Raw genomic sequence first — 230,686 nt, 5'->3', positions numbered from 1 at the left:
GGGCACGATGTTCCGGCTCAGCATCCCGCTGGGCGGGCTGCCGGAGATCCCGGAGTTCACGACGGCCGCCGACACCGTGCCGATGCCGGTGATGGAGCCGCGCTCGGTGCTGGTCATCGACGACGAGGAGCCGATCCGCATCGGCCTGCAGCTGCTGCTCGAGGAGTGGGGCTACGAGTCCATCATCGCCGCGACCGCGGCGGAGGCAGCGGAGGCGGTGCGCACGCGAGCCGAGCCGCCGGACCTGATCCTCTCGGATCTGCACCTGGGCGACGGGCCGGACGGCATCGCCGCGATCCGCGCGGTGCGCGAGCTCTGCCGCACGGACGTCCCGGCGATCCTGGTCACCGGCGACACCAGCCGCGAGGAACTGCGCCGCGCGACCGAGAGCGGTCACACGGTGCTCTTCAAGCCGCTGCAGCCGCGCAAGCTCTTCAACGCCCTGCGCGGCATGGTGTCCTGAGCCGGGCGAGTGTCGCGCGTGGGGCGGCCCGCGGCGCCTACAGTAACGAGCCCTTCACGGCGCCTCACGATGACCACGATTTCCGACACCACGACCCCTCGCCGCCTGGCCTCGGCGGCCTGGGCGCTGCGCATCCAGTTCTTCGTCTCCGGCGCCTTGTTCGCGACCTGGGGTGTGCATGTCCCGACGGTGAAGGCGCATTACGGCCTGGGCGAGCAGTCCCTGGCGATCGCGATGCTGGCCTCCGGTGTCGGCGCGCTGCTGGCGCTGACGCAGGCGGGCCGTGTCGTGGCGCGCTTCGGCCCGCGCGGCGTGGCCGGATTGACCGGGGTGCTCTGCGCGGCCGGCGTCTCGATGCTGATCGCGCCCAGCGTGTACCTCGGGCTCGTGCTGCTGCTGATGCTCTTCGGCGCGACGGCCAGCCTCTTCGACGTCGCGATCAACGCCGAGGCCACCGAGATCGAGCACCTGGCCGGTCGCCCGCTGATGAGCGGATTCCACGCGATGTTCAGCCTGGGTGGCATGGTCGGCGCGGGCGTGGGCAGCCTGCTGCCGCTGCTGGGCTGGACGCCGCAGACGCATCTGCTGGTCGCGTGCGGCACGGGCATGGTGCTGATCCTCGGCGCCTGCGCGGCGATGCTGAAGATGCGCACCGACGCCGGCGAGTCGCAGCCGCTGAGCCTGCCGCGCGGCGTGCTTGCGCTGATCGGCACGCTGGCGGCGCTGGGCCTGATCGCCGAAGGCGCGATGTACGACTGGAGCGTGCTGTTCATGAGGCAGGAACGCGCCAGCGACGCCAGCCTGTCGGCGCTCGGCTACGCGAGCTTCAGCCTCGCGATGGCGCTGGGCCGCTTTGGCGGCGACTGGGTGCGGGCGCGCGTCGCGCCGGTGCCCCTGATGATCGCGAGCGGCCTGCTCGCGGCCGCCGGCATGGCGACGGCGCTGCTCGTGCCGGTCGCGTCCGCCGGGCTGCTCGGCTTCGCGCTGGTCGGTCTGGGCTTGTCCAACGTCGTGCCGGTGCTCTTCAGCGCGGCGTCCAAGGTGCCCGGCGTCAGCGCCGCGCATGGCATCGCGGCGGTCTCGTCGCTGGGCTACCTCGGGATGATGGCCGGCCCGCCGCTGATCGGCATGATCGCGGAGCACACCTCGCTGACGGCGGGGCTGTCCTGCGTCGTCTTCTTCGCGCTGTTCATGGCCGCGAGCGCGCAGCGCGCGCTCGGCGGTACGGGCCGCGCGGCCGCGCCCGCTGCGGCCGATTGAAGCCGATTGAAGCCGTGTAGGCGAACGCCCGACACGCGCATCGGGCGATCACCGGGGCGACGATGCGTCGTCGCCCTCGTGTCACCGCACGCCGTCGTCCCTACAGTTGATCCTGACAACGGAATTCGAGCTTCCGTTGTTCATGCTTCTCTCTCGCATGGTCCGCCTTTTCCCTCTGCAGGCGGACGAACTTTCGGCCCCGGTCTCACGACCGGGGCCTTTTCTTTTTGGGCGGCAAGGCCTGTCGAGGGAGGGGCTCCAGGCGGCACCTGCGTGACTGCCCGCACCGGCGCCCATGCCTAAGATGCGAGCCCATGAACAGCACGACATCGACGCAACGGCTTCGCATCGACTGGCGCGGGCGGGCCACCGACATCGAATACACCTGGGTCAATGAGGCGATCGGTGCCGCGAACCGCGACGCACCGGTCATGGTGTTCCTGCACGAGGGCCTGGGATCGATCGCGATGTGGCGGGACTTTCCGGTGCGCCTGTGCGAGGCGATCGGCATGCGCGGGCTCGTGTACTCGCGGCCGGGTTATGGGCGCTCGACGATGCGCGCGGCGGACGATCGATGGGAGGCCGACTACCTGCACCGCCAGGCGCATGAGGTCCTGCCCGCCGTGCTGGCGGAACTAGGCGTGAGGTCGCCGCCATGGCTGTTCGGGCACAGCGACGGCGGGTCGATCGCGTTGTTGCATGCGGCGAAGTTCCCCACCGCAGGGGCGGTCGTTGCGGCGCCGCACATCGTCGTCGAGGATGTCTCCTTGGACGGCATCCGCAAGACGGTCGAGATCTACCGCGCGGGTCCTCTGCGTGATCGCCTGGCGCGCTTCCACGACGATCCGGATTCGCCGTTCGGCGGCTGGAGCGAGACGTGGCTGAGTGCTGCGTTCCGGGACTGGGCTATCGTCGAGGAGATCCGCGCGATCACGTGTCCGCTGCTGGCGATGCAGGGTGTCGACGACGAGTACGGCACGCTCGAGCAGATCCGGGGTATCGCGCGCCAGGTGCCCCAGACGCGGCTCTTCGAGATCCCGGCATGCGGACATTCACCGCACAAGGACAAGCCCGTCGAAGTGATCAGCGAGGTCAGCCGATGGTTGGGGACGGTGGTCCTTGGGGTTTTGCCGCTTGCCGGCAAGGCCCCATGGTCCAGCGGCCAACGCCCAGACGAGGGCAGGTAGGCGGTCTCAGACGGTCAGCAGTCCCATCGTCATCGCCTTCAACGTCGCCGCTGCCCGCGTGCTGCACTCGAGCTTGCGGAACGCGCTTTCCAGGTGTGTGCGCACGGTGGCGGGGCTGATGCCGAGCACCTTGGCGGCTTCCTTGTTGCTCTCCCCGATGGCGATGCGGCCGAGCACCTCGGTTTCGCGCGCGGAGAGCGTGATGGCTGTGGCGGAGGGGGCGGATGCGGGAGCCGCCGTGCGACGACGCTCGGCACCGCAGACCGCCTCGGCCGCTTGGGCGTCGAGGCGTCCTGCCGCCACTTCCTCGCTCATGGCCGCGCGCGCGGCATCCGTGCCGAGTGCTGGCATTCCGGGGCGGGCGGTCCGCACCGTGACCCAGGCCGCGGCCGCGGCCAGCACACGTGCCGGCATCGGGATCGCCACGCCTGCCGCGCTGCGGAACGCGCCGGAGCCGTCCATCCGTTCATCGACGTAGGAGGCCAGCTCCGCTTCGGCGTGCAGCGCGGTCAGCCGTCGCGCGGCGCGACCGGTCCAATAAGGCATCAGGCGGAGCTTCTCGCGGTCGGCCTCGCCGAGCCGGCGGCCTTCGCTCCAGATCACGTTGGGGACCGATGCGCGACCGATGCCATGCAGCAGCCCCGCGCGGTGGAGCCGCTCCAGCGCTGCGGCTTCGAAGCCGAGCACCTCGCCCGCGTCGCGCGCTGCATCGGCCACGCGTCGCGACAGGCCGGTCATCCAGGGGAGCTTGAGGTCGATGACGTCGGCAACGAGTTCGAGCGGCGTGTCCAGCGCGGCCAGCGCCGCATCGAGGTCGCCTGCATTCCGCCTGTCCGGGGTGTCATTGCCACCCGACCGAGTGCCGGCTGCGGGCGTGGGGGCTTCGTGTGCACCAGCGTCCAGCGCGGTCATCCATGCTTGCGCGTGCTTCGCCACGAGGTCCACCAGCGCCTTCGGATACTTCGCGTCCGAGCGCTCGCCGATGTAGCGCAGCGCCGCGGGCACGCCGTGGACCCGCGAGAAGATCTCCAGGTCCCCGCCCAGCGCCACATGGAACACGACGGCGGGCACCTGGTCGCCGTCCAGGCCATCGGGCTTGCCCTGACCGTTCCAGGTCTCGAAGAGGTGGCGCATCGCGCGCTCGATGTTGGCGGGCAGGCCCAGCAGCCGGGCGATCTCGCCCGCGACCTCGCAGTGGATCAACGCGGCCTCGCCGAGCGTGCCGGCCAGCGCGGACGCTTCCTCGGCCGAGCCGTTGGACAGCATCGCGTCGCGGCCGCCGACGTCGTCGCCCAGCGCGGCAGCGATCTCCGGCGCGTTGGCCGTGCAGCCGGACCACCGCAGCAGCGCCACGCAGGCCGCGTGGCCGGGGGCCTGGTCCGCATCGCGGCCGAGCGCGAGGCCTTCGGCACGGGCCGCCTCCGCGATGCGCGCGGCGAGCCAGCCGGTCCGTGTCGAGTGGTCGACCGGCTGCCCCATGCTGAGGTCGCCGACGAACGCCAGCGCGCGCACGGCGTCGAGCACCGGCACGCGCGAACCCGCCGCGACGGCGGTCCTGGCCGTGGCGGCGGGGGTCGTGGAGGAGGACGTGGGAAGGGGCAGGGGAGAAGGATCAGTCACGGCGTCCCAGAGGAAAGGTCCAGCGCGCCGCGGGCACCGCGCCATGGGTGCCCGCGGCCGGCGCGGACCTTACCGGGATTGCCGGACGGCGTCCAGGATGACCTTGGCGACCGCTTCCGGCTGCGACTGCTGCGGCACGTGCGAGCTGTCGACCTTCGTCACCTTCGAACCGGCCCGCGCGGCCATCGCGGCCTGCGCTTCGGGGGCGATCATGTGATCGGCCGTGGCCAGCAGGTAGTACGAGGGCTTGTTCTTCCACGCCACGGCCGACACCGTCTGCTCGAACGCCTTCGCCTGGATCGGGCCTTGCGTGGCCGTCATGACAGCCGTCGCCGAGGCGGGCAGGTCTTGCGCGAAGTGGTTCTTCATGCCCTCGGCGGTCAGGCTGAGCCAGCCTTGCGCGTCGGGCTTGATGTGCGCGAATCCGGAGGGGGCCGGGAAGCCCTTGCCCTGCTCGGCGGTGTTCTGGCCGACGTTGGGCGCGAACGCGGCCACGTAGACCAGCGAGGCGACCTTGTCCGAGTTGCCGGCTTCGGTGATCACCGTGCCGCCCCAGGAGTGGCCGACCAGCACGACCTTGCCGGGCTGCGCGTCGATCGCGCGGCGCGCGGCGGCGACGTCGTCGGCCAGCGAGCTCAGCGGGTTCTGCACCGCGGTGACCTGCACGCCTTCGCGCTGCAGCAGCGGGATGACCTTGGCCCAGTCGGAGCCGTCGGCGAAAGCGCCGTGGACGATCACGACCGACGGTTGTGCGGGAGCGGCCGGCGTGGCGGCCAGCGCGGCGGTCGACAGACCGGCCGAGGCGGCGAGGGCGGAAGCAGCGGCGGCGGCGACGATGAGGCGGCGGGTGAAGTTCATGGTCAGGCTCCTGGTGGTTGGGAGGGTGTCGAGGTGTTCAAGACAGGGCTCTACTGTCGCGAAACGGACCCCGCGCCGGTATCGGACGAATGTCCGAGGCGGATCCGGCCGGCGCTTTTCCTGGCGCTCTTTCGGGCGCGTCCGGCGGCGCCCGGGGGTGTTCCCCCTGTCCCCTGGAGCAAGTGACACGGATGTGACATCGCCGCCCGTTGCCCATCGGTATTTACACCGAGGTCGCCACACTCGGCAGCGGGCGGTGTGAAGGTGACGTCAATCGTCGATCGCCCGGCGTGCGCGGCGTCCGCCACCCGCGAGCGACCTGCGCGCGGAACCGCACGTGGCCGCGTTCCCAATGCGGATGCGTTTGCGCGGCGTTTGCGCCTGACCGCGCCGGGCCCGGCCGGCAAGTCCTGACCCCATCGTCGTCCCTCCGTCGGGGCACTGACCGGCCCGAAAGCGTCATCCCTTAGGGAAAGAACCACCCCCGTACCGAGGGGGAACCGCGGCCCGACCCCCTCGTGCGCTCCGTGACAAGAGTCACAGAATCGACACGCCCGAAGGTCGTCCTCCCGCCGGCCATCAGCAGTCAAGACGGCGCTCCGCATCACGGTGCGCCGTCGTCCAAGTCCAGGTGGACATCCCACCCTCATCCTGAAAAGGACGCAGCAATGTTCAAGAAGACCTGTCTGGCTCTGGCGCTCGTCGGCGCCGCGGCCGCGGCCCACGCGGGGCCGACGCTCATCAACGAAGGCTTCGACGATGTCGCCAGCCTCGCCGCCAAGGGCTGGAAGATCGAGAACCACGGTTCGCCCGCTGGCGCGATCGAGCCCTGGTACCAGGGCAACGTGTCGACCGGCTTCACCGATCTCCACGGCGATCCCACCGCGTACGTGGCGGCCCAGTACGGCGCCGTCGCCGCCGGCGGCATCCTGTCGAGCTGGCTCATCAGCCCCGTCTTCTCGACCGCAGAGAACCTGGAAGTCTCCTTCTGGGCGCGCGGCGACGGCACCCCGGGCTACATCGACCAGCTCGCCTACGGCCTGCTCGACGTGTCCGGCGCGTTCACCAGCTTCATCCCCCAGGCCGCGATCACCGTCGTCGGCGAATGGACGCGCTACAGCTTCCAGCTGGCCGGGCAGGGCGCGGGCTCCAGCGCGCGCTTCGCGATCCAGTACTTCGGCAATGGCGATGAAGCCAACGTGGTCGGCGTGGACGACGTCGCCATCAACGTGCCCGAGCCGTCGACCTGGGCGCTGGCCGGCGTGAGCCTGCTGGGTCTGGTGGCTGCCCGCCGCCGTCGCACGCAGGCCTGAGCCGCGTGTCGAACCATCGGAACTTCCGAGTCATCTCCGCAAGGACAACGACCATGATCACCCGCATTTCCCTGGGCCTGGCGATCGCCGCGGCCCTGCCGCTGGCGGCCCAGGCTCACGAAGCCGCCGCTCCCGCGGCCGCAGAGACTTCCGCCGTCTCCACCGCGCCGGTCGCGGCACCGGACGCCCTGGTCATCGTGCGCGACGCCGAGAGCGGCAAGCTGCGCCCGGCGACCGCCGAGGAGCATGCCGCGCTGAAGGCGCTGGCCCCCACCGCCCGTGCCCGCGTGGCGCTGCGCGCCGCGGCGATCAGCCCGCAGATGAAGGTGCACCGCAGCGGCGCGGTCGGCATCCGCATGACCGACGAGATGGTCAGCCAGTCCGTGATCGTGCGCGGCGCGGACGGCAAGCTGATCGAAGCCTGTTTCGCCAGCAAGGACGAGGCCGAGGCCTTCATCAAGAGCGGCGGCACCCTCGACAAGTCGGCCCTGCCCACGGAGTAAGCCATGCAAAAACAATTCAAGAAGCACCTGATCCGCACGGCCGTCCTGGCCGCCCTGTGCGGCGCCGGCCTGGCGCAGGCCGCGACCATCGTGATCCAGAGCCGGGACCCGGCCGGTGTCGGCTTCAACGACGCGACGCCGGTGGCGCCGGTCGGCGGCAACCCCGGCACCACGCTGGGCGAGCAGCGCATGTTCGTGTACCGCTACGTCGCCGACGTGTGGGAGAAGGCGCTGGACAGCAACGTCACGATCACCGTGAACGCCGGCTGGGAAGCGCTGAGCTGCACGGCTTCGTCGGCCACGCTGGGCAGCGCGGGCGCCTGGAACATCTGGCACGACTTCGCCGGTGGTCAACCGGGCACCTGGTACCCCCAGGCGCTGGCCAACAAGCTCGCCGGCGTGAACCTGAGCGAGGACATGGAAGATGACGGCTCCGGTTACGCCGGCGTCGACATCAAGACCCAGTTCAACATCAACCTCGGCAAGAGCGATTGCCTGGCCGGTTCGCCGTTCTACCTGGGCATCGACGGCAACTTCGGCACGGGCGTGAACTTCGTCGAGACGCTGCTGCATGAACTGGGCCACGGCCTGGGCTTCAGCGTGCTGTCGGTGCAGACCTCGACCGGCTTCCGCATCAACGCGGCAGGCACGGCCTATGTCGCCAACGGTGGCCTTCCCAGCATCTGGGAACGCTTCATGTACGACAACACCGTGGGCAAGACCTGGCTCGACATGAGCAGCGCGGAGCGTCGCGCCTCGGCCGTCAACCCGCTGGGCCTGGCCTGGATCGGTTCCAACGTGCTGGCCGGCGCCGACATGCTCGCCGCCACGCCGGTGCTGAAGATCTCGGCGTCCGCGCCGGGCGCTTCGGGTCAGTACCCGTACGGGACGGCGTCCTTCGGTCCGGCCGTGAGCAGCGGCCTGAACCTCGGCGCGCTGGCGACCGTGCCGGCGGATGCCGTGAACGGCGCGGGTTGCCTGCCTTTCAGCCCCGCCACCACGGCGGCGGTCACGGGCAAGGTGGCGATCATCGATCGCGGCACCTGCGGCTTCGCGGTCAAGGCCAAGAACGCGCAGAACGCAGGCGCGGTCGGTGTGATCATCGCCAACAACGCCGCGGGCGCCGCCCCTGGCCTGGGTGGTGCTGATCCGACGGTCGTGATCCCGACGGTGAGCGTGTCGCAGGCCGACGGCGTGAAGCTGCGCACCGCGATCACCGCGGCGCTGCCTTACGGCACGCGGACCAAGCCGGGCCTGGCCAACGCCACGCTGGGCGCGGACCCGAGCAAGCGCGCCGGTGCCGATGCGCTGGGTCGTCCGCTGCTGTACACGCCGAACCCGCTGGTGGGCGGTTCGTCCGTGTCGCACTGGGATGTCTCGGCGACGCCGAACCTGCTGATGGAGCCCAACATCAGCCCCGACCTGGGCCTGATCCTGGTGGCGCCGAAGGACCTGACCAAGCCGCTGCTGAAGGATCTGGGCTGGTAATCCGCCCCGGTTCCGGAGCCTGACCGGCCCCCTGCGGGCGGGTCAGGTAGGATGGACCTCGAAAGCCTGGTGCGTAAGCGCCAGGCTTTTTCTTGCACGCGGCAACCCGAGGTGGGCGGAGCCCGCTCGAATGTCGGTCTCATGTCGCCGGAATGTCGCTCAAACGGGCGATGAAATCCGCCATGCGGACGTTTGAGGGGTGAAGCCGGCCTCAGGTTGCGTCTTCAAACAGGTGGGGGTCAGGACTGGCTGATAATCGCCGGCCCCGGCTCGCCGGAACCTGGTTTTTTACTGGAAGCATTGATGAACAAGAGTGAACTGATCGAAGGCATCGCCACCAAGGCTGGCGTGACCCGTGCCGTGGCTGCGACCGCCCTGGACGCGACCCTGGAAACCATCACCGAAGCGCTGGCCTCCGGCGACCAGATCGCCCTGGTGGGCTTCGGCACCTTCAAGGTGAGCGACCGCGCCGCCCGCACCGGCAAGAACCCCGCCACCGGCGAAGCGCTGGACATCCCGGCCTCCAAGGTCGCGAAGTTCACCGCCGGCAAGGCGCTGAAGGATGCGGTGAACAAGTAAGCCTCCCGGCTTGCTGTCACTGGGCGACGCCCGCTCCTGCGAAAGCAGGGCGGGCGTTGTCGTTTCCCCGTCTGCCGCGCGTCGATGCGCCTGCCATGAACCTGTCGCGAGGTGGGACAGAGCCCGCGGGGGCAGGGGTTGCCTCGGTCAGCGCACGGGCAATCCCAGCGCGTCCAGGTCCGCCGCCGAATGACGTTCGCGCAGGCATTCGCCTGGCTTGCCATTGATCCGGTTGACGACCCGACCCCTGGCGACGGCCGGGCGGGCGGCGATGGCCTTCTGCCAGCGCAGCAGATGGGGATAGTCCTCCACGGCGAGGAACTCCTGGGCGCCGTAGTTGAAGAGGCTGGCCGGGTACCACGGCCACACCGCCATGTCGGCGATCGTGTAGTCGCCGCCGGCGAGGTACTCGTGCGTGGCCAGATGCGTGTCCAGGACGTGGAGCTGGCGCTTGGTCTCCATCGCGTAGCGATCGATCGCGTACTCGATCTTGAAGGGCGCGTAAGCGAAGAAGTGCCCCAGGCCGCCGCCGACGAAGGGCGCGGCGCCCATCTGCCACATCAGCCAGTTGAAGGTCGCCGTCCGGGCGCGGAGATCCGTCGGAAGGAACGCGCCGAACTTCTCCGCGAGATAGACCAGGATCGATCCGCTCTCGAAGACGCTGATCGCCGGATCCGCCGAGCGGTCCACCAGCGCGGGGATCTTCGAATTCGGATTGACCCCGACGAAGCCGCTCCCGAACTGGTCGCCCTTGAAGACGTCGATCAACCAGGCGTCGTATTCGGCGTCGGTGTGGCCGGCCGCCAGCAGTTCCTCCAGCAGGAGGGTGACCTTCTGCCCGTTGGGCGTGCCTTGCGAATACAGCTGCAGCGGATGCCTGCCGACGGGCAGTTCCTGCTCGAACCGCGCGCCGGAGACCGCACTGTTGATCGTCGCGAATGAATGCCCGTAGGTCTGCTTCGGGGCCCAGACCTTGGGCGGCACGTAGCCGGCCGGCTGGTTCTCGTCAGGGGTGTCGCTCATGGCGTGCTCCTTGAGGAAATGAGGAGGAAAGGGGGACGACATCAGAGGCTGCCCGGCAGGACGAACGCCGGCCAGCCGCGCATGTGATCGATGAAGCGCTCGCTCAATCCGCCGGCGCGCAGGAACTGCGCCGTCACCGGCAGCGCGGGGCTGTCGTAATCCGGGTCGGCCGCGACCTGCAGCGGAAAGTCCCGCTGCAGGATGCCGGCGCGACCGATCAGGACGAAGTCGCAGCCCTCGTCCAGAAGCTCCGCCGCACGCTGCGCGCTCATCACCCGACCCGCCGCGCCGACGCGAACGCCCTTGCGGGGAATGCCCGTGAAGACGCTCAGCATCGTCTTTCCGATGAAGGCGCCTTCGCGGACGATCTGCCGCGAATCCCAGAGCGCGAGGTCCAGGTAGTCGATCAGCTCGCGATCGAGGATGTGCGCGGTGATGTCGCGCAGTTCTTCGAGCCGCAAACCGTACCGCTCCACCGACAACCGCCAGCCGATCTGGAAGTCCGGGCCGGTGGCTTTCCGGATGCCCTCCAGGACTTCGATCGTGAGCCGCGCACGGTTCTCCACGCTGCCGCCGTAGGCGTCGCCGCGCCGGTTCAAGGCCGGGGACATGAACTCGGACAGGATCCATCCGAACGCGCCATGCAGCGCAACGCCGTCGAAGCCTGCGCGCTCGGCGCGCTTCGCGGCTTCGATGAAGCTGTCGCGGATCCGCTCGACCTGGTCCGTCTTGAGACCGTGGATGCCGTCCAGCGTCCCGGTCGAGGCCGGGGAAGGGATGCCGCCGATCAACGGATTGGCGCGATGGCCCGCGTGATGCAGCTGGACCGCGGAGAGACCGCCGCCCGCGCGGATCGAATCGGCCATGTGGGTCAGCGCCGCCAACTGCGAATCTTCATGAATCCCCAGCTGACGTTCAAAGGCGATGCCGCTCGCTTCGACCGTGGCGGCGCCCGTCTGGATGAGGGCATAGCCGCCTTGCGAGACTTGATCGATCCAGTCGAGGTCGAACTCTGACGGCGTGCCGTCCAGCTCGCTCTGCTGGTTGGTGAGCGGCGCCAGCATGAAGCGGTTCCTCATGGCCGGCCCGTGCAGGAGCGACAGGGGTTCAAAGAGGGTGGACACAGACATCAGAGCTCCCACCCGCCGCCGAGCGCCCGCACCAGATCCACGGTCGCCCGGGCGCGTTCGCCTTCGGACTGCAACCGCGACTGGCGGTGGCGCAGCAGCGTCCGCTCGGCGTCGACGACGATGAGGTAGTCGACATCGCCCTCGGCGAAGCGGGAACGCGCGGAGCGGGCCACGTTCGTCGACGCGTCCTCCGCGCCGCGCAGATGGCCGAGTCGCTCGTCCACGGTCCTCATCGAGACGAGCGCGTCCTCGACCTCGCGGAACGCCTGCAGCACCGTCTTCCGATAGACGGCCACCTGTTCCTCGTAGCGCGCGCCGGCGCGATCCACATCGGCGCGACGACGTCCGCCGTCGAAGACCGGCAGGCTCAGCGCGGTCCCGACCAAGGTCCCCAGCAGGAAGGTCCGTTGCGACCAGCGACCCAGGTTGCCCAGATCGGCGGACTCGTAGCCCAGCGCCCCCGTGAGCGTCAGAGAGGGGAAGAACGCCGCCTTCGCCACGCCGATGCGGGCGTTCTCCGCTGCCATGGCGCGTTCCGCGGCCGCGATGTCGGGACGACGCTCCAGCAGGGCGGAGGGAAGCCCCGCCGGGAGTCGCACGGACAACTGCGTCAGCGGAGTCGCCTCCAGCGCGAAGTCCGCAGGCGCCTTGCCGAGCAGGGTCGCCAGCGCATGAGACGTCAACGCGTGCTGCTGATCGACGGCCACTTGCTCGGCCTGGGCCGCGAACAGCTCCGTGCGCGCCTGGTCAACCACATGCCGCGCCACCGCGCCGACGCCTTGCTTGCGCTCCAGCAGGCGGATCGCGTCTTCCCGCAGGCTCACCGTCTCGCGCAGCAGCCGCCGCTCGCCTTCCAGCTGACGCAGGCTGAGGTAGGTCCTGGCCACATCGGCTTGAACGAGCAGCAGTATCTGGTGCGAAAGCGCCTGCTGCTGAGCCGCGTCGGCGCGTGCGGCGGCAACACCGGCCGAGACCTTGCCGAAGAGATCCACCTCGTAGGCGACCGAGGCCTGCGCGCGCCACAGGGTCTGCGTCGACCCCGGCGCGTCGTCGCTCCGTCCCGCAGCGGCACCCGAGATGCGCTGACGGGTCGGGCCGAAGCCCGCGTCCACCGTCGGCGCGCGTGCGGATTCGCTGCGGGCCGTGAGCGCCCGCGACTGCTTGAGCCGCGCCATCGCGATGGCGACGTCGGGATTGGCCTTGAGCGCTTCCTCTTCGAGACGCACCAGCACGGGATCCCCGAACACGGTCCACCAGGGCGAGGGCGCCTGTTGATCCGCGGGCTCGGCGGGATGCCAGCGGCCGGGCTCCTCGATCGCTTCGGGCACGGCGCCGGCGCCGCGGTCTGCTTCGGCGAAGCCCGTGGGCGGATTCAGCTCAGGGCGATGTTCCTTCGGCGTGACGGCGCACGCGGTGAGGATGAAGACGCCTACCCCGAGGGCCACGGCGCGCAGCATCCATCGAGCCGGACGACGGCTCGTCATGAGAAGTCGGTTCATGCTTGTCCCTCCGGCTGCTGGAGCGCTGGGTGATGGGGATCGGTGTGGCGGGGAGCGGTGTGATGGGGAACGATGGCCGGCGCGTCGTGATGCACGGCCGAATGCAGGGGATTGCCGCCGCTGAGCCGCCGGACGACCACGTAGAACAGCGGCGTCAGGAACAGCCCGAACAGGGTCACGCCCAGCATCCCGAAGAACACCGAGATGCCCATGGCCTGGCGCATCTCCGCGCCCGCGCCGGTGGAGAGCACCAGCGGGATGACGCCCATGACGAAGGCGAGCGAGGTCATGAGGATGGGGCGCAGCCGCAGGCGGCTCGCTTCGATCACGGCCTGGACCGTGGACATGCCGGTCATCTCCAGTTCGCGCGCGAACTCCACGATCAGGATCGCGTTCTTCGACGCCAGCCCCACCAGCACGATGAGACCGATCTGGGTGAAGATGTTGTTGTCCCCGTGGGTGAGCCACACGCCCAGCAGCGCGGAGAACACGCTCATCGGGATGATCAGGATGATCGCGAACGGCAGCGTCAGGCTTTCGTATTGCGCGGCCAGCACGAAGAACACGAGCAGCACGCACAGCGGCAGGATCCACACGGCGCTGTTGCCCGCGATGATCTGCTGGTAGGTCAGCTCGGTCCATTCGTAGCCCATGCCGGGCGGCAGCGTTTCCGCCGCGATGCGTTCGATCGCCGCCATCGCCTGGTCCGAGGAGTACCCGGGCGCAGGCGCGCCGTTGACGTCGGCCGAGGTGAAGCCGTTGTAGCGCTGGACCTGGTCGGGACCGTAGGTCTGGCTCACCGTCGCGATCGACGCGATCGGAATCATCTGGCCCGAGTCGCTGCGCACGTGGAGCTGGCCGATGTCGTCGGGCTTGGCGCGGAACCGGCTGTCCGCCTGCATCCGCACCTGGTAGACGCGGCCCAGGAAGTTGAAATCGTTGACGTAGTACGAGCCCAGGTAGGCCTGCAGCGTGCTGAACACCGCCGGCGTGTCCACGCCCAGCTGCTGCGCCTTGGTGCGGTCGATGTCGAGCTTGAGCTGCGGCACGTTGACCGTGTAGGTCGTGTACAGCGGGCTCAGCTCCGGCGCCTCGGACGCCTTCTTGATGAAGGCCTGCGTGGCCGCATAGAGCGCCTCGTAGCCGAGGTCGGCGCGGTCCTCGATCTGCAGCTTGAAGCCGCCCGTCGTGCCCAGGCCGAAGACCGGCGGCGCGGGGAACACGCCCGTGAAGGCATGGCCGATGCTGGCGTACTCGCGGCGCAGATCCGCCGCGACCTGGTCGGCGCTGATACCGGGCCGGTCCTTGAAAGGCTTGAGCAGCACGAAGGACAGGGCGGTGCTGGAGCTCTTCGTCACGCCGTTGATCGACAGTCCGGCGTATCCGGAGGTGGCCATCACCGCCGGATGCTTGAGCGCGATCGCGTCCATGCGATGGATCGTGGCCTCGGTGCGGTCCAGCGTGGCGCCTTCCGGCAGCTGCGCCAGGCTGACGAGGTACTCCTTGTCCTGCGCCGGCACGAAGCCGCCGGGCACGTTGTCGGTGAGCCACCAGGTGCCCGCCAGCAGGACGCCGTACACGCCCAGCATCGCGCCCTTGTGCTTGAGCATCCGTCCGATGCCGCCGCCGTAGCCTTCCGAGGCGCGATCGAAGGTCCGGTTGAAACGCCCGAAGAAGCGTCCGAACACCTTGTGCATGCCGCGCGTGAGCGCGTCGGGCTTGTCGCCATGGGACTTCAGCAGCAGGGCCGAGAGCGCCGGCGACAGGGTCAGCGAGTTCACCGCCGAGATCAGCGTCGAGATGGCGATGGTGATGGCGAACTGCTTGTAGAACTCGCCCGTCAGGCCGCTGAGGAAGGCCAGCGGCAGGAACACCGCGGACAGCGTCAGCGCGATCGCGATGATGGGACCGCTGACCTCGCGCATCGCCTGGTAGGTCGCCTCGCGGGGCGTCAGGCCGCGGGCGATGTTGCGCTCGACGTTCTCCACGACCACGATGGCGTCGTCGACGACGATGCCGATGGCCACGACCAGTCCGAACAGCGACAGCGTGTTGATCGAGTACCCGGCCAGGTACAGGAAGGTGAAGGTGCCGATGATGGAGATGGGCACCGCCAGCAGCGGGATCAGCGAGGCGCGCCAGGTCTGCAGGAAGACGAACACCACCAGTACCACCAGCGCGATGGACTCCAGCAGCGTCTTCACGACCGCATCGATGCCGGTCTGGATGGCGCGGCTGGGTTCATAGACGACGCGATACGCCACGTCCTCCGGGAAGCCCTTCTTGAGTTCCTCCATCGTGCGATGCACCTCGCGCGAGATCTGCAGCGAGTTGGCGCCGGGCGCCTCCTGCACGGCCACCGCCACGGACGGCGCGTTGTCCAGCGTGGCGCGGATGCCGTAGTCCTCGGCGCCCAGCTCCACGCGCGCCAAGTCGCCCAGGCGCGTGACCGCGCCGCGGGCGTCGGACTTGATGACGATGCCCTTGAACTCCTCGGGCGTCTTGAGGCGGCCGTCTGCGTTGACGCTGAGCTGGAACGCCGCGTCGGCGGTCGCCGGCGCGCTCCCGATCGAGCCCACCGCCGCCTGGATGTTCTGGCGGCGGATGGCGTCGGCGACGTCGTTGGCGCTCAGGCCGCGCTGGGCCAGCGCCGCGGGATCCAGCCACACGCGCATCGCATAACCGCCGGGTCCCCAGATCACCACGTCGCCCACGCCCGGGATACGGGCGAGGCGGTCCTTCACGTGCAGGATCGCGTAGTTGCTGATGTAGTTGTTGTCGTAGGTCCCCTTGGGCGAGACCATGTGGACCGCGATCGTGATCACGGGCGAGTTCTTGACCGCCGTGACCCCCAGCCGCTGGACGTCCTCGGGCAGACGCGCCTGCGCCTGCGACACGCGCGTCTGCACGAACTGCTGCGCCTTGTCCGGATCGGTGCCCAGCTTGAAGGTCACCGTCGTGTACAGGTGGCCGTCGCCGGCGGACTTGGAGTCCATGTACAGCATGTCCTCCACGCCGTTGATGGCCTGCTCCAGCGGCGCGGCCACGGTCTCGGCGATGGTCTTGGCGTTGGCGCCCGGGTACTGCGCGTGCACCACCACCGACGGCGGGATCACCTGCGGGTACTCCGACACCGGCATGTGCAGCGCCGACACGATCCCCCCGAGCAGGATCAGCGCGGACAGCACGCACGCGAAGATCGGTCGGTCGATGAAGAACTTCGAGATGTTCATGACCGGCCTCCCGCGGCTGCGCCGGCGGGCGCCTCGGAGTTCTTGAGCGGCTCGGCGGGCTGCGCGTTCACCGCGGCGCCGGGCGTCACGCGGAACGCGCCGTCGACGATGACACGGGAGCCGGCGTCCACGCCGCTGCGCAGGACGCGCTCGCGACCCTGGAGCGCGCCGAGCTCGACCGGGCGCCGCTCGACCTTGTCCTGGGCGTTGACGATCAGCACGTACTTGCGGTCCTGGTCCGTGCCGACGACCGCGTCGTCGACGACCACGGCGTCGTACGGCGTCGCGCCCTGAAGGCGGATCCGCGCCTGCAGGCCCGGCAGCATCTCGACGCCTGCGTGCTCCAGCCGTGCGCGCACGCGCACCGTGCCCGAGCGCGTGTCCATCTGGTTGTCGAGCGCCTCGACCGTCGCCGCATGGGGGTAGCCGGTGTCGCTCGCCAGACCGACCTTGACGAGCGGGCGCGCGCCCGTGCGCAGGGCCGGGGCGATCAGTCGGAGATAGCTCTGTTCATCGACATGGAAGGACGCATAGAGCTTGCCGTCCGACACGATGCGGGTGAGCGGCGCGGCATCGCCGCCGGCCCCCACGACGTTGCCCGCGGTGATCTCGGCGCGGGAGAGGCGACCGGCGATGGGCGCGCGCACCTGCGTGTAGCTCAACTGCAGTTGCGCGCGGGCCAGAGCGGCCTGCGCTCCTTTGAGGGAAGCGGCCGCCTGGCGCGACGCGTTGTCGAGCGTGTCGAACTCGCGACGCGCGATCGACTCCGATTCCATCAGTCGCTTGCCGCGGGCCAGTTCCAGATCGGCCAGGCGTTGACGCTCCTCGGCCCCGGCCAGGTCGGCCTGCGCCTGCCGGACCTGGGTCTCGAACGGCGCGGGATCGATGGTGAAGAGCAGGTCGCCCTGACGGACCTGCTGCCCGTCCTTGAAGTGCACGGCCAGCAGGGTGCCTGGCACCCTGGGCCGCACGTCGACCTGCTCGACCGCTTCCAGACGACCGGTGTAGTCCTGCGTGTCGGATACCTGGCGCAGGACGGCGGACCGGACCTTGACGATAGTCAGCGGCGCGGCCGCTTCAGCGTGGGCTTCAGGGGAGTGATGCCAGAGAACGCTGCCGGCGCCGAGCAGCGCCATGGCGGCCGTGGCGATCGCCAGAGGGTGCTTCTTGAGGGGGGTCATACGAGGGACTCGGCATGGAACATGGGCCGCAGTCTGCGCGGCTCTCGCCCTCGCATCCAGATCCGAATCTGGCTATATTTATTGCCTCAGATGGAATTATCGGGAGCAGAGAATGACCGGTTCACAGGAGAAACAGCCTGAAGGGTCTCCGTCGCTTGTTCCAGTTTGAAGAAGAAATTTCCCACACGACGAGACCCCGATGGACCGACTCCAATCGATGCAGATCTTTGCGCGCGTCGTCGAGATGCACAGCTTCGGCAGGGCTGCGGAGAGCCTCTCGCTGCCGCCCTCGCGGGTGACGCGCGCGGTCAAGGAACTGGAAGCCTTCCTGGGCGTGCGTCTGCTGCAGCGGACCACGCGGCACATCAGCCTGACCCCGGACGGCACGACCTACTACGACCACTGCCGCCGTCTGCTGGCGGACATCGAGGCGGTCGAGGCGGGTTTCCCCGGCAGCGCCGGGCGGCCGCGGGGCCGGCTGCGCGTGGACATGACGCTGTCGCTGGCGCGTCTGGTGGTGCTGCCGGCGATCGGGCAGTTCCAGTCGAAGTTCCCCGACGTCGAACTCACGCTGACCGTGGCGGACCGGACCGTGGAGCTGGTCCAGGAAGGGATCGACTGCGTCATCCGCGCGGGGACGCCGGAGGACTCGCCGACGCTGGTGGCGCGGCGCATCGGCGCCTTCGACTGGGTCACGTGCGCGTCGCCGCAATACCTGGCACGGCACGGCACGCCGACATCGCTGGAAGATCTCCAGGAGCACCGCGCCGTCGGCTACCTGTCGAGCCGGACGGCGCGAACCCTCGACTGGCACTTCGTCATCGATGACGAGGACCGCTTCGTCCGGGTGCCGGAGGGGCTGGTGGTCAACGACACCGATGCCTACGTGGCCTGCGCGCTGGAGGGCCTGGGGCTCATCCGCGCCGGCAGCTACATGGTGCAGCCGCATCTGCTCAGCGGACGGCTGCAACGCGTGCTGACGCGCTATCCCTCGCCGGCAGTCCCGCTGTCGGTCCTCTATCCGAAGAACCGGCACCTGTCGCCGACGGTGCGGGCCTTCGTGGATTGGGTGGGCGGCGTGGTGCGCGAGGCCGAAGTGGGCTGGCGGGCCGCCGCGCTGCCCGCGTAGCCAGGCGCTGAAGGGATTGGCCCGCGGGGCAGGCTGTCGGCAACTTGCTGACGCGCGTTGAAGGATATCCGCCGCTGGTGAGGCGGGGACCCGCTCGGAACAATCAGTCCAGGTCCTTGCTCGCACCCCTTCGCGGAGCCTCACCATGACACATCACGCCCAGATCGCGTTCCCGCCGGCGAAGCCGTCCCGCGGCGCGGCGCCCGCCGTCGAGGAAGCGCGTGCCGCGCCGGTGGACCGCTGGCGGCGGTGGGTGGGACCGGCAGGCGGCATCCAGCGCAGGCTGCTGGGCCTGGTCGCCGTGGCGTGCGCCGCCGTGGGCCTGATCACGGGCGCCGCGCTGACGTTGCAGTGGCACTCCCTCGAGCAGGCCGCCCAGGTCGAGGCTCGCAATCTCGCGCTGTCGCTGGCACAGACGATGTCCGCGTCGACCAGTCACACGCTGCACTTCCTGCCCGGCACCCATGGCGTCGACCAGCGCGACCTCTTCGTGCTGGACCGTCAGCGCCGCACGCTCGCCAGCGTCGTGCCGGCTGAGATCGGCTCGCTCTATGTCGACGACAAGTCCACGACGATCGATGACGTGCTGCGCGACGGCATGCCGCGCAGCTTCACCGAGACCAGCTCCCAACATCCCGACGGCGCCCGTTTCATGGCGGTCGCCGTCCGGGCGTCCGCCGCGCCGGATGCCCCGGTCACCGGCGTCCTCGCGCTCGAATCCAGCCGCCTCGCCCGGCAACTGATCGCCGACAGCGCCCCGCGTCTGTATGCGATCGCGCTGACCGGACTGGCGGTGATGCTGGGGGTCGCCCTGGCCGGCACACGGTGGGCGCGCCGGCTTTCCACCTCCATCGAGGACCTGCGCGCCGGCGTGGACGCCTTCGCCGAAGGCCACCTCGGCACCCGCCTGGCCCCGCAAGGCCCCGCCGAGGTGGCGGCATTGGGTCGCGCCTTCAACGCCATGGCCGAGACGCTGGAACAGACCACGTTCGAACTGCGCCTGGAAAGCGCGATGGCGAAGGAGGCCGCCGCCCAGGTCGAGCGCCTGGCCTTCACCGATCCCGTGACGGGTCTGGGCAATCGCGCGTCGCTGTCGCGGCTGCTGAGCAAGCAGATCGCCTGGGCCGCCGCGTCGGATCGCGGCTTCGCGTTGCTGATGCTGGGCTTGGACCGCTTCCGCAACGTCAACGACTCGCTCGGGCACGGCGTCGGCGACGAGTTGCTGGGCCTGCTCGGTGAACGCCTGCAGGCCGCCGTCGGCGCGCACCGCGTGGTCGTGCGCCTGGGCAGCGATGAATTCGCCCTGCTGCTGGACGAGCTCGATCCGGCGGCGCTGGGCGCGACCGCGCGTCACCTGATCGACACACTGGGCGCGCCGTGCCGCATCCGCGGCAACGAACTGCGCCTGAGCGCCAGCGTCGGCGTGGCGCTCTGCCCCAAGGACGGCGGCAACGAAGAGACGCTGATGCGTCACGCCGATATCGCGATGCACAACGCCAAGGAAGACGGCGGCGGCACCTTCAAGCTCTACGCCGAGGACCTCAACCGCCATTCCGTCGAGCGTCTGGCCTTCGAGGCCGCGCTGCGCCAGGCCGTCGAGGCCGAGGCGCTGTCCGTCCACTACCAGCCCAAGGTCTCGGCGCACACGGGCTTGATCGAAGGCGTCGAGGCGCTGGTGCGCTGGAAGCATCCTCAACTGGGCAGCATCTCGCCGGTGAAGTTCATCCCGATCGCCGAGGAGACCGGCCTGATCGTCCCGCTGGGACGCTGGGTGATGCGCCAGGCCTGCGAGCAGTTGGTCGCCTGGCAGCGCGAGGGGCTGCCCGCGATCGGCATGGCGATCAACCTGTCGCCGGCCCAGTTCCGCAGTCCCTCGATGCTCGCCGACATCGACGCGGCGATCGCGGACTCCGGCGTCGATCCGACGCGGCTGGAATTCGAGATCACCGAAAGCATGCTGATGCAGGACGGGGGCCGGACCGCCGGGATGCTGAGGGCGCTCAAGGCGCGCGGCGTGCGTCTGGCGGTGGACGATTTCAGCACGGGTTATTCGTCGCTGTCGCAACTGCGCAGTTTCCCGGTCGACACGCTGAAGATCGACCGGAGCTTCGTGCGCGGGATCGCCGACGACATCGAAGACCGGGCGATCGCCCAGGCCATCGTGCAGATGGCCCGCACGCTGCGGCTCAAGGTGGTCGCCGAAGGCGTGGAGACGGACGCGCAGGAGCGCGTGCTGGGCGCTCTGGGGTGCGACCTGCTGCAGGGCTTCCTGTACAGCCCGGGCGTGCCCGCGTCCGAGCTCGAGGCGATGCTGCGGCGCGAAACCGATCGCGGGGAGTATTGCGCCCAGGCCGTGGCCACGCTGACCGGCCTGGAAGTCAAGTTCGCGGCGACGAACTTCTGACGGGGCAGGGGCGGCGGCCGCTGCAGGTGTGCTGCGACGCCGCGCCGATCGCGCTCAGCCTTCCCGGAAGTACTTCAGGGCGGCCAGGTCGGGGAACGCCGTCGGCCGCTTGGCCTGAGCCGCTGCGAACGCTTCCATCAGGTTCCTGTTCTGCCAGATCGCCGCCTGCAGCCAGCCCATCTGCTGGAGGCTGTCTTTGACGCCGTGGTCGCGCGCGTAGTGGATCGCCTGCTTGCTGCCCCAGATCGCCACCGGCGGCTTCTGCGCGATCTCGCGCGCGCATTGCAGCGCGGCGTCGACGCACTCGGCCTGCGTCGCGAAGACGTCGTTGACCAGCCCCACCGCCTGCGCCCGCGCCGCCGGCATGCGGCGGCCGGTGTAGGCCAGTTCCTTGACCACGCCCAGCGGCACCAGCTTCGGCAGGCGCTGCAGCGTGCCCAGGTCGGCCACCATGCCGATGTTGATTTCCTGGATGCAGAAGAACGCGCCGGTCTCCGCATAGCGGATGTCGCAGGCCGCGACCAGGTCCACCGCGCCGCCGATGCAGCCGCCCTGGATCGCCGCGATCGTCGGCACGCGCAGCTCGTCGAGCTGGTTGAAGGCCCGCTGCATGTCGGCCAGCAGGTCGACGATCGCCGCGCGGCCTTCGGCGCTGCGGTCGTCGAGCTGGATGCCGCCGTTCTGGAACACCTCCAGCGACATCCCCGCGCTGAAGTGCTTGCCCGTCGACGAGATCACCAGCGCCCGCAGCGTCGGGCTGCGGTGCAGCTGCGCCAGCACCGTCTCCAGCTCGCGCCACAGCTGCGGCGACATCGTGTTCATCGCGTCGGGCCGGTTCAGCACCAGATGGCCGACGCCGGCTTCTTCGGTCAGGGTGAGGCAGTCCATTCGAGTCTCCTTCGGTCGTTCCTGTCTTGGAGCAGGAAATCGGACCATGCTAGCGGGAGACCGCCGGACGCCGCGTCAAGGACGCGACGCCCGATGCCGATTGGAGAGGGCTCTCAGGCGCCGACCAGTTCTTCGGCCGGGCCGAAGAACTCGTAGCGCAGCTGCGTCGCCGGGATGCCCAGCGAGCGGCCGGCCCGGTAGACCGCCTGCATGAAGGGCTTGGGCCCGAGCAGGTAGAGGTCGACGTCGCGATCCTCCGGCAGGTGGCGCGCCAGCAGCGCATCGGTGACGTAGCCGACCTCGTGCGGCTCATCGCCGTCGCGCGGGGCGTCGTAGACGTACAGCGCCTCGACGTTGTCATGCGCCGCGGCGAGCACATCCACCCGCTCCCGGAACGCATGCACGCCACCGTGCCGCGCCGCGTGGATGAAGCGGATCGGGCGCCCGCTGGCCGCCGCCGATTCCAGCATCGACATCGCCGGCGTGATGCCCACGCCGCCCGTCACCAGCACCAGCGGCCGCGTCGCCGCGGCGTCGAGCGTGAACTCGCCGGCCGGCGCCTGCACGTCGAGCCGGCTGCCGACTTCGGCCGTGTCGTGCATCCAGTTGGACACCAGCCCGCCGTCCTCGCGCTTGATGCTGACGCGGTACCAGGGCTTGCCCGGCGCATCCGACAGCGAGTAGTTCCGGCGCACCGTCCGTCCGTCGATGTCCAGCACCAGGGTCAGGTATTGCCCCGGATGGAAAGGCGGCAGCGGCTGGCCGTCGACCGGCTCCAGGTAGAACGAGGTGATCAGCTCGCTTTCGCGCGCCTTGCGCGCGACGACCATCGCGCGCTGTCCGCGCCAGCCGCCCGGCAGCGCGGCGGTGGCGGCGTAGACCTGTTCCTCGGCGTCGATCAGGAGCTGCGCCAGCGCACCGTAGGCCTCCGCCCAGGCGGCGATGATCTCGTCGGTTGCGACATCGGCGCCCAGCACTTCGCGGATCGCGGCCAGCAGGCACGCGCCGACGATCGGGTAATGCGCGGGCTGCACGCCCAGCGCCACGTGCTTCTGGATGATGCGGGGCAGCGCGGGGGCCAGTTCGTGGACGCGGTCGATGTGGCTCGCGTAGGCCAGCACCGCGCCGGCCAGCGCCCGCGCCTGCGTGCCTTCGGCCTGGTGCGCCTCGTTGAAGAAGGCTTTCAGTTCGGGGTGCTCGGTCAGCATCGCACGGTAGAAGTGCCGCGTGATGTCCTCGCCGCGCGACTTCAGCAGCGGCACCGTGGCCTGGATCAGGGCGATGGTCTGGGGCTTGAACATGAGCTTCTGGACTCCGGAGTCGTTGAGGATGCTTTCCTCATCTCACGATCCGTGCCAGCGCTGACGACTTCAAAAATCATTCGCAACTTGTTGATTTTCAATAACTACGATTTTGTCGATGGACAGGAGAGGTCAAAATGACCGAACATCGGAAGCAGTCCAACTGACAACGAACAGGTCGCAGTGACACCAGATTCCCGCTACCGCCAGCTGCTCGCCGCCGTGCGCGGCCTCGTGCGATGCGACGCCGCCGCGTTGCTGCGGCTGCTGCCCGGCGAAGGCGCGCCGGTGCTGCAGCCGGTGGCCGTGGACGGCCTCGCGGAGGAGGCGCTCGGTCGACGCTTCCCGGTGGCGGCGCATCCCCGTCTGGCGCGTCTGCTGGACAGCGGGCAGGGGCTGCGCTTTCCCTCCGACGCGGGCCTGCCCGATCCGTATGACGGGCTGCTGGAACATCAGCAGGAACTCGAGGCGGTGCACGACTGCATGGGCGCGCCCGTGCGCGTCGACGGCCGGATCTGGGGCCTCGTGACCCTGGATGCGATGGATCCGCGCGCCTTCGACGGCGTCGACGACGGCCGGCTGCAAGGCATCGTCCGGTTGCTCGAGGCCGGCATCGCCGCCGAGGAGACCATCGCCGAACTGGCCCGCCGCGCCGAGCAGGACCAGGCGCTCGCGCGGGCCGCCTCACGCGGCGGATCGCGTGAGCTGCTCGGCCGCAGCGCCGCGATGGTCCGGCTGCGGGAGGAGATCGACACCGTCGCCGGCTCCGACCTGACGGTGCTGGTGCTCGGCGAGACCGGCGTGGGCAAAGAGCTCGTGGCGGAACGGCTGCATGCGCGCTCGCCGCGGCGCGATCGCCCGCTGGTGCAGATCAACTGCGCGGCGCTGCCGGAGACGCTGGCGGACAGCGAGCTTTTCGGCCACAAGCGTGGCGCGTTCACCGGCGCCGTCGCCGACCGCAGCGGCAAGTTCGAGCTGGCCGACGGCGGCACGCTGCTGCTGGACGAGGTCGGCGAGCTGCCGTTGCCGGTGCAGGCCAAGCTGCTGCGGGTGCTGCAGAGTGGCGACGTGCAGCGGCCCGGCAGCGATCGCGTGCAGAAGGTCGACGTGCGCGTGATCGCGGCGACCAACCGCGACCTGCGCGAGGAAGTCGCGCGCGGCCGCTTCCGCGCCGATCTGTATCACCGGCTGTCGGTCTATCCGCTGCACGTGCCGCCGCTGCGCGAGCGCGGCCGCGATGTGCTGGCGCTGGCCGGCGGGTTCCTCGAGGAGAACCAGCATCGCCTCGGCGCGCGCAACCTGCGCCTGTCGCCGGCGGCGTCGGAGGCCCTGCTGGCCTACGACTGGCCGGGCAACGTGCGCGAACTGGAGCATCTCATCAGCCGCGCCGCGTTGCGCGCGTTGTCGTCGGCGGGCCGGGCAGGGCGCTGGATCGCGATCGAGCCGGCGCATCTGGGACTGACCGCGGACGCCGCGACTGCGCGTCCTGCCGCCGTGTCCCCCGACCCGCTCGCTTCATCCGCGCCGACGCGCGAGCCCGAGCCTGAGTTCGCGCAAGACCTGGCGCCGGGTCAGGAGACGGGCACGACAGGATCGTCCCCCGGTCTGGGCCTCCGCGAAGCCACGGACCGCTTCCAGCGTCAGTGGATCGAAGCCGCCATCGCGCGCCACGGCGGCGCGATGGCTGCCGCCGCGCGAGAGGCCGGCATGGATCGCAGCAACTTCCTCCGGCTGGCCAAGCGACTCGGTGTGAACTCGCAGCGATAGAGTCCGCCGACCAGGGAATACGCCCGACGTCGATTGGCTCAGCGCGGGGCGCTCCACGATGCACGGGGGATCCCTCTGAAGTGGCCCCCACGCATCATTCCGGGCCCACCGGGTGACGTGGTCTTCGTCCCTCGCGTTACAGCGACCGCAGCCAGGCGAGCAGCGCGTCGCGATCCGCCTTTGACAGCTGCTCGAAGCGCCGGCGCGACTTCTCCGCCTCGCCGCCGTGCCACAGGATGGCCTCCGTCAGCGTGCGGGCGCGGCCGTCATGCAGGTAGCCCACGGGGATCGCCTCGGCCACCTGCTCGGTATAGCCGATGCCCCACAGCGGCGACGTGCGCCACATCGCGCCGCGCGCCCGGCCTTCCGGCAGGCTGTCCGCCAGCGCCGGGCCCATGTCGTGCAGCAGCAGGTCGGTGAAGGGACGGATCGTCTGGTCGCGCAACTCCGCGAAGGGATGGGTCCTGCCCGTCTTCATCTCCGCCGTGTGGCACGCCGCGCAGCGCAACGCGTCGAACACCCGGCGGCCGGCGGCCACCTGCACCGGATCGACGCGATGCTCCGCCAGCGGCGCGACCCCTTCGGGAAGCCGCTCGGGAGGCTGCGTTGCGCCGGCACGGCCAGCAGCTGCATGTACTGCGTCAACGCGGTCAGGTCGGCTTCCTGGATGCCTTTCTCGGCCGGCGCCGTGCGGCAACCCGCCGGGTCCATCGAGCAGCTGCGGTTCGGGAACACCGGCGACGCCACCGACATGTCGTTCAGCAGCGCCGCGGCCACCTGGTGGCGCAGGCTGGCCTTGGACGCCTTCCAGCCGAAGCGGCCCAGCCGCGTCGCGCCGGTTTCCGGATCCACGACGAAGTTCGCCTGGCCCAGGACGCCGTCCGTATCCGGTGTGGATCGCGCACGCGCCAGGATGTCCGCTTCAGGCACGGCCTCCAGCAGGCCGAGCCCGATCATCGGCTGCGCCGCACGGGCGGACCACAAGGCCGGGACCGGGCCGTCGAAGCCGAACGTCGGCTTGCGCAGCTCGATCGTCGTGCCGTCGGCCAGCTTGACAGGGCGGGTCTCGAAGCCCGTCACCTTGACGCCGTCGCCGCCGTCCAGCACCTTGCCCGAGGCCGACGACACATGCATCTGGATCGCCGAGCCGTAGCGCGGGTCCGGACGGATCGCTCCATCGGCATCCTTCACGCCGACGTGGAAGGCCATCCCGTCCACGCGCTGGTCGACCATGAACGGCGCGGCGCTGCGGCCGTTGTTGGTGTGGCATTGCACGCAGGTCGTCGCGTTGAAGCGGGCGCCCGCAAGGCCGGCGATGGCGGCCATCGGCTCGTTGCCGGACTCGAGGTGCTCCCCGGTGACGACGCTGCTGTGCGCCACGCGGCGCCCTGCCACGAAGCGCTGCATGTTCTGCATGCCGATGTGGTTGGCGGGCTGCTGGAACATCCGGAGGCCTTCATCCGAATAGTTGTACGAGACGGAGCCGAGCCCGCCCGACCAGGTGGACTCCGGCAGCGGCGCGCTGTTCAGGCGCGGCTGGACGCCGTGCCACGGGGTCAGGCCTTGCCCGACGACGTAGAGCCACTCGCCGGCGACGTAGCGGACGCCGCCGTTGTCACCGGCGGCCTGCATCGACTGCGTCGTCGTGGACATCGACGGGGCCACCTCGATAGGATCGCCGACCTTCAGCGGCCTGGCGTTCACGCGGGTGCCGTCCGGGAAGCCGTCGGCGCCCAGGCCGGCATGGCCCGGCCAGTCCTTGATCACCACCGTGCAGTGGTCGGTGCCGGGCTGGCCGTTGGCCGGATAGTCCACCGGCCGGCAGACCGAGCCCGTCGGGTCGAGCAGCGCGCCGTTGTTCATCCAGCCATAGGCGGTCACGCCGACGCGGTCGAAGGCGCGGAAGAACGCGGTCCCGCCCGGCAGGAAGTCGACGGTCGGGTTGTAGGTGTTGACCTTCAGCGTGGGCCGCGTGACACCGGCCACGCGGCTGTTGTCGATGATCTCCAGCCCCCACGTGCGGTTCCTGAAGGAGTCCGGCACGAAGGCCAGGGCGGCCCCCGGTCCCTTGTCCAACGGATGGCCCGTCGCGTCGACGGTCTCGTTGGGACCGTTGCCGACCTCGTTCCACTCTTCGCCGCGATCGCGGCCGTGACGGCTGACGCCGCGGTTCCCGAAGCGCGTGACCAGCGTGCCGTCGGGCAGCGTGAACTGCAGCGTCTCGATCGGCGCCTGCGGCGGGAACAGCGGCACCAGGTCCGCGCCGCGGGCGGGCACGGGGAAGGGCGTCGTGATCAGCGCCGGCAGGCCGTTTCCGGCCGCCGACGCGCTGTCGGACGCCTTGGCCGGCGCGGTGTCGGCGGCCTTGGCGTCACCGCCGGACCGCAGGCCCGGGATCCCCTGCGCGCTGCAGCCCTGCAGACTGCCGTCGCCGCCGCAGGCCACCATCAGCGTGCCGCCGACGAGTGCGGGGACCAGCGCGCAGCCCACGGCGATGCCGAGTTGCCTGAACGCCATGGATGGTCCCTTCCCGTGCCTGTGGGTGCGATTGGTGCCCCTTCTTCGAGGGACGTGCGGCGGGAGTGTCGGCGTTTGTTTTGCCGACCGGCAAGTTTAAATGTGTGTCGAATTGATGCGGCGTCAGGCGTGGGAGACCGCCGCGGGATCCGGCGCCTTCGGTCCGCCGACCGCGCCGAGCGCGCCTCCCCAGACGTGATAGAGCGCCTGCAGCACCACGTACTTCAGCATCTGCGTGGTGACGTTGGCGTCCTTTTCGCTGAGGCCGTAGTTCTGCATCAGGGTCGTCGGCAGGCTGGCCACCATGGCCGTCAGGCCGCCGAAGCCGGCGCTGAGGATCGCGTGCGAGGTCCAGCCCACCTTGCTGGCGAAGACGTCGCCGAGCGCCTCGGGGAAGGTGCTCTTGAGGTTCTTGACGTGGGCGCCGGCGCGCGCCGCGGCGCTGAGGATCTGCTCCGCGGCCGGCTTCTGCAGGTGGTCGAGGCAGGCGCCGAGATCGTCCCGCGCCAGTAAGTGCTGGAAGCCGGCACGCCCGGCGCTGACGTCGAAGTCGTTCTTGATGACCCGCATCCCGCCCCCGCCCAGCGGCAGCCCGAGGGCCGGATCCAGGATGCCGTCCATGGCGGCGCGCTTCTCGGGCTGGCCCTTGAGCTCGTAGTTGAGCATCGCGGGGATGCGCACCAGCCCGTTGCGCACGGCGCCGTAGCTCAGGCCCGCCGCCTTCGAGTTGTCGGCGGCCAGGCTGGTCTTGGTGGGCGCATTGGCGCTGGCGAGGGGCTCGGGCAACTGCTCGCCGGGCGGGCGCGTGTAGTAGGCGTCCTTGAAGGTCTTGCCCGTGGCGGCGCCGGAGGCGACGTCCAGCATCGACAGCGCGAAACCCATCAGCGCGCCGGTGATGAGTGCTGGCACGGCGACCGGGAGCGAGGGCATCGCTTTCATCAGGCTGGTCAGGGTCAGGTCCGCGAGCTTGAGGTTGGCCGGAATGGTGCCGAGGTTGAAGCCGCTGGCCGAGGCCATGCCGTGCATCATCGCCGTGCCCTGGTCGCGCCACTGCACCTGCTTGAGCACGGAGACGAAGTCGTCGCGGTTGTGGATGCCGCGGGACTCGAGCACTGCGGCCTGCTGGGTGGCCAGCCGCTCGAGAGCGGGGATGTCCTCGGGGCCCTGGCGCATCGCGCTGAGCAGGTAGGCGACGCAGCCGGTGACGTCCTCGGGCAGCTTCTGCGCGAGCGAGCCGATGTCGATGCGCGGGTTGACGTCACGCGGGCTCGGCACGGTGGCCGCGCTCAGCGAGGCCAGGCCGCCGGGCGCGCGGGGACCCGGGTCCGCCTCCGCGCGGGGCAGGGGATCGAATGAGCCCGGCATGCCGCGGGTGAGCTGGGTGATCTCGTCGTGCGTCTCGCGCGGAAGCGCGGACGAGTGCCCGGTCTCGGTGGCCGCGCTGCGGCGCTGCTCGGTGATCGAGGGCGCGCCGCCGCTGGTGCGCAGGGCATCGCTGGCGAGCGAACTGCTGCTGCCGTTGAGGTTGGGGGTCAGCGGCGTCATCGGGATGTTCTCGCCGCTGCCGTGCGGATCGGCGGCCCGTCCGGCGCCGCCGCTGCTTGCGGACGACGCCCGGCTGAGCACCTTGGGCGCCGACTGGCGCGGCGGCGTGGACGGCCGAGACCGCACGGGCGCCTCCGATCCGCCGTCGGTCTTCGTCGCATCGCGGGAAGATCGACGCGACGACAGGCCCTCGGGCAGGATGTGCTCGCTTGAGGACGGCTTGGACGGGGTCTCGACGACGGCTGGCGTCATCGGCGTCGCCTGCGTCTGCGGCCCGGTGAGCGTCTCGGCCGACGGAGGAGGGACGTTGATCGCGCGTGCGGTGGGAATGGTGCTGCTCATGACGCCTGGCGTGCCGTTACATCGATGCGGCATCGTCGGCAGTGCGTCCCCCGTCGGAGGGCCGGATCCGAACCGGTGCCTGCGGATGCGAAGCGAGGTCGCGCAGCGCCGCCGCCAGCGTCGGGAAGCGGTAGACGAAGCCGCCCGCCTGGGCGATATGCGGCACGACGCGCTGGCCGTCCAGCAGCAGCGTCGACATCTCGCCCGCGAGCCAGCGCAACGGCGCCGCCGGCATCCGCATCCAGGCGGTGCGACCGAAGGAGGCGGCCAGCACGGCCGAGAACACGGCCTGCGAGCAGCGGTCCGGGGCCACCGCGTTCACGGCGCCGCGCACATCCGGGCGTCGCAGCGCCCAGTCGATGAAGCCGACGGCGTCGTCCAGGTGGATCCACGGCACCGGCTGGCGGCCGTCGCCCAACTGCGCGCCCAGTCCGAAACGCGCCGCCAGCGCCTGCATCGGATAGGCACCGTCCTCGCGGCCGAGGATCACGCCGAAGCGCAGCCGCACCACCCGCATGCCGACCGTTTCCAGCCGCATCGCCTCATGCTCGATGGCGGCGCAGAGGTCGGACTGGAAGACGCCCGGTTGCGCGGGCGAGGCTTCGTCGCACAGCGCACCGGCCTCGGGCGCGCCGTAGAAGCCCACCGCGGACGCCGCCACCAGCACCTGCGGCGGACGCTCCAGCCGGCGCGCCAGTCGATGGAGCTGCTCGGTCAGTCCGGTGCGGCTCTCCATCAGCTCGCGCCGCCGTGCGCGGGTCCAGGGACGGCCGAGCACGCGGGCGCCGGCGAGGTGGACGATGGCCTCGATGCGGGTCTCCGCGGCGATGTCGTCGAGCGTGCCGATCACGGCGATGTCCGCGCTGAACTGCAGCCGCGCCTGCTTCGGGTCGCGCGACAGCACGATCAACCGGCGCCCCTGCGCCCGCAGCCGGCGCACCAGCGCCTGGCCCACGAAGCCGGTCGCGCCGGTCACGAGCACCGCCGACGCATGGCGCGGTTGCAATGGTCGGGCCGGCTGGTCCTCCAACGCGGCGGCTTCGCGGCGCAGGCGTTGCACGGCCAGCACGTTGCGCGCGCTCCAAGCCCACACCACGATGGCCATGGCGGTGAAGAGCCATGAGACCGGACCGCGTCCGGCGGCTTCCAGGCCGGTGGGCTCCTGCCACCACGCGAGCAGCCGCGGCCCCATCAGGCCGAGGAAGAGCCCGTAGCAGACCGTCAGGACCGTGTGCAGCCAGCGCTCGAAGGGCGGCAGCTGACGCGTGCGGTCCTCCTCGAGGAAGTCGGTCAATGTGATGAGCACCTCCACGCCCAGCACCGCGGCGACGACCGCGGCGAGCGCGCCGTGCCACGACCACCAGGCCAGTCCGAGGAAGAGCGCGCCGTAGAGCGCCTCGCGCCCCGCGTGCAGCGCGAGTTCGCGCCGGGCGCCGCGCCGTTGCGGCAGCCGCGCGGCCCATTCGTGGTGCCAGAGGTTGTCGAACGCGCCGAGCAGCGCCTGGCCGATGAGGACGGCATCGAGGATGTGCATGTCAGGACTCCTGGACCGGGTCGACGGGATCGATGGGATCGATGGGATCGATGAAGACGCCGGTCTGTTGAAAGGTCAGGCCCCAGCGGGCATGGGTCATGGTCAAGGTGAACCGGAAGCGGCCGGCGCCGAGGTCGCGGTGCTCGACGCGGCATTGGCCGGGGCTGAGCAGGTCGGGCAGGCGCAGGCGGACCGGTCCGAGACACCAGAGGTAGTGACGGCTCCGGAAGACCAGGGCGCCGTCGTCCTCCAGGACGTCCAGCGCCATGGCCAGCCCGCCGCGTGTGCGCTCGAGCACACCGGGGCCGGCCGGATGCGCGCGCTTGACGGACTGGACGACCCGATTGCCCAGCCGACGGGACCAGATGACGCCGCCGCGGCCGTCGGGGGTGACGGCGACTTCGGCCGGCAGGCCCTGGGCGCGGTCGGGCGTCAGCGGTCCGCGCAGCGGCCAGGCGAGCCAGGCCAGCGCGCGGCCCAGCCGCGAGCAGTGCAGGTCCATCCGGCCGGCGTAGCAGACCGGCTCGGCATGCGTGCCGAAACGGCGCTGCACCGCTGCGGGCAGTCGCGCCCAGGCGTCGGCGCCCATCAACGCGGGCAGGTCGAGGGGGCCGGTGCCGTTGCGGATGCCGGTGCCGAAGCCGGGACCAGCGCGGCCAACCGGGACCGGAGGTGGAGCGGGGCGCGGAAGAGGGTGTTCATGCCTCCTCTATCGCGAGAAACGGGCCACCTTGGAAAAGCGTCTAAGTCGTTGATTCCATTGAGCGCCAAACCATGAGCTGTATTCGTCGTATACAGTGGTCGCCCTGTCGACTATCTACGACGTATACACATGCTGCTGCGGGTGACGATGGGGATGGCGCTGGCCGAGACGCTGCTGCTGGCGGGCGTGCTGCTGGCCTGGGCCGACCGGGTGGCCGGTGGACGGCTGCTGGCCGCCTTCCTGGTCGGCATCGCGGTCTGGATCTCCGGCAACGAGTTGCCGAACTGGTTCGGGCCGGGCGTCGAGACGCTCTCGCTCCACGTGCTGGCGACGGCGCCGCTGTCCGCCGCGGTGTTCTTCCATTTCTGCGTCGTGTTCTGCCGGGCGCCGCTGCGCCGGGGCTGGATCACCGCGGCCTATGCGCTCGGGGGCGTGGCGGTGCTGGTGTCGCAGGTGCTGGTGCCGGCGCATTTCGTCGACCACCCGGACGTGGGCCGCCTCGCGCTCGCGGAACCCGCCGCCGTGATCACCAGCCTGTCGTGGGTCGTGCTCGGACTGGGCGGCGTGGGCGTGCTGCTGCACGCGCTGATGCGTCCGCCGACCGATGGTCGCGGACCGGCGCGGGGCCAGGTCGCCGCCGTCACGGCGTCGTGCCTCTGGGGACTGGCCTGCCTGGGCGGTTACGCGATCGCGCTGATGGGCTGGCCGGTCTATCCGTTCCCGCTGCTGGCCTTCCCGCTCTATCCGCTGATGCTGGTCTACGGGATCCTGCGGTATGGCGTGTTCGTCGCGAACGCGTGGGCCGGCAAGGCGCTGGTGTGGACGCTGCTGCTGGCGTCCGGCATCGCGATCGTCGGGCTGATGCCGCTGGTGCTGCCGTTCGAGTCGCGCTGGCTCAGCGGCCTGGCGGTGGCCGCCGGTTGCCTGGCGCTGAACGGCCCGGTGCGGCGCTTCGTCCAGCGCCTCATCTATCCCGGCGGCGAGGTCAGCGCCTTGGACCTCGGCCGTTGGCGCGACACGCTGCAGGCGGCTGGCAGCCTTGAGCGCCTGGGCGCGGAGGCCTCGGCGCTGCTGACCCGGCGCCTCGGGACGCCGGTGGCGGTGATCGTGCAGGAGGAGGCCAGCGCGGCGATGGCGGCGAACGCGGCCATGGGCACGAGTCCGGGAGCTGGCGTGGAGGAGGGCGCCCTCGTCGAGCGGCCGCCGACGGACCGACCCGCCCTGACGATGCGGCGCGACGGCCCGTCCTGGACGCCGCGCTGGACGGCCTGGGAGGCGGCACCACCCGGACAACGCCACGTGGCGGAGCTGTTCGCGACGGTGCTGGCCGATGCCGCCGTGCGCGTCGAGCAGGCGCAGCAGGCCGCGGCGCGTGAGCGCGACCGCCAGATCCAGGCACGCCTGGCCGAACTGGGCGCGCTGGCCGCCAGCGTCGCGCACGACATCCGCAATCCGCTCAACATCATCGGCATGGCCGTGGCGATGGCACCGACCGAGACGCGGCAGGAAGTCGGTGCGCAGGTGGCGCGGATCGCGCACCTGACCAGCGACCTGCTGGACTACGCCAAGCCGTGGAAGCTCCAGCGCGAGCGCTTCGAGCTGCGTTCGCTCGTCGAGTCCCTGATCCGACGTCAGGCCGGCGCCCGGCTGTCGCCGGCATGGCCCGCCGAGTGGTGGGTGCAAACGATCGACCCGAGGCGCCTCGAGCAGGCCCTGATCAACCTGATCGAGAACGCGCGCGGCGCGTCGGCGGCGGGCTGCGAGATCGACATCGATCTCGATGGCGGCGATGGACCGGCAGCCGCTTCCGACGGCGCCATGCTCCGCCTGCACGTCTGCGACGACGGCGCGGGCGTCCCGCCGGAACTGCGCGACCGCCTCTTCGAGCCTTTCGCCTCGCGCAGCCCCGGCGGCACGGGGTTGGGGCTGGCGATCGTCGCGCGCATCGCCGAGGCGCACGGCGGGCGCGTCGCGCTGACCGTCCGTCCGCCCTGGACCACCTGTTTCACGCTGGAGCTGCCGCGATGAGTGCCTCTTCGACATCCCGGACGCCCCCGGCCTCCGGCCGCATCCTGCTGGTCGACGACGAGCCCGCGTTCCAGCGCCTGGGCGGCGGCTTCCTGCGCAACCTGGGTCACGAGGTCCTCACCGCCGGCGACGGCGACGAGGCGCTGTCGGCTTTCGCGCGCGAGCAGCCGGACCTGGTGCTGCTGGACCTGGCGATGCCGCCGAGCATGGATCCCGAGCAAGGCCTGACCCTGATCCCGCGCTTCGCCGGCGTGCCAGTCGTGGTGCTCACCGGCCACGCCGAACACGAGCTCGCGCTGCGCGCGGCCGACCTCGGGGCCTGGGACTTCCTGGCCAAGCCGATCGATCCCGACCTGCTGCGTTTCGTCGTCGACCGGGCGCTGCGCAAGCGCAGGCTCGACGCGGAACTGGCGCAGCTGCGACGCCAGCAGGGCGAGGACTCGATGGGGTTGGTCGGCCAGTCGGCGGTGCTGCAATCGTTGCGGGCGATGATCCGACGCGTCGCGCCGACGCGGGTGAACGTGCTGGTGCTCGGTCCGACGGGGACCGGCAAGGAACTGGTCGCGCGGGCCCTGCACGAGCAGGGGCCGATGGCCGCCGCGCCGTTCGTGCCGGTCCATTGCGGCGCGCTGTCGGCGGAACTGCTGGAGAGCGAGCTCTTCGGCCATCTGAAGGGCAGCTTCACCGGCGCCTACCGCGATCAGCCGGGGCTGGTCGAGGTCGCGCGCGGCGGGACGCTGTTCCTCGACGAGGTCGGCGAGATGCCGCCGGCGATGCAGGTGAAGCTGTTGCGGTTCCTGCAGGAGGGCACCTACATGCCGGTCGGCGGCCGGGTGACCAAGACCAGCGAGGTCCGCGTGGTCGCGGCGACACACCGCGACCTGGAGGCGATGGTGCGGGCCGGCGAGTTCCGCGAGGACCTGTACTACCGGCTCAAGGGCGTGGTGCTGCGCACGCCGGCGCTGTCGGAACGCCGCGGCGACGTGCCGGTGCTCGCGGCGAGTTTCGCGCGGCAGCGCGGCGCGGGCATCGCGGCGGGCGCGATGGGATGGCTGGCGGCGCGCGAGTGGCCGGGCAACGTGCGGGAGCTGAAGGCGGTGGTCGATGCCGCGGCCGCATTGCTGCTGCCGGGGCAGCAGGACGTGGATGCCGAGGCGCTGTCGCTAGCGGCTGGTGAAGAGCCGGTCGCGGTGCCGCCGATCGTCGCGGGCATCGATGCCGACGACCGCGGCGGCCTGCTCGACCAGGCGATGACGGAGCTGGAGCGCCGGCTCATCAGCGAGGCGATGCAGGCGACCGAGGGGAACCAGTCCGAGGCGGCGCGGCGCCTCGGGATCTCCCGGGCGGGGCTGATCAAGAAGCTCGGGCGCTTGGGGCTGCGGTGATCCTGACGGTGGGTCAGCTCACCGACGAATCGGGCGGTCCGATGTCGATGGGCGCCTGCTCCGACACGTCCGCAACGCCATTCACCCGTCGCAGCGCTTCGCCCAGCCCTTGCGTGCCGCGACCGGTGATCACGCCGATCGCCTCGAGCACCTGATCGACGCGTAACCCGGCCTTCTCCAGCGCGCGACCTGCCTCGGCGGGGATGACCTCGGGGGAAAGGGTGATTACCCATTCCACCTGGGCGGAGTGTCGGGTCGAGGTCATGGTTGCCTCCGGAGCGGATGCTGGTGGGAAGGGGGAAGCCTGCATTGTCGCTCCGGTGGGAGCGCCTCCGGGGGAAACCGGCTGGCGACTTCAGGGCGCCTGCACCAGACCGGCGCCGATCCGGGATGGCGGGAACAGGGGCAGCTTCCGCGCGGTATCGCGCAGTCGGTTCCAGAGCGCCACCCCACGCAATCCCGGATGGGTCTGGGCCCACAGGGCGGCGCAACCCGACACGTGCGGCGTGGCCATGCTGGTGCCACTCATCGTGGCGTAGCGACGCGGCATCGGCGCGGCGGAAAAGATGTCCCGCCCTGGTGCCGCGATGTCGATTTTCCCGAAGTTCGAGAAGGACGAGGGCTGCAGATTGGGGTCGAGCGAGGCCACGGACATGATCGTCGGCGAATTGGCTGGATAACCGGTGGGGCCGCCCGCGTTGCCGGCGGCGGCGATGATGAGCAGGCCCCGGTTCAGCGCGGCCTGGCCCGCCGCGGTATAGGCGGCCTGCACTGGGCCTTGGCCGCCCAGCGACATCGAGATCACTTCGCATCCATTCGCGATGGCCCAGTTCATCCCGGCCAGCACGCTGCCACCGACGCTACCGCCGGAATTGCTCAGCACCTTGCCGACGTAGATGGTGCCGCGGAACGCGATGCCGTAACGCGGTGTCGTGCCCGAGGGCGCCTGCGGGCCGAGCGCCGTGCCGATGCAATGCGTGCCGTGGCCGTGTAGGTCCTGTACCGGTTGACCGACGAACGTGTTGGTAACGAGGGCGCGTCCGACGAAATCCGGGTGGCCGATGGCAAAGCCGGTATCGAGCACGGCCACCTTGATGCCGGTGCCATTGCGCGTACTGGCAGGTACGCGGCAGGCGTTGAGGCCCCAGGTATTGCCGGCGACTTCGGCCTGTTCGCCGGGAGCGCCCGGCGACGGCACATCGCCGGTGCTGAGGTCCCTCGCGATGGTTTCAGCGGCTCGAAGGAATCCGCGCAGATAGTCCTCGCTGCCGGCAGGGAACACGAAGTACTCGGGCTCGACGATCTGCATGGGGTCGTCGGCGCCAGGCTCCGACATGGCCTCAAGACCGTGAGCCAAGGCGGCGGGAGCGCCGATGAGCGCGGCACCAATCTCCGGAAAGACGACGGCATCCGCATCTCCGAGCGCCTCCATCTGGAGGGACTGTCCCTCGAAGTCTCGGGCGTCGGCCATGCGCATCGACCTGGACTTCAGGGCCTTGATGCCTTCCGTGATCGCGCCCTCCTTGAAGGTCACGATGTAGCGGCCCGTCTCCATGGAATCGCTGCCGCTGCTCTGTGCTGCCAGCAGCATGTCCTCGATGGAGGTCGATGCCGTAGGCGCCGGCGCGGCAGGAGATGTCTCAGTGATCGCAAGGGGACGTCGCACTTGCATGCGGCGCGATGCGGATTTGGATGTCGCCATGATGCTGCTCCTTGCCCCGGAATGGGGTGTCGCAGTCTGCAATCCGGATCGTTGGCGCCGCATCCATCGCCTTGAGGACGAGGCCTGAATCTTCCCGCTCCGGCCGCGCCCTCGCGGACACGGCCGGGTGATCAGACGTCTGCCCTCAAGCCGCGAAGCCGCCGTCGATCAGCAGGTCGGCGCCGGTGACGAAGCCGGCTTCCGGTCCCGCCAGGTAGCCCACCATCGCGGCGATCTCATCGGCCTTGCCGTGGCGCGGCAGGGCCATCAGGCCGTGCAGGCCAGCGGCGAAGTCGGTGTCGGCGGGGTTCATGTCGGTGTCGACCGGGCCGGGGGCCACGTTGTTGACGGTGATGCCGCGCGGGCCGAGGTCACGCGCCAGGCCCTTCACCAGGCCGACCAGCGCGGACTTGCTCATCGCGTAGACGGCACCGCCGGCGAAGGGCATGCGCTGGGCGTTGGTGCTGCCGATGTTGATGATGCGGCCGCCCTCGCGCATGTGCTTGGCCGCCGCCTGCGAGGCGACGAAGACCGAGCGCACGTTGACGGCGACGGTGCGGTCGAAGTCTTCCAGCGTGAACTGGTCCAGCGGCGCGACAGCGAGCACGCCGGCGCTGTTGACGAGGATGTCCAGGCGGCCGAAGCGCTCGGCGACGCCGTCGATGGCGCGGGTGAGGGCGGCGGCGTCGGTGGCGTCGGCCTTGACGGCGATCGCCTGGCCGCCGGCGGCCTTGATCTCTTCGACCAGCGCTTCGGCCGCGATGGCCGACGCCGCGTAGCCGATGGCGACGGTCGCGCCGTCGCGGGCCAGACGCCGGGCGGAAGCCGCGCCGATGCCGCGGGACCCGCCATGGATGAAGGCGACCTTGCCGGCCAGGACGGCGTTGGTGGAGGTCTTGGCGGAGGTGTGGGTGGCGGTGCTCATGGTGTTTCCTTTCGGAGAGGGGTGGTTGATGGACTCAACTATGGTCGTCGCCACCTGATTGCGGTAGTTGGAAAGGTGCGTGTTCAGTTTCAACCATTGGTATAAGCTGGCGGCATGTCGACCGAACTGAGCAGCACCCTCGATGCCTTCCTCGCCGCCGCCGACGAGGGGAGCTTTTCCGCGGCCGCGCGGCGGCTGGGCCTGACGCCCGCGGCGGTGAGCAAGAGCGTGGCGCAGTTCGAGGCGAGGCTGGGCGTGCGGCTGTTCCAGCGCAGCACGCGCAACCTGGCGCTGACGACCGACGGCGAGCGCCTCTACGCGCAGGTGCGACGGCCGTGGAGCGAGATCGGCGACGCGTTGACCGACCTGAGGCAGGGCGCCGGCAAACCCGCGGGGACCCTGAAAGTCGCGCTGGCCCACACGGTGGGACGCGAGTACTTCGTGCCGATGATGGACGAGTTCGTGAGGCGCTATCCGGACGTCGTGCCGGACCTGCATTTCGACAACCGCCAGGTCGATCTGGTTGCCGAGGGATTCGACGTCGCCATCGGCGGCGGGATCGAATTGACGGATGCGCTGATCGCGCGCGAGCTCGCACGCCTGCGGATCGTGCTCGTCGCCGCGCCGGCGTATCTGGCGGCGAACCCGGTGCCGAAGCAGCCGGGCGATCTGGCGCGTCACCGCGGGCTGCTGCGACGCTCGCTGAGTTCAGGACGGCTGGTGCCGTGGGTCCTCAAGAACAAGGCCGGCGAGGAGGTGGTGGCCAGCGTGCGTCCGGTGATGGTGCTCGACGACCCCGAGGCCATGGGCCGCGCGGCGGCCAGCGGCATGGGCATCGCGTTGCTGCCGCTGCCGCACGCGGTGCCCTTCCTCGAGCGCGGCGAACTGGTGCCGGTGCTGCCGGCCTGGTACGCCGAGGCGCTGCCGCTGGCGATCTACTACACGAGCCGCCGGCTCGTGCCGGCCAAGGTGCGGGTGTTCGTCGATCACGTGATCGAGCAGTTCAAGGCCAAGGGGTATGCGGCGCGGTTCAAGCAGGGATGAGCGCGCTCGGGGGCACGCGAAGGAGGGCGCTCAGGTCGAGCGCTGCAGGAAGCGCTCGATCTCGCTTGCGATCAATCGCGGCTGTTCATGCACGATCCAGTGCGTGGCGCCGGGCACCTTCAGGAGTGCCATCCGCGGCACGTAGTCGTCGAGCCCGTCGAGCAGCCCCGGCAGCAGCGCGGTGTCGTCGAGCGCCCAGAACACCAGCGTCGGCATGGTCACCATCAGCCGTTCGCGCGGGAGCACCGGGATGCTGTCGACGGTCTGGCCGGGCAGCGGCGGCTTCATCGGCGTGACGCGATAAAGGTTGCAGGCGCCGGTGAGGCCGGCGCGCCAGACCTCCCGGTACTGCGCCTTGAGATCCTCGGTGAGCCATCCGAAACCGTCGGGACCCGCCTTCATGTGGGTGAAGAACGTCCACAGGCGCTGGAAGTCGTCTTCGGCAAGCAGCGCCTCGGCATCGGGCCGGGCGAGGAAGTTCATGTACGCGCTGGCCTCGCGCTGCGCCGGGTTGTTGCGCAGCTCTCGCGACAGCGTGCCCGCGTGCGGCGAGTTGATGATGACCAGCTTCCCGACCTGATCCGGAAAGGCGTTGGCGTAGCCCCAGGCGAAGGCGCCGCCCCAGTCGTGCGCAACGAGCGCGGCCATCTTGCCGTCGGCGCGCTCGGTGGCGACGAGCTGCTGGATGTCCTGCACCATCAGCTGCGCCTTGTAGGCGGCGATCTCGGTCGGCGCGCTCGACCGTTCGAAGCCGCGCAGGTTCGGCGCGATGCAGCGATGGCCGCCGTGCGCGGGATCGGCGAAGAAGCTCAGCAAGTCGTCCCAGATGAACGCCGCCTCGGGGAAACCATGCAGGAAGACCATCAGCGGCCGGCCCGGTTCGCCGGCGGCGCGGCAGCTCAAGGTGATGCCGTTGGGCAGGTGGCGTTGGAAGGTCTCGATCATGCGGCGGGTCTCCGAATCGTGTCCCGCCCTGGAAGCTATCTCAAGACGCGCTGATCCGCTGCTGCGTCGGCGACGCGGCCCTGTCTCACGTCAAGCCGAATTTCTTCCGAGCCGTCTCCGTGACCGGCGTGAAGAGATTGACGAGTTGACCGTCCGGGTCTCGCAGGAGCAGGGACCGGTTGCCCCAAGGCATGGTCGTCGGCGCCTGGACCACCTGCACGTCGCCGGTCGCCAGCTGCGCGTGGCGGGCGTCGACGTCTTCCACGAGGAACTCGAGGATGGCCGATCGATTGGTCGCGGCCTCGGCAATGTCCTGGCCGAACAGCGCCAGCGTGCGCGTGCTGCCGATGGCCAGGGTCGCGGCAGGCGTGCCGAACTCTGCAAAGTCCTCGGTGAACCAGGTCGGGGGAAGGCTCAGCACGCGCTCATAGAAGGACACGAGCCGCTGGATGTCCTCGGTGATGATTCGGACGGAAACGAAGTTCATGCGGGTCCCAGGAAAGACGGTTCAGGATATTTCGCTACCAATCAGTAGCGATACTGGAGCGTATCGAAATGGCCTCTTGACGTCAATGAACTCCCCGATCGTGACGGATTGAGCCGAGTGCGTGTCGTGTGCGCGTCGTGGTATATACGCTACCAACTTGTAGCGAATGACGGCGAGGCCAGGCATGAAAGACGACGATGCGGCGCAGGTCCGGAAAGAGGCTGCCCCGGCGACCAGGAAGCTCGACGAGCGGGTGCGGAAGTCCCGCGAGACGGTGCTGCGCACGACCTGCGACATCCTGGCCGCGCGCGGGATGAGCGGCGTGAGCGTCGATGAGGTGTCGAGGCTCTCCGGGGTGGCCAAGACCACCATCTACCGTCAATGGCGGACGGGATCGGCCCTGGTGCTGGAGGCCTGCGCACTGATCAGCACGGCGCAGACGACGCCCGACACCGGGACGCTGCCGGGGGACGCGAACGCCCTGGTGATGGAACTGGCTCGCATGCTGCGGGAAGAGAAGTGGCCGAGCGTGCTGCCGTCCCTCGTCGACGCCGCGGAACGGGATGCGGAGCTGGCCAGGATCACGGGCGCCATCCAGATCGATCACACCGCCCCCTACCTGGCGGTGTTGAAGCGGGCGCAGGCCCGCGGCGAGTTGCCGGCGGACATCGAGTTGTCGGTCATCGTCGCCCAGTTGGTGGGCCCGGTCTTCTACCGGCGATGGTTCTCCCGCGAACCCATCGATGCCCGGTTCCTGAAGCGGGTCGTGTCGGCGGCGCTGTCGGGCGCGGTCGTCCCTGCAGGTCGAGTCCCCTGAAATTCACGAGGCCGCGTCGACATCGGCGGTCCTTGGCGAGCGATCCTCGACGGATGGACCTGACCTCGAGGTTGTGATTGACAGGGGTGGCGAGCCGACAGGGAACAGAAGGGCGCGGTTCCATCTCGCCCTGACACGCTGGTGGGTGGGACAACAGCGCCGGGTGGCATCTCCAAGCTCTCGCCCTCTGTGTCAAAGCGATCCTCAGCCAGCCCCCTGTTTACGCGCTGTGGACTGCCGCGCAGACATGCCAAGATACGTTTGTATACGGACGCGCCGAAGGGCCTATCCGAGGGAGGGCCCAAGAGCCCAAGGTCAACACGAGACGGGAGGGCAGGGATGTCCAACAAGATGGAGTCGCTCCAGGCAAGTCAGGCTCTGGATGCAACCGACGCTACCAGCGTCGCGCCCGACAGCGATCACGCGGCGCCTTTGGAGCCGCCGCCGGCACTGTCTGTCGACGTCACGCTCGCTGCAAAGCTCAGCCTCGCTGACTTTCAGAACGCGGTGCCCCTGCTCCGCGAACTTACGGTTGCAAGCACCCTTAAGAGCGACACGGGACAGCTTGAACTATCGCTGACCTCGACGCCCGCGTTCGTCAAGCCGAAGACCTGGCGGCTGGATGCGATCCGTTCGGGGGACCGTTACCGGATCAAGGACCTAGATGTCCAGCTTGATGGCCCGCTACTCACGCGACTCACGGAAGCTGAAACTGCAACCGTGACGTTGGCCGTTCGAGCTGCTGGCGCTGAGGGGGAGGCGCTCACAGCGACTTCGAAGGCTGTCGAACTCCTGCCTCGCAACCAGTGGGGTGGTTTGTCCCACCTGCCCGACATGGTTGCGGCTTTTGTGCAGCCCAACGATCCAGCGGTCGACCGCGTCCTGAAGAAGACTGCGGAATTGCTGCGCGAGCACGGGAAAGACCCCGCCTTGGATGGCTACAAGCAGGGCAGTTCCAAACGAGCCTGGGAGCTCGCAGCAGCAGTCTGGGGTGCCGTCGTCTCGATGAAGATCGACTACGCCCTACCGCCGGCTAGCTTCGAGCATCGCGGTCAGAAGATTCGGGGAGCAACGCAGATCGCAGACTCCGGGCTGGGAACCTGCATGGACCTAGCCCTCTTGTTCTGCTCGACGCTGGAACAGTTGGGGCTTAACCCTGTGGTGGTCTTTACGCGTGGGCATGCGTTTGCCGGGGTGTGGTTGAAGTCGGAGGAGTTCTCGACAACGGTTGTCGACGACGTGACGTCCCTGCGCAAGCGACTGAAGCTCAAGGAGCTGGTCCTGTTCGAGACCACCTTGGTCACGCAGCGCCCCCAAGTACCGTTCAGCCGAGCAGCCGAGGTTGGCGCCGAGCAGGTCGCCGAAGGCAAGGACGATACGTTCGAGCTTGCCGTCGACATCCGGCGCGCTCGGCTGCAGCGCATCAAGCCGCTGTCCAGCCCCGAACTCTTGCAAGTTCCTGAGCCCGCCGAAATCATTGCCGACGACACGATTCTGCTCGAGGACGCGCCGGACCTCCCGGATGAGGACCTGCAGGTCACTGACGACGCCACGCTTGACCCTAGAGACCGCTTGGCGCGCTGGCAGCGCAAATTGCTCGACCTGTCGCTGCGCAACAACCTGCTCAACTTCAAGGCGAACAAGAGGGCGCTGAGGCTCGACGCCCCCGACCCTGGGCTGCTTGAAGACGTTATGTCCGATGGCAAGGAGTTGAAACTTCAGCCTCGACCGGACCTCATGGACGGTAATGATCCACGCAGTCAGGCCATCCATGAGGGTAGGGACCGCGAGAACCTACGTCGTCAGTTTGCACTGGATGCGCTCCATCGGCGAGAAGTGTTCGTTGAGCTCTCCAAGGATGAGCTCGAGGCGCGCATGGTCGAGATGTACCGCAATGCGCGCACGACTCTCCAAGAGGGTGGAGCGAACACGCTGTACCTGGCGCTGGGCTTCCTCACCTGGAACCGCGCTGACAAAGAGGAAGTGAAGTACCGTGCGCCTCTCATCCTGATTCCGGTTTCCCTGAACCGACGAAGCGTGAGGTCAGGCTTCACGATGACGCTGCACGACGACGAGCCTCGGTTCAACCCGACGCTCATCGAGATGCTGCGCCAGGATTTCCATCTGAACCTTGGCATTGCCGACGGTGAGCTTCCTCGCGACGAAGCAGGCTTGGACATCGCCAAGATTTGGAAGTCAGTGTCCATTGCTGTGAAGGACATCAAGGGCTGGGAGGTGTCTGAGGAGGTGGTGTTGTCCACGTTCTCCTTCGCCAAGTACCTAATGTGGGTTGACCTGACGCAGCGAACAGATCAGCTGCGCCTCAATCCTGTCGTCAAGCACTTGATTGACACGCCTCGCGACCCCTATCCAAGTTCATCCACTTTCCCCAGTCCAAAGTCTCTCGACAGGGACTTCTCTCCGCAGCAGACGTTCTGCCCGCTGCCTTCGGACTCATCGCAACTCTCTGCGGTGATGGCGGCCGCTCGTGGCAAGGACTTTGTACTCATCGGCCCGCCAGGCACCGGGAAGAGCCAAACCATCTCGAACACCATCGCCCAATGCCTGGCCGAAGGCAAGCGCGTGCTGTTCGTGTCGGAGAAGATCGCAGCGTTGGACGTTGTGTACCGACGCCTGCGTGAAGTGGGGCTTGGTGAGTTTTGCCTGGAACTGCATTCGAGCAAGGCTCGCAAGGCGGATGTATTGGCGCAGCTGAAGACCTCGTGGGAAGCCCGTGGGGAAGTCGACTCTGCCGTCTGGGAGCAAGAAGCCGACCGCCTGAAGCGGGTCCGTGATGAGCTCAACGTCTACGTGGACCGACTGCATCATCGCCACGCAAACGGCAGGTCCATCTATGACGCAATCGGCGCCGTTGTCGATGGTTCTGACGTGCCCAACTTGCCGTTGTCATGGGCAACGCACGCGGCCCACACCAAAAGCGACACTGAGCTCCTGCGAGAGGTTGTTGCTCGCCTTGAGGTGAACGCGGGGGCTGTCGGAGCCGATGCGCTTTTGGGCGGACCGCTGCTGGACATTGGCCATGCCGACTGGTCACCGAGCTGGCAGCAAGGCGTCGTCGAGGCGGCGCGACAACTGCTTCCCGTTTGTGAGGAGGTCCTATCTGCCTACGAGCGCTTCCGCGCTGTTACGAGGTTGCCTTCGGTACCCCTGACACGTCGCGCGCGAGTGGCCACAGCTTCGCTCGCACGGTGCCTGCCTCACGCTGCAGGGCGAGATTGGAGCTTTTCCTTCGCGCCCGATGCCAGGCTCACCGTTGAACGCCTTGTTGCGGGAAGCTCCATGCTGGAGAAGCATGCGGCGTTGTCGGGGCAACTGTCTGGTGGCTGGGACCTCGCTCTGCGAGGAAATGCGACAAAGGCCGTCGGCCTGCTCAAGAAGCGTCGGGAGCAGTTCGCCAGCCTGCCCACCCCTTGGTCGCAGTTTGCGCTGGAGACGTTGCGCAAGGGCACAAGTTTGCTGAAGGAACTCGGCGACTTGGAACAAGGCCTCTCTGTGCGCTACTCCGAAGGGGTGGAACAGTTGAACGTGTACCAGCTGAGCCGAGACTATGCCAAAGCGGCCAAGTCCGTCTGGCCGCTTACGTGGCTAGGCAAGCGCAAGGTCAAGCAGCAAATTGAAGCGGTCGTAGCGGGCGAGGGCGAACCCAGGGTGGCTGACGACCTTGCGAAGCTCGTTGCCATTCGCGAGAAACGCGCAGAAATCGAGAAGCTGGACCCGGCTGATGAGCTCGTTGGTGTCTGGAGGGGCTTGAAGTCCAGACTCGACGTGCTGGTGGCGGCTACCAAGTTGCAGGACGTTTTGAAGCTCGTGCGTGCCAACGGACACTGGGTTCTGGATGGGCTCGAACCGTTGAGCGCTGGGCGGGGAGGTGAGGAGCTAGCCGCTGAGGTGAGCAAACTGCTGGAGATCGTACAACTGGATGCGCAGATGGCCGAGCTTGGCGATCTTGAGAGCGCAACTGACCGGCTTTGGAAGAGCCTCGACACGAACATTCCAATGCTGGAAGACGCTATTGCGTTCACGAAAGCGCTGCCGGAGGTTCGCGCTTCTGGAGCGATGACGGCTTCCTTCGAACACGTGGCCCAAGGTGAATGCGGCGAGAGGTTGGCCAAGGATCATGCGACCCTGAAGGAGCGAGCAGCCCTTGAGGAAAAGCTGGCCGACATGGACGACCTGAAGTCGCTTTGTCCGGGCGTATGGAAGTACCTGGAGACCGATCGGGACGAGGTGGCAAAGGCCGTCTCGTTCCAGCGGTCCATCGCGGCCGCAGTCTCAAACCTCGCAGCAGCCCCGGAGGATGTTGCGGACGTCTGCACGGCCCTTAAGCAACTCGTCATGGAGGGAAATGCGCTGCTGGACGTCGCCGGTCCCGTCGCTGCGGCGGGTGATTCGTACCTCGACTCCATCGGGCGACTTCAACCCAGCATCGACCTACTTGCAAGCCGCGGAACGTTCACGCCCGAAGCTGAAGCAAGATACAGCGATTCGGACTTGCATCAGCTGAAGGCCCGCGCTGAGGCAATCCGCGCTTCGGAGCACAAGCTCAACGCTTGGTGCGCTTGGCGCAAAGTCAGCCAGCAGGCCATGGCCCTTGGCTTGAGTTCAATCGTCGCTGGTGTGGCCAATGGGGCTGTGCCGCCAAGCAACGTTCGCCGCGCGTTCGAGACGAACTACTGCCGCTGGTGGTTGAACGCCGTAGTCGACAGCGAACATGTCATCCGAACTTTCGTATCCGCTGAGCACGAGCGGCGCATCACGGACTTCCGGACCCTCGACAAGCGCTTCACCGAGCTGACGAAATCTTGGTTGCGGGCGAATCTGTGTAGGGGTCTGCCGTTGCCGGATGACGTGACGCGAAGTTCCGAATGGGGTTTCCTGAAGCACGAGATCACCAAGAAGCGCGCGCACAAGCCGTTGCGGGAACTCATCAGCAACATCCCCACAGCGCTGACCAAGCTGACGCCGTGCCTCCTGATGAGCCCTCTGTCCATCGCGCAATACCTTGCGGCGGATTCGGAGCCATTCGATGTGGTTGTGTTTGACGAGGCTTCGCAGATTCCGGTTTGGGATGCGATTGGCGCAATTGCTCGGGGGCGCCAGGTTGTCATGGTGGGCGACCCCAAACAACTCCCGCCAACGAGCTTCTTCGACAGGGCCGAATCTTCAACCGATGACGAGGATGTCGAAGGAGACATGGAGAGCATCCTCGACGAATGCATGGGCGCTAGCCTGCCTACATTGAACCTCGATTGGCACTATCGGAGCCGGAATGAGAGCCTGATTGCCTTCTCGAACCACCGTTACTACGGTGGTCGCTTGGTGACCTTCCCGTCCCCGGTCACCGAGGATCGAGCGGTCAGCTTCCACTTCGTCAAGGGCTCCTATGCGAAGGGCGGGGCCCGAACCAATCAGGCTGAGGCCAGGGCGCTGGTGGCTGACGTCGTGAAGCGTCTCAAGACACCAGGCTTCCGCGAATCCAAGCTGACCATCGGTGTAGTGACTTTCAATACCGAGCAGCAGAAGCTCATCGAGGACCTGCTGGACGAAGAGCGGCGCAAGGACTCGAGCCTTGAGCCGTACTTTGCCGAGTCGGAATTGGAGCCGCTGTTCGTCAAGAACCTGGAGAGCGTCCAGGGGGACGAACGCGACATCATGTACTTCTCCATCACGTTCGGGCCGGACTCCAATAACGCTGTTTCAATGAATTTCGGTCCGATGAACCGCACGGGGGCGAGCGTCGCCTGAACGTTGCCATCACTCGCGCGCGGCAGGAACTGCGAGTGTTCTCGACGCTTCGCGGCGATCAGATGGACCTGTCGCGGACGCAAGCCATCGGCGTTCGAGACCTGAAGCACTTTCTCGAGTTTGCTGAGCGCGGATCACGGGCGCTTCTTGAGGCGACAGCTGGCAGCCTCGGCGGGTTCGAAAGTCCGTTCGAGGAGGCAGTCGCTGCAGCGCTGACCGCAAGGAACTGGCAACTTCATACACAAGTAGGCGCTTCGTCTTTCCGTGTCGACCTAGCGGTGGTCCATCCGGACGCTCCTGGTAGTTATCTCACAGGAATTGAGTGCGATGGAGCGACCTACCACCGGTCTGCCACCGCGCGCGACCGGGATATGTTGCGCGAACAGGTACTGCGTGGACTCGGCTGGGAGATTCTGCGCATCTGGTCAACCGACTGGTGGGTTGACCCGAAGGGCGTCATCGAGCGCATCTGCAAGCAACTTGACGACCTTCTGGCCGTCAGCCGCGCGAAGCGAGCGGTCGAGGCTGAGAAGGCCGCGGCGGAGGCAGAGGCTCGGGAGGCCATTGAGAAAGCGATGGCAGAGGCGCCAGTGGCTGCCCCGCCGCCGAACCCGTTGTCGAACACGGATCATGTTGTGCCTAAGGTGGCCGACCAGACGCCTGCGGCGCAAAGAGAGGTGCCCGAGGAGGTGTATGCACGACGGGCGTCTAGTGATGACACGAGTCTGCCGTCGAGAGGAGTGTTTGCAGAGTGCGATCCCGCTGTTGCGGTAGAGGCGTGCGACCCCGATGCATTCTTCGATGGCTCGTACGACGAGCGGCTGAAGGCGATGGTCGCGTACGTTGTCGAACGCGAGGGGCCGGTGCTGGACCTCGTGCTTGCGCGTCGCATCTCTCGTGCCCATGGTTGGCAGCGCACAGGTAGCCGCATTCAAGACCGCGTTGAAGAAGTAGCGAAGCGGGTCTTCCAAAGTACAGAGGAGTCGGTTGGCACGTTTTATTGGCCTTCAGGTGCAAGCCCGGAAGGCAAGGTACTTTTCCGTGTGGCCTCTGCCGACTCCAGGCGTTCCGTAGACGAAGTTTGCCTTGAGGAACTGACAGCCTTGGCAGCCTTGGTTGTCAACCGGGCTGCGTCCGACGACGACAACCTGGTAGCCATGGCCAGAGAGCTTGGTCTCTTGCAACTGAGAGCTGCTAGCCGCGGGAGGCTGGCGCAGGCGCTTGCGCGCTTCCGTGCAGGTCAAGACCTGACCTGATGAATTGGCGGGGCGGTCGATCGCTTTTGGGAAAACTGGGGTGTCGGATTGCTTTGCCCACCCAAGTCCTAATTTTGCGTCGGACGGCTTTCTGTTGGACGTAGGCTCTGAATGAGCGCCTTAGTCGCATCACCTATAAGACTGACAATGTGCATTATGTGATGTTATAAATAGACCAATCGCAGTCCGATGGCGATGCTCTGTTCGGAGCCCTTCAATGGGTTACGTGGAGCACCAAGTGTGCGTGTCGGCCACCGGGCTGCTCCACTTCCAGTACGTGGTCCCTGCCCCGTCGCGATCGTCCGCAGTCAAGCGTGATCCGGTCAGGCGCGGGCAAGCAACCGGCGATTCGCCAAGACCAGCGCCAGCGCCGCCACTCCCAGGGACGTCGCGCGAGTGGTTGAGGTGGCAGCACCGTTGAAGCCGAACAAATCCAGCCAAGGTGATTCAGGCACCTGCAGGATCACGTAGAACCCAAACAGGAAAAGCGCCAGGAAGCTGCGGCCACCGCGGGTCAGCTGCCCCAGCAAACTGGCCAGCGCGCTGACCAAGACCAGGCCGCACATCAGGGTCAGCAACAGCTCAGGATGGCGCACCGTCACGGCAACGGGCACCGTGAACAACAGCCCCACGCCCAAAGCGCACAAGTACTGGCGCCAGCGACGGGATTGGTCACCACCCGGCACCGCGGCGACCAGGCCCATGGTCCCGCTGCTGAAGTCGCGGGACGAGAGATCGCTGATGGCCAGCCCCCAAAGACAACAGCCTGCTGCGACGAGCGCAGGCAGCTTGGCCGGCGGCAAGACCTGCCCCAACACCGCCAGCACCGGGATCGCAAGCACAGCCCAGGGATGGGCCAGCAGCGTCAGGCTGACCTCTGCCAGGTAGGCCCCTGGAGCTCCGCCGATGCGAGGCGCGAGCCGGAGCAGGCGCAGCGCGGGCCAGCGCGCCGGGCCAAGCAGCGCCCGCATGAGCCGCTTGGGCCAGGAGCGTCCACTGGTCCCCACAGTGCGCACACGTCGGGGATCGAAACGATGGAAAAGTGGCACCGCCAACGCCGCCACCACGAGCGCGAGGACCGCGGTGGCCAAGCGCAAGGCCACGAGGTCGGCGCCCCAGAAGCCCTCCGGAAAATGGCGCATCGGCAGGCCCGGGTCGAAGGTGCTGCCCCCGATGGCCACCGTGTTCGTGTGCATGAGCACCGCCAGATGTGCGGCGGCGGCAGCCATCCCGGAGGCATCCAGGGCCTGCAACGGACTCAGTTGGAGGTGACCCGGCACCAGCGTGGCCGGCAGCACCGCAAACTGAGCCATCCAGACCAGGAAGTAGGCGACATCCCCTTTTCTCCCGACGAGCGGTCCCCAGGCGTCGGCCAGCAGGGCGAAGCTTGCGGCTGCCATCAACGTGGGCGTCAGCATCCATGCATAGGTCTGCACAAACACCCAAGGCTGCAACGGGCCTTCGCCCCGTATCCACTGGAGCACACAGCCGCCCAGCACCAGCGCCAACTGCAGCAGCATCAAATACGCCATCGACCCCAGCCAACGGCTGGCCAGCAGACGCAGATTGCCGGTCGGCGTGGTGGCGATCAGGCCCGCGCAGCCGCTGTGCAGGTCGAGGCTGCTGCGGCCTCTCACCAGGTAGAACCCGAACAGGTTGAGCACCACGCTCGCGATGCAGGCCGAGCCGAATGCCACCGTCCCGCTTTCATAGACCGTCCGCGCCTTCTGGATCACCATCATGGCAAAGCCGGTGCGGGGATCCACCACGACCATCCACGAGAGCACCAGCGTCAACAGCAGTACGAGAACCGTGCTGAGCCGCCGCAGCCGCAAACGCAGCTCGGCCTGGACCAAAGGCAGCAGGCCGCTCATGCTGCCTGCGCCTGCAGCGCGTAGCGCTGGGCCATCAGCGCCTCCTCGAGGCTGGGCTCTCCCGGTTCAGCCGCGTCAAAGGGCCGGACCCCGTGGGCCAGGCGAACGTGGATCTGGTGGCCTTGACGCTGGGCCTGGAGCACCTGCACCTGCCCTTCCTGGCGCAACTGCGTGTACTCCGCCTCGCTCAGCCGGGCACTCCAGATGCTTCCCCGCGAGCGCTGCATCAGCGTCTCGGGCGTCTCGAAGTCCACCAGCTTGCCCTTGCGCAGGATGGCCAACTGCCCCGCCATGCCTTCGACGTCCGAGACGATATGGGTCGAGACGATGACCAGCTTGCTGAGCCCGATCTCGCTGAGCAGGTGACGGAAGCGCAGCCGCTCCTCAGGGTCCAAACCGGCGGTGGGTTCGTCGACGATCAAGACGTCGGGATCATTCAGCAGGGCCTGGGCAATGCCCAGGCGTTGACGCATGCCCCCTGAAAAGCTGGCCGCCATCTGGTGCGCCTGCTGATGCAGATTGACCTGCTCCAGCAATCGCAGCAGGCGCGGTGTGTCGCGCACGCCTTTGAGGGCGGCAAAGTACTGCAGGAACTCCAGGGCGGTCAGCTGCGGGTAGACACCAAAGTCCTGCGGCAGGTAACCCAGGCGTCGACGCATGCGGTCCGGGTGTTTCACGACGTCCTCGCCATCCAGCAGGACACGCCCGCTGGTCGGTGTCGTGAGCGTCGCGATCAGCTGCATGAGCGTGGTCTTGCCCGCGCCGTTGTGTCCGATCAGGCCCACGACACCGGGTTGCAACTCCAGGCTCAGATCGTCCACGGCGCGCTGGGCACCGAAGACCTTAACGAGGTGTTGAAGGCTGAGCATGGTGGCAACTCCAGGTGGGGACGCAGTATATAAAGGGGCCAGGCCTTGCCTCAGCCCCCTTCCAGAAGGCCGTGGACGCGGTCCGGCGCCACCCACAGCCTGGACTAAGCGACATCCGCAGGACGGAGTTGCACGGCCCGCTGCTCCCACAACCGCACGAACTCGGCCAGCGCCGCGCTGCGCTGGGCCTCCTCCGTGATGCCCAGTTCATCGAGCAACATGCCGAGCGTGTGGGAGGGTTGGCGCGCCAGGAGCAGGCGGTAAGCCTGCTCGCTGATCGTCAAGCGGCGGTGGCCGCTGTAGCTGCTCTCGATGGCGTACTGGATCTGCCGGCCCGCGGGCGGCACCAGACTCTCTTTCTGGACCAGCTGCCGACTGTCCGCCAACGCCGCGACCAGCCGCTCCCAAGGCAGCGCCTCCGTGCTGCGCCGCTCGACCAGAAAGTCGCCGACGACCAGCCGGTCGAGCTGGGTGGTCAGGAAGCAGACCACGCCATCCCGCACGCTCTCGACAATGGGCTCAGCATCATTGTTGAACGACGTGTTGAGCAGCACCGGGACGCCGGTCAGGTCCTTGAAGGCACTGATCAGATCCCAATACGGTCGATTCGATTCACGCGACACGGTCTGAATCCGCGCCGATCCGTCGACGTGGCTGACCGCTCCGAGGCTCGCCCTGCTGGCCTCACGCGTCGGCAGCGAGAACAGCATGTACGGGGAGCGCTGCAGTCCGCCCAGCTCGAAGATCTCAGCCGCCGACTCCTCCAGCACGGAGGGCGCGAAGGGCCGGTAAGCCTCGCGCTTTTTCACCATGGCATTGATCTTCGACTTGTTCTCGGCGGGCCGTGGGTCGGCCAGGATGCTGCGGTTGCCCAGTGCGCGCGGGCCGAATTCCGATCGCCCCTGCATCCAACCGATCACCTGGCCCTGCGCCAGCAACTCGGCCGTCTCACGGGCGGGATCGCCAAGACGGCGCATGCTGACGAAATCGGCCCAGTGGGTCAGTTCCTTCTCGATCTGCTCGGGCGTCCCGATGTCCGAGCCCCAATACACCGACTGCGTCGCCTGCAAGGCCAACTCGTTGCGGACAGCCCGGTGTGCCGCGTGCGCGGCGCCGAGCGCGCAGCCGGCATCGTGCGCCGCCGGCTGGATGAACATCTCCTTGAACATGCTCTGGCTGGCCAGCTTGCCGTTGAAGGTGACGTTCTGCGCCACGCCCCCGCGTAGCACAGCCGCTCCAAGCCCGACTGCTTGCGGTGATGTTGGAAGAAGTGCATGAGGATGGTTTCGACCGCCTCCTGCAAGGCGGCGGCGATGTCCTGATGGTGCTGGGTGAACGGATCCCCGCGCCGGCGCGGCACGCCCAGCCCCCGGAGTACATCGTCCAGTGCGCGATCTCCTGGTCATGAACGACCCGGAACCAGCCGTCCGGCGTGAGCTGGTACATCGATCGCAGCAAGGCGCGATAGCGGGCCGGATCGCCGTACGGCGCCAGGCCCATCACCTTGTACTCGTCGAAGATGGTGTACCCGAGCTGGTGGATCACCGTGTTGTAGAAGAAGCCCAGCGAGTGCGGCGTCCGGTGGTTGCGGACCGGCTTGAGCCGGCCGCCCCGCCCTTCCCACACGGTGGTGCATTGCCCTTCCGGTCCGGCCCCGTCGACGGTGACCACCAGGGCCTCGTCGAAGCCGGACATGACGTAGGCGCTCAGCGCATGCGCCTCGTGGTGGTTCACGAACTGCAGCTTCTTCGCATCAAAGGCCCCGAACCGGTCCTGCAGCAGCTGGCAGACGACCTGCCGGATGCCAGACAAGTCATCCAGCGAGCCGCCGATGTACTTCTCAAGGATGAACAGGTCGCCGACCGATTCGTCGACATTGATCGCGAACCGCTCCACGTCCTGCAGGGTGGCCCCCGCCGTGCGCAGGCAGAAGTCGATCGCTTCCAGCGGAAACTTGTTGCTGTGCTTGATGCGATCCAGGCGCTCCTGCTCGATGCCGGCCACCAGTTCGCCGTTGGACAGCAGCACCGCGGCCGCATCGTGGCCCTGCCCGATCGGAAACTCCAGCCGATTGCCGTGTTGCGGGTCGAGACCTCCGCACATTCCCATCACCAGCATGTTTTCTTCCTCCTGATTGAAGTGGACAGATGTCCTGGGGGCTAGAACCTGTGTGTCGTCAGGCTCTGTGTCGTGTGACTCGATCCGGCCCGGTGGGGCATGGTCGAGGCGTCTTCCGGCAGCGCATCGGCCATCGGCAGGCCTGGCGTGACATCGAACAGGTTGACCGTGAAGGCGCGTCCGGCGGGGACCATGAGCTGGATCGTCAGGCCCTCGGCCGGCACGTTATGAGCGTCCAGGGTCCATTCCTCCGCCGTTGCGGCCGGAACCTCCCGCCCCTGCACCCGTGCCTGAGTGACCGGGGCGCCAAGGACCTGCAGCGTGAAGTCCCGCGCATTCCTGCGCGAACTGAGCTGCAGCTGGATCGTCCGCGTCGCGCCCTCGGTACTGTCCCCCAGCGTCTTCAGTGCCGGCGCGGGGAGCCCGACGTCTGGCGCCGCGGAGGTCCAATATCTCCGGGACTCCGCCCCGTACCATTCCGGAATGGCACGCCGCACGGCGCCCGCATCGAAGAAATGCCGTTGCCAGGAGTCCAGCACGACGTCGCCGGACAGCCATTGCGCGGTGTTGCTCCCGCTGTCGCGGACATAGAACACATTGACGGGTCGAGGGTGCTCCGCCGACGCCCCGGAGGTGAGTTCGCCGCCGACGAGCATGGCCACACCGACGGCCATCGCCGCCTTGCTCAGGAGGTCCCGCCGGCGCATCGCGGCCAGCAAGGGCCAGAGCAGGCCCAGCAGGAGCACCACGGCCACCATGGCCACACCGGCCATGGGCGTGGTCATCGCCACCAGCAGCAAGTGCACCAAGGGCGCGAACACCAAGGCAGCGGGAATCGCGCCGGCCGTCCACACCATCGCCCGTTGAGCACTGGAGAGCCTGCCGGCGCCCAGCAGCACCACGAGCCAGGAGGCCAGCACCCCCACCAGCGGCCAGCCCAGGGCATAGCTGGCACCTGGAAAATCGGCGGTCACCAGCAGCAGCAACACGAGCCAGACCAGCGCGGACCCCAGTGACAGCGTCTGGGTATTGAATCGGCGCTGCAGCCGGCCATAGATCCCGATGAACGAGGCCAGTGTCAGGGCCAGCAGCGCCCCCCAGTACCACCCGTGGTTGTAGAGCTCGACCAGGCCGCGATATTCGGCGTGGAAGCTGCGAATCAGGAGCAGACCCACGGTGGCTCCCAGCGCCAGCAGCAACGCGGTGCAGGGCAAGGCGATGAAGCCCACCACCGTGCGCCCCACCCTCACCTGTCCTCGACGGATGCCCACGGCGAATGCCGCGATCCACAGCACCAGGGCCAGTCCCGTCATCCCCCAGGCCAGCCAGGCCGGATAGTGCATCAACCCCAGGCCGGGCAGATCGAAATAGACCTGGTCGGGCGCGTCCCGGCGGGTCAGGTCCGCATCGCCCAACCGACGGGCCAGCGCGAGCATGGTGTCGCCCTGATGCTGCACGCTGCGGGGATCCACGGCGTCCACCCGATCCAGTTGGCTGTGATAGGTCGAGGCGTTGGAGATGGACGCGAAATTCAGCCCCGGCATGCCCGCCCGCTTGAACACCGAGAAGTCGGTCTGGTTGGGCATCACCCGGTAGACCTCCACCATCAGCGACGTACCGACCGGTTGCGGCGACGCGGCAAACGCCTCGATCAGACGCCCGTTGCCGGCGCTGGTCTCGAACATGAGCGTCGGACCGCTGTTGCCGCGGTATTCGAAGTTCAGGACGGCGCCGACATCGGCCGCCCAGGGATGCTTGGCGACAAAGGCTTCCGCACCCAGCAGGCCCACCTCTTCCCCGTCGGTCAGCAGCACGATGACATCGTTGCGCAGGCGCGGATTCGCCTTCAACGCACGGGCGGTCTCCAGGATGGCCGACACGGCCGCCCCGTCGTCCGCGGCGCCCGGCCCCGTCGGCACGGAATCGTAGTGGGCGACGAGCATCACGGCCTTGCCGCTGCTTCCGCTTCCTCCGCTGCCTGGGAGCCTGGCGACGACATTGCTCACGAAGCCGACAGCGCCCTCCCCTTGTGCGACGCCCAGTTCCTCTTGCGTCTGGGTGTCCCAGCCAAGAGACGTCAGCGCCTTCACGAGATAGGCCCGTGTCTGCGCGTGGGCCGGCGAGCCGATCGGATGCGGCACCGAGGCGATGTGCGGCAGGTGCGTCAGCGCCCGCTCGGCGGAGAACAGCGCCGGGGCCGCGGAAGAAGGCACGGGGGCGGCGGCTGCTGGCGCCAGACGACCAGGCACACCAGCAGCGCCAGGAAGAGGCCGGCCACCGCGGTGAGCCAGCCGGACGGCTGCTCGTCGGGAGATGGCGCGGCACCGGCGTCGATGGCTTTGCGCCCCGGGCGCGACGACGCAGGGATGGCGTAGATATCGGCGGTCATAGGATGGCCTGGACGGACGCAGGCATCTCACGAGCCACGCGGACCACCGGAATGCCGGACTGGCGGTTCTTGTGCATGTCATCCATGCAGCGCGGCAGATCTTCGAAGGCGTAGATCTCGTGGTGGAGCACCGGCTTGAAGACCGTGCCGTACAGGCGCGCGGCCTCCTCGCACCCCGCTGCCGTTTCGTAGTGCATGTGGTCGATGGTCATCTGCTTGACCGACAGCAGCGTGGAGTTGTAGTCGACGTTCTGGGAGAGTTGCCATCCGGAACTCACGTTCACCCCACACCGCGCGGAGACGGCCAGGCCGGCCTCGAACACCGGGCCTCTGAGCATGTCGCAGACCACATGCATGCCTTCACCGTCGGTCAGCGCCTTGCAGTCCTTGACGAAGGCCTTGACGTCGTCCTTGCTCGCGAACCGCGCGTAGCGGGTCTGGTCGATCGGCACCACGCCCAGGCGCTCGAGGTCCTCACGCCGCTTCGCATTGCCCGAGCAGTAAAACACGTTGTGCCCTTCCGCCTTGGCCAGCATCAGGAACAGCTCCCCCACCCCGCCCCCGAAGGACAGCACGTTCAGCACGGGATGCTGCTGCTGCGACACCTTCAGGCGGTAGATGCCCAGGCCCCGCCGCCACAGGTGGCAGGCCGTGGGGGCGCGCAAGGACAGGGCGGCGATTTCCCACAGCGAGAGGCCGCAGTGGATGGGGGCCGCGATGAGCTGCTGCTCATCCACCACGGCCTCCTCGGCATACCAGCCGTCCGAGTCGGGCTGATCGTAGGCCCAGATCCGCAAGGGGAACCCGCCGCGATCCACGCTGCCATTGGTGTGCGTCAGCACGATGTCGCCGGCCTTGAACCGCTGGACGTCCCTGCCGGTTTCCACCACTTCGCCCACGGCGCTGTTGCCGACGAACAGCTTGCCGCCCCGCATTTCGCTGATGTTGATCGGGTGCGCGGTGGCTGCATGCACGACGTTGTGCTCGGCGGACACGGCAAGCACACGCATGCGCACCTGCGTCGGACCGCAGTCGGGCAAGGTCAACCGGTCGAGCCGGATCGTCCGGGTGAGGTCGAACTTCTCGTGATCGCCGCGCACGCGTTCGCTCTCATGCGCGATGTCCTCCGCGGACACGGAATACGCTCTTGTCACGGTCATGCCTTCTTCTCCATCGTCTGGTGATGCCTGAGGCGGCTCGGGGGCTCCCACGGGAACGGCGGTGAGGGTCTGCGGCATCGGGGGCGCCCTGCACGGCCGATGCCGTTCAATGACGGGGTGTGCAGCGCTAGACCGCATCGGGCACCTCCTCTTCGACGCGGTAGACGCGGCGGTCCAGCAGGGAGACCAGGGCGACCAGGGACGCCAGCGCGCCCATCACCACGAAGAGGAAGCTGGTGCCGCGCCCCGGGCCGGTGCCGAACCATGCCCCCACGGTGCCGGACCAGTCGGCGCCCTGCATGAGCGCAGGCTCGAACACGTACTGCGCCAGCACCCCTCCGATGCTGGCGCTGACCGGCAGGATGGCCAGGCCGATGGCCTGCTGGAACGCGGCAAAGTTGCCCTGCCGGTCGTGCGGCACCTTGCGCCGCCAGATGGCCGACGTGCTGCCCGCCAGCGTGGAGCTGCACAGCATGACGACATAGGCACAGGCGCACAGCACGACGGCGGAGCTCTGCAGCCCGGCCACGGCGATGGCCAGCCCCTGGACGACATTCAGGGCCAGCACCCACGGTCTCCACTGTTTCATGCCGCCCCACACCACCAGCAGCAAGCCACTGGACAGGGCTCCGATCGCCCCGAAGGTGGAGACGGCCGCAAACACCTGTTCCGAATGCTGCGCCAGCACCAGCGGCCCGATCAGCACCAGCACCATGCCGGTGAACAGGGCGCCGATCACCCGGTAGACAAACACGGTCCCCATGGCGGGTCGCTGGTGCAGGAAGCCGAGCGCCCATTTCACGTCACCCATCGCGCTGCGCCGCACGGGTGCCGTGCCGTCGGCCGTGGACACCGTCGGCGCATCGGGGATCCGGGCGAACAGCACGCCCACGATCGCCACCAGAAAGGTCAGCACGTCCAGCACCAGGATGCCGAAGATGCCGATCCGTCCCAGCATCACGGCCGCCAGCAGCGGCGCCGCAAACTGGGAAATGGCGGTGGCGATCTGGTACAGGCCGCTGGCCCGCCCATAGTGCGCCTTGGGCACCAGGGTCGTGATGGCCGCGCTGGCCGCCGGCCCTTGAAGCCCGATGCTGAGCGACAGCACCGCCTGCAGCGCATAGAGCTGCCAGACATGGAAGACATCCAGCCAGAACAGCAGCGCCATGGTGGCCGTGCAGGCGATGGCCACGGCTTCCGAGACCAGGAGAATCGAGCGCTTGCGCCACTGGTCGGCGATGGCCCCGCTCCAGGGCATCATCAGCAAGGCAGGCAAGGTCGAGAAGAGCACGAACTGCGTGAAACTGATGACCGAGCCGGTGCGCTGGAACAGCCACACCCCGATGGCGAAGGCCGTCAGTTGAGACCCGAACATCGACGCGAACTGCGTCGACCAGATGATGTAGAAGCTGCTGCTCATCCGCGCTGCGGGCGCCGCCGCGGCCCGCTCGGCAACGGGCGGGTCGAGCGGCAGTGACGGTGGGGTGGGTATTGACATGAGGGTGCAGGGTAGGAACGTCAGGCCGCCCGCGGGCGGTCGACCGTTGTGTTGAGAGGCACCGGCGTCGTCCGGCTCAGCGGCGAATGAGGGCGGGTCGCAGCCATGCCGCGATCTCCCCGGCATGCGGCGGACGCAGCATGCTCATGTGGTTGCCGGCGCTCGTGTACACCTGCGCGCGAGGCAGGTGCCTTTCCCAGCGCGCAACGCCTTCGTCCAGGGCGCGTCGAACGTCCGGCGCACCGCCGGGCTCCGGCGAGGCATTCACCAGGTAGGCCTCGTGCACATAAGGCCGCGACAGCAGGTAATGCGTGTTGAGGTTGGTCGAGAACGTCCTGAAGATGCCCTTGAGCGTCGACAGCCGGGTGGACGGCGGCATCACGCCGTGCTGGACCAGACGGGAGAGCAGACGGGCCAGTTGCGTGTCCGCATCGGCCGCGCCCATGGACACGACCTCCAGGTCCAGCGATGTCCCCAGGCTCTGTTCATAGATCTGGATCAGACGCCGCAGGGCATCTGCCGGTGAATGATGGCGCGGCCCGTCCGCTGGCGCTTCGCCCGGCGGGCTGGAGTCGAGCACGGTGAGCGTGGCCACCGTCTGCCCCAGGTCCCGCATGACCTGCGCCATTTCCAACGCGACCCAGCCGCCGAACGAATGGCCGATCAGATGGACCGGACCGCGCGGGTGGATCTCTCGCACCGCGCGCACGTAGGCGCGCGCCGCGCTGGGCACATCCACATGCGGCACGAGGATGCCGCAGAGCCCGCGCGGCTGAAGGCCGTGGACGGTGATCTGCGGCCCCAGGGCGTCGGCGAGATCGGTCAGGGCGGTGACGCTGGCACCGGCGCCGGGCACGCAGAACACCGGCACCTGCGAGCCGCTGCCGTGCTTGAGCAGCACCGCCGGCATGTACCGGTCTTCGGGCCTCTCGGGCGGCTGAGTCCCGGCCTTCTCCAGCTCGATGCCGAGCGCGCCGGCCAGCGCCTCGACGTGGGGCGCCTGCACCATCGTGTGATGAGTGCCAGGCACCAGGACCACCTTCAGCTGGTTGCCGACGGCATCGCGCCAGCCCAGCGTGTGGTCCGCACGCTCCTCTTCCACCGCCGCAAACAGACACGGGGACGTGGGAATGGTCGGGCGGATGTAGTGGATCAGGGCCCACCTCATCGCCGTCTGGACGGCAAGGTAGCGCTTCAACACCTCCGGGCGGACGTCGGCGGGCAGCAGGCCGACGCGCTGGCCCTCCTCCAGCATCGCCAACCGGTCCCCGGCTGTCGCCAGGTCGGCCAGCCGCACCTTGACCGCATCGGGGGCCGAGTCCGGCACCCACACCAGCGAGTCGATCCAGCGGTCCACATCGGCGGGGCCGTCCTGGTCCGTGCCGGCGTCACCACTGCGTCCATCGGTCTTGAGGTAGTGGCTGTCCGTGTCGATCAGGGCCAGGAATTCGACCTGTTCGTCGGCGCCGATCAGCTGATTGGCCGCCTCATAGGCCACGATGCCCCCGGACGAGTGACCGCCCAGGCGGTAGGGCCCGTGCGGCTGCACCTGGCGGATCTCGCGCAGGTAGGCCGCGGCCATCTCCTCCACCGACGACAGGGGCTGCTCGTCATCGGCAAAGCCTGTCGCCGCCAGCCCGTACACCGGCAGGTCCACGTCGAGGTGACGGGCCAGTGCGTAGGCATAGCCCACCTCGCCCTTGCTGGGATGGAACAGGAACAGCGGCGTCTGGCGCCCCGTCGTGCGGATGGGCACCAGGTGGCGGTCGCGGCGTTCAGGGTCCCGCTTGGCGGCCAGCGCCGCAAACCCCTGCAGCGTGGGCTGCACGAACAGCTCGCGCAGCTTCAGCCTGAGGTTGAACTGGCGATCCAGGATGCCGATCATCCGCACCCCCAGCAGCGAGTGCCCCCCAGTTCGAAGAAGTTGTCGCGTCGACCCACGCGCGCCACGCCCAGCAACTCTTGCCAGATGGTCGCAATGGCGTACTCCAGGTCGCCGACGGGGGCCTCGTAAGGGTGGCTGACCAGGTCGGACTGGTCGGGCGCTGGCAAGGCCATGCGGTCGATCTTGCCGTTGGGTGTCAGCGGCATGGCGGGCAGCGTCACGAAGGCATGGGGCACCATGTGATCAGGCAGTACCTGGACCAGCTCCGCCCGCAGTCGGGCGGCCGTGGGTTCGCTCTCGGGCTGGCCGGTGACGTAAGCCACCAGTCGCGGGTCGCCGTGCTCATCCTGGCGCGCCATCACGACGGCCTCGCGCACACCCGGGCACAACGCGAGGCGGGTCTCGATCTCGCCCAGCTCGATGCGGAAGCCCCGGACCTTCACCTGATGATCGTTGCGACCGAGGAATTCGACATTGCCATCGGGCAGCCAGCGCCCGAGATCCCCGGTCCGGTACAGGCGCGTACCGGGTTGTGCACCGTAGGGATCGGGAAGGAAGCGCTGCCGGGTCAGCTCGGGCTGATTCCAGTAGCCGCGCGCCACCCCCGAGCCGCCGATGTGGATCTCTCCCGTGGTACCCAGCGGCACCGGTGCCCCGTGCTCATCGAGGATGTAGACCCGCTTGCCGGCGATGGGCCGGCCGATCGGCACCGTCGCGGGATCCGGTGCGCGACAGGGGTAGACCGTCGCGCACACCGTGGCCTCGGTAGGACCATAAGAGTTGTAGAGGTGATAGCGCGACGACCAGGCGTCGGACAGTGCGGCCGGCAGGACTTCGCCGCCGACGATCACCGTCTGAAGCTCGCCCAGGTCCGCGTCGGCCGGCAGCACCGCCAGCGCGGCCTTGGGCAACGTCAGGTGGGTGACGCCTTGGGACTTCACCAGATTCAACAAGGCTTCGCCAGGCGCCAGATCAGCGATCGAGGCCAGCAGCAAGGTGGCGCCGCTGCACAAGGTCATCGTGATCTCGGAGATGCAGACGTCGAAGCTGAGCGACACGAACTGCAGCACCCGGCTGGACGGGGTGACTCCGAACTGCGCGATCTGCGCATGCGCCAGACTGCTCAGTCCGCCGTGCTCCACCATCACGCCCTTGGGCTGCCCGGTGGAGCCGGAGGTGTAGATGATGTAGGCCAGATGGCTGGCGGTCAGTCCCAGTCGCACCGGGTCGGGATCATGGGTGGGCTGCTCTTTCAGCAGCGCCGCCTCCGCGCCGTCCAGCGCCAGCACCGGCACCCCGATGGCCACGCCCTGGCGCATGTCCTGCACCAGCGACTGCTGCGTCAGCACCGCCGCCGGTTCGCTGTCCTGCAGCATGTAGGCCAGCCGCGCCGCCGGATACGCCGGGTCCAGCGGCACATAGGCCGCGCCGGACTTCAGGATGCCCAGCAGCCCCACCACCATCTCCACGCCGCGGTGCAGGCAGATCGCCACCCGGTCGTCGGGCTGGATGCCCAGCGCCAGCAACCGGTGCGCCACCTGGTTGGCCCGAGCGTTGAGCTCCGCGTAGCTCAGCTGCTGCTGCTCGAACACCAGCGCCGTCGCCTGCGGCCGCACCCTCGCCTGTTCCTCGAACAGCGCATGGATCCGCTCGTCCTGCGGATAAGCCCGCGCCGTGGCGTTGAAGGTCTCCAGCAGTTGCTGGCGCTGGTCCTGGCTCAGCAGCGGCAGCGCGCTGACGCGGCCCTGCGGCGACGCCACCACCCCTTGCAGCAGCGTCAGCCAGTACCCCGCCAGCCGCTCGATGCTGGCCGGCTCGTACAGCGCGCTCGCGTAGCTGAGCGTGGCGCTCAGGCCCTCGGGCGTCTCCGTCAGCGCCAGGCTCAGGTCGAACTGCGTGCTGCCGCCCTGCTGCCCCAGCGTGCTGATGCGCAGGCCGCTGAGCTGCAGCGCCCCCTGCACCGGCGTGTTGTTCAGGCTGAGCATGTTCTGGAACAACGGGCTGTGGCTGAGGCTGCGCTGCGGCTGCAGCGCCTCCACCACCTGCTCGAACGGCAGGTCCTGGTGCTCGTACGCCGCCAGCGTGCCGGCCTTGACCTGCTGCAGCAGCGCCTGCACCGTCGGGTCGTCGTCCAGCCGCACCCGCAGCGCCAGCGTGTTCACGAAGAACCCGATCAGCCCCTCCACCTCGCTGCGCTGGCGGTTGGCCACCGGCGTGCCCACCACGATGTCCTTCTGTCCGCTGAGCCGGCTCAGCAGCACCGACCAGCCCGCCAGCAGCGTCATGAACAGCGTCGCGCCCTGGCTCTGCGCCAGCGCCCGCAGCCCCGACGTCAGCGGCTGGGGAATCTCGAAGTTCCACTGCGCGCCCTCGTAGCTCTGTTCGGCCGGCCGCGGCCTGTCCGTGGGCAGTTCCAGCAGCGCGGGGGCGCCGGCGAGTTCGCGCTTCCAGTACTGGCTCTGCTGCAGTAGCACCTCGCCTTGCAGCCACTGGCGTTGCCAGACCGCGTAGTCGGCGTACTGGATGGGCAGCGGCGGCAGGGTCGCCAGCGGATCTGCCCGACCCTGGCTGTGAGCCTCATACAGCGCGCTCACCTCGCGCACCATGATGCCGGTGGACCAGCCGTCGGAGATGATGTGGTGCTGCGTGAGCAGCAGGATGTACTCGTGCTCGTCCAGCTTGAGCAGCTGGCCGCGGATCAGCGGCCCCTGCGCCAGGTCGAACGGCGCGCGCTGCTCCTGCTCGCTGAGCTGCTCCACCGTGCGGGTCCGCTGAGGCTCCGCCAGCGTGCTCAGGTCCACCTCCTGCAGCCGGAAGCCGGTGTCGGGTCCGTCGATGAGTTGAACGGTCTGCCCGTCCACGCTGCTAAACCGGGTGCGCAGGATCTCGTGGCGACGGACCAGGCTGTCCAGCGTGGCTTGCAGCGCCTCGCGGTTGAGCGCCCCGCTCAACTTCAGCGCCACGGGCATGTGATACGCCGCGCCGGCGGCCGCATCCAGCCGGTCCAGGAACCACAGCCGCTGCTGCGCGTACGACACCGGCAGCGGACCGCTCCGGTCGGCACGTTCGATGCGCGCGGGCAGGTTCGCCCCGGTATATGCATCGGTGTCGACACCGGTGTCTGCTCCCGCCTGTGCGACGCTCTGCGCAAACGCAGCCAGCTCCGGCTGATTGAACAGCGAACGCAGACTGGTCTCAACGCCCAGCTCCTGGCGCACCCGCACGATGACGCGCACCGCCAGCAACGAGTGACCCCCAAGCTCGAAGAAGTTGTCGTGACGGCCAACGCGCGGCACACCCAGCAGCTCTTGCCAGATCTGCGCCAGGGCCTGCTCCAGTCGTCCCACCGGGGCTTCGTACGGCTGGCTGGCCAGGGCATCCACATCCGGTGCCGGAAGCGCCTGCCGGTCGATCTTGCCGTTGGGTGTCAGCGGCAGCGACTGCAGCACCACGAACGCACTGGGCACCATGTACTCGGCCAGCGATTGCGCCAGCTCGCTCCTGAGCGCGCTCGCCGCCAGCTCCTGCCCGGCCTGCGCCGTCAGGTAGGCCACCAGGCGCTTGTCGCCACCGGCGCCCTCCCCCGCGCCCTCTCTGGCGATCACTACAGCTTCCCTCACCCCCGGGCATTGCACCAGCCGTGCCTCGATCTCCCCCAGCTCGATGCGGAAGCCCCGGACCTTGACCTGATGGTCGTTGCGGCCCAGGTAGTCGATGTTCCCGTCCGGCAGCCAGCGACCCAGGTCGCCCGTCTTGTACAGACGCGCGCCCGCCTCCGCGCTGAACGGGTCCGCCACGAAGCGCTGCTGCGTCAGCTCCGGCCGCTGCCAGTAGCCCCGCGCCACCCCGTGGCCCCCGATGTGGATCTCTCCGGCCACGCCAACCGGCACCGGCCGGCCTTGCGCGTCCAGGATGTAGATCTGCGTGTTGGCGATCGGGCGGCCGATGTGCGGAAGCGGCCGAGCGCCTGGAATGCGCACGGCCGTCGCATCCACCGTGCACTCGGTGGGGCCATAGACATTGCAGGCCACCAGATCACTGGCGGCCGCCAGCGCCCGCCACCTGGCAGGCGCAATCGCCTCACCCCCGATGAGCACCGTCAACGGCCGCTGTCTCGGGGTCGTCAGCCATCCAGCGGCGCAGAGCAGGTCCAGCTGCGCCGGCGTGCAGTCCAGCACATCGATCTTCTGGTCGTCGATCCACTGCAGCAGGGCCTGGCCTTCCATGCGCAGCAGCGTCGGTATCAAGCTCAGGCCATGCCCGGTGAGCAACTGCACGATGATCTTGACCGATGCGTCGAAGGCGACGGACGCATTCAAGGCGAATCGCGCGCCGGGGCGCAGGTGCGCCAGGATGTCCCGCGCCAAGGCCTGCCAGAGATTCACCACGCCGCGGTGTTCGATCATCACCCCCTTGGGCTGGCCGGTGGAGCCGGAGGTGTAGATGATGTAGGCCAGATGGCTGGCGGTCAGTCCCAGCTGCACCGGGTCGGGATCGTGCGAGGGCTGCGCCTGCAGCTGCACCGCCTCCGCGCCATCCAGCGCCAGCACCGGCAGCCCGATGGGCGCGGCCCGGCGCATGTCCTGCACCAGCGACTGCTGTGTCAGCACCGCCGCCGGTTCGCTGTCCTCCAGCATGTGGGTCAGGCGTGCCGCCGGATAGGTCGGGTCCAGCGGCACATAGGCCGCCCCGGACTTCAGGATGCCCAGCAGCCCCACCACCATCTCCACGCTTCGGTCCAGACAGATCGCCACGCGGTCATCGGGCCGGATGCCCAGCGCCAGCAACCGGTGGGCCACCTGGTTGGCCCGGACGTTGAGCTGCTCGAAACTCAGTTGCTGCTGCTCGTCCTGGACCGCCATCGCTTGAGGCCTGGCCCGGACTTGCGCTTCGAAGAGACGGTGGACGAGTGCATCCTGCGGATAGGGAACGGCCGTGTCATTGAACCCCTGCAGCACCTGCTGGCGCTGCCGCGGGCCCAGCCATTCGATCGCCCCGACGCGTTGCCCTGCGTCGCGGGCCATTTCTTTCAGGATCGTCAGGAAGAGATCGGCCCACCGCTCAATGGTCTCCGGCTCGAAGAGGTCGCTGGCGTAGGTCAGCGTTCCGATCAACTGTCCCCCATACTCGTTGAGCGACAGGGACACATCGAAATGCGTGGTGTCGGTGGACTGCGCGTCCACCGCGATGCTCAAGCCGCTGAGCTGCAGCGGCGCCTGCGCCGGCGTGTTGTTCAGGCTGAGCATGTTCTGGAACAACGGGCTGTGGCTGAGGCTGCGCTGCGGCTGCAACGCCTCCACCACCTGCTCGAACGGCAGGTCCTGGTGCTCGTACGCCGCCAGCGTGCTGGCCTTGACCTGCTGCAGCAGCGCCTGCACCGTCGGGTCGTCGTCCAGCCGCACCCGCAGCGCCAGCGTGTTCACGAAGAACCCGATCAGCCCCTCCACCTCGCTGCGCTGGCGGTTGGCCACCGGCGTGCCCACCACGATGTCCTTCTGTCCGCTGAGCCGGCTCAGCAGCACCGACCAGCCCGCCAGCAGCGTCATGAACAGCGTCGCGCCCTGGCTCTGCGCCAGCGCCCGCAGCCCCGACGTCAGCGCCTGGGGAATCTCGAAGTTCCACTGCGCGCCTTCGTAGCTCTGCTCGGCCGGCCGTGGTTTGTCCGTGGGCAGTTCCAGCAGCGCGGGGGCGCCGGCGAGTTCGCGCTTCCAGTACTGGCTCTGCTGCTGCAGCACCTCGCCTTGCAGCCACTGGCGTTGCCACACCGCGTAGTCGGCGTACTGGATGGGCAGCGGCGGCAATGTCGCCAGCGGATCTGCCCTGCCCTGGCTGTGAGCTTCATACAGCGCGCTCACCTCGCGCACCATGATGCCGGTGGACCAGCCGTCGGAGATGATGTGGTGCTGCGTGAGCAGCAGGATGTGCTCGTGCTCGTCCAGCTTGAGCAACTGGCCGCGGATCAGCGGCCCCTGCGCCAGATCGAACGGCGCGCGCTGCTCCTGCTCGCTGAGCTGCTCCACCGTGCGGGTCCGCTGTGGCTCCGCCAGCGTGCTCAGGTCCACCTCCTGCAGCTGGAAGCCGGTGTCGGGTCCGTCGATGAGCTGCACGGTCTGTCCGTCCACGCTGGCGAACCGCGTGCGAAGAATCTCGTGGCGACGGACCAGGCCGTCCAGCGTGGCCTGCAGCGCCTCGCGGTTGAGCGCCCCGCTCAGCCGCAGCGCCACGGGCATGTGATACGCCGCGCCGGCGGCTGCGTCCAGGCGGTCCAGGAACCACAGCCGCTGCTGCGCGTACGACACCGGCAGCGGACCGTTGCGATCGGCACGCGTGATACGCCGGGCGTCACGACCTGCCGATCGATCCTCCAGCCGTCTCTGGAGCAGCTTGTGCAGGACCGCGTTCTGCAGTTCCGCGCGGCTGGTGGTCGTCGGCGGCAGCTTGTTCAGTTCATTCATGGGTATACGCGGCTGGGCCGGTCTCAGACGTGCTCACCGGTGAGACGCCGCAGCTCCTGCACCACCAGGACCAGGGCCTCACGCTCGGCCAGCGTCACCTCGGGGTTCCACAGATCGACCAGCAGGCAGGTCCGCGACCGGTCCCCTGCATTCCAGGCCTCGTGAAGATAGGAGTAGTCGAACAGGAGGCAGCGCCCCTCCTCCCACTGGTGATCCACGTTGGCCACCCTCAGCACGCAGCCCGACGGGATATCCACCGCAAGATGGAGATTGATGGTGAAGTTCCAGAGATCGCAGTGCGGCGCGATCCGGGCGCCCGGCAGCAGCGTCGAGAAGTGCATCTCCAGCAACGGGCACAGCCAGTCCCCGATCTGCTCCTTCATGAAACGGAAGGTCTGCGGCACGCAGTGCGCCGTCTCTTCCACCGCCCGCCCGTTCCGGAAGAGGTAAAGCGCCTTCCAGTCCTTCTGGACCCCCTTGTAGTGGCCGTAGTCCACCAGCGCGCCCGCCTTCGAGGTCTGCAGCAGCTCCGCCTTGATCTCCGGGTGCAACTGCTCCAGCCCCTGCACGATGGGACGCAGCGCCTCGTGTTCAAGGGGTCATGCCAGGGTTTGGACGTCAGGCCGGGCATGATCCACTTGGCCTGCTTCTGCAGCGGATGCCGGTCCTGACGCTTGCCCTGCAGCATGCGCTCCACCCGCAGTACCGAGTCCGCGCCGTGGCGACCGCGAATCTCATCCAGTCCTTGCTCGATCGACGGTGTCATGCATTCCCCCTGGTGTTCACTGCGGCTGCGGGCTGACGCCCGCACGCGCCGCCGCCCCGTCGTTGTCTAGGATCGCCCGCAGTTCGCTCTCGGACAGACCGCCGAGTTCCTGCTTCAACGCGTCGATGTCCGCGCCCATGTAGACCTGGAACTGCAGTTGCTGGACGCACTCCGCAAACTCCCGCAGCACGGGCCGCTCAAAGAGGTCGCGCATGGGCACATCCACACCGCATGCGTCGTCGACACGTCGCAGCAGACGCACCGCCATCAGGGAATGGCCGCCCAGTTCGAAGAAGTGGTCGTGCCGGCCGACGCGTCCCACTCCCAGCAGGTCCTGCCAGATCTGCGCCAGGGTCTGCTCCAGGTCCGTGGCCGGCGCCTCGTAGGTCCGGCTGGCCAGGGCGTCCTCGTCCGGCGCGGGAAGCGCCTTGCGGTCGATCTTGCCGTTCGGGGTCAGCGGGAGCTCGGGCAGCACGACGAAGGCGCTGGGCACCATGTATTCGACCAGGCTGCGCGCCAGCTCGTCGCGCAGTTGCGCGGCGGTCACCGGCTCCCCGTCGTGCATCGTCAGGTAGGCCACCAGCCGCCTGTCGCCGTCCTGATCCTCCCGGGCCAGCACCACGGCCTCGCGCACGCCGGCGCACTGCAGCAGCCGCGTCTCGATCTCGCCCAGTTCAATGCGGAAGCCGCGGATCTTCACCTGATGGTCATTGCGACCCAGGAACGCGAGGGTGCCGTCCGGCAGCCATCGACCGAGGTCGCCGGTCTTGTACATGCGCGCACCCGGCTGATCGCTGAAGGGGTCCGGCAGGAAGCGTTGCCGGGTCAGCTCGTCCCGGTTGAAGTAGCCGCGCGCCACGCCATGGCCGCCGATGTGGAGTTCACCGATCACGCCCAGCGGCACCGGGGCACCATGGGCATCCAGGACGTACACCCGCGTGTTGGCCACCGGACGGCCGATGCCGGGCCGGAACCCTTCGCTGCGATCCATCGACACGAAGGTCGAGTAGGTCGTGGTCTCCGAGGGGCCATACAGGTTCGCCACCCTGCGCGTGCGCGATGAGGCGAACGCCCGCTCCACCAGCGTGCCCCGCAGCGGTTCTCCGGCCAGGTTGATGCAGCGCAGGGCGTCAGGCAGCCGATCGTTGTCCAGCAGGGACTGCATGGCCGAGGGGACGGTATTGATCAGCGTCACGTCGTTCCAACGATCGTCGTGCGTCAACGCATCGGGCACCAGACGGATCGAGGTCCCGGCGCTGAGCGGGACAAAGAGCTCGAAGACATGCAGGTCGAAATTGATCGAGGTGGAGAACAGGGTCATGGCCAGCTCGTCGGTGCTGAAAGCCTCCCTGCCCCACTGGATGAAGTTCACCGCATTGCCGTGCTCGATGGCGACGCCCTTGGGCTGCCCGGTGGAGCCGGAGGTGTAGATGACATAGGCCATGTGGCCCGGTGCCAGGCCGAAGGACTGACGGCCGGGATCGTGCTCGTCCTGCTCCGCGATGCGGGCCTCGTCGATCCCGTCGACCACCAGCATCGGCACGCCGATGGGCAACGCTCGCATGACGTCGTGCTGGAGCAGCCTCTGCGTCAGGACCGCCACCGGCTCGCAGTCGGACAGCATGTAGGCCACACGCTCGGCCGGATAGGCGGGATCCAGCGGGACGTAGGCCCCTCCGGCCTTCAGCACGGCCAGCACCGCCACCACCAGCGCCACGTTGCGCTGCATGCAGATCGCCACACGGTCGTCGGGCCGGACGCCCGTGGCCAGCAGCGCGTGAGCCAGGCGATTGGCGCGCGCATTGAGCGCTTCATAGCTCAGCCGCTCGTCATCGCACACCAGGGCCAGCCGCTCCGGATGCGCCCGGACCTGCGCCTCGAAGAGCTCATGCATCAGCCGGTCGCGCGTGTCGTCGGATCGCGTGGCGTTGAAGCCCTCCAACAGCGTGTGGCGCTGCTCATCGCTCAGCAGTGCCAACTGGCTGACAGGTCGTTGGTCATCCGCCATCACCATGCCGGACAGCACGGTCAGCAGGTGATCCTGCAGGCGCTCGATGGTGGCGGCATCGAACAGGACCGTGGCGTAGTTGAGGTCCGCCGTGATCCGGTCGCTGCCGATGTGCAGGGACAGCATCAGATCGCACAGCGCGGTGTCCTCACGGGAGTCCTCGGGAAGGAAGCGCAGTCCGGCCACGGACAACGCGCTGTCCCCCGGCGTGTTGTGAACGTTCAGCATGGCCTGGAAGAGCGGGCTGTGGCTCATGCTGCGCTGGGGTTGCAGCGCTTCCACCACCTGCTCGAAGGGCAGGTCCTGGTGTTCGTAGGCATCCAGGGTGCTGGCCTTGACCTGCTGCAGCAGCTGTTCGACGGTGGGGTCGCCGTCGAGCCGGACGCGCAGCGCCAGCGTGTTGACGAACAGGCCGATCAGTCCTTCCGTCTCCTTGCGCTGCCGATTGGCCACCGGCGTGCCCACGACGATGTCGTGCTGGCCGCTGAGCCGGCTCAGCAGCACCGACCATCCGGCCAGCAGCGTCATGAACAGCGTAGTGCCGTGTCGCTGGGACAGCTGGCGCAGTCCGTCGGTCAATGCCGGGGACACCTCGAACGGCCGATGTCCGCCCACATAACTCTGCAAGGCAGGGCGAGGCCGGTCGGTGGGCAGTTCCAGCAACGCGGGGGCGCCCCCGAGCTGCTGTTTCCAGTAGGCGACCTGCGCGTCCAGCACCTCGCCTGTCAACCAGGCGCGCTGCCAGACCGCGTAGTCGGCATACTGGATCGGGAGCGGCGGCAGCGGATCCGGCTGGCCTTCGCCGAAGGCCTCGTACAGCGTGCAGACCTCGCGGACCATGATCCCGATGGACCAGCCGTCGGAGATGATGTGGTGCTGGGTGACGACCCACAGATGCTCGGTGTCGGACAAGCGCACCAGCAGGCCCCGGATGAGCGGCCCCTCCGACAGGCTGAATGACGCCTGCTCCTCCTCGTCACTCAGGCGCTGAACGGCTTGCGCCTGCGCCTGCGCGGGCAGGCCACCGAGATCGACCTCCTTCAGCGCAAAGCCCGTGTCGGCCGGCCCGACGAGTTGCACCGCCTGACCGTCCAGGGTGCCGAAGCAGGTCCGCAGACCCTCGTGGCGCCGCACGACCGTGTCCAACGCCGCCTTGAGCCGGGCCCGATCCAGCGGCCCGAGGATACGGATGGACTTCGGGATGTGATAGGCCGCATCGGCGGCAGGATCGAGCTGATGGATGAACAGCAGCCGCTGCTGGGAGTACGAGGGCGGCACGAGGTCCGTCACGGTGCGGCGGGGAATGCTGCCCGAGGCCGGCCCGCCCTGCGGGCCACGCATCCGCTCGACCTCCTGCGCCTGCGCCGCCACCGTGGACTCGCGGAACAGCGTCCGCAAGGGGACTTCGGCACCGAGCCGGGTGCGAATGCGCGAGGCCAGCTGGATGGCGATGAGCGAGCTGCCGCCCAGGGAGAAAAAGTGATCGTGGACGCCGATCGGGCCGACCCCCAGCAAGGCTTCCCAGATCGCGCAGAGTTCGCGCTCGGTGGCCGACTGCGGTGCCACGAACTCGTTGGGCAGGTCCGGCCGGGCATGCAGCGCCAGCGATGCGGCCCCGTCGTGGGCCGGCGCCGTCATCGGCGCCCCGTCGGTCGCCGGCAGTGTCGCGCCCTGCCCGCCTTGCCCGACCGGGTCGCTCCGCTGTCCGCTGGCGTCCCAGCCCGCGGCCGACACGCCCTTGCCGATCCAGTAGCGTTTGCGCTGGAAGGGGTAGGTCGGCAGCGGCACGCGCGAACGCGGCTCGTCGCGGTACACCGCCGCCCAATCGACGGCGCAGCCCACCGTCCAGAGGCGACCCAGCGCCGCAAAGGCGGTCACCTGACTGCTGGCGTCCTCATCCTGGCGCGGCAACGCATCGATGGTGCTGCACGCCGTGCCCGGCTGCAGGTCACGCTTGACCAGATTGCAGAGCGTGTGCCCTGGCCCCACCTCCAGGAACACCTCCAGCTGGCGTGACATCAGCTTGTCGACGCCTTGCGCGAAGCACACCGTGTTGCCGAGGTGACCCACCCAGTAGTCGGGGTCCTTCGCCTGCTGATCCGTGATCCAGTCCCCCGACAGATTGGACAGGAAGGGCAGCGTGGGAGCGTTCAGCGCCACGCTGGCGACCACCGCGCGGAAGGAGTCCAGGATAGGCGCCATCAGGCCGGAGTGGGAGGCCGGCCAGCCCCGGAGAAACTGGAACTCGACCCCGGCTTCGGTCCAGCGGGCGGCGAGCGCCTCGGTGGCCTCGGGGGTCCCGGCGACGGTGCATGCCTGCCGCGCGTTGACACAGGCCAGCCACAGGTCCTCCCCCAGCCACGGGCTCACCTGCTCCGGCGGCAGCAGCACCGCCAGCATGTTCGCCGGCGGCAGCGCGCCGATCAGCCGCCCCCGTTCCGCCACCACTTTCAGCGCATCCGGCAGCGAGAACACACCCGCCAGGCAGGCGGCCACGTATTCGCCGAGGCTGTGGCCGATCATGGCCGCCGGCTTGACGCCCCAGTCCATGAACTGCCTGGCCAGCGCGTACTCCAAGGTGAAGAGCGCCACGAGCGACACCTGCAGCGGCTTCATCTGCGCCTGCGCGGCGGCCACCTGATCGTCCTCGGGGAACAGCACGGTGCGCAGGTCCAGTTGCAGGATCGGCTGCGCGAGCGCGGCGCAGCGGTCGACCTGCTGCCTGAAGCACGGCTCCGACGCGTACAGCGCCCGCCCCATGCCGACATATTGCGTGCCCCCGCCGGGGAACATGAAGACGACCTCGGGCTGGCCCTTGCCACGGCTTCTGCCCGAATGGGCCGTACCGAAGCTGCGCGCCCTGCCCTCGGCATCCGGCCCGTCGATGCAGACCACGCTGCGGCGGTATTCAAACTGCTGGCGACCCGACATCAGCGTATGGGACACATCGGCGGCGGCCACCTCCGGATGACGGTCCAGATGACTGGACAGGTTGGTCGCGGCGGCGGACAGCGCGGCGGGCGTCTTGGCGGACAGCAGCAGCAACTGCGGCCGGGACGACGGCGCCCGCTTCACCCGCGCCGGCGCTTCCTCCAGCACCACGTGCGCGTTGGTCCCGCCCACGCCGAACGAGCTGATGCCGGCCCGCAAGGGCGTTCCCAGGTCCGGCCAGGCGCCCAGCGTGCTGTTGACGTAGAACGGACTGGCCGCAAAGTCGATGTGCGGGTTCGGTGCCCTGAAGTGCAGGCTGGGAGGGATCTGCCGGTGTTGCAGCGACAGCACCGTCTTGATCAGGCCGGCGATGCCTGCCGCGGTGTCCAGATGACCCAGGTTGGTCTTGACCGAGCCCAGCGCGCAATACTGCTTCCTGGCACTGGTGAGCGCAAACGCCTTGCTCAGCGCGCGCACTTCGATGGGGTCCCCCAGCCGGGTGCCGGTGCCATGCGCTTCGACATAGGCAATCGAGTCCGCCGTCACGTCCGCGATGGACAAGGCCTCGCTGATGACGGCCGCCTGTCGGTCCACGCTGGGTGCGGTGAAGCTGATCTTGTCGGACCCATCGTTGTTGATGGCCGATCCGCGAATGACCGCGTGGATGTAGTCGCCGTCCGCCAGGGCCTCTGACAGGCGCTTCAACACCACCAGGCCAATGCCGCTGCCATCCACAATGCCGGTGGCCTCCGCGTCGAAGGCGCGGCAATGGCCGTCCGCCGACTGGATACCGCCCTCCACGAAGCTGTAGCCGGTCTTCTGGAGGTTGGAGAGGGCCACGCCGCCGGCCAGCGCCATGTCGCACTCGCCGTTGAGGATGCTCTGGCAGGCCACGTGCACCGCCACCAGCGAGGTCGAACAGGCCGTCTGCACGACCAGGGCGGGTCCACGGAGATTGAGCTCGTAGGCCACCCGGCCGCAGAGGAAGTCCTTCTGGTTGACCTGCATGATGGCGCGGCCGCCCATGGCGCGGATCACCGCCGGATTCGAGGCGATGTTCTCGAAGAGGTAGGCGCTTTCCGCGACACCGCCGAAGACACCGATGGCCCCCTCGTAGTCACGCGGGCTGTATCCCGCATGCTCCAGCGCTTCCCAGGAACACTCCAGGAAGAGGCGGTGCTGCGGGTCCATGAGTTCGGCCTCGCGCGCCGCGATGCCGAAGAACTCGGCATCGAACAGGTCGATGTCCGACAGCATGGACGCCACCTTCACATAGCTGCTGTCGGCGATGAGCGCCTCCTCCACACCGGCCCGACGCAGCTCGTCGTCGGAGATCGGATGCACGGAATCCAGTCCGTCGTGGAGGTTCTTCCAGAACTGCTCGAGCGTGGCGGCATCGGGGAAACGTCCCGCGATGCCGATGATCGCGATGCTCTGCTCGGCATCGAGGTCGGTGTTGAGGTCGATCTTGTTGTCGTTGTCGTTGTCGTTCCGTTGGGTCATGACTCCCCTCCCGTCGTTGGATGCCGGCCGAGCTTTGATCGCCTGTCACGCTGCTGCGCGGCGCTGCGTTTGCGCGCCTCCGCACGCGACACCCCGCGCTGGGCGGGTGCGTCCTGGTCCTGTTCGCCCCCCAGGAACGCCGCGATCTGCTCCACCGTGGTGTGCGTGAAGAAGTCCGACATGGCCAGGCGTCCCGGATACATCAGGTCGAGTTCCTGATGGAGCCTGACGATCAGCAGCGAATGCCCGCCCAGGTCGAAGAAGTTGTCGGTGACGCCGACACGGTCGAGCTGCAGCAGCGTGGCCCACACCTGGCTCACCGCCGCCTCGGTCGCGTTGCGCGGTACCACATGGCGCTCGGAGACCGCCGATGGGTTCAGCGCAGGAAGGGCCTGCCTGTCGACCTTGCCGTTGGGTGTCAGCGGCAGGTCGTCCAGCACCACGAAGGCACTCGGCACCATGTAGTCCGGCAGCAGGCCGGCCAGCTCGCTGCGAAGCTGCGTGGTGGCCAACTCGGTCCCCGGATCGGCCGTCACATAGGCCACCAGACGCTTCTGGCTGCCCTCGTCGTCGCGGGCCAGCACCACCGCCTCGCGCACGCCCTGGCATGACGCCAGGCGGGTTTCGATCTCGCCCAGCTCGATGCGGAAGCCCCGGACCTTCACCTGATGATCGTTGCGGCCGAGGAATTCGACATTGCCATCGGGCAGCCAGCGCCCGAGATCCCCGGTCCGGTACAGGCGTGCACCGGGTTGTGCACCGTAGGGATCGGGCAGGAAACGCTGCCGGGTCAGCTCGAGCTGGTTCCAGTAACCACGCGCCACGCCCGAGCCGCCGATGTGGATCTCTCCCGTGGTGCCCAGCGGCACGGGTGCACCGTGCTCATCCAGGATGTAGATCCGCTTGCCCGCAACGGGCCGGCCGATCGGAATCGATTCCCGGTCGTTTGCCAGGCACTCGTACACGGTGGCGCAGACGGTCGTCTCGGTGGGGCCGTAGGAATTGAACAGCGCGTGCTGTGCCGACCAGGTGGCCGCCAGTTGGGGCTGCAACAGCTCGCCGCCGGTGATCAGGGTGCGCACCGCCCCCAGATCGGCCTGTGGCGGCAGTGCGGCCAGCGCGGCGCGCGGCAGCGTGATGTGCGTGGCGCCCAAGGTGCGAAGCGATTGCAGCAGCGGCTCACCGGGCAACAGATCGCCCGCCGGTGCCAGCAGCAAGGTGGCGCCGCTGCACAAGGTCATCGTGATCTCGGAGATGCAGACGTCGAAGCTGAGCGACACGAACTGCAGCACCCGGCTGGACGGGGTGACCCCGAACTGCGCGATCTGCGCATGCGCCAGACTGCTCAGTCCGCCGTGCTCCACCATCACGCCCTTGGGCTGCCCGGTGGAGCCGGAGGTGTAGATGATGTAGGCCAGATGGCTGGCGGTCAGCCCCAGTCGCACCGGGTCGGGATCGTGGCTGGGCTGCTCTTTCAGCAGCGCCGCCTCCGCGCCGTCTAGCGCCAGCACCGGCACCCCGATGGCCACGCCCTGGCGCATGTCCTGCACCAGCGCCTGCTGCGTCAGCACCGCCGCCGGTTCGCTGTCCTGCAGCATGTAGGCCAGCCGCGCCGCCGGATACGCCGGGTCCAGCGGCACATAGGCCGCCCCGGACTTGAGGATGCCCAGCAGCCCCACCACCATCTCCACGCCGCGGTGCAGGCAGATCGCCACCCGGTCGTCGGGCTGGATGCCCAGCGCCAGCAACCGGTGCGCCACCTGGTTGGCCCGCGCGTTGAGCTCCGCGTAGCTCAGCTGCTGCTGCTCGAACACCAGCGCCGTCGCCTGCGGCCGCACCCTCGCCTGTTCCTCGAACAGCGCATGGATGCGCTCGTCCTGCGGATAAGCCCGCGCCGTGGCGTTGAAGGTCTCCAGCAGTTGCTGGCGCTGGTCCTGGCTCAGCAGCGGCAGCGCGCTGACGCGGCCCTGCGGCGACGCCACCACCCCTTGCAGCAGCGTCAGCCAGTACCCCGCCAGCCGCTCGATGCTGGCCGGCTCGTACAGCGCGCTCGCGTAGCTGAGCGTGGCGCTCAGGCCCTCGGGCGTCTCCGTCAGCGCCAGGCTCAGGTCGAACTGCGTGCTGCCGCCCTGCTGCCCCAGCGTGCTGATGCGCAGGCCGCTGAGCTGCAGCGCCCCCTGCACCGGCGTGTTGTTCAGGCTGAGCATGTTCTGGAACAACGGGCTGTGGCTGAGGCTGCGCTGCGGCTGCAGCGCCTCCACCACCTGCTCGAACGGCAGATCCTGGTGCTCGTACGCCGCCAGCGTGCTGGCCTTGACCTGCTGCAGCAGCGCCTGCACCGTCGGGTCGTCGTCCAGCCGCACCCGCAGCGCCAGCGTGTTCACGAAGAACCCGATCAGCCCCTCCACCTCGCTGCGCTGGCGGTTGGCCACCGGCGTGCCCACCACGATGTCCTTCTGCCCGCTGAGCCGGCTCAGCAGCACCGACCAGCCCGCCAGCAGCGTCATGAACAGCGTCGCGCCCTGGCTCTGCGCCAGCGCCCGCAGCCCCGACGTCAGCGCCTGGGGAATCTCGAAGCTCCACTGCGCGCCTTCGTAGCTTTGCTCGGCCGGCCGCGGGTTGTCCGTGGGCAGCTCCAGCAGCGCGGGGGCGCCGGAGAGTTCGCGCTTCCAGTACTGGCTCTGCTGCTGCAGCACCTCGCCTTGCAGCCACTGGCGTTGCCACACCGCGTAGTCGGCGTACTGGATGGGCAGCGGTGGCAGCACACCTTCGTTGCCGTCTTCGCGATCGTCGCCATCTTCGCGGCCCTGGCGATGCGTGTCGCGCTGGCTGTGTGCCTCGTACAGCGCGCTCACCTCGCGCACCATGATGCCGGTGGACCAGCCGTCGGAGATGATGTGGTGCTGCGTGAGCAGCAGGATGTGCTCGTGCTCGTCAAGCTTGAGCAGCTGCCCGCGGATCAGCGGCCCCTGCGCCAGATCGAACGGCGCGCGCTGCTCCTGCTCGCTGAGCTGCTCCACCGTGCGGGTCCGCTGCGGCTCCGCCAGCGTGCTCAGGTCCACCTCCTGCAGCCGGAATCCGGTGTCGGGTCCGTCGATGAGTTGAACGGTCTGTCCGTCCACGCTGGCGAACCTCGTGCGCAGGATCTCGTGGCGACGGACCAGGCCGTCCAGCGTGGCCTGCAGGGCTTCGCGGTTCAAGGCCCCGCTCAGCTTCAGCGCCACGGGCATGTGATACGCCGCGCCGGCGGCTGCGTCCAGCCGGTCCAGGAACCACAGCCGCTGCTGCGCGTACGACACCGGCAGCGGGCCGCTGCGATCGGCGCGCTCGATGTGCGCGGGCAGCTTCGCGCCTGTGTCTGCATCGGTGTCCACGCCGGTGTCCGCGCCCGCCTGTGCGACGCTCTGCGCGAACGCAGCCAGCTCCGGCTGATTGAACAGCGAGCGCAGGCTGGTCTCCACGCCCAACTCCTGGCGCACCCGCACGATGACGCGCACCGCCAGCAACGAGTGACCCCCAAGCTCGAAGAAGTTGTCGTGACGGCCAACGCGCGGCACACCCAGCAGCTCTTGCCAGATCTGCGTCAGTGCCTGCTCCAGCCGGCCCACCGGGGCTTCGTACGGCTGGCTGGCCAGGGCATCCGCATCCGGTGCCGGCAGCGCCTGCCGGTCGATCTTGCCGTTGGGCGTCAGCGGCAGCGACTGCAGCACCACGAACGCACTGGGCACCATGTACTCGGCCAGCGATTGGCTCAGCTCACTTCTGAGCGCGCTCACCGCCAGCCCGTTCCCCTGCTCGTGCCCAGCCTGCGCCGTCAGGTAGGCCACCAGTCGCTTGTCCCCGCCCACGTCTTCACGGGCCACGACCACCGCTTCCCGCACGCCAGGGCACTGCACCAGCCGCGCTTCGATCTCTCCGAGCTCAATCCGGAAGCCCCGGATCTTGACCTGATGGTCATTGCGGCCCAGGTACTCCAGGCTGCCATCGTCCCGCCAACGCGCCAGGTCGCCCGTGCGGTACATCCGCGCATCGGCCTCGGCACTGAACGGATCGGCCACGAACCGTTCGTGTGTCAGGGCCGGTCGCTTCCAGTAGCCCCGGGCCACCCCGTGGCCCCCGATGTGGAGCTCTCCCGCCACGCCCACCGGCACCGGTCGTCCCTGCGCGTCCAGGATGTAGATCTGCGTGTTGGCGATCGGGCGGCCGATGGATTCGACGGGCTGGACGCCCGCCTGCTCCGGCGCGATGCAGTGCGCGGTGGACCAGACGGTGGTCTCGGTGGGACCGTACAGGTTCCACAGCTGCGCCACACAGCCGCTCAGCCGCTGCGCCAGCGGACCTGACAGCGCTTCGCCGCCGCACAGCACCCGCAGCCCGGCCCGGCCCGTCCAGCCGTTGTCCAGCAGCATGCGCCAGGTCACCGGCGTGGCCTGCATCAGCGTGACGCCGGACTGCTCGAGCGCCTGCTGCAGTTGTGCCGCGTCGCTCGCGGTCTCCCGGCTGGCCAGCACGATGCGCGCGCCATTGACCAGCGGCAGGTACAGCTCCAGTCCCGCAATGTCGAAGGACAGCGTCGTCACCGCCAGCACCGAATCCTCACGGCTCACGCCGTGCAGTGCCGTCATGGCGCCCAGGAAGTTGAGCACCGACCGATGCTCGATCTGCACGCCCTTGGGCAGCCCCGTGGAGCCCGAGGTGTAGATGATGTAGGCCAGGTGACGACTGTTCAGGCCATGCGCGCCCCGTGTGTCGGGATCGTGGCTCGGCTGCGTCTGCAGCAGCGCGGCATCGGCACCGTCCGGCACCAGCAGCGGCACACCCTCGGGGGCCACCGCCTGCACTGCGGCCACCAGGGCCTGCTCGGTGAGCACGACCGCCGGTTCGCAGTCGCTCAACATGTGCGCCAGGCGCGATGCCGGATACGCCGGGTCCAGCGGGACATAACAGGCCCCGGACTTGAGAATGCCCAGCAACCCCACCACCATCCCGACCCCGCGCGACACGCACAGGGCCACCCGGTCGTCCGGCCGCACGCCCAGCGCCAGCAGCCGGTGCGCCACGCGATTGGCCCGCTCATTGAGCTCGCCATAGCTCAACGCCTGCACATCGTCCCGCACCGCAAGCGCCTGTGGCTGCGCGCGCACTTGAGCTTCAAACTGCTCGTGCAACAGCGCGCCGTCGTCATAGGCCACGGCCGTGGCGTTGAAATCATTCAGCAGGCGATGCTGCTCAAGCAGCGGCAACGGATCGAGCGATGTCAGGGCCTGTCCCGGCTCGCGCTGCAAGGCGTCCACCAGCACTTCAACGCTGCGCACGAACATGCGCGCAACGCCTTCCGGATCCACGCCGTCACACTGCATGGACACCGAATACGCCCCGCCCAGGTCGTTCACCGCGACGCCGATCGGATAGTTGATGCGCTCCTCATGCGCATAGGTGACCACGCCCGCCAGTCCCGAGCCCTGTCCACCAGCGGCAGCGCCCTCGGCATCCTGGATATGGCGATAGTTCAGCAGCGTCGTGAACAAAGGCATCGGCGCCTTCACACCGCTGCAGCGTTGCGCCAACCCCAGCGACGCCTGTTCGTGAACGAGCAGCGCCGTCAGCTGCGCATAACACGCACGCACGGCCTCCTCCACACTGACCGTCCCCGTGGCAATGCGCACCGGCAGCGTGTTGATGAACATGCCCAGCACCCGCTGCGCGTCGCTGGCGCCTTGCATCCGACCGAGCAGCACGGTCCCGAAGACCACATCGTCGCGGCCCGTGCAGCGGCTCAACAGCAACGCCCAGCCGACGTGGAACAACACGGCCGGCGTCACGCCGAGCTGGCGGGAGACACCGTCGATGCGCGACGCCAAGCCGTCGTCCAGACCCAGCAGCGTCTCCCGGACGCCAGCCCCGCTGCCTTGCACGTCGAGCAGCCCGAAGGGCGCCGTGGGCTCGGTCACGTCGCCGAGCAGGCGTCCGAAATAGGCGTCGTGCGCAGCCTGATCGGTCTTCAGCGCGCTCGCCACGAAGGCCCGGTAGGACGCCGGTTCGGGCAGGTCCTCGCTGCGCCCCTCCAGGATCGCCCGGACCTCTTCCACGATGAGATCCAGCGTCACGTGGTCACCGATCAGGTGGTGGTTGAGCAGCGTGAGGAACCACGAGGGCGAGGACGTGTCGGCCGCGATGTAGGCGGCCATCAAGGGCGCCTGGCGCAGATCCAGCCGTCGTTGACGCGGATCGACCCGCGTGAGCAGCTCGCCCAGGGCATCGTCGGTCGAGGTCAGACGCAGCGATTCCACCGGCAGCGTGGCCTGCCGCCAGACCACCTGCACCGGGCTGGACAGATGCTCCCACTCGAAGGCGCTGCGCAGGATGTCGTGGCGCTGGATCACCTGCTGCAGCGCATCCAGGAACCGATCCAGCCGGTCGCGGCTGTCGAAGCCCAGCACCAGGCGCAGCAGGTAAGGATCGCCCGTGGTCTCGAGCATGTGGTGGAACAGGATCCCCGCCTGCAGCGGCGCGAGCGGATAGAGGTCCTGCAGGTTGGACACCCCGCCGGGCACGCCGGCGACGAGGCCGTCGATCTCCGATTGCGTCAGGCTCACCAGCGGCAGCATCTCCGGCGTCACGCGCTCGCAGCCGGGTTCGATGCCACCGGCCGGCAGCGCAGGCGATTCGGTGCGCTCAGCCTCCTGCCCCGCCACCGCCCGGGCGAAGGCGGCCAGGGTCGGTGCCGCAAAGATGCTGCGCACCGGCACGATCAGTCCCTGCAGACGGAGCTGCTCGATCAGGCTCACCGCCATCAGCGAATGGCCGCCCAGTTCGAAGAAGTGGTCGTTCCGGCCCACCTGCTCCAGATCGAGCAGGTCCTGCCAGATGACGGCGATCGTCTCCTCGATGGCGCCCTGGGGCGGTTCGTAGGTCTGCGTCACGACGGAGGCCTGGCCGGGCTCGGGCAGGGCCTGCCGGTCCAGCTTGCCATGCGGCGTCAGCGGCATCTGCGGCAGCACCACGAAGGCCACCGGCACCATGTACTCGGGCAGCGTCGCGAGCAGCGCGCTGCGCAGTTCCGCGGACAAGGGCGTCATGCCCTCCTCGGCGGTGACATACGCCACCAGCCGCTTGTCGCCACCCGCTTCCTCGCGAGCCAGGACCACCGCCTCCCGGATGGCGTGGCATGCCGCCAGGCGGGCCTCGATTTCCCCATCTCGATCCGGTGGCCCCGGATCTTCACCTGGAAGTCATTGCGGCCCACGTACTCGACCAGACCGGCCGATGTCCACCGACCCAGATCCCCGGTGCGGTAGAGACGCGACGATGCGTCGCCGTAGGGGTCGGCGATGAATCGGCTTTGCGTCAGCTCGGGGCGCTCGTGATAGCCACGAGCCACCTGCACGCCGCCCAGATGGATTTCACCCACCACGCCCACGGGGGACAGCTGGCCGAAGCCGTCCAGGATACGCACGACGCTGTTCTCCACCGGGTGGCCGATCGGGATCTCGGACGTCGGCAGGCCCTGGTCGGGATCCCAGGCAAAGACGGTCGCGTAGACCGTGGCCTCGGTCGGCCCGTAGGTATTGATCCAGCGGATCGACTGCGGGGCCCCCGCTGCCGACCAGGCCTCCAGATGACGCAGCTCGGCCTTCTCGCCGCCCACGATGACCAGCCTCAGCGTCTCCCAGGGCATGCTCCGCCCCAACCGCATCTCGCCCGTCCAGAGGTGCCAGAAGGAGGTGGGCAGGTCCGCGACCGTCACCCCATGTCGAGCCAGGAACGCCATGAACTCGTGGTCGGGCACCAGCAACTCGGCCGGCCGCATCACGATCTGCCCGCCCACCTGCAAGGTGGGGAAGATCTCGGTGATCGAGTTGTCGAAGCCGAACGACGCCAGCTGCAGCACGCGATCCGCTTCGCTCAGCTCGCAGGTGCGGATGTGCGCTTCGATCAGGTTGACGGCATTCCCGTGTTCCACCAGCACGCCCTTGGGCATGCCCGTGGAGCCGGAGGTGTAGATGACATAGGCCAGGTGGCTGGCGCCGAGTTCGGGGATCTGCGGATTTCCGGCCGCCGGATCCACCGATGCCTGGATGAACCGGTCGACGCTCTCCGCGGGATCGATGGTGATCACCGGTGTGGCACCCGCTTCGAAGCGGGCCCTCATCGACTGCTGCACGATCAGCACCGCCGGGTCGCAGTCCTGCAGCATGTAGTTCAGCCGGTCCTGCGGATGCTGCGGATCCATAGGCACGTACGCGGCGCCGGCCTTGAGGATGCCGAGCAGCGCCACCAGCTGGTCGGGGCAGCGCGCCATGCAGATCGCCACCTGGTCGTCCGGCCGCACGCCCAGTTGCAGCAGCTGATGCGCCAGACGGTTGGCGCTGGCGTTGACCTGTCCATAGGTCAACGCCAGGCCCTCATGGATCACGGCCACGTCGTCCGGGTGCGTGGCGGCGCGCACTTCAAAGCCGCGGTGGATCAGCGGATGAACCGCTGGCACCGAGGGCGTCGCATTGAAGCGCTCCAGCAGGTCATGCCGCTCGGCGTCCGACAGGAACGACTGCCCCGCATGCGAGGCCTCGGGGTTGCGCGCCATCGCTTCCAGGATGGCGACGAAGTAACCGAGCGCGCGCCGCTCCTGGCTCGCCGAGAGCGAGCGCGCATCGATCTTGATGCCGATGCCCTGGTTGGGCCGCTGGAAGCAATCCACGGCCAGGGCGTTGTTGGTCAGCTCGATGTCGCCGCGGAATCCCTCCGCCTTGATGTCGGCATGCAGCCCTTCATACACATGGAAATTGATGTAGTTGAAGGTGGTCTCGTAGAAGGGCTTGCGGTGGTGGTCGACGTAGAGCTGGAAGTAGGGATAGTGGCGGTACGCCATCACCCCGATCTCGTTGTCGTGGGTCTGGCGGATCAACGCCTTCCAGCTCATGTCCAGCAGCTTCTGGCGGAACGGCAGCGTGTTGAGGAACAGCCCCAGCACCTGGTCCCCGTGGGTCACTTCCGGACGGACGTTCGCGACCAGCCCGGTGGTGACGTCCTCTGCGCCCGACAGCGTGGCCACCATGCGCAGATGTGCCGCCAGCAGCAGCGAGCGCATCGGCACGCCCAGATCACTGGCCAGGGCACGCAGTTGGGCGCAGACCCCCTCGGACAATTCCACCGCCTCGTTGCGGGGCGCCTCGGGATCGACTTCCGGTTCAGCGGGCGGCAGCGCGGCGAACTCGCAGTCCGCCAGATATCCGGCCCAGAATGCCCGATGCGCCTCCGAACGCAGGGCCTGACGTTCCTGCGCAATGGTGTGGCGCGGGGTCACGGCCAGCGGCGCCTGCGCCGCGTCGGCGGCCTCCCCGAGATCAGGGCGGCATAGGCATTCACCAGGCCGGTCTGCAGCGCCGCCAGGCTCCAGCCATCCAGGATGGCGTGATGGAAGCTCAGCGTGATCTGGATCGAGTCGGCTGAACGCAGGTGCACGAACACGCGCAGCAGCGGCGGCGCTTCGAGCGCGAAGCGCGTCTGATGCTCCTGCTGCATGAAGGCCGCGATCTGCCGGTTCTGCGCGTCGGCGTCCAGATGCTGAATGTCGAAGACCTGCAGCGGCAGGGAAGCATCGACATGCACCACCTGCATCGGCTCGCTGTAGCGATGCAGATCGAAGGCGGTACGCAAGGCCGGATGGCGTCGCACCATCGCAGCCAGCACCGCCTGCATCGCGGCGGGATCCCAGGCCGTCAGCGTCAATTGGTGGCTGGTGACGTCGTGATAAAGCCCCGCAGCCTCGTCATGCGCGTTGTGGAACACCATGCCCATCTGCAGCAGGGTGACGGGATAAGCGTCCTCCACGTGCGCGGGCAGCAACTGCCGATCCGCGTCACTCAGCTGGACCTGCGACTCATCCACCGAGGCAGCCGTTCCGCTGGAGGCCAGGGCCTGCGCCAGGCCCCGGATGGTCGGCGACTTGAAGAGGTCGACGATGGCCAGGGTCAGCCCTCGGTCCCTCGCCTTGGCCACGATGGCGATGCTGCGGATGGAATCGCCGCCCACATCGAAGAAGTTGTCGTTGACGCCGACACGCGCCAGACCCAGCACCTCGCACCACGTCTCGCACAGCAGCGCTTCGGTCGGGGTGGCGGGAGCGACGTAGTCGTGGGTGGCAAGGGCGGCCGTGTCGGGGGCGGGCAGCGCCTGGCGATCCAGCTTGCCATTGGAGGTCAGCGGCAGCGCCGCCAAGACCACGAATGCGCTGGGCACCATGTAGTCGGCCAGCATCGTGGACAAGTGGCTGCGCAACTGTGCGGCCGACAGCTCGTGCCCGGGATGGGCGGTCAGGTAGGCCACCAGGCGTTTCTGGCCGGCCTCGTCGTCGCGCGGCAGCACCGCCGCATCGCGCACGCCCTCGCATGACGCCAGACGGGCTTCGATCTCGCCCAGCTCGATGCGGAAGCCTCGGATCTTGACCTGGTGGTCGTTGCGCCCCAGGTACTCCAGGCTGCCGTCGTCCCGCCAACGGGCCAGATCGCCCGTGCGGTACATCCGCGCACCGGCCTGCCCGCTGAACGGATCGGACAGGAAGCGCTGCTGCGTCAGGTCATCGCGGTTCAGGTAGCCCCGCGCCACGCCGTCGCCGCCGACATGCATCTCACCCGTCACACCGATCGGCGCCGGATTCCCCGTCTCATCCAGCACATAGATGCGCAGATCGGGAATCGCGCGACCGATCGGGCTGTGGCCCCGCTCGCCGGCCATGGACGGAGTCAGCGGCTGGTAGGTCACGTGGACCGTCGTTTCCGTGATGCCATACATGTTGACCAGGCGCGTGTCCCGGTTGATCTCGCGATCAAACCAGGGCTGCAGCATGGTCGGCTCCAGCGCCTCGCCGCCGAAGATCACCACGCGCAGCTGATGCGCGAGCGGGCTGGCCGCCTGGGCCGCGATGAGCTGCCGGAAGGCACTGGGCGTCTGGTTCAGCACCGTCACGCGATGCGTGCTCAGCAGCTCGTGGAACGCTTGCGGGGAGCGGCTCGTGAGGTAGGGAACAAGGACCAGTGTGCCGCCCTTGGCCAGGGCGCCCCACAGCTCCCAGACCGAGAAGTCGAAAGCGAAGGAATGGAAGAGTGTCCAGACATCGCGGTGGTCGAAGTGGAACCAGTCCTCGGTCGCCGTCAGCAGACGCACCACCTGCCGGTGTTCCACCATCACGCCCTTGGGCTGCCCGGTGGAGCCGGAGGTGTAGATGATGTAGGCCAGGTGGCTGGCGGTCAGCCCCAGCTGCACCGGGTCGGGATCATGGGTGGGCTGCTCTTTCAGCAGCGCCGCCTCGGCCCCGTCCAGCGCCAGCACCGGCACCCCGATGGCCACGCCCTGGCGCATGTCCTGCACCAGCGCCTGCTGCGTCAGCACCGCCGCGGGTTCGCTGTCCTGCAGCATGTAGGCCAGCCGCGCCGCCGGATACGCCGGGTCCAGCGGCACATAGGCCGCCCCGGACTTGAGGATGCCCAGCAGCCCCACCACCATCTCCACGCCGCGGTGCAGGCAGATCGCCACCCGGTCGTCGGGCTGGATGCCCAGCGCCAGCAACCGGTGCGCCACCTGGTTGGCCCGCGCGTTGAGCTCCGCGTAGCTCAGCTGCTGCTGCTCGAACACCAGCGCCGTCGCCTGCGGCCGCACCCTCGCCTGTTCCTCGAACAGCGCATGGATCCGCTCGTCCTGCGGATAAGCCCGCGCCGTGGCGTTGAAGGTCTCCAGCAGTTGCTGGCGCTGGTCCTGGCTCAGCAGCGGCAGCGCGCTGACGCGGCCCTGCGGCGACGCCACCACCCCTTGCAGCAGCGTCAGCCAGTACCCCGCCAGCCGCTCGATGCTGGCCGGCTCGTACAGCGCGCTCGCGTAGCTGAGCGTGGCGCTCAGGCCCTCGGGCGTCTCCGTCAGCGCCAGGCTCAGGTCGAACTGCGTGCTGCCGCCCTGCTGCCCCAGCGTGCTGATGCGCAGGCCGCTGAGCTGCAGCGCCCCCTGCACCGGCGTGTTGTTCAGGCTGAGCATGTTCTGGAACAACGGGCTGTGGCTGAGGCTGCGCTGCGGCTGCAGCGCCTCCACCACCTGCTCGAACGGCAGGTCCTGGTGCTCGTACGCCGCCAGCGTGCTGGCCTTGACCTGCTGCAGCAGCGCCTGCACCGTCGGGTCGTCGTCCAGCCGCACCCGCAGCGCCAGCGTGTTCACGAAGAACCCGATCAGCCCCTCCACCTCGCTGCGCTGGCGGTTGGCCACCGGCGTGCCCACCACGATGTCCTTCTGCCCGCTGAGCCGGCTCAGCAGCACCGACCAGCCCGCCAGCAGCGTCATGAACAGCGTCGCGCCCTGGCTCTGCGCCAGGTTTCGCAGCCCCGCCGCCAGCGCCGGGGGAATCTCGAAGCGCCACTGCGCGCCCTCGTAGCTCTGCTCGGCCGGCCGCGGCCTGTCCGTGGGCAGTTCCAGCAGCGCGGGCGCGCCGGCGAGTTCGCGCTTCCAGTACTGGCTCTGCTGCTGCAGCACCTCGCCTTGCAGCCACTGGCGTTGCCAGACCGCGTAGTCGGCGTACTGGATGGGCAGCGGTGGCAGCACACCTTCGTTGCCGTCTTCGCGATCGTCGCCATCTTCGCGGCCCTGGCGATGCGTGTCGCGCTGGCTGTGTGCCTCGTACAGCGCGCTCACCTCGCGCACCATGATGCCGGTGGACCAGCCGTCGGAGATGATGTGGTGCTGCGTGAGCAGCAGGATGTGCTCCTGCTCGTCGAGCTTGAGCAACTGGCCGCGGATCAGCGGCCCCTGCGCCAGGTCGAACGGCGCGCGCTGCTCCTGCTCGCTGAGCTGCTCCGCCGTGCGGGTCCGCTGCGGCTCCGCCAGCGTGCTCAGGTCCACCTCCTGCAGCCGGAAGCCGGTGTCGGGTCCGTCGATCAACTGCACGGTCTGCCCGTCCACGCTGGCGAACCGCGTGCGAAGAATCTCGTGGCGACGGACCAGGCCGTCCAGCGTGGCTTGCAGGGCTTCGCGGTTCAAGGCCCCGCTCAGCTTCAGCGCCACGGGCATGTGATACGCCGCGCCGGCGGCTGCGTCCAGCCGGTCCAGGAACCACAGCCGCTGCTGCGCGTACGACACCGGCAGCGGGCCGCTGCGATCGGCGCGCTCGATGTGCGCGGGCAGCTTCGCGCCTGTGTCTGCATCGGTGTCCACACCGGTGTCCGCTCCCGCTTGTGCGACGCTCTGCGCAAACGCAGCCAGCTCCGGCTGATTGAACAGCGAGCGCAGGCTGGTCTCCACGCCCAACTCCTGGCGCACCCGCACGATGACGCGCACCGCCAGCAACGAGTGCCCCCAAGCTCGAAGAAGTTGTCGTGACGGCCGACGCGCGGCACCCCCAGCAGGTCCTGCCAGATCTGCGCCAGCGACTGCTCCAGCCGGCCCACCGGGGCTTCGTACGGCTGGCTGGCCAGGGCATCCGCATCCGGCGCCGGCAGCGCCTGCCGGTCGATCTTGCCGTTGGGCGTCAGCGGCAGCGACTGCAGCACCACGAACGCACTGGGCACCATGTACTCGGCCAGCGATTGGCTCAGTTCGCTCCTGAGCGCGCCAACCGCCAGTTCTTCTCCGGCCTGTGCCGTCAGGTAGGCCACCAGGCGCTTGTCGCCACCGGCGCCCTCCCCGGCACCCTCCCCGGCCTCCCGCGCAATGACCACGGCCTCCCTCACTCCGGGGCACTGCACCAGTCGCGCCTCGATCTCCCCCAGCTCGATGCGGAAGCCCCGGATCTTGACCTGATGGTCGTTGCGGCCCAGGTAGTCGATGTTCCCGTCCGGAAGCCAGCGGCCCAGGTCGCCCGTCTTGTACAGACGCGCCCCCGCCTCCGCGCTGAACGGGTCCGCCACGAAGCGCTGCTGCGTCAGCTCCGGTCGCTGCCAGTACCCCCGCGCCACCCCGTGGCCCCCGATGTGGATCTCTCCGGCCACGCCCACCGGCACCGGCCGGCCCTGCGCGTCCAGGATGTAGATCTGCGTGTTGGCGATCGGACGTCCGATCGGCACCCCGCCACCGACCACCGACGGACCCACCGCATGCCACGAGGCGAAGGTCACCGTCTCCGTCGGGCCGTAGACATGCAGCAGCTCGCGGGGGCGCCCCTCGCGGCAGACCTTCTCCACCCAGCGGGGCTCCACCTTCTCGCCCCCGAACAGCAGGCAGCGCAGCGGTTGGAACGTATCGGCGGCCTCCCGGGCGATCTGGTTGAACAGGGCGGTGGTCAGGAACAGCACTGAAATGCCCTGCGTCCGGATCTCGGCGGCCAAGCGCTTCGAATCCACCGCCGTCCACTTGTCCACCAGCAGCAGGCGCGCGCCGTTGAGCAGCGCGCCCCAGATCTCGAAGGTGGCCGCGTCGAACGAGATGTTGGACGCCTGGGCCACGACGTCATCGGCTCCCAGCGTGATGTAGTCGGTGCCACGCACCAGCCTGACCACGCCGCGGTGATCCACCATCACGCCCTTGGGCTGACCCGTGGAACCGGAGGTATAGATGACGTAGGCGAGATGGCCCGGCGTGCAGCCGACCTCGGCGTTGTCCGGATTGCCGGCCGGCAGAGGCATGAAGAGGCCGTCCCGATGCGCGACGTCCAGCACCACCACGGGCACCTCGGCCGCCTGCACGACGTCCCGCAGGCTGTCCTGCGTCAGCAGCACCTGCGGCGCACTGTCGGACAGCATGTAGGCCAGCCGCTGCGGCGGATAGCTGGGGTCCAGCGGCACATAGGCGGCACCGGCTTTCAACACCGCCAGGAAGGCGATCACCGCGTCGGGGGTGCGCTCCATGCAGACCGCGACCCGTCCGTCCGGACCCACACCCATGCCGCGCAGATGATGCGCCAGACGGTTGGCCTGCGCATTCAGCGCCGCATAGCTCAGCTGCTGATCCCCTGACACCACGGCGACGGCCTGCGGCGTGCGTCGCACCTGTTCCTCGAACAGCTGGTGGATGAGCTGGTCGCCCGGGTAGGGCCGCGTCGTGTCGTTGAAGCCGACCAGCACCTGGTCACGTTCGTCGTCCAGCCACAGGGACAGGTTGCCGATCAAGGCCGCGTCGTCCGCCACCATCGCGCGCAGCAACCGACGATAGCGGTCGGCGAGGCGTTCGATCGTGGCCGGGTCGAACAGATCGCTGGCGTACTCGAGCATGCCGCTCAGGTGCCCCCCTGCTCAGAGAGCAGCAGGCACAGGTCGCACCGCGCCGTCGTCTGCGACTGCGCCAGCCAGTCGACGTCCAGCCCGCTCAGCTGGAGCTCCGGATTTCCCGGCACGTTGTCCAGCGCCAGCATCGCCTGGAAGATCGGGTGGTGCCCGAGGCTGCGCACCGGACGGAGGGCTTCCACGACCTGCTCGAACGGCACGTCCTGGTGGGCATACGCCTCCAACGTCTGCCGCCGGACCTCCGACAGCAGAGCCGACACCGTCGCGCCCGCATCGGCGTGGACGCGCAACGCCAGCGTGTTGACGAAGAAGCCGATCAGCGACTCCAGGTCGCTGCGCCGCCGGTTGGCCACCGGCATGCCCACCACCACCTCCTCCTGACCGGAGAGGCGCGACATCAGCGCCGCCCAACCCGCGAGCAGCGTCATGAACAAGGTGGCGCCATGGCGGGCGGCCAGTCGCTTCAGGCCGCGGGTCAGTTCCTCGTCCAGCGTCAGGTGGAATGCGCCGCCGGCATGGCTCTGGACGGCGGGCCGGGGACGGTCCGTGGGCAGCTCCAGCAGCGCGGGCGCACCTTCGAGCCGGTCCTTCCAGTAGGCGATCTGTCGCTGCTGGACGTCTTCCTGCAGCCAGGCCCGTTGCCAGGCGGCGTAGTCGACGTACTGGATCTCCGGCGGGGTCAGCGGATCCGCCGCGCCGCGCGAGAAGGCGTCGTACAGCGCCGACACTTCGGTCATCAGCAGCCGCAGCGACCAGCCGTCCGAGATGATGTGATGCTGGGTGACCAGCAGGACGTGATCGGAGGCGGACAGACGCAGCAGCTGCCCCCGGATCAAGGGCCCCTGCGCGAGGTTGAACGCCGTGCGCGCCTCATGGCTCGCCAGCTCGGTGATGCGACGCTGCTGCTCCGGCAGTGAACCGCCCAGGTCATGCTCGACCCAGTGGAAGCCGCCGCCTGTTGGCGCGATGCGGGCGGATGGCCTGCCGTCCACGGCCGGGAAGCAGGTGCGGAGGATCTCGTGCCGGTCCACCAGCGCATCGAGGGTGCGTTTCAGGACCGCGCGGTCCAGCGGGCCGTTGATGCGCCAGCTGCCGAGCATGTGATACGCCATGCTGGCGGCGACATCGAACTGGTCCAGGAACCACAGGCGCTGCTGCGCCAGCGACAGGGCCAGGTCCTGGCTGCGGTCCACCGGCACCAGACGGGACTGCGGCGTCACGCCGGCTGCGGCGACCACCACCGCCAGGTCCTTCAGCGCCTCGTGCTCGAAGAGCTGACGCAAGGGCACATCGACCTGCAACTCCGCCCGCAGGCGTGAAGCCATCTGGACGGCGAGCAGCGAATGGCCACCGAGCTCGAAGAAGCGGTCGTGCCGACCCACGCGCGGCACGCCCAGCAAGTCCTGCCAGATGCGGGCGATCGTGCCTTCGACGGCGTCCGCCGGCGCCTCAAAGGCTTGTGTCGTCAGCGACGCCTGATCCGGCGCGGGCAGCGCCTGGCGATCCAGCTTGCCGTTGGGCGTGAGCGGCAACGCCTCCATCACCACAAAGGCCGAGGGCACCATGTAGTCGGGCAACGCGCTCCTCAGGTGGTCCCGCAGCGGCGCGACCTCCAGCGGCTGACCGGCATGCGCGGTGAGATAGGCCACCAGGCGCCTGTCCTCCAGGGGACCCGGGCGTGCGATGACCACGGCCTCCCGCACCCCTGGGCATTGCGCCAGCCGGGCCTCGATCTCGCCCAGCTCGATGCGGAAGCCCCGGATCTTCACCTGGTGGTCGTTGCGACCCAGGTAGTCGATGCTGCCGTCCGGCAGCCATCGGGCCAGGTCGCCCGTCTTGTACATCCGGGCGCCCGCCCGGGCCGCAAAGGGATCGGGCACAAAGCGCTGCTGCGTCAATTCGGGGCGGTTCCAGTACCCGCGGGCCACCTGCACGCCGGCGATGTGCAACTCCCCGCTCACGCCCAACGGCGTCGGCTGCCCCTGGGGGTCCAGGACGTAGAGGGCGGTGTTCGCGATGGGCCGTCCGATCGGGACGAAGGGACGGTCGTCGTCTCGCGCGCAGGTCCAGACCGTCACGTCGACCGACGCTTCGGTAGGCCCGTAAAGGTTGTGCAGTTGCGCGCCGGGCAGCGCGGACAGCAACTGCCTGGCCAGCGCGGCAGGCAACTCTTCGCCGCTGCACACCACCCGGCGCAGCCCCTCGCAGGAGGCGGCGCCTTCATACGCCAGGAACTGCTGCAGCATCGACGGCACGAAGTGGATCGTGGTCACGCGGGTGTCGCGGATCACTGCGCACAGATAGGCGGGATCCTTGTGGCCCTCCGGTCGGGCCATCACGAGTCGGGCGCCGATCATCAGCGGCCAGAAGAATTCCCAGACCGACACATCGAAGCCGAAGGGCGTCTTCTGCAGCACCGCTTCGTCAGGGCGCAGGTCAAGCGCCTCCTGCATCCAGCGCAGACGGTTGACCACGCCACGGTGTTCCACCATCACGCCCTTGGGCTGCCCGGTGGAGCCGGAGGTGTAGATGATGTAGGCCAGGTGGCTGGCGGTCAGCCCCAGTCGCACCGGGTCGGGATCATGGCTGGGCTGCTCTTTCAGAAGCGCCGCCTCGGCCCCGTCCAGCGCCAGCACCGGCACCCCGATGGCCACGCCCTGGCGCATGTCCTGCACCAGCGCCTGCTGCGTCAGCACCGCCGCCGGTTCGCTGTCCTGCAGCATGTAGGCCAGCCGCGCCGCCGGATACGCCGGGTCCAGCGGCACATAGGCCGCCCCGGACTTGAGGATGCCCAGCAGCCCCACCACCATCTCCACGCCGCGGTGCAGGCAGATCGCCACCCGGTCGTCGGGCTGGATGCCCAGCGCCAGCAACCGGTGCGCCACCTGGTTGGCCCGCGCGTTGAGCTCCGCGTAGCTCAGCTGCTGCTGCTCGAACACCAGCGCCGTCGCCTGCGGCCGCACCCTCGCCTGTTCCTCGAACAGCGCATGGATCCGCTCGTCCTGCGGATAAGCCCGCGCCGTGGCGTTGAAGGTCTCCAGCAGTTGCTGGCGCTGGTCCTGGCTCAGCAGCGGCAGCGCGCTGACGCGGCCCTGCGGCGACGCCACCACCCCTTGCAGCAGCGTCAGCCAGTACCCCGCCAGCCGCTCGATGCTGGCCGGCTCGTACAGCGCGCTCGCGTAGCTGAGCGTGGCGCTCAGGCCCTCGGGCGTCTCCGTCAGCGCCAGGCTCAGGTCGAACTGCGTGCTGCCGCCCTGCTGCCCCAGCGTGCTGATGCGCAGGCCGCTGAGCTGCAGCGCCCCCTGCACCGGTGTGTTGTTCAGGCTGAGCATGTTCTGGAACAACGGGCTGTGGCTGAGGCTGCGTTGCGGCTGCAGCGCCTCCACCACCTGCTCGAACGGCAGGTCCTGGTGCTCGTACGCCGCCAGCGTGCCGGCCTTGACCTGCTGCAGCAGCGCCTGCACCGTCGGGTCGTCGTCCAGCCGCACCCGCAGCGCCAGCGTGTTCACGAAGAACCCGATCAGCCCCTCCACCTCGCTGCGCTGGCGGTTGGCCACCGGCGTGCCCACCACGATGTCCTTCTGCCCGCTGAGCCGGCTCAGCAGCACCGACCAGCCCGCCAGCAGCGTCATGAACAGCGTCGCGCCCTGGCTCTGCGCCAGCGCCCGCAGCCCCGACGTCAGCGCCTGGGGAATCTCGAAGTTCCACTGCGCGCCTTCGTAGCTCTGCTCGGCCGGCCGCGCCCTGTCCGTGGGCAGCTCCAGCAGCGCGGGCGCGCCGGCGAGCTCGCGCTTCCAGTACTGGCTCTGCTGCTGCAGCACCTCGCCTTGCAGCCACTGGCGTTGCCACACCGCGTAGTCGGCGTACTGGATGGGCAGCGGTGGCAGCGTCTCTTCACTGCCTTGGCTGTGAGCCTCATACAGCGCGCTCACCTCGCGCACCATGATGCCGGTGGACCAGCCGTCGGAGATGATGTGGTGCTGCGTGAGCAGCAGGATGTGCTCCTGCTCGTCGAGCTTGAGCAGCTGGCCGCGGATCAGCGGCCCCTGCGCCAGATCGAACGGCGCGCGCTGCTCCTGCTCGCTGAGCTGCTCCACCGTGCGGGTCCGCTGCGGCTCCGCCAGCGTGCTCAGGTCCACCTCCTGCAGCCGGAAGCCGGTGTCGGGTCCGTCGATGAGCTGCACGGTCTGCCCGTCCACGCTGGCGAACCGGGTGCGCAGGATCTCGTGGCGACGGACCAGGCCGTCCAGCGTGGCCTGCAGCGCCTCGCGGTTGAGCGCCCCGCTCAGCCGCAGCGCCACGGGCATGTGATACGCCGCGCCGGCGGCTGCGTCCAGCCGGTCCAGGAACCACAGCCGCTGCTGCGCGTAGGACACCGGCAGCGTGCCGCTGCGATCGGCGCGCTCGATGCGCGCGGGCAGCTTCGCGCCTGTGTCTGCATCGGTGTCCACACCGGTGTCCGCTCCCGCCTGTGCGACGCTCTGCGCAAACGCAGCCAGCTCCGGCTGATTGAACAGCGAGCGCAGGCTGATCTCCACGCCCAGCTCCTGGCGCACCCGAACGATGACGCGCACCGCCAGCAACGAGTGACCCCCAAGCTCGAAGAAGTTGTCGTGACGGCCAACGCGCGGCACACCCAGCAGCTCTTGCCAGATCTGCGCCAGTGCCTGCTCCAGTCGTCCCACCGGGGCTTCGTACGGCTGGCTGGCCAGGGCATCCGCATCCGGTGCCGGCAGCGCCTGTCGGTCGATCTTGCCGTTGGGCGTCAGCGGCAGCGACTGCAGCACCACGAAGGCACTAGGGACCATGTACTCGGCCAGCGATTGCGCCAACTCGCTCCTGAGCGCGCTCACCGCCAGCTCGTGTCCGGCCTGCGCCGTCAGGTAGGCCACCAGGCGCTTGTCGCCACCAGTCGCCTCGCCGGCACCCTCCCCGGCCTCCCGCGCAATGACCACGGCCTCCCTCACCCCGGGGCACTGCACCAGTCGCGCCTCGATCTCTCCCAGCTCGATGCGGAAGCCCCGGACCTTGACCTGATGGTCGTTGCGGCCCAGGTAGTCGATGTTCCCGTCCGGCAGCCAGCGACCCAGGTCGCCCGTCTTGTACAGACGCGCCCCCGCCTCCGCGCTGAACGGGTCCGCCACGAAGCGCTGCTGCGTCAGCTCCGGTCGCTTCCAGTAACCCCGCGCCACCCCGTGGCCCCCGATGTGGATCTCCCCGGCCACGCCCACCGGCACCGGCCGGCCCTGCGCGTCCAGGATGTAGATCTGCGTGTTGGCGATCGGCCGGCCGATGGATTCGACGGGCTGGACGCCCGCCTGCTCCGGCGCGATGCAGCGCGCGGTGGACCAGACGGTGGTCTCGGTGGGACCGTACAGGTTCCACAGCTGCGCCGCACAGCCGCTCAGCCGCTGCGCCAGCGGGCCCGACAGGGCTTCGCCGCCACACAGGATCCTCAGTCCGGTCCGGCCCGTCCAGCCGTTGTCCAGCAGCATGCGCCAGGTCACCGGCGTGGCCTGCATCAGCGTGACGCCGGACTGCTCGAGCGCCTGCTGCAGTTGTGCCGCGTCGCTCGCGGTCTCCCGGCTGGCCAGCACGATGCGCGCGCCATTGACCAGCGGCAGGTACAGCTCCAGTCCCGCAATGTCGAAGGACAGCGTCGTCACCGCCAGCACCGCGTCTTCGCTGTTCACGCGGTACAGCGCCGTCATGGCCCCCAGGAAGTTGACCACCGAGCGATGCTCGATCTGCACGCCCTTGGGCTGCCCCGTGGAGCCGGAGGTGTAGATGATGTAGGCCAGGTGGCGGCTGTGCAGCCCATGCAGGCGCCGGGTGTCGGGATCGTGGCCCGGCTGCGCCTGCAGCAGCGCGGCATCGGCACCGTCCGGCACCAGCAGCGGCACACCCTCGGGGGCCACCTCTCGCAGGGAGGACACCAGGGCCTGCTCGGTGAGCACCACCGCCGGTTCGCAGTCGCCCAGCATGTAGGCCAGACGCGCCGCCGGATAGGCCGGATCCAGCGGGACATAACACGCACCCGCCTTGAGGATGCCGAGCAACCCCACCACCATCCCGACCCCGCGCGACATGCACAGGGCCACCCGGTCGTCGGGCTGCACGCCCAGCGCCAGCAGCCGGTGCGCCACGCGATTGGCCTGCTCGTTGAGTTCGCCATAGCTCAACGCCTGCGCATCGTCCCGCACCGCAGGGGCCTGCGGCCGCGCGCGCACCTGCGCTTCGAACTGCTCATGCAGCAGGACGTTGTCTTCATACGCCACCGCCGTCGCGTTGAATGCGTCCAGCAGCCGCTGCCGCTCCACCGGGGCCAACAGGGGCAAGCGGCCCAGCGGGAGCTCGGGCGCTTCCACGGCCGCCTGCAGCATCACGGCAAGGGAGCGGGGGATCCGTTCGATCTCGTCCTGCTCAAACGCCAGCGAGTTGTAGATGAATTCGATCACCACATCGCCATCGCGATGGTGGTCCCTGACGTTGATCAGCAGCGGCGTCCGCTCGACACCGGAGTGCATGGGCACGACGCGCGCCGGCACCTCGCCGAAGCTCGCGTCGCCATCGAAGTACATGGTCGAAACCATGACATCGAACAGCTGGCGCCGACCTGTCGACGCCAGATGGATGCTGCGATTGATGTCCGCCAGCGGGTAGCGCTGATGGCGATAGCTGCGGCGGAGCTCGGCCACCAGCTCACGGATCAGCGCCGGGAACGACGCGTTGGTGTCGACCTGCACGCCGATCGGGCTGACCGACGAGAACATGCCGGGCGTGCGCTTGTGGCGGGCCGCATGGCGGTTGTGCACCGGCAGGCCGATCACCACCTGCTCGTTGGGCGTCACCCAGGCGAAGTAGGCCGCCAGTGCGGCCAGGAACAGGTGGGTGAAGGTGCCGCCCTGCCCGGCCGCGAAGGCCTGCAGGCGGTCATGCGTTTCCCGGGACAAGACCCAGTGCGACTGCAGGCTCGGCGCCAGCTGCCCCTCGGCGTCCGTGCAGGAGCGCTGCACCACCGGGTCCGGCAGGCGGTCGTATCGGGCGCCCCAGTAGCGCCCATCGAGCGCATGGCGTTCCGACTTCAGATACTGCTGGTCATCGGCCACGAACGCCCGGTAGGACGATGGGGGCTCGTCGACCGGCTCCCCTCGGAGCAGCGCGTTGTACAGGCGCGCCACCGACTGCACGATCAGCGAAATGCCAACGCCGTCGGTGACCAGGTGGTGGTACCGCTGCAGCCAGAAGTGTTGGACATCGCTGACGCGGACCAGCTGCGTGCTCCACGGCAAGCCGCCCTGCAGCGAGAAAGGCTGCGAGAAGCTCGATTGCAGGTAGGCGCGCGCCTGGGCCTGCGCATCCGGCGAGGCGGAGAAGTCCACCAACGGCAGCGACACCTCGACGCGCGGCAAGACCATCTGCAGCGCCTGTCCGTCCTCTTCACTGAACAGGAGGCGAAGCGATTCATGCGAATCGGCCAGGCGCTGAACCGCCTGTTGCAACACGCGGTGGTCGATGGGCCCGTCCATCTGCCAGGCCATGCCGATGTTGTAGCAAGGCAGTTGAGGATCAAGCATCTGGTCGAACCAGATCACCTGCTGGGCGGACGAGAGCGGGAACGGTTCATGGCCCAGCGCCCTGACGAGGGACCGCTCCGCGGCCTGTGCGGTGCCGATGGATCGCCAGAGCGCCGCCATCGCCGCCCCGCACTGCGCCTTGCTCGCCGGCGTGGGCGCCGCGGGCGCCGTGAAGCGCGCTGCAGGCGTCTGTGCCGCGAAGCCCGCGGTGACGACGGCTGCATCCTCCAGCGCGTCCGCCATCCACCAACGCAGCGTCGGCATCGGTTCATGGCCCGCGGCCCAGGTCCCCATGCGGCGGTAGGGCTCCCTGCGCGTGATGGCCTGCTGCACATCGCCGCCCGTGAGCAGCAGCTGGAGCCGCTCCAGGCCGCTGCCGTCCTGCGGCACCCAGCCCGCCACCGGCGTCGCGCCCGCCTGCAGGCAGCCCATGAAGGCACAGAGGAAATCGACACCGGGGTCCAGCAGCACCGCCACCTTGCCGACCACCTGCGCCTGCCGCAAGGCGTCAGCCACGGCACGCGACCTGCCGAGAAGATCGGCGTGGCTGATGCGCTCATCACAGTCGGCCAGGCCGTGCAGGAACAACGAGGCCTCAGCCTCCGGTTCATGCTGCGCCAGCGCCTTCAGCATGCCCACCACATCACCAAACCCAGCGAAGTCGATCATCACTTTGTACCGTGGAGCAGCGTGAAAAGGATCACCGCGCCACGACCCCTGTCGCAGCGCTGACGCAGTGCCAGTGCGGGGGAATGGGGTCAGGCAGCAGCCGCGGCGATGCCCTGGTTCACGAGCCGCCCCTTGTCCAGATGCCAGGTCCGCTGGGCATGGCTCGCCGCCTTGTGGTCATGCGTGACCATCACGATGGTCTTGCCATGCTCCCGGCTCAGCAGTTCCAGGAGGTTCAGGATCTCGTCGGCCGTCGTCCGGTCCAGGTCGCCGGTGGGCTCGTCGCAGACCAGCAACCGGGGATCCGCCACCAGCGCGCGTGCGATCGCCACGCGCTGCAGCTGCCCGCCGGACAGCTCGGAGGGCTTGTGCCTGGCGCGATCCTCCAGGCCCACCACGGCCAGTGCCGCGGCCACACTCTTCTTGCGCTGCGCCTTGCTCATGGTCGTCAGCAGCAAGGGCACCTCGATGTTGAGCTCGGCCGTCAACATGGGCATGAGGTTGTAGAACTGGAAGATGAAACCGACGTTCTCCGCCCGCCACCGGGCCAGCGCGTTCGATGACTGCTGATCCAGCCGCTCGTTGCCCACCCGGAGCTCGCCGGCGTCCGGCCGGTCCAGACCGCCGATGAGGTTCAGCAAGGTGGTCTTTCCCGACCCGGACGGCCCCATGAGCGCCACGAAGTCCCCTTCGGCGATCTCGAGATTGACCTGGTCCAGCACGTTCACGGACTGCTTGCCGCGCACATAGCTCTTGGTCACGCCTTTGATGGAAACGATCGCGCTCATGAGTGAATTCCTTGCTTGGGCCGCTGGAGGTGAACGGGTTCAGAGATCGCTGGCATTGACCGACGCTCCATCCCGCAATTTGTCGAATCCGCTCATGACCACGCGGTCTCCGGCGGACAGGCCGGACACGATGACCTGCCCGTCGCGCTCTCGGGATCCGAGGAGGACATCGCGCCGATTGATCTTGGAGCCGACGATGACGTAGACATACGTTGCGCCCCCTTCGGCGCCGGTCTGCACCGACTCGGGAGGCACCACGACACGGCCGGCGTTGCTGGCCGTACCGGCGGTGCTGGCGGCCTGCGGCGCCGCCGCCGTGGGGCGATCGGTCAGGAAGGCGACATGCGCGCCCATCTCGGGAAGGATGCGCGAGTCCTTGTCCTTGAAGCCCAGGCGGACCTTGACGGTGCCCTTGCTCCGGCTGGCCGTCGGGACGACGGCCACCACCTGCCCCGCGATCTTGCGGTCCGGGTAGGCGTCCAGCTTGATGCTGGCCGGCTGCCCCACCCGCAGCTTCTGGATGAAGTTCTGGTTGACATCGACCTCGACCTCGAGCGAGTCCATGTCCACCAGGGTCGCGATGCCGGTGCGGATCGTGCCGCCGCCCGACGAGATGGGCGATACGATCTCGCCGGCCTGCGCCGCCCGACTCGTGACGATGCCGGTGAACGGCGCCTTCACCACCGTGTCCTCGACCGCCTGCTGGGCCACCGCCAGGGCGCCCCGGGCCACGTCCAGGCTGCCCTCGGACACGGACACCGCCGCGCGCAAGCCGTCGTATTCCGACTTGCGGGTCTGCAGGGCCTGGGCGCTGATGAAGCCGGCCTCCGCCTGTTCCTGCTCCCGCTTGTACTGCGGCAGGCCGTTGGCCAGCGCCAGCCGGCTCTGTTCCAGCGTGGCTTCCGCGAGCCGGACGCCGCCCTGGGCTTGCCTCAAGGCGGCCAGCGCGTTGCTGTCGTCGAGCTTGGCCACGACCGTGCCGGCGGTGACCTGGGAGCCTTCCTCGATGAACAGCCGGTCGAGTCGGCCGGCGACCTTCGGCGCGAGGGTGGCCTCCCGACGGGCCACGACATACCCCGTCGCCTCCACCACCATGCCGCCAGCCGGCGTCCCCGCGTCGCTGTCCGCCGAAGGCCGCACGACGGCGGCCTTGACCGGCACCGCCTGCGAGTCGGGCAGGTAGACCCAGGCCAGCGAGCCCCCCACCAGCAGGATGCCGGCCAGGCCCCAGCCCGCCCGGCGCAGGCGGGGTTCCGCCGGCGCCGTGGGCGTCGAACCGCTCCTGTCGACGCGAAGCTGCTTCAAGAGTTCAGACTTGCTCACCGTCATCGTTCGCACCGATCCATCCGCCCTGCACACCCACTTGCGCAACGATCACGCAGCAGCCACATCCCTCGGAATCCCCGCCGGCCTGCACCATGGCCTCACGCCCGCAGAGCGACAGCCACCGGCTGCCGTGCGGCGCGGACCGCCGGCACCAGCGCCCCCAGCAGCCCGATGGCACACGCCCACACGATGCCGGTCAGCATCAGCCGCCAGCTCACCGACAGCTGGAAGACCAGCTGCGACAGCCCGGCGTTGATGGTGCTGGCCATGTAGCCGTTGAAGAGCGCATAAGCGAGCGCGGCGCCCAGGCATCCGCCGAGCAGCGAGAGCACGGCCGCCTCCAGCATGAAGGCGACCGTGATGCTGTCGGTGCGAAAGCCCACCGCGCGCAGGGTCGCCATCTCGACCTTGCGTGCATCCGCGGAGATGTAGAGGCTGTGCACCGCGCCGAAGAGCGCGCCCATCGCCATGATCACGCCGATGGTGTTCGCCGCCATCCGGAGCGCTTCCGACAGGTCCTTGGACTGCGCCGCGAAGTACTCGGATTCGATGTACGTCCCGACATGCAGATTGGGGCTGCGCTGCAGTTCTTCCCGGAAGGCCGGTGCTTGCGCCGCCGACGCGAGCCGGACGTACACCGCGTTGACATAGGTGCCCATTTCCAGGGCCGATTGCAAGGTGTCGGCGTCGCCGAGCACCTCGGAGTCATGGATGCTGCCCGAGCTGTAATGCCCCACGACGGTCCAGCTGCCATTGCCGATGCGCACCGAATCGCCGACCTTGAAGCCATGGAACATGCGCGCCACGCCGGCCCCCACCACCAGTTCACGCAGGCCCGGCTGGAACATGCGCCCGGCCGTGATCTGGATGCTGGAGTGGATGCTCAGTCCCTGGCGGCCGACGCCGCGCAGGTTCACATTGCCATCGGCCATCGACTCGATGAACTTGGCGGGAAACACGGTGACGATCTCGGCCGACGCGATCGGCTGCCCCTGGCCATCGCGCGCCACCTGGGGGGCGGCGGCGATGGTGTCGAAGGCCTCGCGGGAGATCGCACTGCCCATCTCCGATTCCGAGCCCGCGCTCATCACCAGGACGTTGTCGTTTCGTCCCGAGCCTTTCAGTGAGTTGTCCAGCCCGGCCGCAACGGCCAGCATGGTCACCAGCACCGCCACGACGCCCGCAATGCCGATCACCACGACGCTGGAGGCGCCCATGCGCAGGGGCAATGTCTGCAGCCCCATCCGCAACAGCGGAAACACTTGCCGAATGAAACCGATCATGTGATGCCTTGAATCAATGCGGGAGGGCTCAACGGCGGCGGGCCAGCGCGTCGACGATCTTCAATTGCCCGGCCTTCCAGGCGGGGATCAGTGCCACGGTCACGGCCAGCAGCAAGGCCATCACCACGCCCGGCCACAAACCGGACTGCGACAGCTCCACCACGTGCAGACGCTTGTTGAAAGCGGGCACCAGCAGATAGGCCAGGCCCAGGCCCGCACCGGCGCCCAGTGCGCACAGCAGCAGCGATTCGCCCACCGTGATCAGCGTCACCAGCCGGTTCGAGAAGCCCACGGTCTTCAACATGGCGAATTCGGGGATGCGCTCATGGAAGGTGTGCATCATGGCGTTGCCGATCATGAAGGCCAGCGTGGCCAGCACCACCGCGGTGATGGACCCGATGACCAGTCCGACATTGCCGACCTGCTTCAGGATGGTCAGGGCCAGCGCCTGTTGGGGCGAGGACCGGGTCTCGTACGATGAATTGGCGAAACGCGCATCAATGGCCTGGGACACCACCGCCGCATCGGTGAACTGCTTGGGCTTCACCAGATAGAGATCGACCTTGCCCTTGTCCAGAATCCGGGACTCGTCGAGGTAGGCGTAATGGAACAGGATGCGGCTGCCGAACTGGCCCATCATGCTCGGATCCTTGATGTTGAGCACGCCCACCACCGTGAAGGTCCAATCGGTGGAACCATCCTCCTGAACGAACTTGCCGTTGGCGCGCATCGTGATGCGGTCGCCCGCCTTCCATCCGTACTTGCTCGCGATCTTCGGGCCGACGATGGCACCGGTGCGAGTGGCCGCCATCTCGCTCATCTGCTCGGCGGTGATGCCCAGCTGGGCGCTGCGCATCTCCAGCAATTGACGGATGTCCACCGCGCCGGCCTGGATCGAGTTCTTCGGATCCTGGTAGTAGCCATCGACCACCGCGCTGGCACTCACCAGCCCGACGCCCGGCGTTGATTCAATGCCCGCGCGATACGCGTAGGGCAAGGGCAAGCCGTAGGACGAGCGGTTCATCACCACGACGATGTCGGAACCGAACCCCGGGGCTGGATGCGAGAGGGCGTAGTTCACCGTCTGCATCACGCCGAGCAACAGGAACGCCGTCATCAGCGACAACAGCGTCAGCGCGGTGCGCACCGGTCGATACCAGAGCGAGCGCCAGAGAAGAAAGAAGAACTTCATGTCGGCTGGGCGTTGAACGTTGACTTGAACCCAATCGGGAAATGACGGGCGGGCACGATTCGGTTGTCCAGGGCTTGCATCGCCACCGAACGCTTCAGCATGCGACGGCCGGCCGCAAGGCCAGCCCGGCGCGTGTGGGCGTGGTGTTGGATGCAAGACCTCGGGGTGGGTCTGCAAACCTCGACTTCACGGAATTCGCGTCAATGAAATCAACGGACCTATGGCGCGAAGATGCGAAATCTCAGGGGTTTGCAGTGGGTCCTCGGTTGCGCTGCGGTCACTCGAGGTTCCAGGAACCATCGACTGCCGCTCGATCAAAGCCGGGATACGAAATGCCGGCCGACGTCAGAAAGCTCCGACGCGCAACACTACCTCCAGCGTACAGCCGTGCAATCAATCAGCACTGCTGCCTCATTGCGGAATGCATAGCTCCGCATGGCCATCTTGTTCATCATGTATGTATTGCGTCGTTGCGGCAGCGAGTGGCCTCATTGCTGTCGAAACGACTTCTCCCTGTGAAAGACAACTCACTCTAGGCTCGCATGGACCCGCCTAGCGATCGGTGAAATCCCGGGGCGATGAGGCGCTCGGAGCGCGGTCTGGCGAGTAGGCACCCTGATTGCCATTGAGATAGCGGGAAAGGCGCGACGCGCGCAAAGGCCGGCCATTCATGGCGCCAGTGACCATTGGGATTGGGGTGCCGGCCCGGCGCCGATGCTCGCGGAGATTCGGGAATTCGGCGCCGACGTGATCAGGGTCGTCAGCGGCCTGTCCCTGGAATCCCTGACCTTGAACAGGCGTCGAGCGCAGATGCGAACGCGCTGCCGCTCGCCGCTAACATGACGCCGTCATGATCAAGCTGGCTTCTGACGCCCTCCGGCAAACGGACCAGTCGTCCCCTTTCGCAAACCTGTTGCCGCCGTCTGTCGCGATTGCTCGCGCCGACCAGGCCGCCCAGTGGGAAGAGGGCCTGCTGCCCGAAGAGCGGACCTTGATCCGGTCCGCCGTCGCGAAGCGCCAGCGTGAATTCACCGCCGGGCGCAACTGCGCACGTGCCGCCATGCGTGCACTCGGCTGGCCTGAGCAGCAGATCGGCGCCATTGGCGTCGGAGCCCATCGCGAACCCTTGCTGCCTCCTGGTCTCATCGGCAGCATCACGCACAGTGCCCACTTCTGCGCGGCCGCCGTCGCGCGCGATGACGGCGAGCTTCTCAGCCTGGGCATCGACGCCGACACCAACCAGCCGCTGGAGCCCGGCCTGGATGCATTGCTGATGCAGGCCGACGAACTGCAACGCTGGCGAGCCGCCGTTCCTGCGGGCTGCCATGCGGGCATGCTGGCATTCAGCCTCAAGGAAGCTTTCTTCAAGGCGGCCTTCCCGCACTGCCGCCGTTACCTCGAGTTCAGCGAGGTTCGACTCGAGCACCAGTCGTTCGACGGCAAGACAGGCATCGCTCATGTCCTGGTCATCGATCCGGCCTTGAGTGCCCAGCTTCAAGGCATGCGACTGGATGCCCGCTATGCCTTCGATCCTGAGCTGGTCTACAGCGCAGTGACGCTGATCAAGACCTGACACCTCGCACACCCTCGACATTGACAGTGTCGGGTTCCCCCCGGTAGCCTTCGTCGCCGAAGTTAAACGTTTAACTTCATTTGACGCCCCAGGCGAAGGAGACCCTCGTGAAGCCTATCCAACGTTACAAACGCTGCTTCCCGCACTGGCGGCAGACAGCCGTCATGGCCGCCGTGCTGGCCCTCGGCGCTTCCGCGCAAGCGCTTGACCTGAGCGCCGGCAATCGCCGCATGCCGCTGCCCGGCCTCTACGACTGGCGCAAGGCCGGCTACAACGAAGGCGCCGCGCTGCCGACCGAGGCCGACGTCGCGACGACGATCTTCGCCGTCAACTTCGGCGTCACCGCCAACGACGGCAGCGACGACAGTGCGGCCCTGCAAGCGGCCATCGACTCCGGCGCCGGCAGCGGCCCGCATGCCTACCGCAAGCTGGTGCTGCCGGCCGGCACGCTCAACCTCTCGCGCGAGATCCACGTCCGCTCCAGCTACCTGTGGATCGTCGGCGCCGGCAGCGACCCGGCCAGCGGCACGAAGCTGGTCTTCAAGCCCGACGCCAATACCCGCTACGACGTGCTGAGCGCGGACAAGAGCCAACCCGACATGAGCGGCATGAGTTCCGGCGCCGGACAGATGGGCTGGGCCTGGCCCGGCCGCGGCATGTTCCGGGTGCAGACCACCGCCGTGCACGCCGACTACGCGAGCGACTACGCCGCCGCGCCGGCCAACCGCAAGGACATCTTCGAAGGCAGCGTGAACCAGCACTGGAAAGCCGGCGTGAAGGTGCGGCAGAGCACGCCCTACGCCGCCTTGAAGGGCGCCACCGTCATTCCGCTGGACACCTCCGCGGCCATGTCGCGCTTCAGCGTCGGCGGCTACGTGCTGATCGCGGCCGCGAACACCCGCAAGATGTTCGTCGACGAGATGGGCGCCGATTGCGTGGCCACGCCCGACGAATGCGTGAACGGACTGATGAAGTCGCAGATGTTCAAGGTCGTCGCGGTGGACGCGGCGAACCGCACCCTCACCCTCGACAAGCCGCTGGAGTTCGACCTCAACCGCGACAACGTGGCTGACGGATCGACCGCCCTGCCCTCCACCGAAGGCGGCCCCGGGACCGCGTACTACAGCAAGGCCGTGCCGCTGCAGGTGGTGCGCGGGGTCGGCTTCTCGAACCTCTACGCCGAGATGGCGCTCAACGGCCTGCCCAAGCTGGGTGGCGGCACCTATGCGGTGACGCCGGCCAACGCGATCCACAACTACGGCAACCTCGCGCCCGAGTACGCAATGCACGGCATCGTCTTCAAGTGGGCGGCGGACGCCTTCGTGCGCGACGTGAAGCTGGCCATGACCGGCTCGCATCCGATCGTCACCGAGTTCGCCAAGAACATCCAGGTGCAGGACAACGCGATCGACGGCGCCTGGAACAAGGGCAAGGGCGGCAACGGCTACATGCGCGGCAGCAAGGTGTGGGACTCGCTCTATGCCAACAACCGGCTGAGCAATGTGCGCCACTTCACCTTCCAGTGGGCCGCCTCGGGCAACGTGGCGATCGCCAACCAGATGGACTGCGACCTGAACCTGCACGGCGGCTGGGAACGCAACAACCTGATCGAGCTCAACGTGAGCAAGGTGCCCTTCAACCACTCGTCGGGCAGCTGCACCGCCAACTGCGGCGGCGAAGGCGGCGCCGGCGACACGGGGACCTGGTACCCGGTCTACTGGTCCACCGGCCGCAAGGCGCACTGGGCCGGCGCCACCGGGCCGAAGAACGTCTTCTACAACAACGTGATGAAGAAGGAGCGCGACGCCAACGGCGATCGCATCGGCGACGGCTTCAGCGGCACCGACTCCGACTACGTGCCGTACTACCGGACCGACGGCAGCCGGCAGCACGTGATCTTCCAGTTCGGCGTCGATTCAAGCAACGAGGCCGTCTACAAGCACCTGGAGACCGCCCCCGGCGCGAAGCTCGCCGACTGGGGCGGCAGCGAGACGCTGGACTACGCGATGAGCCCGCGCAACGGCGTCAACAGCAGCCGCACGGACGGCGCGAGCGCGTCGCTGTTCCTGTTGAATGCTGGAGCACCAGCACCAGCACCAGCACCAGCACCAGCACCAGCACCAGCGCCAGCGCCAGCGCCAGCACCAGCACCATCTCCCGCGCCCGCGCCCGCTCCGGCCCCTGCGCCAGCGCCAGCCCCTGCGCCGGGACAGGTCGAGGTCAAGGCGCTCCTGAATCAGGATGACAACAAGCAGACGAAGTACAACCTGGCGCTGCGCAACCTTGGCACCGCGCCGCTGGCGAACCTGAAGGCCCGCCTCTACGTCGACGTCTCGGAACTGCTCGCGAGCAACCGTGCGCCGTCAGCCGTGGTCTGCGACGAGCGGTCAGGCTCCAGCCTGCCGGCCTTCTCCTGCAGCGCCTTGAAGCCGCATGCTGGCAACGTGTACTACACGGAGCTAGACTTCGGCGGCCACCAGCTCGCGGCTGGCGCGACGCTCAACTACAACATCACCCTGCGCCTGTCGGACTGGGCCGCGGTGTGGAATGCAGCGAACGACTACTCGCATGCCGGACTGAACGCGAGCACGGCGGTGGTCACCTCGCGCATTCCCGTGTTCAACGGCAATGTGTTGGTGGGTGGCTCGACCCCGTGAACCAGTGAGCGCCGGAGCGGCCGCGCCGGGTTCAAGGCAGGCGCAGTCGCTCGCCCTCGCCCGCTTCGCGGAGCTGCTCCGGTCCGTGGCCGATGGTGAAGAACACCCGCAGGGTCTTCGCCTCGCCGTACGCCGGATCGCGGCCGGCGAGGTCGTTGTTGACCCAGACGGCGAGCGCGTCGCCGCGGTTGAGGCTGCGGATGTGCTCCGTGACGTCGGCGTCACGTCCGTGGGCGCCATACAGCGCTCTGACGATGTGCAGGTGGTTGTCGTCCTGCCCCGGGCCGTAGCCGCCGGCATTGCCACCCCACGGACGGCCTTCCCAGTTGCCGCGCCACCCGTCCTGTGCCCAGTCGCCGCGTCCCCAGCCGGAGAAGTTCGCGCCGTCGATCCACGCGCCCTCGCGGTAGTCGAAGACCCGCACCTCGCCGCCGCGCTCACGCGCATAGATGCGCAGCGTCTTCGTGCGGCCCACCGCCGGGTCGTCGCGGAACAGGTCGTTGGTCACCTGCACCTTCGCGTCGCGACGGGCCAGTTCGCGCAGACGCCCCGTGACATCGATGCTCGCGTCGGCAACGCCGTAGCGCGCGCCGAGGATCACGAAGGCGCCGTCGTCATGGGCATCGATCTCCCAGCCGCCATTCCCGCCCTGCCCCCAGTCGCCGCGACGCCATGCAGTGAAGTTGGCGCCGTCGATCACGCTGCCTTCCCGGTACTCGAACACTCGCGTTCCCATCTCGGGGTTGCGGGCGTAGATGCGCAGGAACTTCGCCTGACCCACCGCCGGGTCCTCGCTGAAGAACTCATTGGTGACCCCCGTCGCCCGTGTTCCTGGCGCTCGGCGGCGCGGCGCTGGCGCTGGTGCCCGGGGCGCCGCAACTCACCTTGCCGCCGGACCTGGTGCTCGCCCTGTTCGTGGCGCCCATCCTGGTCGACGCCGGATACGACGCGTCGCTGCGCGATCTGAAGGACAACTGGCTGCCATTGACGAGCCTGGTCATCGTCGCGGTCGGGCTCACCACCACCGCGGTCGCACTCGTCGCACACGCGCTCGTCCCGTCCCTGCCCTGGGCGGCGGCCATTGCCCTGGGGGCCATCGTCGCGCCTCCGGACGCGGTCGCGGCGACGGCTGTCCTGCGCCCGCTGCATCCGCCCCAACGCATCCTGGGGGTGCTCGAGGGCGAGAGCCTGCTCAACGATGCCAGCGCGCTGCTGATCTACCGGCTGGCGGTCGGCGCCGTCGCCTCGGGTGGTTTCGTCGTGCAGGCCGTGGCGCCCGCATTCATCCTCAGCGTGGTCGGCAGCCTCATCGCCGGGCCCGTGCTCGGCCTCCTGACGCAACGCCTGCTGGAGCGGGTCCAGCACATTCCGACGGCCATCCTCCTGCAGTTCGTCGGCACCGTCGCGGTGTGGCAGCTCTCCGAGCGTTTCGGGCTGTCGGGAGTGCTCACCACGGTGGGCTTCGCCATGACCCTGGCGCGCATCGCGCCGGCCCGCATCGAGGCGCGCGTGCGCGTGCCCACCAATGCCGTCTGGGCGACGGTGGTGTTCGCGCTGAACCTGCTCGCCTTCATCTTCATCGGGCTGCAGCTGCGCCCCATCCTCATCGAGCTCCCCCAGACGACCCGGGACCAGTACCTGTCGGTGGCCGGGGCCGTGCTGGCGACCGTCATCGTGGTGCGCATCGTGTGGCACATGACGTTCAACCACTTGCTCCAGTTCCTGGGAGGCCGCCACAGCCTGCGCGCCGCGCGGCTCATGCTCAGGCCCTCCGTGGGCAGCGGGCTTGTCATCTCCTGGGCCGGCATGCGCGGCGTCGTCACGCTGGCGGCGGCGCTGGCGCTGCCCGCGAAGTTTCCGGGCCGCGACCTCATCCTGCTGACCGCCTTCCTCGTTGTCCTGGGCACGCTGCTGATCCAGGGGCTGACGCTCAAGCCGCTGCTGCGCGCACTCAAGCTGCGCGACGACGACCCCGTCGGCGAGGAAGAGGCCGCCGCGCGGCAACGCATGCTGGCAGCGGCGCTGGCACGCATACCGGCGGACAGATCGCCGGCGCTCGACCTCGCACGCAAGAACCTGAAGATGCACCTGGGACGTCCGCTGCACGACCCGGGAAGCGCCGCCGCGTCGTTCGGTGTCGACTACGACACGGCGTATGAGGACGCCCTCGGCGCGGCGCGCCAGACCCTGCTCGGCATGCGAGACGCCGCGGAGATCGGCGACGATGCCTTCCACGCGCTAGAGAACGAACTGGATTGGCTCGAAGCCACGGATCCCTTGCGTGCCGCCAATGCGGATGCCATGCCCTAGCGGTGCCATCGCGCCCACGATGGCGTGTCGAAGCGTCAGGTCGCCTGGGCCGACATGCAGCGTGCCCGTCCCGCCGATTTGGCCTGGTAGAGGCAGTGGTCCGCCAGCTCGATGAGGGACTGCTGGGTCATGTCCATGCGAGGCACCGCGGTGGCCACGCCGATGCTGACGGTCACGTGTGCTCCAGCGCCTTCCGCGCCGTGACGCAGCTGCAGCTTGCGTACCTCCTGCTGGATGCGCCCGGCGACGACCGTCGCGAGGGACAGGTCGGTGGAAGGCAGCACGAGGACGAACTCCTCGCCGCCATAACGGGCAACGATGTCGTGCTCGCCGCGGACCGCGCTGCGCAGGGCCTGAGCGATCTGCCGCAGGCACTCGTCGCCCATCACGTGCCCGTGCAGGTCGTTGTATTTCTTGAAGTGATCGACGTCGCACAGGAGCACGGACAGCGGCCGTTGCCGCGCCAGGTGCTGGCTCCATTGAGCCTCGAAGTGCGTGTCGAAGGCGGTCCGGTTGAACAACTGCGTCAGGCCATCGTGGAACGCGGTGTGCTGCAGGGAGGCATTGGCGAGGCGCAACGCCTGTTCGGCCTTCAAGGTCTCCGCGACCTGAGCCTCCAGCGCCGCGGTCCGCGCCTTGACCTGGCCTTCGAGCTGCAGCGCGTAGTCCCGGGCGGCGATGGTGTTCTCGACCTGGCCGATGGCGTGGCCGATCGTGTGGCTGAAGCTGGTGTCGGGATATGGCCCCCACCAGGCCGGCGGTTCGTACACCATCAGGCCATAGTGGATCGCGTTGACGAGGAGCGGGGTCAACACCAGCAGGTCGCCGGTGAGCCGCTGCCACACCGGCGCCGGCAGGATGGCCTGGGTGGGAAACCAGGATTCGTCCGCCGCGGCCGGCCCCGGACTGTCCAGTGCCACACGCGATCGATCGGGGATCGCGGACCCGAAGCGCTCGTAGAGGACCATCGCATAGCGGTCCAGGCCGACGTGCCTCAGGAACTTCGACAGCTCGAGCCGAAGATGCTCGTGGCTCTCGCAATTGAACAGCCACGGGACCATCTCGCCGAAGCCGGCGCGCAAGCTGTGGCGGCGGGAGTTGTCCCGCTGGATCACGCCTGCCAGCGACGAGAGTGCGGCCAGCGCCAGCCTGGCCACCGTGGAATTGACGCCGTCGCGGTCGACGACACCGGCGAACTGGTCCCGCCACATCGGGTATTCCACCTCGATGAGCGGACGACGGGACAGCGCCTCGTTCCAGGCTTCCAGAAACGCCTGGTGCCGGTCCGCGTGCGGGGCCATGTCGTCGAACAGCGCCATCCAATGCCGGAGGGGCTCCGCCAGATAGCTCTCGATGCCGTTGGCGGACACCGCGGCGGCGCGGGGCATCGCGACCGACGTGACGTGCCTTCCCCGGCGCCGCAGGAGTCCCGGACGACCAGTTCGGCGAGGAGCACCCGCGTGTCGGGCCGGACCGGGGACGTCGGCGCCTGAAGCATCGCGAGCAGCATCAGTGCCGCTTCTCTTCCTTGCTCGTAGACCGGCATGCGCACCGTGGTCAGCGCGGGCACCACGTGATGGATCGCGTCGTCGAAGCCGGTCACCGCGATGTCCTGCGGGACGCGCAGCCCGGCGGCGTTGATGGCCCGGACGCAGCCGTCCGCCATGTCGTCGTTGGCGCAGACGATGGCCTGGACATCCCGCCTGCGCTCCAGGAGCTGCTGCACCAGGCGGAACGCTTTCACCGAGGCGAAGTCGCCCGTCATCAGCAGGTCTTCCTCAACGGGGAGGCCTCGATGCTCGAGACTGGAGCGGAAGACGGCCTCGCGCTCGTCCGAGTCGGCGTTGCCCGGGATGCCCCTCAACATGGCAAGCCTGCGGTAGCCCATCGTGTCCAGCAGGTGCGTCATCAGCGCCGACATGCCGGGGACGTTGTCGATCAGGACGTTGCCTGCCTGTTCCAGCGGGCGCCCGATGCTGACGACGGGCAGCGCGAAACGCTGGATCCACGCGCTCAAGGCCTGGTCCGAGATCTGGGGACCGACCACCGTCGACAGCACGATCACGCCGCAGAAGTTCCTGGCGTCGATCAGGTCGTAGATGTCGTTCGCGGGCGTCGTCCCGGTGTTGGGCGGACGCAAGGCCTGGCCCAGGATCAGCAGCGCATCCACGCCGTTGTCGCGGAGCACGTCGCGGATCCCGCAGACGATCTTGATCTGGTACGTGTGCAGGTTGTTCGCAACAATCGCGACGCGGCGCGGGCGCATGTCTTGATGCGTCATCGAGTCTCCCGGAGCCAGGGCCTCTCAGATGTCGATCCGGCAACTGTAGCGCGCACCTGCGCCATGAGCTTCACGGCGTCTGAACATTGGCGATGACCACCCACCGCACACGCTCCCCAGCCTGGCGCACTCCTCGCCCGGGAGCTTGGCGGCCCCTGTTAACGTGAATCCATTCTTTGACGGACGGGGCAGCGCCTGGCGCGCGGAAGGTCCTCGGATCGACGACAACGGAGACAGGCGACCATGAGCCTTGTAGACATCCAACTGCTGGCCATCGCGCTGGTCAGCGTGCTGGGCCTCGTGGCCCTCATCGTGGCGAAGCCGAAACTCCATCCGCTGCTGGCCTTGCTGCTGGTATCGATGGCCGTCGGGCTCGCCACCGGCATGCCCTTGAACAAGGTGGCCTCCGCCATCTCCGGCGGCGCGGGGAAAACACTGGGCGCCGTGGGACTGGTCGTGGCACTCGGTGCCATGCTCGGCAAGCTGCTGGCGGACTCGGGCGTCACCACGGCCGTCTCCGACGCCATCGTGAGCCGCGCCTCCCACAAGGCCCTGCCCTGGGCGATGGCCGGCGTGGCCTTCGTCATCGGCATCCCGATGTTCTTCGAAGTGGGGCTCGTGGTGCTGCTGCCGCTGATCTTCGGCGTGGCGCGCAGGCTGGAGACCGGCAAGGTCGGGAGAGGCTCCGCCTATGTGTATGTCTCCGTGCCGGTGATCGCCGCGCTGGCGGCCATGCACGGCATGGTGCCGCCGCACCCCGGCCCGCTGACGGCCATCGCCACGCTCAAGACCAGCGTCGGCGCCACGATGATCTACGGCTTCATCGCGGCCATTCCCGCGATCATCCTGGCGGGGCCGATCTACGGCACCTTCATCGCGCCGCGCATGCAGGCGCGACCCGACGAGGCCATGATCCACCAGTACGTGCCGGAGAGCGAAGGGGTCGCCGCCCCCGGGGCCGGCACCGCTGCGCCATCATCGACCGCGCCCAGCGTGGCCGTCGGCGTGTTGTGTGCCTTGCTGCCGGCGGTGCTGATGCTGGCGCATGCGATCGCGGAGATCCTGCTCGACAAGACCTCCCCGGCGCTGCACGTCACGGCCTTCCTGGGCAACCCGATCGTCGCGATGCTGCTGGGCCTGGTCTTCGCGATGGTGATGCTCCGCTCCGGCGAGCCGGAAGCGGTGAGAAAGGCGCTCAGCGAGAGCGTCAAGCCCATCTCCAATGTGCTGCTGATCATCGCCGGCGGGGGCGCCTTCCAGCAGGTGCTCACCGATGCGCATGTCGGCGATGCGATCGTGCACATGAGCCATCAGTTCGCGGTGTCCCCGCTGCTGCTGGGATGGCTGATCTCCATGCTGCTGTCCGTCTCCACCGGCTCCGCCACGGTCGGGATCGTCGGCGCGGCGGGTCTGCTGGCGCCGCTGGCGGCGTCCGGCGAGACGGTCAACATGCCGCTGCTGGCCCTGTCCATCGGCTGCGGGTCGCTCTTCTTCAACTACGCCAACCATGCGGGTTTCTGGCTGGTCAAGGAGTCGTTCGGCATGTCGATGGGCGAAGCCACGCGCACGATCTCGGTGGTGCAGTCCATCGTGTCCGTCGTGGGGCTGCTGATGGTGTTCGCGCTGAACCTGATGCCGGCGCTGGGGTGAGAGGACGTCTGGGCCGATCGTCGTCCCCTTCGCGGCACGCAGGCCCCGTGGATTGCCGCTGTAATCCCGCGTAATGGCGGTTCATGCGCCTGTCTTCCAACATGGATCCGTGGTCGCTTTCAGGCGATGTCACGGCAACGTCAGATCCAGGACACGTCCTGGCATCTTCGGCAAATCCAACCAGGAGCAGACATGAACTTCCTCAAGGGACTGATTCTCTTGTTCTTCCTTTCCATCGGCCATGCCGCGTCGGCACTGCCGCTGGAGGGAACGTACACCTCACCGGACGGCTACTACACCTTGACCATCACGAGCTCGAATCCTTGGGATGGCACCATCGTGGGCAGCTACATGTCCGCCGTCTCTCCCATCGGGCCCTATGTCGAGACGGGGACCATCGGGCAATTTGCCTGGGTCAACAACAGCGCGGGACAAAGCGGCGGGGCGCCCTTCTCCATCTCCTTTGAAGGCAAGCGGCGGCCGAACGACTGGAGCTACCACTTCCGCGAGGCCTGGAACGGTGTCTACCGAGTGGACAACACGATCCTCGCCTCGGGCACACGGACCTACGTGAACAGCAGTGGCCTCATCCTGGTGGTCAACCTGGGAAGCATGGTGTTCACACGGCGTTGATACCGCTCACAAGAGGTTGGGGGCTGCGGGCCCCCTTCCTTTCGAGATCAACGACCCGCCGCATCCTTCGGCAACACACACGCACCGGTCACGCACACGAAGTTCCCGTCCCCCGGCATCTCCTGGCAGAACAGCACCAGGTACTCGTCCCCCAGGTCCCACACGACGCGTCGATCGATCTCCGCCTCGTGGTAGCCGCCTTCGTAGGAGGCGGTCCAGCTGCCCGAGCCGTCCTCGAGCGCTTCGTCCTCGCGCGCCTCATCCTCGAAGTCCGTCGAGATCGGCATGTCAGGCGGCCAGACGTCCGTCTGCGCCGGTCGATCGCTCAGCCATGCGGACACCTCGGTCGTGATCGCCTTGAAGGCGGCGAGGTTGTCGAGTTCCATCTCGCTCTGATCATCCTCCGTCAGCTCAGCGTCCTGTTCGAAGTCTCCGCTCGCGTCATGGAGCACCGCGATCTTGCGACGCGGACCGCTGCGGAAGAAGTTGTGGTCGCTGTCGTGGATGCCGTACAGCTGGATCTCCTCGATCCGGTCGGGATACGGCGCGGCGACCAGCCGCTTGATGAGGTCGAGAGGCGTGGGGTGTGTCATGCGATGCATTGAAGGCTATTCTCCAGCCCACAGTCTCGCCGATCACCTGCCTGGATACCCATGCACAAGCACCCCGACACCCCCGCCGGCACCGTCCACCGCCTGATCCTCGACAGCGAGGTCCTCGCGGGCAACCTGGTCGGCGCGCCCACCCGGCGACTCGTGGACGTCTACATCCCGCATGGCCACGACGGCCGCGGCCTGCCATTGCTTGTCGACATCGTGGGCTTCACCGCCGGCGGTCCGGTGCACACCAACTGGAAGAACTTCGGCGAGAACCTGCCCGAGCGCCTGGACCGCCTGATCGCGTCCGGCGAGTTGCCGCCGGTCGTCGTCGCCTTCCCGGACTGCTTCACGAAGCTGGGCGGCAACCAGTACGTCAACTCGGTCGCCATGGGCCGCTGGGACGACTTCCTCCGCGAGGAGGTCGTGCCCTTCGTCGAGCAACGATTCGACTGCGGCGGCAACGGTCGTCGCGGCATCTTCGGCAAGTCCAGCGGCGGCTACGGCGCGATGGTCCACGCCCTGCTGCACCCGGACTTCTGGTCCGCGGCCGCCGCGCATTCCGGCGACATGGGCTTCGAACTGCTGTATCGCCACGAGTTCGTGCCGGTGCTGCGCGCGCTCGCCAAGCAACCGGACATCGGCCAATGGGTGGACGCCTTCTGGTCCGCGAAGAAGCCCAAGGACAGCGACGTGCACATCCTGATGATGTTCGCGCAGGCCGCGAGCTTCGACCCCGATCCCTCGGCGCCCTACGGCGTGCGGCTGCCGGTGACGCTGGACACCTGCGAGCTGATCCCGGAACGCTGGGCCCACTGGCTGGCCTGGGATCCGCTGACGCTGGTGGAATCGCACGGCGCCGGCCTGAACGCGCTCAAGGCGCTCTACATCGACTGCGGCGACGTCGACCAGTACAACCTGGTCTATGGCGCACGGCGCATGCACCGGCGGTTGGACGCAATGGGTGTGAAACACGTCTATGAGGAGTTCGACGACAACCACACCGCCGTCGACTACCGCATGGACATCAGCCTGCCGATCCTGGTGAAGGCGCTGTCCTGAGGCGCTGAACCGACGTTCTCCGGCGCCAGGTCTTGCCTGGCACTCCCATGCCGGTCGTCACGCCATGTGTGAAGGTTTGTGTCGCCGTCAACCGCGATCGCCAGGCGGACGTTTCCTCCAGCGCAGTGACTTCTGCGCGCGCCATTGAATTGGGAGTCATCGCGAGCTGCCGACCCGCCTCTTCGAGGCGTGGTTGTCCATCCATTCAAAGAAGTGCTCGAATGACCAAGATTTCCATCCTCACGGCGGCGCTCCTGCTCGCCGCCGGCGTTGCGCAAGCCCAGACCGCCCCCGCGACCAGCGGCCTGTACGGCGACGTGGGCTACACCTTCCTCAACCTCAAGTCCGATGGTCCGACCGTCAAGCCGGGCGCCCTGCGCGGCATCGTCGGCTGGGACCTCCACCCGAACGTGGCCATCGAAGCCATGCTGGCCACCGGCTTGAAGGATGACACCGTGGACGGCGTCAAGTTCAAGGTCTCGCGCAGCTACGGCATCTTCGTGACGCCGAAATACAACTTCGACCAGTTCGAAGTCTTCGGCCGGGTCGGTTATGCCGACAGCAAGATCAAGGCGTCGAGCCAGGGGCTGAGCGGCTCGGACAGCGACGGCAGCTTCGCCTGGGGCCTGGGCGGCCGCTACAACTTCAGCAAGACCCTGTATGGCGGCCTCGACTACATGCAGTACTACAAGAAGGACGGCTTGAAGATCGATGGCGTGACGCTGAACGTCGGCTACCGCTTCTGATCATCGGCGCCCCGGCCCGACGCGCTCAGCGTCACGGGGTCGGGGCGTCCGTCGCGCCGCGTCAAGCCGCGGCACGCCCGCGTGAGGGTCAGGGCTTGCCTGACCCGTGGGACGTCTCTCACGCGCGCAGCGGCCCCGCCAGCAGGTGGTCGACCACAGCCATCGCCCGACGGCCGCTCTCTTCCTCGGTCAGCCGCGCGCCGCGGCCCGCGATGCTGGGCGAGGTCCTGAAGCGCCCGCCGACGAGCAGCGTCGGCACGCCGTCGACACCGGCACGCTCCTGCAGCTGATTGGCCTGCTGACACTTCGTCGCCACGCTGAACGACTGGCAGCTCTCCATCAGCCGCTTCGGATCAACGCCCGCGCCTGCGAGCACCGACGCCTGCTCCTGAGGCGTGTTCATCGACTTCCCCTGCTGCACGAGCAGGTCGAACACCACGGGCCGCAGAGACTCCTGCAGGCCCATCGACTCGAGCGCGAAGAACAGCTTCTGATGCGCGGCCACCTGTGCCCGCCCGGCGATGTGCACCCGGCGCATCGAGACGACGTCGCGATGCTGCGCCAGCCAGGCCTCGAGGATCGGATCGAAGGCCTTGCAGTGACTGCAGCCGAGCCAGAAGAACTCGACGAGCTCGATCTTTCCGCCGCCGGTCCCTGCGATCGGCGTTGCGAGGCGTTCGTAATGCTGACCTTCGACGGGCCGCCAGGCGGCTGATGTGGCCGGCTCCGCCGTCGCCGCCGATGCCAGCATCGGTGATGCGGACATCGCGGCGAGCGCCGGCACGGCCGGCAGAGAGAGCACGGTTCGTCGTTGCATGAGGATCCTCCCGGTGTGAACGGCAGGATTCTTGGCGTCGCGTCTTAGACGGCGATTAAATCGAGGATCAGGGCATTCCCCATCACGGCGCCTGACTCGCCAGCAGCTGCCGGTACGCGACCTCCTGCAGGGCCGTCGTCTGCGCCGCGGTCAGGTTCATCGCCCGCGCCGCGACGCTGCCAGCACCCAGGCTGCGCGGATCGCGGCCGGTCAGCCGGGCGAAGGCCATCAGCGCTTCCAGGTAGCTTCCGGCCGCGCTGGCATGGTGGTTGTCGCCGGACCAGAGGTTGAGCTTGTCGCCGTCGATGCCGTCGTACGGGTTGCGGTCCGCGACACCCTGACCGACCGCGCGCACGAACGCGTCGCCGACCGGGATCATCCCGGCCGTCCCGCGGTTCTGCGTGGCGGCGGCCTTGTAGCCGTTGCTCAGCACGGCCGCGGCCTGTTCGAGCGTCTGTCCGTACCAGTGTCCGCCCGGCTGGTAGACCTGGTCCGGCCGCGGCCAGGTGGCCAGCAGCCATACGTTGGCCTTGGCGTTGCCATTCGCGTTGGCGTTCACGTCGACGCCGTGGATGAACTTCTCCAGCAGACCTGAGTAGGTGATGAGGCTGGCCGGATTGCCGGGTGCGGCAGGGTCGAGGTTGCTCTGATCCTGCATGACCACGGCGTCCCAGCGCTGGTTGTCCAGCACCGCCCGCTTGCTCGTGTAGTGGAACTTGAGCGTCTGCGCGCTGACGGCCTCGATGGCCACCTGGTAGTTCAGGCCGGCCTCCACCGTGAGCTGCTTGAAGAGTCCCGGCATGCCGCCGTAGCCGCTGCCGTTCAGGTCGGTGACGTTGGCCGAGTTGTAGTGCAGCACCGGATTCGCATTGCCGTGCGTGAAGCTGTTGCCGATGAAGACCACCTGCAGCGCACCGGTCCCGGTGCTCTCGCTTCGGAATGATGACGTGCGGTTGTTGAAACCCGCCATGGCGAGGTTGGGCGCATCCGCCGACAGCACGAGCATGCGACCGGACGCGCCGCCGTTCTCGTAGAGCGAGAGCTTCACGCCCGCCGGCACTTTCACCGAGGACACGCGGTCGGCGAGCACCTGGATGTCCCCGCCGGTCGCGCTGATGCATTCGCTCTGTCCGCGGAAGTCGTAGTCCTCGTAGAAGCACACGGGCCCGGCCGCGGGCGGCGGCGGCGTCGCCGCGACCTTGAACGACGAGGTCAGGTTGTTGAAGCCCCGATCGGCGAGGTTGGGTGTGTCGGCGGTGAGCTGCAGGCTAGTGCCGGTGAAGCCCGGGTGCTGGTACAGCGTGACCCGCGTTCCGGCAGGCACGCGCACGGACGAGATGCGGTCCGTGACGGCAGCGCCGACCTCGCCGCTCACGGCCGAGGTGCAGTGGCTCGCGCCCTGATAGTTGTAGTGCTCGAAGAAGCAGACCTCCGCCGCGGACGCGGCCAGCGGAAGGAGGATCAAGGCGGCCGTTGCCATGCCCCCGAATGCGGACTTCAGGGATGCGCGACGTTGATGCATGAGGCTACTCGCAAAGACGGTTGGATCGAGGACGCGAGTCTAGGAACGCCCCCGTTCCAATGCCAATACGCGGGCCCGTCGGCGCCATATCCAAAACGTCTGAGGTCGAGTTCTCCTCGATGGACAGCCGACAGCGCCCGCCCGGCCCTCCGTATTTGGAGACAAGCCTTGCAACTTGCTACGTCGGAGACCGCGGGGGCGATCGCTTCATCAGCGTGGCGGCTGTCCGGTCTGGCCGCTCAATGGCGCACATGCAGCGTGACCGGCACCACCACCGGGTCGGCCCCGACAGGGCCGCTGATCTCGATGCTGCCTTGATACGTCCCCGGACCCAGCCCCTGCGCGGACGCGCCAACCTTGATCCGGGTGACCATCGACGCCTCGTCGTTGTCGATCGTGATGCTGAGCCAACTCAGCCCGCTTCCTCCTTGCGCCGACATCCTCGCTTGCAGGGGAAAGAACGGGCTGCAGGTGGCCAACAGCGTCTGCGGAAAGTTCAATCCCAGCGATCCCTTCTCCTTGACGAAGTTGAGCGCACCAGGGCCGACGACGATCTGGGCGGGCGGTGTCGGATCCGGGTTCAACTCGCCTTGAAGAAAGGGCATCAAGCTGGGAGCCGCGCCATCTCGAGGCGTCAACGCGGACGGCCCGAGGTCGAAGGCATCCCACACGGTGCGGATGATGGCCGTGTGATCGAAGGCGCCGGCCTCGCCGCCGTTGGAGGCACTCGACCGGACCATCGAGCCGGGCGCGATGCGTGGCGATACCACGATGGCCGGGACACGTCCGCCGAGCACATTGAAATCAAATCCGTCGGCGGCCTTGTCCGTCAACGAACTGACGGGCGGGATGTCCTTGCCGAGGCGTACCGCCTTCGGCGGTGGCACGTGGTCGTACAGCCCACCGTGCTCGTCATAGGTGACGATCAGCACGGTGTCTTCCCAGATGGGACTGGATCTCAGCAGGTTGTAGACCTGCAGGAGCAGTACTTCTCCCGTCGCCGCGTCGATCGGATGCTTGCCGCCGATCGAAAGCTCGGGAATGCTCGCGGTGCCGGGATGGTTGCTGTTGGCGGGCAACTGCCCCAGCGCGAGGTTGTCCGTGTAGCGGGGTTCGATGATCGACAGCGCCGGCAGCCAGCCGCGCTGCACATCGGCGACGAAGGTCGTGGCGCCGTTGGACTTCAGTTGCATCGGACATTGGGAGAGCCAGTCCGCGCCATCGAAGGTCGCGAGATGGACATTGCCTTCGACGTTCGCCGCCGCCACGTCGGAGACCGTGGCCAATGCGATGCTGTAGTCGTGGAAGTAGAGCTTCCAATTCGGCCGCGAGGGATCCGAGGTGCCGAGCACCGTGTCCAGCTGGCGCAGCACGGTCGGCAGCGGCACGGTCGCATCCACCGGGTTCAGGTACTGGATGTCGTCGATGAGGCTGTAGGTCCTCCCGTCCAGTTGACGCTTCACGCCTGGCGCCGCGCACAGGGAGAACACGCGATTGGTGAAGGTCTGCGTCGGAGCCGAAGCGAACCACTGGTCGCATACCGCATATCGGTTGGCCAGGAAGGCCGAGACCGGCATCTGGGCCGGCGTCAGGTAGTTCATGACGTCCGGAAGATTCCCGACGGGCACCCTGGGCTCGAGATCCAGCGAACCCTTGGTCAATTGCTCGTAGTTGTAGACGTAACCCATGGTGAGCATGTCGTCATCGGCCGGCGGATAGCCGACATAGGGGTTGCTGTGCGGCAGGCTGTCCAGTCCCAGGATCTGTTGAGCCATGTCCTTGAAAGGCTCGCCCGGGTCGATCAGCGGAATGGCGGTCGGCGCATAGAGCAAGTCCGTACCTTCGATGCAGGTCGATGTCGTCTGATTCTTCGCCTGGATGCCTGGCGGCAATCTTCTGGACGGATTGAATCCGGGGCCGGCCAATTCGCGTTGTCCGTCGGGCGGGGCGTGGTACGGCGGTGCGTTGTCCGGGTGGTAGAGCCATCCCAGGACGTTGTCATAGGAACGGTTCTCCAACATGACAACGACGACATGCTTGATGGGGGACATGGCGGATCCTCTCGATGGCCATCGACATGCGCCCCGGGGGACGCGAGGGATGCCGGCGGGCCGCGGACGTATCGCGGCCCGCCGACGCGTGTCAGTCTCTGGTGACCGGCACGTTGTTGATCACGCGGTGGCCGTAGATGAAGGTGGCATGACCCGTCATCTCCGGACCCAGCAGGAGCACCGCGCGGAACGGCTCCTCAAGGACGACCTGGGACGGTGGATCGGTCACCACGCAGAGACCGTCCAGGACGATCACGTTCTCCGGCAGTTCGACGGGGCCGCCTAGCGGGTACAGCTGGCCATGGATGTCGCGCACGGGGATGCGGCCGCCGGGCGGCGTGACGGCCTGCGTGATGACCCCGAGCCCGCTCACGCTGCTGGGAAGTCTCGATGCGCGCTCGGCAAACGACAGCGACAGATGCAGCGTCGGCGCTCCAGGCAACTTGTTGCCGACGATCAACTGGAACGGTTCCGCGAAATTCGAGGTGGGTGTGGTCGACATGGCAGGCTCCCTTCGTGCGTTCGCACCCGGCGGGTCGACGACCGCGCGACGGTGTGCATGACGGTCATCGCATCCCCTCGACGCGATGTGCATGCACTCTAGGAAACGGCGTCAGGCCCGGCCATTACCGCTCATTACGCGGCACTGCGCAGCATCGCGCGACGCGGCGGACGTTCCGCTCCCTGGCCTTGCCGTCATTGCGCAGCCGGCCGCTGTGCGCCGCGCCGGATCTCCATCGCCACGTCACCCATCCTCAACGCTCCGCGTCGTCGCTGGATCAGGGCGGGAGGCGCCACATCCTGCCCCAGCGCCTGGGCCAGTTGCCGCCGCAACCGGAAGATCTGGATGTTCAGATGCGCAGAGTCCAATCCCAGCATCTTCGCGAGCCGATCCTGATAGACCCAGCCCTGCTCCGACGGGGGCAGGCCGCGCGTCGCATCGTCGACCCGCAGCCGCGCCAGCGTGAGCAGCACGTAGTGGTGCGTCCGCTCGCCCAGGTCCAGCTCGCGATCGCCGTGACTCAGGCGGAGCGTCACATGCTCCTCGTCCAGGCTCACGTCGAAACGCGTGACGCAGGTCGTCTGCTGCGTCGTCGCGACCTCCTCCGTGATCTGCCCGAAGCCCGAGTGGAAGCGCCAGCGCCGTCCGTCGACGGCGATCTCGTCACCCTCCTGCAGCGCCCGCATGCCGTCCTCCGACGTGCACAGCCATGTGCCATCGCCTTCCTGCACGATGGACACCGAGGCCGCATCGGTCTCCGGCAGCAGCGTCGACCGGGCCAGGGAGATCGCCTCCTGGCCGTCGACGCTCAGCAGCAGCGGCCCCGGGCGCTCCAGATCCTGCACGCGCCAGGCCGACGCGCCGTCGACGCCGAAGATCAGCGCCTGCCCGGGCTTCAATTCGACCGCGCTGTTGTAGGGGATGCGCCAGCCGTCCACCGTGGTGCCGTTGCGGCTGTGGTCGCGCAACTCCCACGCGGTCCCTGTCCAGCGAATCGATGCATGCAGGCGCGAAGCCTCGCCGTCGTCCAGGACGGTGGAGGCCCCGCGATCCCGTCCGAAGACGTGTTGCGGCAGCAGGACGATCCTGCGACCGCTGGCACTGTGAATGAGGATCGCCACCCTGCCCTCTCCCCTTGTCGTGGACGCACGGACACTCTACGGAGGCGGCCGGCGGCGGCACAGCTGTAATGCCTGACAGGAGCGCCCTTGCGCATTGCCTGCGACATTCAGGCATGCGCTTCATCACCATTCCCCGACGCACACGATCCGCGCCGGAAATGGTGAAAACGTCAGTGACGACGCGAGTGCGCGATGAATCTGATTCATCTGGTGCAATTGATTCATCTGATCCACTCGACGCGTCGACTGCCGATCCGGGTCATCCGCGACTCGTCGGCCAATACCTGCTGGAACGGGCGATTGGTGCCGGGGGACAGGGCGACGTCTTCGCCGCGCGGGACACGCTGCTGCTGCGCCCCGTCGCGCTGAAACGGCTGCGCCACGCAACCGCCGAGGACAGCGACGTCCACCTGATCGAAGCGCGGCGTTCGGCCGGACTGCGGCATGCCGCCTTCGTCCGCATCCATGGCGTGGTCAAGGACGACGGCGGTCACTGGATCGTCATGGAGCGCGTGTTCGGGCGCGAGCTGTCGGCGGTGCTGCGCGACGGCCCCCTGTCCCTGCCGCTCGCGGTCGATCTTGTCCGGCAGGCGGCACAAGCGCTCTCCGAAGTCCATCAGGCCCGGTTGGCCCACGGCGATATCAAGCCGTCCAACCTGATGCTTCAGGCGGACGGCGATCTGCGCATCCTCGATTTCGGCATCGCGCAGCCTTTCGATGCGACGGGATGCGACACGGCGAATGCCGGCGCGCAGGCCGGGACGCTGGCGTACATGGCGCCGGAGCGCCTCGCCGGCGCATCGCCCTCGCCGGCCTCCGACATCTATGCGCTCGGCGCCGTCTTCCTGGAACTCGTGGGCGGACATCGCAGGCGCTCCATGGACCCATCGGCTGTCGAGGCGGCCGATGACGGCGTTTCATGGCAGTTTCCGGGCGGGCTCACGCAGCCCCTGATCCATCTCGTCCGCGCGATGGGGGCGCCCGATCCCCAGGCCCGCCCCGCCAGCATGGATGCCGTTGTCAGCGCGCTCGACCAGCTTCCCGTCGGGCCGCACGGCACACCGCGTCGGCAGACGACATCGTCGATAGGGCGAGCGGGGCTGCGTGCCGCGCTCCTCCTGGTCGCGCTGGCGGCCGCCGTGTCCGGCGATCTTCCCGCGCCGCCGGGCGCGACCGCCAATCGCAGCGTGCCCAACGACGCGCAGGAGATGCACGCGGGCATCGACGCGCTGCGTCGCTTCGACGAGGATGGCGCGGTCGCGCGTGCCCTGGCACATTTCAAGACAGTGGCGGATCGGACACCCCGCCATGCGGCGGCCTGGGCCTGGCTGGCATTGGCGCAGTGCCTCAGCTATCGCAATGACGGTCACGACGAGACTTTGCTACGGCACGCGCGCGAGGCAGCGACGCGCGCGATCACGCTCGACGGTCAACTGGCTGCGGCGCACGCGGCCGATGGATGGACGCTGGAGCTGCAGGGCGATCGCAGCGGCGCGGTGACCCGGTTCGAACGCGCGCTGAGGCTGGACCCGGACAACTCCTATGCACTGACGGGCCGGACCCGGGTCCTGATGGCGCAAGGCAAGTCGGACGCCGCGTTCGAAGCGGCCTCGGCGGCACGTGAGCGGCATCCCGACGATCGGCTCTACGTCGATCTGGTGGGATGGCTCCACTTCGAGCGCGGCGAGTTCGCCGCAGCGGAACGTGAGTTCCGCGCCAGCATCCGGCTGCAGCCCGACGCCGTCTTCGCGTACGCCAACCTCAATGCGACGCTGCTGCGGCTGGGGCGGCCGGAGGAGGCGCTGCAGGTGCTGCAGCAGGGGCTGCAGATCCGCCCGGCGGGACGGCTGTACACCAACCTCGGCAACGCGCTGTATGCGCGCGGGGATTACGCGTCCGCCGCAGAGGCCTTCAGGGCCGCGGCCGAGGGGCCGCATGGCAGTCCGAACTTCTATCTGCGCTGGGCCAATCTGGCCGACGCCTTGCGATGGACGCCGGGCGAGGCCAAGGCATCGGCCGAGGCCTATCGACGAGCGCTGCAACTGTTCCAACCCATCCTGGCGCGGGACCCGTCCCCCGCCAATGTGTCCCGCGCCGCGCTGTATCAGGCCCGGCTCGGCATGCGGACGGAAGCGACGGCAGGCCTGTCGACGCTGCAGGAACAGGCGCCGGACAAGGCCGATCCCAACTTCCGGATGGCCTTGGCGCATGAAGCGCTCGGCCAGCGCGCGCAGGCGCTGCAATCGCTGCGCCGGGCGCTGGTCCTGGGTTACCCCCTCGCCCTCGTGAAGACAGAACCGGAGTTCGCCGCCTTGCGGCAGGACATCGGTTATTCAAGATCGATTGACAACCTGAAGGAGGAGCTCCGCCATGACACAAAACAAGCCGACCGATGATTGCGGCTTTCCCGCCGCCATTTCACTGTCGTTCGACTATCAGCAGGAATCGCAGCTCCTGTGCTGGAGTGCCACCGACGGGCATCGCAACATTTACATGCAGCGGGGCCCCATGGCAGGAGGCGTCTGGCTGCAACCCGCCGAGCACGTGAGCGTGTTCGTCAAGGGAGGCGGCCCGGTCCGCAGTCTCGACAGTCGCTGGTCGTTCAAGATCATCGATTGCTTCATCATCACCATTCCGGAACTGCGTTGGTCTCGGGCCGACCACGCGAAGGAATATTCGGCGCCATCGCCGTTCGTCGGGTCGGGAAGTACCACGCGGCATGTCGACAACCTCCAGCTCGTTCCCGAGGAACAACTGTCCTACGACGAGGCAAGCAAGGAGTTCTACCTGACCATCGTTTATCGTTCCCTGAACGCCTTTCAGGTCATCGGCAAGAAGGGTGACAAGCGCATCGGCCGATGGGACATGAGCTTCATCCTGACGGTGGAGATTCAGGAACATCCAGGCGACACGCCCTACGTCCGCGTGTTTCGGTTCGACCCTGAGACGGAGGTCGGCAATGGTCACAACAAATCCAAGTCCGAGTCGGACGATTTCCCGCCATCCCATCCAGACAGCTCAAGCCGCCAGGAGTCCGGACGGGAGTGATCCTGGGCGTCAGGGCCGTTCCGTCACCCCATGCGTCAAGACAGTCTCGGCCGGCACCCCATTCCACTTCCTCAACGCCCGCTGGAAGAACAGGCTGTTCGGCAATTGCAGCATCGTCCCGTTCTGCGCGTCGCCGCTTTCCAGCAGCGTCGTGTAGACGAGGTTGATGTCGACCACCCGGCCCTTCACGCCGGGCCGGTCGCCGGCCTCCAGCAGTTCGACGACATCCCCGATCCGGAACGCATGCGTGACGTAGATCAGCAGCGTGCAGAACAAGTTGGACAGCACGCTCCACGCCGCGAAGAACGCGACCGCGCCCACCGCGGCGAAGCCGGTGAACGCCGTCCACAGCACCGAGCCCGAGACGCCCAGGCGCTCGAGCGCCCACAGCACCGCGCCGCCGTAGACGAGCACGCCGATGCTGCGCAGGAACAGCGAGGCGACCTTCACCGGGAAGCCGTAGCGGCTCGTGAGCCGGCGGGAGATGAGCCGCACCACGCGCATGAGCAGCCACGCGCCCAGGCCGATGACGGCGACCTCGATCAGCGGGACGAAGATGTCCAGCCATTCGGCCAGCCACGCGGGAAGATGGTCGTGCAGGGATTGGTAGAGCTTGTTCATGGCGCAGCAGGTTAACGCGTCGGCGGCGCGTTGCCCGCCACGCTACCTCTTCAGAGTGAAAACGGTTTCAGGTCATCACAAAGAGAGCAGCGCTGTAGCCGCTGTAGCTTTCGCGTGCATCGTTTTGATGCCGTGAAGACGAAGAATCGCGGCTCGCACACGGGTCCGACTCAAGACGGAGGGCCTGTCCCTCCTCTTCACGCCGGACCGACATGAACACCCTGCAGCGTTTCGCCCTCCTGCCCCTTGCCGCGCTGATCGCGTTGGCAACGACTGGCACCGCCCTCGCCCACAGCAGCTTCCTGAAAGTCGACGGACGCACCGTCAGGAACCAGAACGGCACCGGCGACCCCATCTACCTGCGCGGCGTCAACCTCGGCGGCTGGCAGGTGCATGAAGGCTGGATGTCTCCGCTCGCCGGCGCCGGCGACGACTACACGATGCGCAAGACGCTGAGCCAGCGCTTCGGCGACAGCGGCCGCGACGCGCTGATCAACGCCTACCAGGACAGCTACCTGCAGGAGAAGGACTTCAAGATCCTGTCGGACCTCGGCATGAGCGCGCTGCGCCTGCCCATCTACTACCTCAACCACATGAACGAGGACGGCTCGTGGAAGCGCGACGCCGCTGGCAAGATCGATTTCCGCCGCATCGAGTGGGTGGTCGCGATGGCGAAGAAGTACCGCATGTACGTCATCCTCGACCTGCACGGCGCGCCGGGCTCGCAGAACGGCGCCGACCACAGCGGCCGCATCGGCGGCTCGGGCCAGCTCTGGAACAACACCACCTACCAGAACCAGACGCTGACCTTCTGGCGCGAGCTCGCCACCCGCTTCCGCAACGAGCCCACCGTCGCCGGCTACGACGTGCTCAACGAGCCCTCGCTCAACTACCCGGCGCCCGCGACGCGGCCCGTGCTCGACATGTACGACCGGATCTACAAGGAGATCCGCGCCGTCGATCCGAATCACATCGTGATCATGGAAGGCATCTGGGACTGGACCGCCATCACGCGGCCGTCCGACTACGGCTGGACCAATGTCATCTACGAGTTCCACTACTACAACTGGGGCAACGACTCGAACTACCAGTCGCAGGTGAATTTCACCGAGGCCAAGATCAACCAGGAGAAGCAGTACGCCTCGTACAACGTGCCGCACTACGTCGGCGAGTTCATGTACTTCAACCTGCAGAGCAGCTGGGAGTACGGCCTGCGCCGCTACAACGAGGCCGGCTGGCACTGGACGAGCTGGACCTACAAGGGCACCAACATCGGCAACTGGGCGCTCTACAACAGCACCAACGCCGGCGCCAACACGCCCAACGTGGCCACCGACAGCTACGCCACCATCGAGGCGAAGTGGCGCAGCTGGGACGTCGAGAAGAACATGGCGCCCAACACGATGCTGAACGGCGTGTTCAAGGCGGCGCTGACGGGCAAGAACAGCCTGATCCGCAACCTGCCCTTCGAAGGCAGCTGGCGCGCGACCAACAAGCTCGAGGCGGAAATGTTCTACGCGCAGAGCGGCGTGAGCTTCGACAGCACCGGCATCGGCAGCTTCGACGCGGGTGACTGGCTGCGCTACATCGACCTCGACTTCGGCAGCGGCGTCGACCGCCTGAAGCTGCGCCTGGCGGTGGATGCGTCCAGCGCCGGCAAGCAGATCGAGGTCCGCCTGGACAGCCCGACGGGCGCGCATGTCGGCACGGTCACCGTGCCCAGCACCGGCGGCTGGACCAGCTTCCAGGAGGTGACGACGCCGATCCAGCGCAGCACCGGCATCCACAACGTGTACCTGGTGGCCAAGGGCGGCACCGGCGTCGCCAACCTGGACTGGCTGCAGTTCGAGGACTCGACCGGCACGAACACGCCGACGCCGCCCACCACTCCGCCGACCACGCCGCCCACGAATCCTCCCGGCTCGACGGCACCGGTCTCTGGCCAGACCTACGTCCTCGTCGCCAAGCACAGCGGCAAGGCGCTCGACGTGCGCGAGCGCTCGACGCAGGACGGTGGACTGCTCCAGCAATGGGCCTACGGCGGCGGCGCCAACCAGAAATGGGTGGCCCAGAGCGCCGGCAACGGCCTGTGGCAGCTGCGCTCCACCTCTAGCAACAAGTGCGTGGACATCAGCGGCGTCAGCACCGCCAACGGCGCGGCGGTCCAGCAATGGAGCTGCACCGGCGGCGGGAACCAGCTGTTCCGGCTGGAAGACCAGGGCAACGGCTTCTTCTACCTGCGCGCGTCGCACAGCAACAAGTGCCTGGACGTGACCGCCGTGTCGGCGCAGGACGGCGCGACCGTGCAGCAATGGGACTGCGCCGGGGACAACGCGCGGTGGAAATTCCAGGCGCCCTGAGGGACGTTTTGCACCAGGGATCGCTTCTTGCCACAGACAAAGGGCTCGCAGCCCGGCGACACCTCGTCGCCGGTCCCATTGTTCTGAAGACAAGGAGATTCACATGAAGCGTTCCCTGCTGATGGTGGCTACGGCCACGATGCTGTCCCTGGGTGTCGGCTCGGCCATGGCTCAGGCGGCCTCCAGCCCGGCCTCGGGCTCCGAGGAACAGGCCAAGGCGCTGAAGAAGCAGGCCGATGCCGATTACAAGGCCGCCAAGAAGGCGTGCAACGCCATGAAGGGCGACGCCGAGAAGCAGTGCGAGAAGGACGCCAAGGCGACGCATGAGAAGGCCGAAGCCGACGCCAAGGCCATGAAGGAAAAGGCTCAGGCCGACAAGAAGGCCATGAAGTAAACGGCATCGCCCGCCGCGGCGCTTCGGCGCTGCGTCGGGCGGCCCTGTTCCGGCTGTCAATCGCGCGGCGGGATTACCCCGCCGCGAGTTCGCGCTCGACCCGCTCGCCGCCGGTCGGGCGCGTTTGCGTGCTGCTTTTGCTGCCGCCGTCTTCGAGGATCTGACCGTTGCCCATCCGGATCGCCCGGTCCGCCAGATGGAAGTAGCGGTCGTCGTGCGACACCACGATCACCAGGTGGCCCTTGTCTCGCAGCTCCGGCAGCAACTCCGTGTAGAAGAGATGGCGGAAGGTCGGATCCTGGTCCGCCGCCCATTCGTCGAAGACCAGCACCGGCCGGCCTTCGAGGTAGGCGTGCACCAGCGCCAGCCGCTTGCGCTGGCCCGTCGACAGGTCGACCGTGCTGAACGAGCCGTCCTTCACCGACACCTTGTGCGCGATCTCCAGCCGCTGCAGATAGGGCAGCGCCCGTTCCGGCAGGCTGCCGCCCTGGCCCGCCTCGGCGGCGAGGTCCTCGAACAGGTAGAAGTCCGAGAACACCGTCGTGTAGAGCTGCCGGTAGTGGTCGCGCGTCTCGTCGGTCACCGGCGCGCCGTCGGCCAGCACCTGGCCCTGCTGCGGCGCGTACAGCCCCAGCAGCAGCTTCACCAGCGTCGTCTTGCCCGAGCCGTTGTCGCCGACGATGAACACCATCTCCCCGCGCCGCAGCGTCAGGTCCACCGGCCCGAGCACGAAGGCGTCGCCGCCCTCGGGCGTCGAGAAGGCATAACGCACGCCGCGCAGCTCGATCGCCTCGCCCAGCGTGGCCGGCGCGCCCGGCTTGTCGAGGTCGAGGAAGGGCTCCGGCGTCGCGAAGCGCGCCGACATGTCCGCGATGCGCTGGAAGGCCACCCGCGCCCGGCCGATGCCTGGCACTGCCGCAGCGATCTGGTCCAGCGGGCCCTTCAGGAACAGCAGCACCAGCACGAAGCCGCTCAGCACCGCGGGCGCCATGGTCTGGAATGCCGCCCAGCCTAGGATCAGCGCGATCAGCAGGAAGAACAGCGCCGAACCGAAGGCCGTCGCCAGCACGTAGGTGTTGATCGCGCGCCAGTTGATCTCGCGGATGCGGTCGACGGTGCCTTCGATCTGGCCGCCGTACATGCCGGCCCGACGCGCGCGGTGCATGCGCAGCTCCTTGGCGCCATCGCTGATCGCGCGGTAGGCCTTGTGCAGCTGCTCCTCGGCGTCGCGCGCCTTGTGGAAGCCGCGGATGCCGCGCGCCTGCGCCCAGGTCTGCACGCCCACGCCGATCACCAGCGCCACCAGCAGCAGCCCGAACAGCGGCGGTGACAGCCATGCCAGGTAACCCAGGCAACCCAGCGTGATCGCCAGCGCGATCACCGCCGAGGACAGCACGAAGGCGGCGTCGCTGATCATGTCGACGTCGCCGGTCAGCACCGGCATCAGCCGGTGGGTGCGATAGCGCTCCAGCGCGTCGATCGGCGCGGCGAGGATCTTGCGCGCCAGGCTCTTGCGCACCTGCGCCACCAGCCGCTGGCCGACGAGGTTGGTGCACATGCTGGACGCGGCGCGTCCCACCAGCGCTACGGCGCACAGCGCGACGAAGGTCAGCAGCAGCCCGCCGGCCATGCCGCCGGGCCGGTTCAGCACCTCGTTGATGGTGCCCAGCAGCGCCACCGTCGCCGCGCCGGCGGCGATGCCGGTCACCGCCGACACCAGCAGCCAGGGCAGGAAGGGCTTCAGCAGCGCGGAGACTTCGCCGGACTTGCCGGATTTGTCGGCGGCGGATCGATGCGGGTCGCCCGCCGGAGTGCCAGGAGCAGTGTTCATCAGCGTGGTCTTTCAGCCGCCGGCGCGGGAGCGCGGCGGACGGGGTGAGGTCCTCACCGGTAGACGTTCCAGCGCCGCGGATGTTCACGGCGCAGGCCCCTCATGAACAAACGCGGTTGCAGGACGTCTCTATTCGGACACCACCGAACCGGCATCGCCACCGATGCCGCATCCCTCGCCCATGCCCTTGCATCCCGACCTGGAAGCCTTCCTCGAGCTGGTCAACGACGCGACTGCCGACGGTCCGGCGCTCCATGAGATGACGCCCGCCCAGGCCCGCGCGGCCTACGACCGGTCGACGCTCGCGCTGGACGAGCCCGGTGCCGACCTCCCCACCGAGGCGCTCGCGCTGCCAGCCCGTGACGGCCACGTGCTGCCCGCGCGCCTGTACCGCGGCGGCACCGAGCCGCGTCCGCCAGTGCTGCTGTTCTTCCACGGCGGCGGCTACGTGCTGGGTGGACTGGAGTCGCACGACTCGCTGTGCCGCGACCTGGCCGCGCGCGCGGCCTGCGCGGTGCTGGCCGTCGACTACCGGCGCGCACCGGAGCATCGCTTCCCCACCGCCTTCCATGATGCCGAGGACACCTTCGGCTGGCTGCGCGGCCACGCCGGCACGCTGGGACTGGATCCAGGCCGCATCGCGGTCGGCGGGGACAGCGTCGGCGGCACGCTCGCCACCGCGCTGACCCTGGCGGCACGCGAGGCCGGCCTGCCGCAACCGGTCCTGCAACTCTTGCTGTATCCCTGCACCAGCGCCCGGCAGGACACGCCCTCGCACCAGCGGCTGGCCAGCGGCTTCCTGCTGGAGGCCCGCAACCTGCAGTGGATGTTCGGGCAGTACCTGCGCGACGACGCGGACCGCCTCGACTGGCGCTTCGCGCCGCTGCAGGCCGCCCGCCTGCAAGACCTGGCCCCGGCCCACCTCGCGCTGGCCGAGTTCGACCCGCTGCTCGACGAGGGCCTCGCCTATGCCGAAGCCTTGCGCGCCGCCGGCGTCCGTGCCACGTCCAAGGTCTATCCGGGGATGGTCCACGACTTCGCGCGGATCGGGAACGTCGTCGAGGAAGCCGGCAGCTTGCGCGCCGAACTGGCCGCCGTCCTCGCCCAGGCCTTCCGCTGAACGCCCCGCGTGAACAAATCGGCGCGGCCAACGTCTCTACAGGAAGACGGCGGCGCGGCAGGCGCCGCGACCACTTTCAAGGCAGTCCCATGTCCATCGCTTCGCCGGCGCAGGCCGCCGGCCGACTCCTGAGCCACATCGCGGGTCAGCCCTTCGAGACCGTGCTCGAAGGCGCCCACCTGACCGTCAAGCCGCTGGACGGCAGTTCCCCCAGCACCTGGATGCTGGAGGACGGTGCTCCCCTGCCCTCGCTGCAGGCGCGCCACGGCCTTGGCGTCGGCCAGGGCGCCGCGGTGCTGGCGGACCTCCACCTGCCGGCCGCGCTGGAAGCCCTCTTCGCGCTGCGCCCCGAATTGCCGACGTTCGCGCTCGGCGACGCACTGCCTGCCTCCGCCGCGCTGGTTCGGACCGGCATCGCGCTCCCAACCGGCGCAACGGCCCCGGCCGGCTTGGCCCATCCCGCGACCACCATCATGCCGACGACGGTTTCCCGCGAGCTCTTCTGGCAGTGGGACCGCCTCTGGCTGGCCGATCGCCGCGATCCCGCGCCGGTCCAGTACGTCTTCAGCAAGGACGGCCGTCGCCATCCGCGTCGCCCGGCCAAGCCCACCGGCACCGTCTACCGCCGCCACATCCCGTGGCTGGACAAGACCTTCAGCCTGCGCGCGCTGGACGTCGACCGCGACCTGGCGACCGTCAACCGCTGGATGAACGAACCCGCCGTCGCCAGGAGACCGGCGACCTGGAGCACCACCGGCGCTACCTGTCCGGCATCGCCGCCGACCCGCACACCATCGGCCTGATCGGCTGCTTCGACGGCCAGCCCTTCAGCTACTTCGAGGCCTACTGGGCCAAGGAAGATCGCATCGCCCCCTTCTACGACGCGGCCGACCACGACCGCGGCTGGCACGTGCTGGTCGGCGAGCCGGCGCTGCGCGGCCGCGAGTTCCTGACCGCCTGGATGCCGGGCATCTCCCATTACCTGTTCCTCGACGACTGCCGCACGCAGCGCCTCGTCATCGAGCCGCGCATCGACAACCGCCGCATGGTCCACAGCCTGAACCGCTGCGGCTACGCCTCGCTCAAGGAGATCCAGTTCCCGCACAAGCGCGCCGTGCTCGGCCTGCTGATGCGCGAGCGCTTCTTCGACGACGCGCTCTGGATCCCGCGCGGCGACACCCCTTTCTCGGTTCCGCAAACCTGAGGCACCCATGCATATCCATGACCTGATCGGCATCGGCTTCGGCCCGTCCAACATCGCCCTGGCCATCGCGCTCGAAGAAGGCCGCGAGGCCCGTCCGCAGGGCCGGCCGCTGGATGCGCTCTTCGTCGAGCGCCAGCCCGGCTTCGTCTGGCACAAGAACATGCTGCTGGACCACGCGCACATGCAGATCTCCTTCCTCAAGGACCTGGCGACGCTGCGCAACCCGTCCAGCCGCTTCACCTTCCTGAACTACCTGCACGAGAAGGAGCGGCTGCAGGACTTCATCAACCTGAAGACCTTCTTCCCCAGCCGCCACGAGTTCAACGACTACCTGGGCTGGGCGGCGGCCCAGTTCGAGGACCGCTGCGCCTACGGCGAGGACGTGTTCGAGGTGCTGCCCGAACCGCGCGGCGGCGAGGTCAAGCTGCTGCGCGTGCGCTCGCGCACGGCCGCGGGTGTCGTGCAGGAGCGCCTGACGCGCCACCTGGTCGTCGGCGTGGGCGGCATGCCGCGCATCCCGGCCGAGTTCAAGGCCTTCAAGGACGATCCGCGCGTCTTCCACTCCAGCAACTACCTGCAGGCGATCGCCGGCAACGGCGAGGCCAGGCGCATCGCGGTGGTGGGCGCGGGCCAGAGCGCGGCGGAGATCTTCATGGACCTGCACGGCCGCCCGCAACGGCCGCACGTGGACCTGGTGATGCGGGCGCGGTCGATCAAGCCGTCGGACGACAGCCCCTTCGTCAACGAGATCTTCAACGCCGACTTCACCGACTTCGTCTTCAGCCGCACCGGCAGCGAGCGCGAGGAGCTGCTCAACGAGTACTGGCACACCAACTACGCGGCGCCCGACCTGGCGCTGATCCAGCAGATCTTCGACGTGTTCTACCGCCAGCGCGTCAGCGGCGAGGAGCGCCACCGCTTCCTGCGCCGCCACGAGGTGGCCGGCGCGCAGTCGGCCGAGGACGGCCTGCGCCTGACGCTGCGCGACCTGAACCACGAGCGCACGACGACGCAGCGCTACGACGCGATCGTGCTGGCGACCGGCTACGAGCGCGACCGCCATCGCACGCTGCTGTCGTCGCTGCAGCCCTACCTCGGCAACTTCGAGGTCGATCGCCACTACCGCCTGCGCGGCAGTCCCAACTTCCATCCGAGCGTCTTCCTGCAAGGCGCCTGCGAGCTGACGCACGGCCTGAGCGACACGCTGCTGTCGGTCACCGCGATCCGCTCCGGCGAGATCCGCAGCGCGCTGCACGGTGCCGCGGGCCTCTCGCCGGCGGCGGCCCGACAGGAAAGCTCACGGCAGGCGGCCTGACCAGGGAGATGACCAGGGACATGACCCGACCCTCGCGCTGCCCTCGCCGTTGCCGTCGCCCCGCGCCGGATCGTTGAGCGAGGAGCCACCGACGACCACCGCTTCGTTTACCGCGACGCGCGCCGCCACACGGGATCCGTGGCGGCGCGCTTTTTCACGTTCCGGGCTCCCGCTTACCTCTTCGCCACAACCATGAATCCTCAGAAGGATCGCGCCATGTCCCCGTTCACGTCGTCCCCGTCGTTCCTGTCCCCGTCGTCCCCCGTGCGGCCCCGCCCCCGCCTGCTCTCGCTGGCCCTGGCGTCCGCCTTCGGCACCGCCGCGCTGGCTGGCGCCTCGCCCGCGTGGGCGCAGGCCGCCGCCGAAGCGCCCGCCGATCAGGCCGTCGCGGCCGCCGCGGCTCCGGGGTCCGCGGCTTCGGGCGCCGCGGGATCCGCGCTGCCCACCGTGTCCGTGAGCGGCCGGTCCGCGCCGACCGAGGGCACCGGCTCGTACACGGCGCGCAGCACCGGCGCGGGCACGCGCATGCCGCTGTCGCCGCGCGAGACGCCGCAGTCGCTGACGGTCATCGGTCGCCAGCAGATGGACGAGCAGAACCTGGACACGCTCAACGAGGTGATGCGCCAGACGCCCGGCATCGTCGTCAATCGCCGCGACGAACGCGTCGACTTCACCTCGCGCGGCTTCTCGATGAGCCAGATGGTCGACGGCATCCCGACGCTGGCCTTCAACAACGTCTCGGCCGAGGCCAGCATGACCAGCATGGCCATGTACGACCGCGTCGAGGTCATCCGCGGCCCCGCCGGACTGCTCAACGGCGTCGGTCAGCCGGGTGGCTCGATCAACCTGGTGCGCAAGCGTCCGACCAGGGACTTCGAAGGCAGCGTCACCGTCGGCGCCGGCAACTGGAGCCGCTATCTGACGCAGGCCGATGTCGGCGGCAGCCTGACCGCCGGCGACGGCGTGCGTGGCCGCGTGGTCGCGTCCTACTCGGGCGGCGACACCTTCATCGACAACAAGAGCCGCAAGGACAGCCTGCTGTACGCGATCGTCGAGACCGACCTCGGCGCCCGCACCGTGCTGGCCGGCGGCTTCGAATACCAGAAGAACGATATCGATGGGGCCAACTTCGGCAACATCCCGCCGTACTACGGCAACGGCACGCGCCTCGTCGTGCCGCGCTCGTATTCGTTCAGCACGCCGTGGAGCGTGTGGAACATGGAGACCAAGCGCGCCTTCGTGAACCTGCAGCATGAATTCGACAACGGCTGGCAGGTGAAGGCCGAGGTGGCGCAGGTGAAGAACGACCGCGAGCGCTACAGCGGCGACCTGCAGAGCACGCTGCCGACCTTCCCGATCAACGCCGCGACCAACATCGGCGTGGTCTCGCTGAGCGACAACCCGGCCAACGGCACGAACAAGTCGGTGGACGTGTATGCGTCGGGACCGTTCCAGCTGTTCGGCCGCACGCACCAGGCGGTGATCGGTTTCAACGTCAACAAGCTGGAGACGGAGATCGCCAACAACAGCGCGCTCAACACCGGCACGCGGCTGGACCGCCGTCCGGGTGCGGTCTTCGATCTCGGCGCGATCGCCAAGCCGGACTTCCAGTACCCGCGCCTGCGCCAGTACGGCGAGACCGAGGAACGCGCGATCTACGCCTCCACGCGCCTGCAGGCCACCGACGGCCTGTCGCTGGTGATCGGCTCGCGCGCGACCTGGTACGAGAACAAAGCCTACCAGCGCTCGTGGGCGGGCACGGCCAACGGCGCGCGCGTGGACGTCGCGCCGGTGAAGGAGGACGGCGTGTTCACGCCCTACGCCGGCGTGGTCTACGACCTGACGCCGGCGGTCTCGGTCTACGGCAGCTTCACGCAGATCTTCCAGCCCAACACCTCCAAGGACGTGAACGGCAACGTGATCGATCCGCAGCGCGGCAGCAACGTCGAGTTCGGCGTGAAGAGCGAGCACTTCGGCGGGCGTCTCACGACCGCCGCCGCGGTCTACCGCACCAAGCAGGACCATGTGCCGGTGGCGACCGGCACGCTGCAGCCGGACGGCTCGCCGGCCTTCCGGGGCGAGCGCGGCACGGTGACCGAGGGCTTCGAGTTCAGCGTCGCCGGCGAGGTGCTGACCGGCTGGCAGGTGCAGACCGGCTATGCCTACGGCACGCCGCGCAAGGCGGACGGCTCGGCGCTGTCGCCGCACCTGGCCACGCGCACCTTCAACCTGGCGACCAGCTACCGCCTGCCGGGCGTGCTCAACAAGCTGACCGTTGGCGGCAATGTGAGCTACCAGAACCACACGTCGATGGACATCATCTCCAAGCCGGCTCTGACGCAGGGCGGCTACACGCTGCTGGGCCTGCTGGCGCGCTACGACGTGACGCGGCAGCTGACGCTGTCGCTCAACGTGGAGAACGTGACCGACAAGACCTACGTCTGGATGAGCGGGCAGTCGGGGTACATGTTCGGGACGCCGCGCAGCACGTGGGTGCGGGCGAACTACAAGTTCTGACTTCGTGCTCGGATCACTGCGTTGCAGCGGAAGCGGCCGGACGGGAGCCGGCCAGATGGACCGCTCCCTGCAATGGCGGTGGTGGGGGCCTCAATCAGCCTTGATCGCCTTGATCCGTTGCTCCGTCTCACTGACGTCGCAACCCAGCGCCCAACCGACCTGCCAGTTGCCGCCATCACCTTCGCGATTGCCATAGAGCTCGCACTTCGCGGCGCGATAGACGCGCCAGGTCTTTGCCTCCTTGACGGCGAGTGCGCGCATGCCTTCCGGGTCGTGCGCATTCTTGGAGATCTCGTCGATGTGCTGGCGTTCGACGGCGTCGAGCTCCTTCTCTGCCACCCAGAGCTGGTGGCTCAGACAGCTGATCTGCGTGTGCGTCGCGCCCGCGAACGGCGCGTCCGGAGCGCAGGCGAGCTGGGAGAGGCGCAGGTGATACTGGTTCTCGACGCAGGCGGCGCTCGTGCAGGCATTGCGTTTGGCGAGCCACGCGCGCTGGGCCACACGCCTCGGATCGTTGGCCGCAACGTCGTCGCCCGGCGCGTAGTAGATGCCCAACTCGTCGTCCATGTCCGACAGCTTGCTATCGCCGCAGATCATCTTCTCGATCCTGGTTCCGGCCTTCTTGCAGTCGAAGCTGGCGGCGTGGGCCGACGAATACAGCCCCGTCACGAGCAGCATGGCGAAACCCACCATGCGCATGCCGCTCATTCGGTACCAAGGGGTGACGATGGTCTTCTTCATTCTTTCCTCCGGACAAAACGCGGCGGAGGGTAAAACACGGACCGTTAAGAGGCCGTCAGGATGTGGCCTCGGACATGAAACCGCTCGATCCCGACGGCCGATGTCTGCTTCCAGCGACGCAAGCCGCTGCCCCGAGCGGAGTGCCGTCCTGCGGCGGATCCGTCCTGCACGAGCGGGCCCTACGCCGTCGCTGCATGCAGATGGTTCGGGTCATTGACGATGAACTCACGCAGGTCCGGATACTCCTGCGACAGGAGCTCCCGCACCGACGAGAAAGGCAGGCGCTCGAAGGCGCGCTCCCAAAAGCGCAGCGCCTTCCCATCGTCGCGGAACACGCAGATCAGCCACGGATGGTCCGAGGCCATCACCGTCTGGCGGATGACTTCCGAGGCGATGCCCAGGCCACGATATTTGGGCAGCACGTACAGATCGGCGAACTCCTTGATCGTCCGTTCCTCCAATTGCTGAAGGCCGATGAGGAGCAGTCCCGCGACATGTCCGTCGTGATGGATGAGGTAACCCCATTGCGAGGCATCGGGGTCGCCCAGGCGGCCAAGAAAACCGGCCAGCGAGTTGAACCGACCGGTGGCATCGATGTCTTCGCGAGACCAGAACGATGACTCCAGCTCGTAGAACTGCCAGAGGTTGTCGAGCAACTGGGCGTCCGCGGGCGCGACTGATGTCAGGGTGACAAGTGAATTCATCCGCGATCTTGTACCTCACCGTGACACGATGGGACCGCGGAGAGCAATGTTCCATTCGGGTTCGTCGATTCCGCGGGTGCCGCTTCGCGGAATTCGATCACCGCCCCATCATCAGGGATGACGTCGAGAACCTAGCATGAAGGTCCACTTACCGGCCGGACTCGCATGCAGATTCGCTTCTATCAGCAGGACGACTTCAATTCGCTGCTGGACCTGCTCGTCGACATGAGCATCCACTACAACGGCACGAATGCCTCAGCTCGAGAGGTCATCGCTCAGCACCTGAAGGATCGGATACTCGGACCAGACTCGGACGTGCGGCTGGTCGTCGCGGAAGCCTCAGGCGTCGTAATGGGCATGGCCGCCATCTCCCTGCTCTATCCGGCACCGAAGGAGCGCGGGCAGCTGTTCATGAAGGAGCTCTACGTCCACGGCGCCCATCGCGGGATGAACGTCGGCGAGCATCTGATGCGGTGGATCGCCCGCCTGGCCGTGGAGAAGAACTGCATGCGTTTCGATTGGACCGTGGATGCGGACAACACCGGTGCGTTGAGCTTCTACCAGCGGCTGCAGGCGGAGCACGTGTCGAGCAAGCTCTACTTCCGTCTCTCGGGTGCCTCGCTCGACGACTTGGCCCAGGACCCCGTCGCGACACCCGTACCGTGACACCAGCCTACTGCTGATTGCAGCGTCCTTCCCGCCACGCCCGCGTATCCGGCCGCACCGGCACCAGCCGACGATCACCCCCTTGCCCCGCCAGGCAGAACTTGGCCACGTACCCCTTGGTGGGATCCGAGGAATCGGAAGGGCTGACGTTCAAGGCCACGTCATAGACGATGCCGTTTGCCAATTCACCCGCCGTTGCCGGCCGGGAACCCTCCGACTGCTGGCCATACGCGAAGCAGCCGGGGCCCAGTAGCGGAACAGCTTTGCCAGGTTCGAACACCAACCGCCACACGTCGATGACGGGCCGGACTGATGCGTCCGAGACCGAGATCGAAGACAGCCGCACATTCGGATCCCGCTTCGCGTCCTTGGCAGACAAGGTGAAGCACGGCACACCATCCTGCAAACGAACCTCCGCATCCCCAAGGCGCGACATCGCCCGGCCTTCGTTCAGGGACAGGCTGAGCGTGACGCCTACGACGGCCTTAAGGCAGATGGGCCCGATCAGAGGGGTTTTTGAAAAAGTCACTGAGGATCTCCTCGAACAGCGCCAGATCGTTGCCGTTCTTCTGATACTGGACCATCACGTCCGGTTTCAAGTACTTGAGCGCGTAGTAGTCGGCGAGCAGGTTGCCCTTCGCCTCCCCGGCTCAAGCTAGGATGAGACATGAGCCTTCCGTTCGTCGACCCGGCTGGACGTCCACACATCAAGTGCCTGAAGTGTCGGGCCATCGTCGTCTGGCCAGCAGACCTTCTCCCGGAAGACGCCAACCATCTCTGTGCGCTGGCCCGTCGGGACCGCCTGGAGGCGTCGACATACGCCGAGACCGTCCTTGGCCTTGAACCGAGGGCAGCCAAGGCCTTGGCTCTGCACGTCTCCGAGAGCGACCACTGTCACAAGTGCGGTCGCGAAGTGCCAGCAGGCGAATCGCTGTGCCTGTGCCGCTCTGCCAACGTCAACTGGTAGCCTGCCGTGAGCCCCGCTGCCCTCATCGGCCACGGCTGCGCCCTCGTGCTGTTGCTCCTGGCGCTCGTCATCGGCAAGCCGGTGCTGTGCGCTGTCGCGCTGGCCATTGAAGTCGGCCACGCCGCCTTGAGCGGGACGACCAAACAGTGAGGCGCGACCTTCGCATCGGAGACGCGATGAAAGAGATTCCGTGACCGACACCGCCCTGACACTTCCCGAACGATTCGATTTCGGACGATCCGCACGCTGGTTTTTCCTGATCTCGCCATGGCTGCTCATGGGGATGGCGGTGTTCTTCGGCACCATGCTCTTTCACGCGGACGATGGCAAGTCGGGCGGCGCGTTCCTGCTGGTCTTCTCGGGCGTCGGCGTCCTCGGCGCCACGGCAGGTGCGTGGTACGCCTGGCAGGTCGTCCGCAACCTGGATGAGTCGGCCATCTCTGTCGACGACCAGGGGCTGTGGCCGACGATCAGGAACAGGCAGGACGCCCTGGTGCCCTGGCACTCGATCGTCGGCCTGCGGGAACGCGAGATCTTGCAGCGCATCGACGCGCTCGACGCCACCGGCAAGACCGTCGCCAGGCTGGAGTACCAGCTGAAGGACTTCGATCGCCTGCGGGCCATCGTGCTGCAGCGGGCCATACTGCGCGGACCGGCGACTTCGACCGACACCTACGTGCGGCCGTGGTGGCACCACCTCGCCGCCTTCGGGTTCATGCTCGGTGTCTTGGTTCTTGGCGGATATCTGGGCCAGACCCGGCCATTCGTCGGCTACGTCGCGATGACCTGCTTCGCCGCGGTGATCGCATGGGAGTACGGGACCTCGCCGTTCCACCTGCGCATCACGCCGGAGGCTCTTGAGATCCGCTTTCCGGGGCGCCGGCGGCGTGTTGCGCGCGAGCAGGTCTCCGCCATCGGGATCCGCGATATCGCGATGAGCCATCACAAGCTTCCGCAGGTGGTGCTGACCCTGGCAGGGGGCGAGAACCCTGTGAGGCTCAAGTCGCTTGGCGTGCAGGCCGTGGCGTTGCATCAGGTGCTTCAGGCCTGGCATCGCGGCCAGGCCTGACCCTCGCCCGCCTCCTTCATGCCGGACTACGCCTCGCCGTGGCGCAGTGCTCGATCAACTCGACCAGTTGCGCCCGGAACCCCTGCGCCAGCGCCTCCATCGTCTCAGGCCTGAACATCCGCTCGCTGTAGGACCAGTGCATCGTCATCACGCCGTCCATCACCTGGCCGATCACCTCGATCCAGTTCGGCAGCGGGCCGTTCTCGTCACGGGCCATGCCGCCGGAATCGCGGGCGCGGGTGAAGCCGGTGCCCTCCTTCAAGGTCTGGTCGAACTGCCCCAGGTAGTTGAACGCGATACCGGGCCGGACCGCCGCCAGCGCGTCCCGCACCGCCGCGTCGGCATGCAGGTAGCGCAGCGCGCCGAAACCGACCCCGCGATTCGGCACCGCGCGCAGGTGCGCCGACACCGCCGGGATCGCCTCCGCCCACGGCCGGCCGTGCCCTGAGAGTCGCACCGGATAGGCGCTCGTGAACCAGCCCACCGTGCGGCTCAGGTCGATGTCCGCGGCATCGCCTTCGCGGCCATGGCCCTCGAGGAGCACCAGCGCCTCCGGATGCCCGCTCCACGCCGACAGCGTGCGGGCGAGCGCCGTCAGCAGCAACGCGTCGATGCCGCTGCCGTAGGCTGCGGGTGCGACGCGCAGCAGCTGCTGTGTCAACGCCGCATCGAGCGTCATCGAGGCCGAGCGCCGGTCCTTGATCCAGCCAGGCGCTTGCGGGTCATCGCGCGGCAGGTCCGGGATCGCGGCGAGCTCATGCTGCCAGTGCGGAAGTTCGGCGGCCAGAGCCTCGGAACCCGCCCAGCGTTGCAGATGCTCCGCCCAGGCCTTGAACGGCGCGCTGCGCGCCGGCAGTGCCGGCTCCGTGCCTGCCGCCAGCGCCAGGTAGAGCGTCTGAAGGTCTTCCAGCAGCACGCGCCAGGACACGCCGTCGATCGTCAGGTGATGCACGGCGATCAGCAATCGCGCACTGCCATCGGCATGCCGCAGATGCAACATCCGCCACAGCGGCCCCTGTGCGAGATCCAAGCTGCGCTGCGCGAGGTCGGCCTCGCGGCGGATGTCCTCCGGACCCGCCACATCGCGCGTCCATAGCACCTCGACGGCGTCCGCGACAGCGGCATCCTCATAGCGCTGCGTCCAGGCGCCCTGCCCGTCCTGCTGGAATCGCAGGCGCAGCCCCTCGTGGTGTCGGGCGAGCAGCGCGATCACGCGCCGCAGGCGGTCATCGTCCAGCCAGGCCGGGGCCTGCAGCATCACCGACTGGTTGTAGTGGTGGCGCGCGGGGATGGGCTCTTCGAAGAACCAGCGCTGGATCGGGGTCAGCGGGACGAGGCCCTCCGCTTGCACGACGTCCGTGCGCGCCGATGCAACCGCGGTGGACGAAGCGGATCCGGTCGCCGAGGCCGTTGCAGCCGCCACGGCGACGGCGGCGCTCAGCCCTTCGATCGTCTGGTGCCGGATCAGGTCCCGCAGCCGCAGCTCGAAACCGAGCTTGGCGTTGCGCACCCGCGAGATCACCTGCAGGCTCAGGATCGAATCGCCGCCCAACTCGAAGAAGTTGTCGCCGATGCCGACCTGCTCGACGCCCAGAACCTCCTGCCAGATCGCCGCCAGCCGACGCTCGACCTCGTTGCGCGGCGCGCGATGGTCGCCCTCGCCGCTCGTGGCCGGATCCGGCAGCGCGGCGCGGTCCAGCTTGCCGCTGATGAGTCGCGGCAGCTTCGGCAGCACGACGAGGTGAGCCGGCGCCATGTGCTCGGGCAGCGTCTCGGCGACGCGTTGGCGGATGCGCGTCAGCAGCGACGCCTCGACGACGTCCGGCAAGGCGACGACATAGGCAACCAGCTGCTTGCCCGACGCGCTCTCGCGCGCCACGACCGCAGCCTCGAGAACGCCTGGTACCTCGGCCAGGCAGGTCTCGATCTCGCCGAGCTCGATGCGGAAGCCGCGGATCTTCACCTGGTGGTCGGCGCGACCGATGTACTCGATGTTGCCGTCCGCCATCCAGCGGACCAGGTCGCCGGTGCGGTACAGCCGGCCGCCCGCCGCATCGAACGGATCGGCCACGAAACGCTGCGCCGTCAGCCCGGCGCGGCCCAGGTAGCCGCGCGCCAAGCCGTAGCCGCCGATGTAGAGCTCGCCGACGACGCCGGCCGGCACCGGCTGCAGATCAGTGTCGAGCACGTGGATCGCGCGGTCGCCCACCGGCCGGCCGATCGGCGCATAGGCGCAGTCGAAGCCTTCGGTCGCCGCGGACTTCCAGATCAGCGGCGTGATCACGCACTCGGTCGGGCCGTAGCCGTTGATCATCGTGCGCGGGCGCAGGTGGCGGCAGACCTTGTCGTACGCCGCCTTGGGCATCGCCTCGCCGCCGAAGACGTAGAGCTCCACCGGCGGCGCGTCGCCGCGCATGCCGGCCCAATCGGCGATCTGGCCGAGGTAGGCCGGCGGGAAGGCGGCGTTGGTGACCTCGTAGCGATACAGCGCCTCGCTGGTCTGCTCGGCGGTCCAGAGCTCGTTGTCGCGCAGCGCCAGACCCGCGCCGATGCACAGCGGCGTCAGCCAGCGCTCGTGTGCGCCGTCGAACGAGAACGACATGAAATGCAGCTCGCAGGACGCCGCGGTCATGCCGTAGATCTCCGCCGTGGCCAGGCAATGCATCGCCAACGGACCGTGCGTCACCGCCACGCCCTTGGGCAGGCCGGTGGAGCCGGAGGTGTAGATCACGTAGGCCAGATGGTCGGGATGGTCCGGCAGGTCGAGGTCGGCGGACTCCACGACGTCCGCGGGGGCAGCGAGGTCCGTTGCGCCATCGGCGTCGACCGTGGAGTCGACGCCGGAGGAACGATCGCGCACCGCCTCCATCGTCACCACGGCCAGACCCTCGACCACAGGCAGCCGGGCCTGCAGCGCACGCTGCGTGAGCAGCAGCGACGCGCCGCTGTCCTGCAGCATGAACGCCAGCCGGTCGGCCGGGTAAGCCGGGTCCAGCGGCATGTAGGCCGCACCGGCCTTGAGGACCGCAAGCAGTCCGACGATGCTATCCAGCGAGCGCTCCAGCGCCACGCCGACGCGCGCGTCCCGCTGGACGCCGAGGCGGACGAGATGGCGTGCCAGCCGGTTGGCGCGGGCGTTCAGCTGCGCGTAGCTGAGTTCGTCGTCGCCGAACAGCAGCGCGATCGCGTCGCCGCGTTCGGCGGCCTGGCGTTCGATCAGACGGTGCACGGGGACTGGCCGCGGCTCTGCGGGCCCGTCGCCGCGGCCCAGCGCGCGGAGGTCCGCCATGGCCGGTTCCGTCATCCACGGGAGCTCACCCAGCGGCGCGGATGCATCGGCGCTCATGCAGGCAAGCAGCTGCGCCATCTCGCTGCGCAGGGTCTCGACGAAGGCGTCGTCGAAGTCGCGGCGGCTGTAGCAGTACTCGATGACGAGCCGGTCGCCCGCGACGACCTGCAGGTCCATCGCGTAACCGGTCAGGCCTTCACCGCCGATCTCCGCGAACTCCAGGCCGTACTGGCTCAGTTGCCGCAGCGCGCGGTCGATCGGCGCGTTCTCGAACACGATGATGCTGTCGAACAGCGGCCGGCCGGACGATCCCGCCCAGCGCTGCACGTCCGCCAGCGCGGCGTGCTCGTGGTCGCGCAGCTGGAGGTTGGTGTCCTGGACCGCGCGCAGGTAGTCGCCGACGCGCTGGCCGGCGTCCCAACGCACGGGCACCGGCACCGTGTTGATGAACAGGCCCAGCATCTCCTCGGCACCGGGCAGCGAGGCCGGACGGCCGGCCACCGTCGCGCCGAAGACGACACGGTCGCGCCCCGTGTGCCGATGCAGCAGCACGGCCCAGGCCGCCTGCACCAGCGTGTTGACGGTCACGCGCTCGCGCTGCGCGAAGGCCTGCAGCGACGCGGTCTCGTCGATGTCGAAGCGCGTGTAACGCTTCTCGAAGCCGGAACGGCCCGGCGCGGCGCGGGTCGACTCGGCCAGCAGCGTGGGTCCGTCCAGCTGCGCCAGGGCCGAGGTCCAGAACGCTTCCGGCGTGCCGACGTCCTGACGCTGCAGCCAGCGCACGAAGTCGCCGTAACGCGGCGGCGCCTCGGGCAACGCCTCGCCGGCGTAGCAGCGCAGCCACTCGGCCATCAGGCGCGAGTCGCTCCAGCCGTCCGACAGCAGGTGGTGACGCGTCCACACGAGTTGATGGCGATCGTCGTCGAGCTGGATCACAGCGACGCGTGACAGCGGCGGACGGAGCCAGTCGATCGGGCGCACGAGCTCGGCGCGGGCGAAGTCGGCGATGCGACGGGTCATCTCGGCCGGGTCGGCCGGGTCGGCCGGATCGACGGAAGCGATCGGATGGGTGGAACCGGCTGCCTTGCGCCAGTCGAGCCGTTCCATCACCGCCGGCGCGTCGCGCAGCACCAGCTGCAGCGGACGCGCCATGCCGGGCTGCCAGAGCACCACGGTGCGCAGCATCGCGTGGCGCGCGATCATCACGCGCCAGGCGGCTTCTAGGCGGTCGGGATCCAGGTGGCGGACCTCGACGTTGAGCTGGTTCACGTAGAGCCCGGAATCCGGCGCCTCCACCGAGTGCAGCAGCATCCCTTCCTGCGTCGGGACCAGCGGGTAGACGTCCTCGATCGTCGAGGCGTCGATGCCGAGCGCGGCGACGGCCGCGTCGTCGAGGAAATCGTTCAGATGGCCACGCACGACCGCCGGGTTGGCGGCGTCCGGCGATGCCACCGGCTCCGCGAGCCGTTCGGCGACCGCGCCCAGGCGGGCGATGGTCTGCAGCTCGAAGAGCTGACGCGGCGTCAGCAGCCAGCCCACGCGGCGCAGTCGGGAAATGATCTGCAGGCTCAGGATGGAGTCGCCGCCGACCTCGAAGAAGTTGTCATGACGGCCCACGCGCGTCGCGTTCAACACGTCCGCCCAGATGGTGGCGATGGCGGCCTCGACCTCGCCTTGCGGCGCTTCGTAATCGACGGTGGATGCGACCTCCGGCTGCGGCAGCGCCTTGCGGTCGACCTTGCCGCTGGGATTCAGCGGCAGCGTATCCAGCACGACGATGACGGCGGGGACCATGTACTCCGGCAACGTGCGAGCCAGCGCCTCGCGCAGGAGAGCCACATCAACGGAGCTGCCGATGGCGTCGTCGCTCGCCCGGTCCTGGTCGCCTTCAACACGTTCAGTGCGTTCATTGCCTTGCGATGCGCCGATCGCGGCGTGCGCCGACACGTACGCGACGAGCCGGGCACCCGTCGATCCCTGCTGCGCCACGACAACGGCCTCGCGGATGCCGGACTGCGCCAGCAGCTGCGCCTCGATCTCGCCGAGCTCGATGCGGAAGCCGCGGATCTTCACCTGGTGGTCGATGCGGCCGAGGTAGTCGAGTTGCCCTTCGGCATTCCAGCGCACCAGATCGCCGGTGCGATAGAGCCGGCTGCCGGCCGACGAGGACGCAGCACCTGTTCCGTCGACGCCAGCGGGTCCGTCCGAGGCCATTGGATTTGCGACGAAACGCTCGGAGGTCAGTCCGGCGCGACCGTGATAGCCGCGGGCCAGTCCGACACCGCCGAGGTAGAGCTCTCCCGGAACCCCGGGCGGGACGGGATTGAGGTCGCTGTCCAGCACCCAGGTCGAGATGCCGGCGATCGGCGCGCCGATCGGCACCTGACTGCGGCCATCGTCACGGCAGGTCCAGTGCGTGACGTCGATGGCGGCTTCTGTCGGACCATACAGGTTGTGGAGCCCTGCGTTCGGGAGTCGCCGGAACACGGCGGCCTGGGCTTCCGCTGGCAGTGCTTCACCGCTGCACACGATGCGGCGCAGCGAGGTGCAGACCTCGACACCGTCGTGCGCCAGGAAGGCCTGCAGCATCGACGGCACGAAGTGGATCGTCGTGACCTGATGCGTTTCGATGAGCGACACCAGGCGTGCGGGATCGCGATGATCGCCGGGCGCGGCGATGGCCAGACGAGCGCCTTCGGCCAGCGCCCAGAACAGTTCCCACACCGACACGTCGAAACTCAGCGGCGTCTTCTGGAGCACCGTGTCCGACGCGCTCAAGGCGTAGGCCGCCTGCATCCACGCCAGACGGTTGTGCAGCGCCATGTGGCGGTTGGCCGCGCCCTTCGGACGTCCGGTCGAACCGGACGTGTAGATCACGTAGGCGAGGTTCTCGCCGTGCACCGCCACCTCAGGGTTGTCGGACGTGGCGTCAGACGGCGAGTCGACGTTCCGATCCGATAGACCCGATCGACCCGCGCGCTTCATCGCTTGGATCGCTTGGATCGTGTCGATGTCGACGAACCTGCGCCCTTCCCCGCCAGGCAGCCGGTCGCGCAGAGGGGACTGCGTCAGCACCAGCGTCACGCCGCTGTCCTCGAGCATGTAGGCCAGTCGATCGGCGGGAAGCTCCGGATCGAGCGGCACGTAGGCGCCACCGGCCTTCAGGATCGCCAGAACGCCGACCATCATGTCGAGCGAACGCTCGACCGCAAGCCCCACGCGCGCATCGGGCCGGACGCCCAGAGCGATCAGGTGATGCGCCAGGCGGTTCGCCTGGACATTGAGCTCGCCGCGCGTCGGCGACGTGTCGCCGAACACCAGTGCCGGCGCATCGGGATCGATCGCTGCCTGGCGTTCGATGAGGCGATGCATCGTCAGCAGAGAATCGAGGTTCGTACCCGTCGAGTTCGCCGCACTCTCAACGACATCGGCGCCGGAGATTCCGATGGCTTCCGGCCCCTCGCTCCATCGCGCCAGCGTCGCCACCTCGGCGTCGCCGAGCAGCGGCAGCGTGTGCAGCGGCCGGTCGCCCCCTGGACCAGCGCGTCGACGATCCCGCGCACGGCGGCTTCCAGGTACCCGGCCATGCGCTCGGCACGGACCGACTGCTCGACCTGCAGCACCAGCTCGAACACCTCGCCGCGGTCGTTGACCGACAGCGTGAACGGATAGTTGGTGCGCTCCTTCGCGCCGACCAGTGTCATGCCCTCCCAGGTCGTGTCGAGGTCGTTCGTGCTGCCCGCAGCGCTCGACTCGTGCGCGCCGTTCGCACCCTGCGTGCGCGAGGCGTTGTCCTCACCGCGGCGCGGTCCGCTGTGGCGGTAGTTCAGCAGGCTGGAGAACAACGGTGTCCCGCCCGGCAATCCACTGCATCGCTGCGCCAGCGACAGCGGCGCATGCTCGTGATGCAGCAGACCGGTCAGGCGCTCGTGCGTCTCGCGCAGCCCCTGCGCGACGCTGCGGCCGCCAAGCCGAACCCGCAGCGGCAGCGTGTTGATGAACATCCCCATCGCGCGATGCGCATCCTCGCCGCCGGCCATTCGACCGAACAGCACCGTGCCGAAGACGACGTCGTCCCGGCCGGCGGTGCGCGCCAGCACCAGTGCCCAGGCGAGATGGAACAGCGTCGCCGCGCTGACGCCCTGGCGCCGTGCCTGCGCGCGCAGGGCCGAGGAGAGCTCTGCGGGCAGCGTCAGGCGCGATTCCTCATTGGCGCTGCCGTCCAGCCGCGCATCCGCCAACCCGAACGGGGCGGTGAGCTCGTCCACCTCGCCCAGCTGCTCGCGGAAGAAGGCTTCGTGGGCCGCCGTGTCGATGCCGCCGCGCGCCTGCGCGACGTAGCGGCGGTACGGCACCGGTGACGGCAACTCGGCCGACCGCCCCTGCAGGATCAGCGCGATCTCCTCGATCATCAGCTTCTCGGCCGTGTGGTCGAGCGCCAGATGATGGCTCGGCAGCTGCAGCAGCCATTGACCGGCCGGCTCGTCGTGCACGGCGATCGCGCGCACCAGCGGCGCGCGGCGCACGTCGATTCGGAAGCTGCGACGGTCCACATGGGCCGCCAGCCGTTCCGCCGCGCGTCCCGCGGCGCGGTCCGCCTCGTCGATCGCCAGCCACTGGAGCTGCAGAGGTGCGTCGCGGCAGACGACCTGGACCGGCGTCCGCAGCCCCTCCCACAAGACCGCGGTCCGCAGGATGTCGTGTCGCGCGATGACCTGGTTCAACGCCTCGATGAAGCGCAGCAGGCGCGCTGGCGAGTCGAAGCGCAGCAGCAGCGAGATGACGTAGGCGTCGCCCTGCTCCTGCATCAGGTGATGGAACAGCATCCCCTCCTGCAGCGGTGCGAGCGGATAGAGGTCCTGGATGTTGGCGGCGCCGCCGGGAATGGCGGCCTCGATCCGGCGCAGCTCGTCCGCGTCCAGATCGATCAGCGGCAGCATGCCGGGCTCGAGGGCGACGCAGCCGACCGGGATGGTGGCGGCGCTGTCGTCGATCGTGGCCACGTCCGGCGACGGACGGGCGATGGCGGCAGCGAAGTCGGCCAGTCGTGGGTGCAGGAACAGCTCCCGCATCTCCAGGCGCCAACCGGCCTGGCGCAGTCGCGCCTGCAGCTGGATCGCCAGCAGCGAGTGACCACCGATCTCGAAGAAATTGTCCTGCCGACCGACGCGCTCGACCCCCACCAGGTCGGCCCAGATCGCGGCGATGGCTGTCTCGGCCTCCCCTTGCGGCGCTTCGTACTCGACCGTGGTCGCGGTCTCCGGCGCCGGCAGCGCCTTGCGGTCGACCTTGCCGCTGGGGTTCAGCGGCAACGCATCCAACACGGCGATGACGGCGGGGACCATGTACTCGGGCAGCACACGGCCCAAGGCCGCGCGCAGCGTGGAGATATCGATGCCGGCTGGCGATGCAGCGTCCGTCGCGTCTGCCGAGACATAGGCGATCAACCGATCGCCGGTGGGCGCCCGGTGCGCCACGACCACGGCCTCGCGCACGCCGGGCTGTGCAAGCAACTGCGCTTCGATTTCGCCGAGCTCGATGCGCAAGCCGCGGATCTTGACCTGATGGTCGATGCGTCCCAGGTAATCGAGCTGGCCGTCCGCATTCCAACGCACCAGATCGCCCGTGCGATAGAGCCGGCTGCCTGTCGACGAGGACGCAGCGCCGGTTCCATCGACGTCAATGGGTTCGGCCGGAACCATCGGATTCGCGATGAAGCGTTCGGAGGTCAGGCCTGCACGGTCGTGATAGCCACGTGCCAGTCCGATGCCGCCCAGGTAGAGCTCGCCCGCAACGCCCCGCGGCACGGGGTTGAGATCCCCATCGAGCACCCACGTGGCGATGCCGGTGATCGGCGCGCCGATCGGCACCTGACTGCGGTCGTCGTCGCGGCAGGTCCAGTGCGTGACGTCGATGGCGGCCTCGGTGGGGCCGTAGAGGTTGAAGAGCCCGGCATTCGGGAGTCGGCGGAATACGCCGGCTTGCGCCTCGGCTGGGAGCGCTTCACCACTGCAGATGATCCGGCGCAACGAAGCGCAGGCCTCGACGCCCTCGTTTGCCAGGAACGCCTGCAGCATCGACGGCACGAAGTGGATCGTCGTCACCTGATGCGCTTCGATGAGCGACACCAGGCGTGCGGGATCCTTGTGATCGCCTGGGGCTGCAATGGCCAGTCGGGCGCCTTCCGCCAGCGCCCAGAACAGCTCCCACACCGACACGTCGAAGCTCAGCGGTGTCTTCTGCAGCACGGTGTCCGACGCACTCAGCGCGTAGGCCTCCTGCATCCACGCCAGACGGTTGTGCAGCGCCACGTGGCGGTTGGCCGCGCCCTTCGGCCGCCCCGTCGATCCGGACGTGTAGATCACGTAGGCGAGGTTCTCGCCGTGCAGCTCGATATCGGGGTTCGTCCTCGAATGTTCGGAGACGTCGACGGTATCGATGTCGACGAAGCGATGCCCTTGCCCGCCCGGAAGCCGGTCGCGCAGGTGCGACTGCGTCAGCACCAGCGACACGCCGCTGTCCTCGAGCATGTAGGCCAGTCGATCGGCGGGAAGCTCCGGATCGAGCGGCACATAGGCTCCGCCGGCCTTCAGGATTGCCAGCACGCCGACCATCATGTCGAGCGACCGCTCGACCGCCAGGCCCACGCGCGTGTCGGTCCCGACGCCCTGCGCGATGAGGCGATGCGCCAGACGATTGGCCTTGGCGTTGAGTTCGCCGCGTGTCAGCGCGGCGTCGCCGAACACGAGCGCAGGCGCATCCGGCGCGGCCCTGGCCTGCCGCTCGATGACCCGATGCACCGGCTCCGCCGGAGCGACCGGCGCCGTGTTGACGCTGAGTCGCGCGAGTGCGTTCGACTCCGCGCCCGACATCAACGCCACGTCGCCGACGGCGACCTCCGGCGTGTCGGCGATCGCCGCGAGCATCGCGGTGAAGTGCCCGGCCAGCCGCTCGATGGTCGCAGGATCGAACAACTCCGCCGCGTAGCTGAAGCTCGCCCGCACCGTGCCGTCGGCGTTCTCGGTGGTGGTCAGCATCAGCTCGAACTGAGCCGCCTGCTCGCCGGCCGCGTACGGCGTCACCTTCAGTCCCGGTAGCGCCGCCTCGCCCTGCGCACCGCCGCGACCGTAGTTGAACATCACCTGGAACAGCGGATGCACGCCGAGCGAGCGCTCCGGCTGCAGCGCATCCACCAGCTGCTCGAACGGCAGGTCCTGATGCGCCTGCGCGCCGAGCGCCGCCTCCTTCGCCTGATCGAGCACCTGCGCCAGCGTGAGGCGTCCCTCCACGCGATTGCTCAGTACCTGCGTGTTGACGAAGAAGCCGACGACGCCTTCGGTCTCCGGCCGCTGACGATTGGCGACGGGCACGCCCACGCGGATGTCGGCCAGACCGGCATGGCGGGCGAGCACGGCCTGATAACCGGCCAGCAGCGCCATGAACAGCGTGGCGCCGTGATCCAGCGCCTGCTGTCGAAGCCGGCCCACCAGTGCCGCCGGCAGCGTCGTCACATGCTGGGCCGCACGATAGCGGCCATCCGACCGGCGCGGACGGTCCACCGGCAGCTGCAGCACCGGCTGCGCTCCGCCCAGCCGGTCTTTCCAGTAGGCCAGTTGCCGGTCCTTCTCGCCGGCCTCCAGCCAGTGGCGTTGCCACGCGGCGTAGTCGGCGTACTGGATCGGCAAGGCCGGCAAAGACAGGACCTTGCCCCGCACCCGCGCGCCGTACTGCGCGATGAACTCGTCGACGATCACCTTCATCGACCAGCCGTCCGACACGATGTGATGCATCACGACGACCAGCACGTGGCGCTCGGCGTCCTGACGCAGCAACGCCACGCGCAGCAACGGACCCGCGCCCAGGTCGAAGGGCTGATCCACCAGTCGACGCGCCTGCGCCCGCGTCCTGGTCTCCAGGTCGCTCTCGATTTTGGTCGCGGTCTCGGTCTCGATGTCGTTCCCAGGACCTGCCTCGGCGATGGGTCCCTGGCCGAGGTCGATCGTCTCGACCTGGAAACCGGTCGCCTCGCCTTCATGCACCCACTGGGCCACCTTCCCCTGTGCGTCCGCATGGAAGGTCGTTCGCAGCGACTCGTGGCGCTCGACCAGCGCGGCGAAGCTGGCACGCAGGGCCGCTTCGTCGATCGTTCCCTGCAGGACCAGCGCACCGGACAGGTGGTACGCCGTGCTGGTCGGGTCGAGCGTCCACAGGAACCACTGGCGCAGCTGGGCATGGGAGAGCGGCCTCGCGTCGAAGCGCCCTTCGGGGCGGGCAACGGAACCGTCGCCCGAGGACGCCGTCGCCGAGTCCGCGCCAACGTCGCCGAGCGCGACACGTGGCGCCGGCACGATCGGCAGCATCGCGAAGTCGATGCCCTGCGCCTTCAGCGCCTGCAGGAACCCGCGTTGCTTGTCGGCGGGGAGTCGCGTGAAGCGCTCCGCGAGCGCGCGCTTGGGATCGGCAGGACGGACGGTCGACGTTCCGGTCTCCGTCACTGCCGCCGCTCCGGCCGCCGATGCTGTTGCCGATGCGTTCGCGATGGCGTCGTTCTTGTCGATGATGCTCATTCAGTTCTCCCAGGTGTCCAGCAGCGCCGCCATGCGATCGAGATCGCCGCTCTGCGCCGACGTCACGGCGTCGACCTCGCGCTGCACGGCCGCGGCCGCGTCGGCCAGGGTCGGCAGTTCGAAGGACGCGCGCAGCGGCAGCTGCACGCCGAAGCGGCGTTGCACCTTCATCTGCAGTTTCAGCAGGGCGAGCGAATGCCCGCCCAGTTCGAAGAAGTTGTCGTCGCGTCCGACGCGCGCGATGCCCAGCGTCTCGGCCCACAGCGCGGCCAATGCCGTCTCGGTCTCGCCGCGCGGCGGTTCGTGGGCACGATCGACGTCGGCCTCGGGCGCCGGCAGCGCCTTCCGGTCGACCTTGCCGTTGGGGTTCAGCGGCAGCGTGTCCAGCACGATGAACAGCCCCGGCACCATGTGGTCCGGCAGCACCCGCGCGAGACCTTCCCGCAGTGCGCGCGTCGCCAGCGTGTGACCGGGCAGCGGCGACACATAGGCCACCAGCCGCGCGCCGGATGCGCCTTCGGCGGCAACCGCCACCGCCTCGCGCACGCCGGGCTGCAGCCGCAACTGCGATTCCACCTCGCCCAGCTCGATCCGGAAGCCGCGCACCTTCACCTGATGGTCGATGCGGCCGAGGTACTCGAGCTCGCCGTTCGCATTCCAGCGCACCAGGTCACCGGTGCGGTACATCCGTCCACCCGGATCGGCAGAGGAGCCGCGCGACCGCTCGGTGGAAAGGTCGACGAACGGATCGGCCACGAAGCGCTCCGCGCTCGCGTCCGGCCGGCCCAGGTAGCCGCGCGCCAGGCCGCCGGCCAGGTACAGCTCTCCCGGCACGCCGCGCGGGCACAGGTTCAGGTCGCCATCCAGCACGTAGGCGGCGCGATCCCCGACCGGCTTGCCGATCGGCATGTAGGACGCCTCGAAGCGCTCGCCGGCCATCGCGATGCCCACCGTCGGCGTGATCACGGTCTCCGTCGGACCGTAGCCGTTGATGATGCGGGGCGGCTTCAGCACGGCCTGCACGAGATCGAGATTGGCGCGTGACATGGCCTCGCCGCCGACGGTGTAGGAGCGGATCGGCAACCGGCTCGCCGATTCGCCGAGCATCTCCGCCATCTGTGTCAGGTACCCCGGCGTGAAGCACGCGATCGTGATGCCGTGACGCTCGATCTCCGCGGCGGTCCGCTCGACCGGCCAGAGATCCTGGTCGCGCGGCATCAGCGCCGCGCCGAAGGCCAGCGGCACCCAGGTGCGCTCGTGCGCACCGTCGAAGGCGATGGACGCGAACTGCAGCTCGCGGTCGGCCGGCGTCATGCCGTAGACCTCGCCGATGGACTGCACGTGCATCGCCAGCGGTCCGTGCGTGACGGCCACGCCCTTGGGCCGTCCGGTGGAACCGGAGGTGTAGATCACGTAGGCCAGATGGCCCGGATGAATATCGACGGCGGGGTTCGTATCGGCACCGGTGAAGGCGTCGCCGCCGTCCAGCGTCAGCACCTCGAGGCCCTCGTGCACCGGCAGCCTGGACGCGAACGCCTGCTGCGTCAGCAGCAGACGCAGGCCGCTGTCCTCGACCATGTAGGCCAGACGCTCCGCCGGATACGCGGGGTCCAGCGGCACGTAGGCGGCGCCGGCCTTGAGGATGGCCAGCAGGGCCACCACCATGTCCATCGACCGCTGCACGGCCAGGCCGATGCGGTCTTCGGATCGGACACCCATCGCGATCAGGCGGTGGGCGAGGCGGTTGGCCCGGGCGTTGAATTCGGCGTAGCTGAGCTGGGCGTCGCCCGAGATCAGCGCCACGGCATCGGGCCGCTCGGCGGCCTGGCGTTCGACCAGCCGCGGCACCGGCGGCGTCGCGCCGTAGCGATGACCGTTGAGACCCCAGACCTTCAACCGGTCACGCGAGCCGGGGTCGAGCACGTCGAGCTCACTCATCGTCTGCGTCGGGCGCTGCGCCAGCGCGTCCACCAGGCTGCCCAGGGCGGCCTGCATCAGCGCGCAGACGTGGTCCGCGTCCAGCGACTCGTGCACCTGGGCGACCAGCCCGAAGCCGTGGCCGTCATCGTCCACCGAGAGCCCGAACGGATAGTTCGAGCGCTCCTGCGCGGCACCGATCTCCATGCCCGCCCATGCGGTGGACGTCGCATCGCGCCGGCGGCCCGCGTGCCGGTAGTTCAGCAGCGCGGAGAACAACGGCGTGCCGCCGGACAGGCCGCTGCAGCGCTGCGCGAGCGAGAGGCTCGCGTGCTCGTGATGCAGCAGCGCGGAGAGCGCGGCATGCGCGTCCCGCAGGCCCTCGGCGACGGACTGCGCGCCCACGCGCAGCCGCAGCGGCAAGGTGTTGATCGAGAGACCCAGCGCGCGCTCGGCGCCGCCTTCGGCGCTCAGGCGGCCGAGCAGCACGGTGCCGAAGACCACGTCGGTGCGGCCCATCGTGCGGCCCAGCACCAGCGCCCAGGCGAGGTGGAACAACGCGGCGACGCCGACGCCATGCCGGCGGGCCTGCTGGCGCGCCGCGGCAGCCAGGGCGTCGGGGAGCGCCTGGCGCGCCTGACGCAGGCGCGTGCCATCGCCGCGGACATCGGCCACGCCGAAAGGCGCGGTCGGCTCGGTGACGTCGCGCAGCATCTCGCTGAAGAACGCCTCGTGCGCCGCGCGGCTGACACCCAGACGGGCCTGCGCCACGAAGCGGCGGAAAGGCACAGGCTCAGGCAGCTCGGTGGCCCGGTCCTGCTGGATCAGCGCGATCTCCTCGACGACACCGGCCAGCGTGCTGTGGTCCGTCACCAGATGGTGGCTCGGGAGCTGCAGCAGCCAGCGGTCCTGAACCGCGTCGAATCCGGCGATCGCGCGCAGCATCGGCGCGCGGCGGACGTCGATGCGGCAGCGCCCCGGCCGGGCCATCTCCTCGAGCCGCACGGCCACCGGGCCGTCCTCGGGCGACAGCCACTCGATGGCGAGCCGCGCCTCCCGGCACACGACCTGCACCGGCTCCTCCAAGCCTTCCCACAGCACGGCAGTGCGCAGGATGTCGTGGCGCTCGATGACCCGGTTGAAGCTGTCGACGAAACGGCGCAGACGCGCCTCGCTGTCGAAGGCGATCAGATGGGCGGTGACATAGGCGTCGGCGTCGGGCTGCAGCAGGTGATGGAAGAGGATCCCCTCCTGCAGCGGCGCCAGCGGGTAGACGTCCTGGATGTTGGGGGCGCCGCCCGGGATGGCCGCTTCGATGCGGTCGATCTCTTCGGGCGTCAGCGTGATCAGCACGTCGGCGGCGTCCGTCGACGCCATCGCGGACCCTGCCGCGGACGTCACCCGGGACACCGACGAGGATGTCGTCGGTGGTACGGACGACGTTCCTGCAGTCGGTCGGTCTGACGCATCGGACGATGAGGACGACACGAATGCCTGGGCGAACGCGGCGAGTTCCGGGTGCAGGAAGATCTGCCGGACTTCGGCACGACGCCCCTGCGCGCGCAGGCGCTCCAGCACCCGCAGGGCGAGCAGCGAGTGTCCGCCCAGCGCGAAGAAGTTGTCGCGCCGGCCCACCTGGTCGACGCCCAGCACCTCCGCCCAGATCGCGGCGACGGACTGCTCGACGGCGCCCTCCGGCGCCTCGTACTCGGCGTCGGAGACCGCTTCCGGCGCCGGCAATGCCTTGCGGTCGACCTTGCCGCTGGGGTTCAGCGGCAGCGCGTCCAGCACGATGATCGCAGCGGGGACCATGTACTCGGGCAACCCGCGGCTCAATGCCCCACGCAATGTGGCGATGTCGATGCTGCGCTGCGCCGCGACGTCCGGCGCGTTCGTCGAAACGTATGCGACCAGTCGGTCGCCGGTCGGCGCCCGGTGCGCCACGACCACGGCCTCACGCACGCCGGGCTGTGCGAGCAGCTGTGCCTCGATCTCACCGAGCTCGATACGCAGGCCGCGGATCTTGACCTGATGGTCGGTGCGGCCGAGGTAGTCGAGCTGGCCATCGGCGTTCCAGCGCACGAGATCGCCGGTGCGGTAGAGCCGGCTGCCGTCGCCCGCGGTGGGGTTCGCGATGAAGCGCTCGGACGTCAGCCCCGCCCGGTTGTGATAACCGCGGGCCAGGCCGACACCACCGAGGTAGAGCTCGCCTGCGACACCTTGCGGTACGGGACTGAGGTCGCCATCCAGCACCCACGTGGAGATGCCGGTGATCGGCGCGCCGATCGGCACCTGGCTGCGGCCGTCATCGCGGCAGGTCCAGTGCGTGACGTCGATGGCGGCCTCGGTCGGACCGTACAGGTTGTTGAGCCGTGCGTTGGGGAGCCGCCGGAACACGCCAGCCTGGGCCTCCGCTGGCAACGCCTCGCCGCTGCAGACGATGCGGCTCAGCGAGGTGCAGGCCTCGACGCCGTCATGAGCCAGGAACGCCTGCAGCATCGACGGCACGAAGTGGATCGTCGTGACCTGATGCGCCTCGATGAGCGACACCAGGCGTGCGGGATCCCGGTGATCGCCCGGGCCCGCGATGGCCAGTCGGGCGCCTTCTGCCAACGCCCAGAACAGCTCCCACACCGAGACGTCGAAGCTCAACGGTGTCTTCTGGAGCACGGTGTCCGACGCGCTCAACGCGTAGGCCTCCTGCATCCACGCCAGACGGTTGTGCAACGCCACGTGGCGGTTCGCCGCGCCCTTCGGCCGCCCGGTCGACCCGGACGTGTAGATCACGTAGGCGAGGTGCTCGCCATGCAACGCCACCTCTGGGTTGGCGTCGGATGTCGCGTCGGATGTCGCGTCAGACGGCGCGTCGACGTTCCGATCCGATAGAACCGATCGACCCGCGCGCTCGATCGCTTGGGTCGCTTCGATCGTGTCGATGTCGACGAACGTGCGCCCTTCCCCACCTGGCAGCCGGTCGCGCAGAGGGGACTGCGTCAGCACCAGCGACACGCCGCTGTCCTCGAGCATGTAGGCCAGCCGGTCGGCGGGCAGCTCCGGATCGAGCGGCACGTAGGCGCCGCCAGCCTTCAGGATCGCCAACACGCCGACCATCATGTCGAGCGAGCGCTCCACCGCCAGCCCCACGCGGACGTCGGGACGGACGCCCAAGGCGATGAGGCGATGCGCGAGTCGGTTCGCGCGGACATTGAGCGCGCCACGCGTCAGCGACGTCTCGCCGAACACCAGCGCGGGCGCGTCTGGCGCGATTGCGGCCTGGCGCTCGATGATCCGATGCACCGGCTCCGCCGGTGCGACCGGCGTGGTGTTGAGGCTGAGTCGCGCAAGGGCGCCCGACTCGGCTTCCGACATCAGAACCACGTCGCCGACGGCGATCTCCGGCGTGTCGGCGATCGCTGCAAGCATCGCGGTGAAGTGCCCGGCCAGCCGCTCGATGGCGTCCGGCTCGAACAACTCCGCCGCGTAGCTGAAGCTCGCCCGCAGACCCCCGTTCTCCAGTTCCGTCGTGTGCAACGCGAGCTCGAATTGCGCCGCGCGCTCCGCCATGGCCACCGGTTCGATGGTCAGCCCGGACAGTTGCCGGGCGGACAAGTCCTGACCCCGCTGATGGTTGAACAGCACCTGGAATAGCGGATGCACGCCCAGCGAGCGCTCCGGCTGCAGCGTCTCGACGAGCTGCTCGAAGGGCAGATCGGGATTCGCCTGCGCGCCGATCGCCGCATCGCGCGCCTGTGCCAGCACCTGCGACAGCGGCGACCGCGTGCCGATGCGGTTGTCCAGCACCTGCGTGTTGACGAAGAAGCCCACCACCGGCGCGATCTCGGGCCGGTCGCGGTTGGCGATGGGCACGCCGACGCGGAGGTCGGACTGGCCCGTCCAGCGGGACAGCACCGCCTGGAAGCCGGCCAGCAGTCCCATGAACGGCGTCGCACCCGCCTCCCGCGCACGCTGCCGCAGGCGGTCCATGAGGGCCGGCGTCAGCGTGATCGTGTGGCGCGCCGCCTGGTACCGGCCGTCGGCACGCCGCGGTCGGTCGGTCGGCAGCTGCAGCACCGGCTGCTCGCCGCCCAGGCGTGCGAGCCAGTGATCGAGCTGCAGCCGCTGTTCGCCGCCAGCCATCCGCTGCCGTTGCCACGCCGCGTAGTCCGCGTACTGGATCGGCCACGGCGCCAGCGTCGACTGTTCGCCGCGCACCGCAGCCTCGTAGTCGGCGAAGACCTCGTCCACGACGATGCGCATCGATCCGCCATCGGACACGATGTGATGCATCACGACCACCAGCAGGTGGCGGTCGGCGCCCTGGCGCTGCCACCCGATCCGGATCAACGGCCCCGATCGGAGGTCGAAGGGCGTGTCGACGAGTCGCCGTGCCGCCGCCTCGTCCGGCAGCTCGGTCAGCGTGACCACGGCCTCGCCCGGTCCCTGGACCTGCTGCGTCACCTCGCCATCCGGTCCGGCATGGAAGGTCGTCCGCAGCGATTCATGCCGGCGGACCAGCGCGCCGAAGCTCGCGCGCAGGGCGGCCACGTCCAGCGTCCCGTGCAGGGTCAGCGCGCCGGCGATGTGGTACGCCGTGCTCGCGGGATCCAGCTGCCACAGGAACCACTGACGCTGCTGCGCGGAAGAGACCGGCAGCGCGCGTGACCGATCGGCCACGGACAGAGGCCGGATCGCCGCCGTGTGCTGGCGCAGACCGTCCACGGCCAGCGCCAGCGCCGCCACGGTCGGATGCTCGAACACCTCCCGCGGCGACAGCTGCCAGCCCCGACGGTGCGCCAGCGAGATCAGTTTCAGGCTCAGGATCGAATCGCCGCCCAGCACGAAGAAGTGGTCGTCGCGGCCGACGCGAGTCACGCCGAGCACCTCGGCGAAGAGGCTCGCGACCGCGGTCTCCGTGTCGCCGCGCGGCGCGACATACGCGTGCGCGGTGGTGGCGTCGGGGTCAGGCAGTGCCCGCCGGTCGACTTTGCCGTTCGGGTTGAGCGGCAGTGCGTCCAGGCACACCACGAGGCTCGGCACCATGTAGTCGGGGAGCACGGCGGCGGCGCGAGCCCGCACGTCTTCCAGGTCGAGCACGCGGTCGGGCCGCGCGACGACGTACGCCACCAGTCGCGCGCCGGCCGGACCCGGCGCAGCGACGACCACGGCCTCGCGCACGGCGGTCTGCGCGGTCAGCGCGGCTTCGACTTCCCCCAGCTCAATGCGGAAGCCCCGCACCTTGACCTGATGGTCGATGCGTCCGAGGTACTCGAACTCGCCGTCCTCGCCCCAGCGCACCAGATCGCCGGTGCGGTACATGCGGGCGCCCGGCGCGCCGAACGGATCGGCGACGAAGCGCTCGGCCGTCAGGCCGCCGCGATCGAGGTAGCCGCGCGCAAGACCGGCACCGCCGAGGTAAAGCTCCCCGGCACGCCGGGCGGGCAAGGCGACAGGTGGCTGTCGAGCACCCAGGCGGCGCGCTCGCCGACGGGGTGGCCGATCGGCGCGACGGGCCGGTCGCCGAGAGAAGCGATGCCGTCCGCGGAGGCCCGCCACGCGCAGGGTGTGATGACGGCTTCCGTCGGTCCGTAGGAGTTCACCAGCCATTGCGGCGCGAAGGCATCGCGGGCCGCGCGCAGATCGGTGGTGGGCCAGGCCTCGCCACCGGCGATGCACAGTCGCACCGGCAGGCGACCGCCCGGATGCTCGGCGGCCAGCTGGCGCAGATAGGCCGGCGGCAGATGGATGGCGGTCACGCCGTCGCGACGCATCGTGCGCGCGACCTCGGCGGTCGACCAGCCATCCTGCGGCAGCAGCACGACCGCGGCGCCGTGGATCAGCGGCGCCATCCATTGCGACCCGGCGGCATCGAAGCTGATCGACGCGAACTGCAGCATGCGGTCGTCCGATGCGAGACCGAAGCGCGTCACGACGGCCTGCAAGTGCATGGCCAGCGCTCCGTGCGCCACGGCCACGCCCTTGGGGCGGCCGGTCGAACCGGAGGTGTAGATCACATAGGCCAACTGGTCGGGCGACAACAACACGCGCGGCGCCGACGCGTCGCTCACCCGGCTCACCCGGCTCGCTTCGTACGTCCCATCCGCGTCATTCGCGTCGTTCGTGGCCGACGCCATCTGATCGAGGCACAGGACCGTGAGCCCGGGGCGCATCGGCAGGCGCGCGGACACCGCCTCGGTGGTGAGCAGCAGCGCGAGGCCGCTGTCCGCCATCATGTGGTCCAGCCGCTCGGCCGGATACGCGGGATCCAGCGGCACGTAGGCGCCGCCGGCCTTCAGGATGGCCAGCAGCGCCACGACCATCTCGATCGACCGCGGCACGGCCAGTCCGACACGCGACTCAGTCTTCACCCCGTGGGCGATGAGCTGGTAGGCAAGCCGGTTGGCGCGAGCGTCCAACTGGGCATAGCTGATCTGCTGTCCGTCGGCGATCAGCGCGATCGCGTCGGGACGCTCGGCTGCTTGACGCTCGATCAACCGTGGCACGGTGGTGGCGGCTGGAGCGGCGGGCAGCGACGGCGTCGATGAAGCGTGCTGCGTGCCATTCGCTGCAACATCTCCGGACGCGTGCCGAGCGTCCGTGGCGGAGGATGTCGCCCACAGGCGCCATTGCGCGAGGGCCGACGCCTCGATGCCACCGAGCGCGCACAGCGCCAGTTCGGGCTGCTCCGCGAGTGCCCGCGCGATGTCCTCGACCGCCGCCAGCACCGAGGCGGCAACGTGGTCGGGGTCCAATGAACGGTGCACCTGCGCCACCAGCCCGAAGCCGTCGCCGAAATCGTCGACGGAGAGCGCGAACGGATAGTTCGTCCGTTCCTCGCCGTCGAGCAGCCGCACGCCCTCACCCAGCTGGGCGCCGACCGGCATCCGGCGGCTGTGGCGGTAGTTCAGCAGTGCCGAGAACAGCGGCGTGCCGCCCGGCAGGCCGCTGCAGCGCTGGGCCAGCGACAGCGGCGCGTGCTCATGGCGAAGCAGGTCCGCCAGTCCCGCGTGTGCGTGACGCAGGCTCGCGGCGACGCCGGTCGCGTCCACGCGCAGACGCAGCGGCAGCGTGTTGATGAACAGGCCGAGCGCACGGCCGGCATCCTGCCCGGCCTGCATGCGGCCCAGCAGCACGGTGCCGAAGACGACGTCGTCGCGGCCGGTCGCGCGCGCCAGCACCAGCGACCACGCGAGGTGGAACACCGCGGAGGCGCTCACGCCGTGCCGCTGTGCCTGTCGCCGGACGGCGGCGGCCAGCGTTTCGTCCAGGCTCAGGCGGGCCTCTCGCACGCCGGATCCGTCGCCTTGCACATCGACGAGGCCGTACGGCGCCGTCGGCTCGGCGACGTCGCCCAGCAGGTCGGAGAAGAAGGCCTCGTGCGCGTCCCGGCCGAGGCCCAGCCGCGCGCGGGCGACCAGGTTGCGGAAAGGCACGGGCTCGGGCAATTCGGCATCGGCCCCGCGCTGCATCAGGCCGATCTCCTCGACGATGCGCTCCAGCGTCGTGTGGTCGGACACCAGGTGATGACGCGACAACTGCAGCAGCCAGGGGCCGTCCGTCCGTTCGTCTTCCCGTTCCTCCCTTTCCACCGCGTCTTCTGCCTTCGTTGCCGGGCCGCTGCGCCGCTGCCGGCCGCGGCGGCGCGTCCGTTCAGGACTTGCACGGCGGTCGCCCGGATCATCGGCGCCTGCCGCACGTCGATGCGCATCCGGCTGCGATGGACGTGCGCCTTGAGCCGCTCGGCGGCATCCGCCGTCGGCGCGGCCCCCTCCCCGTCCAGCCACTGCAGCGCCAGCGGCGCCGCGCGGTGCACGATCTGCACCGGCTCCCGCAGTCCTTCCCAGGCCACCGATGTGCGCAGGATGTCATGCCGCCCGATCACCGCGTCCAGGTGGGCGACGAAGCGCTCCAGCCGCTCCCGGCTGTCGAAGGCCAGCCCGCGCGAGGTCACGTAGGCGTCGCCCTGCGTCTGCATCAGGTGGTGGAACAGGATGCCTTCCTGCAGCGGCGCCAGCGGATAGAGGTCCTGGATGTTGGCGGCGCCGCCGGGCACCGCCGCCTCGATGCGCCGGACCTCGTCCGGCGTGAGCGCGACCAGCGGCAGCATGCCGGGTTCGATCGCAGTGCAGCCGGCGGGAATGCCGTTCGGCGGCACGACCGTCTCCGCTTCAGCGGGACCGTTCGCGATGGCGCGCGCGAAATCGTCCAGGCGCGGATGCTCGAACACCTGGCGCACCTGCGCGCGGTGGCCGTCGCCGCGCAACCGCTCGATCAGCCGCAGGGCCAGCAGCGAATGACCGCCCAGCTCGAAGAAGTGATCCCGACGGCCGACACGCACGACGCCGAGCACGTCCGCCCAGGCTGCCGCGATGGCCGTCTCCATCGGCCCCTCCGGCGGTTCGTGACCGGCGGAGCCGGCCATTTCCGCCTCCGGCAGTGCCTGGCGGTCGACCTTGCCGTTGGGCGTCAGCGGCAACGCGTCCATCACGACGATGGCCGACGGCAGCATCGCGTCGGTCAGCACGCGGCCCAGGCGCTCGCGCAGCGCGGCGATGTCGGGCGCGACGCCGTCACGTCCGGTGACGTACGCCACGAGCCGTGTGCCGCCCAGGCCCTGCCCGGCCGTGACGACGGCCTCCCCGATCGCCGGATCGGCGCGCAACTGCGTCTCCACCTCGCCGAGTTCGACGCGGAAGCCGCGCACCTTGACCTGGTGATCCACGCGTCCGAGGTATTCGAGCTGCCCGTCCGGCGTCCAGCGCACCAGATCGCCGGTGCGGTACATCCGCCCGCCGTGCGCGTCGAACGGATCGGCGACGAAACGTTCCGCCGACTGGCCGGGTCGCTGGTGATAAGCGCGCGCCAGTCCCGGGCCGGCCACATACAGCTCGCCGGGCAGTCCCGGCGGCAGCGGCTGCAGGTCCGCATCCAGCACGCGCATCGCGCTGCCCGGCAGCGGACGCCCCACCGGCAGCGTGGCCGCGGAGCGGTCCGCCTGCGCGGCGTCCTGTGTCAAGGTGCCGACCGTCGTCTCCGTCGGCCCGTAGTGGTTGAACACGCGCAGATCCGGCCGCAGCGCGCGGATGCGGTCCAGCAGCGCCCACGGCGTGGCTTCCCCACCCAGCACCAGCCGGCGGCGCGGCAGGACCTCGGCGGGATCCCGCGCGCCCATCAGCGCCTGCAGGTGGCTGGGCGTGATCTTCAGCATGTCGATCGCGTGGCGCCGCATCACGGCGGCGAAGCCGTCCGGATCGAAGGCCCGTGCCGCGGAGACCAGGTGCAGCGTCCGCCCGGCGCAGAGCGCGCCGAAGAGCACCGTGTGTCCCAGGTCGGCCGCGACGGTCGACACCATGGCCATGCTGGTCACGCCGTCGCCCTCACGGTCCCTGTCGATGTCCGTGGCGGTGGGGCCGTTCTCCGGGCCGGCGATGCCCAGGCGGTGCAACACGCCGTCCAGGTAGTGGGCGAGCGCGCCGTGGCTCACGACCACGCCCTTCGGTCGTCCCGTCGAGCCGGAGGTGTAGATGAGATAGGCCGCCTGACCCGGATGCGTGGGCGCTGCAGCGTGGGTCGACCGGTGCGGGGCAGCGCCGCCGTCCTTGGCATCGGAAGCGGCCTCTTCCTCCGCTTGCAGCGCCAGGATCTCGACGCCGCCGGTCCACGCCGGATCGGCGTCGCCGATCACCAGCATCGCGCCGCTGTCGCGCAGCTGGAACGCCCGGCGTTCCTCAGGCAGCGCCGGATCCAGCGGCACCACCGCGGCGCCGGCGCGCATCACGCCGAGCATCCCGACGACCATCTCGATCGAGCGCTCGACAGCCAGGCCCACGCGCGCGTCGGCGCCGACGCCTCGTGCCCGCAGCTGCGTGGCCACGTGATCGACGCGTCGGTCCAACGCGGACCAGGTCAGCGATGTCTCCTCCTGGACGAGAGCGATCGCCTGCGGTTGGCGATGCGCGTGTCGACGCACTTGCTCGTGCACGGGAACAAATGCCGCCTGCCGCGGTGCCGATGCCGATGCCGATGCCGATGCCGATGCCGATGCCGATGCCGACAGCGTTGCAGATGAGGGAATCGCACGCCTCTCGCCGGTTCCCCACTCGCCCAGGCGTCGCAGGTCATCGGCGTCGGCAAGGCCGACGGAGCCGACCGCGCGGTCCGGCTCGTGCACCAAGGTCTCGAGCATCGTCACGCAGCCGCGGATCAGCCGCCTTGCGGTCGCCGGTCCGAACAGGTCGGTGTTGTAGGCCAGGCGTCCGCCCGTGCGCGACGCGCCGACCTGGAAGTTCATCGACAGGTCGAACTTGGCGTTGACATCGCCCTGCTCGATGAACTCGACGGCGACGTCGTGAAAGGACAAGGCCGGCAGGTCGCCCATCTGGACGCCGAACAGCACCTGGAACAGCGGCGAACGCGACGGATCGCGGCGCTCGCCGCGCTGCGCGAGCAGCAGGTCCAGCGGCAGGTCCGGGTGGGACATCGCCGCCAGCGCGTCGCCGCGGATCTGGCGGCAGAGCTGGCGCAGCGTCTGCCCGGGCGACAGCCGGGCCCGGTAGACATGCGTGTTGATGAAGAAGCCGATGAGGCCGAAGACGTCCTCCTCCTGCCGCCCCGCGTGCGGCACGCCGACGGCGAACTCGGATTGCCTGGCAAAGCGTGCGAGCAGCAGTTGCCAGGCCGCGAACAGCGCCACGAACGGCGTGCAGCGCTCGGCGCGGCAGAACTGCCGCAACGCGGCGTCCAGCGCGGGATCGAGGTCGAAGGCGATCGAGGTGCCGCGGAAGCCCGGCATCGCCGGACGCGGCGCGTCGGTGGGCAGTGCCAGCACCGGCACTTCGGCGCCGAGATGCGCATGCCAGTGGGCGAGCGCACGGTCGAAGCCGCCGCGGGCCATCTTCGCGCGTTGGCGCACCGCATGGTCGGCGTACTGCAGCGGCAGCGCCGGCAGTGCCACCGGACCGGACTGCTTCAACGCCAGGGCGTAGGCGGCCGACAGGTCCGCCGCGAAGATCGGGTTCGACCAGGCATCGGACACGATGTGGTGCAGGCAGAGCGCGAGGACATGCTCCTCCGCGCCGAGCCGGATCAGGCGCGCCACCATCGCCGGTGCCGCGCGCAGATCGAAGACGTGGTTCAGTGTCGCCTGGACTTCACGCGTCAGTGCCGCGTCGCGGGTCGCCGCGCTCGCGCCGGTTCTGGCGCCCTCGCCTGACAGGTCGACCTGCTCGAGCATGAAGGGAACGCTCGCCTGGGCCTCCGCCATCGGCACGCCGTCACGCTCGAAGAAGCGGGTGCGCAGGATCGCGTGGCGGGCGATCACGGCATCGAAGGCGCGCTGCAGCGCCTCGGCCTGCAGCGGACCGCGCAGCCGCATCACCCGCGGCAGGTTGTAGGCCGTCATCCCCTCGCCCAGCCGCTGCAGGATCCACAGCGGCTCCTGCGTGAACGACAGCCGGACGGCATCGCCGTCGGCGACCCGGGGAGAAACCGGAGCATCAACCGGCGCGGCGGGGGAAGGGTCATGTCGTTCATCGGTCGGACTGCGGAGTCAAGGAGGGATCCGTGACGGATCAAGGGGAGCGGCCGTCTTGTCGGCCGTCGTCTCAGACGTCTTCTCGGCTTTCTGCCAGTCGGTGGCGGCCAGGCGCTCGAAGCCCGAGGTGTCCCACGGGCCGGCGCGCAGCGCCGCGGCCAGCTCGGCCACGGTCGGGTGATCGAAGACCAGGCCGGGCTCGATCTCGATGCCCAGCAGCTTGCGCAGCCGCGCCACCAGCCGGATCACCATCAGCGAATGGCCGCCGAGCTCGAAGAAGTCCTCGTCGATGCCGATGGGCCCGCGGCCCAGCAGCAGCCCCATGCCTTGCGCGAGGACGACCTCCAGCGCGTCGCGCGGCGCGCGTGAGGCGTCGGCGATGCCGCCGGACGTGGAATTCGCGGAGGCCTCGCTCGCCGCGACGGCCGTCGCGGCCTCTGCGGCCATCCGCGCGAAGATCGCGCCGCGATCGAGCTTGCCGTTGGCCAGCCGAGGGAAATCATCGAACGCATGAAAGCGCGTCGGCACCATGTGCGACGGCAGCGCGGCCTTCAGCGACTCGCGGATCCGCTCCACATGTTCCGACTGCGTTGCGCGGTTTGGTCCGTTCGACTGGCTCCGGCGGTCCGTCGCAGTGTCTGCGCCGGCACCGCCCGTAGCGCCGGTAGCGCCAGTAACGGCGGTGGCCGATCCGCCAGCGCTCTCCAACACCACACAGGCCGACAGTTCGATTTCCCCGGTCGCGCCTGGCTCGGCCAGCACGACGGCCTGACGAACGCCCGGGAGGGCCAGCAAGGCGACCTCGATCTCCGCCGGATCGACGCGGAAACCGCGCACCTTCACCTGATGATCGGCGCGACCCGCGAGGCGCAGGCCGCCTTCGGCCAGCACGCGTGCGACGTCGCCAGTGCGGTACAGCCGCTCGCCGGGATGGAAGGGATCGTCGACGAAGGCGCCCGGGACCTCGCGTCCCAGGTAGCCCCGGCAGACCTGAGGCCCGCCGACGAAGACCTGTCCCACAGCGCCCGCCGGCACCAGCCGCATCGCCTCGTCGAGCACGAGCACGCGGTTGTTGGCCAGGGGTTGCGTCAGCGGCAACGCGTCGCCGCCTTGCAGGTCGGACGCGCGCACGCGGTGGACCAGCACGCCGACGGTCGTCTCGGTCGGTCCGTAATGGTTGTGGATGGCCGTGTCCGGCGCGAGGCGCCGCAGCCGATCGATCAACGCGCGCGGCGCGGCCTCGCCGCCGAGCACCAGCGTGCGAGGCACGCGCGGGGCCTCGCCCTCGAGCAGCGCCTCCAGGTGGGACGGGACGATCTTCACCGCGTCGATGCGCAGCGTCTCGATGAAACGCGCGAACGCGGCCGGGCTGCGGGTGTCGTCGTCGTTGGCGACGACCAGGCAGGCGCCGTTGAAGAGCGCGCCGAACAGCGCCGTGTTGCCCAGGTCGGCGACGACGGAACTGGTGAGACCCCAGCGCCGGCTGCCGGCCAGATCCATCGCCACGGTGGCCGCGACGACGTAGTTCAGCAGCTGGCCGTGCTCGATGGCCACGCCCTTGGGCTGCCCCGTCGAACCGGACGTGTAGAGCACATAGGCCAGATCGCCCAGGCGCGGCTGCGAGGCGGGCAGCGTGCCGTCCAGCTGGCGCAGGTCGATCGCGGGCTGGCCGGCGGGCGTGATCACGTCGCCGGTCAGCAGCGCCGATGCGACTTCATCGCCATCATCGCCATCGTGCGGCGGCGAGCCGGAGAGCATCAGCGCCGGTCGAGCATCCGCGAGCAGCGCCCGGCGCCGCGCCACGGGCCAGCCGGGTTCGAGCGGCAGATAGGCCGCGCCGGCCCGCCACGCGGCGAGCATCGCGACGATGAGGTCGGTGCCGCGCGGCAGGTTCAGCGCGACCAGCGATCCGGGCGTCACGCCCAGCGAGGTCATGGCGCGCGCGAGCCGGTTGGCGCGCTGGTTCAGCGTCCGGTAGTCCAGCACGACGCCGCCGGCTTCCAGCGCCGGCGCCTGCGGTGACAGTGCCGCCCACTCGGCGACATGCTGCGAAACCGTCAGCGCGCCGGCATTGCGTCGCTCGCCCTGGGCCGCGCGCAGCAGCGCGGCGCGCTCCAGCGGACCGACGGGATCCAGTTCCCGCACCGCTGCCTGCGGACGGTCCAGTACCTGGGCGATGAGCGTGGTGAACTGTCCGAGCAGGCGCTCGACCGCCTGCTGCGAATGGCGCAGGCCGTCGGCATGCAGCACCAGTTCGGCGGCGTCGCCCCAATGCACCGCCAGCACGAGCGCCGCGAGCTCGTCGGGGCGGTCGACACCGGAGCGGACGATCGCCGGTACCGACCAGCCCGATGCTGGCGCGGCGAGGGACAACCAGTGGAAGACCGTTTCCCGGTGCGCTGCCGTCGTCGGTGTGCCCGTCGGGGCTCCCGTCGTTGATGCTGATGCTGATGCTGATGCTGATGCTGATGCTGATGCGGTTGTGGGCGTCGCTGTCGCTGTCAGCGTCGTCGATTCAGCTGTCCAGTACTCCTGGGCATCCACATGCGCGCCGGTCGTGGCGGCGACCCGGGCCAGCCATTCGTCGACGCGTGTCTCGCCGGACAGCGTCACGGCCATCGGCAGCAGCTTCTCGAAGACGCCGACGGCGCCGCGCATGACCTCGTAGTCGTCCCTGCAGTCGTGCCGCCAGCCCGCGAGGAATCGCTCGAAACCGTTCAATCGCGCGAGCAGCAGCAGCCAGACGCCGTGCAGCAGCCGCTCGGCGCCGACTTCGGCGGAGTCGATGCGGCGCGCCAGATCGACGTCGAGCACGGTCCGCGCCTCGACGCGACCGGCACGCGGCGCCAGCGGCAATGGCAGACGCGGCCCGTTCCACGCCGTGTCTTCGGCCAGGTGCGCCCGCCAGTAGGCCGCGCCGGTCCGGGCCTCGTCACCGCTGGCCAGCTCCGCACGCCATTCGACGTACTGGCCGTACTGGAAGATCTCCTCGGTGTCGAATCCCACCGTCGGGGCGGTCCGGTCGGCATGCGCCTGCGCGATCTGCGCCAGCAACGCACGCAGGCTGCCTTCGTCCGCCACCAGCGCGCTCGCGCGCAGCGCCAGCACGACCCGCGTGTCGGAAACACGCGCGACGCCCGCGCGCAAGACCTGTCCCTGGGTGATCGCCAGCGGCGTGGACAGCTGGTCGATCCACGCCTGCAACGCTGCCTCGTCCCCACCGCGCAGATCGACGCTCGACCAGTCGAGCGCCGGCCGCACCGGCAGCGGCCATTGGCGCAGACCACGATAACCGTCGACCGGGCCGAAGGCGGTGCGCAGCATCTCGTGCGCGTCGATCGCCTGCTCCACCGCGCGACGCAGGGACGATCCCTCCGCGGCGCCGGCTGCGGACGAGTCGACGGCATCGTCGTGGGATGAATCGACGCCGCCACCAAGGCCGAAATCAAGGCCGAAATCAAGGCCGACATCGATCGTGACGCTCGCCGTCAGGCCGGGCACGGCGTCGAGCTGCGCGACATCGACCGTGGCGGCATCCAGCGGCCCGGCGACGACGCGCTGTTCGGGGCTCAGGCCCGTGCCGACGATCGCCTCGGCCGGCAGCCCGGGGAGATGGATCGCGTTCATCGGATCACCCCTCCCCGCCCAGCGACGCGCGATCGAACATCGCGCCCATGGCCACGACGATCTTGCGCGGCCCCTCGTACGGGTCGCGCGCATGGGCCGCCAGCATGTTGTCCAGCATGATGATGTCGCCCTGGCGCCAGTCCAGCCGCACCGCGCAGGCTTCATAGGTCTGGCCGACGACGGCCATCGTCGCGTCCGGGATCGGTGACCCGTCGCCGAAGATCACATGCCGCGGCATGCGGTCCAGCCCGACCAGGCCGAGCAGGTCCTCGCGCACCTCCGGTTCCAGGCAGCTGACGTGGTGCAGCTGCACCTGGTTGAAGAACACGCGCTCACCGGTCAGCGGATGCTTGACCACGGCAGGGCAGCGCGTGCGGGTCTGCAGCGTGTCGGTGTCCAGCCAGGCGAAGTCCGTGCCGGCCTGCGTCAGCCGGGCCTCGACCTCCGCGCGGTCGGTGGTCTTGAAGAAGTCCTGCCACGACACGTCCAGCCGCGGCGTGAAGGTGCGCACGTAGCGCAGGCCCTTGCGCTCGAACTCCTCGACGAGCTCGGCGGGCAGCCGGCGCAGCATGTCCCGGCAGTCGACGATCGGCGTCGCGCCGCCGACCGGCGACGGCAGTTCACAGAAGAACCACTGCTTGCGCGGCCAACGCTCCAGGTGGGCGCTTTCGTTGTGGAACAGGATCATCTGCCGCTCGGGATACGGCGTGGAGCGGTAGGTGTTGCGGCCGCCCTCCTTCTTGGGCAGGTCGCCGTAGCCGCCGAAGAGCTCCGGCTCGATGGATTCGGCGAAGGCCTCGAACTCCTGCGGCGTCCTCAACCCGAAGTTGCGCAGCAGCAGCCCCGCGTGCTTGAGCAGCAGGGTCTCGACGACATCCCGGTTCGCGCGCGCCCAGGCGACGGCGTCGAGGTCGGGGCGCGTGGCCTCGACGATCAGGGGAAGCGGCGGTCGTCCGCGAGCGTGGACAAGCGCACCGCGGGCGCCGCGGCCGGCGTCGACGCGCCCTCGGCGGCCGGTCCCGCGCGCTTGCCGAGCGCGGCCAGTTTGCCGAGCTTGCCCAGCTTGTCGACGGGAGGAGGAAGGGAAGTCATGGTCGGCTCCTGATGAGGCGGAGGAGAGGAAGGCGGCAGTCCGTCCAGCAGCGTGTCGAGCGGGGTCTGCGGCGCGGCGGTGGCGCGCCGCAGCAGCGTCCGCCAGTCCCGGGCGGCGGCCTCGACGGTGGCGCGTTCGTAGAGGGCGGTCGCGAACACCCACTCGGCACGGAGGCCGTCGGCGGTGTCGGTGACGAAGACGGCGAGGTCGAACTTCGACGTGGCCGGCGGACGGGACTCGAGACGGAGCGCCAGCCCGGGCAGATCGAGGCGCGCCTCGGGCGTGTTCTGGACGACGAACAGCATCTGGACCAGCGGCCCGTGACGGCGGGAGCGTCCGACGCCCGCGGCATCGACGATCTGATCGAACGGGATGGCGGCGTGCTCGAACGCGGTCAGGCTGAGATCGCGCATTTGCGACAGCCAATCCGCGAAGGTCTCGCCGCGCCCGCTGGCACCCGCAGTCCGCGCGTCATGGCCCGCCTTGGGCCCGGCGGCAGCGCCGAGCCGGCGCGAGCGCAGGGGCACGACGTTGACGAAGAACCCGATCAGCGGCTCGAGCGCAGGCAGATCGCGGCCGGCCACGTCGGTGCCGACGACGAGGTCGTCGCTGCCGGTGCGCCGGTGCATCAGCGCCAGGAAGGCCGCCATCATCACGAGGAACGGCGTGCTGCCCTGAGATCGCGCCAGACGGGTGATCGCGTCGGCCTCAGTCTTGGACAGCGTGACGGGCACCGCATCGCCGGCCATCGAAGCGACGGGTGGCCGCTCATGATCAGGCGGCAACGTGGACAGTACCGGTGCGCCGCGCAGCGTGTCGCGCCAATGCGCGGACAGTGCGGGTTGCGTCGCGGCCAACTGGCGCGTCTGCCACTGCGCGTAGTCCGCGTACTGCACCGTCAGCGCGGGCCAGTCCGGCGCCGTGCCGGCACGGACCGACGCATAGGCGGCGGTGAGATCGCGGACGAAGACGCCCACCGACCATCCGTCGCAGGCGATGTGATGCACGCACAGCAGCAGCACGTGTTGATCGGGCGAGAGGTGCAGCAACTCCGCGCGCAGCAGACCATCGCCGGCCAGATCGAAGGCGCGACCTTCCTGCGCGGCCAGCGCCGCGTCGACGGCGGTCTTCCGGTCCTCCCGCGACAGTGCGGACAGGTCCCGCTGCGGCAGATCGACCGGCGCCGCCGGTCGCAGCACGGCGATCGGCTCGCCTTCGTCGTTCTCCGGATAGACGGTGCGAAGCACCTCGTGCCGCGCCACCAGCGCGTCGAGCGCGCCCTGCAGCGCGACCGTGTCGAGTTCGCCGTCCAGATGCAGCGCGGCGGCCATGTTGTAGGCCGGATGCGCCTCGCGATCGGCGCGCGGCGTCATCCGCTCGACAAGCCACAGGCGGCGCTGCGCCGGCGACAGGATGCGTCCAGCGCTGCCATCGGTGGGCACCAGGGGCACCGGCGCGCTCGAGGTCGAGGGCGGAACACCCGGACGCTCGTCCGGCGTCGCGGCACGGGACATCGCGGCGGCGCGCCGTGCATCGATGCGCGCGGCCAGGTCAGCCAGCACCGGCGCTTCGAAGAGGTCGCGCAGGCTCAAGGTCACGCCGAGCCGCGCCGACACGCGCGAGGCCAGCTTCACTGCGGTCAGCGAGTTGCCGCCCGCGACGAAGAAATTCGTGTCGCGCGTCGGCAGCGCGGCATCGGACGCTGCTGCCATGGACTCGCGCCAGATCTCGGCGAGGACCCTTTCGGTCCCGCTGCCCGGCCGCTGCGTTCCGATCGCATCTCCCGCGTCCGACGACAGGCCCTTCCCGGCGACTCCGCCATCTCGGCCATCTGCACCGTCGCCAATGTCGCCGCCGAGCACGAAGCGCCCATTCGCATGGATCGCGAAGGCATCCAGCGTGCCATCGATCCAGCCTTGCCGCGCCGCGGCGCGTTGGATCTTCCCGCTGGACGTCTTGGGCAGGCCGCCCGGATTGAGGAGCACCGTGACGCGCGGCGCCTCGCCGCAATGGCCGCCGACGATCGCGCCGATGGCGGCAACGAGCGCCTGTTCCGTCATCGCCTTGCGCGTGCCGCGGGACACCTCGGCCGCGACGCCGATCGCGTCGCCGTCGGGGCCCGGCACCGCGAAGGCGGCCACGCGTCCCTGACGCACCAGATCCGGCTGGCGCTCGATCGCCGCCTCGATGTCCTGCGGGTACAGGTTGTGGCCGCGCACGATGATCAGGTCCTTGATGCGCCCGGTCACATACAGCTCGCCGTCGAGCAGGAAGCCGAGATCGCCGGTGCGCAGCCAGCGCTCCGGGCCCTGCTCGAGGAAGGTCTCGGCGCTGATGTCCGGTCGGCCCCAGTAGCCCAGCGCCACGCTGGGTCCGCTCACGCGGACCTCGCCCACCCGGGCCTCGCCGAGCGAGGCGCCGGTCGCCGGATCGACGATGCGCACCTCGTGCCCACGCGCCACGGCGCCGCAACTGACCAGCTGTTGCGTCGCACCGTCCGAGTGGTTCACGTGAACCGCGCGGTCTGTGCGGTCCGTGCGGTCCACGTCGACACCCGCATCGAGGTCCGCCTCGACGTCCCTGACCTCTTCGATCGGGTCCGCCCGGCCCTGCTTCAGAGCCTCGATGGAGAAGCGACGCGTGACCGCGCCATCCCCGCGTTGCCCGCCGGTGACGAACAGCGTCGCCTCCGCCAGGCCGAAACTCGGATAGATGGCGCCGGCGCGGAATCCGAACGGCGCAAACGCCGCCTGGAACTCGGCGACCGTGTCGGCACGCACCGGCTCCGCGCCAGACAACGCGACGCGCCAGGCGCTCAGGTCCCAGGCCGGCGCGGTGGCCCGACCGTCCTGGCCGTCCCGCTCCGCGCGCCCTGCCCGCCCCGCCCGCCTCACGCGCTCGGCGCACAGCCGGTACGCGAAGTCGGGACCGGCGGTGAGCGTGCCGCGATGGCGATGCATCGCCTCGATCCAGCGCATCGGCCGGGCAAGGAAATGCGATGTCGTCATCAGGACCAGCTTTCCGCCGGTAAAGAGCGGATGCAGCAGGCCGCCGATCAGCCCCATGTCGTGGAACGGCGGCAGCCAGGAGACGGAGACGTCCTGCGCCGTGGTGCCCATCGCCGTCTGGATCGCGCGCTCGTTGGCGATCAGGTTGCCGTGACTCACCATCACGCCCTTGGGCGTGGACGTCGATCCGGACGTGTACTGCAGGAAGGCGATGTCGGTCGGCCGCGGACGGTGCGGCTTCCAGGCGTCGGCGCACGCGGCATCGATCTCGTCCACGGCCAGCGCGTGCAGGGTCCCCGCGCCGCGGGATGCCGCGAGTCCCGCGAGTCCCGCGAGTCCTGCGGCCCCTGCGGTTCCACCGTACTCCCCGAAGCTGCCCGCCTCGATCACGGCGCGCGTGGCGAGCACCGCCGCCGCGCCGGCATCGCGCGCGATCGCGTCGAAGCGATCGAGGTGCTGCGGTCTCGTGCTCTCCGGCGGGAACACCGGGACGGCGATCATCCCCGCGTACTGGCATCCGAGGAAGGCGACGAGGTAATCGTCCGTGCCCTCGAGCGCGATGAGCACGCGCGACGCCACCGGCAGCGCCGCGGCCTGCAAGGTCGCGGCCAGCGCGAGCGAGCGGCGGCGGAGCGCCCCGAAGGTGACGGGCCGCTCGCGGTCGTCGGGTCCGCCGTCGGGTCCGTCATTGCCGACGACGATCAGGGCGGTGTCCCCCGCGCGCGCGGCCGCCAGGCGGTCGAGGTGCTCGACGAGGGTCGACGCCGCGCCGTCGGGCGCCGGCAGGGACGAAGGAGTCGTCATCGCGGCAGGCATGTCGCGTTTCTTTCAGTGAAAGTCTCTGGGCAGCGGGCCCGCGGCGCCGGGCGCCGCGCGGTCACGCGAAGGCGCCGGGCGCGGCTCGCGCGGGGGCGCACATGGCGCTCAAGGCGGTCAGGTGGCGGGTGAGCGCGGTCAGCACCGCGCCCTCCTGCTGCCGCACGAAGAAATGGCCGCCGTCGAACCAGTCCAGCGTGGCGGGCACGTCGGACTCGAGCGACCAGGCGGCGAGCCGGTCCGGCGCGATCTCGTCCTGGCGGCCGGCGAAGACATGCAGGGGCACGGGCAACGGCGCCTGCGGGACATGGCGGAAGCTGTCGCACACGCGGTAGTCCGCGCCGAGCACGTCGAGCGTCAGGCGCAGCAGCTCCGCGTTGGCGAAGACCTCGTCCGGCGTGCCGCCCTGACGGCGCAGATCGGCGGCCAGCGCCGCGTCATCGGCCAGCGCGGCGCGCAGGCGGGACGTGTCGCGCCGCGATGGCGCCGCGCTGCCCGAGGCGATGAGCGCGCGTGGCAGGCGCTCGCCGCGCTCGCGCAGGCGTTGCGTCATGCCGTGCGCCAGCAGCGCGCCCATGCTGTGGCCGAAGAACGCGAAGTCCCGTGCCTCGCCCGCCAGGCCGGCCCCGCCGCGCATCGCCGCGGCCTGCTCATCACAGAGCCGGTCGACGAGCGTCCCGAAGTCCTCGACGAATCGCTCGCCGAGGCGGCTGCCGCGGCCGGGCAGTTCCACCGGCACGATCTCGATCCAGCGCGGCAGCAGCCGGCGCCAGCGCAGGTACATCGTGGCGCTGGCCCCCGCGCACGGCAGGCACAGCAGCTGGAGGGCCATCGCCGGCATCGGCTTCAGCCCGCCGTCGTGGGCTGGCCGGCCTGCTCCTGCTCCGCCATCCAGTCGCGCAGCGACTTCGGGCGCATGTCGGTCCAGGTGCGGTCGACGTAGGCGAGCACCGTCTTCTTGTCACCGCGGACCTCCGGCACCACGGACCAGCCGCCGGGCACGGCCTTCCAGTGCGGCCAGATCGAGTACTGGTCTTCGTGGTTGACGAGAACGATGAAGGTGTCGTCTTCGCGGTCGAAGCAGCTGGTGGACATGAGAACGCCTCTTGCAGGATAGGGATGGGATCGTCCCCGCGCCGGTGGAACCGGCGACGGGGCCCTGTCCTGTCAAGACGTTTCAGCGTCGCGGATGTTCACGCGGGTCGCGTGCCGCGGTGTCGTCGGGATCCAGCGCGCGGGACGGCACCTGGCCGGCGAGCGCCCACAGCCGCGTCGCCTGCTGATGCAGTCGCGCGTGTTCGGGATCCTCGGCCATCCAGCGCGCGAGGGCCTGGCGGGCGGCGTCGTCGAAGTGTTCGCGATCGAACTCGCGTTGCACCCAGGTCCAGGCGGCGGACCAGACGGGATCGTCCTGCTCTTGTGTCATGGTGGGGTTGGCGGCGGCGTGACCCGGAGTCGTTGGCGCGGGGCCGGTCGACCCTGCGGCGCGAGCTTACTCCAGCGTCGCCGCGCGCCGCGCGAGGGCGCGCGGCGCAGCCTCGGAACGGGGACACGTGGTGCGCTCAAGACATGCCGATGAGACGCTCACCCAGTGCCCATCGGGCGCGCAGATGACGCGCCGCGTGTCAGTCGTCCGCCAGCAGGTGGCGGCAACCGGCGATGGCCCGGGCGGCCTCCGCGATCCAGGCATTGACCAGGCCGAGCGCACATCCCATGCGCTGCGCGATCTCGCGCTGGGTCAGGCCTTCGAGGCGATAGAGCTCGAACGCCTGCCGCGTCTGCGCGGGCACGCAGCCCAGCGCGCGGTCGATGGAGCAGATCACCTGCTTGTCGCGCATCGATTGCTCGGGCGAGACCGTGTCGGGAATGTCCAAATCGTCGGCCTCCACATCGAAGGCGCGGTAGTTCGCCTCGACGCTGTGCTTGCGGCAATGATCGAGCGCCATGTTGCGGACCACGCGCGTGCAATAACCCAGCGGCCGGTCGGCCTGACGCGGCGATTCCCCATGGGCCAGCTTCAGGTAGGCGTCCTGGAGCACGTCGTCCGCCTGCTCGGGCGTGCGCACGATGCCCTGCGCGATCCGCCGCAGCCGTGCCCGGTTCTCGATGAAGACGTGGGTGAGCCCCGGTTCGAGGCACTCGATGGTCATGACAGTGGTACTCCCTGTGACTTCGAGGTCACTTGAATGATAATAATTCTCAACAAGGCGCGACTCTACCGTCATCGCGCCCCGATTCCCGCTATCCCGCCGACCGATCAGGGGCATGACACCAGCGCTTCATATCGCAACAGTTGGAGACGATGCGTTCGTGCCCGCCGCTGTGTGCGACACCGCACCGACGGTGCGCGAACAACTGCGTCGCCAGGACCCGGCGCGTCTGCGCGAGATCGACGCCTGCATGACGGCGGCGCCGCATGTGCTGCCCGCGTGGGTCGTCGGGCGCGGCATCGATCTGGGGCAACTGGACCGGCTGACGCAAGACCTGGCCCTCGACGGACTGCCGCCGGCGATACGACGGTCGAGCCGCGCCCGCCAGCTCGGTTATCTCGGCGGCCGACTGTGCGCCGAGACGGCGTTGCTCAGCCTGCCGGACCGGCGCGGGGATCCGTGCGCGGCCCCCGCTGCAACCCTGGCCGCGGCCATTCCGATCGGCGACGGCGGCGCGCCCCAATGGCCGGAGGGCGTGATCGGCTCGATCGCCCATACCCGCGATGGCGCCTGGGCCGTGGTCGCCGCCAGTGCGGCGTGCATGCGCCTGGGCATCGACAGCGAGTTCATCGTCGACGAGGGCGGTTGCCGCGACATCGTCACGCTCTGCTGCACGCCGCGGGAGCGCCTGCGCTGGTTCGAAGTCGCGGACCCGCTGCGCGCCACCCTGCTCTTCTCGGCGAAGGAAAGCATCTACAAGGCGATCCATCCGCAGGTGAAGCGGTTCGTCGACTTCGATGAGATGGAGATGGTCGGGATCGACGCGCTGCCCGGCTTGCTGTGCCTCCACTTCCGAGCGACGCCCGAGGGGCCGCTCGCAGGACGGATCCCGGCGCTGCGGGTCCATGCCCGGCTGATCGGCGACAGGGTGCACACCGCGATCGCCGAACACCAGGACTGAGAGGCACGACCTGGCCCCACGGCCGGCAGGCCGATGAAACGGCGCGAGGACGTGGCGCGAGCAACTGCTCACCATCCGTCCCAAGCGTGCAGTCGAGAATTCCTCGCATTTGAGAATTGGTTGCATTTACACTGCGCCGCTTCAACATTCGCACGACTTCGCAAGATGTCCCTGCTCTACCTCGCGCTGGCGATGGCCGCGGCGATCGCCTTCTATCTGGGAAGCCGGCATCAGACCCTGCGCGTGGTGACCCACCCCCGGCGTCTGCGACTGGCGGGCGGGCTGCTGCTGGTGCTGGCCTGGGTCGCGGCCTGGCGCGCGCTCGGCTTCTGGGGCGGCGGCTTCGCGATGCTGACGGCTTTCATGCTGACCGCCGTGGCCCTGCCGTACCTGAACGCCTGGGTGGCGGGTCGCCGGGACGGGGAGACGCGCCATGTGGGGTAAATCGCTGGCCGCGGCCCTGCTGGGCCTGCCGCTGACGGCGGCCGTCATCGGTCTCGTGACCCTGAGCTGGCCCGGACGCTCCGAGGTCGTCACCCTGCCCTGGCTGCTGATGTCCTTCCCGCTGTGGATTGGCGTGATGGCGACCGTCTTCACCGCGCGCAGCGGTCTGCGGGCCTGGGCGTGGATGGGCGGGCTCACGGTGCTCGGCTACGCGCTGCTGCACGGCCTCAAGCTGGTCGGCTGGATCCAGGTCGTCGCCCCATGAAGATGAAGCTCAATCCCGCCACCCTGCGCAGCTTCCTGGCGCTGCACACCTGGGTGGGCCTGGCGGCCGGACTGCTGCTGTTCATCGCGTTCTACGCCGGCGCGATCACCGTGTTCACGCAGGAACTGGACGGCTGGCGCCGGCCGTCGGCCGAGGTCGACCAGGCCGCCAAGATGGCGCGCGCGCAGATCCTGCTCGACAAGGTCCAGCTCGCGCATCCGCACTCGCACAACCTGAAGCTGCAGCTGTCGCCAGCCGATCCGGAGCTCGACTGGTACAACGAGAACTACACCGAGCACCGCCGGTACGTGCTGGGCGCATCGGGACAAGACCTGACCCCGGCGGCGGCGCACGGCGGCTTCATCCAGCTGATCTACGAACTGCACTACACCGCGGGACTGCCCGCGCCTTGGGGCACGCGGCTGTTCGGGATCGCCTGCGTGCTCTACGGCCTGGCCCTGGTCAGCGGCATCGTCATCCACGCGCCGGTGCTGCTGAAGGACCTCTTCGCGCTGCGTGCCGGACGCAACCTGAAGCGCCTGTGGCAGGACGCGCACAACGTCATCGGGCTGCTCTCGCTGCCCTTCCACGTGATCTTCGCGTGGAGCGGCGCGGTGCTTGCGATCGGCTACCTGATGCTGGCGCCGTTCCAGTTCTTCGTGTTCGAAGGCAAGCTGCTGAAGATCATCAAGCCCGACCTGCAGACGGCGGCCCACGTGGAGGCCGAGGCGTCCCCGCACGCCCTGCTGCCGCTGACGGAGTTGCTGCGCCGCGGCCGGGAACAGGTGCCGGGCTTCCAGCCCTCCGAGGTGTCGCTGCACGACCCGGGCGATGTGAATGCGCAGGTCACGCTGGTGGGGCTGGTCGACCAGAGGATGCTCAGCCGTCGCGTGGCCGTGGCCCTGAACGGCGCCACGGGCGAGGTGCTCGGCGTGGACCAGCCGAGCACCTACTCGCCGGGCAAGCGCTTCCTGAACGGGCTGACGTCGCTGCACTACGGCAACTTCGGCGACACGCTGCTGAAGTGGCTGTACTTCGTGCTGGGGCTGGCGGGCGCCTTCCTCTTCTACAGCGGCAACCTGCTGTACATCGAGGCCCGCCGCCGCCATCAGCAGGCGGAGCAGGCGCGCGGTCCGCGACTGATGGCGCGCCTGACACTCGGCGTGTGCCTGGGCTGCATCGCGGGCGTGTCCGCGCTCTTCCTCTCCGGCGCGCTGCTGCGCGACCGGTGGGACCAGACGGTCTACTTCGGCGTGTTCTTCGCGAGCATGGCCTGGGCGTTCATCCGGCCGCCCGCGCGCGGCGGGCATGAGCTGCTGTGGCTCTGCGCCGTGCTGACGGCGGCGATCCCCGCGGCGGCGTGGGTGGCGACGGGTGTCTCGCCGCTGGGCGCGCTGATGGACGGGCACTGGCATCGGGTGTTCGTGGACCTGATGGCGGTGCTGCTGGCGGCGGCCTATGCGCGACTGGCGGCGGCGACGCTGAAGCGCGGCATCAACGGACCGGCGAACAGCGTGTGGGCGCTGGCGCCGAGGACGCACAAGGAACCTGCCCCGCAGGCGACGGGGACCTCGCGCCCGCTTCCGCCCTAGGACTGGGGAGGCCGGGCCGGACGGGAGAAGTACGGCACCTCGTACACACGCCCCCATGAGGCCTCTGGCGGCGCGGTCCAGAACACCGTCAAGGCCTGGCGCCAGGTCGAGGCGTCCAGCGCGGCGATCGCGGTGTGGAAGCCGGGGAGCTCCGCCAACTCCCGCACCCGCGCATCGGCCCTGACCTGCAGTTCGCCGATGTTCTGCGCATCGCCGATGGCGGCGATCTCCTGCGTGGCATGGCGCGGCGTCACCACAGACGCATCGTCCGCCTGCCGGTGGGCCAGCGGCAACCACTGATCGACGACGGGCCGGCCGTACTTGTCGACCAGCGCCTGGAACGCCGCCGAGGACAGGAAGGACTGCATGCCGCCGAGGTCCTCCCAGACATAGAACGGTGAGTAGCGCGCGGGCGCCTGCGCCGTGCGTCCGCTCACCAGGAAACCCTTGTAGCGCAGCCCCGGCAGTTCGTCGAAGCGCGGCCCGATCTCGACGGCGCGCTGGCGGACGGTGTCGATGTCGAAGGTCTCGGGGAAATCGAATCCGTATTGCATGGAAAACATGGCCGCTCCGCGTCGTCAGTGGACAGGGACCGCAGTCTGATCTTGCGGGCCTCGCCGGACAACGTGCCGGACGGCAAAGGGCCGTTGCGGGCCGCGCAAGGCAGCACTAGCCCCCGCTCGACGGTCGACGCGTCGATCGGCGGCCCACTCGGCGACCTGTCGCCGCTTTCGCATTCCGGATAACGCGGCGAGCCCGGAGAAACCTAGAGTCGCACCTCCATCCACGGCATCCGCCCGACTTCGATCGAGGAGCAGTCCCATGAGTTTCCAAGCCATCAATCCTCCAGGACCGGGCATCCCCGGCCTCTCCCAGGCCGCGGCCATCGACGGCGGCCGGCTGTTGCTGCTGTCCGGCCATGTCCCCTTCCGCGCCGACGGGTCGGTCGCGGGCCCGGACTTCGAGGCCCAGCTCGAGCAGGTGTTCTCCAACCTGGCGGCGACGCTGAAGGCCGCCGGCAGCGACTTCGCCCAGGTGGCGAAGCTGACCTACTACATCACCGACCTCCAGCCCGACCTGCTGCCGACGCTGCGCGCCGTGCGGGATCGTTTCATCGACCCGGCGCATCCGCCGGCCAGCACGCTGATCGGCGTGGCGGCGCTGTTCCGCCCCGACGTGCGCGTCGAGATCGAGGCGGTGGCCACGGCCTGATGGCGCAATGGCGCAATGGCGCAATGGCGTAATGGCGTAATGGCGTAATGGCCTGAGCGTCTTCCCGCCGCCTGCGCTCCCTATCGCGGTCCGGTCTCCTCGCCACGGCATCGCGATGCAGAATCCCCGAACGATGGATCCGACGCTTTCCCCTCCCGCGAACCCGCATGTCACCGGCATCACGCGCGACGTGCTGGTCGACGTCGAGGATCAGGCCAGGAGCCTCGCGGGTTGGGGCCAGCGATACCAGCAACTGAGCGGCGGACACTTCCGGGGCTCGATGCTCGGCTGCTCGGTGGACGGTCTCCAGTTCTTCGTGGAAAGCCTGAACCAGTCGACCCATCAGACAGGACCCGGCCCCGCGGGCGCGATCGCCCTGGCCTTCCCGCTGGTCTGTGAAGGTGCGGGGCGCGTCTTCGGGCAGACGTATGACCGGGACACCCTCGTCGCCCTGGGGCCGAGACAGGCCAGCGACTTCCGCTCACCCGCGACGCTTCAGCTGGCGGGCATCGCGATCGAGGCGGACGAGCTGCTGCGGTACGCCGCGTGGTCGGATCGCGAGGCTGCCGTCACCGCCGCGGTCTCCCGCGCCGTGCTGAGCTTGGCGCCTGCGAGCAGCGCGCGCCTTCGCCGCCGCCTGCACGCTGCGGCGCGGCTGGTGGCCGGTGAGCCGGCTGCGCTGCAGCGGGAGGTCGTGCAGACGCTGCGCCACACGCTGCTCAGCGCCTTTGTCGAGGCCGTCGACCTGATCAGCGCCGCCAGCGCCGCGCCAGCCCTCCGGCCGCTGCCGACCACAAGCCGCTCCCGCCATCGCATCGTCCGGGAGGCGGTGGAGTTCATGCGCGCCAGCGTCGACCAGCCGCTCGGCATGGTCGACGTCTGCGCCGCCGTGCGGGTGCAGGCGCGTGTCCTCCAGTACGGATTCAACGAGGCGTTCGGCGTCACGCCGATGGCGTTTCTGCGAGGGCTCCGCCTGCACGGCATCCGGCGCGAACTCCGCGCGTCCACCGAAGAACCCATCGGCGACATCGCGGCCCGCTGGGGCCTCTGGCACCTCAGCCGCCTCGCCGCGGACTATCGCGCGCTGTTCGGGGAATTGCCCTCGGCGACCCGGCGCCGTCGCGCCTCGAGCAGGTAGGTTCTGTCCGACGCCGCCCAGCGTCGCTCGCCCGGGCTCTACGGCGCCATGACCGCGAGATCGGGGGCCCCGTGTCGCGAGGTCAGCCGCGCAAGGCGGCAGCGACGGCGTCGGACAGCCGGGTCGTCGGCCGGCCGAGCAGGCGGGACAGGTCCCGCGAGGCGTCATCCAGTTCCCCCTGTCCCGATTTCACGCTGGCATCGACCACGACGTCGACGATCATCTGCGGCAATCCCCAGCCCTGCAGCGCGGCGGCGAAGTCCGCGGGCGGGAGGTCGCGGTAGGCCACGGGCCGGTCCGACTGCCTCGACACTTCCGCGGCGAACTCGGCCATCGAGAAGCTGTGGTCGCCGACCAGCTCGTAGGTCTTGCCCGCATGACCCGGTTGCGTGAGCACCTCGACCGCGGCGTGCGCATAGTCCTCGCGCGAGGCCGACGCCAGTCTCCCCTGCCCCGAACTGCCGAGGATGACGCCGTGCGTCACCGCATCGCCCAGACCGGCCGTCGTGTTCTCGAAGTACCAGCCGTTGCGCAGCAGCACGGGGGCCAGTCCCGAGCGCTTCAGGTACTCCTCGGTCTGGTGGTGCTCCCGTGCGAGCGACAAGGTGGACGTGTCCGCGCGCAGAATGCTGGTGTAGGCGACCAGCTGGACACCCGCGGACTTCGCCGCGTCGATGGCGGCCTGGTGCTGCCTGAGCCGCTGCCCCGGCACGACGGCCGACACGAGCAGCAGTTTCTCCACGCCTTCGAACGCCGCGCGCAGGGTCTCGGGGCGGTCGTAGTCGCCCACGCGCAGCTGGACGCCGAGGTCGCGCAGCGCGCCGGCCTTCTCCACGTCGCGCACGGTGGCGACGATCTCGTTGGCCGGCAGCTTCTTGAGCAGCTGCCGGATGGCCAGCCCGCCGAGGTGTCCGGCGGCGCCTGTGATGGCAATCATGTCGATCCTTCGTTGGTTTGATTCCAGCCGCCACTCTAGTCATCGGTCCGTTGGCTGAATAATGTTGAAGATCGATGATCGTTATCGAAGGATTGGATACCCCGATGGAAGTCCGTCAGCTGGATCTGTTCCTCCGCGTCGCGGAGTTGGGAAGCATCAACCGGGCCGCCCAGACGCTGCAGCTGTCGCAGCCCGCCTTGTCGCGGCAGATCGCCCTGCTGGAGCAGGACATGGGCGCGCTGCTCTTCAACCGGACGCAGGGCGGCGTGCTGCTGACCGACGCGGGCCGCCTGCTCTCGGAGCGGGCGCGCCCGCTGCTCAAGCAGTTCAACCTGCTGAAGCAGCAGGTCGGCGAGCAGGCTGCAGGACAGCTCGCCATCGGCATGCCGCCGGCCTGGCGGCAGCGGGTCGCCTGCCCCTTCATCGAGGCCATCGCCGCGCAGTTGCCCGGCGTCAAGCTGCGTGTCTGCGAAGGGCTCAGCAATGAGTTGCAGGACGACATGGCCGCGGGCCTGCTGGACCTCGGCATCGTGCCTTTCAGCGCGACACCGGCGCACAGGCACACGCAGACCGCCCTCCTGCGCGAACCCGTCGTCGTCGTGGGCCGCGCCTCCGATCTGCTGACGCCGGACAAGCCGGTGCCCCTGACCGACCTGGACGGCAGGCCCCTGGTGCTCCCCGAGCGGCCGAACGTGCTGCGCGTCCAGCTGGAGCAGGCGATGGCGCGACGCAGCTTCGACTGCCGCGTCGCCGTGGAGACCGACGCGGTCGACATCTGTCTCGACATGGCCCGGCGGGGCGTGGCCCTCAGCGTCGTGCCGGCCTCCGCGCTGTCCGGCATCGCCGGCGACGAGTCGTTCAGCTGGGCGCCGCTGCGGGCCCAGCAGGTCACCTGGGCGCTCTGGGAGAACCAGGCCCGCGCCCACTCGGAGGCGGTCGTCGAAGGCCGGCGGCTGCTCCTGGGTCACATCGGCAGCCTGATCAGGCGCAAGCAGTGGTGGAAGGCCGAGCTGCTGGTCGACTTGAAGGCATGATCGGCGTCCGTCAGACCTTTCTCATCCCGGTCCCGCCATGATCACCTGCCACCTCCGCTACGTCCTCGACCCGTTCAAGCTCAAGGAGTTCGAGCACTACGGCAAGCTCTGGATCCCGCTCGTGCGCCGGTTCGGCGGCGTGCACCACGGCTACCTGCTGCCCTCGGAGGGCGCGAACAACATCGCGCTGGCGTCCTTCTCCTTCCCGTCGCTCGCCGCGTACGAGGAGTACCGGATCAAGTCCCTCGAGGATGCGGAATGCCAGGCCGCCTTCCGGTACGCGGAAGAAACGCGCTGCATCGTCAGCTACGAGCGCACGTTCTTCCGGCCTGTGTTCGAGTGAACAGACGCCCCCGGGGCCAGGTGTTGACGCGTGCCCGGTTCTGCCGATGAGCCGACCCCCACCTCCTAAGAGGTAGAGCCCTTCGCAACCCTCGTTGCATCCCTGCAAGCATTGCAACCGGGCCGTCGCATCCGCGCGCTCCCGACGCACCTCGACACAGCGCCCGGTCACGCGTCCCTACAGTCCCTCCACCTCGACGCCCCGATGGCGTCGCTGCTGGAGAACTCCCGTGACCGTTTCCCGCCGCACCTTCCTCGGTACCGCCGCCGGCGTCGCCGCCTCCGCGCTGCCGCTGTCGCACGCGATCGCCGCCAGTCCGGTCGGCGACGTCGTCGGCAAGATCACCGTCGGCTACCAGGGCTGGTTCGCCTGCGCCGGCGACAGCGCGCCGATCAACGGCTGGTGGCACTGGGCGCAGGACTGGGGTCGCACGCCCTCCCCGACCAACCGCGCGATCATCTCGTGGCCGGACATGCGCGAGTACGCCTCGGGTTACGCCACTGCGTTCGACCGGCTCGGCAACGGCGGTCCGGCGACGCTGTTCTCCTCCTACGACCAGTCCACCGTCGACACGCACTTCCGCTGGATGCAGCAGAACGGCTGCGACACCGCGGCGCTGCAGCGCTTCAACCCCAACGGCGGCGAAGGCGCGACCCGCGACGCAATGGCGGTGAAGGTGCGCAGCGCCGCCGAGTCCTATGGCCGCAAGTTCTACGTGATGTACGACGTGAGCGGCTGGCGCAACATGCAGCCCGAGATCAAGGCGGACTGGCTGAACAAGATGTCCGCGCTGGTAGCGTCCTCGGCCTACGCGCGCCAGAACGGCAAGCCCGTCGTCGGCATCTGGGGCTTCGGCTTCAACGACGACAACCATCCCTGGTCCGCCGCCGCCTGCCTGGACGTCATCAACTGGTTCAAGAGCCAGGGCTGCTACGTGATGGGCGGCGTGCCGACCTACTGGCGCGAAGGCAAGAACGACTCGCGCGCCGGCTACCTGGACGTCTATCACGCGTTCAACATGATCTCGCCCTGGATGGTCGGCCGCATCGGCGACGCGGCCGGGTCCGACTGGTTCTACCAGAACGTCAACCTGGCCGACCAGGCCGACTGCAACGCGCGCGGCATCGACTACCAGCCCTGCGTGCTGCCCGGCGACCTGAGCGTGCGTCAGCGCAAGCACGGCGACTTCATGTGGCGCCAGTTCTACAACATGGTCCGCCTGGGCTCGCAGGGCCTCTACATCTCGATGTTCGACGAGTACAACGAGGGCAACCAGATCGCCAAGACCGCCGAGACCGCGGCCTTCGTGCCCGCCGGCTCGGGCATCCTCGCGCTGGACGAGGACGGCACGGCCTGCTCGTCCGACTACTACCTGCGCCTGACCAACGACGGCGGGCGCATGCTGAAGGGCCTGCTGCCGCTGACGCCGACGCGGCCGACGCCACCGGTGGTCGGCACGACGCCGCCCGTCGCGCAGGTGGTGACGCTGCGCGCCCGCGTGAACAACCGCTACGTGACGGCGGAGAACGCCGGCGCCACGGCGCTGATCGCCAACCGCGACGCCATCGGCGGCTGGGAGCAGTTCGAGCTGCTGGACGCCGGCAACGGCAACATCGCGCTGCGCGCGCGGGCCAACGGCAAGCTGGTCTGCGCAGAAAACGGCGGCGGCTCCGCGCTGATCGCGAACCGGACCGCCGTCGGGCCGTGGGAGTCGTTCAAGCTGATCCGCAACCCGAATGGCTCGGTCACGCTGCAGTCGATCGCCAACAACCGCTACGTCACCGCCGAGAACGCCGGCGCGGCCTCGCTGATCGCGAACCGCACGGCGATCGGGCCCTGGGAACAGTTCGACCTGATCACGGCCGCGCGCTGAGCCCGCGGGCCGCCTGGCGACAGGCGACAGGCGGCCTCCGGTCGCGTCCGATGACGGCGTGGCGGCCCGGTGTTTGCATCCGTCCCGCGAGGAACTCCGTATATCCAGGCATCGACACTACCCATAAAGAGTGGGAGCCTTGCCTTGATCACGCACCATCCGCGGGCAACCGCAATGAAGGCCGCACGCGCGCGATGGGGATGCAGCGCCGTCCGGGCGGCGGTGACGAACAATCGCGCCCAGCCAGTCGTCCGGCCCTCCGGCACGGACGCGACCCCGCGCCCTGATCCCGCCACCATGAACGCCAGCGCCGAAGCCTCCTCGACCGAGACCGCCGATCCCCTGCGCCAGCTGATGGCCCGCGTCGCCCTGCGCGACCGCGGCGCCTTCGAGCGTCTGTACCGCGCCACCTCGGCCCACCTGTTCTCGATCTCGCTGCGCGTGCTGCGCGACGAGGGCCGCGCCGACGAGGTGCTGCAGGAGGCCTACGTCAGCATCTGGCAGAAGGCCGCGAGCTACCAGCCCGACGCCGCGACGCCGATGACCTGGATGATCAACATCGTCCGCAACCGGGCCATCGACGCGCTGCGCGCCGGCCGCAACGAACGCGACAGCACCGTCGAGCTCAACGACGAGGCGATGGACGTCCCCGCCGACGCCAGCGGCGATCCGCACGCCCTGCTCGACGAGAGCCTGACGAAGGCCCGCATCGACCAGTGCATGCTCGCGCTGCCGCCCGCCCAGCGGCAGGCCCTGGCGCTCGCCTACTACCGCGGCATGGTGCACACGGAGATCGCCGAGATGTTGCGGTCCCCGCTGGGCACGGTGAAGAGCTGGGTCCGCCGCGGCCTCGATCAGTTGAAGTCCTGCCTGGACGGCGTGGCGGTGCGCACATGAACTACCTCCGCCCCGAACGACTCGACGCCCTCGCCCGCGACTACGCGCTGGGCACGCTGGCGGGCGGCGCCCGCCGCCGCTTCGAGACGCTGATGCGCGACTCGGCCGCCGTGCGCCTGTCCGCGCAGATCTGGCAGCAACGCCTGTCGGCGCTGGAAGCCGCCACGCCGCCGATCGCGCCGCCGCTGGGCAACTGGCCCGGCATCCAGCGCCGCCTGTTCCCCGACGAGCATCGCCAGGCCGCGGCGTCCGCCCCCTCGAGCGCGCCAGGCGGCTGGTGGCGTTGGCTGATCCCCGGCGGCGCGCGCGGCGCGGCCGCCGTCTCCGGCTGGACCGTCGTCGGTGCCCTCGCCGGCGCCCTGGCCTGCGTGGCCGTGCTGCGCGGTTCCCCGACCTGGATGGAGAGCGTGCAGGCCGACCAGGCCACGCCCGCCAGCTACGTCGGCCTGCTGCACGATGCCAAGGGGCAACCGGCCCTGGTCGCGAGTTCCCGCCGCCACGGCCAGCTGATGACGGTGCGCCTGCTGCAGCCGCTGGCGTTGCCCGAGGGTCAGGTCGCGCGGCTGTGGGCGCTGCCGGACAACGGCGCGCCCTTCCTGCTGGCGACCCTGCCGGCCAAGGGCACCGCGCAGGCGCCCCTGGCCGACACGTCGGAGAAGCTCTTCAAGTCGGTGCGCCGGCTCGCGGTCAGCATCGAGCCTGCGGCCACCGCGCCGGGCGCGCCGCTCACACCCTTCGTCTGGGAAGGCGACTGCGTGAAGGTCTGGTGATCGGCTGATCCGCCGCCGTGAAAGAAATCCTGCCGTCGCCCGCATCCGGGCGGCGGCCGTTTCCGTAGATGGATCCATGAGCCGCATTCCCACTGCCGCCGGACGGACCGGCCCCCGCCCCGCCCCGGGCGCGACGCCCGCCGCCCGGTTCCGTCACCGCCTGCGATCGCTGAGCCTGCTGGTGAAGTTCAACGTGATCTTCCTGGCGGTGTTCCTCGTCGGCCTGGCCGGCACCGCGGTGCTGGCGCGCCACTGGCTGCAGGCCAGCGCCCAGGAACAGGTGACGGATCGCGCCCGGCTGCTGATGCGCAGCGCCGGGGCCGTCAGCACCTACACGGCGGACCACGTCCGCCCGCTGCTGGAGGACCACCTGCGCGAGCGCTTCGTGCCCGAGGCGGTGCCGGCCTTCTCGGCGCACGAGGTGCTGGCCACGCTCTCCAAGGCCTACGAGGATTACGGCTACAAGGCGGCCATGCTCAATGCCACCAACCCGCGCAACCGGGCGGTGAGCTGGGAGGAGGACGTGATCTCGCAGTTCGCGCGCCGGCCCGCGCTGACCGAGTTTGTCGGCCGTCGCGAGACGCCCGGCGGCGAGGCGCTCTACATCGCGCGCCCGATCCGGATCAGCAACGCGGCCTGCCTGGGCTGCCATGCGTCGCCGCAGACCGCGCCGGCCACGCTGGTCGCGCGGTACGGCCCGTCCAACGGCTTCGGCTGGCGCCTGAACGAGACGCTCGGCGCCGAGGTCGTGACCGTGCCCATGACGCTGCCGCTGAAGCAGGCGTCGCAGACCTTCTGGCTGGTGATGGGCGCGTTGACGGCGACCTTCCTGGTCATGGGCGCCGCGCTCAACCTGATGCTGTGGTCGCTGGTGATCCGGCCGGTGACCGGTCTGGCGCGCATCGCCGACCGGGTCTCGCTGGGCGAGGACGCGCCGGCCTTCGAGGTCCGCCCCGGCGACGAGATCGGCGTGCTGGCCGCGTCGTTCGGACGCATGCGCCGCAGCCTGGACCAGGCCATGGCGATGCTGGAGAGCGGGACATGACCGGCAGCGGCCCGGGTTCCGCCACCGGCACCGGCGGCAAGGCGGCGCGCGCCACGCCGCACATCGGCAAGTACCTCGTGCGGGGCAAGCTCGGCGAAGGCGCGATGGGCGTCGTGTACCGCGCCTTCGATCCGCACATCCAGCGCGAGGTGGCCATCAAGCTCATCCGCCGCCAGGTGGAGGACGCCGAGGAGGCGGCCCGCGAAGACTCGACCTCCGCCCGCTTCCGCAACGAGGCGCGGGCGGTCGGGCGCATCGCCCATCCGGGCGTGGTGACCATCCACGACTTCGGCGAAGTGACGAGCGCGGACGGCATGAAGGGGTACGCCTTCCTCGTCATGGAGTTGGTCGACGGCCGCGGGCTGGACCAGATCCTCAAGCGCGAGATGCCGACACCGCCGCTGGCCTGGTCGCTGGGCGTCATGGACCAGTTGCTGGACGCGCTCGCCAGCGCCCATGCCCAGGGCGTCTGGCACCGCGACATCAAGCCCGGCAACCTGCTCATCACGCGCGACGGCCGCGTGAAGCTGACGGACTTCGGCATCGCGCGGATCGCCGACCACCACCTCACGCAGGCCGCGTCGCAGATCGGCACGCCGGGCTACATGGCGCCGGAGCAGATCCTCGGCGGTGCCATCGACCATCGCGCCGACCTCTTCGCCTGCGGCGTGCTGCTGTACCGCCTGGCGACCGGGCGCATGCCCTTCAGCGGCGCGATCGAGGCGGTGATGTACCAGACGCTGCATCAGGCGCCGCCGGCACCGACGTCGGTGCGGCCGGGCGAGCTGCCGGCGGCGCTCGACACCCTCGTGCGGCGCGCGATGGCCCGCGACCCCGGCGACCGCTTCCCCGATGCGGCGGCCATGCGCGCGGCGCTCGCTGCCATCGCACGGGAAGTTTCTGGCGATGGCGCCTTTGCGCCGACCCTGCCGGTCGGGAGCGGAACAGGGACGGGAACCGGTGCAGGAACAGGGACAGGTGCCGGGACTGCGACAGGCAGCGGAACGGGCGCCGGCAGCCGCGCCGGAACGAGGACGGCGGGCGGATTCGATGCCACCCTGATCGCCCAGATCGAGCGCGCGCTCGCGTCCCACATCGGGCCGCTGGCCAGGCACCTCGTGTCGCGCGATCTGGCGCGCAACGGCGAAGGCGACATCGGGACCCTGTCCCGCTCCCTCGCGCGCCATCTCGCCGACGAGCCGGAACGGGCGCAGTTCCTCGCCGCGACCGACGCACTGGTCGCCGCGGCCAACAAGGCGGCAGGAGTCTGAGATACTGTACATAACACCAGTCATCGCCCCTGACCCCCGTCGTGCCCTATACCGTCGCCGTCCGCGAGCTCTGCGAGTTCACCGCCAAGCAGGGCGACCTGGATCTGCGCTTCACGCCCGCGCCGACGGCGCAGGAAGGCATCGCCGGCCACGCGCTCGTGTATGAGCGCCGCGGTCCGGACTACCGGCGGGAAGTGACGCTGAGCGGCGAGTTCGGCGACCTGCGCGTGCGCGGACGCGCCGACGGCTTCGATCCGGCGAGGCGGCGCCTCGAGGAGATCAAGACCTTCCGCGGCAGCCTCGACCGGCAGCGCCCCACGCATCGCCGGCTCCATTGGGCGCAGGCCAAGGTCTACGCGTGGCTGCAGTGCCAGGCCGACGACCTGCCGGACATCGAGGTCGCGCTGGTCTACCTGGACCTCGGCAGCCAGGAGGAAACGGTCCTGACCGAGCGCTGCACGGCGGCGGAACTGCGAGCGCACTTCGAATCGCTGTGCGAGCGATTCCTCGTCTGGGCCGCGCTCGAGCTCGATCACCGGGAACGACGGGATGCAGCACTGCAGGCGCTGAGCTTTCCGTTCGGCGACTTCCGCGTCGGACAACGGCCGCTTGCGGAGGCGGTGTACCGCGCAGCGGCCTCGGGCCGCTGCCTGCTCGCACAGGCGCCGACCGGCATCGGCAAGACGATGGGCACGATCTTCCCGTTGCTGAAGGCCGCGCCCGGACAGCGCCTGGACAAGGTCTTCTTCCTGGCGGCGAAGACCTCGGGCCGGCAGACGGCGCTGGATGCGATCGAGCGGCTGGCGCCGGCGGCACCGCTGCGCGTGCTGGAGCTCGTCGCCCGCGACAAGGCCTGCGAGCATCCGGACCAGGCCTGCAACGGCGAGTCCTGTCCGCTGGCCAGGGGCTTCTACGACCGCCTGCCCGCCGCGCGCTCGGCGGCGCTGCGCATCGGGCAAGACCTGGATACGCATGAGGCGCACGAGCGCGACGGCACAGGCGACGGCCAAGGCGTCGCGTTGACCCGCGACGCCGTGCGCGAGGCGGCGCTGGCCCATGCAGTCTGCCCGTACTACCTGAGCCAGGAACTGGCCCGCTGGGCCGACGTGGTGGTCGGCGACTACAACTATTACTTCGACCACGGCGCGCTGCTCCACGGGCTGACGCAGGTGAACCAGTGGCGCATCGGGCTGCTGGTCGACGAGGCGCACAACCTCGTCGACCGCGGCCGCAAGATGTTCAGCGCGACGCTGTCACCGGAGCGGCTCTACCAGGCGCGGCACTCGGCGGGCGCCTCGGCCTCGCCGCCCGTGCGCCAGGCCCTGGACAAGGTGCGCCGGAGCTGGCGGGCGATCGACAAGGCGCAGGCCGAGCCGTATGCGGCGTACGAGCAATTCCCCGAGTCCCTGCTGAGCGCGCTCCAGCACGGCATCGGCGTGGTCGCGGAACACCTCGCCGCCCATCCCGATGACGCCGACGAAGCGCTGCTCGACTTCCACTTCGAGGCGATGCACCTGGCGCGCGCGGTGGAGTCCTTCGGACCGCACTCGCTGGTGGACGTGCAGAAGCCGGAGGGCTTCCACGCCAAGCCGGGCCTGCCCGTCCTTTGCATCCGCAACATCGTCCCCGCGCCGTTCCTGCGCCCCCGGCTCGCGGCGGCGCAGACGAGCACGCTGTTCTCGGCGACGCTGCAGCCGCAGGCCTTCCACGCGGACCTGCTGGGATTGCCCGAGAACCACGCGAGCGTCGAGGTGCCCTCGCCCTTCGACGCCAGCCAGTTGCAGGTGCATGTGGCGTCGCACATCTCGACGCGGTACCAGCACCGGCGCGCCTCGCTGCAGCCGATCGCCGACCTGATCGCGGCGCAGTACGGCCGCGCGCCGGGCAACTACCTGGCGTTCCTCAGCAGCTACGACTACCTGGAGCAGGTGGCGGCGCTGCTGGCCGAGCGTCATCCCGACGTCCCGCAATGGCGCCAGTCGCGCCGCATGAGCGAAGGCGAGCAGCGCCAGTTCCTCGACCGCTTCACCGTCGACGGTCGGGGTGTGGGGTTCGCGGTGCTGGGCGGCGCGTTCGCGGAAGGCGTCGACCTGCCGGGAAGGCGCCTCATCGGCGCCTTCCTGTCCACGCTCGGGCTGCCGCAGGTCAACGCGGTCAACGAACAGATCCGGGCGCGCATGGAGCAGCTCTTCGGCGCGGGTTACGACTACACCTACCTCTACCCGGGTTTGCAGAAAGTCGTGCAGGCGGCGGGGCGGGTGATCCGCACCACCGAGGACCGCGGCGTCGTCCATCTGATCGACGACCGCTTCGCCCGCGCCGAGGTGCAGCGGCTGCTGCCGGCGTGGTGGGCGCCACCCCTCACTAGCGCGCCCCGGTCAGGCCCCATGCTTGCCAAGGGAGCCTTGACCATGACCTCTCCCCGCGTCTATCGCTGCACCTGTGGCCACCGCCTCTACTTCCGCAACAGTGCCTGCCTGGCCTGCGCGGCACCGCTCGGCTTCCTGCCGGACGACCTGACGCTGCACGCGCTGTTGCCCGGTCCCGCCACCGCGACCTGGCGCATCGCCGGCATCGACGGACTCTTCACCCGCTGCGCGAACTTCCACACCGCCGCCGGCTGCAACTGGCTGCTCCCGCTGGATGACCGGCGTTGCGGTCCGCTGTGCGTCGCCTGTGCGCTCAACCGCACCATTCCCGATCTATCGGACCCGATCAACGCCGAACTCTGGGGGCGCCTGGAGCGCGCCAAGCGGCGTCTGGTCTCGCAACTGCTCGGCCTGCAGCTGCCGGTCGCGCCGAAGTCGGAAGCCGGCGACCGCGGCCTGGCCTTCGACTTCCTGCGCACGCTGCCCGGCCAGCCGCGCGTGATGACGGGGCACGCCTGGGGCGTGATCACCATCAACATCGAGGAAGCGGACGACGCCAAGCGCGAGGCCGCCCGGCAGCGCATGGGCGAGTCCTACCGGACGCTGCTCGGGCATTTCCGCCACGAGATCGGTCATTACTACTGGGACCGGCTGGTCGCCGGCACGACCTGGCACGAGCCTTTCCGCACGCTGTTCGGGGACGAGCGCCTCGACTACGCCGGCGCCCTCCAACGCCACCACGCCGCCGGCCCGCCGCCGGACTGGCCGCAGCGCTTCATCACGTCGTACGCCAGCGCGCATCCCTGGGAGGACTGGGCGGAGACCTGGGCGCACTACCTGCACCTGCGCGACACCATCGACACCGCCGGCAGCTTCAAGCTGCTCAGCACCGTCGACGAGGCACGGCCCCTGCCCTATGGACGGGACGACCTCTGGTCGCCGGGCCACGCCACCGGTCCGGACTTCCTGCGCCTGCTGCGCGACTGGCTCGCCATCACCAGCGTGATGAACGAGATGTCCCGCGCGATGGGCCAGCCCGACTTCTACCCCTTCGTGCTGCAGCGCCGGGTCGTCCCCAAGCTGCACTTCATTCATTGCGTCGTCGAGAACGGCAGGACCCCATGATTCGCCTCGATCTCCACTTCGAACTGGACTACCGCATCGACTCGCCCTCCGGCGATTTCGTGTTCAACATCCAGCCGGCACAGACGGCGGCGCAGCGCGTGCTGCAGGAACAGATCGTCGTGACGCCGGAGGTCCCGTGGCGCTCGGACACGCTCGCCGGCAGCCGCAACCGGCTGCTGCGCATGCGCGCGCCGCAGGGGAACTTCCACCTGACCTATACCGCGAGCGTGACGATCGACCACCGCATCGGCGATCCGGTCTCGATCGAGGAAACGCCGGTCGACGAGCTGCCCAGCGAGTGCCTGTGCTACCTGGCGCCGAGCCGGTACTGCGAATCCGACCGGCTCGTCCAATGGGCCGATGCCGAGTTCGGTCATCTGCCGCCGGGCTACGCCCGCGCCGCCGCGATCGCGCGCTGGGTGCAGCGGCACATCGCCTATTCCGCCTTCGGATCGACGACGCAGACCTCGGCGCTCGACACCCTGACGGATCGCGTCGGCGTCTGCCGCGACCAGGCGCACGTGATGATCGCGCTGTGCCGGGCCTTGTCGATGCCCGCGCGCTACGTCACCGGCACCGACTACGGCGCCGACCCGACCAAGGCGCCCGACTTCCACGCCTATGTCGAGGTCTACCTCGGCCGGCGCTGGTACACCTTCGACGCGTCGGGGACCGGCATCCCGATGGGGTTCGTGCGCATCGGCACCGGCCGGGATGCGGCGGACGTGCCGTTCGCGACCTTGTTCGGCCAGGTCCAGGCGCCGTTCGCGCCGCTGGTCCGGGCGACGGCCTGCGGCGGGTCGGGGCTCCAGTTGCCCGTCGACGTGGGCCTCGCCCTGTCCACCGATGGCGATTCGGCGGGGTGCCACCTCGCGCCGATGGCGGCCTGAGGACCAGACACCGCAGTTCGCACCGTGACGGTAAAGGCCGGGCTCCCGGCCTTGTCGCTTTCGTCTAATCGTATACGATAGACGAATGCTCCCCTGGATCAACGACACCTCCCCCGACCTGCTCGCCGATGTGCGGGACACGTCGCTCGCCAAGCTCGTCCGCGACGAGGTGCTGAACGCGATCCTGCGCGGCGACCTGCCGCCGGGTCAGCGCATCAACGAACCGGACGTCGCGGCCCGCCTGCGCGTCTCCCGTGTGCCCGTGCGCGAGGCGCTGCGCGAGCTCGAGAGCACCGGCCTGGTCGCCGCGCGCAAGCACGCCGGCGTGTTCGTGCGGGTTCTCGATCCCAAGGAAGTCGCCAACCTCTACGAGCTGCGCAGCCTGCTCGACGGCCACGCCGGCCGCCGCGCCGCCGCCCTCGACCGCCCCCGCCGCGACGCGCTCGTGAAGCGCCTCGTGACGCTCGGCCGCGAGATGAAGGCCAACGCCCGCCGCCGCGACGTGCAGGCCTATTACGCCGCCAACCTCGCCTTCCACTGGGCCATCGTGGAGGCCACCGACAACGAGCCGCTGACGCGCACCTACCAGGGCATCGTCCAGCAGCTGCACCTCTCGCGGCTGCGCAACCTGTCGCGCGACGTGGGCATGAAGGTCTCGATCCAGGAGCACGACCAGATCGTCGCGGCGCTGGACGACGGCGACGCCGCGCTGTGCCAGCGCCTGCAGGAACACCACGTCAACGCGGCGCACGGCCGGCTGCTGCAGACGGAAGGCAAGAACGACGGCGACCACCCGATCGACCGCCCCGGCGACGACATGAGCTAGGCCGCGACCGGGCGCGCGCCGGCGCACCTCCCACCAAAGCAAGAACGAGGGCCATCACAAGAGCCCCGCTTCATCCGGAGACAAACCCATGACGAACCGACGATCCGTGCTGATCGCCGCTCCCGCGTTGCTGCTCGCCGCACGACGCGCCTGGGCGGCAGACGCTTTCCCCAGCAAGCCGATCCGCTACATCGTGCCCGTGGCCGCGGGCGGCGGCAGCGACTTCATCGGCCGCGCGGTCTGCGAGCGCTGGGGCCATGTGCTCAACCAGACCTTCGTGGTCGACAACATGGGCGGCGGCGGCGGCGTGATCGCCACGCAGGCCACCGCCAAGGCGCCCGCCGACGGCTACACCCTCATGCAGGGCTACGTGGCCACGCACGGCACCAGCCCGGCCACGCGCAAGCTGCCCTACGACGCGGTCAAGGACTTCAGCCCCATAGGCATGATCGGCGGCACGCCCAACGTGCTGGTGGTCAACACCTCGGTGCCGGTCAACGACCTCAAGGGCTTCATCGAGTACTGCCGCAAGAACCCCGGCAAGCTCAGCTACGGCTCCTCGGGCGTGGGCTCGCTGACGCAGCTGGTGATGGAGCTGTTCAAGCAGCAGTCCGGCGTCTTCATGCTGCACGTGCCGTACCGCGGCATCGCGCCGGCCTTCACCGACCTGATGGGCGGACAGACGCATGCGATGTTCCCGGGACTCGCGGCGGCCCTGCCCCACATCCGCTCCGGCCGCGTGAAGCCGCTGGCGGTCACCGGCACCGCGCGCAACCCGACGCTCAAGGACGTGCCCACGCTGATCGAGGCCGGCTTCAAGGGCTTCGACGCGATGCAGTGGTACGGCGTCGTCGGTCCGGCGGGCATCCCCCGGCCGTCGTCAAGCAACTCAACACCACGCTCAACACCATCCTCACGGCGCCGGACATGCGCGAGAAGCTCGCCGGCGAAGCCGTCGATCCGACCGCCATGAGCCCCGAGCAGTTCGGGCATCACATCCAGGCCGAGGTGGCCTGTTGGACCGCGCTGGCGCGCGACCGCAAGATCCAGGTCGACGACTGAGCGGCCGACCGGACAGACCACCGCAGACACGACTGAAGAACGAGAGAACCCCATGGCACGCAACACCCAGGTCGTCGCTGACCACAACGCCCCGCCCATCACCCAGATCCTCGCCCGCTACGTGGCCACGCATCCGTCGCGCGGCTGGAGCGACGCGGTGGACCACGAGGCCCATCGCACCTTCATGAACTGGGCCGGCTGCGCCGTCGGCGCCGCCGGTCACGAGGCGATGCACGCGGCGCTGTCCGCCATCCGGATGCTGGAGCCGTCCGCGCAGGCCAGCGTCCTCGGCCGCGCCGAGAAGGTCGACATGGCCGGCGCCGCGCTGCTCAACGGCATCAGCTCGCACACCTTCGACTTCGACGACACGCATCTGAAGACCATCATCCATCCGGCGGGTCCGGTGGCTTCCGCCGCGCTCGCGCTGGCCGAGCACCTCGGCCTGTCCGGCCGGCAGCTCATCGACGCGATGGTCCTGGGCATCGACGTCTCCTGCCGCATGGGCAACCTGGTCTACCCGGAGCACTACGACCGCGGCTGGCACATCACCGGATCGACCGGCACGCTGGGCGCGGCGGCGGCCTGCGCGCGGTTGCTCGGCCTGGACGAGCACCGGACCCAGATGGCGCTGGGCATCGCCGCCTCGCAGCCCATCGGCCTGCGCGAGCAGTTCGGCACCATGACCAAGCCCTTCCACCCGGGCGGCGCGGCGCGCGCCGGGCTGTTGTCGGCGCTACTCGCGAAGCACGGCTACACCGCCAGCCCGCGGGCGCTGGAAGCGCCGCGCGGCTTCGCGCAGGTGGTGTCGACGAAGTACGCCTGGAACGAAGCCACCGACGAACTCGGCGAGCGCTTCGAGATCTCCTTCAACACCTACAAGCCGTTCGCCTGCGGCATCGTCATCCACCCGAGCATCGACGCCGCCGTGCAGCTGCGCGAGCAGGGCGTGAGGCCCGAGGACGTCGAGCGCATCGAGCTCAAGGTGCATTCGCTGGTGCTGGAGCTGACCGGCAAGAAGGAACCGGCGGACGGCCTGCAGGGCAAGTTCAGCGTCTATCACGGCGTGTCGGCCGGGCTGATCTTCGGCCGCGCCGGCGAACCGGAATACGACGACGCGATCGTCAATCGCGAGGACGTCGTCGCACTGCGCCGCAAGGTCGTCGCGACGGTGGACGACAGCATCGACGAGGCTTCCGTCGACATGACCGCCGTGCTGCGCGACGGCCGTCGTGTCCACGTGTTCGTCGAGCACGCGATCGGCTCGCTGCACAAGCCGATGAGCGACGCGGCGCTGGAGGCGAAGTTCCATTCGCAGTCCGACGTCGTCATCGGCGCCGCGCGCAGCGACGCGCTGATCGCGGCCTGCTGGAATCTCGGCGAACTGGCCGACGTGCGCGAGCTGGCCGCGCTGGCGCGTCCCTGAGCGCGATCGCACCATGCGCGGCTACACCCTCCAGCATCGGGACGGTCATGTGGAACTGCTGCTCCGCGACGACCTGCCCCGCCCTTCCCCCGGTTCCGGTCAACTGCTGGTCCGCGTCCGCGCGGCCGGTCTGAACCGCGGCGAGTTCCTGGCCGGTCACGGCCTCCATGGCGCCGGTGGCGCGCCCAAGCCAGTGGGCGCGGAGGCGGCCGGCGAGGTGGTCGAGGTCGGCGACGGCGTGCAAGGCTGGCGCGTCGGCGACCGCGCCATGGGCCGCTGCGCCGGCGGCTTCGCCGACTTCGCGCTGATCAGCGAGGCGGAAGCGCTGCACGTGCCCGAAGCGCTCGACTGGACCGAGGCCGGCGCGATCCCGCTGACCTTCCTGGTCGTCTACGACATGTTGGTGATCCAGGGCCGTCTGACAGCGGGTGAGACCCTGCTCGTGGCGGGCGGCAGCTCCGGCGTCGGCGTGGCCGCGCTGTCGGCGGCCAAGGCGATGGGCGCACGCGTGATCGCCACGTCCGGCAGCGCGGCCAAGCTCGAGCGGCTGAAGACATTGGGCTTGGATCTCGGCCTCGAGACCCGCTCGCCCGACTTCGCGGCCGCGGTGCGCGAGGCCACCGATGGTCGCGGTGCGGACCTCGCCATCGACACCGTCGGCGGCACCGTCTTCGCCGAGTGCGTGCGGGCGCTGGGCTTCCAGGGGCGGCTGGCGATGGTCGGCTACGTGGACGGCGTGCTCAAGGCCGAACTCGACCTCGAAGCGCTGCACGCGCGGCGCCTCCATCTGTTCGGCGTCTCGAACAAGCTCCGCTCACCGCAGCAGCGCGCGGAACCGGTGCCGGGCTTCCAGGCCGACTGGTTGCCCCTGTTCGCCGACGGCCGCCTGCGGCCCGTGGTGGACCGCGTCTTCCGCTTCGAGGACCTGGCGCAGGCCAAGGCCTCGATGGAGCAGGCCGAGCATCTCGGGAAGATCGTGCTGGCGGGCAGCGCGGACTGATTCACCAAGGACATCGACATGAACGTTCAACGTCGTGAACTCTGTGCGGCGGGTGCCGCTTCCCTGTTGCTGAATGCCTGCGCATCGCCGACGGCCGGCGCCAGCGGCGGGGCCGGCATCGGATCGGCCGGCACGGCAGACCCGGCCGATGCCCGGGCCGCGGCCGCCGAGTTGAGCGGCACCGGCAAGCTGCGCGCCGCGATCAACTTGGGCAATCCCATTCTGGCCAGCCGTGGTCCTGACGGCGAGTTGCGCGGCGTGTCGGTCGACCTCGCGCGCGAGGCGGCGCGGCGATTGGGCGTGGGCATCGAGCTCATGGCCTTCAACGCGGCAGGCAAGGTCGTCGAAGCGATCAAGGAGAAGCAGGTCGACCTGGCCTTCGTCGCGATCGACCCGCTGCGCGGTGCCGACACCGACTACACGGCGCCCTACGTGATCATCGAAGGTGCGTACCTGGTCCGCAACGACGCGCCGCTGCGGCGCAACGAGGACGTCGACCGCACGGGCACGACCATCGTCGTCGGCCGCGGCAGCGCCTACGACCTGTACCTGACCCGCGAGATCAAGTCCGCGACACTGGTGCGCGCGCCGACGTCGCCGGCGGTGACCGACATGTTCCTCGCCGATCAGCTCGACGTCGCCGCCGGCGTGCGCCAGCAGCTGGAAGCGGACGCGCGCCGCGTGGGCGGCGTGCGCCTGCTGCCGGGCCGCTTCATGGTGATCGAGCAGGCGATGGGCGTGCCCAAGGGGCGCGCCGCGGCGCAGCGATGGCTCAGCGGATTCGTCGAGGAGATGAAGGCCTCGGGCTTCGTCGCGGAGGCGCTGCGACGGCATGGGATCGAAGGGGCACTTGTGGCGCCGCCGGCTGGGAAATGAAGATATAGCCTCGGCTGATGCGTCCAGATCGAGGAACTGCGGGTCATCCACGGGCTCAGCGCCAATGAAGTTCCGCCATCGAAACAGGACCTTCCTGAAATCAGGAGTGGCCATGAACTCAGCGACAAAGGAACTTCAGCTATATCTGTGCGGTCATTCATCCATATGGATTTTGGTTCGCAGGAACGCTAGGTATTTCGGGTCTTCCAGTTCGAAGACCTCCAGCCCGGCGCCCATGTAGGCCCGGGTGAGCTCATCGGCAGCCCGGTCCATCCGGCCATCTTCGAAGGCGATTTCTCCGAGCCGCAAATGGATGAAGGGCTGCCCAAAGCCACCGGGCCCACGCACCGCCGAATTGAAATGTTCGTGGGCCACCGCCAAGTCGCCACTGAGATAGGCCATGTCTCCCAGGGCGCAGAAGATCCAGGTCCCCATCTCCCAATCCAGCGGATCACCGGGCATGAGCTGGAGTGCTTCTTCGAACTTCAGCTTCGCGTCGGCAAGGCCGTCATCCTCCTCGGCCAGCGCATCACCTTCAGCGCAGAGCGCGGTGATCCGAGCATAGAGCTCATCGGTCATTTCCATCGATCCCCTCGTCTTCCATTAATCGTGTTATCTGTTCGCTCGCTTCCGGGGGCGGTCGTCTGCCCCAGTTGCCGCCGTGCACCGCAGGATGGACGACTGTCCTACACCGCGAAAAGGAGGCAGACGTTAACCTCAAACGCGGGCGAATTTTCTGAAGGAAGCACCATGGAAGCCACCAACCACCAGTTCCACGAGCTGTTCGATCAACTCGGCCTCCCGTCCTCCGAGGCGGAGATCCGCGAATTCATCTCCGTGCACCGTCCCCTGCCCGGTGACGTGAAGATCACCGAGGCGCCGTTCTGGACCGAGCAGCAGTCGCGGCTACTGAAGGAGCTGCTGCTGCAGGACGCGGACTGGGCCGAGGCCGTCGATCAGCTGAACGTCGCGCTGCACTGACAATCGCCGCCGGCCCCGGTGATGGGGCGATGGAGCGCGATTGAAAGACCTCGACTGGAACGACCTCCGATTCGTCGTCGCCGTGGCCCGCGAGGGATCGGCCGCCGCTGCGGCGCGGGCGCTCGGCGTCTCCAATGCCACGGTGCTGCGCCGGATCGCGGCGATCGAGACCGACATCGGCTCCCCGCTGTTCGACCGCCTGGCCACGGGCTACGTCGCCAACGAGGCGGGCCGCACGCTCACGCTGGCCGGGGAGTCGATGGACGCCGCCATCGCCGATGCACGGCGCAGCATCGAGGGCAAGGCCTCCGCGCTGTCCGGCACCATCCGGTTCACGACCACGGACTCGCTGGCCTTCGGCGTCCTGCCTGCCTTGCTGCTGTCGTTCCGCGCGAAGTTCCGTGAGATCCAGGTCGAGCTGCTGGTGACCAACAACGCGCTCAACCTCGACCGGCGCGACGCTGACGTGACCTTGCGGCCCTCCACCCATCCGCCCGAGACCTGGGTCGGCCTGCGGCTGCTGCGGATGGACTTCGCGGTCTACGCCACGGCGAATGCGGCTCGGCCGCTCGACGCGGCGGCACTCGACGCAGGAGACTGGCTCTGGCCCGACGGCTCCCTGAGCGGTGCCGCCGCCAGCAGGTGGCTTACGAGCATCGTCCCGCATGAACGCGCGGTGCTGCGCGTCGACTCCTTCGTCGCGATGCAGGCGATGGCGGGCACCGGACTGGGCGCCGCGCTGCTGCCGCGCTTCCTGGGCGAAGTGGACCCCTTGCTCAAGCGCGTGGCCGACGCCCCGCGGGAGGCATCGGCCGACCTGTGGATCCTCACGCATCCCACGCTACGGCACTCGCCGCGGGTCCAGGCTTTCCTCTCGCATCTGTCGGAAAGCCTGCGCCAGATGCGCGGGCGCTTCGAGGCGCCGGACTGACCGGCCGACCCGTTCAGGGCGCGGTGTACACCAGGTAGTGCAGGCGGTCTTCCCAGACGCGCTCCGATTCACGACTCTGGCTCATCGTGCCGCACAGCGGGAAGAACGGGAACTGGTCCGAGGCGACCGGGCTCCCGGCGGGGAACAGCTCGCGGTTGTTCATCTGCTTCGTCAGGTCGAAGGGATCGAAGGCCGCCGGGATCGGCACGCGGTTGATGTTGGTGATGTTGGTGCAGAGCTGCTGGCGGTTGAAGTCCTCGACGTGCGTCACGGTGTCGCCCTTGTTGCCTTCCTTCCAGTGAAGCTCGAAGACGTTGCACGCGATCTCGCGCGCCTGGAAGGCCACCTTCTCGCCGAAGGCCGGACCCTGCATGTAGTTGGCGGGGAACAGATTGGCGGCGTTGTACGGCACCTCGGGGTTGTTCTGGCGCGGATACGAGAAGGTCATCGTCCCCGTCGTGATGGGGCCGAAGTAGCCGTCGGTGGGCGCGGTCTGCAGGGTGTTGATCTTCAGGCGGAACCTGAACGGCGACGCCGCGCCGCCGGTCGTCGCGGTGAAGTCGACGACATTGATCTTGTCGCCGCCGACCCAGGATTCGAAGCTGCGCGGCGTGCAACTGGTGTCGGCCTGGGCTTGGACTTCCGCGGCGGACACGCCGCCGCAGGCCTGCAGGGTCAGGCAGACGGCGGCGCCCAGGGCCGCCAGGATCGATCTCAGGAACATGGTCGTTTCTCGGTAGTGGAATGACCGGGAAATCCTAGGGATCGACCCGCTTCGAGAGTAGCCACACGGGCGCGCAGGCCCTGTGCGGCGATGACGCTGGACGTGAGAGCCAGCGCGTGCTCAGGATGGTGGGATCAGGATCAGTTCAGCTGCTTCGGATCGATCGGTCCGAGGCTCTCGCGGACATGCGCGAGCGCGGCGACGACCTTGTATGAAGGCACGCCCGAGTCGAGCAGGCGGCGCGCCGCCTGCAGCAGCACCAGATCCTGGAACGTGAAGCGCATGTCGCGGCTGGGCGCCAGCAGGTCGTCGGAGATCAAGGCCTGGATGTAGCTCTTCGGCAGGCCGGTGATGTGGCCGGCCTGGGTCATCGAGAACGGGGCGGTGGCTGCGGTCATGGGGGTGCTCCTGAGTGCGATGCCGCCACGGTACGGTCCCGGCGTTGGCTGCGGGACCGGAGAACGCTCCGAAGCCTTGTAGGACAAGGTCGAGGATGGCGACCGCCTCCGCCAACTCCCGCGCTCGCGGGGACTCTCCCGACCCTTGCCCATTCATCGCCTCGGAAACAGGATTGGGCAAAACTCCGGCAGCTTCGTGCGTTGCCGGAATCGAGACCGGGACGAACAATCCAGCCCATCCACTCGATTCCCTGTTCACCCTAGCCGGAGCCGAAAGCCATGAACAACTTCAGCCTCAACACGCCCACCAAGATCCTGTTCGGGAAGGGCCAGATCGGCCAGCTCGGCCAGGAGATCCCGGCCGACGCCCGCATCCTGATCACCTACGGCGGCGGCAGCATCAAGAAGAACGGCGTGCTCGACCAGGTCCGCGAGGCGCTGACCGGCCGCACGGTGTTCGAGTTCGGCGGCATCGAGCCGAACCCGACCTTCGAGACCCTGATGAAGGCTGTCGCGGTCGTCAAGGCCGAGAACGTCGACTTCCTGCTGGCTGTCGGCGGCGGCTCGGTCGCGGACGGCACGAAGTTCATCGCCGCGGCCGCGCAGTACGAGGCTGCCAAGGATCCGTGGGAGATCCTGTTGACCCGCGGCGCCAAGGTCACCGGCGCCGTGAAGATGGGCGTCGTGCTGACGCTGCCGGCCACCGGCTCGGAATCCAACAACGGTGCCGTCATCAGCCGCCAGGCGACCGGTGACAAGCTGCCGTTCTTCTCGGCCTTCACCTACCCGGTGTTCGCGGTCCTCGATCCGGTGACCACGTACAGCCTGCCCGCGCGCCAGGTGGCCAACGGCGTCGTCGACGCCTTCGTCCACACGGTCGAGCAGTACCTGACCTACCCGGCCGAGGGCCGCATCCAGGATCGCTTCTCGGAAGGCATCCTGCTGACGCTGATCGAGGAAGGCCCGCGCGCGCTGGCCGAGCCGGAGAACTACGACGTCCGCGCCAACGTGATGTGGAGCGCGACGCAGGCGCTCAACGGTCTCATCGGCGCCGGTGTTCCGCAGGATTGGGCAACGCACATGATCGGCCACGAGCTGACCGCGATGCATGGCCTGGACCACGCGCAGACGCTGGCGGTCGTGCTGCCGTCGGTGCTCGAGTACAAGAAGGAGCAGAAGCGCGCGAAGCTGCTGCAGTACGCGGACCGCGTCTGGGGTCTGCGCGACGGCAGCGAGGCGGAGCGCATCGACGGCGCCATCGCCGCGACGCGCGCCTTCTTCGAGCAGCTGGGCGTCGGCACGCGGCTGTCGGCCTACGGACTGGACGGCAGCTCGATCCCGGCGATGATCGCCAAGCTCAAGGAACACGGCGGCACGGCGCTGGGCGAGCACCAGGACATCCGCATCGAGGACAGCCAGCGGATCCTCGAAGCCGCCCGTTGAGCCTCCGCTGAGTCCTTGCCGATCCACCGCTGATCCTCCGCTTTCGTGGCGCACGCGGCCTGCCGACCGCGTGCGCCCGAAGTCATTTGAAGACCTCATGGCCACCACGCTCAACGCCGGCATCCGCCGGCGCATCATCGACACCGCGATCCGCTACAAGTCGGGCTCGTTCTCGACCCCGTCGCCGGTGGCCGGCGTGCGGATCCTCTATTCCGAGACCTCCCATCCGCGCACGCCGGTGCTGTACGAGCCGTCGATCGTCATCGTGGCGCAGGGTGCGAAGGTGGGATTCCTCGGCGAGAAGACCTTCCGCTACGACGCGGACAACTATCTGCTGCTGACGGTCCCCCTGCCCTTCGAGTGCCAGACGATCGCGAGCAAGGAGCAGCCTTTCGTCGGCGTGTCGATCGACATCGACACGGCGGTGCTGCAGGAGTTGCTGATCGAGCTGGGGGACGACAGCCTCGACCGCCCGGCGAGCCTCGAGTCCACCGGCGTCAACAGCGCGGCGTTCACCGAGGACGTGCTCTGCGCGATCGAACGGCTGTTCGATGCGATGCACCGCCCGCGCGACGCGAAGGTGCTGGGCAGGCTCATCCTCAAGGAAATCATCTACCACGTGCTGTGCGGCGAAAGCGGCGCGGCGCTGCAGGCGCTGGCCAACCGGCACACGCATTTCGCGCAGGTGACGAAGGCGCTGCAGCACATCGAGTCCAACTTCGCCAAGCCGCTCAGCGTCGAGCAGCTGGCCGGCCTGGTGAACATGAGCGTGTCGGCCTTCCATCACAACTTCAAGGCGATCACGAACACCTCGCCGCTGCAGTACGTGAAGAGCTACAAGCTGCACAAGGCGCGGCTGATCATGCTCAACGAGGGCGTGAAGGCCGGCGTCGCCGCGACCCGCGTCGGCTACGAGAGCCCGTCGCAGTTCAGCCGCGAGTTCAAGCGCTACTTCGGCGCGACGCCGGTGGATGAGGTGGCGCGGCTGAGGGCGTTCAGTCCGTCGGTGTCGTAGAGCGTCCGGATCGCCGGGAGCGCGGTTGTCGGTGTTTTGCCGACACGCACTGCGGTGCAAACCGGACGCGGGACACCGAAGTCCGGAGATACCGCGCGAGGGGGCGCGGCGTCACACTGCGGCAACGCCATCGCACCCAGCCCACGCCATGAAGATCCTTCTCGTCGACCCCTCCCCGTCCTGGATCGCCACCCTGCGCTATCGCCTCGGCGAAGTGCCGGGAACCGTCGTGGTGGCCCAGTGCGCCTGCGAAGAACACGCCGTGATCACCGCGGCGCTGTGCCAGCCCGACGTGGTCATCTGCGACGTGGCCTTGAGCGAAGGCTCCGGCCTGAACACGGTGGCCCGCATGCGCAAGGCCGGCTTCCGCGGCGCGGCCTTCGCCATCAGCAACGCCGACGAGGTGCTGTTCGGGCCCCGCTGCATGGAAGCAGGCTTCAACGCGTTCTACAGCCGCGAGTGCGAACTGGACGTGCTGCTGGACACGCTGCGCGAGTTCGCGGACACGCCGCTGACGTTCAACCTGCCCAAGCTGCGGCAATTGGCCGTGGCGGCCTGATCTCCTCCTCCGGGAACGACCTCGGCTCGCACCGGGTGGCGGTTCGGGACCGCCGTCGCTGACGGCGTTTCCGCTTGCCCAACATTACAAGTTTTGTTGTAATGTTGGACATGGACAAGACGACTGCCCTGGCCGGCCTCGGCGCATTGGCCCACCCGATCCGGCTCGACGCGTTCCGCGCCCTGGTGGTCGCCGGCGAAGACGGACTGACGCCGGGGGCGCTCGTCGACATGCTGGGCGTCGCGTACGCCAAGCTGGGCTTCCACCTGAAGGACCTCGGCGAGGCGGGACTGGTCACCTCGGAGCAGGTCGGCCGCAACGTGGTCTACCGGGCCGTCTATCCGCAGATGAACGCGCTGCTGGCCTACCTCACCGAGAACTGCTGCCAGGGCGCCGCCTGCGCCGTGAGCGTGACCTCGGGATCGACGTCGACATCGAGCCGTTGCGGCTGCTGACCCGGGACACGCCATGACCTCGACGACCCGCAACGTGCTCATCCTCTGCACCCACAACTCCGCCCGGAGTGTCCTGGGCGAGGCCATGCTCAACCACTGGGCGAGACGTCTCGGCAAGGACGTGCGGGGCTTCAGCGCGGGCAGCGCGCCCAGCGGCCGCATCAACCCGCTGGCGCTCGAGGCCTTGCAGGCCGCCGGCGTCGACACCACCGGTTGCCGCAGCAAGCACTGGGACGAATTCACCACGCCGGACGCACCGCCGCTGTCCCTCGTCATCACCGTGTGCGACAGCGCCGCGGCCGAGCAATGCCCAGTGTTCTTCGGTGGCACGGGACAACCGGTCAAGGTGCACTGGGGCTATCCGGATCCGTCCGACGCCGAAGGCGGCGAGGAAGGCAGGCGGCGGGCGTTCGAGCTCACGCGGCAGGCCATCGCCTATCGCATGCTGCAGCTGGTGCAATTGCCCCTGGTGACGATGCGCCACGCGGAACTCCAGCAGGCGCTCCGCAGCATCGCCCGAAGCTGAGGCGATGGATCTGCCCCGCAAGCTGTTGGCCGAGCTGCTGGGAACGGCGCTCCTGCTGGCCGTCGTGATCGGTTCCGGCGTCATGGCGGAGCGCCTCTCCGGCGGCAACATGGCCGTCGCGCTGCTGGCCAACACGCTCGCCACCGTAGGCGGCCTGTACGTCCTGATCGAGCTGTTCGGCCCCGTCAGCGGCGCCCACTTCAATCCGGCCGTCAGCGCGGTCATGGCCTGGCGCGGCGAGCTGCCGAGAACCGCCCTGCCGCCCTACGTCGTCGCGCAGCTGACCGGCGCGGTGCTCGGCGCCTGGCTCGCGCATGCGATGTTCGACCTGCCCCTGCTGCAGGTCGCCACCCGGACCCGCAGCGGCATGGGCCAATGGATCGCGGAGGGCGTCGCCACGTTCGGACTGCTGCTCGTGATCCTGCGTGCGCCTCCGGCGCGCGTGGCGGCGATGGTCGCGGCCTACATCGGCGCGGCCTACTGGTTCACCGCGTCGACGTCCTTCGCCAACCCGGCTGCGGTGGTCGGCCGCATGGTCAGCGACAGCTTCGCCGGCATCGCGCCCGCGAGCGCTCCAGGTTTCATCGTCGCCGAGCTGATCGGCGCTGCCGTGGCGCTGCTCGTGCACCCGCTGCTGTCACCCCCTCGCGCCGCCGGCCGCGAGGCCGCCTCTCCTCCATCGAGTCCCGCACGCCATGTCTGACCCCTCTTTCCCGATGCCACGCTTCCGGCGCTGAACATGGACCTGCTGGAGGTCCCCACGCCGGATCGCCTGACCGTGTCCGCGCCGTCGCGCCACCGTCCACGCCTTCTCCTGCTGTACGGCTCGCTGCGCGAGCGGTCGTACAGCCGCCTGCTGACCTTCGAGGCGGCGCGCCTGCTGGAGGCACTGGGCGCGGAGGTCCGGATCTTCAACCCGACGGGCCTGCCCCTGCCGGACGATGCGCCCGAGACGCATCCGAAGGTCAGTGAGCTGCGCGAACTGGCCACCTGGTCCGAGGGGATGGTCTGGTGCTCGCCGGAACGGCATGGCGCCATGACCGGGATCATGAAGAGCCAGATCGACTGGATCCCCTTGTCGACGGGCTCGGTGCGGCCGACGCAGGGCAAGACGCTGGCCGTGATGCAGGTGTCGGGCGGCTCGCAGTCGTTCAATGCCGTCAACCAGATGCGCGTGCTCGGGCGCTGGATGCGCATGCTGACCATCCCCAACCAGTCGTCGGTCGCCAAGGCCTTCACCGAATTCACGGAGGACGGACGCATGAAGCCATCCCCGTTCTACGACCGTGTCGTCGACGTGATGGAGGAACTGGTCAAGTTCACGCTGCTGACCCGCGATCTCGGCCCCTACTTGCTGGACCGCTACAGCGAGCGCAAGGAGACCGCGGCGGACCTGGCCGAACGTGTCGACCTGGCCGCGGCCACCGGATGCACGCCTGCCGCAGGCACCACCGGTTGCGGTTGCGCGCCCGGCAACGGCGCTCAACGGCCGCCGGTCAAAGCCTGACCCGATACGCCGCCGGCGTCTGGCCGAAGGTCCGCCGGAACACCTGGATGAACGCGCTGGCCGTCGAATAGCCCAGGTCGAGCGCGACCGCGGAGACCGCCGCGCCGGCGGCCAGCATCTCGAGCGACCGCATCATCCGCGCGCGCTGCCGCCACGCGCTGAAGTTGAATCCCGTCTCCGACACGAAGCGCCGGCTCAGGGTCCGCGCGCTGACCGCGCCCCAGTGGGCCCACTGCTCGAGGTCGCGCTCATCGGCGGGATCGTCAATCAAGGCCTTGGCGATGCGCTGCAGCCGGGGATCGCTCGGAAGCGGCAGGCCCAACGGCTCCGGTGGCGACGTGCGGATCTCGTCGAGCACGACCTCGGCGAGATGGCCGCGCGACGCCGCCAACGGCGCCAACGGCGCCGTCGACGCGTCGATCGGCCAGTTGCAGGCGCGCAGGACCGCCTCACGCAGCAGCCCCGACGCGCGAATGGTGCAAGGGCGTCGCGGCAGGTCCGCGCAGGCCGGCTCGGCGACATACACGCTCCAGCCGTGGAAGGGCCCGTGGGAACGCCCCGCGTGCGCCTCATGCGGCGGCAGCCAGACCGCATGGCTGCTCGGGACGAGCCAGACGCCCTCCTCCACGCCCACCGACAACAGCCCGCGCATGGATCCGAAGAGCTGCCCGCGCGCATGCCGGTGCGAGCCCGCCGCGAGTTCGTGGTCCTGACGCTCCTCGACGGCGACCAGCACGGGACCGTCCGCCGAGTTCGCCCATTGGTACGCGTCGTCCAGTCGTGTCGACATTGGCGGATTCAAGCTATCTGATGGCGCCGGTAGTGTATGGCCGCCACCCGGTTGGTCCGTACGCTCGGGTCATCACGACCATGAGACCTCCCATGCAAGACCCGGCCCCCATCGATCTGGATGCCCTCTACGCCCCGCCTTCCGACATGATCCAGAAGGCCGTGCTCGACCGGCTGGTGGACTTCCACCGCGACGACCTCGCGAAGGCCACCTTCTTCTGCCTGTCGACCGGCAGCAAGCGAGGGCTCGACGCGTCACCGCGCGGCGGGCCGCCCGGCGTCCTGATCGACGAGGTGCTCATGCATTGCGGCAAGGCCGTCCACCGGGCGCATCTCTGGCAGCCGGAGCCGCGCCTCGATCGACACAGCCTGCCCTCGGTGGGCCGCATCATTTCGGACGTGAACCGGCTTCGGGAAACCGGTGAGCTGGGTGCCGCCGAGATCGCGCAGATCGACGCCCACTACAGCCATGCGGTGCGGACCGATCTCTACGGCACGCCATGAAGGAGCAGCCATGAAATTCGACACCTCGAGATTCCCGCTCGTCTTCCTGATGGAGCCGGAGCAGGCACAAACGGCGGAGCCGATGGAGACGGTGGAAGCGCAGTTGACCGCGCTGCTCGATCGCGGCGAGCGTTTCGTGCTGCTGACCGATCATCTGCCCGGCGACCACGTCGAGGAATCGCACGAAGAGCGCAAGGAACGCGCCCTCTTCTTCAAGCGCAACAAGGACCGGATGAAGCAGCTGTGCGGCGGCATCGTCTTCATCACCGGCGACCGCACCGTGTCGACGGCGATCCGGTTGGCGGCGCAGGGCGCCGGCAAGGTGCTGGGGCTGGGCTTCGCGTTCGTGCCGTCGGCGGACGAGGCGCAGGGCGAAGCGATGCGGCTCCTCGCCAGCGCCTAGCCACGGCCGGATGACGGACTGGCAGCGGCCTACCGATCACCGGGCGCTTCGTGGCCCGCCCCGATCGCATGCCGCAGTCCCTCCAGGGCAGGTGCCACCACCGACAGGTCCGCGCCTTCCGCAAACACCGCGTAGGCCGGATAGAGGAACTCCGGCGCGCCGCGGATGCGGCGCAGCTTGCCGCTCTCCAGGTGCTTGCGCACCACCGCCAGCCGGAAGTAGCCGGAACCGCCGGCCGCCAGCACGTATTCGCGTCCCAGCGGCCCCAGCCCGGCGGACACGCCCGCGTGGCCCATCTCCGGGAAGGCCAGCGCATGCTGGGCCGCGAACTCCGGCCCCCAGTCCACGTAGACGTAGTCCTCGGGATCGAGCTTCTGGCCGCGCTTGCGCGTGGTGACGAGCACCAGCTTCTCCTCGAGCAGCAGCTCGATGCGCAGGCCCGGCCGCTGCTGCGGCGCGTAGACGACGGCGACGTCCAGCGTCCCCGAAGCCACCCGATCGATCAGGTCCGCGGGAAAGCCGACCTCGGTGCGCAGGGCCAGATGCGGTGCCGACGTGCGCATCCACAGCAGCCAGTCGAGCAGCAGCGGATCCCACAGGCTCAGCTCGCAGCCGATCGTCATCACCGACTCGCGTCCCGGCGGCAGCGCCACCTGATGGCGCGCGCGTTCCCACACCTGCACCAGCATCGACGCGTAGCGCGTGAACTGCTCCCCGGCGGGCGTCAGCGTCGCGCCGGCCTTGTTGCGGACGAAGAGCGTCGTGCCGAGCTGCTCCTCCAGCGTCCGAACCCGGGCGCTCACCGCGGTCTGCGTGACGTGCAGGGTCTCCGCCGCGCGGACGAAGCTGCCGGCGGCGACGATCTCGAGAAAGGTGCGAGCCAGCGTGATGTCCACGGAAGTCCTCGTCGTTGCGGATTGAATGCAACTATTCTGCACTCAAGCAGCAATAAGACTCGCTTTACCTGCATCCAACGCTGATCGACGATGACGACATCGAGATGCCCATCCGGGGCGACAGGAGTCCGTCATGAGATCCGCACCGACGCACGTCATCCACGGCCGCCGCGCCGCGCCCTCGCCACGGCAAGGGATTCCCGCATGGCTGGACAAGCTGCTGACCTGGCTCTTCAGCGGCCTGCGCGACGACGCCTGCATCCACTGATCCTCCGTCACGGCGTGCGGGTCAGCACGGCCGTCGCCCGCCAGCGCTGCGGGAACAGCTGGCGGAGCTGGTCCACCTTCGGCAGATCGTTGATCACGATGTACGGGTGGCGCGGGTTGCGCTCCAGGAAGTCCTGGTGATAGCCCTCGGCGGGATAGAACGCCTTGCCCGCCTCCAGCTTCGTCGCGAGCGCCTTGGGGAAGGACTTCGCGGCATCCAGCTGCGCGATGTAGGCCTGCGCCACGCGCGCCTGCTCGGCGTCGCGCGGGAAGACCGCGGAGCGGTACTGCGGGCCGGTGTCCGGCCCCTGCCGGTCCAGCTCCGTCGGATCGTGCGCCACCGAGAAGAAGATCTGCAGCAGCGCGCCGTAGCTGACCTGCTTCGGGTCGTAGGTGATCTCCACCGCCTCCGCGTGGCCGGTCATGCCGCTCCCGACCATCTCGTAGTGCGCGGTGCCGGCATTGCCGCCCGCATATCCCGAGACCACGCGCGTCACGCCCTTCACGTGCTGGAACACGCCCTGCACGCCCCAGAAGCAGCCGCCCGCGAAGACGGCGGTTTCCGTCGTCCGCGCGCTGTTCGTCGCGACATCCACGGCTGGCGCCGCAACGACGGTCGACGCGTTGGCCGACCGCCCCACCGCCAGCTGCTGGGTCCCGAAAACGGCGAGCGGCAGCGCGACGGCGCCAAGGAGCAGCAGCCGCCGACGGCTCGCGGTTCTACGGGAGGACGTGGCGTCAGGACCTGCCGTCCGTGCGTTGAGGGGGTGTTCATGGTCATCCTTTCATGGCCTCGCGGGCCCGGTTCAACCGAAGGTGAAGGCGTAGGCCAGCACGCCGGGATCGAGGAACTCGATGCTGAAATCGCGGTCCTTCAGCGGACCGTCGCCCTGGCGGATCAGCTGGTACAGGCGCTCGCCGCCGACGGTGCCGTTGCCGTCGGCATCGACGTCCAGACCGTGCGCCGCGCCCGGCCGCTGGCCGTCCAGCGTGACGCGGAACCGCACCGTCTTGCCGGCCGGCGCACCGAGCACCAGGTGCAGGTCGCGCGCATGGAAGCGGTAGACCACCCTCGCCTTCGGGCTCAGCGCGGCCGCCTGCTGCGGACCGACACGCCACTGCCCCTCCAGCGCCCAGTCATTGAGCGCCAGCTGCGCGGGAGCGGCATAGGTCGCCGGCTGATCGTGCGCGGCAGCCGGCCTGGCCGCGAAGCGCTCGGCCCGTTCGTACCCGACATAGGTCTCCGGCGATCCGACCTCCTGGCTGCCGCCGGCCGACTCGACGCCCTGGGCCTTCACCGCGACGGTGCCGGCGTCCGTCGATGCGCTGCCGTTCTCACGCAGCAACTGCTGGATGACGGCCTCCGAGTGCGCGTAGTCGCCTTCGCCGAAATGCCTGAAGCGCACGCGTCCCTGGGCATCGACGAAATAGTGCGCCGGCCAGTAGCGATTGGAGAAGGCGCGCCAGACGGCGAAGTTGTTGTCCACGGCGATCGGGTAGTTCACGCCCAGGTCGCGCGCGGCCTTGCGGACGTTGTCGACGTCGCGCTCGAAGGCGAACTCCGGCGCATGCACGCCGATGACCACCAGCCCCTGGTCGCGGTACTTCTCCGCCCAGGCCTTCACGTAGGGCAAGGTGCGCAGGCAGTTGATGCAGGAGTAGGTCCAGAAGTCGATCAGCACGACCTTGCCGCGCAGCGACTCCGCGGTCAGCGGCTTCGAGTTCAGCCACTGGACGGCGCCGTCCAGCGACGGGAGGCCGCCCAGGTCCGGCAAGGCACCCGCACCGCCATGACCGCCCGACATCATCATGGCGCCACCCGATCCGCCGGCCGCACCGGTCATGGCGCCTGACATCGCGCCTGACATCGCGCCGGTCATGGCACCGCCCGTCGTACCGCCCATTGCGCCTTGCATCGCGTCCTTGGGCGCCATCGCCGCATCGGCGCCGGCCATCATGGCTGACTGCGCGGCCGGCGCCATCGCGTCCGCCGGGGTGTCCGCCTGGAGGCGCTCCAGCAATCGCTGTTCGAAGCGGCCGGTGGACGCGATCGACAGCTGCGACAGCGCGCCCGTGTCGAGCCCCAGCGCGATCGCGGCGACGCCGGCCAGCATCGCGGCGCCGAGCCCGCGGCGCAGCCACTCGCCGCTGCCCAGGTGGCGCTTCATGGCGGCGAACACACGCTGCCCCGCCAGCAACGCGACCGCCAGCGAGCTCGCCGCACCCAGCCCGTAGGCCAGCAGCAGCAGGCTGGTGTGGAGACCCGCGCCCTGCAGCGCCGCCGTGGTCAGCACCAGGCCGAGGATGGGCCCCGCGCAGGGCGCCCACAGGAGTCCGGTGGCAATGCCCAGCACGAACGAGGACCACGGCCCGCCGCGTCCTGTCGACGACGACTGCGCGCGCGACGACAGGCGATCGCCGGCCGCGACGAACGGCCGGGCGACGGCATCGGCCAGACGGGGCCACAGCAGCGCCAGCGCGAAGACTGCCATCAGCACCAGCGCCGCCGTGCGGCCGGCCTGGTTGGCGCGCACCACCCAGCCGCCACCGACCGCGGCCAGCGTGGCCACCGCCGTGAACATCAGGGCCATGCCCGCGAGCATCGGCAGCACCGACCGCGTGAACGGCTGCCCGGCACGGGCGAAGACGAAAGGCAGCACCGGCAGGATGCAGGGGCTGACGATGGTCAGCACGCCGCCGAGGTAGGTCAGGAGGAGCAGCAGCATTCGAAGGTCCGGAATCTGGCAATCGAGGAAGGGAGGGTCATCAGGGCGGCGGCGACCGCCGCGTCACGCCACGTCATCTCATGTCGAGCCGGCGAAGCTCATCGACACGCCGTTCATGCAATAGCGCAGGCCGGTGGGACGCGGCCCGTCGTCGAAGACGTGGCCGAGGTGCCCGCCGCAGCGCCGGCAATGGACTTCCGTCCGCGCCATGCCCAGGGTCCTGTCGGTGCGTTCCACCACGGCGCCGGCCAGCGGCTGCCAGAAACTCGGCCAGCCGGTGCCGCTGTCGAATTTGGTCGACGACGAGAACAGCGGCAGGGCGCAGCCCGCGCAGGCGAAGGTGCCGCGCCGGTGCTCATCGTTGAGCGGACTGCTGTACGGCCGTTCGGTGGCCTCGTGTCGCAGGACCGCATAGCTGGCCGGGGACAATCTGGCTCGCCACTCGGCGTCGGTGAGGACGACCTCGAAGCGTTCGACCGTCGGCTCGGCCGCCGGGGCGGCCTCCGCCGCGGCCACCAGTCCGGGCGCACCCGTCGACGGCCAGTGGCGCGCGGCGGCGCCGACGAGGACGGCTCCGGCGGCGGTGCCGCCCAGGACGAGGAATCGGCGTCGTGTGCTCATGGCATGGCTCCTGATCGAGGTCCCGGTCCAGGGACGATGCTCGTCAGCGTACGCAGCGGGTCTCCCGAAGTCCTCACGCAAAGTTCAAATAAATGTGAGAACTCCGGACCGCCGTCCGGGCCACGGCAGCGAGGAGAATGCCCGCCATGGTGAGCGATCCCCTGAAACATCCGCCCAAGCGCCTGCTGCTCGTCGAGGACGACGCGCACATCGCCGAGCTGCTCGCGCTGCACCTGCGCGACGAGCACTACGAGGTCGTGCATGCCGCCGACGGCCATGAGGGGCTGCGCCTGGCCGAGCAAGGCGGCTGGGACCTGCTGGTGCTGGACGTGATGCTGCCCGGCGTGGACGGGCTCGAGATCTGCCGCCGCGCGCGGGCCATGCCGCACTACGTGCCCATCGTGATCATCAGCGCGCGGGGCGGCGAGTTGCATCGCATCCTCGGCCTGGAGCTGGGCGCGGATGACTACCTCGCCAAGCCGTTCTCGGTGCTGGAACTGGTGGCGCGCGTCAAGGCGCTGCTGCGCCGCGCCGAGGCGATGTCGCGCAGCGCGCGGCTGGACGCCGGCAGCGTCGGCCTCGACGGCCTGTTCATCGATCCGGTCGCGCGGCAGGCCCAGCTGGACGGCCGCGTCATCGAGCTCACGCCGCGCGAGTTCGACCTCCTCTACTTCTTCGCCCGGCAGCCCGGCCAGGTGTTCTCGCGGCTGGACCTGCTCAACGCCGTCTGGGGCTACAACCACGAAGGCTACGAGCACACCGTCAACACGCACATCAACCGGCTGCGCGCCAAGATCGAGACCGACCCGTCGAACCCGGCGCGCATCCTCACCGTCTGGGGCCGCGGCTACAAGATGGCGCCGCCAGGGGCGTGGCCGCGTCCTCCGCGTCCTCCGCGTCCTCCGCGTCCGCTGCGTCCGCTGCGTCCGCTGCGTCCGCTGCGTCTTCCCAATCCCCCGGGTCTTCCGGACCGGCCGGGGCCTGACGATGCGGCCCCGTGTGTCCCTCCGCCTGAACCTCACCCAGCGGCTCGCGCTGGTCTTCGCCGGCTTGCTGCTGCTGTGTTCCGGCGCGTCCGCCTGGCTGCAGGTGCGCTCCAGCCGGATGCATGAGCAGGAGGTCGTGCAAGGCCTGTCCCGCGACCTGGCCGCGCACATCGCGGCGCAGGCGCCGTTGATGGACGAGCGCGGGCCGATGCCCGGCGCGGTGCGGCGGCTCTTCGGCCAGCTGATGGCCGTGAACCCGAGCGTCGAGGTCTACCTGCTCGACAACGACGGACGCGTCGTCGAGCACGCGGCGCCGCAGGGCCATCTGGTGCGCGAGCGCGTCGACCTCGATCCGGTCCGCCGCTTCCTCGCCCATGCGCCGCTGCCGATCACCGGCGACGATCCGCGCAGCCCGGCGCGCAAGGTGTTCAGCGCGGCGCCGCTGCGCGTCGGCGACCGCGACGCGGGCTTCGTCTACGTGGTGCTGCTGGGCGAGGCCCACGACCGGCTCGCCGGCCTCGACGCCACCGGCAATGCGCTGCGCGCGGCGCTGTGGTCCATCGCGATCGTGGCCCTGCTCTGCCTGGCGGCGGGCCTGATCGCGTTCGGCCTGATCACGCGGCCGCTGCGCCGCCTGGCTGAAGCCGTGCGCCGGCATGACATCGACGACGCGACCGCGACGGCGCTGCTCGTCGACGAGCGGTCGCCGGACGCCGCGACGCGCGACGAGATCGCCGTGCTGCGCGCGGCGTTCTCGCAGATGGCGACGCGCATCGGCGAGCAATGGCGCCGGCTGTCGCGCCAGGACGAGCAGCGCCGGGAGATGGTGACGACGATCTCGCACGACCTGCGCACGCCGCTGTCGTCGCTGCACGGCTACCTCGAGACGCTGCTGCTGAAGGACGGCCAGCTCGATGCCGCCCAGCGACGCCGCTACCTCGAGATCGCGATCGAGCAGAGCACCGCGGTGGGCGGGCTGGCACGATCGCTGTTCGAGCTGGCACGGCTCGAGCAGGGATTCGTGGAACCGCAGATGGAGTCCTTCCAGCTGACGGACCTGGTGCAGGACGTCTTCCAGAAGTTCGAGCTGGCCGCGGCCCAGCGGCAGGTCACCTTGAGCGCTCGTTTCGACGACCCCGTGCCGCCGGTGGAGGCGGATCTGGGCCTGATCGAACGCGTGCTGACCAACCTGCTCGACAACGCACTGCGCCACACGCCGCCGGGCGGACAGGTGCAGGTGGCGCTCGAGCGCACATCGTCGGAACCGCCCGCCTCGGTGCGCGTAACGCTGGCCGACACCGGCCCCGGCATCGACCCCGCGCGTCGCGCGGATCTCTTCCAGCGCCCGTTCAATGTCGATGGCGCGCGTCGCGGCGGCGGCCTGGGGCTGCGCATCGTGCACCGCATCCTGGCGCTCCACGGCGCCGAGATCCGCCTGCTGCCGGCGCAGGGCGCGGTGTTCGAGTTCGCGCTACGTCAGGCGCCGGCCGCGGGACGCGCGGCCTCGTCGACATCGACATCGACACCGGCACCGGCACCGGCACCGGACGCGCCGACGTCCTGACGCCGCCCCGACGGGGCCGCGCGCGGGTCAGACCGCCCGTCTCGCCGTGTTGCGCATCTCCTCGCACAGCGCGTCGACGGCCTGCTCGATGACCCGATGCGCCGCGTCGGCGCGGACCTGCAACGCATCGCGGGCCGCGGCGCTGGCTCGCGCCGCCGTGTCCACGGCCGCCGCCGCGGCGCCCCGGGCCACGCGCTGCGCATTCGCCGTCGCCTGCGGGCCGGCCGACTGGTCCACCTCCGCGCGCCGGAGGGCCAGCGGGCCGGCCTCCGCGCACAACAGTCCCTGCAGGCGGTTGACCTCCAGGTGCTGCCGCTTCAGGTCCGCCTGGGCGAGGCTCAACGCCGCCGTCAATCGATCGATGCGTTGCTGCACGTCCGCAGCGGGCGGCTGCGCCGCGGCGCCTCCCGCCGTGTTCCGCGGCAGCGCCAGCCGTGCCCGCTTCAGGTCCGCGAGCCGCTCGGTCACGCGCTGCTGCAACGGTGCCAGCCGCTCCTGCGCGGCGGCATGGCGCCGGGCGGCCTCGTCGACGCGGGCCTGCAGCAGTTCCGCCTCGTCGCGAGCGATCAGGGCATCGCGCGTCTGCACCGCGACATGGGCCGTCGAGTCCGCCAGCCGTTGCTGCGCCTGGACCGCCGCGCCCGCGTCGGTCAGCGCGGCCCGTGCCGCGGCCGCATGCGCCTGCAGGTCCGGGGTGTGGGCGCCGACGACCGCCGCGAGCGCCTGCCGGACTGTCGCCAGCCGGGCCATGGCCGCCTGGGCCGCCGTGAGTCGCAGCTGCGCGGCGACGTGATGGTCCGTGGCCGCCTGCAGATCCGCCTGCGCGGCTTGCAGCTGATCGCGGTGCGTGCTCACCGCAGTCCGGTTGATCAGCAGGTTGTTCCGCGCCGCGGTGATCGCCTGCTCCTGCTGGACGGTGTGTTGAGGATCCCGGATCGCGCGGTCCAAGGCCTGCGTCAGCCCGGGGGTCGCGCCTTGCGCCGCAGCCAGCAGTTGCCGGTGCTGTGCAACCCGTTGCTTGAGCAGCGGCAGCGCATGGCGCGCCTGGAACTCCGCCGCCAGGGCCTGCTGCTGTTCTGCGATGCGCAGCGGATGCTCGATCGCACCGGCGTTCTCTGCTTCGGCGCGGCGACGCCGCAGCTCCCGCATCGACCGCTGCCGCTCGCCCAGCACCGCCAGCGCGGCGGCCTCGGCGTCGACGCGCATGGCCACCTGCGCCTGCGCGGAGAGCAGCGGCCCCGCGAGCCGGGGCAAGGGCTTCGCCGCCTGGACCGATGACGCGTCGGATCGCGGGAACAGGCCCGGCCGCGGCGTCGTCTGCCGCCACGCGCCGTCGTCCGCGCCGATGGCCAGCATCGGGGACAGGGACGGCAACTCGTCGGCGGCGTCCATGTCGGCGAACCCCATCGCGGCGGGGTGCATCGCACCCCGGGCGTTCATCGGGTTCCTGGGGTGAGTCGGCGTCAGCGAGACCGATTGGCTGCCGGCGGAGAAATTGACCATCGACCGTCCTCCTGATGAGTGCCGCCTGCGTGTGGGCAGCGTGTCGCCTCACTGTGGGACGTCGTTGTTGCCGATGGAAACAAAGAACCGAAGCGGCCGTTGACGACCCGAAGTCCTCAACGACCGCTCACCTGACGATCACCCGGCGATCAGCGCCCGGGGGCGCGCTCGCGCTGCGCGGCGCCGTCGGTCCCGGAGGCATTCGCGGAATCGGCGGGGCCGACGTCCAGCCATCCCGCCGCGATGATCACCACCAGCGCGGCCACGGCCGCGAGCACCGCGCCCCAGCTGGCGATCCGCATGCGCGGTGAGCGGCCGACGCGCTCCGAGGCATCGGGGCGCACACCTTCGATGCGGGCGGCGCTGCGCCCCGGCTGGATGCGTGATTCGGGGCCGACGATGCGCCCCGCGCCGTCGGCCGCATCGACGCCTTGCGCCCACACGTCGTCCTCGGGCGGGGCGGAACGGCGCGCGGATGCCGCGCCACGCCGCGTCACCGGATCCGGAGTGCCGCGCGGCGGCGCCTTGCCCTTGGCGCCGGTGGCGACGCGCGCACTGCTTTTGCCGGCGCTCTTCCCCGCCCCTTCCGCGCCCGTGGCGGAGGACGTGGACGCCGAGCCCGAGCCCATGTCACGCGACGACTCGCCGGTGACGCGTTCCTCCTCGACATCGTCCAGCAGATGCCGCGTCACCGCGCCCATCAGGCGGCTGGCCGAGGCCTGGCGGCGGCCGCTGGCCTCATCGCGCCGGCGTGCCGCCGGATCGCCGGGCAGCGGCCGGACCTCCTCGGCCGAGGTCGCCGACGCGCCGGACGACGCCGCCGGTCGCGCGGGCAGTCGAGGCGGATCGCCGCGCATGGCGCGGGCTCAGACGCCGTCGACGGAGTACTCGCGCCGGCCGGCCACCGCGCCGCCACCGAGCGAGATCGGCAGCACCGGCTCGATCGTGCCCGCCGTGCCATGACCGATGCCATTCCCGAGGCCGTTTCCGATGCCATTTCCGGCCACCGCCGCCGCCACGGTCGCGGCGATGGACGGCAGCTCGGCGAAGCTCGGCAGGCTCGCCGTGGCGCTCGGCGTCTCGCCGAACTGCTGCCGGTAGTTGTGGGCCAGCGTCGAGCGGTTGGCCATGCCCCAGCGCGCCGCCACCGCCAGCACGCTGTCGCGTCCGGCCATCTGCTGCAGCTCGGTGCGGATGCAGGCCATGCGCAGCTTGCGGATCACCTCGGCCGGCGTCAGGCCGAGGTTGGCGCGGAAGGCCATCTGCAGCGCGCGTTCGGTGACGTCGATCTCCGCGGCGATGCGGCGCACCGACAGCGCGCGGTCATGCAGGTGATCCAGGATGTATTGATAGGCGCGGCGATAACGCGGCGGCAGGCGCAGCTGATCGGCATCGGCCTGTTCGGCGCGTTCCTGTTGCTCGAGGAAGCGCGAATACGGCACGCGCGTCAGCTCGAAGCGCAGCCGAGCCAGCGACAGTTGCGCATGCTGTCGGTAGCAGCGCAGCGCGTCGGAGTGGCGGCCGTTCATCGCATGCAGCTTGGACGCGCAGTAGCGCAGTTCGATCGCATGGCGGTGGTGGAGCTGGCGCGCATCGTCGATGGCCAGCGGGCCGAGGATGTCGTAGGCGGTGCGCGCCTGGCCGCGGTCGAGCAGCGCGAGCGCGGCTTCGACGCGGGCGCGCTCTTCCATCGGCGCCAGACGGCGGTCGCGATACCAGCGCACGCCGTCGAAGAGGCCGTCCACACCCTCTCCGCCTTGGCCGCCCTGGCCGGCGGCCGGCGCGGGCTCGTGCGCCACGAGCGCGATCAGGAACTCGAGCCGGGCGACCACGCCCGGCAGCGCCGACAGCAGCAGCGCCGACGAGCGCAGCGCCGCGCGCACATCGCGGTCGCGCGGCAGCTCCGCGCCGGCCATGTCGTCGTAATGCCGCAGCGCGCGGCAGACCTGCAGCTCCAGCTCGATCGCCGTCAGCAGCGGCATCATCAGCGACGGCGCCTGCGCCGCCTCGACGAGCGCCATCGCGAAGGCCAGCGTGCGTGCGGCCCGGCGGTGCTCGCCCATCGACTGCATCGCCTGCGCCATGCCGGCCAGCGCCTCGACCCGCAGGGCCAGCGGAGCGTCGTCGGCATCGGCGACCACATTGAAGGTCTCGGCCGCGCGGCCCGGCTTGTTCAGGTGCAGGAACAGGAAGCCGCGGTCCATCGACGACAGCCAGCGCACCTGCGCCCGCGGCAGGCCTTCATACATGCGCAGCTGTTTCTGGAAGAGTTCCTCGGCCTGCTCGTCGCGGCCCGCGGCCAGCAATGCCTGGCCGAGCACCTGGCCCAGCGCCGCGAGCCGCTCGGGATCGCCGCCTGCCCCACGATCCAGCCGACCCAGTCCCAGCCGCAAGGCTTCCTGCACATCGCCGCGCGCCACCGCGGCGGCGACGTCTCCATCCTGCTCGGCAAGCCTCAGGCTGCCCAAGGTCAGCAACAACATGTGAACTCCTCTTCCATGCGTATCGGGTGCGTTGTCGGATACATCCGGATGCGTCTGAACGTGCATTGATCACGGATTCATCGCGGATGCGTCGCCCGCCGTGTCCTGTCCGGCGTAAGCCCATGCTAGGCATCCGCCTTCGCGGAAGGCCTCATGTCTTCACGATGAAATCCTCAACAATCCTCAACACGAAGTGATCGGGAGGGGAGCGCCCTCACCCCCGCCCCTCACCCCGCCCCTCTCCCGCGAGCGGCAGGGCGAGAGGGAGCAAGGCGTCCGGATTTCGCGTCGGCGCAAATCGCTTCGCCCCCTCCCCGCCCCCGTCGACGCCCGCAGGGACAGTGCGCCTCAACCCCGAGGAGCCGACGTGTCCCTAGCCCTTCCTCTCGCGGAGAAGAACGCCAACGCGGTCTCCGATGTCATCGCATTGCGTCCCGCCACGACGCAGGACGCGGCGTCGGTCGCGGCGATCTACAACGCCTCGCTGCGCACCCAGCCCTACCAGCCGGACGGCGTCAGCGAGACCGACGCCGCCCGGTGGCTCGCCGAAGAGCTCGCCAAGGTGAAGGACAAGGACGCGGTGCGCCACACCAACTACGTCGGCCCGATGAGCGTGCCGATGGCGAAGCTGCAGATCGAGCTGCACCAGTTCCATCGCCGCCCGATGATGGTCGCGACACAGCGCGGCGAGACGCTGGGCTGGCTGGGCTCATTGGGCCTGCACGACCGGCCGGGACTGGGCGGGCTCTTCGAGCTGGCCTACTACGTCGCGCCGCGCTGGCGCGGACGCGGCGTCGGCACGCGGCTGATCAAGTACCTCGTCACGAACGCGGCGACCTGGCGCGTGGACCGGCTGATGGCCATGGTCTGGAGCGACAACGCCGCCAGCCTGTCGGTGCTGCGCCGCGCCGGCTTCAGCACCTGGGGCGAGCTGCCCGGCGCGGTGACCGCCTTCGGCAAGCGCCGCGACATGGTGCTGCTCGGCATGACGCTCGAGGACATCGCCCACGAGCCCGACGACGACCGCGAACTCGCGATCGCGGACGCCACCGTCGCCCCGTTGATGGCGGATCCGCCGGAGTCGGCGGTCGCGGCACACACCACGGACGCCGCGGCCACCTGAGCCATGGGGGAAAAGACCGAACAGCCCAGCCAGAAAAAGCTGGACGACGCGAAGAAGAAGGGCCAGTCGCCCAAGAGCCAGGACATCAACGCCGCGGCCGGTCTGCTGGTGATCACCGTCTGCCTGAGCGCCGCCAGCGCCACCGCGCTCAGCCATCTGGAGCGGCTGTTCTCGCTGGCCAGCGGCATCGGGCTGCAGGCCAAGACCGACAGCGACATGTTCGCGGTCGCCTACGACATCGCGATCGAGGGCCTGTGGATCGTGCTGCCCTTCATCGTCGCGGCGGTCTTCGTCGGGCTGATCGCGTCCTTCGCGCAGGTCGGCTTCAACATCACCTTCGAGCCGCTGACCCCCAACTTCGACAAGGTCAACCCCGGCTCCGGGCTCAAGAAGCTGATCTCGATGCGCTCGATCATCGAGTTCATCAAGACCGTGTTCAAGGCCATCCTGGTCGGCAGCGTGATCGCGATCATCACGATGGGCCTGATCCCGCTGATGGTGGGCGCCGCGACGCAGACGCCGGTGGGCGTGGCCACCGTGGCGTGGACGGCGATGCTCAAGCTCTTCGTCGCGACGGTGATCGCGCTGGTCGTGCTCGGCCCGGTGGACTTCGCGCTGCAGCGCTGGCTGTTCATCCGCGACCAGCGCATGGACAAGGACGAGCTCAAGCGCGAGTACAAGGAAATGGAAGGCGATCCGATGGTCAAGGGGCAGCGCAAGCGCCTGGCCTTCGAGATGGCCAACAGCGATCCGAAGAAGACGGTGCCCACCGCGACCGTGGTCGTCACCAATCCCACGCACTACGCGGTCGCGCTGCGCTATCAGCCCGGCGTGACGCCGCTGCCGCTGATCGTCGCCAAGGGCGCCGATGCGCAGGCGATGGAGATCCGCCGCATCGCCGAGGCGTCGGGCGTGCCCATCGTCGGCGATCCGCCGCTGGCGCGCGCGCTGTTCAAGATGCCGGTCAACGAGACGGTGCCCGAGGCGCTGTTCGAGGCCGTCGCCACCGTGCTGCGCTGGGTGGCGATGCTGGACGGCGTGGGGACCAAGGGTGGCGGTGGTGGTGGCGGTAAACCAAGCGGGAGCAAGGCATGAGCAAGGCACTGGGTGACAAGAGCACCCTCGGCAACGACCTCGCGATGAGCTTCCTGGTGGTGGCGATCGTCGGTCTGATGATCCTGCCGCTGCCCACGGTGCTGATCGACAGCCTGCTGGCGGTCAACCTCGCGGTGAGCGTGCTGCTGCTGATGACCTCGCTGTTCATCCCGAACGCGGTGGCGCTGTCGTCCTTCCCGTCGCTGCTGCTGTTCACGACGCTGTTCCGGCTGTCGCTGAACATCGCCTCGACCAAGTCCATCCTGCTGCACGCCGACGCCGGCCACCTGATCGAGAGCTTCGGCGAGCTGGTCGTCGGCGGCAACCTGGTCGTCGGCATCGTGGTGTTCATCATCATCACGGTGGTGCAGTTCATCGTGATCTCCAAGGGGTCGGAACGCGTGGCCGAAGTCGGCGCGCGTTTCACGCTGGACGCGATGCCCGGCAAGCAGATGAGCATCGACGCCGACCTGCGCGCAGGCCTGCTCACCGGCGACGAGGCGCGCCGCAAGCGCGCGCTGCTGGGCATGGAAAGCCAGATGCACGGCGGCATGGACGGCGCGATGAAGTTCGTCAAGGGCGACGCGATCGCGGGCCTGATCATCACGCTGGTCAACATCCTGGCCGGCATCGTCGTCGGCATCATGTACCACGGCATGACGGCCGGCGAGGCGGCCAACCGCTTCGCCGTGCTGTCCATCGGCGACGCGATGGTGTCGCAGATCCCGTCGCTGTTCATCTGCGTGGCCGCCGGCGTGCTGATCACCCGTGTGGCCGACGAGCACCAGAAGAAGCCGCGCTCGCTGGGCCAGGAGATCGTCGCGCAGATGACCGCCAACGTGCGAGCGATGTACCTCGCCGCCGGCCTCACCGTGGCCTTCGCGGCGGTGCCGGGCTTCCCGGCGATCCAGTTCCTGGCGCTGGGCATCGGCCTGGCGCTGGCGGGCCGCTACCTGGCGCGCCAGCGCAAGAGCGGCGAGGCGCAGAGCGTGTCCGCCCCGATCGCCGCGCTGCAGCGCGAGGGCGGCAAGGGTGACGCGCCATCCATCATGCAGGAGGCGCCGCATTTCTCGCGACCGCTGGCGGTACGCATGTCGCCGGCGCTGGCCGATCTGCTGCTCCCCCACATGCTCGACCAGGCGATGGAGCGCGAACGGCTGCAGCTGCAGTCGATGCTGGGCGTGCCCTTCCCCGGCGTCTGCATGTGGGTCGAGCCGACGCTGCCCGACCTGCGTTTCGAGGTGTTGATCAACGACGTGCCGGTGCGCCACATCGAGCTGCCGGGGCGCCTGCTGATGGTGCCGGCCGCGCTCGCGGGCGAGCCCTGGGCCGCGTCCGCCGCGACGCACGGCGCCCTGCTGGACCAGCCCGAATCGCGGTGGATGCCGCCCGCGCAGGTGCCCGAGAACGAGCGCGCGAAATGCCTGGACATCGAGCAGATGATGGCGCGCCAGGTGATGCTGCTGCTGCGCCGCAACGCCCACCAGTTCATGGGCGTGCAGGAGATCCAGTGGATCGTCGACAAGGCCACCGCGGACTATCCGGGCCTGGTCGCCGAGGTGCAGAAGATCCTGCCGGTGCAGCGCATCGCGGAGGTGATGCGCCGGCTGCTCGAGGAGCAGGTGCCGATCCGCAACGTGCGCACCATCTTCGAGAGCCTGATCACCTGGGGCCCGAAGGAGAAGGACATGCTGCTGCTGACCGAGTACGTGCGCGGCGACCTCGGGCGCTACCTCGCGTTCGAGGCCAGCGGCGGCCGCAACTACGTGTCGGCGATCCTGCTGGACGCGGGCGTCGAGCAGGCGATCCGCCAGTGCATCAAGCCCACGCCGACCGGCAACTACCTGGCGATGCCGCCGGAGAGCGCCGCGGCCATCACCGAGAAGGTGCTGCGCATCGCCGGCGAGACGCCCGACGCCGGCGTGGCGGTGATCACGTCGATGGACATCCGGCGCTACGTGAAGAAGATCATCGAGACGCGCATGGAAGGCCTGCGCGTCTACTCGTACCAGGAGCTGGGCAACCAGGTCGAGCTGCGGCCGCTCGGCCGCGTCGCGGCCTGAGCGGGAAGCCGGACGTGATCGGGCGCGCATGAACGACGAGGAGATCCGCCGCATCCGGCGCCTCGTCGTCGGCGATCCGCAGATCCCGCCGCCGCCGGTGGATCCGCGCCAGGCGGAGCGTTTCCATCGCGCGCTCGGCGCCGTGAGACGCGCGGCCTCGGCGAACGACGCCGCGCCCGACGCCGCGGCGCCGGTGCCTCCGCCAGCGCCGGACCTGGCCCTGCCTCCTCGCCACGAAGGCGCCCACGCAGCCGCCGTCGTCGCGCCGCCGTCGCGCGAGCGCGCCGAACGCCACGAGCGGAAGGAGACCTCCTCGCCTTCCCGGAAGAAGGACCCGTCCCGCCCCGAGGGCGCCCTCGTCGTCGACGGCCATCGCCCGCGTCCGCCGGTCCTCGCCACGGCGGAGGCCGGCGCGCGCGAGGCCGGCGAAGCGCAGGAGGCCGACGCCGATCAGGACGTCGCACTCGACACCGTCACCGCGCCGCCGATGCCCATCCCGCACGTGGCCTGGACGCCGCTGCCCGAGGGCTGGGAGCGCGAGCTCGCCGACACGGTCGCGACGCTGTGCCGCAGCAGCGAACCCAACTTCCACAGCTGGACCATCCAGGTGCCGGTCGACGCCGAGACCCTGCCCCACACCGAGCTGCGCCTGTCGTTTTCGCCTCACCAACTGACGCTTCGCTTCAGCACGCAGTCGACACGCTCGCTCGCCCTAATTTCGGCCCACCAGTCGCAACTGCGCGCGTTGCTGGTCCGCGCGCTGCCCGGCGACCGGCACATCGAGATCGACATCACATGAACCGGCCGACCTCCCCCGCATCGATGCCTTCGACGAGCGCCACCGGCCACGCCGGTGACGGCGCCGGATCGACGACGCTCGCCGGCCGTCTCCCGTCGATGAGCGCGGCCGACGCCGCGCTGTCCCGCGTGGCGCACGACGCGCGCTTCGCCGACTGGCTGCGATCGACGCTGCAGCATGCCGGCATCGGCATCGCGCGGCAGCGCCAGGCGATGCCGTGGCGGCTCACCGTCGAGTCGGCGCACGGCCGCTTCCGGCTCGGCCTGGACGCGGTGGATTCGCCGGCCCTGCAGCTTGCGTGCGCGCACCAGCCGCGCGACACCGCCTGCGCGGTCGTCACGCTGCTGCTGGCCGGCTGGGCCGACGCCTTCGCGCCGATGCTGGGCGCGCTGCGCGTGGTCGACATCGCGCCGCTCACGGACGCGGAGGCCGACACGAACGCGGACGGCTCGCCGCGCCTCGCACCGGTCGTCCTCGGCGGCGCGATGCCGGTGGCGTTGCTGGACGCCGATCCCGCCGTGCTGGAGCGCGTCGCCGCCACCGCGGCCGCGTCCGGCGTCGATCTGACGCCGCTCGCGCCGCTGCCGCTGCGACCGGTCATCCGGCTCTTCGCGCGCGCCTTCCCCTTGTCGGTGCTGCGCGGACTGCGTCCGGGCGACACCGTGCTCGCCGGCGGCCAGCCGGCCCTGCTGCGCTGCGGCGTGGGCCGCGCGCTGCGCGCATCCCTTCACATCGATCCCCAGGAGTTCACCGTGCACCTTGCCGAGCCGCCCGCCCTCTCCGACGACCCGGCCGCCTACGACGCCGGACAGATGGACGCCCCGGCGTCCGGCGCGAGCACCGAGGCGCCGCAGTCCGCGGGCACGCTCGACGAGCTGCAGCTGCCGGTGGCCTTCGAACTGGACACCGCCCGGGTCAGCCTCGGCGAACTGGCCAGCATGCAGCCCGGGTATGCCGTCGAGCTCGACGTGCCGCTGCGCGAAGCGACGGTGCGCCTGGTCTGCCACGGCCGCACGCTGGGCCAAGGCCAGCTGATCGCCATCGGCGACCACCTCGGCGTGCGCATCACCCGGCTGGAGTTCGCGCATGACGCCGCTGCAGCACGCTGATCCGGTTGCGCTCTTCCTGGTGCTGCTGGCGCTGGCGGCACTGCCGTTCGCGGCCATGGTGGTCACCTCGTACACCAAGATCTCGATCGTGCTGGGCCTGCTGCGCAATGCGATCGGCGTGCAGCAGGTGCCGCCGAACATGGTGCTCAACGGCGTGGCCATCATCATCTCCTGCTACATCATGGCGCCGGTCTTCATCGAGGCGACCAAGGGCATGAGCGCCGCGTCCGGCGGCGGCGGTTCCAGCACGCAGACGCTGATGGAGGCGGCCGACTCGGCGCGCGAGCCCTTCCGCAAGTTCCTCGACAAGCACGCCGAGGAGCGCGAGAAGCAGTTCTTCCTGAAGTCCGCCGCGATCATCTGGCCGGCCGACAAGGCCGCGGCGCTGAAGAAGGACGACCTGATCGTGCTGGCGCCGGCCTTCCTGCTGAGCGAGCTGACGGCCGCCTTCCGCATCGGCTTCCTGCTGTACCTGGCCTTCATCGTGATCGACATCGTCATCGCCAACGTGCTGCTGGCGATGGGCCTGTCGCAGGTGACGCCGAGCAACGTCGCCATCCCGTTCAAGCTGCTGCTGTTCGTCACGCTGGACGGCTGGTCGCGGCTGGTGCACGGGCTGGTGCTGACCTACCGATGAGTGCGCCCACCATGAGGACCCCGATGAAGACGCCATCGACAGGGCCGGCGGGCGCGGTGCGCGCCCGTGGGGAGACCCGGCCATGAACTACGACGTGGTGGTGCAGCTGACCTCCGAGGCGCTGATGATGTGCGTGCTGCTCTCGCTGCCGGCGGTGGTGGTGTCGGCGCTGATCGGCCTGATCGTGTCCTTCTTCCAGGCGATCACGTCGCTGCAGGACTCGAGCATCTCGCAGGGCATCAAGCTGCTGGCGGTGACCGGCGTGGTCGTGGTGACGGCGCCGTGGGCGGGCTCGACGCTGATGAAGTTCAGCGAGAACCTCTTCACGGCGGTGTTCCAGAAATGAAGCTCGACCGCGCGCGTCAGGGCGCCGAAGCCCAGCAGGCGCGGGAGGCGCAGGAAGCCGCGGGCAAGGGCCAGGCGCGCGGCAGCGGCTCGTCCGGGTATGCGGGCGGGATGCACAAGGGCAATGCGTACCGGCATGCGCCGCGGGCGCAGGTGCCGGCGCGGCGCAACACCGGCCCGGCGCCCAGGCCGCGGCCGCGGCCGCCCTCCAACGGCGCGCAAGGGGCTCACCACGAGGACGAGCATCCGCAGATGCCGATGGACGATCCGCGGCAGATGGCCGCGGGCGGAGCGGGCGCGAACACGATGCGGCCGGTGCAGGGCACCGGCGGCAGGCAGCAGAAGCCCGATGCGGGCGAGCGTCAGGAGAAAGGCTCGCTGAGCTCGCCGCCGCGCGCGCGCATGCCGCCTCCGCCGCCGGAGGTCCGCGAAGGCGCGGCGCTGCGGCGCAGCGCGCTGCCCGCGGCAGTGATGCTGCGCGCGACGCCGACACCGGAGGGCAAGCCGCCGGCGGTGCTGCTCGATGCCCTGGCGTCGCTGTACTTCAAGGGCGGCGGCGCGGGCGTCGCGGCGGGTGCGATGCGGCTCGCGGCGATGACGGCGGTGGCCCGGCACCTGCCGGCGGAGGCAGCGCCGTCGCTGTCCGTCGTCAAGGCTGCGGCGGTCGCCTGGTGCGCGGCGAACGGACCGCCGCCCTCGGCGACCGACGCGCAGAAGAATGCCAACCTGCTGTTCCCGCTGAACGGACTGCGCGCCCTCTTCCGCCCGCTCGATGCGCTGCGCGACGGCGCGGAGGTACGCAGCAGCCAACTGCAACGCGCGCTGACGCAGCTCCCGTCCGCTGAAGCGTTCCTCAAGAAGGATCCCCAGACATGAGCGTCGAGCACTACCAGCACCTGATCGTCGGCCTGTGCGAGGCCGTCGGCCTGCCCGACGCCGAGACCGCGCTCGCGCGCAACGCCATCGAGGTCGAGGGCTTCGAGGTGCTGCTCGGCTACTACGACAACGACCCCGAGGCGATGTACCTCAACTTCACCTTCGGGAGCGTCACGTCGGGCCGGAGCCTGCGTGTCTACCGGCTGATGCTGGAAGCCAACCTGAGCCTGTACGCGCAGGACCAGGCGCAACTCGGCCTGGATGCGGACTCCGGCGTGGTGCTGCTGGTGGTCCGGGTGCCGATGATCGACGGCGTCGACGGGCCCTACCTCGCCGACACCATCAACCACTACATCGAGCACGGCCGCTACTGGCGCGAGAACATCCTGCTGGCGGAGGACGAGATGTTCGAGAGCCTGTCGCTCGGCGAGTACACCTGGATGCGGGCCTGAGCGACAGGCTACGCGCCGGCGCGCGAGCCCCAGGTATTCGCCATCTCCACGAACCTCGCCATCGCCCGCGTCGGCTGTTTCCTCGCCTGCGTCACGAGGTAGCACTGCCGGCGCATGACCGGAAGCGTGGTCGTCAATGCCACCACCTTGCCGCTGCCCAGCGCATCGTCGACCACCCAGCGGGACAGGCAGGCCACACCGATCCCGGACGCGGCCGCGCCGAGGATCGCTTCCGAGCTGCCCAGCTCCAGCGTGCGCCGATACCCGCGCAGATGGGGCAGCAGCCACTGATCAGTCACCTCTCGCGTGCCTGATCCCGATTCGCGCAGCAGCCAGACCATCGCCTCCAGCCGTTTCGGCGTGAACGCCCGCGTCGCGTCCTCCAGCAGCGACGGCGAAGCGACCAGCACCATCTCGTCCTGCAGCCACGGCGTCAGGACCAGCTCGCCGATGCGCGACGGCCCCTCAACCAGCCCCGCGTCCAGTTCGAAGGCCGCCACGGCCTCGCAGATCGCTTCCGTGTTGCCGATGCGCACCTGCGCCAGGCGCGACGGCCGGTCCCTCGTCAGATGGTCCCCGAGGAACTGCGGGAGCAGACGCGGCAGCACGTAGTTGCCGATCGTCGTACTCGCGCCCAGCCTCAGCGCCAGCGACAACGGACCGTCCTCATCCAGCAGCCGTTCGATGGCCCCGGCCCCGTCGAGCTGCGCCAATGCCCTCGGAAGAAGCGCGCGGCCGTTGTCGTTCAACAGCAGCCGCTTGCCGGCGCGGTCGAACAGACGCAGGCCCAGCAGGCGCTCCAGTTCGTTGAGCGCCGAGCTCGTCGCCGACTGCGACAGCGACACCACGTCCGCCGCGGCCGAGGTGGATCCGGTCTGTGCCACCGCCGCAAAGATCTGCAGCTGGCGCAGCGTCAGTCGCAAGGTCGACATCGTGGACGTTTAAGAGATTGAATCGCTTGATCCTACAAGGATTACTCGTTGGACGCATAAACAGCCAGTTCGTAATCTGACGGCCAGATAAGCCTCCGCCCTCGCCATGACCGCCAGCCTCCCCCTTGTCCACCAGCAGATGAGGCCTCGCCCGTCCATCCGGCATCGGCCAGCCGGCCGCTGCGTCCGCTGGCCCGCCTCTCCGCTCCGCCACCGCCGTTGCCGCTGCTGCCGGGCCTCGCGACCTCGATCGCGGTTGCCGGTGCCTCGATGCTGCTCGGCAGCCTGCCGTGGAGCCAGCACCATGGTTTCAGCGCGCTCACGATGGCCATCGTGCTGGGAATGATCGTCGGCAACCTGATGCCGGGGTCAGGTCATGCGCTGGCCGGGCCCGGCATCGATCTCGCGAAGAAGCGGCTGCTCCGTCTCGGCGTCGTGCTCTACGGCTTGCGCCTCACGGTCCAGGACATCGGCCAGGTGGGTGTGACGGGCGTCCTTGTCGACGCGGCGATGCTGGGCTCGACCTTCCTCATCGCCTGCTGGCTGGGTCGCCGCTGGCTGGGTCTGGATGAGAAGACCTCGATGCTGGTCGGCATCGGCAGCGCGATCTGCGGCGCCGCCGCGGTGGTGGCCGCCGAGCCGGTGGTCCGCGCCCGCGCCGAGCAGGTCACGGTCGCGGTCGCCACGGTGGTCGTCTTCGGAACGATCGCGATCTTCGTCTACCCGCCGATGCACGCGGCGTTCGCCTCTGCCGGATGGGCACTCGCGAGCCCCGCGCATTTCGGCGTCTTCATCGGATCGACCGTCCATGAGGTCGCCCAGGTCGTCGCCATCGGCGGCAGCATCGGGGACGCCGCCGCGGACACGGCAGTCATCACCAAGATGGTCCGCGTGATGATGCTCGCGCCCTTCCTGCTCGGCCTGGCCGCTTGGCGGTCACGCGATCAGCGCGGCATGCGCTCCGGACACGCCGGGCACGACAGGCACCCTCCCCTGACCCGCGACATGGTCCCGTGGTTCGCACTCGGCTTCGTGGCGGTCGTGCTCCTCAATTCGCTCGGCGTCGTGCCGGGCGCGGCGCGACCGTTGCTCAACACCGCCGACACGATGCTCCTGGCCACCGCGATGGCGGCGCTCGGGATCTCGACTCGCGCGGGCGCCCTCCGGCAGGCGGGCGTCAAGCCGCTGGTACTCGGACTCGCGCTGTCCGGCTGGCTGACGATCGGCGGCGCGGCGGTC

The 230,686-nt window shown here is 69.1% G+C and carries 154 protein-coding genes and 6 pseudogenes (2 of these 160 only partly in view); 80 read left to right on the top strand and 80 right to left on the bottom strand.

The features are described 5' to 3' along the window. From ACQ859_RS18720 to ACQ859_RS18710, 3 genes are all read left to right on the top strand, one after another. Positions 1–463: the 3' portion of an ATP-binding response regulator gene (locus ACQ859_RS18720; protein WP_431262192.1), read on the top strand. Its footprint begins 1,328 nt before the window's first position; the window shows 463 of its 1,791 coding nt (coding positions 1,329–1,791); its start codon lies off the left edge, out of view; its stop codon occupies positions 461–463. Between the two features lie 69 nt (positions 464–532). Beyond that, positions 533–1,723 (top strand): MFS transporter, encoded by a 1,191-nt coding sequence (locus ACQ859_RS18715; RefSeq protein WP_431262191.1) that lies wholly within the window; start codon positions 533–535, stop codon positions 1,721–1,723. 314 nt (positions 1,724–2,037) lie between these two features. Then, complete coding sequence (locus tag ACQ859_RS18710) at positions 2,038–2,910, top strand: alpha/beta fold hydrolase (RefSeq protein WP_431262190.1); 873 nt, start codon at positions 2,038–2,040, stop codon at positions 2,908–2,910. A 6-nt stretch (positions 2,911–2,916) separates the two neighbouring features. Here the strand turns inward: ACQ859_RS18710 and ACQ859_RS18705 are convergent, their stop codons facing one another. Further along, positions 2,917–4,530, bottom strand: coding sequence for an HD domain-containing phosphohydrolase (locus ACQ859_RS18705; protein ID WP_431262189.1), 1,614 nt, complete (start codon positions 4,528–4,530; stop codon positions 2,917–2,919). 69 nt (positions 4,531–4,599) lie between these two features. Beyond that, complete coding sequence (locus ACQ859_RS18700) at positions 4,600–5,388, bottom strand: alpha/beta hydrolase (protein WP_431262188.1); 789 nt, start codon at positions 5,386–5,388, stop codon at positions 4,600–4,602. Between the two features lie 668 nt (positions 5,389–6,056). Between ACQ859_RS18700 and ACQ859_RS18695 the strand changes: the two genes are divergently transcribed. From ACQ859_RS18695 to ACQ859_RS18680, 4 genes are all read left to right on the top strand, one after another. After that, entirely contained in the window at positions 6,057–6,701 is a 645-nt protein-coding gene (locus ACQ859_RS18695) for a choice-of-anchor J domain-containing protein (protein WP_431262187.1), read from the top strand. Between the two features lie 53 nt (positions 6,702–6,754). Beyond that, positions 6,755–7,204 (top strand): post-PEP-CTERM-1 domain-containing protein, encoded by a 450-nt coding sequence (locus ACQ859_RS18690; RefSeq protein ID WP_431262186.1) that lies wholly within the window; start codon positions 6,755–6,757, stop codon positions 7,202–7,204. Between the two features lie 3 nt (positions 7,205–7,207). Further along, complete coding sequence (locus tag ACQ859_RS18685) at positions 7,208–8,692, top strand: PA domain-containing protein (RefSeq protein ID WP_431262185.1); 1,485 nt, start codon at positions 7,208–7,210, stop codon at positions 8,690–8,692. 303 nt (positions 8,693–8,995) lie between these two features. Further along, positions 8,996–9,271 carry an HU family DNA-binding protein gene (locus ACQ859_RS18680; RefSeq protein WP_067272237.1) on the top strand — a complete coding sequence of 92 codons (276 nt, stop codon included), beginning with the start codon at positions 8,996–8,998 and terminating at the stop codon, positions 9,269–9,271. A gap of 147 nt (positions 9,272–9,418) precedes the next feature. On the opposite strand, the gene yghU is transcribed toward ACQ859_RS18680, so the two are convergent. The 5 genes from yghU to ACQ859_RS18655 are packed head-to-tail and all read right to left on the bottom strand — an operon-like array spanning position 9,419 to position 17,337. Then, a complete protein-coding gene (yghU, locus tag ACQ859_RS18675) occupies positions 9,419–10,294 on the bottom strand; it encodes a glutathione-dependent disulfide-bond oxidoreductase (RefSeq protein ID WP_431262184.1) in 876 nt (291 codons plus the stop codon). Positions 10,295–10,335: 41 nt separating this feature from the next. Next, positions 10,336–11,424 carry an NADH:flavin oxidoreductase gene (locus tag ACQ859_RS18670; protein ID WP_431262183.1) on the bottom strand — a complete coding sequence of 363 codons (1,089 nt, stop codon included), beginning with the start codon at positions 11,422–11,424 and terminating at the stop codon, positions 10,336–10,338. After that, positions 11,424–12,923, bottom strand: coding sequence for an efflux transporter outer membrane subunit (locus tag ACQ859_RS18665; protein ID WP_431262182.1), 1,500 nt, complete (start codon positions 12,921–12,923; stop codon positions 11,424–11,426). Before ACQ859_RS18665 ends, ACQ859_RS18670 begins: the two co-directional genes overlap by 1 nt. Next, positions 12,920–16,156 carry an efflux RND transporter permease subunit gene (locus tag ACQ859_RS18660; RefSeq protein WP_431262181.1) on the bottom strand — a complete coding sequence of 1,079 codons (3,237 nt, stop codon included), beginning with the start codon at positions 16,154–16,156 and terminating at the stop codon, positions 12,920–12,922. The genes ACQ859_RS18665 and ACQ859_RS18660 overlap by 4 nt, the downstream gene beginning before the upstream one ends. Next, positions 16,153–17,337 carry an efflux RND transporter periplasmic adaptor subunit gene (locus ACQ859_RS18655; RefSeq protein WP_431262180.1) on the bottom strand — a complete coding sequence of 395 codons (1,185 nt, stop codon included), beginning with the start codon at positions 17,335–17,337 and terminating at the stop codon, positions 16,153–16,155. Before ACQ859_RS18655 ends, ACQ859_RS18660 begins: the two co-directional genes overlap by 4 nt. A 199-nt stretch (positions 17,338–17,536) precedes the next feature. On the opposite strand from ACQ859_RS18655, the gene ACQ859_RS18650 reads away from it, so the two are divergent. Then, positions 17,537–18,466 carry a LysR family transcriptional regulator gene (locus ACQ859_RS18650; protein WP_431262179.1) on the top strand — a complete coding sequence of 310 codons (930 nt, stop codon included), beginning with the start codon at positions 17,537–17,539 and terminating at the stop codon, positions 18,464–18,466. A gap of 145 nt (positions 18,467–18,611) precedes the next feature. Then, on the top strand, positions 18,612–20,870 hold the full coding sequence (locus ACQ859_RS18645; RefSeq protein WP_431262178.1) for a putative bifunctional diguanylate cyclase/phosphodiesterase: 2,259 nt from the start codon (positions 18,612–18,614) through the stop codon (positions 20,868–20,870). A 54-nt stretch (positions 20,871–20,924) separates the two neighbouring features. Here ACQ859_RS18645 and ACQ859_RS18640 read toward each other — a convergent pair whose 3' ends face one another. Then, positions 20,925–21,758, bottom strand: coding sequence for an enoyl-CoA hydratase-related protein (locus ACQ859_RS18640; RefSeq protein ID WP_431262177.1), 834 nt, complete (start codon positions 21,756–21,758; stop codon positions 20,925–20,927). A gap of 113 nt (positions 21,759–21,871) precedes the next feature. Further along, complete coding sequence (hmpA, locus tag ACQ859_RS18635) at positions 21,872–23,059, bottom strand: NO-inducible flavohemoprotein (protein ID WP_431262176.1); 1,188 nt, start codon at positions 23,057–23,059, stop codon at positions 21,872–21,874. A 183-nt stretch (positions 23,060–23,242) separates the two neighbouring features. Here hmpA and norR point away from each other — a divergent pair, with 183 nt between their 5' ends. Then, a complete protein-coding gene (norR, locus tag ACQ859_RS18630) occupies positions 23,243–24,826 on the top strand; it encodes a nitric oxide reductase transcriptional regulator NorR (RefSeq protein ID WP_431262175.1) in 1,584 nt (527 codons plus the stop codon). Positions 24,827–24,962: 136 nt separating this feature from the next. On the opposite strand, the gene ACQ859_RS18625 is transcribed toward norR, so the two are convergent. From ACQ859_RS18625 to ACQ859_RS18605, 5 genes are all read right to left on the bottom strand, one after another. Beyond that, positions 24,963–25,346 (bottom strand): di-heme oxidoredictase family protein, encoded by a 384-nt coding sequence (locus ACQ859_RS18625; RefSeq protein WP_431266596.1) that lies wholly within the window; start codon positions 25,344–25,346, stop codon positions 24,963–24,965. Further along, positions 25,301–27,343, bottom strand: coding sequence for a di-heme oxidoredictase family protein (locus tag ACQ859_RS18620; RefSeq protein ID WP_431262174.1), 2,043 nt, complete (start codon positions 27,341–27,343; stop codon positions 25,301–25,303). Before ACQ859_RS18620 ends, ACQ859_RS18625 begins: the two co-directional genes overlap by 46 nt. A 123-nt stretch (positions 27,344–27,466) precedes the next feature. After that, positions 27,467–29,230, bottom strand: a complete 1,764-nt coding sequence (locus tag ACQ859_RS18615) for a hypothetical protein (RefSeq protein WP_431262173.1) — start codon at positions 29,228–29,230, stop codon at positions 27,467–27,469. 16 nt (positions 29,231–29,246) lie between these two features. Further along, complete coding sequence (locus ACQ859_RS18610) at positions 29,247–30,764, bottom strand: TIGR01777 family oxidoreductase (protein WP_431262172.1); 1,518 nt, start codon at positions 30,762–30,764, stop codon at positions 29,247–29,249. Position 30,765: 1 nt separating this feature from the next. Continuing rightward, complete coding sequence (locus tag ACQ859_RS18605) at positions 30,766–31,353, bottom strand: DUF4166 domain-containing protein (RefSeq protein WP_431262171.1); 588 nt, start codon at positions 31,351–31,353, stop codon at positions 30,766–30,768. A 243-nt stretch (positions 31,354–31,596) separates the two neighbouring features. Between ACQ859_RS18605 and ACQ859_RS18600 the strand changes: the two genes are divergently transcribed. Continuing rightward, positions 31,597–33,495, top strand: coding sequence for a sensor histidine kinase (locus tag ACQ859_RS18600; protein ID WP_431262170.1), 1,899 nt, complete (start codon positions 31,597–31,599; stop codon positions 33,493–33,495). Further along, a complete protein-coding gene (locus ACQ859_RS18595; protein WP_431262169.1) occupies positions 33,492–34,880 on the top strand; it encodes a sigma-54-dependent transcriptional regulator in 1,389 nt (462 codons plus the stop codon). The genes ACQ859_RS18600 and ACQ859_RS18595 overlap by 4 nt, the downstream gene beginning before the upstream one ends. A gap of 13 nt (positions 34,881–34,893) precedes the next feature. On the opposite strand, the gene ACQ859_RS18590 is transcribed toward ACQ859_RS18595, so the two are convergent. The 3 genes from ACQ859_RS18590 to ACQ859_RS18580 all read right to left on the bottom strand — a co-directional run bounded on the left by ACQ859_RS18590 (position 34,894) and on the right by ACQ859_RS18580 (position 37,507). After that, positions 34,894–35,145: a hypothetical protein gene (locus ACQ859_RS18590; protein ID WP_431262168.1), complete on the bottom strand. Its 252-nt coding sequence runs from the start codon at positions 35,143–35,145 to the stop codon at positions 34,894–34,896. A 90-nt stretch (positions 35,146–35,235) separates the two neighbouring features. Beyond that, positions 35,236–36,582 (bottom strand): S8 family serine peptidase, encoded by a 1,347-nt coding sequence (locus ACQ859_RS18585; protein ID WP_431262167.1) that lies wholly within the window; start codon positions 36,580–36,582, stop codon positions 35,236–35,238. A 145-nt stretch (positions 36,583–36,727) separates the two neighbouring features. Then, the gene (locus tag ACQ859_RS18580) at positions 36,728–37,507 is read right to left on the bottom strand and encodes an SDR family oxidoreductase (protein ID WP_431262166.1); all 780 of its coding nucleotides are present in this window, start codon (positions 37,505–37,507) and stop codon (positions 36,728–36,730) included. Positions 37,508–37,621: 114 nt separating this feature from the next. Between ACQ859_RS18580 and ACQ859_RS18575 the strand changes: the two genes are divergently transcribed. After that, positions 37,622–38,551 carry a LysR substrate-binding domain-containing protein gene (locus tag ACQ859_RS18575; RefSeq protein WP_431257193.1) on the top strand — a complete coding sequence of 310 codons (930 nt, stop codon included), beginning with the start codon at positions 37,622–37,624 and terminating at the stop codon, positions 38,549–38,551. Positions 38,552–38,581: 30 nt separating this feature from the next. Here ACQ859_RS18575 and ACQ859_RS18570 read toward each other — a convergent pair whose 3' ends face one another. Both ACQ859_RS18570 and ACQ859_RS18565 read right to left on the bottom strand, forming a co-directional pair. Further along, the gene (locus ACQ859_RS18570) at positions 38,582–39,496 is read right to left on the bottom strand and encodes an alpha/beta fold hydrolase (protein ID WP_431262165.1); all 915 of its coding nucleotides are present in this window, start codon (positions 39,494–39,496) and stop codon (positions 38,582–38,584) included. A gap of 85 nt (positions 39,497–39,581) precedes the next feature. Continuing rightward, positions 39,582–39,983 carry a VOC family protein gene (locus ACQ859_RS18565; protein ID WP_431262164.1) on the bottom strand — a complete coding sequence of 134 codons (402 nt, stop codon included), beginning with the start codon at positions 39,981–39,983 and terminating at the stop codon, positions 39,582–39,584. Positions 39,984–40,167: 184 nt separating this feature from the next. Between ACQ859_RS18565 and ACQ859_RS18560 the strand changes: the two genes are divergently transcribed. The 3 genes from ACQ859_RS18560 (at position 40,168) to ACQ859_RS18550 (ending at position 47,822) form a co-directional block, all read left to right on the top strand. Then, the gene (locus tag ACQ859_RS18560) at positions 40,168–40,800 is read left to right on the top strand and encodes a TetR/AcrR family transcriptional regulator (protein ID WP_431262163.1); all 633 of its coding nucleotides are present in this window, start codon (positions 40,168–40,170) and stop codon (positions 40,798–40,800) included. Positions 40,801–41,139: 339 nt separating this feature from the next. Continuing rightward, entirely contained in the window at positions 41,140–46,566 is a 5,427-nt protein-coding gene (locus ACQ859_RS18555; protein ID WP_431262162.1) for a DUF4011 domain-containing protein, read from the top strand. Positions 46,567–46,601: 35 nt separating this feature from the next. After that, the gene (locus ACQ859_RS18550; RefSeq protein ID WP_431262161.1) at positions 46,602–47,822 is read left to right on the top strand and encodes a DUF3320 domain-containing protein; all 1,221 of its coding nucleotides are present in this window, start codon (positions 46,602–46,604) and stop codon (positions 47,820–47,822) included. Positions 47,823–48,145: 323 nt separating this feature from the next. Here the strand turns inward: ACQ859_RS18550 and ACQ859_RS18545 are convergent, their stop codons facing one another. The 21 genes and pseudogenes from ACQ859_RS18545 to ACQ859_RS18445 all read right to left on the bottom strand — a co-directional run bounded on the left by ACQ859_RS18545 (position 48,146) and on the right by ACQ859_RS18445 (position 101,307). Further along, on the bottom strand, positions 48,146–49,696 hold the full coding sequence (locus tag ACQ859_RS18545) for a hypothetical protein (RefSeq protein ID WP_431262160.1): 1,551 nt from the start codon (positions 49,694–49,696) through the stop codon (positions 48,146–48,148). Further along, positions 49,693–50,565 (bottom strand): ABC transporter ATP-binding protein, encoded by an 873-nt coding sequence (locus tag ACQ859_RS18540; RefSeq protein ID WP_431262159.1) that lies wholly within the window; start codon positions 50,563–50,565, stop codon positions 49,693–49,695. The genes ACQ859_RS18545 and ACQ859_RS18540 overlap by 4 nt, the downstream gene beginning before the upstream one ends. A 104-nt stretch (positions 50,566–50,669) precedes the next feature. Then, a complete protein-coding gene (locus ACQ859_RS18535; protein WP_431266595.1) occupies positions 50,670–51,635 on the bottom strand; it encodes a carbamoyltransferase C-terminal domain-containing protein in 966 nt (321 codons plus the stop codon). A 93-nt stretch (positions 51,636–51,728) separates the two neighbouring features. Beyond that, positions 51,729–51,971: pseudogene (locus ACQ859_RS18530) on the bottom strand (hypothetical protein); the annotation flags it as partial. Between the two features lie 13 nt (positions 51,972–51,984). Then, positions 51,985–52,668: pseudogene (locus tag ACQ859_RS18525) on the bottom strand (carbamoyltransferase N-terminal domain-containing protein); the annotation flags it as partial. Between the two features lie 56 nt (positions 52,669–52,724). Continuing rightward, the gene (locus tag ACQ859_RS18520; protein WP_431262158.1) at positions 52,725–54,896 is read right to left on the bottom strand and encodes a M20/M25/M40 family metallo-hydrolase; all 2,172 of its coding nucleotides are present in this window, start codon (positions 54,894–54,896) and stop codon (positions 52,725–52,727) included. Positions 54,897–55,068: 172 nt separating this feature from the next. Next, entirely contained in the window at positions 55,069–56,310 is a 1,242-nt protein-coding gene (locus ACQ859_RS18515) for a zinc-binding dehydrogenase (RefSeq protein WP_431262157.1), read from the bottom strand. A gap of 49 nt (positions 56,311–56,359) precedes the next feature. Next, positions 56,360–57,730 carry an MFS transporter gene (locus tag ACQ859_RS18510; protein WP_431262156.1) on the bottom strand — a complete coding sequence of 457 codons (1,371 nt, stop codon included), beginning with the start codon at positions 57,728–57,730 and terminating at the stop codon, positions 56,360–56,362. Positions 57,731–57,806: 76 nt separating this feature from the next. Beyond that, complete coding sequence (locus ACQ859_RS18505; RefSeq protein WP_431266594.1) at positions 57,807–59,699, bottom strand: alpha/beta fold hydrolase; 1,893 nt, start codon at positions 59,697–59,699, stop codon at positions 57,807–57,809. Next, positions 59,612–66,070 carry an amino acid adenylation domain-containing protein gene (locus tag ACQ859_RS18500; protein WP_431262155.1) on the bottom strand — a complete coding sequence of 2,153 codons (6,459 nt, stop codon included), beginning with the start codon at positions 66,068–66,070 and terminating at the stop codon, positions 59,612–59,614. The genes ACQ859_RS18505 and ACQ859_RS18500 overlap by 88 nt, the downstream gene beginning before the upstream one ends. 23 nt (positions 66,071–66,093) lie before the next feature. After that, the gene (locus tag ACQ859_RS18495) at positions 66,094–66,639 is read right to left on the bottom strand and encodes an aspartyl/asparaginyl beta-hydroxylase domain-containing protein (protein WP_431262154.1); all 546 of its coding nucleotides are present in this window, start codon (positions 66,637–66,639) and stop codon (positions 66,094–66,096) included. A gap of 213 nt (positions 66,640–66,852) precedes the next feature. Next, on the bottom strand, positions 66,853–73,278 hold the full coding sequence (locus ACQ859_RS18490) for an amino acid adenylation domain-containing protein (RefSeq protein ID WP_431262153.1): 6,426 nt from the start codon (positions 73,276–73,278) through the stop codon (positions 66,853–66,855). Beyond that, positions 73,275–80,426 (bottom strand): amino acid adenylation domain-containing protein, encoded by a 7,152-nt coding sequence (locus tag ACQ859_RS18485; protein WP_431262152.1) that lies wholly within the window; start codon positions 80,424–80,426, stop codon positions 73,275–73,277. The genes ACQ859_RS18490 and ACQ859_RS18485 overlap by 4 nt, the downstream gene beginning before the upstream one ends. Then, positions 80,354–82,582, bottom strand: coding sequence for a non-ribosomal peptide synthetase (locus ACQ859_RS18480; RefSeq protein ID WP_431262151.1), 2,229 nt, complete (start codon positions 82,580–82,582; stop codon positions 80,354–80,356). Before ACQ859_RS18480 ends, ACQ859_RS18485 begins: the two co-directional genes overlap by 73 nt. Then, positions 82,579–86,574 (bottom strand): amino acid adenylation domain-containing protein, encoded by a 3,996-nt coding sequence (locus tag ACQ859_RS18475; RefSeq protein WP_431266593.1) that lies wholly within the window; start codon positions 86,572–86,574, stop codon positions 82,579–82,581. The genes ACQ859_RS18480 and ACQ859_RS18475 overlap by 4 nt, the downstream gene beginning before the upstream one ends. A 254-nt stretch (positions 86,575–86,828) precedes the next feature. Beyond that, positions 86,829–88,379, bottom strand: a pseudogene (locus ACQ859_RS18470) (non-ribosomal peptide synthetase); the annotation flags it as partial. An 86-nt stretch (positions 88,380–88,465) separates the two neighbouring features. Next, the gene (locus ACQ859_RS18465; RefSeq protein WP_431262150.1) at positions 88,466–96,718 is read right to left on the bottom strand and encodes an amino acid adenylation domain-containing protein; all 8,253 of its coding nucleotides are present in this window, start codon (positions 96,716–96,718) and stop codon (positions 88,466–88,468) included. Positions 96,719–96,807: 89 nt separating this feature from the next. Beyond that, the gene (locus ACQ859_RS18460) at positions 96,808–97,506 is read right to left on the bottom strand and encodes an ABC transporter ATP-binding protein (protein WP_431262149.1); all 699 of its coding nucleotides are present in this window, start codon (positions 97,504–97,506) and stop codon (positions 96,808–96,810) included. A 39-nt stretch (positions 97,507–97,545) separates the two neighbouring features. Then, the gene (locus tag ACQ859_RS18455; RefSeq protein ID WP_431262148.1) at positions 97,546–98,835 is read right to left on the bottom strand and encodes an efflux RND transporter periplasmic adaptor subunit; all 1,290 of its coding nucleotides are present in this window, start codon (positions 98,833–98,835) and stop codon (positions 97,546–97,548) included. Positions 98,836–98,930: 95 nt separating this feature from the next. Next, a complete protein-coding gene (locus ACQ859_RS18450; protein ID WP_431262147.1) occupies positions 98,931–100,049 on the bottom strand; it encodes an ABC transporter permease in 1,119 nt (372 codons plus the stop codon). 94 nt (positions 100,050–100,143) lie between these two features. Further along, the gene (locus ACQ859_RS18445) at positions 100,144–101,307 is read right to left on the bottom strand and encodes an ABC transporter permease (RefSeq protein ID WP_431262146.1); all 1,164 of its coding nucleotides are present in this window, start codon (positions 101,305–101,307) and stop codon (positions 100,144–100,146) included. Positions 101,308–102,157: 850 nt separating this feature from the next. Here ACQ859_RS18445 and ACQ859_RS18440 point away from each other — a divergent pair. Together ACQ859_RS18440 and ACQ859_RS18435 are read left to right on the top strand one after the other, a co-directional pair. Further along, complete coding sequence (locus tag ACQ859_RS18440) at positions 102,158–102,880, top strand: 4'-phosphopantetheinyl transferase family protein (RefSeq protein WP_431262145.1); 723 nt, start codon at positions 102,158–102,160, stop codon at positions 102,878–102,880. Positions 102,881–102,987: 107 nt separating this feature from the next. Beyond that, positions 102,988–105,537, top strand: coding sequence for a hypothetical protein (locus ACQ859_RS18435; protein WP_431262144.1), 2,550 nt, complete (start codon positions 102,988–102,990; stop codon positions 105,535–105,537). A gap of 31 nt (positions 105,538–105,568) precedes the next feature. On the opposite strand, the gene ACQ859_RS18430 is transcribed toward ACQ859_RS18435, so the two are convergent. Continuing rightward, positions 105,569–106,318, bottom strand: a complete 750-nt coding sequence (locus ACQ859_RS18430; RefSeq protein WP_431262143.1) for a hypothetical protein — start codon at positions 106,316–106,318, stop codon at positions 105,569–105,571. A gap of 44 nt (positions 106,319–106,362) precedes the next feature. Between ACQ859_RS18430 and ACQ859_RS18425 the strand changes: the two genes are divergently transcribed. Further along, positions 106,363–107,847, top strand: a complete 1,485-nt coding sequence (locus tag ACQ859_RS18425; RefSeq protein ID WP_431262142.1) for a cation:proton antiporter — start codon at positions 106,363–106,365, stop codon at positions 107,845–107,847. Between the two features lie 35 nt (positions 107,848–107,882). Here the strand turns inward: ACQ859_RS18425 and ACQ859_RS18420 are convergent, their stop codons facing one another. Together ACQ859_RS18420 and ACQ859_RS18415 are read right to left on the bottom strand one after the other, a co-directional pair. After that, complete coding sequence (locus tag ACQ859_RS18420; protein ID WP_431266592.1) at positions 107,883–108,620, bottom strand: diguanylate cyclase; 738 nt, start codon at positions 108,618–108,620, stop codon at positions 107,883–107,885. A 338-nt stretch (positions 108,621–108,958) separates the two neighbouring features. Continuing rightward, complete coding sequence (locus ACQ859_RS18415) at positions 108,959–110,128, bottom strand: LacI family DNA-binding transcriptional regulator (protein ID WP_431262141.1); 1,170 nt, start codon at positions 110,126–110,128, stop codon at positions 108,959–108,961. Between the two features lie 243 nt (positions 110,129–110,371). Here ACQ859_RS18415 and ACQ859_RS18410 point away from each other — a divergent pair, with 243 nt between their 5' ends. Continuing rightward, entirely contained in the window at positions 110,372–111,778 is a 1,407-nt protein-coding gene (locus ACQ859_RS18410) for a GntP family permease (RefSeq protein ID WP_431262140.1), read from the top strand. A gap of 192 nt (positions 111,779–111,970) precedes the next feature. Next, positions 111,971–112,411 carry a hypothetical protein gene (locus tag ACQ859_RS18405; protein ID WP_431262139.1) on the top strand — a complete coding sequence of 147 codons (441 nt, stop codon included), beginning with the start codon at positions 111,971–111,973 and terminating at the stop codon, positions 112,409–112,411. 47 nt (positions 112,412–112,458) lie between these two features. On the opposite strand, the gene ACQ859_RS18400 is transcribed toward ACQ859_RS18405, so the two are convergent. Next, complete coding sequence (locus ACQ859_RS18400) at positions 112,459–113,004, bottom strand: hypothetical protein (RefSeq protein WP_431262138.1); 546 nt, start codon at positions 113,002–113,004, stop codon at positions 112,459–112,461. Between the two features lie 60 nt (positions 113,005–113,064). Here ACQ859_RS18400 and ACQ859_RS18395 point away from each other — a divergent pair, with 60 nt between their 5' ends. After that, entirely contained in the window at positions 113,065–114,069 is a 1,005-nt protein-coding gene (locus ACQ859_RS18395) for an alpha/beta hydrolase (RefSeq protein WP_431262137.1), read from the top strand. A gap of 221 nt (positions 114,070–114,290) precedes the next feature. After that, complete coding sequence (locus tag ACQ859_RS18390) at positions 114,291–114,815, top strand: porin family protein (protein ID WP_431262136.1); 525 nt, start codon at positions 114,291–114,293, stop codon at positions 114,813–114,815. A gap of 118 nt (positions 114,816–114,933) precedes the next feature. On the opposite strand, the gene ACQ859_RS18385 is transcribed toward ACQ859_RS18390, so the two are convergent. The 5 genes from ACQ859_RS18385 to ACQ859_RS18365 all read right to left on the bottom strand — a co-directional run bounded on the left by ACQ859_RS18385 (position 114,934) and on the right by ACQ859_RS18365 (position 120,828). Next, positions 114,934–115,632, bottom strand: a complete 699-nt coding sequence (locus ACQ859_RS18385; RefSeq protein ID WP_431262135.1) for a thiol:disulfide interchange protein DsbA/DsbL — start codon at positions 115,630–115,632, stop codon at positions 114,934–114,936. A gap of 82 nt (positions 115,633–115,714) precedes the next feature. Next, the gene (locus ACQ859_RS18380) at positions 115,715–117,112 is read right to left on the bottom strand and encodes a beta/gamma crystallin-related protein (RefSeq protein ID WP_431262134.1); all 1,398 of its coding nucleotides are present in this window, start codon (positions 117,110–117,112) and stop codon (positions 115,715–115,717) included. Between the two features lie 281 nt (positions 117,113–117,393). Continuing rightward, complete coding sequence (locus tag ACQ859_RS18375; protein ID WP_431262133.1) at positions 117,394–119,205, bottom strand: alkaline phosphatase family protein; 1,812 nt, start codon at positions 119,203–119,205, stop codon at positions 117,394–117,396. 91 nt (positions 119,206–119,296) lie between these two features. Further along, positions 119,297–119,707 carry a DUF1842 domain-containing protein gene (locus ACQ859_RS18370; protein WP_431262132.1) on the bottom strand — a complete coding sequence of 137 codons (411 nt, stop codon included), beginning with the start codon at positions 119,705–119,707 and terminating at the stop codon, positions 119,297–119,299. 194 nt (positions 119,708–119,901) lie between these two features. Beyond that, positions 119,902–120,828: an FHA domain-containing protein gene (locus ACQ859_RS18365; RefSeq protein WP_431262131.1), complete on the bottom strand. Its 927-nt coding sequence runs from the start codon at positions 120,826–120,828 to the stop codon at positions 119,902–119,904. 113 nt (positions 120,829–120,941) lie between these two features. On the opposite strand from ACQ859_RS18365, the gene ACQ859_RS18360 reads away from it, so the two are divergent. Then, the gene (locus tag ACQ859_RS18360) at positions 120,942–123,224 is read left to right on the top strand and encodes a protein kinase domain-containing protein (RefSeq protein ID WP_431262130.1); all 2,283 of its coding nucleotides are present in this window, start codon (positions 120,942–120,944) and stop codon (positions 123,222–123,224) included. Next, the gene (locus ACQ859_RS18355; RefSeq protein ID WP_431262129.1) at positions 123,199–123,876 is read left to right on the top strand and encodes a hypothetical protein; all 678 of its coding nucleotides are present in this window, start codon (positions 123,199–123,201) and stop codon (positions 123,874–123,876) included. Before ACQ859_RS18360 ends, ACQ859_RS18355 begins: the two co-directional genes overlap by 26 nt. A 9-nt stretch (positions 123,877–123,885) precedes the next feature. Here ACQ859_RS18355 and ACQ859_RS18350 read toward each other — a convergent pair whose 3' ends face one another. Further along, the gene (locus ACQ859_RS18350; RefSeq protein ID WP_431262128.1) at positions 123,886–124,497 is read right to left on the bottom strand and encodes a mechanosensitive ion channel domain-containing protein; all 612 of its coding nucleotides are present in this window, start codon (positions 124,495–124,497) and stop codon (positions 123,886–123,888) included. Between the two features lie 212 nt (positions 124,498–124,709). Between ACQ859_RS18350 and ACQ859_RS18345 the strand changes: the two genes are divergently transcribed. Further along, complete coding sequence (locus ACQ859_RS18345) at positions 124,710–126,857, top strand: RICIN domain-containing protein (RefSeq protein ID WP_431262127.1); 2,148 nt, start codon at positions 124,710–124,712, stop codon at positions 126,855–126,857. A gap of 103 nt (positions 126,858–126,960) precedes the next feature. Next, on the top strand, positions 126,961–127,251 hold the full coding sequence (locus tag ACQ859_RS18340) for a hypothetical protein (protein WP_431262126.1): 291 nt from the start codon (positions 126,961–126,963) through the stop codon (positions 127,249–127,251). A gap of 73 nt (positions 127,252–127,324) precedes the next feature. Here ACQ859_RS18340 and ACQ859_RS18335 read toward each other — a convergent pair whose 3' ends face one another. Next, positions 127,325–129,082: a cyclic peptide export ABC transporter gene (locus tag ACQ859_RS18335; RefSeq protein ID WP_431262125.1), complete on the bottom strand. Its 1,758-nt coding sequence runs from the start codon at positions 129,080–129,082 to the stop codon at positions 127,325–127,327. Positions 129,083–129,263: 181 nt separating this feature from the next. Here ACQ859_RS18335 and ACQ859_RS18330 point away from each other — a divergent pair, with 181 nt between their 5' ends. The 5 genes from ACQ859_RS18330 to ACQ859_RS18310 all read left to right on the top strand — a co-directional run bounded on the left by ACQ859_RS18330 (position 129,264) and on the right by ACQ859_RS18310 (position 135,238). After that, positions 129,264–130,202: an alpha/beta hydrolase gene (locus ACQ859_RS18330; RefSeq protein ID WP_431262124.1), complete on the top strand. Its 939-nt coding sequence runs from the start codon at positions 129,264–129,266 to the stop codon at positions 130,200–130,202. Between the two features lie 89 nt (positions 130,203–130,291). Then, positions 130,292–131,005 (top strand): acetyltransferase, encoded by a 714-nt coding sequence (locus tag ACQ859_RS18325; protein WP_431262123.1) that lies wholly within the window; start codon positions 130,292–130,294, stop codon positions 131,003–131,005. Then, a complete protein-coding gene (locus tag ACQ859_RS18320) occupies positions 130,906–131,406 on the top strand; it encodes a GNAT family N-acetyltransferase (protein WP_431266591.1) in 501 nt (166 codons plus the stop codon). Before ACQ859_RS18325 ends, ACQ859_RS18320 begins: the two co-directional genes overlap by 100 nt. Positions 131,407–131,413: 7 nt before the next feature. Continuing rightward, positions 131,414–132,721: a lysine N(6)-hydroxylase/L-ornithine N(5)-oxygenase family protein gene (locus ACQ859_RS18315; RefSeq protein WP_431262122.1), complete on the top strand. Its 1,308-nt coding sequence runs from the start codon at positions 131,414–131,416 to the stop codon at positions 132,719–132,721. A gap of 216 nt (positions 132,722–132,937) precedes the next feature. Further along, a complete protein-coding gene (locus ACQ859_RS18310; RefSeq protein ID WP_431262121.1) occupies positions 132,938–135,238 on the top strand; it encodes a TonB-dependent siderophore receptor in 2,301 nt (766 codons plus the stop codon). Between the two features lie 90 nt (positions 135,239–135,328). On the opposite strand, the gene ACQ859_RS18305 is transcribed toward ACQ859_RS18310, so the two are convergent. Further along, the gene (locus tag ACQ859_RS18305; RefSeq protein ID WP_431262120.1) at positions 135,329–135,979 is read right to left on the bottom strand and encodes a lysozyme inhibitor LprI family protein; all 651 of its coding nucleotides are present in this window, start codon (positions 135,977–135,979) and stop codon (positions 135,329–135,331) included. Positions 135,980–136,158: 179 nt separating this feature from the next. Further along, positions 136,159–136,635: a GNAT family N-acetyltransferase gene (locus ACQ859_RS18300; protein WP_431262119.1), complete on the bottom strand. Its 477-nt coding sequence runs from the start codon at positions 136,633–136,635 to the stop codon at positions 136,159–136,161. Positions 136,636–136,848: 213 nt separating this feature from the next. Between ACQ859_RS18300 and ACQ859_RS18295 the strand changes: the two genes are divergently transcribed. After that, the gene (locus ACQ859_RS18295; RefSeq protein ID WP_431262118.1) at positions 136,849–137,349 is read left to right on the top strand and encodes a GNAT family N-acetyltransferase; all 501 of its coding nucleotides are present in this window, start codon (positions 136,849–136,851) and stop codon (positions 137,347–137,349) included. Between the two features lie 7 nt (positions 137,350–137,356). Here the strand turns inward: ACQ859_RS18295 and ACQ859_RS18290 are convergent, their stop codons facing one another. Next, positions 137,357–137,878, bottom strand: a complete 522-nt coding sequence (locus ACQ859_RS18290; RefSeq protein ID WP_431262117.1) for a hypothetical protein — start codon at positions 137,876–137,878, stop codon at positions 137,357–137,359. Between the two features lie 444 nt (positions 137,879–138,322). Here ACQ859_RS18290 and ACQ859_RS18285 point away from each other — a divergent pair, with 444 nt between their 5' ends. Together ACQ859_RS18285 and ACQ859_RS18280 are read left to right on the top strand one after the other, a co-directional pair. Then, complete coding sequence (locus ACQ859_RS18285; protein WP_431262116.1) at positions 138,323–138,466, top strand: hypothetical protein; 144 nt, start codon at positions 138,323–138,325, stop codon at positions 138,464–138,466. A 40-nt stretch (positions 138,467–138,506) separates the two neighbouring features. Next, entirely contained in the window at positions 138,507–139,385 is an 879-nt protein-coding gene (locus tag ACQ859_RS18280; protein ID WP_431262115.1) for a hypothetical protein, read from the top strand. Positions 139,386–139,401: 16 nt separating this feature from the next. On the opposite strand, the pseudogene ACQ859_RS18275 reads toward ACQ859_RS18280, so the two are convergent. The 12 genes and pseudogenes from ACQ859_RS18275 to ACQ859_RS18220 all read right to left on the bottom strand — a co-directional run. Next, a pseudogene (locus tag ACQ859_RS18275) lies at positions 139,402–146,046 on the bottom strand (amino acid adenylation domain-containing protein); the annotation flags it as partial. Positions 146,047–146,048: 2 nt separating this feature from the next. Next, the gene (locus tag ACQ859_RS18270) at positions 146,049–151,241 is read right to left on the bottom strand and encodes an amino acid adenylation domain-containing protein (RefSeq protein ID WP_431262114.1); all 5,193 of its coding nucleotides are present in this window, start codon (positions 151,239–151,241) and stop codon (positions 146,049–146,051) included. Continuing rightward, positions 151,242–158,600 carry an amino acid adenylation domain-containing protein gene (locus tag ACQ859_RS18265; protein WP_431262113.1) on the bottom strand — a complete coding sequence of 2,453 codons (7,359 nt, stop codon included), beginning with the start codon at positions 158,598–158,600 and terminating at the stop codon, positions 151,242–151,244. Then, positions 158,522–160,690, bottom strand: a complete 2,169-nt coding sequence (locus ACQ859_RS18260; protein WP_431262112.1) for an AMP-binding protein — start codon at positions 160,688–160,690, stop codon at positions 158,522–158,524. The genes ACQ859_RS18265 and ACQ859_RS18260 overlap by 79 nt, the downstream gene beginning before the upstream one ends. After that, positions 160,624–164,607: an amino acid adenylation domain-containing protein gene (locus tag ACQ859_RS18255; RefSeq protein ID WP_431266590.1), complete on the bottom strand. Its 3,984-nt coding sequence runs from the start codon at positions 164,605–164,607 to the stop codon at positions 160,624–160,626. Before ACQ859_RS18255 ends, ACQ859_RS18260 begins: the two co-directional genes overlap by 67 nt. Before the next feature lie 96 nt (positions 164,608–164,703). After that, entirely contained in the window at positions 164,704–168,315 is a 3,612-nt protein-coding gene (locus ACQ859_RS18250) for an amino acid adenylation domain-containing protein (protein ID WP_431262111.1), read from the bottom strand. A gap of 4 nt (positions 168,316–168,319) precedes the next feature. Then, positions 168,320–169,249 (bottom strand): TauD/TfdA family dioxygenase, encoded by a 930-nt coding sequence (locus ACQ859_RS18245; RefSeq protein ID WP_431266589.1) that lies wholly within the window; start codon positions 169,247–169,249, stop codon positions 168,320–168,322. Next, the gene (locus ACQ859_RS18240; RefSeq protein ID WP_431262110.1) at positions 169,249–173,220 is read right to left on the bottom strand and encodes a condensation domain-containing protein; all 3,972 of its coding nucleotides are present in this window, start codon (positions 173,218–173,220) and stop codon (positions 169,249–169,251) included. Before ACQ859_RS18240 ends, ACQ859_RS18245 begins: the two co-directional genes overlap by 1 nt. 73 nt (positions 173,221–173,293) lie before the next feature. After that, positions 173,294–174,073: a thioesterase II family protein gene (locus tag ACQ859_RS18235; protein WP_431262109.1), complete on the bottom strand. Its 780-nt coding sequence runs from the start codon at positions 174,071–174,073 to the stop codon at positions 173,294–173,296. A gap of 5 nt (positions 174,074–174,078) precedes the next feature. Beyond that, entirely contained in the window at positions 174,079–174,327 is a 249-nt protein-coding gene (locus ACQ859_RS18230) for an MbtH family protein (RefSeq protein ID WP_431262108.1), read from the bottom strand. An 82-nt stretch (positions 174,328–174,409) separates the two neighbouring features. Next, positions 174,410–174,658 carry a DUF4880 domain-containing protein gene (locus ACQ859_RS18225; protein ID WP_431262107.1) on the bottom strand — a complete coding sequence of 83 codons (249 nt, stop codon included), beginning with the start codon at positions 174,656–174,658 and terminating at the stop codon, positions 174,410–174,412. Positions 174,659–174,857: 199 nt separating this feature from the next. Next, on the bottom strand, positions 174,858–175,382 hold the full coding sequence (locus ACQ859_RS18220) for a sigma-70 family RNA polymerase sigma factor (RefSeq protein WP_431257304.1): 525 nt from the start codon (positions 175,380–175,382) through the stop codon (positions 174,858–174,860). Positions 175,383–175,497: 115 nt separating this feature from the next. Here ACQ859_RS18220 and ACQ859_RS18215 point away from each other — a divergent pair, with 115 nt between their 5' ends. From ACQ859_RS18215 to ACQ859_RS18200, 4 genes are all read left to right on the top strand, one after another. After that, positions 175,498–176,343, top strand: a complete 846-nt coding sequence (locus ACQ859_RS18215) for a 4'-phosphopantetheinyl transferase family protein (protein WP_431262106.1) — start codon at positions 175,498–175,500, stop codon at positions 176,341–176,343. 165 nt (positions 176,344–176,508) lie between these two features. Continuing rightward, positions 176,509–176,787: a hypothetical protein gene (locus ACQ859_RS18210; protein ID WP_431262105.1), complete on the top strand. Its 279-nt coding sequence runs from the start codon at positions 176,509–176,511 to the stop codon at positions 176,785–176,787. Continuing rightward, positions 176,777–177,052: a hypothetical protein gene (locus tag ACQ859_RS18205; protein WP_431262104.1), complete on the top strand. Its 276-nt coding sequence runs from the start codon at positions 176,777–176,779 to the stop codon at positions 177,050–177,052. The genes ACQ859_RS18210 and ACQ859_RS18205 overlap by 11 nt, the downstream gene beginning before the upstream one ends. Further along, complete coding sequence (locus tag ACQ859_RS18200) at positions 177,049–178,644, top strand: PepSY-associated TM helix domain-containing protein (RefSeq protein WP_431262103.1); 1,596 nt, start codon at positions 177,049–177,051, stop codon at positions 178,642–178,644. The genes ACQ859_RS18205 and ACQ859_RS18200 overlap by 4 nt, the downstream gene beginning before the upstream one ends. Here the strand turns inward: ACQ859_RS18200 and ACQ859_RS18195 are convergent. Beyond that, the gene (locus ACQ859_RS18195; protein WP_431262102.1) at positions 178,641–179,207 is read right to left on the bottom strand and encodes a DUF4865 family protein; all 567 of its coding nucleotides are present in this window, start codon (positions 179,205–179,207) and stop codon (positions 178,641–178,643) included. The two genes, ACQ859_RS18200 and ACQ859_RS18195, sit on opposite strands and share 4 nt — an antisense overlap. Before the next feature lie 259 nt (positions 179,208–179,466). Between ACQ859_RS18195 and ACQ859_RS18190 the strand changes: the two genes are divergently transcribed. Both ACQ859_RS18190 and ACQ859_RS18185 read left to right on the top strand, forming a co-directional pair. Next, positions 179,467–179,856 carry a RidA family protein gene (locus ACQ859_RS18190; RefSeq protein WP_431262101.1) on the top strand — a complete coding sequence of 130 codons (390 nt, stop codon included), beginning with the start codon at positions 179,467–179,469 and terminating at the stop codon, positions 179,854–179,856. 115 nt (positions 179,857–179,971) lie between these two features. Then, positions 179,972–180,994, top strand: coding sequence for a helix-turn-helix domain-containing protein (locus tag ACQ859_RS18185; protein ID WP_431262100.1), 1,023 nt, complete (start codon positions 179,972–179,974; stop codon positions 180,992–180,994). 82 nt (positions 180,995–181,076) lie between these two features. On the opposite strand, the gene ACQ859_RS18180 is transcribed toward ACQ859_RS18185, so the two are convergent. Next, positions 181,077–181,931, bottom strand: coding sequence for an SDR family oxidoreductase (locus ACQ859_RS18180; protein ID WP_431262099.1), 855 nt, complete (start codon positions 181,929–181,931; stop codon positions 181,077–181,079). 104 nt (positions 181,932–182,035) lie between these two features. Here ACQ859_RS18180 and ACQ859_RS18175 point away from each other — a divergent pair, with 104 nt between their 5' ends. The 15 genes and pseudogenes from ACQ859_RS18175 to ACQ859_RS18105 all read left to right on the top strand — a co-directional run bounded on the left by ACQ859_RS18175 (position 182,036) and on the right by ACQ859_RS18105 (position 198,735). Further along, positions 182,036–182,965, top strand: coding sequence for a LysR family transcriptional regulator (locus tag ACQ859_RS18175; RefSeq protein WP_431262098.1), 930 nt, complete (start codon positions 182,036–182,038; stop codon positions 182,963–182,965). Positions 182,966–183,002: 37 nt separating this feature from the next. Continuing rightward, on the top strand, positions 183,003–183,308 hold the full coding sequence (locus ACQ859_RS18170) for an NIPSNAP family protein (protein ID WP_431262097.1): 306 nt from the start codon (positions 183,003–183,005) through the stop codon (positions 183,306–183,308). Positions 183,309–183,537: 229 nt separating this feature from the next. After that, positions 183,538–185,181, top strand: coding sequence for a lectin (locus tag ACQ859_RS18165; protein WP_431262096.1), 1,644 nt, complete (start codon positions 183,538–183,540; stop codon positions 185,179–185,181). Positions 185,182–185,478: 297 nt separating this feature from the next. After that, complete coding sequence (locus ACQ859_RS18160; RefSeq protein ID WP_431262095.1) at positions 185,479–186,078, top strand: sigma-70 family RNA polymerase sigma factor; 600 nt, start codon at positions 185,479–185,481, stop codon at positions 186,076–186,078. After that, entirely contained in the window at positions 186,075–186,848 is a 774-nt protein-coding gene (locus ACQ859_RS18155; protein ID WP_431262094.1) for an anti-sigma factor, read from the top strand. The genes ACQ859_RS18160 and ACQ859_RS18155 overlap by 4 nt, the downstream gene beginning before the upstream one ends. Positions 186,849–186,924: 76 nt before the next feature. Next, positions 186,925–187,893 carry a c-type heme family protein gene (locus tag ACQ859_RS18150; protein ID WP_431262093.1) on the top strand — a complete coding sequence of 323 codons (969 nt, stop codon included), beginning with the start codon at positions 186,925–186,927 and terminating at the stop codon, positions 187,891–187,893. Continuing rightward, the gene (locus tag ACQ859_RS18145) at positions 187,890–189,164 is read left to right on the top strand and encodes a serine/threonine-protein kinase (protein ID WP_431262092.1); all 1,275 of its coding nucleotides are present in this window, start codon (positions 187,890–187,892) and stop codon (positions 189,162–189,164) included. Before ACQ859_RS18150 ends, ACQ859_RS18145 begins: the two co-directional genes overlap by 4 nt. Before the next feature lie 41 nt (positions 189,165–189,205). Then, positions 189,206–191,515: pseudogene (locus ACQ859_RS18140) on the top strand (ATP-dependent DNA helicase); the annotation flags it as partial. Between the two features lie 36 nt (positions 191,516–191,551). Continuing rightward, positions 191,552–192,658, top strand: a complete 1,107-nt coding sequence (locus ACQ859_RS18135) for a zinc-binding metallopeptidase family protein (RefSeq protein ID WP_431266588.1) — start codon at positions 191,552–191,554, stop codon at positions 192,656–192,658. Then, the gene (locus ACQ859_RS18130; RefSeq protein ID WP_431262091.1) at positions 192,655–193,548 is read left to right on the top strand and encodes a transglutaminase-like domain-containing protein; all 894 of its coding nucleotides are present in this window, start codon (positions 192,655–192,657) and stop codon (positions 193,546–193,548) included. The genes ACQ859_RS18135 and ACQ859_RS18130 overlap by 4 nt, the downstream gene beginning before the upstream one ends. 85 nt (positions 193,549–193,633) lie before the next feature. After that, on the top strand, positions 193,634–194,374 hold the full coding sequence (locus tag ACQ859_RS18125) for a GntR family transcriptional regulator (RefSeq protein WP_431262090.1): 741 nt from the start codon (positions 193,634–193,636) through the stop codon (positions 194,372–194,374). 88 nt (positions 194,375–194,462) lie between these two features. After that, positions 194,463–195,347 carry a Bug family tripartite tricarboxylate transporter substrate binding protein gene (locus ACQ859_RS18120; protein WP_431262089.1) on the top strand — a complete coding sequence of 295 codons (885 nt, stop codon included), beginning with the start codon at positions 194,463–194,465 and terminating at the stop codon, positions 195,345–195,347. A 141-nt stretch (positions 195,348–195,488) separates the two neighbouring features. After that, positions 195,489–196,859: an MmgE/PrpD family protein gene (locus ACQ859_RS18115; protein ID WP_431262088.1), complete on the top strand. Its 1,371-nt coding sequence runs from the start codon at positions 195,489–195,491 to the stop codon at positions 196,857–196,859. A 13-nt stretch (positions 196,860–196,872) separates the two neighbouring features. After that, positions 196,873–197,859, top strand: a complete 987-nt coding sequence (locus ACQ859_RS18110; protein WP_431262087.1) for a zinc-binding dehydrogenase — start codon at positions 196,873–196,875, stop codon at positions 197,857–197,859. Positions 197,860–197,877: 18 nt separating this feature from the next. After that, the gene (locus ACQ859_RS18105; protein WP_431262086.1) at positions 197,878–198,735 is read left to right on the top strand and encodes an ABC transporter substrate-binding protein; all 858 of its coding nucleotides are present in this window, start codon (positions 197,878–197,880) and stop codon (positions 198,733–198,735) included. Positions 198,736–198,888: 153 nt separating this feature from the next. On the opposite strand, the gene ACQ859_RS18100 is transcribed toward ACQ859_RS18105, so the two are convergent. Then, on the bottom strand, positions 198,889–199,320 hold the full coding sequence (locus ACQ859_RS18100; RefSeq protein ID WP_431262085.1) for a tetratricopeptide repeat protein: 432 nt from the start codon (positions 199,318–199,320) through the stop codon (positions 198,889–198,891). A gap of 165 nt (positions 199,321–199,485) precedes the next feature. Between ACQ859_RS18100 and ACQ859_RS18095 the strand changes: the two genes are divergently transcribed. Both ACQ859_RS18095 and ACQ859_RS18090 read left to right on the top strand, forming a co-directional pair. Next, on the top strand, positions 199,486–199,716 hold the full coding sequence (locus ACQ859_RS18095; RefSeq protein WP_431262084.1) for a DUF2789 domain-containing protein: 231 nt from the start codon (positions 199,486–199,488) through the stop codon (positions 199,714–199,716). Between the two features lie 40 nt (positions 199,717–199,756). Then, positions 199,757–200,647, top strand: coding sequence for a LysR family transcriptional regulator (locus ACQ859_RS18090; RefSeq protein WP_431262083.1), 891 nt, complete (start codon positions 199,757–199,759; stop codon positions 200,645–200,647). Between the two features lie 13 nt (positions 200,648–200,660). On the opposite strand, the gene ACQ859_RS18085 is transcribed toward ACQ859_RS18090, so the two are convergent. Next, positions 200,661–201,371: a MoaF-related domain-containing protein gene (locus ACQ859_RS18085; RefSeq protein WP_431262082.1), complete on the bottom strand. Its 711-nt coding sequence runs from the start codon at positions 201,369–201,371 to the stop codon at positions 200,661–200,663. Positions 201,372–201,511: 140 nt separating this feature from the next. After that, complete coding sequence (locus ACQ859_RS18080; RefSeq protein WP_431262081.1) at positions 201,512–201,769, bottom strand: MerR family transcriptional regulator; 258 nt, start codon at positions 201,767–201,769, stop codon at positions 201,512–201,514. Positions 201,770–202,048: 279 nt separating this feature from the next. Here ACQ859_RS18080 and yqhD point away from each other — a divergent pair, with 279 nt between their 5' ends. The 7 genes from yqhD (at position 202,049) to arsH (ending at position 207,274) form a co-directional block, all read left to right on the top strand. After that, the gene (gene yqhD / locus ACQ859_RS18075; RefSeq protein WP_431262080.1) at positions 202,049–203,212 is read left to right on the top strand and encodes an alcohol dehydrogenase; all 1,164 of its coding nucleotides are present in this window, start codon (positions 202,049–202,051) and stop codon (positions 203,210–203,212) included. A 97-nt stretch (positions 203,213–203,309) separates the two neighbouring features. Continuing rightward, a complete protein-coding gene (locus ACQ859_RS18070) occupies positions 203,310–204,227 on the top strand; it encodes an AraC family transcriptional regulator (protein ID WP_431262079.1) in 918 nt (305 codons plus the stop codon). Between the two features lie 148 nt (positions 204,228–204,375). Then, positions 204,376–204,786, top strand: coding sequence for a response regulator (locus tag ACQ859_RS18065; RefSeq protein ID WP_431262078.1), 411 nt, complete (start codon positions 204,376–204,378; stop codon positions 204,784–204,786). A 110-nt stretch (positions 204,787–204,896) separates the two neighbouring features. After that, on the top strand, positions 204,897–205,241 hold the full coding sequence (locus tag ACQ859_RS18060) for an ArsR/SmtB family transcription factor (RefSeq protein WP_431262077.1): 345 nt from the start codon (positions 204,897–204,899) through the stop codon (positions 205,239–205,241). Positions 205,242–205,254: 13 nt separating this feature from the next. Next, positions 205,255–205,767, top strand: coding sequence for an arsenate reductase ArsC (locus tag ACQ859_RS18055; protein ID WP_431262076.1), 513 nt, complete (start codon positions 205,255–205,257; stop codon positions 205,765–205,767). 4 nt (positions 205,768–205,771) lie between these two features. Beyond that, a complete protein-coding gene (locus ACQ859_RS18050) occupies positions 205,772–206,470 on the top strand; it encodes an aquaporin (RefSeq protein WP_431262075.1) in 699 nt (232 codons plus the stop codon). Positions 206,471–206,500: 30 nt separating this feature from the next. Continuing rightward, on the top strand, positions 206,501–207,274 hold the full coding sequence (arsH, locus tag ACQ859_RS18045) for an arsenical resistance protein ArsH (protein ID WP_431266587.1): 774 nt from the start codon (positions 206,501–206,503) through the stop codon (positions 207,272–207,274). On the opposite strand, the gene ACQ859_RS18040 is transcribed toward arsH, so the two are convergent. Continuing rightward, on the bottom strand, positions 207,264–208,064 hold the full coding sequence (locus ACQ859_RS18040; RefSeq protein ID WP_431262074.1) for an AraC family transcriptional regulator: 801 nt from the start codon (positions 208,062–208,064) through the stop codon (positions 207,264–207,266). The two genes, arsH and ACQ859_RS18040, sit on opposite strands and share 11 nt — an antisense overlap. 92 nt (positions 208,065–208,156) lie before the next feature. On the opposite strand from ACQ859_RS18040, the gene ACQ859_RS18035 reads away from it, so the two are divergent. After that, complete coding sequence (locus ACQ859_RS18035) at positions 208,157–208,567, top strand: hypothetical protein (protein WP_431262073.1); 411 nt, start codon at positions 208,157–208,159, stop codon at positions 208,565–208,567. A 10-nt stretch (positions 208,568–208,577) separates the two neighbouring features. Further along, positions 208,578–208,970, top strand: coding sequence for a hypothetical protein (locus ACQ859_RS18030; RefSeq protein WP_431262072.1), 393 nt, complete (start codon positions 208,578–208,580; stop codon positions 208,968–208,970). Between the two features lie 29 nt (positions 208,971–208,999). On the opposite strand, the gene ACQ859_RS18025 is transcribed toward ACQ859_RS18030, so the two are convergent. Then, positions 209,000–209,866 (bottom strand): LysR family transcriptional regulator, encoded by an 867-nt coding sequence (locus ACQ859_RS18025; RefSeq protein WP_431262071.1) that lies wholly within the window; start codon positions 209,864–209,866, stop codon positions 209,000–209,002. 133 nt (positions 209,867–209,999) lie between these two features. On the opposite strand from ACQ859_RS18025, the gene ACQ859_RS18020 reads away from it, so the two are divergent. Continuing rightward, positions 210,000–210,134: a hypothetical protein gene (locus tag ACQ859_RS18020; RefSeq protein WP_431262070.1), complete on the top strand. Its 135-nt coding sequence runs from the start codon at positions 210,000–210,002 to the stop codon at positions 210,132–210,134. Positions 210,135–210,141: 7 nt separating this feature from the next. Here ACQ859_RS18020 and msrA read toward each other — a convergent pair whose 3' ends face one another. The 3 genes from msrA to msrB form a co-directional block, all read right to left on the bottom strand. Then, entirely contained in the window at positions 210,142–210,834 is a 693-nt protein-coding gene (msrA, locus tag ACQ859_RS18015; RefSeq protein WP_431266586.1) for a peptide-methionine (S)-S-oxide reductase MsrA, read from the bottom strand. A 105-nt stretch (positions 210,835–210,939) separates the two neighbouring features. Continuing rightward, positions 210,940–212,859 carry a cytochrome c biogenesis protein DipZ gene (locus ACQ859_RS18010; protein WP_431262069.1) on the bottom strand — a complete coding sequence of 640 codons (1,920 nt, stop codon included), beginning with the start codon at positions 212,857–212,859 and terminating at the stop codon, positions 210,940–210,942. A 78-nt stretch (positions 212,860–212,937) separates the two neighbouring features. Next, positions 212,938–213,480, bottom strand: coding sequence for a peptide-methionine (R)-S-oxide reductase MsrB (msrB, locus tag ACQ859_RS18005; protein ID WP_431262068.1), 543 nt, complete (start codon positions 213,478–213,480; stop codon positions 212,938–212,940). A gap of 146 nt (positions 213,481–213,626) precedes the next feature. Here msrB and ACQ859_RS18000 point away from each other — a divergent pair. Next, a pseudogene (locus ACQ859_RS18000) lies at positions 213,627–214,349 on the top strand (response regulator transcription factor); the annotation flags it as partial. Positions 214,350–214,479: 130 nt separating this feature from the next. Then, positions 214,480–216,030 carry a HAMP domain-containing sensor histidine kinase gene (locus tag ACQ859_RS17995; RefSeq protein WP_431262067.1) on the top strand — a complete coding sequence of 517 codons (1,551 nt, stop codon included), beginning with the start codon at positions 214,480–214,482 and terminating at the stop codon, positions 216,028–216,030. A 27-nt stretch (positions 216,031–216,057) separates the two neighbouring features. On the opposite strand, the gene ACQ859_RS17990 is transcribed toward ACQ859_RS17995, so the two are convergent. The 3 genes from ACQ859_RS17990 to ACQ859_RS17980 form a co-directional block, all read right to left on the bottom strand. Further along, positions 216,058–217,533 (bottom strand): hypothetical protein, encoded by a 1,476-nt coding sequence (locus tag ACQ859_RS17990; protein WP_431262066.1) that lies wholly within the window; start codon positions 217,531–217,533, stop codon positions 216,058–216,060. A 149-nt stretch (positions 217,534–217,682) separates the two neighbouring features. Continuing rightward, complete coding sequence (locus tag ACQ859_RS17985) at positions 217,683–218,390, bottom strand: hypothetical protein (RefSeq protein WP_431262065.1); 708 nt, start codon at positions 218,388–218,390, stop codon at positions 217,683–217,685. Positions 218,391–218,399: 9 nt separating this feature from the next. Next, the gene (locus tag ACQ859_RS17980; protein ID WP_431262064.1) at positions 218,400–220,016 is read right to left on the bottom strand and encodes a helix-turn-helix domain-containing protein; all 1,617 of its coding nucleotides are present in this window, start codon (positions 220,014–220,016) and stop codon (positions 218,400–218,402) included. 367 nt (positions 220,017–220,383) lie between these two features. On the opposite strand from ACQ859_RS17980, the gene ACQ859_RS17975 reads away from it, so the two are divergent. The 9 genes from ACQ859_RS17975 (at position 220,384) to ACQ859_RS17935 (ending at position 228,515) form a co-directional block, all read left to right on the top strand. Further along, positions 220,384–221,139, top strand: coding sequence for a GNAT family N-acetyltransferase (locus ACQ859_RS17975; protein ID WP_431262063.1), 756 nt, complete (start codon positions 220,384–220,386; stop codon positions 221,137–221,139). Positions 221,140–221,142: 3 nt separating this feature from the next. Then, positions 221,143–222,234, top strand: coding sequence for a type III secretion system export apparatus subunit SctU (gene sctU / locus ACQ859_RS17970; RefSeq protein WP_431262062.1), 1,092 nt, complete (start codon positions 221,143–221,145; stop codon positions 222,232–222,234). Further along, a complete protein-coding gene (gene sctV / locus ACQ859_RS17965; protein ID WP_431262061.1) occupies positions 222,231–224,297 on the top strand; it encodes a type III secretion system export apparatus subunit SctV in 2,067 nt (688 codons plus the stop codon). The genes sctU and sctV overlap by 4 nt, the downstream gene beginning before the upstream one ends. 28 nt (positions 224,298–224,325) lie before the next feature. Beyond that, entirely contained in the window at positions 224,326–225,096 is a 771-nt protein-coding gene (locus ACQ859_RS17960) for a type III secretion HpaP family protein (RefSeq protein ID WP_431262060.1), read from the top strand. Positions 225,097–225,119: 23 nt separating this feature from the next. Next, complete coding sequence (locus ACQ859_RS17955; RefSeq protein ID WP_431262059.1) at positions 225,120–226,205, top strand: FliM/FliN family flagellar motor switch protein; 1,086 nt, start codon at positions 225,120–225,122, stop codon at positions 226,203–226,205. Continuing rightward, positions 226,183–226,842: a type III secretion system export apparatus subunit SctR gene (sctR, locus tag ACQ859_RS17950; RefSeq protein ID WP_431257353.1), complete on the top strand. Its 660-nt coding sequence runs from the start codon at positions 226,183–226,185 to the stop codon at positions 226,840–226,842. Before ACQ859_RS17955 ends, sctR begins: the two co-directional genes overlap by 23 nt. 82 nt (positions 226,843–226,924) lie before the next feature. Then, positions 226,925–227,188, top strand: a complete 264-nt coding sequence (sctS, locus tag ACQ859_RS17945; RefSeq protein ID WP_088404105.1) for a type III secretion system export apparatus subunit SctS — start codon at positions 226,925–226,927, stop codon at positions 227,186–227,188. Continuing rightward, entirely contained in the window at positions 227,185–228,063 is an 879-nt protein-coding gene (locus ACQ859_RS17940) for a hypothetical protein (RefSeq protein WP_431262058.1), read from the top strand. Before sctS ends, ACQ859_RS17940 begins: the two co-directional genes overlap by 4 nt. Then, on the top strand, positions 228,060–228,515 hold the full coding sequence (locus ACQ859_RS17935) for a CesT family type III secretion system chaperone (protein WP_431257355.1): 456 nt from the start codon (positions 228,060–228,062) through the stop codon (positions 228,513–228,515). Before ACQ859_RS17940 ends, ACQ859_RS17935 begins: the two co-directional genes overlap by 4 nt. An 8-nt stretch (positions 228,516–228,523) precedes the next feature. Here the strand turns inward: ACQ859_RS17935 and ACQ859_RS17930 are convergent, their stop codons facing one another. Further along, positions 228,524–229,447 carry a LysR family transcriptional regulator gene (locus ACQ859_RS17930; RefSeq protein ID WP_431262057.1) on the bottom strand — a complete coding sequence of 308 codons (924 nt, stop codon included), beginning with the start codon at positions 229,445–229,447 and terminating at the stop codon, positions 228,524–228,526. A 219-nt stretch (positions 229,448–229,666) separates the two neighbouring features. Here ACQ859_RS17930 and ACQ859_RS17925 point away from each other — a divergent pair, with 219 nt between their 5' ends. Further along, positions 229,667–230,686, top strand: partial view of a YeiH family protein gene (locus ACQ859_RS17925; RefSeq protein WP_431262056.1) — the 5' portion only. Its footprint extends 30 nt past the window's final position; only the first 1,020 of its 1,050 coding nucleotides appear in the window; the start codon lies at positions 229,667–229,669; the stop codon falls past the right edge of the window.

Source organism: Roseateles chitinivorans (assembly GCF_050632235.1).
GTDB lineage: Bacteria > Pseudomonadota > Gammaproteobacteria > Burkholderiales > Burkholderiaceae_C > Roseateles > Roseateles chitinivorans_A.
This window is presented reverse-complemented; position numbering and strand designations above follow the sequence as displayed.

Excerpts from the sequence above, each read along its gene's own strand:
- ACQ859_RS18125 (WP_431262090.1), top strand. The coding sequence starts at position 193,634 with ATGCTCCCCTGGATCAACGACACCTCCCCCGACCTGCTCGCCGATGTG.
- ACQ859_RS18195 (WP_431262102.1), bottom strand. The coding sequence starts at position 179,207 with ATGTTTTCCATGCAATACGGATTCGATTTCCCCGAGACCTTCGACATC.
- ACQ859_RS17985 (WP_431262065.1), bottom strand. The coding sequence starts at position 218,390 with ATGCGCGGCGATCCGCCTCGACTGCCCGCGCGACCGGCGGCGTCGTCC.
- ACQ859_RS18420 (WP_431266592.1), bottom strand. The coding sequence starts at position 108,620 with ATGGTGTACGAACCGCCGGCCTGGTGGGGGCCATATCCCGACACCAGC.
- ACQ859_RS18235 (WP_431262109.1), bottom strand. The coding sequence starts at position 174,073 with ATGCCGGCGATGGCCCTCCAGCTGCTGTGCCTGCCGTGCGCGGGGGCC.
- ACQ859_RS18690 (WP_431262186.1), top strand. The coding sequence starts at position 6,755 with ATGATCACCCGCATTTCCCTGGGCCTGGCGATCGCCGCGGCCCTGCCG.
- ACQ859_RS18445 (WP_431262146.1), bottom strand. The coding sequence starts at position 101,307 with ATGAAGTTCTTCTTTCTTCTCTGGCGCTCGCTCTGGTATCGACCGGTG.
- ACQ859_RS18130 (WP_431262091.1), top strand. The coding sequence starts at position 192,655 with ATGATTCGCCTCGATCTCCACTTCGAACTGGACTACCGCATCGACTCG.
- ACQ859_RS17990 (WP_431262066.1), bottom strand. The coding sequence starts at position 217,533 with ATGGTCAATTTCTCCGCCGGCAGCCAATCGGTCTCGCTGACGCCGACT.
- hmpA (WP_431262176.1), bottom strand. The coding sequence starts at position 23,059 with ATGTTCAAGCCCCAGACCATCGCCCTGATCCAGGCCACGGTGCCGCTG.
- ACQ859_RS18210 (WP_431262105.1), top strand. The coding sequence starts at position 176,509 with ATGTCCCTGCTCTACCTCGCGCTGGCGATGGCCGCGGCGATCGCCTTC.
- ACQ859_RS17935 (WP_431257355.1), top strand. The coding sequence starts at position 228,060 with ATGAGCGTCGAGCACTACCAGCACCTGATCGTCGGCCTGTGCGAGGCC.
- ACQ859_RS18350 (WP_431262128.1), bottom strand. The coding sequence starts at position 124,497 with ATGAACAAGCTCTACCAATCCCTGCACGACCATCTTCCCGCGTGGCTG.
- ACQ859_RS18175 (WP_431262098.1), top strand. The coding sequence starts at position 182,036 with ATGGAAGTCCGTCAGCTGGATCTGTTCCTCCGCGTCGCGGAGTTGGGA.
- ACQ859_RS18585 (WP_431262167.1), bottom strand. The coding sequence starts at position 36,582 with ATGGCGACATCCAAATCCGCATCGCGCCGCATGCAAGTGCGACGTCCC.
- ACQ859_RS18115 (WP_431262088.1), top strand. The coding sequence starts at position 195,489 with ATGGCACGCAACACCCAGGTCGTCGCTGACCACAACGCCCCGCCCATC.
- ACQ859_RS18590 (WP_431262168.1), bottom strand. The coding sequence starts at position 35,145 with ATGACCTCGACCCGACACTCCGCCCAGGTGGAATGGGTAATCACCCTT.
- ACQ859_RS18325 (WP_431262123.1), top strand. The coding sequence starts at position 130,292 with ATGTCCATCGCTTCGCCGGCGCAGGCCGCCGGCCGACTCCTGAGCCAC.
- ACQ859_RS18545 (WP_431262160.1), bottom strand. The coding sequence starts at position 49,696 with ATGAGCGGCCTGCTGCCTTTGGTCCAGGCCGAGCTGCGTTTGCGGCTG.
- ACQ859_RS18580 (WP_431262166.1), bottom strand. The coding sequence starts at position 37,507 with ATGAGCACCGCCACCCACACCTCCGCCAAGACCTCCACCAACGCCGTC.
- ACQ859_RS18225 (WP_431262107.1), bottom strand. The coding sequence starts at position 174,658 with ATGACACAAGAGCAGGACGATCCCGTCTGGTCCGCCGCCTGGACCTGG.
- ACQ859_RS18030 (WP_431262072.1), top strand. The coding sequence starts at position 208,578 with ATGAAATTCGACACCTCGAGATTCCCGCTCGTCTTCCTGATGGAGCCG.
- ACQ859_RS18170 (WP_431262097.1), top strand. The coding sequence starts at position 183,003 with ATGATCACCTGCCACCTCCGCTACGTCCTCGACCCGTTCAAGCTCAAG.
- ACQ859_RS18065 (WP_431262078.1), top strand. The coding sequence starts at position 204,376 with ATGAAGATCCTTCTCGTCGACCCCTCCCCGTCCTGGATCGCCACCCTG.
- ACQ859_RS18375 (WP_431262133.1), bottom strand. The coding sequence starts at position 119,205 with ATGTCCCCCATCAAGCATGTCGTCGTTGTCATGTTGGAGAACCGTTCC.
- ACQ859_RS18490 (WP_431262153.1), bottom strand. The coding sequence starts at position 73,278 with ATGACCCAACGGAACGACAACGACAACGACAACAAGATCGACCTCAAC.
- ACQ859_RS18270 (WP_431262114.1), bottom strand. The coding sequence starts at position 151,241 with ATGAGCATCATCGACAAGAACGACGCCATCGCGAACGCATCGGCAACA.
- yghU (WP_431262184.1), bottom strand. The coding sequence starts at position 10,294 with ATGAGCGACACCCCTGACGAGAACCAGCCGGCCGGCTACGTGCCGCCC.
- ACQ859_RS18510 (WP_431262156.1), bottom strand. The coding sequence starts at position 57,730 with ATGTCAATACCCACCCCACCGTCACTGCCGCTCGACCCGCCCGTTGCC.
- ACQ859_RS18710 (WP_431262190.1), top strand. The coding sequence starts at position 2,038 with ATGAACAGCACGACATCGACGCAACGGCTTCGCATCGACTGGCGCGGG.
- ACQ859_RS18560 (WP_431262163.1), top strand. The coding sequence starts at position 40,168 with ATGAAAGACGACGATGCGGCGCAGGTCCGGAAAGAGGCTGCCCCGGCG.
- sctV (WP_431262061.1), top strand. The coding sequence starts at position 222,231 with ATGAGCAAGGCACTGGGTGACAAGAGCACCCTCGGCAACGACCTCGCG.
- ACQ859_RS18190 (WP_431262101.1), top strand. The coding sequence starts at position 179,467 with ATGAGTTTCCAAGCCATCAATCCTCCAGGACCGGGCATCCCCGGCCTC.
- ACQ859_RS18540 (WP_431262159.1), bottom strand. The coding sequence starts at position 50,565 with ATGCTCAGCCTTCAACACCTCGTTAAGGTCTTCGGTGCCCAGCGCGCC.
- ACQ859_RS18050 (WP_431262075.1), top strand. The coding sequence starts at position 205,772 with ATGGATCTGCCCCGCAAGCTGTTGGCCGAGCTGCTGGGAACGGCGCTC.
- ACQ859_RS18595 (WP_431262169.1), top strand. The coding sequence starts at position 33,492 with ATGAGTGCCTCTTCGACATCCCGGACGCCCCCGGCCTCCGGCCGCATC.
- ACQ859_RS18330 (WP_431262124.1), top strand. The coding sequence starts at position 129,264 with ATGCCCTTGCATCCCGACCTGGAAGCCTTCCTCGAGCTGGTCAACGAC.
- ACQ859_RS18040 (WP_431262074.1), bottom strand. The coding sequence starts at position 208,064 with ATGTCGACACGACTGGACGACGCGTACCAATGGGCGAACTCGGCGGAC.
- ACQ859_RS18055 (WP_431262076.1), top strand. The coding sequence starts at position 205,255 with ATGACCTCGACGACCCGCAACGTGCTCATCCTCTGCACCCACAACTCC.
- sctU (WP_431262062.1), top strand. The coding sequence starts at position 221,143 with ATGGGGGAAAAGACCGAACAGCCCAGCCAGAAAAAGCTGGACGACGCG.
- ACQ859_RS18105 (WP_431262086.1), top strand. The coding sequence starts at position 197,878 with ATGAACGTTCAACGTCGTGAACTCTGTGCGGCGGGTGCCGCTTCCCTG.
- ACQ859_RS18670 (WP_431262183.1), bottom strand. The coding sequence starts at position 11,424 with ATGTCTGTGTCCACCCTCTTTGAACCCCTGTCGCTCCTGCACGGGCCG.
- ACQ859_RS18610 (WP_431262172.1), bottom strand. The coding sequence starts at position 30,764 with ATGCACATCCTCGATGCCGTCCTCATCGGCCAGGCGCTGCTCGGCGCG.
- ACQ859_RS18250 (WP_431262111.1), bottom strand. The coding sequence starts at position 168,315 with ATGAACGCGATCCATCTCCCCGGGCTGCCGGCCGAGGCGATCGTCGGC.
- ACQ859_RS17940 (WP_431262058.1), top strand. The coding sequence starts at position 227,185 with ATGAAGCTCGACCGCGCGCGTCAGGGCGCCGAAGCCCAGCAGGCGCGG.
- ACQ859_RS18070 (WP_431262079.1), top strand. The coding sequence starts at position 203,310 with ATGGCCACCACGCTCAACGCCGGCATCCGCCGGCGCATCATCGACACC.
- ACQ859_RS18570 (WP_431262165.1), bottom strand. The coding sequence starts at position 39,496 with ATGATCGAGACCTTCCAACGCCACCTGCCCAACGGCATCACCTTGAGC.
- ACQ859_RS18230 (WP_431262108.1), bottom strand. The coding sequence starts at position 174,327 with ATGTCCACCAGCTGCTTCGACCGCGAAGACGACACCTTCATCGTTCTC.
- ACQ859_RS18205 (WP_431262104.1), top strand. The coding sequence starts at position 176,777 with ATGTGGGGTAAATCGCTGGCCGCGGCCCTGCTGGGCCTGCCGCTGACG.
- ACQ859_RS18335 (WP_431262125.1), bottom strand. The coding sequence starts at position 129,082 with ATGAACACTGCTCCTGGCACTCCGGCGGGCGACCCGCATCGATCCGCC.
- ACQ859_RS18565 (WP_431262164.1), bottom strand. The coding sequence starts at position 39,983 with ATGAACTTCGTTTCCGTCCGAATCATCACCGAGGACATCCAGCGGCTC.
- ACQ859_RS18100 (WP_431262085.1), bottom strand. The coding sequence starts at position 199,320 with ATGGAAATGACCGATGAGCTCTATGCTCGGATCACCGCGCTCTGCGCT.
- ACQ859_RS18415 (WP_431262141.1), bottom strand. The coding sequence starts at position 110,128 with ATGACGCATCAAGACATGCGCCCGCGCCGCGTCGCGATTGTTGCGAAC.
- ACQ859_RS18380 (WP_431262134.1), bottom strand. The coding sequence starts at position 117,112 with ATGGCAACGGCCGCCTTGATCCTCCTTCCGCTGGCCGCGTCCGCGGCG.
- ACQ859_RS18305 (WP_431262120.1), bottom strand. The coding sequence starts at position 135,979 with ATGAAGAAGACCATCGTCACCCCTTGGTACCGAATGAGCGGCATGCGC.
- ACQ859_RS18295 (WP_431262118.1), top strand. The coding sequence starts at position 136,849 with ATGCAGATTCGCTTCTATCAGCAGGACGACTTCAATTCGCTGCTGGAC.
- ACQ859_RS18655 (WP_431262180.1), bottom strand. The coding sequence starts at position 17,337 with ATGACCCCCCTCAAGAAGCACCCTCTGGCGATCGCCACGGCCGCCATG.
- ACQ859_RS18390 (WP_431262136.1), top strand. The coding sequence starts at position 114,291 with ATGACCAAGATTTCCATCCTCACGGCGGCGCTCCTGCTCGCCGCCGGC.
- ACQ859_RS18215 (WP_431262106.1), top strand. The coding sequence starts at position 175,498 with ATGACACCAGCGCTTCATATCGCAACAGTTGGAGACGATGCGTTCGTG.
- ACQ859_RS18400 (WP_431262138.1), bottom strand. The coding sequence starts at position 113,004 with ATGACACACCCCACGCCTCTCGACCTCATCAAGCGGCTGGTCGCCGCG.
- ACQ859_RS18020 (WP_431262070.1), top strand. The coding sequence starts at position 210,000 with ATGAGATCCGCACCGACGCACGTCATCCACGGCCGCCGCGCCGCGCCC.
- ACQ859_RS18515 (WP_431262157.1), bottom strand. The coding sequence starts at position 56,310 with ATGCCGCAGACCCTCACCGCCGTTCCCGTGGGAGCCCCCGAGCCGCCT.
- ACQ859_RS18640 (WP_431262177.1), bottom strand. The coding sequence starts at position 21,758 with ATGGACTGCCTCACCCTGACCGAAGAAGCCGGCGTCGGCCATCTGGTG.
- sctS (WP_088404105.1), top strand. The coding sequence starts at position 226,925 with ATGAACTACGACGTGGTGGTGCAGCTGACCTCCGAGGCGCTGATGATG.
- ACQ859_RS18600 (WP_431262170.1), top strand. The coding sequence starts at position 31,597 with ATGCTGCTGCGGGTGACGATGGGGATGGCGCTGGCCGAGACGCTGCTG.
- ACQ859_RS18370 (WP_431262132.1), bottom strand. The coding sequence starts at position 119,707 with ATGTCGACCACACCCACCTCGAATTTCGCGGAACCGTTCCAGTTGATC.
- ACQ859_RS17980 (WP_431262064.1), bottom strand. The coding sequence starts at position 220,016 with ATGTTGTTGCTGACCTTGGGCAGCCTGAGGCTTGCCGAGCAGGATGGA.
- msrB (WP_431262068.1), bottom strand. The coding sequence starts at position 213,480 with ATGAGCACACGACGCCGATTCCTCGTCCTGGGCGGCACCGCCGCCGGA.
- ACQ859_RS18110 (WP_431262087.1), top strand. The coding sequence starts at position 196,873 with ATGCGCGGCTACACCCTCCAGCATCGGGACGGTCATGTGGAACTGCTG.
- ACQ859_RS18220 (WP_431257304.1), bottom strand. The coding sequence starts at position 175,382 with ATGACCATCGAGTGCCTCGAACCGGGGCTCACCCACGTCTTCATCGAG.
- ACQ859_RS18575 (WP_431257193.1), top strand. The coding sequence starts at position 37,622 with ATGTCGACCGAACTGAGCAGCACCCTCGATGCCTTCCTCGCCGCCGCC.
- ACQ859_RS18455 (WP_431262148.1), bottom strand. The coding sequence starts at position 98,835 with ATGACGGTGAGCAAGTCTGAACTCTTGAAGCAGCTTCGCGTCGACAGG.
- ACQ859_RS18465 (WP_431262150.1), bottom strand. The coding sequence starts at position 96,718 with ATGATCGACTTCGCTGGGTTTGGTGATGTGGTGGGCATGCTGAAGGCG.
- ACQ859_RS18660 (WP_431262181.1), bottom strand. The coding sequence starts at position 16,156 with ATGAACATCTCGAAGTTCTTCATCGACCGACCGATCTTCGCGTGCGTG.
- ACQ859_RS18185 (WP_431262100.1), top strand. The coding sequence starts at position 179,972 with ATGCAGAATCCCCGAACGATGGATCCGACGCTTTCCCCTCCCGCGAAC.
- ACQ859_RS18240 (WP_431262110.1), bottom strand. The coding sequence starts at position 173,220 with ATGACGACTCCTTCGTCCCTGCCGGCGCCCGACGGCGCGGCGTCGACC.
- ACQ859_RS18695 (WP_431262187.1), top strand. The coding sequence starts at position 6,057 with ATGTTCAAGAAGACCTGTCTGGCTCTGGCGCTCGTCGGCGCCGCGGCC.
- ACQ859_RS18395 (WP_431262137.1), top strand. The coding sequence starts at position 113,065 with ATGCACAAGCACCCCGACACCCCCGCCGGCACCGTCCACCGCCTGATC.
- ACQ859_RS18440 (WP_431262145.1), top strand. The coding sequence starts at position 102,158 with ATGATCAAGCTGGCTTCTGACGCCCTCCGGCAAACGGACCAGTCGTCC.
- ACQ859_RS18555 (WP_431262162.1), top strand. The coding sequence starts at position 41,140 with ATGTCCAACAAGATGGAGTCGCTCCAGGCAAGTCAGGCTCTGGATGCA.
- ACQ859_RS18060 (WP_431262077.1), top strand. The coding sequence starts at position 204,897 with ATGGACAAGACGACTGCCCTGGCCGGCCTCGGCGCATTGGCCCACCCG.
- ACQ859_RS17930 (WP_431262057.1), bottom strand. The coding sequence starts at position 229,447 with ATGTCGACCTTGCGACTGACGCTGCGCCAGCTGCAGATCTTTGCGGCG.
- ACQ859_RS18360 (WP_431262130.1), top strand. The coding sequence starts at position 120,942 with ATGCGCTTCATCACCATTCCCCGACGCACACGATCCGCGCCGGAAATG.
- ACQ859_RS18150 (WP_431262093.1), top strand. The coding sequence starts at position 186,925 with ATGAGCCGCATTCCCACTGCCGCCGGACGGACCGGCCCCCGCCCCGCC.
- ACQ859_RS18145 (WP_431262092.1), top strand. The coding sequence starts at position 187,890 with ATGACCGGCAGCGGCCCGGGTTCCGCCACCGGCACCGGCGGCAAGGCG.
- ACQ859_RS18080 (WP_431262081.1), bottom strand. The coding sequence starts at position 201,769 with ATGACCGCAGCCACCGCCCCGTTCTCGATGACCCAGGCCGGCCACATC.
- ACQ859_RS18450 (WP_431262147.1), bottom strand. The coding sequence starts at position 100,049 with ATGGGCGCCTCCAGCGTCGTGGTGATCGGCATTGCGGGCGTCGTGGCG.
- ACQ859_RS18135 (WP_431266588.1), top strand. The coding sequence starts at position 191,552 with ATGCTTGCCAAGGGAGCCTTGACCATGACCTCTCCCCGCGTCTATCGC.
- ACQ859_RS18120 (WP_431262089.1), top strand. The coding sequence starts at position 194,463 with ATGACGAACCGACGATCCGTGCTGATCGCCGCTCCCGCGTTGCTGCTC.
- ACQ859_RS18160 (WP_431262095.1), top strand. The coding sequence starts at position 185,479 with ATGAACGCCAGCGCCGAAGCCTCCTCGACCGAGACCGCCGATCCCCTG.
- ACQ859_RS18085 (WP_431262082.1), bottom strand. The coding sequence starts at position 201,371 with ATGTTCCTGAGATCGATCCTGGCGGCCCTGGGCGCCGCCGTCTGCCTG.
- sctR (WP_431257353.1), top strand. The coding sequence starts at position 226,183 with ATGACGCCGCTGCAGCACGCTGATCCGGTTGCGCTCTTCCTGGTGCTG.
- ACQ859_RS18410 (WP_431262140.1), top strand. The coding sequence starts at position 110,372 with ATGAGCCTTGTAGACATCCAACTGCTGGCCATCGCGCTGGTCAGCGTG.
- ACQ859_RS18155 (WP_431262094.1), top strand. The coding sequence starts at position 186,075 with ATGAACTACCTCCGCCCCGAACGACTCGACGCCCTCGCCCGCGACTAC.
- ACQ859_RS18200 (WP_431262103.1), top strand. The coding sequence starts at position 177,049 with ATGAAGATGAAGCTCAATCCCGCCACCCTGCGCAGCTTCCTGGCGCTG.
- ACQ859_RS18665 (WP_431262182.1), bottom strand. The coding sequence starts at position 12,923 with ATGAACCGACTTCTCATGACGAGCCGTCGTCCGGCTCGATGGATGCTG.
- ACQ859_RS18620 (WP_431262174.1), bottom strand. The coding sequence starts at position 27,343 with ATGGCGTTCAGGCAACTCGGCATCGCCGTGGGCTGCGCGCTGGTCCCC.
- yqhD (WP_431262080.1), top strand. The coding sequence starts at position 202,049 with ATGAACAACTTCAGCCTCAACACGCCCACCAAGATCCTGTTCGGGAAG.
- ACQ859_RS18315 (WP_431262122.1), top strand. The coding sequence starts at position 131,414 with ATGCATATCCATGACCTGATCGGCATCGGCTTCGGCCCGTCCAACATC.
- ACQ859_RS18310 (WP_431262121.1), top strand. The coding sequence starts at position 132,938 with ATGTCCCCGTTCACGTCGTCCCCGTCGTTCCTGTCCCCGTCGTCCCCC.
- ACQ859_RS18180 (WP_431262099.1), bottom strand. The coding sequence starts at position 181,931 with ATGATTGCCATCACAGGCGCCGCCGGACACCTCGGCGGGCTGGCCATC.
- ACQ859_RS18035 (WP_431262073.1), top strand. The coding sequence starts at position 208,157 with ATGCAAGACCCGGCCCCCATCGATCTGGATGCCCTCTACGCCCCGCCT.
- ACQ859_RS18345 (WP_431262127.1), top strand. The coding sequence starts at position 124,710 with ATGAACACCCTGCAGCGTTTCGCCCTCCTGCCCCTTGCCGCGCTGATC.
- ACQ859_RS18615 (WP_431262173.1), bottom strand. The coding sequence starts at position 29,230 with ATGAGCAGCACCATTCCCACCGCACGCGCGATCAACGTCCCTCCTCCG.
- ACQ859_RS18605 (WP_431262171.1), bottom strand. The coding sequence starts at position 31,353 with ATGGGCGCCGACGCCTGGGCGCGACTGCCCGCAGCGGTGCAGCGCCGT.
- ACQ859_RS18340 (WP_431262126.1), top strand. The coding sequence starts at position 126,961 with ATGAAGCGTTCCCTGCTGATGGTGGCTACGGCCACGATGCTGTCCCTG.
- ACQ859_RS18010 (WP_431262069.1), bottom strand. The coding sequence starts at position 212,859 with ATGCTGCTGCTCCTCCTGACCTACCTCGGCGGCGTGCTGACCATCGTC.
- ACQ859_RS18685 (WP_431262185.1), top strand. The coding sequence starts at position 7,208 with ATGCAAAAACAATTCAAGAAGCACCTGATCCGCACGGCCGTCCTGGCC.
- ACQ859_RS18460 (WP_431262149.1), bottom strand. The coding sequence starts at position 97,506 with ATGAGCGCGATCGTTTCCATCAAAGGCGTGACCAAGAGCTATGTGCGC.
- ACQ859_RS17960 (WP_431262060.1), top strand. The coding sequence starts at position 224,326 with ATGAACGACGAGGAGATCCGCCGCATCCGGCGCCTCGTCGTCGGCGAT.
- ACQ859_RS17955 (WP_431262059.1), top strand. The coding sequence starts at position 225,120 with ATGCCTTCGACGAGCGCCACCGGCCACGCCGGTGACGGCGCCGGATCG.
- ACQ859_RS18715 (WP_431262191.1), top strand. The coding sequence starts at position 533 with ATGACCACGATTTCCGACACCACGACCCCTCGCCGCCTGGCCTCGGCG.
- ACQ859_RS18095 (WP_431262084.1), top strand. The coding sequence starts at position 199,486 with ATGGAAGCCACCAACCACCAGTTCCACGAGCTGTTCGATCAACTCGGC.
- ACQ859_RS18650 (WP_431262179.1), top strand. The coding sequence starts at position 17,537 with ATGGACCGACTCCAATCGATGCAGATCTTTGCGCGCGTCGTCGAGATG.
- ACQ859_RS18700 (WP_431262188.1), bottom strand. The coding sequence starts at position 5,388 with ATGAACTTCACCCGCCGCCTCATCGTCGCCGCCGCCGCTGCTTCCGCC.
- ACQ859_RS18500 (WP_431262155.1), bottom strand. The coding sequence starts at position 66,070 with ATGAATGAACTGAACAAGCTGCCGCCGACGACCACCAGCCGCGCGGAA.
- ACQ859_RS18680 (WP_067272237.1), top strand. The coding sequence starts at position 8,996 with ATGAACAAGAGTGAACTGATCGAAGGCATCGCCACCAAGGCTGGCGTG.
- ACQ859_RS18645 (WP_431262178.1), top strand. The coding sequence starts at position 18,612 with ATGACACATCACGCCCAGATCGCGTTCCCGCCGGCGAAGCCGTCCCGC.
- ACQ859_RS18355 (WP_431262129.1), top strand. The coding sequence starts at position 123,199 with ATGACACAAAACAAGCCGACCGATGATTGCGGCTTTCCCGCCGCCATT.
- ACQ859_RS18405 (WP_431262139.1), top strand. The coding sequence starts at position 111,971 with ATGAACTTCCTCAAGGGACTGATTCTCTTGTTCTTCCTTTCCATCGGC.
- ACQ859_RS18385 (WP_431262135.1), bottom strand. The coding sequence starts at position 115,632 with ATGCAACGACGAACCGTGCTCTCTCTGCCGGCCGTGCCGGCGCTCGCC.